Annotated in this window: 224 protein-coding genes, 3 tRNA genes, 1 pseudogene, 1 riboswitch and 2 other annotated features (1 of these 231 cut by a window edge); of the genes and pseudogenes, 36 read left to right on the top strand and 192 right to left on the bottom strand. The window is 37.8% G+C overall.

Features of this window, described 5'->3' with window-relative positions; translation table 11 throughout:
* From IGJ99_RS04910 to fabT, 9 genes are all read right to left on the bottom strand, one after another.
* A protein-coding gene (locus IGJ99_RS04910) for an acetyl-CoA carboxylase biotin carboxylase subunit (RefSeq protein ID WP_137072113.1) crosses the window boundary here: on the bottom strand, window positions 1–325 show its 5' portion. It extends 1,055 nt beyond the left edge of the window; only the first 325 of its 1,380 coding nucleotides appear in the window; the start codon lies at window positions 323–325; the stop codon falls past the left edge of the window.
* A 7-nt stretch (window positions 326–332) separates the two neighbouring features.
* A complete protein-coding gene (fabZ, locus tag IGJ99_RS04905; protein WP_010735872.1) occupies window positions 333–752 on the bottom strand; it encodes a 3-hydroxyacyl-ACP dehydratase FabZ in 420 nt (139 codons plus the stop codon).
* 19 nt (window positions 753–771) lie between these two features.
* Window positions 772–1,251: an acetyl-CoA carboxylase biotin carboxyl carrier protein gene (accB, locus tag IGJ99_RS04900; RefSeq protein ID WP_306795953.1), complete on the bottom strand. Its 480-nt coding sequence runs from the start codon at window positions 1,249–1,251 to the stop codon at window positions 772–774.
* Window positions 1,252–1,253: 2 nt separating this feature from the next.
* A complete protein-coding gene (gene fabF, locus IGJ99_RS04895) occupies window positions 1,254–2,489 on the bottom strand; it encodes a beta-ketoacyl-ACP synthase II (RefSeq protein WP_010735874.1) in 1,236 nt (411 codons plus the stop codon).
* A 12-nt stretch (window positions 2,490–2,501) separates the two neighbouring features.
* Window positions 2,502–3,239, bottom strand: a complete 738-nt coding sequence (gene fabG, locus IGJ99_RS04890) for a 3-oxoacyl-[acyl-carrier-protein] reductase (protein WP_010735875.1) — start codon at window positions 3,237–3,239, stop codon at window positions 2,502–2,504.
* A 10-nt stretch (window positions 3,240–3,249) separates the two neighbouring features.
* On the bottom strand, window positions 3,250–4,170 hold the full coding sequence (fabD, locus tag IGJ99_RS04885) for an ACP S-malonyltransferase (protein WP_062806246.1): 921 nt from the start codon (window positions 4,168–4,170) through the stop codon (window positions 3,250–3,252).
* Window positions 4,171–4,279: 109 nt separating this feature from the next.
* Window positions 4,280–4,504, bottom strand: coding sequence for an acyl carrier protein (locus IGJ99_RS04880; protein ID WP_010735877.1), 225 nt, complete (start codon window positions 4,502–4,504; stop codon window positions 4,280–4,282).
* A gap of 54 nt (window positions 4,505–4,558) precedes the next feature.
* Window positions 4,559–5,521 (bottom strand): beta-ketoacyl-ACP synthase III, encoded by a 963-nt coding sequence (locus tag IGJ99_RS04875; RefSeq protein WP_010735878.1) that lies wholly within the window; start codon window positions 5,519–5,521, stop codon window positions 4,559–4,561.
* A 9-nt stretch (window positions 5,522–5,530) separates the two neighbouring features.
* Window positions 5,531–5,971 (bottom strand): fatty acid biosynthesis transcriptional regulator FabT, encoded by a 441-nt coding sequence (fabT, locus tag IGJ99_RS04870; RefSeq protein ID WP_010735879.1) that lies wholly within the window; start codon window positions 5,969–5,971, stop codon window positions 5,531–5,533.
* 309 nt (window positions 5,972–6,280) lie between these two features.
* Between fabT and IGJ99_RS04865 the strand changes: the two genes are divergently transcribed.
* The gene (locus IGJ99_RS04865) at window positions 6,281–7,237 is read left to right on the top strand and encodes a GIY-YIG nuclease family protein (RefSeq protein ID WP_010735880.1); all 957 of its coding nucleotides are present in this window, start codon (window positions 6,281–6,283) and stop codon (window positions 7,235–7,237) included.
* A 30-nt stretch (window positions 7,238–7,267) separates the two neighbouring features.
* On the opposite strand, the gene IGJ99_RS04860 is transcribed toward IGJ99_RS04865, so the two are convergent.
* The 6 genes from IGJ99_RS04860 to IGJ99_RS04835 all read right to left on the bottom strand — a co-directional run bounded on the left by IGJ99_RS04860 (window position 7,268) and on the right by IGJ99_RS04835 (window position 13,004).
* Window positions 7,268–7,498 (bottom strand): YkuJ family protein, encoded by a 231-nt coding sequence (locus IGJ99_RS04860; protein ID WP_010735881.1) that lies wholly within the window; start codon window positions 7,496–7,498, stop codon window positions 7,268–7,270.
* 85 nt (window positions 7,499–7,583) lie between these two features.
* On the bottom strand, window positions 7,584–8,471 hold the full coding sequence (locus IGJ99_RS04855; RefSeq protein ID WP_194179750.1) for an NAD(P)-dependent oxidoreductase: 888 nt from the start codon (window positions 8,469–8,471) through the stop codon (window positions 7,584–7,586).
* A gap of 87 nt (window positions 8,472–8,558) precedes the next feature.
* A complete protein-coding gene (locus tag IGJ99_RS04850; RefSeq protein WP_010735883.1) occupies window positions 8,559–9,782 on the bottom strand; it encodes a glycosyltransferase family 4 protein in 1,224 nt (407 codons plus the stop codon).
* A 23-nt stretch (window positions 9,783–9,805) separates the two neighbouring features.
* Window positions 9,806–10,846 (bottom strand): glycosyltransferase family 4 protein, encoded by a 1,041-nt coding sequence (locus tag IGJ99_RS04845; protein WP_349520048.1) that lies wholly within the window; start codon window positions 10,844–10,846, stop codon window positions 9,806–9,808.
* 164 nt (window positions 10,847–11,010) lie between these two features.
* Window positions 11,011–12,738 (bottom strand): phosphoenolpyruvate--protein phosphotransferase, encoded by a 1,728-nt coding sequence (gene ptsP, locus IGJ99_RS04840; RefSeq protein WP_019723966.1) that lies wholly within the window; start codon window positions 12,736–12,738, stop codon window positions 11,011–11,013.
* On the bottom strand, window positions 12,738–13,004 hold the full coding sequence (locus IGJ99_RS04835) for a phosphocarrier protein HPr (RefSeq protein ID WP_002287602.1): 267 nt from the start codon (window positions 13,002–13,004) through the stop codon (window positions 12,738–12,740). The genes ptsP and IGJ99_RS04835 overlap by 1 nt, the downstream gene beginning before the upstream one ends.
* 541 nt (window positions 13,005–13,545) lie before the next feature.
* Here IGJ99_RS04835 and IGJ99_RS04830 point away from each other — a divergent pair.
* Both IGJ99_RS04830 and IGJ99_RS04825 read left to right on the top strand, forming a co-directional pair.
* Entirely contained in the window at window positions 13,546–15,783 is a 2,238-nt protein-coding gene (locus tag IGJ99_RS04830) for an ATP-dependent Clp protease ATP-binding subunit (protein WP_409173781.1), read from the top strand.
* Window positions 15,784–15,976: 193 nt separating this feature from the next.
* The gene (locus IGJ99_RS04825; protein ID WP_010735887.1) at window positions 15,977–16,297 is read left to right on the top strand and encodes a DUF1827 family protein; all 321 of its coding nucleotides are present in this window, start codon (window positions 15,977–15,979) and stop codon (window positions 16,295–16,297) included.
* Window positions 16,298–16,315: 18 nt separating this feature from the next.
* On the opposite strand, the gene IGJ99_RS04820 is transcribed toward IGJ99_RS04825, so the two are convergent.
* From IGJ99_RS04820 to IGJ99_RS04805, 4 genes are all read right to left on the bottom strand, one after another.
* Entirely contained in the window at window positions 16,316–16,537 is a 222-nt protein-coding gene (locus IGJ99_RS04820; protein ID WP_010735888.1) for a hypothetical protein, read from the bottom strand.
* A 230-nt stretch (window positions 16,538–16,767) separates the two neighbouring features.
* Window positions 16,768–18,348, bottom strand: a complete 1,581-nt coding sequence (locus IGJ99_RS04815) for a peptide chain release factor 3 (RefSeq protein WP_010735889.1) — start codon at window positions 18,346–18,348, stop codon at window positions 16,768–16,770.
* 245 nt (window positions 18,349–18,593) lie between these two features.
* The gene (locus IGJ99_RS04810; RefSeq protein WP_010735890.1) at window positions 18,594–19,970 is read right to left on the bottom strand and encodes a hemolysin family protein; all 1,377 of its coding nucleotides are present in this window, start codon (window positions 19,968–19,970) and stop codon (window positions 18,594–18,596) included.
* Window positions 19,971–20,096: 126 nt separating this feature from the next.
* Window positions 20,097–21,221: an AI-2E family transporter gene (locus IGJ99_RS04805; protein WP_023519400.1), complete on the bottom strand. Its 1,125-nt coding sequence runs from the start codon at window positions 21,219–21,221 to the stop codon at window positions 20,097–20,099.
* Window positions 21,222–21,356: 135 nt separating this feature from the next.
* On the opposite strand from IGJ99_RS04805, the gene IGJ99_RS04800 reads away from it, so the two are divergent.
* A complete protein-coding gene (locus IGJ99_RS04800) occupies window positions 21,357–21,791 on the top strand; it encodes a GNAT family N-acetyltransferase (protein WP_010735892.1) in 435 nt (144 codons plus the stop codon).
* Between the two features lie 60 nt (window positions 21,792–21,851).
* Here IGJ99_RS04800 and ntdP read toward each other — a convergent pair whose 3' ends face one another.
* The 3 genes from ntdP to recX form a co-directional block, all read right to left on the bottom strand.
* Window positions 21,852–22,385: a nucleoside tri-diphosphate phosphatase gene (gene ntdP / locus IGJ99_RS04795; RefSeq protein WP_010735893.1), complete on the bottom strand. Its 534-nt coding sequence runs from the start codon at window positions 22,383–22,385 to the stop codon at window positions 21,852–21,854.
* Between the two features lie 92 nt (window positions 22,386–22,477).
* A complete protein-coding gene (gene mutY / locus IGJ99_RS04790) occupies window positions 22,478–23,662 on the bottom strand; it encodes an A/G-specific adenine glycosylase (protein ID WP_010735894.1) in 1,185 nt (394 codons plus the stop codon).
* A complete protein-coding gene (recX, locus tag IGJ99_RS04785; protein WP_010735895.1) occupies window positions 23,655–24,455 on the bottom strand; it encodes a recombination regulator RecX in 801 nt (266 codons plus the stop codon). Before recX ends, mutY begins: the two co-directional genes overlap by 8 nt.
* A 105-nt stretch (window positions 24,456–24,560) precedes the next feature.
* On the opposite strand from recX, the gene rlmD reads away from it, so the two are divergent.
* Window positions 24,561–25,937 (top strand): 23S rRNA (uracil(1939)-C(5))-methyltransferase RlmD, encoded by a 1,377-nt coding sequence (rlmD, locus tag IGJ99_RS04780; RefSeq protein ID WP_010735896.1) that lies wholly within the window; start codon window positions 24,561–24,563, stop codon window positions 25,935–25,937.
* 115 nt (window positions 25,938–26,052) lie between these two features.
* On the opposite strand, the gene IGJ99_RS04775 is transcribed toward rlmD, so the two are convergent.
* The 3 genes from IGJ99_RS04775 to IGJ99_RS04765 all read right to left on the bottom strand — a co-directional run bounded on the left by IGJ99_RS04775 (window position 26,053) and on the right by IGJ99_RS04765 (window position 29,477).
* Window positions 26,053–26,769, bottom strand: coding sequence for a YcjF family protein (locus IGJ99_RS04775; RefSeq protein WP_438770650.1), 717 nt, complete (start codon window positions 26,767–26,769; stop codon window positions 26,053–26,055).
* A gap of 214 nt (window positions 26,770–26,983) precedes the next feature.
* Entirely contained in the window at window positions 26,984–27,562 is a 579-nt protein-coding gene (locus IGJ99_RS04770) for a lytic polysaccharide monooxygenase (RefSeq protein WP_010735899.1), read from the bottom strand.
* Window positions 27,563–27,926: 364 nt separating this feature from the next.
* On the bottom strand, window positions 27,927–29,477 hold the full coding sequence (locus IGJ99_RS04765; protein ID WP_438770649.1) for a fibronectin type III domain-containing protein: 1,551 nt from the start codon (window positions 29,475–29,477) through the stop codon (window positions 27,927–27,929).
* Between the two features lie 365 nt (window positions 29,478–29,842).
* Between IGJ99_RS04765 and IGJ99_RS04760 the strand changes: the two genes are divergently transcribed.
* Window positions 29,843–30,325 (top strand): TspO/MBR family protein, encoded by a 483-nt coding sequence (locus IGJ99_RS04760; RefSeq protein ID WP_010735901.1) that lies wholly within the window; start codon window positions 29,843–29,845, stop codon window positions 30,323–30,325.
* A gap of 113 nt (window positions 30,326–30,438) precedes the next feature.
* Here IGJ99_RS04760 and IGJ99_RS04755 read toward each other — a convergent pair whose 3' ends face one another.
* From IGJ99_RS04755 to IGJ99_RS04730, 6 genes are all read right to left on the bottom strand, one after another.
* On the bottom strand, window positions 30,439–30,615 hold the full coding sequence (locus tag IGJ99_RS04755) for a carbohydrate-binding protein (protein ID WP_438747790.1): 177 nt from the start codon (window positions 30,613–30,615) through the stop codon (window positions 30,439–30,441).
* 3 nt (window positions 30,616–30,618) lie between these two features.
* Window positions 30,619–32,202 carry a fibronectin type III domain-containing protein gene (locus IGJ99_RS04750; protein ID WP_438770648.1) on the bottom strand — a complete coding sequence of 528 codons (1,584 nt, stop codon included), beginning with the start codon at window positions 32,200–32,202 and terminating at the stop codon, window positions 30,619–30,621.
* Window positions 32,203–32,600: 398 nt separating this feature from the next.
* Window positions 32,601–33,815: an LCP family glycopolymer transferase gene (locus IGJ99_RS04745; protein ID WP_224434610.1), complete on the bottom strand. Its 1,215-nt coding sequence runs from the start codon at window positions 33,813–33,815 to the stop codon at window positions 32,601–32,603.
* An 837-nt stretch (window positions 33,816–34,652) separates the two neighbouring features.
* Entirely contained in the window at window positions 34,653–34,853 is a 201-nt protein-coding gene (locus IGJ99_RS04740; RefSeq protein ID WP_010735910.1) for a cold-shock protein, read from the bottom strand.
* 128 nt (window positions 34,854–34,981) lie between these two features.
* A complete protein-coding gene (locus IGJ99_RS04735; RefSeq protein ID WP_010735911.1) occupies window positions 34,982–35,584 on the bottom strand; it encodes a superoxide dismutase in 603 nt (200 codons plus the stop codon).
* Window positions 35,585–35,665: 81 nt separating this feature from the next.
* Complete coding sequence (locus tag IGJ99_RS04730; protein WP_010735912.1) at window positions 35,666–36,139, bottom strand: GtrA family protein; 474 nt, start codon at window positions 36,137–36,139, stop codon at window positions 35,666–35,668.
* Window positions 36,140–36,327: 188 nt separating this feature from the next.
* Here IGJ99_RS04730 and IGJ99_RS04725 point away from each other — a divergent pair, with 188 nt between their 5' ends.
* Window positions 36,328–37,134, top strand: a complete 807-nt coding sequence (locus IGJ99_RS04725; protein WP_010735913.1) for a DUF1189 domain-containing protein — start codon at window positions 36,328–36,330, stop codon at window positions 37,132–37,134.
* A gap of 55 nt (window positions 37,135–37,189) precedes the next feature.
* On the opposite strand, the gene IGJ99_RS04720 is transcribed toward IGJ99_RS04725, so the two are convergent.
* The 10 genes from IGJ99_RS04720 to mltG form a co-directional block, all read right to left on the bottom strand.
* Window positions 37,190–38,137, bottom strand: a complete 948-nt coding sequence (locus IGJ99_RS04720; protein ID WP_438770647.1) for a phosphoglycerate dehydrogenase — start codon at window positions 38,135–38,137, stop codon at window positions 37,190–37,192.
* Window positions 38,138–38,353: 216 nt separating this feature from the next.
* Window positions 38,354–38,656, bottom strand: a complete 303-nt coding sequence (locus IGJ99_RS04715) for a HesB/YadR/YfhF family protein (protein WP_010735915.1) — start codon at window positions 38,654–38,656, stop codon at window positions 38,354–38,356.
* Window positions 38,657–38,671: 15 nt separating this feature from the next.
* Entirely contained in the window at window positions 38,672–39,337 is a 666-nt protein-coding gene (locus IGJ99_RS04710; protein WP_010735916.1) for a potassium channel family protein, read from the bottom strand.
* Between the two features lie 186 nt (window positions 39,338–39,523).
* A complete protein-coding gene (mgtE, locus tag IGJ99_RS04705; protein WP_153830341.1) occupies window positions 39,524–40,915 on the bottom strand; it encodes a magnesium transporter in 1,392 nt (463 codons plus the stop codon).
* A 145-nt stretch (window positions 40,916–41,060) separates the two neighbouring features.
* A riboswitch (M-box (ykoK) riboswitch) is annotated at window positions 41,061–41,236 on the bottom strand.
* Window positions 41,237–41,320: 84 nt separating this feature from the next.
* Window positions 41,321–44,392: an N-acetylmuramoyl-L-alanine amidase gene (locus IGJ99_RS04700; RefSeq protein ID WP_438770646.1), complete on the bottom strand. Its 3,072-nt coding sequence runs from the start codon at window positions 44,390–44,392 to the stop codon at window positions 41,321–41,323.
* A gap of 289 nt (window positions 44,393–44,681) precedes the next feature.
* The gene (locus tag IGJ99_RS04695) at window positions 44,682–45,314 is read right to left on the bottom strand and encodes a response regulator transcription factor (protein ID WP_010735919.1); all 633 of its coding nucleotides are present in this window, start codon (window positions 45,312–45,314) and stop codon (window positions 44,682–44,684) included.
* Window positions 45,311–46,384 carry a two-component system sensor histidine kinase LiaS gene (liaS, locus tag IGJ99_RS04690; RefSeq protein WP_019723158.1) on the bottom strand — a complete coding sequence of 358 codons (1,074 nt, stop codon included), beginning with the start codon at window positions 46,382–46,384 and terminating at the stop codon, window positions 45,311–45,313. The genes IGJ99_RS04695 and liaS overlap by 4 nt, the downstream gene beginning before the upstream one ends.
* Window positions 46,381–47,112 carry a cell wall-active antibiotics response protein LiaF gene (gene liaF, locus IGJ99_RS04685; RefSeq protein ID WP_169058656.1) on the bottom strand — a complete coding sequence of 244 codons (732 nt, stop codon included), beginning with the start codon at window positions 47,110–47,112 and terminating at the stop codon, window positions 46,381–46,383. The genes liaS and liaF overlap by 4 nt, the downstream gene beginning before the upstream one ends.
* A 180-nt stretch (window positions 47,113–47,292) precedes the next feature.
* Window positions 47,293–47,772 (bottom strand): transcription elongation factor GreA, encoded by a 480-nt coding sequence (gene greA / locus IGJ99_RS04680; protein WP_010735922.1) that lies wholly within the window; start codon window positions 47,770–47,772, stop codon window positions 47,293–47,295.
* Window positions 47,773–47,911: 139 nt separating this feature from the next.
* Window positions 47,912–49,087, bottom strand: a complete 1,176-nt coding sequence (gene mltG, locus IGJ99_RS04675) for an endolytic transglycosylase MltG (RefSeq protein WP_010735923.1) — start codon at window positions 49,085–49,087, stop codon at window positions 47,912–47,914.
* 216 nt (window positions 49,088–49,303) lie between these two features.
* Here mltG and IGJ99_RS04670 point away from each other — a divergent pair, with 216 nt between their 5' ends.
* Window positions 49,304–50,458, top strand: a complete 1,155-nt coding sequence (locus tag IGJ99_RS04670) for a serine hydrolase domain-containing protein (protein WP_023519383.1) — start codon at window positions 49,304–49,306, stop codon at window positions 50,456–50,458.
* A 111-nt stretch (window positions 50,459–50,569) separates the two neighbouring features.
* Here the strand turns inward: IGJ99_RS04670 and IGJ99_RS04665 are convergent, their stop codons facing one another.
* The 27 genes from IGJ99_RS04665 to map form a co-directional block, all read right to left on the bottom strand.
* Window positions 50,570–51,529 carry an NAD-dependent epimerase/dehydratase family protein gene (locus IGJ99_RS04665; protein WP_010735925.1) on the bottom strand — a complete coding sequence of 320 codons (960 nt, stop codon included), beginning with the start codon at window positions 51,527–51,529 and terminating at the stop codon, window positions 50,570–50,572.
* Window positions 51,530–51,680: 151 nt separating this feature from the next.
* Window positions 51,681–53,105, bottom strand: coding sequence for a lipopolysaccharide biosynthesis protein (locus IGJ99_RS04660; RefSeq protein WP_010735926.1), 1,425 nt, complete (start codon window positions 53,103–53,105; stop codon window positions 51,681–51,683).
* Window positions 53,106–53,225: 120 nt separating this feature from the next.
* Complete coding sequence (locus IGJ99_RS04655) at window positions 53,226–54,287, bottom strand: EpsG family protein (RefSeq protein WP_010735927.1); 1,062 nt, start codon at window positions 54,285–54,287, stop codon at window positions 53,226–53,228.
* A gap of 11 nt (window positions 54,288–54,298) precedes the next feature.
* A complete protein-coding gene (locus IGJ99_RS04650) occupies window positions 54,299–55,249 on the bottom strand; it encodes a hypothetical protein (protein ID WP_010735928.1) in 951 nt (316 codons plus the stop codon).
* 17 nt (window positions 55,250–55,266) lie between these two features.
* On the bottom strand, window positions 55,267–56,250 hold the full coding sequence (locus IGJ99_RS04645; RefSeq protein WP_010735929.1) for a glycosyltransferase: 984 nt from the start codon (window positions 56,248–56,250) through the stop codon (window positions 55,267–55,269).
* Between the two features lie 11 nt (window positions 56,251–56,261).
* Window positions 56,262–57,077 carry a LicD family protein gene (locus tag IGJ99_RS04640; protein ID WP_010735930.1) on the bottom strand — a complete coding sequence of 272 codons (816 nt, stop codon included), beginning with the start codon at window positions 57,075–57,077 and terminating at the stop codon, window positions 56,262–56,264.
* A gap of 12 nt (window positions 57,078–57,089) precedes the next feature.
* The gene (locus tag IGJ99_RS04635; RefSeq protein ID WP_438770915.1) at window positions 57,090–58,172 is read right to left on the bottom strand and encodes a glycosyltransferase family 1 protein; all 1,083 of its coding nucleotides are present in this window, start codon (window positions 58,170–58,172) and stop codon (window positions 57,090–57,092) included.
* A 62-nt stretch (window positions 58,173–58,234) separates the two neighbouring features.
* Window positions 58,235–59,296, bottom strand: coding sequence for an NAD-dependent epimerase/dehydratase family protein (locus IGJ99_RS04630; RefSeq protein ID WP_010735932.1), 1,062 nt, complete (start codon window positions 59,294–59,296; stop codon window positions 58,235–58,237).
* Between the two features lie 13 nt (window positions 59,297–59,309).
* Window positions 59,310–60,026, bottom strand: a complete 717-nt coding sequence (locus tag IGJ99_RS04625; RefSeq protein ID WP_010735933.1) for an IspD/TarI family cytidylyltransferase — start codon at window positions 60,024–60,026, stop codon at window positions 59,310–59,312.
* Between the two features lie 44 nt (window positions 60,027–60,070).
* Window positions 60,071–61,111 (bottom strand): glycosyltransferase family 2 protein, encoded by a 1,041-nt coding sequence (locus IGJ99_RS04620; RefSeq protein ID WP_104775517.1) that lies wholly within the window; start codon window positions 61,109–61,111, stop codon window positions 60,071–60,073.
* Window positions 61,112–61,128: 17 nt separating this feature from the next.
* Complete coding sequence (locus tag IGJ99_RS04615; RefSeq protein WP_010735935.1) at window positions 61,129–62,520, bottom strand: sugar transferase; 1,392 nt, start codon at window positions 62,518–62,520, stop codon at window positions 61,129–61,131.
* Between the two features lie 212 nt (window positions 62,521–62,732).
* A complete protein-coding gene (locus IGJ99_RS04610; protein WP_023519370.1) occupies window positions 62,733–64,871 on the bottom strand; it encodes a glycosyltransferase family 2 protein in 2,139 nt (712 codons plus the stop codon).
* A gap of 31 nt (window positions 64,872–64,902) precedes the next feature.
* Window positions 64,903–66,489 carry a class I SAM-dependent methyltransferase gene (locus IGJ99_RS04605; RefSeq protein ID WP_023519369.1) on the bottom strand — a complete coding sequence of 529 codons (1,587 nt, stop codon included), beginning with the start codon at window positions 66,487–66,489 and terminating at the stop codon, window positions 64,903–64,905.
* On the bottom strand, window positions 66,479–67,699 hold the full coding sequence (locus IGJ99_RS04600; RefSeq protein WP_010735938.1) for an ABC transporter ATP-binding protein: 1,221 nt from the start codon (window positions 67,697–67,699) through the stop codon (window positions 66,479–66,481). The genes IGJ99_RS04605 and IGJ99_RS04600 overlap by 11 nt, the downstream gene beginning before the upstream one ends.
* An 11-nt stretch (window positions 67,700–67,710) precedes the next feature.
* Window positions 67,711–68,517 (bottom strand): ABC transporter permease, encoded by an 807-nt coding sequence (locus tag IGJ99_RS04595; RefSeq protein WP_019722596.1) that lies wholly within the window; start codon window positions 68,515–68,517, stop codon window positions 67,711–67,713.
* Window positions 68,518–68,855: 338 nt separating this feature from the next.
* The gene (locus tag IGJ99_RS04590) at window positions 68,856–70,085 is read right to left on the bottom strand and encodes an EpaQ family protein (protein WP_143352709.1); all 1,230 of its coding nucleotides are present in this window, start codon (window positions 70,083–70,085) and stop codon (window positions 68,856–68,858) included.
* Window positions 70,086–70,203: 118 nt separating this feature from the next.
* The gene (locus IGJ99_RS04585) at window positions 70,204–72,219 is read right to left on the bottom strand and encodes a DUF7657 domain-containing protein (protein ID WP_023519367.1); all 2,016 of its coding nucleotides are present in this window, start codon (window positions 72,217–72,219) and stop codon (window positions 70,204–70,206) included.
* Between the two features lie 46 nt (window positions 72,220–72,265).
* Window positions 72,266–73,117: a dTDP-4-dehydrorhamnose reductase gene (rfbD, locus tag IGJ99_RS04580; RefSeq protein ID WP_023519366.1), complete on the bottom strand. Its 852-nt coding sequence runs from the start codon at window positions 73,115–73,117 to the stop codon at window positions 72,266–72,268.
* Between the two features lie 451 nt (window positions 73,118–73,568).
* A complete protein-coding gene (rfbB, locus tag IGJ99_RS04575) occupies window positions 73,569–74,597 on the bottom strand; it encodes a dTDP-glucose 4,6-dehydratase (protein ID WP_010735943.1) in 1,029 nt (342 codons plus the stop codon).
* Between the two features lie 23 nt (window positions 74,598–74,620).
* Entirely contained in the window at window positions 74,621–75,193 is a 573-nt protein-coding gene (gene rfbC / locus IGJ99_RS04570) for a dTDP-4-dehydrorhamnose 3,5-epimerase (protein WP_010735944.1), read from the bottom strand.
* A gap of 13 nt (window positions 75,194–75,206) precedes the next feature.
* Window positions 75,207–76,073, bottom strand: coding sequence for a glucose-1-phosphate thymidylyltransferase RfbA (gene rfbA, locus IGJ99_RS04565; RefSeq protein WP_438770645.1), 867 nt, complete (start codon window positions 76,071–76,073; stop codon window positions 75,207–75,209).
* A gap of 98 nt (window positions 76,074–76,171) precedes the next feature.
* The gene (locus IGJ99_RS04560) at window positions 76,172–76,882 is read right to left on the bottom strand and encodes a glycosyltransferase family 2 protein (RefSeq protein WP_224434886.1); all 711 of its coding nucleotides are present in this window, start codon (window positions 76,880–76,882) and stop codon (window positions 76,172–76,174) included.
* 4 nt (window positions 76,883–76,886) lie between these two features.
* Window positions 76,887–77,714, bottom strand: coding sequence for a glycosyltransferase (locus IGJ99_RS04555; protein ID WP_023519363.1), 828 nt, complete (start codon window positions 77,712–77,714; stop codon window positions 76,887–76,889).
* A complete protein-coding gene (locus IGJ99_RS04550; protein WP_010735948.1) occupies window positions 77,714–78,514 on the bottom strand; it encodes a glycosyltransferase in 801 nt (266 codons plus the stop codon). The genes IGJ99_RS04555 and IGJ99_RS04550 overlap by 1 nt, the downstream gene beginning before the upstream one ends.
* The gene (locus IGJ99_RS04545) at window positions 78,514–79,644 is read right to left on the bottom strand and encodes an MraY family glycosyltransferase (RefSeq protein WP_010735949.1); all 1,131 of its coding nucleotides are present in this window, start codon (window positions 79,642–79,644) and stop codon (window positions 78,514–78,516) included. Before IGJ99_RS04545 ends, IGJ99_RS04550 begins: the two co-directional genes overlap by 1 nt.
* A gap of 77 nt (window positions 79,645–79,721) precedes the next feature.
* Window positions 79,722–80,645 carry a YihY/virulence factor BrkB family protein gene (locus IGJ99_RS04540; protein ID WP_010735950.1) on the bottom strand — a complete coding sequence of 308 codons (924 nt, stop codon included), beginning with the start codon at window positions 80,643–80,645 and terminating at the stop codon, window positions 79,722–79,724.
* A gap of 572 nt (window positions 80,646–81,217) precedes the next feature.
* Entirely contained in the window at window positions 81,218–81,982 is a 765-nt protein-coding gene (gene map, locus IGJ99_RS04535; protein ID WP_019722607.1) for a type I methionyl aminopeptidase, read from the bottom strand.
* Window positions 81,983–82,144: 162 nt separating this feature from the next.
* Here map and IGJ99_RS04530 point away from each other — a divergent pair, with 162 nt between their 5' ends.
* Window positions 82,145–82,588, top strand: coding sequence for a flavodoxin (locus tag IGJ99_RS04530; RefSeq protein ID WP_010735952.1), 444 nt, complete (start codon window positions 82,145–82,147; stop codon window positions 82,586–82,588).
* A gap of 113 nt (window positions 82,589–82,701) precedes the next feature.
* On the opposite strand, the gene IGJ99_RS04525 is transcribed toward IGJ99_RS04530, so the two are convergent.
* Window positions 82,702–83,271, bottom strand: a complete 570-nt coding sequence (locus tag IGJ99_RS04525) for a TetR/AcrR family transcriptional regulator (RefSeq protein WP_010735953.1) — start codon at window positions 83,269–83,271, stop codon at window positions 82,702–82,704.
* A gap of 260 nt (window positions 83,272–83,531) precedes the next feature.
* Between IGJ99_RS04525 and IGJ99_RS04520 the strand changes: the two genes are divergently transcribed.
* Complete coding sequence (locus IGJ99_RS04520; protein ID WP_224434605.1) at window positions 83,532–84,764, top strand: aminopeptidase; 1,233 nt, start codon at window positions 83,532–83,534, stop codon at window positions 84,762–84,764.
* Between the two features lie 60 nt (window positions 84,765–84,824).
* Here the strand turns inward: IGJ99_RS04520 and IGJ99_RS04515 are convergent, their stop codons facing one another.
* Window positions 84,825–84,989, bottom strand: coding sequence for a hypothetical protein (locus tag IGJ99_RS04515; RefSeq protein WP_010735955.1), 165 nt, complete (start codon window positions 84,987–84,989; stop codon window positions 84,825–84,827).
* A 122-nt stretch (window positions 84,990–85,111) separates the two neighbouring features.
* On the opposite strand from IGJ99_RS04515, the gene IGJ99_RS04510 reads away from it, so the two are divergent.
* A tRNA-Arg gene (locus tag IGJ99_RS04510) sits at window positions 85,112–85,185 on the top strand.
* 291 nt (window positions 85,186–85,476) lie between these two features.
* Here the strand turns inward: IGJ99_RS04510 and IGJ99_RS04505 are convergent.
* The 12 genes from IGJ99_RS04505 to sfsA all read right to left on the bottom strand — a co-directional run bounded on the left by IGJ99_RS04505 (window position 85,477) and on the right by sfsA (window position 96,363).
* Complete coding sequence (locus IGJ99_RS04505) at window positions 85,477–85,755, bottom strand: zinc ribbon domain-containing protein (protein WP_096081434.1); 279 nt, start codon at window positions 85,753–85,755, stop codon at window positions 85,477–85,479.
* A 34-nt stretch (window positions 85,756–85,789) separates the two neighbouring features.
* Window positions 85,790–86,968 (bottom strand): GNAT family N-acetyltransferase, encoded by a 1,179-nt coding sequence (locus IGJ99_RS04500; protein ID WP_023519360.1) that lies wholly within the window; start codon window positions 86,966–86,968, stop codon window positions 85,790–85,792.
* Window positions 86,969–87,228: 260 nt separating this feature from the next.
* On the bottom strand, window positions 87,229–87,642 hold the full coding sequence (locus tag IGJ99_RS04495) for a DUF3284 domain-containing protein (RefSeq protein WP_010735958.1): 414 nt from the start codon (window positions 87,640–87,642) through the stop codon (window positions 87,229–87,231).
* Entirely contained in the window at window positions 87,642–87,824 is a 183-nt protein-coding gene (locus tag IGJ99_RS04490; protein WP_010735959.1) for a DUF3188 domain-containing protein, read from the bottom strand. The genes IGJ99_RS04495 and IGJ99_RS04490 overlap by 1 nt, the downstream gene beginning before the upstream one ends.
* A 23-nt stretch (window positions 87,825–87,847) precedes the next feature.
* Window positions 87,848–88,069: a hypothetical protein gene (locus tag IGJ99_RS04485; protein WP_010735960.1), complete on the bottom strand. Its 222-nt coding sequence runs from the start codon at window positions 88,067–88,069 to the stop codon at window positions 87,848–87,850.
* 108 nt (window positions 88,070–88,177) lie between these two features.
* Window positions 88,178–89,638, bottom strand: a complete 1,461-nt coding sequence (locus IGJ99_RS04480; RefSeq protein WP_010735961.1) for a PTS sugar transporter subunit IIC — start codon at window positions 89,636–89,638, stop codon at window positions 88,178–88,180.
* A 109-nt stretch (window positions 89,639–89,747) separates the two neighbouring features.
* Complete coding sequence (locus tag IGJ99_RS04475; protein ID WP_010735962.1) at window positions 89,748–90,068, bottom strand: PTS lactose/cellobiose transporter subunit IIA; 321 nt, start codon at window positions 90,066–90,068, stop codon at window positions 89,748–89,750.
* A gap of 26 nt (window positions 90,069–90,094) precedes the next feature.
* A complete protein-coding gene (locus tag IGJ99_RS04470) occupies window positions 90,095–90,412 on the bottom strand; it encodes a PTS sugar transporter subunit IIB (protein ID WP_010735963.1) in 318 nt (105 codons plus the stop codon).
* 151 nt (window positions 90,413–90,563) lie between these two features.
* The gene (locus tag IGJ99_RS04465) at window positions 90,564–93,266 is read right to left on the bottom strand and encodes a sigma 54-interacting transcriptional regulator (RefSeq protein WP_371740637.1); all 2,703 of its coding nucleotides are present in this window, start codon (window positions 93,264–93,266) and stop codon (window positions 90,564–90,566) included.
* Window positions 93,267–93,328: 62 nt separating this feature from the next.
* A complete protein-coding gene (locus IGJ99_RS04460; protein ID WP_010735965.1) occupies window positions 93,329–94,606 on the bottom strand; it encodes a DEAD/DEAH box helicase in 1,278 nt (425 codons plus the stop codon).
* Window positions 94,606–95,619: a Gfo/Idh/MocA family protein gene (locus IGJ99_RS04455; RefSeq protein WP_010735966.1), complete on the bottom strand. Its 1,014-nt coding sequence runs from the start codon at window positions 95,617–95,619 to the stop codon at window positions 94,606–94,608. The genes IGJ99_RS04460 and IGJ99_RS04455 overlap by 1 nt, the downstream gene beginning before the upstream one ends.
* Before the next feature lie 15 nt (window positions 95,620–95,634).
* A complete protein-coding gene (gene sfsA / locus IGJ99_RS04450) occupies window positions 95,635–96,363 on the bottom strand; it encodes a DNA/RNA nuclease SfsA (RefSeq protein ID WP_224434603.1) in 729 nt (242 codons plus the stop codon).
* Between the two features lie 173 nt (window positions 96,364–96,536).
* On the opposite strand from sfsA, the gene IGJ99_RS04445 reads away from it, so the two are divergent.
* The 3 genes from IGJ99_RS04445 to zwf all read left to right on the top strand — a co-directional run bounded on the left by IGJ99_RS04445 (window position 96,537) and on the right by zwf (window position 99,446).
* Window positions 96,537–96,881 (top strand): DUF4828 domain-containing protein, encoded by a 345-nt coding sequence (locus IGJ99_RS04445; protein WP_010735968.1) that lies wholly within the window; start codon window positions 96,537–96,539, stop codon window positions 96,879–96,881.
* 379 nt (window positions 96,882–97,260) lie between these two features.
* Window positions 97,261–97,908, top strand: a complete 648-nt coding sequence (locus tag IGJ99_RS04440) for a metal-dependent transcriptional regulator (protein WP_010735969.1) — start codon at window positions 97,261–97,263, stop codon at window positions 97,906–97,908.
* 14 nt (window positions 97,909–97,922) lie between these two features.
* Window positions 97,923–99,446 (top strand): glucose-6-phosphate dehydrogenase, encoded by a 1,524-nt coding sequence (gene zwf, locus IGJ99_RS04435; RefSeq protein ID WP_194179777.1) that lies wholly within the window; start codon window positions 97,923–97,925, stop codon window positions 99,444–99,446.
* 91 nt (window positions 99,447–99,537) lie between these two features.
* Here the strand turns inward: zwf and ileS are convergent, their stop codons facing one another.
* The 17 genes from ileS to IGJ99_RS04350 form a co-directional block, all read right to left on the bottom strand.
* Window positions 99,538–102,330, bottom strand: a complete 2,793-nt coding sequence (gene ileS / locus IGJ99_RS04430; protein ID WP_096081432.1) for an isoleucine--tRNA ligase — start codon at window positions 102,328–102,330, stop codon at window positions 99,538–99,540.
* Between the two features lie 244 nt (window positions 102,331–102,574).
* Window positions 102,575–103,282 carry a DivIVA domain-containing protein gene (locus tag IGJ99_RS04425; RefSeq protein ID WP_010735972.1) on the bottom strand — a complete coding sequence of 236 codons (708 nt, stop codon included), beginning with the start codon at window positions 103,280–103,282 and terminating at the stop codon, window positions 102,575–102,577.
* Window positions 103,283–103,302: 20 nt separating this feature from the next.
* Window positions 103,303–104,085 (bottom strand): RNA-binding protein, encoded by a 783-nt coding sequence (locus IGJ99_RS04420; protein ID WP_034689841.1) that lies wholly within the window; start codon window positions 104,083–104,085, stop codon window positions 103,303–103,305.
* Window positions 104,086–104,118: 33 nt separating this feature from the next.
* Window positions 104,119–104,388, bottom strand: coding sequence for a YggT family protein (locus IGJ99_RS04415; RefSeq protein ID WP_010735974.1), 270 nt, complete (start codon window positions 104,386–104,388; stop codon window positions 104,119–104,121).
* A 30-nt stretch (window positions 104,389–104,418) separates the two neighbouring features.
* On the bottom strand, window positions 104,419–105,018 hold the full coding sequence (locus tag IGJ99_RS04410) for a cell division protein SepF (RefSeq protein ID WP_023519355.1): 600 nt from the start codon (window positions 105,016–105,018) through the stop codon (window positions 104,419–104,421).
* Window positions 105,018–105,704: a YggS family pyridoxal phosphate-dependent enzyme gene (locus IGJ99_RS04405; RefSeq protein ID WP_010735976.1), complete on the bottom strand. Its 687-nt coding sequence runs from the start codon at window positions 105,702–105,704 to the stop codon at window positions 105,018–105,020. The genes IGJ99_RS04410 and IGJ99_RS04405 overlap by 1 nt, the downstream gene beginning before the upstream one ends.
* A 15-nt stretch (window positions 105,705–105,719) precedes the next feature.
* Complete coding sequence (ftsZ, locus tag IGJ99_RS04400; protein WP_010735977.1) at window positions 105,720–106,967, bottom strand: cell division protein FtsZ; 1,248 nt, start codon at window positions 106,965–106,967, stop codon at window positions 105,720–105,722.
* 22 nt (window positions 106,968–106,989) lie between these two features.
* Complete coding sequence (gene ftsA / locus IGJ99_RS04395; protein ID WP_019723318.1) at window positions 106,990–108,318, bottom strand: cell division protein FtsA; 1,329 nt, start codon at window positions 108,316–108,318, stop codon at window positions 106,990–106,992.
* 154 nt (window positions 108,319–108,472) lie between these two features.
* Window positions 108,473–109,648, bottom strand: a complete 1,176-nt coding sequence (locus IGJ99_RS04390) for a cell division protein FtsQ/DivIB (protein ID WP_438770644.1) — start codon at window positions 109,646–109,648, stop codon at window positions 108,473–108,475.
* A gap of 14 nt (window positions 109,649–109,662) precedes the next feature.
* Window positions 109,663–110,751 carry an undecaprenyldiphospho-muramoylpentapeptide beta-N-acetylglucosaminyltransferase gene (gene murG / locus IGJ99_RS04385; protein WP_062805503.1) on the bottom strand — a complete coding sequence of 363 codons (1,089 nt, stop codon included), beginning with the start codon at window positions 110,749–110,751 and terminating at the stop codon, window positions 109,663–109,665.
* An 18-nt stretch (window positions 110,752–110,769) separates the two neighbouring features.
* Entirely contained in the window at window positions 110,770–112,140 is a 1,371-nt protein-coding gene (gene murD, locus IGJ99_RS04380) for a UDP-N-acetylmuramoyl-L-alanine--D-glutamate ligase (protein WP_023519352.1), read from the bottom strand.
* Between the two features lie 12 nt (window positions 112,141–112,152).
* Window positions 112,153–113,115: a phospho-N-acetylmuramoyl-pentapeptide-transferase gene (gene mraY / locus IGJ99_RS04375; protein WP_010735982.1), complete on the bottom strand. Its 963-nt coding sequence runs from the start codon at window positions 113,113–113,115 to the stop codon at window positions 112,153–112,155.
* 16 nt (window positions 113,116–113,131) lie between these two features.
* Complete coding sequence (locus IGJ99_RS04370; RefSeq protein WP_062805506.1) at window positions 113,132–115,324, bottom strand: penicillin-binding transpeptidase domain-containing protein; 2,193 nt, start codon at window positions 115,322–115,324, stop codon at window positions 113,132–113,134.
* On the bottom strand, window positions 115,325–115,723 hold the full coding sequence (ftsL, locus tag IGJ99_RS04365; RefSeq protein WP_010735984.1) for a cell division protein FtsL: 399 nt from the start codon (window positions 115,721–115,723) through the stop codon (window positions 115,325–115,327).
* Window positions 115,724–115,727: 4 nt separating this feature from the next.
* Window positions 115,728–116,687: a 16S rRNA (cytosine(1402)-N(4))-methyltransferase RsmH gene (rsmH, locus tag IGJ99_RS04360; protein WP_010735985.1), complete on the bottom strand. Its 960-nt coding sequence runs from the start codon at window positions 116,685–116,687 to the stop codon at window positions 115,728–115,730.
* Window positions 116,688–116,708: 21 nt separating this feature from the next.
* Window positions 116,709–117,140, bottom strand: coding sequence for a division/cell wall cluster transcriptional repressor MraZ (gene mraZ / locus IGJ99_RS04355; RefSeq protein ID WP_438770914.1), 432 nt, complete (start codon window positions 117,138–117,140; stop codon window positions 116,709–116,711).
* A 170-nt stretch (window positions 117,141–117,310) separates the two neighbouring features.
* The gene (locus tag IGJ99_RS04350; protein WP_438770643.1) at window positions 117,311–117,679 is read right to left on the bottom strand and encodes a DUF3397 domain-containing protein; all 369 of its coding nucleotides are present in this window, start codon (window positions 117,677–117,679) and stop codon (window positions 117,311–117,313) included.
* A 209-nt stretch (window positions 117,680–117,888) separates the two neighbouring features.
* On the opposite strand from IGJ99_RS04350, the gene IGJ99_RS04345 reads away from it, so the two are divergent.
* Together IGJ99_RS04345 and IGJ99_RS04340 are read left to right on the top strand one after the other, a co-directional pair.
* On the top strand, window positions 117,889–118,845 hold the full coding sequence (locus tag IGJ99_RS04345) for a magnesium transporter CorA family protein (RefSeq protein WP_010735988.1): 957 nt from the start codon (window positions 117,889–117,891) through the stop codon (window positions 118,843–118,845).
* A 71-nt stretch (window positions 118,846–118,916) separates the two neighbouring features.
* A complete protein-coding gene (locus IGJ99_RS04340; protein ID WP_438770642.1) occupies window positions 118,917–119,033 on the top strand; it encodes a DUF4044 domain-containing protein in 117 nt (38 codons plus the stop codon).
* A gap of 131 nt (window positions 119,034–119,164) precedes the next feature.
* Here the strand turns inward: IGJ99_RS04340 and IGJ99_RS04335 are convergent, their stop codons facing one another.
* From IGJ99_RS04335 to IGJ99_RS04190, 30 genes are all read right to left on the bottom strand, one after another.
* Window positions 119,165–119,656: a hypothetical protein gene (locus IGJ99_RS04335; RefSeq protein WP_410779237.1), complete on the bottom strand. Its 492-nt coding sequence runs from the start codon at window positions 119,654–119,656 to the stop codon at window positions 119,165–119,167.
* 93 nt (window positions 119,657–119,749) lie between these two features.
* Window positions 119,750–120,289, bottom strand: coding sequence for a hypothetical protein (locus IGJ99_RS04330; protein ID WP_438722477.1), 540 nt, complete (start codon window positions 120,287–120,289; stop codon window positions 119,750–119,752).
* Window positions 120,246–120,773: a hypothetical protein gene (locus IGJ99_RS04325; protein ID WP_224434596.1), complete on the bottom strand. Its 528-nt coding sequence runs from the start codon at window positions 120,771–120,773 to the stop codon at window positions 120,246–120,248. The genes IGJ99_RS04330 and IGJ99_RS04325 overlap by 44 nt, the downstream gene beginning before the upstream one ends.
* A 366-nt stretch (window positions 120,774–121,139) precedes the next feature.
* On the bottom strand, window positions 121,140–121,754 hold the full coding sequence (locus IGJ99_RS04320) for a hypothetical protein (RefSeq protein WP_010735992.1): 615 nt from the start codon (window positions 121,752–121,754) through the stop codon (window positions 121,140–121,142).
* 54 nt (window positions 121,755–121,808) lie between these two features.
* Window positions 121,809–123,344: a hypothetical protein gene (locus IGJ99_RS04315; protein WP_224434595.1), complete on the bottom strand. Its 1,536-nt coding sequence runs from the start codon at window positions 123,342–123,344 to the stop codon at window positions 121,809–121,811.
* An 853-nt stretch (window positions 123,345–124,197) separates the two neighbouring features.
* Complete coding sequence (recN, locus tag IGJ99_RS04310; protein ID WP_438770641.1) at window positions 124,198–125,877, bottom strand: DNA repair protein RecN; 1,680 nt, start codon at window positions 125,875–125,877, stop codon at window positions 124,198–124,200.
* 17 nt (window positions 125,878–125,894) lie between these two features.
* On the bottom strand, window positions 125,895–126,344 hold the full coding sequence (locus tag IGJ99_RS04305) for an arginine repressor (RefSeq protein WP_010735995.1): 450 nt from the start codon (window positions 126,342–126,344) through the stop codon (window positions 125,895–125,897).
* A gap of 99 nt (window positions 126,345–126,443) precedes the next feature.
* Complete coding sequence (locus tag IGJ99_RS04300) at window positions 126,444–127,265, bottom strand: TlyA family RNA methyltransferase (protein WP_010735996.1); 822 nt, start codon at window positions 127,263–127,265, stop codon at window positions 126,444–126,446.
* Between the two features lie 8 nt (window positions 127,266–127,273).
* On the bottom strand, window positions 127,274–128,161 hold the full coding sequence (locus tag IGJ99_RS04295; protein WP_062805515.1) for a polyprenyl synthetase family protein: 888 nt from the start codon (window positions 128,159–128,161) through the stop codon (window positions 127,274–127,276).
* Window positions 128,158–128,385 (bottom strand): exodeoxyribonuclease VII small subunit, encoded by a 228-nt coding sequence (locus IGJ99_RS04290; protein ID WP_194179766.1) that lies wholly within the window; start codon window positions 128,383–128,385, stop codon window positions 128,158–128,160. Before IGJ99_RS04290 ends, IGJ99_RS04295 begins: the two co-directional genes overlap by 4 nt.
* Window position 128,386: 1 nt before the next feature.
* Window positions 128,387–129,727 (bottom strand): exodeoxyribonuclease VII large subunit, encoded by a 1,341-nt coding sequence (gene xseA, locus IGJ99_RS04285; protein WP_438770640.1) that lies wholly within the window; start codon window positions 129,725–129,727, stop codon window positions 128,387–128,389.
* Window positions 129,724–130,578, bottom strand: a complete 855-nt coding sequence (locus tag IGJ99_RS04280) for a bifunctional methylenetetrahydrofolate dehydrogenase/methenyltetrahydrofolate cyclohydrolase (protein ID WP_010736000.1) — start codon at window positions 130,576–130,578, stop codon at window positions 129,724–129,726. Before IGJ99_RS04280 ends, xseA begins: the two co-directional genes overlap by 4 nt.
* 94 nt (window positions 130,579–130,672) lie before the next feature.
* Window positions 130,673–131,122, bottom strand: a complete 450-nt coding sequence (gene nusB / locus IGJ99_RS04275) for a transcription antitermination factor NusB (RefSeq protein WP_010736001.1) — start codon at window positions 131,120–131,122, stop codon at window positions 130,673–130,675.
* Complete coding sequence (locus tag IGJ99_RS04270; RefSeq protein ID WP_010736002.1) at window positions 131,115–131,540, bottom strand: Asp23/Gls24 family envelope stress response protein; 426 nt, start codon at window positions 131,538–131,540, stop codon at window positions 131,115–131,117. The genes nusB and IGJ99_RS04270 overlap by 8 nt, the downstream gene beginning before the upstream one ends.
* A 213-nt stretch (window positions 131,541–131,753) precedes the next feature.
* A complete protein-coding gene (locus IGJ99_RS04265) occupies window positions 131,754–132,818 on the bottom strand; it encodes a M24 family metallopeptidase (protein WP_010736003.1) in 1,065 nt (354 codons plus the stop codon).
* A gap of 152 nt (window positions 132,819–132,970) precedes the next feature.
* Window positions 132,971–133,216, bottom strand: coding sequence for a GlsB/YeaQ/YmgE family stress response membrane protein (locus tag IGJ99_RS04260; RefSeq protein WP_010736004.1), 246 nt, complete (start codon window positions 133,214–133,216; stop codon window positions 132,971–132,973).
* A 77-nt stretch (window positions 133,217–133,293) separates the two neighbouring features.
* On the bottom strand, window positions 133,294–133,668 hold the full coding sequence (locus IGJ99_RS04255) for a DUF956 family protein (protein WP_010736005.1): 375 nt from the start codon (window positions 133,666–133,668) through the stop codon (window positions 133,294–133,296).
* Window positions 133,669–133,983: 315 nt separating this feature from the next.
* The gene (locus IGJ99_RS04250) at window positions 133,984–134,898 is read right to left on the bottom strand and encodes a PTS system mannose/fructose/sorbose family transporter subunit IID (protein WP_019724014.1); all 915 of its coding nucleotides are present in this window, start codon (window positions 134,896–134,898) and stop codon (window positions 133,984–133,986) included.
* Between the two features lie 16 nt (window positions 134,899–134,914).
* Window positions 134,915–135,721: a PTS mannose/fructose/sorbose transporter subunit IIC gene (locus IGJ99_RS04245; protein ID WP_010736007.1), complete on the bottom strand. Its 807-nt coding sequence runs from the start codon at window positions 135,719–135,721 to the stop codon at window positions 134,915–134,917.
* Window positions 135,722–135,753: 32 nt separating this feature from the next.
* Complete coding sequence (locus IGJ99_RS04240; RefSeq protein WP_010736008.1) at window positions 135,754–136,725, bottom strand: mannose/fructose/sorbose PTS transporter subunit IIA; 972 nt, start codon at window positions 136,723–136,725, stop codon at window positions 135,754–135,756.
* 100 nt (window positions 136,726–136,825) lie between these two features.
* On the bottom strand, window positions 136,826–137,317 hold the full coding sequence (locus IGJ99_RS04235) for a mannose/fructose/sorbose PTS transporter subunit IIB (protein ID WP_010736009.1): 492 nt from the start codon (window positions 137,315–137,317) through the stop codon (window positions 136,826–136,828).
* A 163-nt stretch (window positions 137,318–137,480) separates the two neighbouring features.
* Window positions 137,481–140,336, bottom strand: a complete 2,856-nt coding sequence (locus IGJ99_RS04230; protein ID WP_010736010.1) for a sigma-54-dependent transcriptional regulator — start codon at window positions 140,334–140,336, stop codon at window positions 137,481–137,483.
* 578 nt (window positions 140,337–140,914) lie between these two features.
* Window positions 140,915–141,436 (bottom strand): TIR domain-containing protein, encoded by a 522-nt coding sequence (locus IGJ99_RS04225; protein WP_438770639.1) that lies wholly within the window; start codon window positions 141,434–141,436, stop codon window positions 140,915–140,917.
* A complete protein-coding gene (locus IGJ99_RS04220; RefSeq protein ID WP_438770638.1) occupies window positions 141,436–141,594 on the bottom strand; it encodes a macro domain-containing protein in 159 nt (52 codons plus the stop codon). Before IGJ99_RS04220 ends, IGJ99_RS04225 begins: the two co-directional genes overlap by 1 nt.
* 13 nt (window positions 141,595–141,607) lie before the next feature.
* Window positions 141,608–142,273, bottom strand: a complete 666-nt coding sequence (locus IGJ99_RS04215) for a macro domain-containing protein (protein ID WP_438770637.1) — start codon at window positions 142,271–142,273, stop codon at window positions 141,608–141,610.
* Between the two features lie 150 nt (window positions 142,274–142,423).
* Window positions 142,424–142,810 carry a hypothetical protein gene (locus tag IGJ99_RS04210; protein ID WP_096709509.1) on the bottom strand — a complete coding sequence of 129 codons (387 nt, stop codon included), beginning with the start codon at window positions 142,808–142,810 and terminating at the stop codon, window positions 142,424–142,426.
* 10 nt (window positions 142,811–142,820) lie between these two features.
* On the bottom strand, window positions 142,821–143,915 hold the full coding sequence (locus IGJ99_RS04205) for a replication initiation factor domain-containing protein (RefSeq protein ID WP_438770636.1): 1,095 nt from the start codon (window positions 143,913–143,915) through the stop codon (window positions 142,821–142,823).
* A 236-nt stretch (window positions 143,916–144,151) separates the two neighbouring features.
* On the bottom strand, window positions 144,152–144,580 hold the full coding sequence (locus tag IGJ99_RS04200; protein WP_438770635.1) for a hypothetical protein: 429 nt from the start codon (window positions 144,578–144,580) through the stop codon (window positions 144,152–144,154).
* A gap of 35 nt (window positions 144,581–144,615) precedes the next feature.
* Window positions 144,616–144,855, bottom strand: a complete 240-nt coding sequence (locus tag IGJ99_RS04195; RefSeq protein ID WP_130029073.1) for a hypothetical protein — start codon at window positions 144,853–144,855, stop codon at window positions 144,616–144,618.
* Between the two features lie 150 nt (window positions 144,856–145,005).
* Window positions 145,006–145,266 (bottom strand): DNA-binding protein, encoded by a 261-nt coding sequence (locus tag IGJ99_RS04190; RefSeq protein WP_438770913.1) that lies wholly within the window; start codon window positions 145,264–145,266, stop codon window positions 145,006–145,008.
* A gap of 195 nt (window positions 145,267–145,461) precedes the next feature.
* On the opposite strand from IGJ99_RS04190, the gene IGJ99_RS04185 reads away from it, so the two are divergent.
* On the top strand, window positions 145,462–146,106 hold the full coding sequence (locus IGJ99_RS04185; protein WP_130029077.1) for a helix-turn-helix domain-containing protein: 645 nt from the start codon (window positions 145,462–145,464) through the stop codon (window positions 146,104–146,106).
* Window positions 146,107–146,143: 37 nt separating this feature from the next.
* A complete protein-coding gene (locus IGJ99_RS04180) occupies window positions 146,144–147,319 on the top strand; it encodes a tyrosine-type recombinase/integrase (RefSeq protein ID WP_438770634.1) in 1,176 nt (391 codons plus the stop codon).
* 91 nt (window positions 147,320–147,410) lie between these two features.
* Here IGJ99_RS04180 and rpmA read toward each other — a convergent pair whose 3' ends face one another.
* Genes rpmA through rplU form a run of 3 tightly spaced genes read right to left on the bottom strand, consistent with a single transcriptional unit; the run spans window position 147,411 to window position 148,398 of the window.
* Window positions 147,411–147,704 (bottom strand): 50S ribosomal protein L27, encoded by a 294-nt coding sequence (gene rpmA / locus IGJ99_RS04175; protein WP_010736011.1) that lies wholly within the window; start codon window positions 147,702–147,704, stop codon window positions 147,411–147,413.
* Window positions 147,705–147,716: 12 nt separating this feature from the next.
* Window positions 147,717–148,061, bottom strand: a complete 345-nt coding sequence (locus IGJ99_RS04170; protein WP_010736012.1) for a ribosomal-processing cysteine protease Prp — start codon at window positions 148,059–148,061, stop codon at window positions 147,717–147,719.
* Window positions 148,062–148,089: 28 nt separating this feature from the next.
* Window positions 148,090–148,398: a 50S ribosomal protein L21 gene (gene rplU, locus IGJ99_RS04165; RefSeq protein ID WP_019723824.1), complete on the bottom strand. Its 309-nt coding sequence runs from the start codon at window positions 148,396–148,398 to the stop codon at window positions 148,090–148,092.
* 20 nt (window positions 148,399–148,418) lie between these two features.
* Window positions 148,419–148,498, bottom strand: a sequence feature (ribosomal protein L21 leader region).
* Window positions 148,499–148,625: 127 nt separating this feature from the next.
* Between rplU and IGJ99_RS04160 the strand changes: the two genes are divergently transcribed.
* Complete coding sequence (locus IGJ99_RS04160; RefSeq protein ID WP_010736014.1) at window positions 148,626–149,270, top strand: uracil-DNA glycosylase; 645 nt, start codon at window positions 148,626–148,628, stop codon at window positions 149,268–149,270.
* A gap of 70 nt (window positions 149,271–149,340) precedes the next feature.
* Here IGJ99_RS04160 and IGJ99_RS04155 read toward each other — a convergent pair whose 3' ends face one another.
* The 4 genes from IGJ99_RS04155 to IGJ99_RS04140 form a co-directional block, all read right to left on the bottom strand.
* On the bottom strand, window positions 149,341–149,715 hold the full coding sequence (locus IGJ99_RS04155) for a MerR family transcriptional regulator (RefSeq protein ID WP_010736015.1): 375 nt from the start codon (window positions 149,713–149,715) through the stop codon (window positions 149,341–149,343).
* An 82-nt stretch (window positions 149,716–149,797) separates the two neighbouring features.
* Complete coding sequence (locus tag IGJ99_RS04150) at window positions 149,798–151,432, bottom strand: SulP family inorganic anion transporter (protein ID WP_438770633.1); 1,635 nt, start codon at window positions 151,430–151,432, stop codon at window positions 149,798–149,800.
* 124 nt (window positions 151,433–151,556) lie between these two features.
* Entirely contained in the window at window positions 151,557–151,916 is a 360-nt protein-coding gene (locus tag IGJ99_RS04145; protein ID WP_010736017.1) for a DUF1304 domain-containing protein, read from the bottom strand.
* A 283-nt stretch (window positions 151,917–152,199) separates the two neighbouring features.
* Entirely contained in the window at window positions 152,200–152,805 is a 606-nt protein-coding gene (locus tag IGJ99_RS04140) for a GNAT family N-acetyltransferase (protein ID WP_224434589.1), read from the bottom strand.
* A gap of 146 nt (window positions 152,806–152,951) precedes the next feature.
* Between IGJ99_RS04140 and IGJ99_RS04135 the strand changes: the two genes are divergently transcribed.
* The gene (locus tag IGJ99_RS04135; protein ID WP_010736019.1) at window positions 152,952–153,488 is read left to right on the top strand and encodes a TetR/AcrR family transcriptional regulator; all 537 of its coding nucleotides are present in this window, start codon (window positions 152,952–152,954) and stop codon (window positions 153,486–153,488) included.
* An 84-nt stretch (window positions 153,489–153,572) separates the two neighbouring features.
* On the opposite strand, the gene IGJ99_RS04130 is transcribed toward IGJ99_RS04135, so the two are convergent.
* Window positions 153,573–153,923: a hypothetical protein gene (locus IGJ99_RS04130; RefSeq protein WP_438770632.1), complete on the bottom strand. Its 351-nt coding sequence runs from the start codon at window positions 153,921–153,923 to the stop codon at window positions 153,573–153,575.
* Window positions 153,924–154,296: 373 nt separating this feature from the next.
* On the opposite strand from IGJ99_RS04130, the gene IGJ99_RS04125 reads away from it, so the two are divergent.
* Together IGJ99_RS04125 and IGJ99_RS04120 are read left to right on the top strand one after the other, a co-directional pair.
* Window positions 154,297–154,629 (top strand): hypothetical protein, encoded by a 333-nt coding sequence (locus IGJ99_RS04125; RefSeq protein ID WP_224434588.1) that lies wholly within the window; start codon window positions 154,297–154,299, stop codon window positions 154,627–154,629.
* Window positions 154,630–154,653: 24 nt separating this feature from the next.
* Window positions 154,654–154,986: a CPBP family glutamic-type intramembrane protease gene (locus IGJ99_RS04120; RefSeq protein ID WP_080637939.1), complete on the top strand. Its 333-nt coding sequence runs from the start codon at window positions 154,654–154,656 to the stop codon at window positions 154,984–154,986.
* 116 nt (window positions 154,987–155,102) lie between these two features.
* Here IGJ99_RS04120 and IGJ99_RS04115 read toward each other — a convergent pair.
* The 3 genes from IGJ99_RS04115 to IGJ99_RS04105 form a co-directional block, all read right to left on the bottom strand.
* A tRNA-Arg gene (locus tag IGJ99_RS04115) sits at window positions 155,103–155,176 on the bottom strand.
* Between the two features lie 333 nt (window positions 155,177–155,509).
* Window positions 155,510–156,193 (bottom strand): O-methyltransferase, encoded by a 684-nt coding sequence (locus IGJ99_RS04110; protein ID WP_010736023.1) that lies wholly within the window; start codon window positions 156,191–156,193, stop codon window positions 155,510–155,512.
* An 82-nt stretch (window positions 156,194–156,275) separates the two neighbouring features.
* On the bottom strand, window positions 156,276–156,803 hold the full coding sequence (locus tag IGJ99_RS04105) for a signal peptidase I (RefSeq protein ID WP_023519280.1): 528 nt from the start codon (window positions 156,801–156,803) through the stop codon (window positions 156,276–156,278).
* A 201-nt stretch (window positions 156,804–157,004) separates the two neighbouring features.
* Between IGJ99_RS04105 and IGJ99_RS04100 the strand changes: the two are divergent.
* Window positions 157,005–158,836, top strand: a pseudogene (locus tag IGJ99_RS04100) (hypothetical protein).
* A gap of 230 nt (window positions 158,837–159,066) precedes the next feature.
* Here IGJ99_RS04100 and IGJ99_RS04095 read toward each other — a convergent pair.
* The 11 genes from IGJ99_RS04095 to IGJ99_RS04045 all read right to left on the bottom strand — a co-directional run bounded on the left by IGJ99_RS04095 (window position 159,067) and on the right by IGJ99_RS04045 (window position 170,406).
* A complete protein-coding gene (locus IGJ99_RS04095) occupies window positions 159,067–160,071 on the bottom strand; it encodes a lipoate--protein ligase (protein WP_224434586.1) in 1,005 nt (334 codons plus the stop codon).
* Window positions 160,072–160,084: 13 nt separating this feature from the next.
* Window positions 160,085–160,825 carry an MBL fold metallo-hydrolase gene (locus IGJ99_RS04090; protein ID WP_224434585.1) on the bottom strand — a complete coding sequence of 247 codons (741 nt, stop codon included), beginning with the start codon at window positions 160,823–160,825 and terminating at the stop codon, window positions 160,085–160,087.
* Window positions 160,826–160,886: 61 nt separating this feature from the next.
* The gene (locus tag IGJ99_RS04085) at window positions 160,887–161,681 is read right to left on the bottom strand and encodes a DUF975 family protein (RefSeq protein ID WP_010736029.1); all 795 of its coding nucleotides are present in this window, start codon (window positions 161,679–161,681) and stop codon (window positions 160,887–160,889) included.
* Window positions 161,681–162,763 carry a M42 family metallopeptidase gene (locus IGJ99_RS04080; protein ID WP_010736030.1) on the bottom strand — a complete coding sequence of 361 codons (1,083 nt, stop codon included), beginning with the start codon at window positions 162,761–162,763 and terminating at the stop codon, window positions 161,681–161,683. Before IGJ99_RS04080 ends, IGJ99_RS04085 begins: the two co-directional genes overlap by 1 nt.
* 221 nt (window positions 162,764–162,984) lie before the next feature.
* The gene (gene dltD, locus IGJ99_RS04075) at window positions 162,985–164,250 is read right to left on the bottom strand and encodes a D-alanyl-lipoteichoic acid biosynthesis protein DltD (RefSeq protein ID WP_023519278.1); all 1,266 of its coding nucleotides are present in this window, start codon (window positions 164,248–164,250) and stop codon (window positions 162,985–162,987) included.
* 2 nt (window positions 164,251–164,252) lie between these two features.
* Window positions 164,253–164,486, bottom strand: a complete 234-nt coding sequence (gene dltC / locus IGJ99_RS04070) for a D-alanine--poly(phosphoribitol) ligase subunit DltC (RefSeq protein ID WP_010736032.1) — start codon at window positions 164,484–164,486, stop codon at window positions 164,253–164,255.
* 27 nt (window positions 164,487–164,513) lie between these two features.
* Window positions 164,514–165,719: a D-alanyl-lipoteichoic acid biosynthesis protein DltB gene (gene dltB / locus IGJ99_RS04065; RefSeq protein ID WP_010736033.1), complete on the bottom strand. Its 1,206-nt coding sequence runs from the start codon at window positions 165,717–165,719 to the stop codon at window positions 164,514–164,516.
* Window positions 165,719–167,218, bottom strand: coding sequence for a D-alanine--poly(phosphoribitol) ligase subunit DltA (gene dltA / locus IGJ99_RS04060; RefSeq protein WP_194179771.1), 1,500 nt, complete (start codon window positions 167,216–167,218; stop codon window positions 165,719–165,721). Before dltA ends, dltB begins: the two co-directional genes overlap by 1 nt.
* Before the next feature lie 10 nt (window positions 167,219–167,228).
* On the bottom strand, window positions 167,229–167,378 hold the full coding sequence (locus IGJ99_RS04055; protein ID WP_010736035.1) for a teichoic acid D-Ala incorporation-associated protein DltX: 150 nt from the start codon (window positions 167,376–167,378) through the stop codon (window positions 167,229–167,231).
* Between the two features lie 210 nt (window positions 167,379–167,588).
* The gene (locus IGJ99_RS04050) at window positions 167,589–169,649 is read right to left on the bottom strand and encodes an ABC transporter permease (protein ID WP_224434584.1); all 2,061 of its coding nucleotides are present in this window, start codon (window positions 169,647–169,649) and stop codon (window positions 167,589–167,591) included.
* On the bottom strand, window positions 169,639–170,406 hold the full coding sequence (locus IGJ99_RS04045; protein ID WP_019723768.1) for an ABC transporter ATP-binding protein: 768 nt from the start codon (window positions 170,404–170,406) through the stop codon (window positions 169,639–169,641). The genes IGJ99_RS04050 and IGJ99_RS04045 overlap by 11 nt, the downstream gene beginning before the upstream one ends.
* Window positions 170,407–170,729: 323 nt before the next feature.
* On the opposite strand from IGJ99_RS04045, the gene nrdD reads away from it, so the two are divergent.
* Together nrdD and nrdG are read left to right on the top strand one after the other, a co-directional pair.
* Window positions 170,730–172,919, top strand: a complete 2,190-nt coding sequence (gene nrdD, locus IGJ99_RS04040; protein ID WP_019723769.1) for an anaerobic ribonucleoside-triphosphate reductase — start codon at window positions 170,730–170,732, stop codon at window positions 172,917–172,919.
* A gap of 369 nt (window positions 172,920–173,288) precedes the next feature.
* Window positions 173,289–173,891 carry an anaerobic ribonucleoside-triphosphate reductase activating protein gene (gene nrdG / locus IGJ99_RS04035; protein ID WP_010736040.1) on the top strand — a complete coding sequence of 201 codons (603 nt, stop codon included), beginning with the start codon at window positions 173,289–173,291 and terminating at the stop codon, window positions 173,889–173,891.
* A gap of 102 nt (window positions 173,892–173,993) precedes the next feature.
* Here nrdG and dinB read toward each other — a convergent pair whose 3' ends face one another.
* Window positions 173,994–175,130, bottom strand: coding sequence for a DNA polymerase IV (gene dinB / locus IGJ99_RS04030; RefSeq protein WP_375152659.1), 1,137 nt, complete (start codon window positions 175,128–175,130; stop codon window positions 173,994–173,996).
* Between the two features lie 474 nt (window positions 175,131–175,604).
* Between dinB and IGJ99_RS04025 the strand changes: the two genes are divergently transcribed.
* Complete coding sequence (locus tag IGJ99_RS04025) at window positions 175,605–175,964, top strand: hypothetical protein (protein WP_034691329.1); 360 nt, start codon at window positions 175,605–175,607, stop codon at window positions 175,962–175,964.
* Window positions 175,965–175,992: 28 nt separating this feature from the next.
* Window positions 175,993–176,541 (top strand): hypothetical protein, encoded by a 549-nt coding sequence (locus tag IGJ99_RS04020; RefSeq protein WP_153830327.1) that lies wholly within the window; start codon window positions 175,993–175,995, stop codon window positions 176,539–176,541.
* Window positions 176,542–176,802: 261 nt separating this feature from the next.
* On the opposite strand, the gene rsmI is transcribed toward IGJ99_RS04020, so the two are convergent.
* The 9 genes from rsmI to dnaX form a co-directional block, all read right to left on the bottom strand.
* On the bottom strand, window positions 176,803–177,672 hold the full coding sequence (gene rsmI / locus IGJ99_RS04015; protein WP_010736044.1) for a 16S rRNA (cytidine(1402)-2'-O)-methyltransferase: 870 nt from the start codon (window positions 177,670–177,672) through the stop codon (window positions 176,803–176,805).
* Between the two features lie 139 nt (window positions 177,673–177,811).
* Window positions 177,812–178,159: a DNA replication initiation control protein YabA gene (locus IGJ99_RS04010; RefSeq protein WP_010736045.1), complete on the bottom strand. Its 348-nt coding sequence runs from the start codon at window positions 178,157–178,159 to the stop codon at window positions 177,812–177,814.
* Window positions 178,152–178,976 (bottom strand): PSP1 domain-containing protein, encoded by an 825-nt coding sequence (locus IGJ99_RS04005; RefSeq protein ID WP_010736046.1) that lies wholly within the window; start codon window positions 178,974–178,976, stop codon window positions 178,152–178,154. The genes IGJ99_RS04010 and IGJ99_RS04005 overlap by 8 nt, the downstream gene beginning before the upstream one ends.
* 39 nt (window positions 178,977–179,015) lie before the next feature.
* On the bottom strand, window positions 179,016–179,954 hold the full coding sequence (gene holB, locus IGJ99_RS04000) for a DNA polymerase III subunit delta' (protein WP_010736047.1): 939 nt from the start codon (window positions 179,952–179,954) through the stop codon (window positions 179,016–179,018).
* A gap of 8 nt (window positions 179,955–179,962) precedes the next feature.
* On the bottom strand, window positions 179,963–180,292 hold the full coding sequence (locus IGJ99_RS03995; RefSeq protein ID WP_010736048.1) for a cyclic-di-AMP receptor: 330 nt from the start codon (window positions 180,290–180,292) through the stop codon (window positions 179,963–179,965).
* Window positions 180,289–180,951 (bottom strand): dTMP kinase, encoded by a 663-nt coding sequence (gene tmk / locus IGJ99_RS03990; protein ID WP_010736049.1) that lies wholly within the window; start codon window positions 180,949–180,951, stop codon window positions 180,289–180,291. The genes IGJ99_RS03995 and tmk overlap by 4 nt, the downstream gene beginning before the upstream one ends.
* A gap of 89 nt (window positions 180,952–181,040) precedes the next feature.
* Window positions 181,041–181,637 carry a recombination mediator RecR gene (gene recR / locus IGJ99_RS03985; RefSeq protein ID WP_019722633.1) on the bottom strand — a complete coding sequence of 199 codons (597 nt, stop codon included), beginning with the start codon at window positions 181,635–181,637 and terminating at the stop codon, window positions 181,041–181,043.
* Window positions 181,638–181,660: 23 nt separating this feature from the next.
* Window positions 181,661–181,972 carry a YbaB/EbfC family nucleoid-associated protein gene (locus IGJ99_RS03980; RefSeq protein WP_010736051.1) on the bottom strand — a complete coding sequence of 104 codons (312 nt, stop codon included), beginning with the start codon at window positions 181,970–181,972 and terminating at the stop codon, window positions 181,661–181,663.
* An 18-nt stretch (window positions 181,973–181,990) separates the two neighbouring features.
* On the bottom strand, window positions 181,991–183,727 hold the full coding sequence (gene dnaX / locus IGJ99_RS03975) for a DNA polymerase III subunit gamma/tau (protein WP_010736052.1): 1,737 nt from the start codon (window positions 183,725–183,727) through the stop codon (window positions 181,991–181,993).
* Window positions 183,728–184,191: 464 nt separating this feature from the next.
* On the opposite strand from dnaX, the gene IGJ99_RS03970 reads away from it, so the two are divergent.
* The 5 genes from IGJ99_RS03970 to IGJ99_RS03950 all read left to right on the top strand — a co-directional run bounded on the left by IGJ99_RS03970 (window position 184,192) and on the right by IGJ99_RS03950 (window position 189,314).
* Complete coding sequence (locus IGJ99_RS03970) at window positions 184,192–185,439, top strand: SPFH domain-containing protein (protein ID WP_438770631.1); 1,248 nt, start codon at window positions 184,192–184,194, stop codon at window positions 185,437–185,439.
* A gap of 17 nt (window positions 185,440–185,456) precedes the next feature.
* Complete coding sequence (locus IGJ99_RS03965) at window positions 185,457–186,650, top strand: TFIIB-type zinc ribbon-containing protein (RefSeq protein ID WP_438770630.1); 1,194 nt, start codon at window positions 185,457–185,459, stop codon at window positions 186,648–186,650.
* Window positions 186,647–187,450 carry a TPM domain-containing protein gene (locus IGJ99_RS03960; protein ID WP_023519265.1) on the top strand — a complete coding sequence of 268 codons (804 nt, stop codon included), beginning with the start codon at window positions 186,647–186,649 and terminating at the stop codon, window positions 187,448–187,450. Before IGJ99_RS03965 ends, IGJ99_RS03960 begins: the two co-directional genes overlap by 4 nt.
* A gap of 225 nt (window positions 187,451–187,675) precedes the next feature.
* Complete coding sequence (locus IGJ99_RS03955) at window positions 187,676–187,981, top strand: hypothetical protein (protein WP_010736056.1); 306 nt, start codon at window positions 187,676–187,678, stop codon at window positions 187,979–187,981.
* Between the two features lie 28 nt (window positions 187,982–188,009).
* A complete protein-coding gene (locus IGJ99_RS03950; protein WP_023519264.1) occupies window positions 188,010–189,314 on the top strand; it encodes a PTS sugar transporter subunit IIC in 1,305 nt (434 codons plus the stop codon).
* A 157-nt stretch (window positions 189,315–189,471) separates the two neighbouring features.
* On the opposite strand, the gene IGJ99_RS03945 is transcribed toward IGJ99_RS03950, so the two are convergent.
* The 12 genes from IGJ99_RS03945 to IGJ99_RS03890 all read right to left on the bottom strand — a co-directional run bounded on the left by IGJ99_RS03945 (window position 189,472) and on the right by IGJ99_RS03890 (window position 204,320).
* A complete protein-coding gene (locus IGJ99_RS03945; protein WP_349520142.1) occupies window positions 189,472–191,691 on the bottom strand; it encodes a M60 family metallopeptidase in 2,220 nt (739 codons plus the stop codon).
* A 693-nt stretch (window positions 191,692–192,384) separates the two neighbouring features.
* The gene (locus IGJ99_RS03940; protein ID WP_010736059.1) at window positions 192,385–192,648 is read right to left on the bottom strand and encodes a type B 50S ribosomal protein L31; all 264 of its coding nucleotides are present in this window, start codon (window positions 192,646–192,648) and stop codon (window positions 192,385–192,387) included.
* Between the two features lie 96 nt (window positions 192,649–192,744).
* On the bottom strand, window positions 192,745–194,040 hold the full coding sequence (gene rho / locus IGJ99_RS03935; protein WP_010736060.1) for a transcription termination factor Rho: 1,296 nt from the start codon (window positions 194,038–194,040) through the stop codon (window positions 192,745–192,747).
* Window positions 194,037–195,308 (bottom strand): UDP-N-acetylglucosamine 1-carboxyvinyltransferase, encoded by a 1,272-nt coding sequence (locus IGJ99_RS03930; RefSeq protein WP_137072045.1) that lies wholly within the window; start codon window positions 195,306–195,308, stop codon window positions 194,037–194,039. The genes rho and IGJ99_RS03930 overlap by 4 nt, the downstream gene beginning before the upstream one ends.
* Window positions 195,309–195,480: 172 nt before the next feature.
* Entirely contained in the window at window positions 195,481–196,350 is an 870-nt protein-coding gene (locus IGJ99_RS03925; protein WP_010736062.1) for a class II fructose-bisphosphate aldolase, read from the bottom strand.
* A gap of 262 nt (window positions 196,351–196,612) precedes the next feature.
* Complete coding sequence (locus IGJ99_RS03920; RefSeq protein WP_438770629.1) at window positions 196,613–198,223, bottom strand: CTP synthase; 1,611 nt, start codon at window positions 198,221–198,223, stop codon at window positions 196,613–196,615.
* A 656-nt stretch (window positions 198,224–198,879) separates the two neighbouring features.
* Entirely contained in the window at window positions 198,880–200,220 is a 1,341-nt protein-coding gene (gene glnA, locus IGJ99_RS03915; RefSeq protein WP_010736064.1) for a type I glutamate--ammonia ligase, read from the bottom strand.
* A 29-nt stretch (window positions 200,221–200,249) separates the two neighbouring features.
* On the bottom strand, window positions 200,250–200,645 hold the full coding sequence (locus IGJ99_RS03910) for a MerR family transcriptional regulator (protein WP_010736065.1): 396 nt from the start codon (window positions 200,643–200,645) through the stop codon (window positions 200,250–200,252).
* 169 nt (window positions 200,646–200,814) lie between these two features.
* Window positions 200,815–202,059 (bottom strand): GTPase HflX, encoded by a 1,245-nt coding sequence (hflX, locus tag IGJ99_RS03905; RefSeq protein ID WP_010736066.1) that lies wholly within the window; start codon window positions 202,057–202,059, stop codon window positions 200,815–200,817.
* On the bottom strand, window positions 202,056–202,979 hold the full coding sequence (miaA, locus tag IGJ99_RS03900; RefSeq protein WP_010736067.1) for a tRNA (adenosine(37)-N6)-dimethylallyltransferase MiaA: 924 nt from the start codon (window positions 202,977–202,979) through the stop codon (window positions 202,056–202,058). The genes hflX and miaA overlap by 4 nt, the downstream gene beginning before the upstream one ends.
* Window positions 202,980–202,986: 7 nt before the next feature.
* A complete protein-coding gene (locus IGJ99_RS03895; RefSeq protein WP_010736068.1) occupies window positions 202,987–203,721 on the bottom strand; it encodes a glycerophosphodiester phosphodiesterase in 735 nt (244 codons plus the stop codon).
* Between the two features lie 134 nt (window positions 203,722–203,855).
* Window positions 203,856–204,320 carry a hypothetical protein gene (locus IGJ99_RS03890; protein ID WP_371740687.1) on the bottom strand — a complete coding sequence of 155 codons (465 nt, stop codon included), beginning with the start codon at window positions 204,318–204,320 and terminating at the stop codon, window positions 203,856–203,858.
* Between the two features lie 243 nt (window positions 204,321–204,563).
* Between IGJ99_RS03890 and clpP the strand changes: the two genes are divergently transcribed.
* Entirely contained in the window at window positions 204,564–205,157 is a 594-nt protein-coding gene (gene clpP / locus IGJ99_RS03885; protein WP_010736070.1) for an ATP-dependent Clp endopeptidase proteolytic subunit ClpP, read from the top strand.
* Between the two features lie 82 nt (window positions 205,158–205,239).
* On the opposite strand, the gene IGJ99_RS03880 is transcribed toward clpP, so the two are convergent.
* From IGJ99_RS03880 to efrA, 3 genes are all read right to left on the bottom strand, one after another.
* The gene (locus tag IGJ99_RS03880) at window positions 205,240–205,728 is read right to left on the bottom strand and encodes a gamma carbonic anhydrase family protein (RefSeq protein WP_010736071.1); all 489 of its coding nucleotides are present in this window, start codon (window positions 205,726–205,728) and stop codon (window positions 205,240–205,242) included.
* Window positions 205,729–205,800: 72 nt separating this feature from the next.
* Window positions 205,801–207,561, bottom strand: coding sequence for a multidrug efflux ABC transporter subunit EfrB (gene efrB / locus IGJ99_RS03875; RefSeq protein WP_062805557.1), 1,761 nt, complete (start codon window positions 207,559–207,561; stop codon window positions 205,801–205,803).
* Window positions 207,558–209,288: a multidrug efflux ABC transporter subunit EfrA gene (gene efrA / locus IGJ99_RS03870; RefSeq protein ID WP_010736073.1), complete on the bottom strand. Its 1,731-nt coding sequence runs from the start codon at window positions 209,286–209,288 to the stop codon at window positions 207,558–207,560. The genes efrB and efrA overlap by 4 nt, the downstream gene beginning before the upstream one ends.
* A gap of 384 nt (window positions 209,289–209,672) precedes the next feature.
* Between efrA and IGJ99_RS03865 the strand changes: the two genes are divergently transcribed.
* The gene (locus IGJ99_RS03865; RefSeq protein ID WP_010736074.1) at window positions 209,673–209,885 is read left to right on the top strand and encodes a DNA-directed RNA polymerase subunit epsilon; all 213 of its coding nucleotides are present in this window, start codon (window positions 209,673–209,675) and stop codon (window positions 209,883–209,885) included.
* Window position 209,886: 1 nt separating this feature from the next.
* The gene (rnjA, locus tag IGJ99_RS03860) at window positions 209,887–211,566 is read left to right on the top strand and encodes a ribonuclease J1 (RefSeq protein ID WP_010736075.1); all 1,680 of its coding nucleotides are present in this window, start codon (window positions 209,887–209,889) and stop codon (window positions 211,564–211,566) included.
* Between the two features lie 329 nt (window positions 211,567–211,895).
* On the opposite strand, the gene IGJ99_RS03855 is transcribed toward rnjA, so the two are convergent.
* The 12 genes from IGJ99_RS03855 to IGJ99_RS03800 all read right to left on the bottom strand — a co-directional run bounded on the left by IGJ99_RS03855 (window position 211,896) and on the right by IGJ99_RS03800 (window position 225,878).
* On the bottom strand, window positions 211,896–212,096 hold the full coding sequence (locus IGJ99_RS03855; RefSeq protein WP_010736076.1) for a cold-shock protein: 201 nt from the start codon (window positions 212,094–212,096) through the stop codon (window positions 211,896–211,898).
* 149 nt (window positions 212,097–212,245) lie between these two features.
* Complete coding sequence (gene radC, locus IGJ99_RS03850) at window positions 212,246–212,938, bottom strand: RadC family protein (RefSeq protein ID WP_010736077.1); 693 nt, start codon at window positions 212,936–212,938, stop codon at window positions 212,246–212,248.
* 63 nt (window positions 212,939–213,001) lie between these two features.
* On the bottom strand, window positions 213,002–213,655 hold the full coding sequence (locus IGJ99_RS03845; RefSeq protein ID WP_062805560.1) for an HAD family hydrolase: 654 nt from the start codon (window positions 213,653–213,655) through the stop codon (window positions 213,002–213,004).
* A complete protein-coding gene (locus IGJ99_RS03840) occupies window positions 213,645–214,958 on the bottom strand; it encodes a bifunctional folylpolyglutamate synthase/dihydrofolate synthase (RefSeq protein ID WP_194180138.1) in 1,314 nt (437 codons plus the stop codon). The genes IGJ99_RS03845 and IGJ99_RS03840 overlap by 11 nt, the downstream gene beginning before the upstream one ends.
* Before the next feature lie 121 nt (window positions 214,959–215,079).
* Window positions 215,080–217,725 (bottom strand): valine--tRNA ligase, encoded by a 2,646-nt coding sequence (locus IGJ99_RS03835; RefSeq protein ID WP_438770628.1) that lies wholly within the window; start codon window positions 217,723–217,725, stop codon window positions 215,080–215,082.
* A gap of 47 nt (window positions 217,726–217,772) precedes the next feature.
* Window positions 217,773–217,985: a binding site (T-box leader), on the bottom strand.
* 103 nt (window positions 217,986–218,088) lie between these two features.
* Window positions 218,089–218,742 carry a redox-sensing transcriptional repressor Rex gene (locus tag IGJ99_RS03830; RefSeq protein WP_010736081.1) on the bottom strand — a complete coding sequence of 218 codons (654 nt, stop codon included), beginning with the start codon at window positions 218,740–218,742 and terminating at the stop codon, window positions 218,089–218,091.
* A gap of 259 nt (window positions 218,743–219,001) precedes the next feature.
* Window positions 219,002–220,213 (bottom strand): tRNA uracil 4-sulfurtransferase ThiI, encoded by a 1,212-nt coding sequence (thiI, locus tag IGJ99_RS03825; RefSeq protein WP_010736082.1) that lies wholly within the window; start codon window positions 220,211–220,213, stop codon window positions 219,002–219,004.
* Between the two features lie 19 nt (window positions 220,214–220,232).
* Window positions 220,233–221,375 (bottom strand): cysteine desulfurase family protein, encoded by a 1,143-nt coding sequence (locus IGJ99_RS03820; RefSeq protein ID WP_375152134.1) that lies wholly within the window; start codon window positions 221,373–221,375, stop codon window positions 220,233–220,235.
* Between the two features lie 198 nt (window positions 221,376–221,573).
* Window positions 221,574–223,295, bottom strand: coding sequence for a septation ring formation regulator EzrA (locus IGJ99_RS03815; RefSeq protein WP_023519257.1), 1,722 nt, complete (start codon window positions 223,293–223,295; stop codon window positions 221,574–221,576).
* Between the two features lie 203 nt (window positions 223,296–223,498).
* On the bottom strand, window positions 223,499–224,053 hold the full coding sequence (locus tag IGJ99_RS03810) for an HAD family hydrolase (RefSeq protein WP_062805564.1): 555 nt from the start codon (window positions 224,051–224,053) through the stop codon (window positions 223,499–223,501).
* Between the two features lie 31 nt (window positions 224,054–224,084).
* Window positions 224,085–224,924: a Cof-type HAD-IIB family hydrolase gene (locus IGJ99_RS03805; protein ID WP_438770627.1), complete on the bottom strand. Its 840-nt coding sequence runs from the start codon at window positions 224,922–224,924 to the stop codon at window positions 224,085–224,087.
* A gap of 120 nt (window positions 224,925–225,044) precedes the next feature.
* Window positions 225,045–225,878 carry a DUF72 domain-containing protein gene (locus IGJ99_RS03800; protein ID WP_023519255.1) on the bottom strand — a complete coding sequence of 278 codons (834 nt, stop codon included), beginning with the start codon at window positions 225,876–225,878 and terminating at the stop codon, window positions 225,045–225,047.
* A gap of 143 nt (window positions 225,879–226,021) precedes the next feature.
* Here IGJ99_RS03800 and IGJ99_RS03795 point away from each other — a divergent pair, with 143 nt between their 5' ends.
* Window positions 226,022–226,990 carry an asparaginase gene (locus IGJ99_RS03795; protein WP_010736088.1) on the top strand — a complete coding sequence of 323 codons (969 nt, stop codon included), beginning with the start codon at window positions 226,022–226,024 and terminating at the stop codon, window positions 226,988–226,990.
* A 204-nt stretch (window positions 226,991–227,194) separates the two neighbouring features.
* Here the strand turns inward: IGJ99_RS03795 and IGJ99_RS03790 are convergent, their stop codons facing one another.
* The 4 genes from IGJ99_RS03790 to IGJ99_RS03775 form a co-directional block, all read right to left on the bottom strand.
* Window positions 227,195–227,944: an acyl-ACP thioesterase domain-containing protein gene (locus IGJ99_RS03790; protein ID WP_010736089.1), complete on the bottom strand. Its 750-nt coding sequence runs from the start codon at window positions 227,942–227,944 to the stop codon at window positions 227,195–227,197.
* 14 nt (window positions 227,945–227,958) lie between these two features.
* Window positions 227,959–228,792 (bottom strand): fructosamine kinase family protein, encoded by an 834-nt coding sequence (locus IGJ99_RS03785; protein ID WP_023519253.1) that lies wholly within the window; start codon window positions 228,790–228,792, stop codon window positions 227,959–227,961.
* 181 nt (window positions 228,793–228,973) lie between these two features.
* Complete coding sequence (locus IGJ99_RS03780) at window positions 228,974–230,302, bottom strand: aminopeptidase C (protein ID WP_023519252.1); 1,329 nt, start codon at window positions 230,300–230,302, stop codon at window positions 228,974–228,976.
* 164 nt (window positions 230,303–230,466) lie between these two features.
* Window positions 230,467–230,540 (bottom strand) — tRNA-Asn (locus tag IGJ99_RS03775).
* Window positions 230,541–230,686 lie beyond the last annotated feature (146 nt).

Raw genomic sequence — 230,686 nt, 5'->3', positions numbered from 1 at the left:
TTTTGCTTTTAGGTCCAATAAAGACGATATTACATTCTTCACACATCGAAGCAAATCGACTGTTCTCAGATAAGAATCCAAATCCAGGATGGATTGCTTCTGCTTTTGTAACGATGGCTGCACTTAGAACTGCTTGTACATTCAAATAGGAATCTGTTGCTCTTGCAGGACCGATGCAGACGGCTTCGTCTGCTAATTGTGTGTGCAATGCCTCCGCATCCGCTTCAGAATAGACCGCAACGGTTTGGATTCCAAGCTCACGGCAGGCACGAATGATCCGTACGGCTATTTCGCCGCGATTTGCTATCAAGACTTTTGAAAACATAACTCACCTATCCAATCATAAAGGTTAATTCAGCTTCAGCAACTTTTTTGCCGTCCACTTTTGCAATTCCTTTGCCTATTCCTGCAGAAGACTTGATTTTAGTGATTTCCACTTCTAATATCAACGTATCTCCAGGAGTCACTTTTTTACGAAACTTCGCTTTATCTAATCCGCCAAAGTAAGCAGTTTTTCCTTTGAACTGTTCCAATGATAATAGAGCTACTGCTCCTGCTTGGGCCATCGCTTCTACGATCAATACCCCCGGCATCACAGGTTCTTCTGGAAAATGTCCTTGGAAAAAAGGTTCATTGATCGTCACATTTTTTTTAGCAACGATCCGTTCGCCTTCGACAATTTCTTCCACTCGATCAATCAGCAACAGCGGATAGCGATGAGGGATGATTTCTTTGATTTCTTGTATATTCATAGGTCTGGTTCTCCTTGGCTTAATTTGGTTGGATGATAAAGAGTGGTTGTCCGTATTCTACGACTTCTTCATTGTCGATCAAGATCGCAACGATCTCACCATCGACATCACTAGTTACTTCGTTCATCAATTTCATTGCTTCAATGATACAGATCACTTCACCCTTAGCGACTTTATCTCCTACTTTTTTGAATGCTGGTTTGTCAGGAGATGGTTGTAGATAGACGATTCCAACGATTGGTGATTTCACTTCAGTCCCATCAATTGTCGGCGCAACTGCTTCTGGTTGAACAGAATGGCTTTCTTCTTTTGGTAAAGCCGGTACAACTTGTTGAGGTTGTGGTTCAGAAGCACTCGTTGTTGGTACTGTTTGCCCCATTCCCCGACTCATTTCATTTTTATTCATATATAATTCAAATTGTCCGTCTTTCAAGTCAAATTCTGTTAAAGTTGACTGATCAAATTGACTGACTAATTCTTTGATTTCATGGATCTTCAACATTATTCCTCCCAGCGTTTCATACATAGTACAGCATTATGTCCACCAAATCCTAATGAATTACTCATGGCATAAGACAGTTCAGCTGGTTTACTTTCGTTGATCACAACGTTCAGATCGATTTCAGGATCTTGTTTTTCAACATTGATGTTTGGTGGAATAAACTGATGCTCTAACGCCATCAAAGTGGCAAGTGCCTCAATCCCACCTGCAGCACCTAATAAGTGACCAGTCATTGATTTCGTACTGCTGACATAGGTTTCTTTGAAAGAGTCTCCTAATGCGATTTGGATCGCTTTAGCTTCTGCTTGATCATTTGCAGGTGTACTTGTTCCGTGTGCGTTGATATAGCCCACTTCTTTTGCATCGATCCCGGCTTCTTCCATCGCCAATTTCATTGCTTTTGACGCACCAGAACCATCTGGTGTTGGAGCTGTCATATGGTAAGCATCACAATTTGAGCCGTAACCCACGACTTCACCATAAATTTTTGCGCCACGAGCTTGTGCATGCTCCAGTGATTCAAGGACTAATACTCCTGCCCCTTCACCCATGACAAAACCATTACGGTCTTCATCAAATGGCATCGAACCACGTTCAGGATCTGTCGATGTTGACAAAGCAGTCAATGCCGCAAATCCGGCGATCCCCATTTCACAGATTGTTGCTTCTGTTCCACCTGCAAGGATGATATCGGAATAACCATGTTTGATGTTGCGGAATGCTTCACCAATCGCATTCGTTCCACTGGCACAAGCGGTCACGATCGACGTACAAATTCCTTTCGCCCCTACACGCAACGCAATATTACCAGCTGCCATATTGGCGATCGACATTGGAACAAACATAGGTGATACGCGATTGGCCCCTTTGTCGTGCATGCGGATGACTTGGCTTTCAATTGTTGGTAAACCACCAATCCCAGAGCCAACGATAACACCAAAACGATCTTGGTTGATCGTTTCTTTTTCGATCCCACTCATCGTCAATGCTTCCATCGCAGCATAAATGCCATAGATCGAAAACATATCCATGCGTTTGCTATCTTTTTTTACAAAGTATTTATCAAAAGGAAAGTCTTTTACTTCACCTGCTAAAGTGATTCCTGTATCTGTTGCATCAAATTTTGTGATCGGTGCAATGCCATTCGTCCCAGCTTTTAAACTAGCTAAAAAACTATCTGCATCATTACCGATCGGTGAAGTGACTCCATAACCTGTAATTACTACTCGATTCATAAATTTTCCTCCCTATCCGTGCATGACCAATCCGCCGTCAACATTGATGACTTGACCTGTGATATACGAACTTTTCGCTAAGAACAATGCGGCTTCCGCAATATCTTCCACTTGGCCGAAACGTTGCATTGGAATTTGTTTTTCTGCTTGTTCTCTTACTTTTTCGGATAATACATCTGTCATATCTGTAGTGACAAACCCCGGAGCAATCACATTACATGTGATTCCTCGTGTGGCAACTTCTCTTGCCACAGATTTAGTAAAACCGACAACTCCTGCTTTACTTGCTGCATAATTGGCTTGACCCAAGTTACCGATCAATCCTGAAACACTTGAAAGATTGATGATCGCGCCTTCTCTTTTTTTCATCATTTTCTTTAACACGTGCTGTGTCATATTGAAAGTTCCTGTTAGATTGATATCCAAACATTTTTTGAAATCATCTGCATCCATACGTAAGACAAGTTTATCATTCGTAACTCCCGCATTATTGACCAAAATATCGACAGAACCCAGCTGCTGTTCTGCTTCTTTGATCATCTCTCCTGCTTTATCATAATCGGAGATATCACCTGAGATTCCTACACATTCAACCCCATGCGCTTTGATCGCATTGATTTTTTCGGCTGGGATCTCTCCACGACCATTTAAGAAGATGTTTGCGCCTGCTTTGGCAAAGGCTAAAGCGATTGCTTCACCAATTCCTCGTGTACTGCCTGTAATAAATACATTTTTTCCAGTTACGTCCATAACTTGCCTCCTATGACAATCGATTGATTGTTTCTTCAAATGTTTGTTGATTCTCCACACGTGCAACGGCGATCGACTTGTCGATTTTTTTCATAAAGCCACTTAATACTTTACCGGGCCCGACTTCGACCACTTGGTCGATTCCTAAATCTTTAAGTTTTTCGATACTTTCGTAAAAACGAACGGGTTTCATGACTTGTTGTTCAAGTAAACCTAGGATTCTTTCTTTCGTCATGATCTCTGTCGTGGTGTTGCTGATCACAGGTATTTCAGGTTCTGAAAAAACGATCTTGCTTAGTTCCTCCGCTAATTGTCTAGCAGCAGGTTCTAAGATTGCTGTATGGAAAGGGCCACTTACATTGAGTGGGATCATTCGTTTGATCCCTTGTTCTTGTAATAGTGCTACCGCTTGATCCACTGCTTTTTCTTCGCCTCCGATGACGATTTGCTGGGGTGTATTGTAATTTGCAGGGGAAACGATCCCCATTTCTTCCGCCTGCTTACAACAGCTCTCGATAACATCTACCGGTGCATTCATCACAGCTACCATTTTCCCACTACCGGTAGGTGCAGCGTCTGTCATAAACGTGCCTCTTTTTTCGACCAATGCGACTGCTTCACTAAAGGAGAGCGCACCACTGGCTACTAAAGCAGAATACTCACCTAAACTAAGCCCTAAAACGGCTTGAGGAGTGATCCCATGTTCTTTCAGCAAACGATAGAACGCAATGCTGACAGTTAAAATAGCTGGTTGCGTATAGATCGTTTGATCCAAACGTTCATTTGTTGAAAAACAAAGCTCCGCCATATCATAGCCTAAGATCTGACTAGCTTCATCAAAAGTCTGTTTCACGATGGGTTCATGGTAGAGGTCTTGACCCATTCCTTGGTATTGTGCACCTTGTCCGCTAAATAAAAATGCTGTTTTCATCATAGTCTCCAATTTATATTCAGGATAGATAGCTTTTTGTTTCATTTAAAAAAAGGCTAAGACATTCCTTTTTCGGAAAATGTCCCAGCCCCCAACCTAATCTTGATGATTATGCAGTTTGTTTTTCAACATAAGTGACTAAATCTTGAACTGTTTTGATGCCGTCTTCTGTTTCGATTTTCACATCAAATTCATCTTCGATCTCGTTGATGATTTGGAATAAATCCAAGCTATCTGCTTCAAGGTCTTCTTGGATGTTTGTCGTTAATTTGATTTCTTCTGTGTCTTTCCCTAATTCTTCCGCAATGATTTCTTGAATTTTTTCGAATACCATATGATAATTCCTCCGATATTGTTTCTTTATTTTATATTTTTTATTTTTATCAGTTTATAGTTCCATGAGGATACTTCCCCATGTCAATCCTCCACCATAACCTGTAAATACCACTTTTTGTTTTTGACCTAAGGTAATTTTTCCGCTTTCTATCGCTTCATCTAAAAGAATCGGGATGCTTGCTGCGGAAGTATTGCCATATTTATCCATGTTCGTTAGGAATTGCTCCTGGGGAATTTTTACCTTGCGAGCAATCTTTTCGATGATTCGTAAGTTCGCTTGATGCAAAAGCAGATAATCAACAGGTGTGTCTTGAATGAGTTCCTTGATGTTCATCGCGACGTCTCTTACAGCAAAGTCAAAAATATCCCGTCCAACCATTTTTAAATAGTAAGAACCTTCTGAATCTTTCGTGTATAAAGGCGATTGATTTGGTAGATAGCCAGAAGTAAGAGATTGCGCACGCGAACCATCTGCCGCTAGCGATTCTCTCAATAATTTTTGATCTGAGCCAGCTTCTAACAAAATCCCACCAGCACCATCACCAAACAAGACAGCGGTTGAACGATCCGTCCAATCGATCAGTTTAGATAATGTTTCGCCACCAATTACTAAACCTTTCATTGAGCCACAGCGAATCAGTTTCTCTGCAACACTCAAGGCATAAACAAATCCTGAACATGCGGCGCTGATATCAAAGGCGATTGCTTTGGTTGCGCCGATCCTTCCTTGAACTAAAGTTGCGACAGAAGGCGATGTATAATCAGGCGACATCGTAGCAACGATAATAAAATCGAGTTCCTTTGGATCGAGTGTTTTTTTCTTTAGTAATTTTTCGGCAACGAGGTAACACAAATCGGAAGTCTCCTGCTCGGTCACACAATGTCTCTCTTTGATTCCTGTACGGGATGAAATCCATTCATCCGAAGTGTCCATCATTTTTGAGAGATCATCGTTTGTGATGATTTTTTCCGGTAAGACACTTGCCGTTGCTGTGATCGTTCCAAATTGTTCCATTAAACTTCCTCACTTGTAATCTCGCAAGAAATCATGCAAGTTTTTCAATGCAGACAGCAAAGCTTGTTGTTCGTCGGTAGCCATACCATCCATAATGTTTTTGACCATTTCACGATGGAAATGCTGATGCACGCGGTAAAGTAACTTACCTTTTTTGGTCAACCCCAGCTTCACCACTCGTCGGTCGTCTTCACTACGGATACGCTCAACGTAGCCTTTCCTAACTAACTTGTTGATAGCAGTGGTCAAGGTCCCAACAGTAATCGACAGTTCTTTGGCTACTTCTGAAGTTGTCTTTTTCTTGTACATACCGATTGCCTCGATCGTATGCATCTCTGTAATCGACAGATCTTTGAATTGTGACTTTTTTAATTCGGATTCTTCGATCGTCAAAATATCATTGAAGACACTAACGAGATAATCATTTACTGTATTAAAATCAGGTTCCATGTTCCACCATCCACTAAAATTAGTTTGATTATCAAATCTTTTGATGTTCAAACTATATCTTAACTTTTTTCAAAATGCAACCTTTTAACTAGATTTTTTTGCATTATTAATTTTTTTTAATTTTAATTTTATGACAAAATGCTTTAATATCAACCTTTCAACCTCTAAAAATTAAAATAAAAGAATAAAAAAATATTTTGATTATCAAAGTATCTCTATAATTTATTTATAAAATATAATCCCTTTTATTGTTCATTTTTTTAAATCTGTTATAATCTTTTTAGTTCAAATTCAATTAGAGGAGCGCTTATGCACTTAAAAGAGAAAGTAAAAAACCTGCCTTTATTACCTGGTGTTTACTTGATGAAAAACAGCGATGGAAAAATTATTTATGTGGGGAAAGCTAAAAATTTAAAAAATCGCGTAAGTACGTATTTTCATCAAAATAAACAACACTCGAAAAAAGTCTTGCGCTTAGTTCGTTCGATTGCAGATTTTGAGATCGTTGTCGTTGATACTGAACTAGATGCCTTATTATTAGAGTGTCAATTGATCCAACACTATCGTCCTATCTACAATCGTCGGATGAATTATTTTGACAACTATAACTATTTACATATTCAATCCGATGGTCTTTTTCTCACGAATATACCTACCGCAAGAACTTATGGCCCTTTTCGTCTTTATAAAAAAATGCCTAGTATCCTTCGAATCATCGAAGAAAACTATCAAATGCCTTGGCTTTCTGAAATCAGTCATTTGGCGTTACAAGTTCAACTTCCTGAAATGAAGGCATTGAGCTTTGATCAAAAAAAGAAAGAGATCCAAGGTCTATTGCAAGGAAGAAACAAGAAATTGTTAGGCTATTTAAAAAAACGACAATTACATTTTGTTAACCAGCTTAATTTTGAGAAGGCGGCTATTCTGCAACGAGATATCGAATTGATCACGTACTTTACTGGTCGGATACAAGAACAAAAAAAATTTTTACGAACACCGAGAATCACATTGAGCATGCCGTTAGCTAGCGATGAGACCAAGATCAAGCATTTCTTGGTTTCCTACGGACAAGTGGCTGATACAACGATCACAGAACCTGGACAAACGCCTCATTTCTATTATGAAAAAGACAACAGGTTGTCACTCAAGCGACAACTGTCTCAAGAAGAAATCGATCCTGTTCAAATCTTGATCAGCTACCAACGTAAACTGGCAAAAGACGAACAGGAAACAAAAAAAGAGTCTGGAATCCAACGCATTGGTTGAATCCCAGGCTCTTTTAGCTAGCTCGAAATCTTATTGAATCAAATCATAGATCTCCATCGCAACGATATCGATATTGTCGAATTCGTATTGTTGATGTGTGTCTGTTTCAGTTAGTTCAAATGTTTCTGTCGCTTTATCATAAGTTACGGTGCATTTTTCTACGCCCTCTTTTTCAAAACGACGAACTTGCAGCTCATTGTCTGCTGATTCGACCATAGCCTCCAGTCGTTTAATGATTGCGACTAATTGTGAATGTGCCATCGGAGGTCCTCCTTTTCTTAGTTCTGTTATATTGTATCAAAAGCATCGTCGACTTGCATTGATTTTCTCCAAAAAAACTAGTTTTTTAGGATTTTTTTTTCGGCTGTCTGCCATCTTCCCACCAAAGCTTGATCAATGCTTGTGTTCCATCGTTCTCAAAACCCTTTTCTGCTAACTTCTCATACAGCTTTCGGGCTTCTTTGGTCGCTGGTAAGTCCAACCCTACTTTTTCTGCTTCGGCTAAAGCAATCTTCAAATCTTTGATAAAATGTTTGACAAAAAATCCTGGTGTATAGTTCTCTTGTAAAATACGAGGTGCATAATTACTTAATGACCAGTTTGCCGCACTACCGCCTGAAAGCGTGGCAATCACTTTTTCTAAGTCTAAGTCAGCTTTCTGTGCATAAACAAGCATCTCTGTCATACCAGTCATTGTTCCGGCAATCATGATCTGGTTTGCCATTTTTGTATGTTGTCCTTTTCCAGCTGAACCATGTAACGTAAATGTTGTTCCAAACTCACGAAATAGTGGTAATACTTGCTCGTAGGCATTCTCTTTTCCACCCACCATGATCGTTAAGGTGCCATTTTTTGCACCTAGATCGCCTCCTGATACAGGGGCATCTAAGGCATCCGCTCCAAGCTCTTGTGCGCTTGCTGCAATTTTTTCAGCAAGTGTTGGCGTACTTGTCGTTAAATCTATGACTGTTTTTCCATTTATAGCTGCTTGGAAAATGCCTTTCTCACCATAATAGATTTCTTCCACATCTTGAGGATAGCCAACCATTGTAAAGATAACTTGGCTCATCTCAGCTACTTCTTGTGGACTATCTGCCCATACTGCCCCTTCTTCCATAAGTGGCGCAGCTTTTGCTTTCGTACGATTATAAACAGTCAGTTCGTGGCCAGCTTTTTGTAAATGACGAACAATCGCGCTTCCCATAACTCCTGTACCGATAAAACCAATTTTCATCTTTTGCCCTCCTAAACGATAAAATCCTTGTTTCTATGCTAGTATACGCTAGAAACAAGGATTTTTTTAGGATTATTCACTGTTTTTTTATCTTTTGAAAGAATTTAATTTAATTTTAATCCGTTCGATGGATGCTTCTTCTTCTTTTTTACGCATCTCTTCTTTGTAATACACAAGCATATCTTCATAAAATTCGATCATTGATTGACCAAAATGAGTAGCTGAGATCTCGTAAAGTTTCTTTTCAAACACTTCTGGATCTTTTTCAACTTTGCTTTCAATATAATCAATAAGTGCAGGTGCAAAGTCTTCATCTCGTTCAAATGTTCGGCCAAGGGAAGCATGATCAAATAAACGATTCAAATAATCATTTCCTTCAACTACACATGGTGTACCAGCCGCCATTGCTTCTGTATACGTCAATCCTTGTGTTTCTGATGTCGAAGCACACACAAAATAATCAGCCGCACGATAATAGAACGCGACGTCATTGTTATCGACTTCCCCAGTAAATTGAACCGCATCAGCTAAATCCAGCGACGTGATCAGTTCTTTTAGTTGCTCAACATAAGGTCCGTTTCCGACTATGACTAGTCGTGCATCTGGATAGTGTTTGATGACTTCTGGAAACCCTTGGATCAACGCTTGGATATTTTTTTCGTAAGAGATTCGACTTAAAGATAAAATCATCAAGCCGTTTTCTTTAACTCCTAATGAGGTACGTAATTCGTTGATTTGTTCTTGTGTAATTTCTGGACGTTTGAATTTTTCGATATCGATCCCTGTTGGTATCACTCGTAATGGCGCTGTCACCCCATAGCTTCGCAGTGTTTCGATCACACGCTCACTTGGGCAAACCACACCTGTCGTATGGTTCACAAATAGACGAGATAAGTATTTGACATGGGATTGTCGAATCACTTTCCCTTTTGCAATATAATGCAGGTAATCTTCATACATCGTGTGATACGTATGAATCGATGGGATCTTTAATTTTTTTGCGACCATCTTGCCAAGAACACCCGCTCCAAACTCAGTGTGCGTATGGATAAGATCTAACTCTAATTCTTTTGCCACTAAATAGGCGTACCACATTCCTCGTACCACTACTCGACGTTCTTTAAATGATACAAAAGGAACACTTGGCATACGAATTACATCTTTTTCTAACTTGTCTGCATTGGGATCTGTTGTCGTAAATATATACACGTCATGTCCCATTTTTTCGAGTTCTTCTTTTAATGTCTTGATCGATGTAGCTACACCACTTACCTGTGGAAAATAGGTATCGGTAAAAAAGCCGATTTTCATCTTTTTTCGCCTCCAAACTACCTTTATTTTGATTCTTGCATTTGTTCATCTGAAGAATCGGATGCCTTTAGCACTTGTTGATAAACGGATTGAAGTTGTTCACCAATTCTTTTGATACTTCGTTCTTCAGCCGTTTGATAGCCAGATTCAACTAAACTAGGTACTTCATGTTGAATGATTTTTTTAATGAGTTGTGAAAACTCTTCATTGTTTCGCCCCATATAACAATTTTTTTGATCTTCAAGCCAACCATCATAGACTGGAATATCACGTACTAACACATTTTGTTTACTTGCTAAAGCTTCCAGTACGACAATACCTTCCGTTTCTTCATAAGAAGGGAAAAAGAACAAATCCGCTCCTGAGTAAGCTCCTTCGATGATCTCTCCTCGAATATAGCCTGGAAAAATGACATTATCGGGATGATCTTCTTTCACGATTTTTCGGATATTACTTGGGATCGAATACATCGGCACATGACCAAACCAGATGAATGTATATTCCGGTAATTGTTTGGCTATTTCAACAAAATCAATGATTCCTTTTCTTGCAAAGAACAGTCCTACACAAATAATCACTTTTTGATCAGGTGAAAGATTGAAATACTCCCTGAATTTTTGTTCTTTGACAGAGTCTGGTTGGTACTTTTCCAAATCGATCCCATTGGAAATCGATTGAATAGGTAAATCAATGCCATAACTTTGCAATAATTTTTTTGAATATGGGGTTGGTGTAATCAAGTAATCTGCCTTTTCATACAATCCGACTAAATATTTTTTTACAAATGGTGCTAATTGATTCGAACCGATAAAGGAATTACGAAAATCCTCCTCCGTTGAATGCGCATGATAAATTATTTTTTTACCATTTTTACGCGCTTTGTTGACCATGTTGTGACTATTGATACCATATGTATTGATGTGCAAAATATCATAGTCTTCCTTACTATCTAAAGTATAGGAGATCCCTACATCTTTAAGCGCACGCTTTTGATGATCAAGTGCACGACCAATGCCGGACTTAGAAAGTATCTTCTCACTTTCAAAATATAATAATACCTTCATCTACGTTCCCCCTCACTCTTATATTATAACACAGCGTGAAAGCTGTCACTCAACCTTAAGTCCGATTTTTTCCCAACAAACTTGTAAGTTTGGACAGAATTTTATTTATTATTGCAAGAAGACAAAAAAACAGGCACAGCAAAATACTGTGCCTGTTCCAAAAATCAAGCTAGATATTCATTCACAAGTTCTACGACTTCTTCCATTGTGTCGCACTCGTTTAGGGCACGATCCGCTAGTTCAGCCATTTTGCTTGTATCTAAACGTTTCATCAAGCTACGTGTTTTTAAGATCGATGTTGCACTCATTGAGAACTCATCTAATCCCATACCTACTAGTAAAGGAACAGCCATTTGATCGCCGGCCATTTCTCCACACATACCAGCCCATTTACCTTCAGCATGTGCTGCATCAATGACGTTTTTGATCAAACGTAGAATTGATGGGTTGTATGGTTGGTACAAGTAAGAAACACGTTCGTTCATACGGTCAGCTGCCATTGTGTATTGGATCAAGTCGTTTGTTCCTACTGAGAAGAAGTCTACTTCTTTAGCAAATTTGTCCGCAATAACGGCTGCAGCTGGAATCTCGATCATAATCCCTACTTGGATCGAATCAGAGACTTCAATGCCTTCATTTACTAATTTTTGTTTTTCTTCTTCAAAGATTGCTTTTGCACCACGGAATTCTTTTAGTGTAGCAACCATTGGGAACATGATACGCAAGTTTCCATGTACAGAGGCACGTAATAACGCACGCATTTGCGTACGGAACATATCGTCACCTTGTTCTGACAAGCTAATACGTAATGCACGGTATCCTAAGAAAGGATTCATTTCATGCGGCAATTGCAAGTATGGTAATTCTTTATCTCCACCGATATCCATTGTACGAACAACGACAGGTTTTCCTTCCATTCCTTCCAATACTGCTTTGTAAGCAACGTATTGGTCTTCTTCAGTAGGAAAATCTGGTGAATCCATATAAAGGAATTCAGTACGATAAAGTCCAACTGCTTCACCACCATTGTTGTGTACACCAACTAAATCTTTAGGTGTACCAATGTTGGCTGCTAATTCAAAGTGTTTGCCATCGGCAGTCACTGTCTCAGCATGTTTCAGTTTTTCCCATTCTGCTTTTTGTGCAGCATAATCTGCACCGATTTTTTCAAATTCGGCTTTTTGTTCTGCTGTTGGTTCAATGACTACATCGCCTTCGATCCCATTAACAGCTAACATTACGCCTTCTTTGACCTTCGCAGTGATTTCTTTTGTTCCAACGATTGCTGGAATTTCAAGAGAACGAGCCATGATTGCAGAATGCGATGTACGTCCACCGATATCTGTTACAAAAGCTTTTACGAAGTTACGATCTAATTGAGCAGTGTCACTTGGCGTCAAATCATGCGCCACGACAACAACTTCTTCATTGATCATTGAAGGGTTTGGTAAAGTCACACCTAATAGATGTGCTAAAATACGTTTTGCAACGTCACGAATATCTGCTGCACGTTCTTGCATGTAAGCATTATCTTCCATTGCTTCGAACATACCGATATACATATCCGTTACTTCTTTAAGAGCTGATTCAGCATTTACACTGTTATCTTTGATGTTTTGTTTGATTTGACCTATCATTTCAGGATCTGAAAGAACCATTAAATGTGCGTCAAATACTTGCGCTTCTGCTTCACCTAAGCTTTGCGCTGCTTTTTCACGAATTTGTTGTAATTCTTCAGTTGATTTTGCTAAAGCATCATCTAAGCGAGCTTCTTCAGCTGAAGTATCCTCAACTGTCGTCTTACTGAATGATAAATCCGGTTGAACTAGCAGGTAAGCTTTTGCAACGGCTACTCCGTCACTAGCGGCGATCCCTTTTAGCATTTCAACCATTATTCAGATAAGCCTTCTTTCTTCATTGTTTCAACGATAGCTGCCATAGCGTCAGCTTCGTCAGCACCTTCAGCAGTGATAGTAACGTCAGAACCTTGACCTACACCTAAAGACATAACGCCCATGATAGATTTTAAGTTTACTGATTTACCTTTATACTCTAAGTTTACATCAGAGTTAAATTTGCTTGCTGTTTGTACTAATAGTGTAGCTGGACGTGCGTGGATCCCAGTTTCTGCTACTACGTGAAATTCTTTCTTTTCCATATTAATCGGTCTCCTTTAAGTGAGTGTTGTTTTTATGTGAGGGTTTTCTTTTTTAGCAATCCATGATAGAACTAATCAGATGAACCCTTTCATCTGTAAAGATTACCATTTTTTTTCCTTAGATACAACAGTTTTCATTTAAATTGAGAGAAAATCCAATAAACTATTCTGTAGAACTGTTTCATGCATAGTGATGATTATTCCTGTTTTAATAAATTCCATGTTTTTTTATATCTCATAAATCGATTGACCAATCATGTTTGTCGAGTAATTGAACGATTCATGAAATTTCAGCTTTATCCCTACAAATTTGTCGACAACTTAAGGTTCTTACCCAAATGTTTTGTCACATTGTCTGAACAAAAGAATCAATTGCTTGCGTCAATTCAAAAAATTAGTATAATAAAATTAAATGGTCAGTAATGGTCAACGAGGTATGACTTTTACAAGTTTTGTTGATCGAGTGTTATTCTTTTACCCAAAGATAGGCGCGATGTAAAATAGACTTAATGACCAATGTTTGAAAGGACGTGAATGTTTTATGCTTTGTCAAAACTGTGGAAAAAATGAAGCAACGATTCACTTGTATGCGACTGTCAATGGCCAACGTACACAACTTGACTATTGTCAGAGCTGTTACCAAAAAATTAAAAATCAGCAAAATGGAGGTCTAACAAGTATGGCCCAAAATGATCCATTTGGCTTTGGTAGTCTGGACGATCTGTTTCGTTCGATGTCTCGTCAAATGCAACAACAAGGAAATTACGAACAAACACCCCCTACTCAATTTGGTGGGAACAACAACTTCAATGGTGGACAACCACCACAAGGACTCGCTTCAGATGGTCTTTTAGGCGAATACGGTATCAATATTACAGAAGAAGCACGCCAAGGTGAAATCGATCCAGTCATCGGTCGAGATGATGAAATCAAGCGCGTGATCGAAATCTTGAATCGCCGCACAAAGAACAACCCTGTATTGATCGGAGAACCAGGTGTCGGTAAAACGGCTGTGGTTGAAGGACTCGCTCAAAAAATCGTTGATGGCGATGTACCACAAAAATTACTAGATAAAGAAGTGATTCGCTTAGATGTTGTTTCACTTGTCCAAGGCACAGGAATCAGAGGACAATTTGAAGAACGGATGCAAAAACTGATCGAAGAAATCAGACAAGCAGAAAATGTTATTTTATTTATAGATGAAGTTCATGAAATCGTTGGGGCTGGTTCAGCTGGTGATGGTAACATGGATGCCGGAAACATATTAAAACCTGCGTTAGCTCGTGGCGAATTACAAATGGTTGGAGCAACGACATTGAATGAATACCGAATCATTGAAAAAGATGCTGCGTTAGAGCGCCGCATGCAACCTGTTCGTGTCGATGAACCTTCTGTAGATGAAACGATCAGTATTTTAAAAGGATTGCAAAAGCGCTATGAAGACTACCATCATGTCAAATACACAGATGCTGCGATCGAAGCTGCGGCTAGATTGTCCAATCGTTATATCCAAGATCGTTTTTTACCGGATAAAGCCATTGATTTACTGGATGAAACAGGATCTAAGAAAAACTTAACGATCCAAATCGTTGATCCAAAAATGATCGAAAAGAAATTGGGAGAAGCGGAAGAACAAAAGTTGTTGGCTTCTAAAGAAGAAGATTTCGAAAAAGCAGCTTATTATCGCGATCAAATCAATAAATTGAAAAAAATGCAAGAACGCCAACTTTCAGAAGAAGAAATCCCAGTAATCTCTGAAAAGGATATGGAAAAAATCGTTGAACAACGTACAGGCATCCCAGTTGGTGAACTGAAAGAAAAAGAACAAACTCAATTGAAAAACTTAGCGGACGACTTGAAAAAACATGTGATCGGGCAAAACGATGCGGTTGATCGGGTAGCCAAAGCCATTCGTCGTAATCGAGTTGGTTTAAGCAAGAAAAACCGTCCAATTGGTTCTTTCTTATTTGTTGGTCCTACTGGTGTTGGTAAAACAGAATTAGCGAAGCAACTAGCCTATGAATTATTTGGATCTGAAGAATCGATGATCCGTTTCGATATGTCAGAATACATGGAAAAACACAGTGTCGCAAAATTGATTGGTTCCCCTCCAGGCTATGTCGGCTATGAAGAAGCTGGTCAATTGACTGAAAAAGTACGTCGAAATCCGTATAGTTTGGTTCTGCTTGATGAAGTAGAAAAAGCACATCCAGATGTCTTGCACATGTTCCTACAAATCTTAGATGATGGACGTTTAACCGATGCCCAAGGTCGTACGGTCAGCTTCAAAGATACAATCATCATCATGACAAGTAATGCAGGAACTGGAAAAGTAGAAGCCAATGTTGGCTTTGGTGCTGCTCGTGAAGGTGTGACTCGTTCTGTCTTGAATCAATTGAACAACTACTTCACACCTGAATTCTTGAATCGTTTTGATGGAATCATTGAGTTCAGTGCTTTATCAAAAGAAAACTTGATGATGATCGTGACGCTTATGCTTGATGATGTCAACCAACTATTGGCGGCTCAACAATTACATGTGGACGTTCCTACAAATGTCAAAGAAAAGCTGGTTGATCTTGGTTACGATCCAGCAATGGGTGCCCGACCATTACGTCGGACGATCCAAGAACAAATCGAAGACGGCATTGCCGAATTCTATCTTGATCATCCAACGATCTCAGATCTTAAAGCAAAATTAGATAAAGACGACAAAATCGTCATTACTTCTAAACCTGAACGTTTAGTCAAAGAAGCAAACAATGAACCGACAGAATAATTTCACACTCAAATGGTAGAAAAAATGGAGCGGAGAGTTTGCCACTCTCCGCTTTTGTTTTTATATTTGGAAAAAAAGTAACGATTTTTTCTCGTCCGTTCATTTTTAAGAAGACAAAATGCTGTTCATTTTACTAAAAAAAAATTATAATTAATGTAAGTTATTTCTTAAATACATAAGAGAGGTGAGCGCCATGAAACTAGTTAATGTAACAAACAGTCATTCACGATTAGTTTTAAATCAGTTGGAAAATACAGATGCACATATGGTTAAGGTGTATACCGCAGGAAATACAACCGTTATTTATACAGAAGCTCCCGAGCACAACGAAATCGTCCTGATGAATGAAAACCGCAATATCCAACCAAAGGAAATTGAAGAAATCCAACATTACTTCTTAAAAAAAATCCATAACGCTGAGTACCATCCTGATGACATCCAAGTGATCGAGTTACCGGGCTTAGTAGAAATCTCTATTCCAAAAAGAAATTTAAATGCACCAATTGCTATGTAGAAAAAAATAAATCATGAATCAAAAGGGTTTTGTCGAAGGCACTTGGCATTCCCTTTTTTTCTTTTTACTATTTCCAACTTCCCTCCCCTTTACTGGTCGATCCGCTTGGATGATCGAGCGGATTTCATTGACGATCCGTTCATTTTTTTCCCAGTTCTCAATATCCAACATTTGACATACTCGACGCATTTTTGCTTTTTTTCTTTCAATACGCTGTTTTTTTTCGATTTCTGTTTCCATTTGATCCCTACTTTCTTTGCTTATTTTATATATATGTACGCAAAAATATTCTAATCTATTTTTTTATTTGTTTTTAATTGATTTTTTCAAAGTAAACAAAAAAACGTTAAAATCCAACAAAAACACACGACAATTCACTGAAAACATGAATCGTTGTGTGTTCGTATTAATTTATATGCTAAATGAATATTTTTAAAGGAAACAACTGTACAGGTAATGGGAAGCACTGATTACATCAAACTTTTTAATTTTACGTTTGGATATTTGTCAGCAAACCAACGCTCTGCAAACTGATTCTCAAATAAGAATAGCGGTTGATCAAAGCGATCTCTCGCTAAGATATTACGACTTGAACTCATTTTCTCATCCAGATCTTCTGGCTCGATCCAACGGGCGATCTTGTTACCCATTGGCGACATGATCACTTCTGCATTGTATTCGTTCAACATCCGATATTGGAAAACTTCAAATTGTAATTGTCCCACTGCCCCGATGATGTACTCTTCGGTCACATAGGTTTTATATAATTGAATGGCACCTTCTTGTACCAATTGATTGATTCCTTTGTGGAATGATTTTTGTTTCATCACATTTTTAGCCGTTACTTTCATGAAAAGCTCAGGCGTAAATGAAGGTAATTCTTCATAAGCTACTTTTAGTTTTCCTTCATATAATGTGTCACCGATTTGATAATTTCCAGTGTCATACACACCAATGATATCTCCTGCCACAGCATTTTCAACGTTTTCTCTGGCATCTGCCATAAACTGCGTGACATTACTCAATTTCAATTTTTTGTTCGTCCGCTCTAATGAGACGTCCATTCCACGTTCAAATGTACCTGAACAGATTCGTACAAATGCAATACGATCTCGGTGAGCTGGATTCATATTGGCTTGGATCTTAAAGACAAAACCAGAAAACTCTTGTTCATACGGGCTGACTACTTGCTCTTCACGTGTTTTATGTCCATAAGGAGATGGCGCCAAATCAACGAATGTTTCTAAAAATGTCTGAACACCAAAATTAGTTAAAGCTGAACCGAAAAATACTGGCGTCTGCTCCCCACGTGCAATTTTTTCTTCATTAAAGGAATCTCCGGCTTCTTTTAACAGCTCTACTTCTTCTAATACTTGCTCGTACAACGAATTATTTCTTAGTGGATGATCCTCCGGTAAGTGACCCTCTTCATCTAATTGAGCCAAGCGTTCATCTTGATAATTCTCAGGACGATAAAATTCTACTCGGTTATGATGGATATCGTATAATCCTTCCAATCCTTTCCCCATACCGATCGGCCAATTCATTGGGCAAGATTCGATATCTAATAACTCTTCTAATTCTTCTAATAGATCAAGCGGTTCTCGACCATCTCGGTCCAACTTATTGATGAAGGTGAAAATAGGAATTCCTCTTCTTTTGACTACTTGGAAAAGTTTTTTCGTTTGCGCTTCAATCCCTTTTGCGCTATCGATGACCATGACCGCACTATCGACCGCCATCAACGTACGATACGTATCTTCTGAAAAGTCCTCATGCCCAGGGGTGTCTAGAATATTGACTCTTTTTCCGTGATAATCAAATTGCATCACTGAACTGGTAACAGAAATCCCACGTTGTTTTTCGATTTCCATCCAGTCAGATTTTGCAAAATTACCTGTTTTCTTTCCTTTGACCGTTCCTGCTTGGCGAATCGCACCACCGAATAAAAGCAGTTGTTCGGTGATCGTTGTTTTTCCCGCATCCGGATGGGAAATGATCGCAAATGTGCGTCGATTGTCCACTTGCTGTTTTAATTCTGGATTGTTCATAAATTTACTCCATTCTTCATTTGTCTATTGCTTCATAAAAGAGAACCCCTTCGACTATTCGATAGTTCCTCTATCCTTTTCTTCAACTCAAATAGTATAGCATGGATATTCAATTTGAAAAAGTAAGCGAAACAGTTTTACTTTTTCTTTTCATTTGATATCTCCAAAAAAAGAACAGATACATCACTTCAGAAAGCAAGTAATATATCCGCTCTTCGTTTCGTTAAAAGATCATCGAAGGTGCTTTATCTTCGTGGTTCGTCGTCTTCAAAATCTTTTTTGAAATAGCGACGTTCTTCTTCAGGCTCAGCTTCTATTTCTTCTGGATCATGGAAGATCACACGAATTTTGAGTACTCTCGAACCTTCCATTTCTTCAGAAATCAAGGTAATGTTTTCAACATCAAATGAAAGTTTTTCTCCTTCATCGGGAATCATGCCTAAAGCTGTGATCAAGTAGCCGGCCATCGTATCCACATCACTCATGTGGAGATTACTTTCAAACGCCTCATTGAATTCATCGATCAGCATTCGACCTTGAATGATGTATTCATAGTCACCGACTTGTTCGTAGAGATTTTCTACTTCATCTGATTCATCATCGATTTCTCCAACGATTTCTTCAAGTAGATCTTCCAAGGTCACTAAACCTACGACTCCGCCATATTCATCTAATAGGATCGCCATTTGGTTTTGTGTTTTTTTCATTTCATACAATAGATCATCAATAAAAATCGTTTCTGGAACAAAAAGTGGTTCCTGCATGATTTTTTTGATCTCTAAGTTTTCGAACCCAAATTTATGGGCAGCTTTTAATAAATTTTTCGTATGAAGGATTCCGACAACTTTATCTTTGTCTTCATTATAAACAGGAATCCTTGAGTAATTCTCCGATAGTACTTCGTTGACATTTTCTTCAATGGAGTCATTAATGTCGATCATAAAAGCATCTGTTCGAGGAACCATTACTTCCCTTGCAACTTTTGTGTCTAAGGAAAAGACACCTTGAAGCATTTCCAACTCTTCGTTGTTCAATACCCCTTCGTTTTCAAGCATATACCGCATTTCGTCGCGGGTCATCTTTGAATCTTCATCGTCAAAAGTCATTGGTGTTATCCGTGCCAGCAAGCTGGTAGATGCAGATAACAGCCACACGAAAGGTTTCGCTACGACACCGATCATTCGGATCATACCTGAGGTAAAATTCGCTACCTCTTCTGATTTATTCAAAGCGATCCTTTTCGGGTATAATTCTCCAAAAACAATCGAAACATAGGTCAAAATAGCCAGTACAATAATATTTGCAATACTTCTTGCTGCGGCACCGCCACCTAGTAGTGGGGCTAATCTTACGGATAAAGTATTAGCTAAAGATGCACCAGATAAAATATTGACCAAAGTGATTCCTACTTGGATAGTTGATAGGAAGTTATTTGGGTTCTGCAATATTTTTAAAAGCTTTTTAGATTTAACATCTCCTTCTTCCGCTTTTTGTTCGATCCGATTTTTATTGATCGATACAACTGCAATTTCGGAAGCTGCTAAAAAAGCATTGATCAATGTCAAAATGATCAATAATAAAATTTGCGCTAACAGCGACTGACTCTCAGGGTCAGCATTCATAATCGCATTCTCTCCTTATTCATTTAAATTTTTATTTTTTTAAAGAAAAAAACGTGGCTAAAGGTAGCCACGTTAAAATGGTATCATAAAGCGATTTTCTTTGCAATAAAAATAGCCATTCGATCATTAAGATTCAAGAGTCGTCGCGATTTTTTTCTTGTTCTCGTTTTGTTTATCTTCTTTTACGATCTTGACGACATAAGAAATGATTGTTTTGCAGATCGCATAAAAAGGTACACCTAGAAAAATCCCTAGTAAACCGGCAATGTTTCCCGCAACAAGTAAAACGATAATGATCGTTAGTGGATGGATCTTCAATGATTTACCAATGACATTCGGATAAATGATATTTCCATCTAGTTGCTGAACGATCAAAACGACTACACAACATAGCAATGCTTTGAATGGATCATTGAATACTGTCACTAAAAAGGCAGGAGCTAAACCTAAATATGGGCCTAAATAAGGAATGAGGTTGGTCAATCCAGCAATTACTCCGAAAAGGAAGGCATAGTCTACGCCTAGAGCAAAGTAACCTAGAAAGGTGAATGTACCAACGAATAAGCATTCGATTGCTTGGCCACTAATATAATTAGCTAACGTTTTATTCAACTGTCCTAACAACTCGACGATTTGTTCTCTTCGTTTTTCTGGAAAGAAACGTTTGATGTTCGGTACAAGTTTTTCGCCATCTTTCAACATGTAAAACAAGATAAACGGCGCGGTAATAATAACGATGGTCGCTGAAGCAATCGTTCCAACGATCGAACCTAAGCTATTAGATAAGCCACTCAGAAATTGTTGGATGATCGTGCCATATGAAATATCCAGTTGTTCAAAATATTTATTGATATCGACATCTTTGAATACGGACCATTGTGCAACTTCTGCTAACCAAGTCTCTACTTGGCGAATAAAGTTCGGCGTGTTAGAGGCCAAGGAAGATATTTGTTGGACTAAACTTGGGATGACACTTAACAAGATCCAGACCAGAGCGGCAACTAACAATAACAGTACAATTGCTACTGCCCAGATCCGTTTCATTTTTGTTTTCATCAATAATCCAACGATTGGATTCAAAATATAATATAAAAAACCAGCAATCAAAACTGGTGCAAATAATGTGGAGAAGAATGTCCCGATTGGTTGGAAGACAAAGCTGATTTTCGAGGAGACTAAGATCAATGTTGCTAAAATCAGCAATTCAAATGACCAGAACATCAACTTTGATTGTTTTAACTTATCGAACAAATAATTCACTTCTTTCCTTTTTTATGATAGTATATAACATTCTTTTGAAAAAATCTGTTATTTTTGATTTTATTTTATGCACTTTCCATTCCGATCACTTTACAGTATACTACTGAAAAGAAAGGTGGCTGTTTGATGAAAGTAGTTCATACAAAAGATACGATGAGTCCGATCTATCTCGATGCTGTACGTATCAGAAACCAAGTCTTCGTTGTCGAGCAAGGTGTTTCCTTTGAGAGAGAAATCGATCAGGATGAAGCGCATTGTATCCATTTCGTCCTTTATACAGATGCACAGGAGGCGCAGGGTACTGTTCGTTTACTGCCACTCGAAAATGGCCAGATAAAAGTCCAACGTATGGCAATCCTTGCTGAATACCGTCAACAAGGTTTGGGGCAAGTCTTGCTAAGAGAAGCAGAGGCTTTTGCTAAAAAACAAGGATTTGATACGATAAAATTAGGCGCTCAACTGACTGCTATTCCTTTTTACGAGAAGCTTGATTATCAAGCCTACGGTGAAGTCTTCGAAGATGCGGGCATCCAACATCTCAACATGAAAAAAAACTTGTGAAGCATCCAAGTAAAAACAGTAAGCAAGATGAAGATTCCTTCACTTACTTACTGTTTTCGTTTACTTTTGCGACAATTGCTTGTAACGGTCATACCAAATATCAATATAGCCTTCTGAGAATGGGCCATCTCCATTATTGATCCAGTCAACCAAAATCTTCACGTTTTCTTTTAAAATGAAGTCAATATCACTTGGATAATTCATCATTTGACTGTGCATTTCATATTCATCGACATCTAACAAGCGCTTCTCGCCATCAGGAAAAACCTTGATATCTAAGTCATAATCAATATATTTTAATGCTTCATCATCTAATAAAAAAGGTGAAGCCAGATTACAATAATAGGAAACCCCCTTTTCTCTGATCATTGCTATTACATTGAACCAGTATTTTTTGTGAAAGTATACAATCGCTGGTTCTCGCGTCACCCAACGTCGTCCATCAGACTCTGTTACAAGAGTATGATCATTGACACCGATCATTGAATGTTCGCTTGTTTTCAATACCATGGTATCGCGCCACGTTCGATGCAATTTGCCGTCGTGTTTATAACTTTGGATCGTTACAAACTCTCCTTCTTTTGGAACTCCCATCGCAATCCTTCCTTAGCAACATTTTGTGCTTTGTGTTGGGGTGTTCATTACACCGACATCGTAATTATTATAGCAATAAAAATCATCTTTGCCTAGAAAGGATTACTATTGTTTCGATTTTTATCCAACTGCTCGACTAGCTTCATTTGTACTTTTGGGAAAACCACTTGTTCAAATGCTTCTGGTATCAGCCACTGCGTCTGTTTGCCAGTCTCAGATAGGTCTTTTTCAGTCTTAGGCAACCGACCATAAAACAATAAAACATGCCATTTCAAATGACTGAAGATATGCGTCACTTCCCCTAGATGCCTTTTTTGCCATACGATTTTGTCCGCATGAGCAAAAGGCAATACTGAAGCACCTTCTTCAGCGACTAAAACCTCATCGAACAAACTGATTTCGTTCTTAGGTTGCCAGTCTGCTTCTAGTTTTTCGTATACCTCTTTCGTTACTTCTACCATCGGAAATGTCCACATATCAGCCAGTAATTTTTGTTGATCTCGTTGTTCAAAATAAAATGCACCTTCTGCGTTTTCAATCGCTGCACAAACATAATAAACATCTCGCGGCTTTGCTTTTTTTGTTTTGACAGGATAGGCGGTTTGGATTCCTTTTTCTTTTGCTAAACAAAATGCTTGGATTGGGCATTCCTCACATTTAGGCGAGGTCGGCGTGCAGATTGCTGAGCCAAGATCCATCAATGCTTGATTGAACTCACCCGGATGCTCTTCGTCAATGATTTTCCGCATGGCTTGATCAAACACTTTGCGACTCGATGCTTTCGCAATATCTTCTTCAATACAGAACAGCCGACTAACCACACGCATGACATTTCCATCGATCGCTGGTTCAGGTAGCCCAAAAGCAATACTTGCGATTGCCCCTGTCGTATAAGGACCGATCCCTTTTAATGTACTGATTTCTTCCGGTGTTCGTGGCATCTTTCCGTCAAAATCTTCCATGATTTGTTTTGCAGCAGCTTGAATATTTCTGGCCCGTGAGTAGTAACCTAAGCCTTCCCAAGCTTTCAACAGTTTTTCTTCGGGTGCTTGCGCCAACGCTTCGATGGTTGGGAACCACTCCATAAAGCGATAAAAATAATCAATGACTGTATCGACTCTGGTTTGTTGCAACATGATTTCTGATATCCAAATACGATAAGGGTCTTGATTGTAACGCCAAGGGAGATTTCTCTTTTCAAGCTCATACCATTCAATAAAACGTTCTTGAAATTCTTTTGTTTTTTCTAAGGACCAGTTTTCCCATTCTCTACTCACTTGCTTCTTCTTCCTTTTCTAAAATAAAGCGCTGGATCATCTCAAAATCAAAGCCTTTTTGATAGAGACTCTGCTTTACTTTCATCTTTCTCTTTTGAGGTTCAAAGCGACTATTCTTACGCCAGATCTTCTCTCCTTGTTGTACTAAAAGCTCATATTCAACTTCTGGATCAGTTTCTTGAGGTAAGGTTTGCATCGCTTCTTGGATCACATCATTGGTAAATCCTTTTGTCATCAATTTCTGTTGGATATTCCGTAATAGATCCTTTTGACTTTTGGCACGATTTTTTTCGTAAGTCTTTTCCGCTGTTTGCCGTGCATTTTCTACTTGCTCTTCAAATGGGTACTGGCTTAAAGACTGCTCGATCACTTCTGGTGATAGCCCTTTTTGTTGCATTTGTTGTGCTAATTTTTTTGGTCCCTTGTCACTCAAACGCATATTCGTTCGGACGTAACTTTCACCAAACGTCAAATCGTCAACAAGACCTAATTCTTTTAGTTTTTCAACGATTTTATGACGGTCTTCTTGTCCGATCTCTTTATCTTTTAAATAGATCCGAATTTCTTTTTCCGTTCGTAATTGGTAACTCAAATAATTTAATGCTTGTTGTAAACCAAAATCATAACCTGTACTTTTTTTGATTTCAGCTAATTTATCTTCTGTCAATTCTTGTCCTTTTAATAAACGATAGCGTACTAAAATATCTTCTGATACTTGTAGTGTTTCGCCATCTGATAGATCGATCTGATAAAAAGGCCCCTTGCCTTTACTGATTCTTGCAATAGAAAGCAAACTATCCCTCCTCGAACATATATTCCTATCATAACATAGAAAATCCCCAACTTTCGCTATAATATGTTAGAATATAGCCACATAATGATAAAAAGGGAGATACCTATGCCAGAAGCAATTGTTAAAAACGGCCAAACGATCACATTAAAAATCAAACGTTTAGGGATCAACGGAGAAGGAATCGGCTACTTTAAACGCATGATCGTCTTTGTTCCGTATGCCCTTCCTAAAGAAGAAGTCCTAGTGAAGATCACCAAAGCGACCCCTCGCTATGCCGAAGGACAACTCGTTAAAGTCAAAAAAACAAGTAGTGACCGTGTGACTGCTCCATGTCCAGTCTACTATGAATGTGGTGGTTGCCAATTGCAACATTTAGCGTACCATGCACAACTCGATTTCAAAAAAGATTTGCTTTTGCAGGCTTTAGAAAAATTCAAACCCGCCGGTTATCGTGAGTATCCACTTTTACCAACGATTGGAATGGAGGATCCATGGCGTTACCGGAACAAAGCGCAATTTCAATTGAGAAAAAATAAACAGACAGACAAAATCGAAGCTGGACTCTATCAAGCCAATTCTCATGACTTAGTGGCAATTACTGATTGTTTAGTGCAAGAGCCTGCGACACAAAAAGTGATGAATACAGTCGTCGATTTATTGAATAAATATGATTTACCGATTTATGATGAACGTGCGGATAGCGGAATTTTCCGCACGATCATGGTTCGAGTGGGTATACAGACAGGTGAGCTACAAGTTGTCTTTATCACCAGGAGTCAAAAATTCCCACAAAAAAATGCCCTGATTCGTGAGATCAATCAGCAACTCCCTGAAGTCGTTTCGATCATGCAAAACGTGCAACCTTTAAAAACCTCCCTCGTGATGGGTGACGAAACAAAACACCTTTGGGGAAAAGAAGCCATTGAGGAACGGATCAATGAAGTAACTTTTGATCTTTCACCTCGTGCCTTTTTCCAGTTGAATCCTCAACAAACAGAAGTCTTATACGGTGAGGGAATCAAAGCTTTAGCCATCCAACCAGAAGAAACGATCGTAGATGCTTATTGTGGTGTTGGGACAATTGGTTTGAGTGTGGCAAACAAAGCAAAAGAAGTACGCGGAATGGATACCATCCCCCAAGCCATTTCAGATGCACAGAAAAACGCACAACGATTAGGCTATGAGAATACTCGTTATGAAGTGGGTACGGCAGAAGAGCTCTTACCAAAGTGGTTGAATAAAGGCTTTCGTCCGGATGGGATCATTGTTGATCCGCCACGTACTGGTTTGGATGAGCAGTTGATCCAAGCAATTTTAAAAAACCCACCGCAAAAATTAGTTTATATTTCTTGCAATGTTTCGACTTTAGCAAGGGACCTCGTCCAATTAGCGAAAGTATTTCACGTCGAGTATCTACAGTCTGTCGACATGTTCCCTCAGACAGCACGTTGTGAAGTCGTCGTGAAATTAACAAAAAAATAATTCAATAGCGCCAGCCAGAATCCTTATAAAAAATAAGCATTTTCCTTTACTTAATAGTCAAAACTATTTCCGAGGTCAATGCTTATTTTTTTATCCGATTATTTCTGATTAAACCTTATTTCATTTGTTTTTTTCGTTTCAATAAAGTAAAAAGTGTTTGAACTTGCCCTTTGAAAGACATGACATCATCAAAAATATCTTCGCCATCATTCAACATTTTTACTGTGATCCAGCCTAATGATTCGGTGATCGTACTAGCGACTGTTGCGTTGATCGCTGCACCAGCCACTGTACCTACTGCCGGAATGATCTTAATGATATTCCCTACTGCACTTCTACCTAAACTAACAACGATCAACTCTTTTGAGACACTTTTACCTAATGATTCAGACCATGATTGTCCAAATAACTTGTGGAGACGTCCCATCATCGTTAGCTGAACTGGTACAAGTAAAAAAGCATCTGAAAAAGGGATCGGTGAACAACCGATGATCGCCGCTGTCAAAGAGGCCGCATGAATCGTTGCATGGCATTTTCTACGTAAGGGTTCATCTACCCCTTTTAAGAATTCTTCAAATAAACGATCGAATTGTGTTCTACTCTTTGCTAATGTTTGTTCCGCTTTGCTTTTTGACGAATCAAAATTTCGTAAAATAGCTGCGGTTGTTTTTTGAGGAAGTCTTTTCATTGTTTCAGCGAAAAAGGAAGCAAATTCCTTTTGTTCCTCAGGTGTTTGCTCCAATGTTTCTTCTACTTTTGTTTCTTCGTTTTCGATTACAGTATCTTCAATCGATTCTTTGTTTTTCTTTTTTTTCCGTAAAAATTTTTTCATTTGATTTCCTCCGTAACCCTTCCCTTTTGGTATCCTTATTTCTATCATACAATACAACCTGAAGTTCGCCAAAAAATGGGATCATCATCGAACCTCGTCCTATTGATTTTAAATGGTTCGAACATACAAATAAACACCCATGAAGTGAAAATGAGAGTCACTTCATAGGTGTTCTTTATATGATCAGTTAAAAAGGTTTCTCTTCAAGGTTTTTCTATTGAACATTGACATCAATTACTTGATAGAACGCATTTGTTGTATCTGAAATATTCCAAACAGCTAAAATCACGTTGTAGCCTTTTCTATCTTGAGGAACAGTAATTGTTTGATTTACTGTTTTTGGCGGAACTGTTGCTTTATCATCGATTTTTGTAATCAATTCAAAATCGCTGAATTTCAAAGGTTGATTTTGGTTCCAACCTGGTTTTGTAATATAGTAATCCCAAGTACTTGTACGATGTTGTGCAGTTAAGTTCCAAGTGATATTCAAAGGACCAGCATTAATTACACTTTTATGCCAACGATTTGCTGTCTGTTCATCTAATGGTTCAAACCCACTAACACCTGCACTTGCGATTTTTCCATCAATAAATGTATTTTTAGGCGCTTCAATACTTTGTGGTTCCCATTGTGCGCGCCCAACGTTTTGATTCAAATTACCTGCAGCTGCTGTACCGAAATAGGCACGACTCCCTGGAGATGTTACATAACCATGTGCATAACCAGATGTACCAAAACCAAACAAACCTAACATAACAATTCCTACGAACATCATAATACTAAACTTTTTCATAACTGAACCTCCTATATTTGATAGGTTTATTGTAAACGTTTTCTAAAATAAAAACAAACATTATGCTTTTATAACCTTATCGCAGATAAGCTAATTTAAAACATCTAATAAAAAGATTGATTTAATAGGATTTAACTAGCAATAAGGATAGTTAATCACCTAAATGTTTCTATTGTACACTTAATATTTTCTTAATGTTTCAATATACATATTGTTTTTCCAACAAAAAGAAGAGAGCTTATTTAAGACTCTCTTCTTTTACACATCTATATAAATAATAACTTAAATATCATTTTACAATAGAAGTTATTAATAATTTTTACGATTTATCATTTTATCTATGGAGTAATAAGAAATCGCCGGATTATTTAGTCACAAGTCTCCATGGACCATAAGGACCAGATTCACTTGGAATATCGTTTTGTGTCCAATGTCTCGCTTCATAGATCAGCCCTTCATATGTAACACGCTCTCCACCTAAGTAAACTGTTGCAGGGTCCCAAACGGGCAGAGTAGATTCTGATTCTTCAAGCGTAGTAAAAGTATAAGTTGCTGCATCCGAAACATTTCCAGAACGGTCTTCTGCAATCACTTCAACTGTGTAAGTCGTATTGCTCTTCAAGTTTTCAAAGGTATGAGAAACAGCCATTGTTGTCGCTGATACTGTTTCGCCTGCACCAGTTAATTTAAGGTTATAACGAGCAATGCGGTCATTATCCGTTGATGCCGTCCAATTGATACGCGCACGCTGTGTCGTAATGAAATCTGAACCTACATTTGTCGGTGTTGATGGATTTTGTGTATCTTCAGGCATCTCAGAACCATCTGTAAATCTTTGACCCACAGTTAAGAATTCATATTGATTTTTCACTTGCCCTTGTCCGCCATCTACTCTGGCATCACGATTCATTGACCAGTATGAGACCATACCGATTTTGCGTTCTTTGGCATGTTGTACAACTAAGTTGAACATATCTGTTGTAAAGTAAGGATGTTGTTCATTTTCAAATCCTACAGAAGGAGTCGTACCTAATTTTGCATAAGCTTGCTCATCCGTTAATGTTTTACCAGCGTATTGTTTGTAGTGATTTTTCAATTGGACCATTGTATTGTCTACCGCATCTAACGAACCTTGCGCATAGTCTGTAACACTTGATCCATAACACATCGTCATGATATTCACGTTAGTTAAGTCAACACCCGCTTCTAAATAAGCTTGCAAGACAGATAATCCTGTTGAGATCAATCCTGTAGGCATAACTGGTAATGTCAACGTCACGTCAACCCCAGTTGCATCTTGTAATCGTTTTACTGCTTTCGCATTTGCTAAATTTTCGTGGTACCCCATAGCAGCAGCTTCTACGTCAAAGTCAATACGTGTAAAACCATAACCTTGGATAACTTCCATGTAAGCATCATAAAGCATATCTTCATCTTGCGTTACTTCCCAGAAGGCACCAGAATTTAATCCGCCAAATGACACAGCTGCATCTCCGCCTACTTCTCTTAACTCACGGATCGATTGCTTGATTCCTTCATATTGCCATTGGTCACTATCACTTTCACTCAATCCATTGAAGCTTCCCCAAGCCCAATCAAGTTTCCCATTTTTGATCCCTCTAGCTTGCATAAACCCTAGATTAAAGAAACGCTGACCTGTTTCTCTAGCAATTGCTGCCATATTCAAGGCACCTTTATTTGACAGTACTTCATCTGAAGTATACGCCGTGATATCTACGAATGGCGCTACGACTTGTTCTGGCCACTCGATTCCTTGACCTACACCAAAATCAGGTGTTGCGCGAACTGTTTGCACTGTTGCCGCTCCTTGCTCTTCATTTAAAAACAACGGTGCAACTAATAAGCTACACAATGCTGCTCCAGCTAATAATCTTTTTACACTTTTTTTCTTCATTTTCCAAACTCTCCCCATTCAACTAATTCATTTCCTTGTTCGTAATCGATTACAAATTTTATAATATCAGATAACTCAAAATAATATAACGAAAACAAAAAAGAAATTAAGGTTATTTAATCGTTTTATCCCCGTTTTATAGTTAAATAAAAAAGTAAAAACAAAAATGTTCGGTATTGCAACAACGTTTAAAAATCAACCTAAAAAAGCTTTTATCACCGATTTAATCACCTCGTCACTAATTTATTTCGGTCAATATGTACGCTATATCAACATTTTTTAAAATAACTTAATAAATCACAAGCCATAAATAGGTGCTGTTATAAATAATTATGTTAAACTGTCTAAAGAAAGGAGTTTTTGTTATGGTATACACTATCAATCGATTAAAAGATTATCGTTTGTGGGTTTGCATTATCGGAATCGTTGCTTTGGGATTTTTATCTGGCATTCTTAGCGGCAATCCAGGAAAATATTATTACTCGTTACAACTCCCAGCTTTTGCACCACCTAGTTGGATTTTTGGTCCTATGTGGACGGTCCTCTACATTTTAATAGGCATTTCTTTGTACTTTATTCTAAATACACAAAATCAAAAACACCGCTCTAAACTACTGTGGCTCTTTACTATTCAATTCATCTTCAACCTTTTATGGTCAGCTTTATTCTTCAACCTTGGAAATACTTTGATTTCAGCAATCGATATCACTTTATTAATGATTTTCTTAACAGCTTTGGTCTATCATTTATGGCTGCACAATCGCACAGCAATGTGGTTGACGATTCCTTACTATTTATGGGTATTTTTTGCATCTATCTTGAATTACGCGATTTTTATTTTGAATTAATCGATAGGTTTTAACTAATAACAACGTACTAGAATGAATCACACAACAATGATTTAAAAAAGCTACGTGATCGCTCACGTAGCTTTTTTATATGATTCTATTATTCGAATGTTTTATCCAACCTGTTTCCAAGGACCGTACAATCCAGCTTCGCTTGGCTTGTTGTTTTGTGTCCAATATTGCGCTTCATAAACGATCCCATTATACATCACTCGATTTCCTTGTACATAAACTTTATTCGCTTCCCACGCGGCGATCTCATCGCCACCTTCTGGCGTTCCTGAAATCAATTCTCAAGGACCATATTGGCCTGACTCGCTCGGTACATTGTTTTGCGTCCAATGCTTAGCGCGATATAAAGCACCTTTATAAGATACAACTTCTCCACCTAAATAAACCTTTGTCGCCTCCCATGCAGGTGCCTCCCCTGGTTCACCAGGTTCTCCCGGCTCCTCTGGATCTACTACATCCGCTAAAGTTGTGAATGCAACTTTTGCCGTATCCGAAATATTTCCAGAACGATCTTCTGCATTGATTTCTACCATATATTCTGTATCGGCTTTTAAGTTTGCAAACGCGTATGAAAGAGAAGTAGTCGTAACATTGATCGTTTGTCCATTCCCTACTAATCTCACGTTATATTTTGCCACACGGTCATTGTCAGTCGCCGCCGTCCAGTTGATATGCGCACTATTTTTTGTAATGTCCCCAACAGAAAGATTTGTCGGAACAGACGGTTTTTCTTTATCTTCCGGAGTTTCGCTTCCACCGCCCTCATTACCTTCAGCAAATGATTCACTCACTTTTAAGAATTCAAATTGGTTCTTTATTTGTCCTTGTCCACCATCTGTTTTTGCATCACGGTTCATCGACCAATAAGAAACCATACCAATTTTACGTTCTCTTGCATGTTCGACAACTTGATTGAACATTTCTGTCGTGAAGTACGGATGTTGTTCGTTCTCAAAACCAATCGAAGGAGTTGTACCTAATTTTGCATACGCTTCTTCATCAGTCAAAGTGATACCAGCATATTGGCGATAATGATTCTTCAATTGGACCATTGTATTGTCGACCGCATCTAATGATCCTTGTGCATAATCAATGACGCTCGGACCATAACACATCGTCATAATATTGACATTGGTCAAATCGACACCTGCTTCTAAATAAGCTTGCAATACGGATAGTCCAGTCGAAATCAAACCAGTCGGCATAACAGGTAATGTCAACGTTACTTGTACTCCTGTAGTATCTTGTAGTCGTTTGACTGCTTTCGCATTGAGTAAGTTTTCTGTATAGCCCATCGCTCCTGCTTCCACGTCAAAATCTACACGAGTAAAGCCATATCCTTGAACCACTTCTATATAAGCATCATAAAGCATATCTTCATCATGGCTGACTTCCCAGAAAGCACCTGTGTTCAGTCCACCAAATGAAACAGCAGCATCTCCACCAACCACTCTTAATTCACGGATCGTTTTTTTGATACCTTCATATTGCCATTGATCACTGTCATTCTCACTCAATCCTGCAAATCCGCCCCATGCCCAATCGATCTTACCATCTTTGATTCCTTTCGCTTGCATGAATCCTAAATTAAAGAATTTTTGCCCAGTTTCCTTTGCAATTGCCGCTAGATTCAACGCGCCATTATTCGACAACTCTGTACCTGATGTATAAGCTGTCATATCAACAAATGGTGCAACGACTTGTTCTGGCCATTCAATACCTTGACCTACACCAAAATCAGGTGTTGTTTTGATTGTTTGTTCTGTTGCTGCACTTTGTTGTTCATTCAAAAACAATGGTGCGACTAGCAGACTGCATAATGCAGCGCCAGCCAATAATTTCTTTAGACGAACATTTCTTTTCATTAGTATGTATATCCCCCATCAACAATTTTATCTCGTGCTATGTATTTCCCTCTTGCACAACGATATCATAACAAATAAAAACTAAAAATATAACATTTTTAAATAAGAATTAGCGTTTTTTAATTTTGAGTATAAAAATAAAAATATATAAAACTACTCTGTTTTGAATAAATTAACGTAAAAAAATCTGATAAACAAACATTTTCAAGACATTTCTGTAATCAAATAAAATCTATCTATCATTTTAAATTATTTGCCGTTATAAGAAAAACACTTAAAACAAAATAAAAATAACATAACTTAAAAAACTAAAAAAATATCAAAATTTAAGGATGTATCCTTAAATTTCGATATCTACTCGTTTTATTTATTGTTTAAATCATAAGAACAAAGCTTTGTTAATAGCCATTGCCTGTCCAAGTCTCTGTGCTTTGATCATTTTGTTGACCGCCATATGGGTCATAATATTGTTGCTGGTTATACTGATTTGGGTCGTAGTATTGAGAGGTGTCTTCTGAATAGACCGACTGCTGACCGTACCCATCGGTGCCATACTGATTGTACGTATCTTGTGAATATTCAGATGTCTCACCGGTTGTGGTATTAGCAGTGGTATCTCCTTCACCATTTTCTGAATCATCATAAAACATCATATAGGCATTATCATTTTTTAAGTTAGGCAACGTATCACTTGGCTTGATCTCTAATTGTTTCTTCAATTGATTTTGGATCGATAATAAGTCATTTTGACCTAGTATTTGGTAGTACACATCATTGATCGTCGTATCTTTTCCTTTTAGCTGGTCTTGCTTGATTGTTTGGAAAGCGGAGGTATAATTCGTTGCGATATCTAGCATGTCATCCCAATCCAAATCAGTTGTCACATTGTTACCTGCCGCATCTAAAAGTTTTCGATAATTGCTAACGCCATCAAGACTGAGTACTTTATTGACGATTTTCGTCACAACTTCTCGTTGACGTGCTTGTCGGCCGATATCACCTTCAGGATCTTCATGCCGCATTCTTGCATACGCCAACCCTTTTTCACCATCAACTGTTTGTTTTCCTTCTGGAACATGGACGCCATCTAGAGTAAAGTCGATTTTATTGTCGATCTCGATCCCACCTACTGCATCGATCAAGTCCTTCATACCATCCAAATTGATTGTGACATAGTGGTCAATAGGGATATCAAGTAATTGTTCGATCGAATCCATTGCCATCTCTACGCCACCAAATGCATAGGCATGGTTCAACTTATCGACCGTCCCATAACCGACGATATTCGTATAGATATCTCGATCCAAGCTAATAATCGTTGATTTCTTTTGTTGTGGATTGACAGTCACGACCATCATCGTATCGGATCTCCCTTGTTCTGTTCGTCCAAGGCCTCCTGTATCTAATCCTAATAATAATACTGAAAAGGGTTCTTGATCATCAATACTTACTCGATCGTCACGTTTTGCTGATACACGATCAGATTGTTTTGAAATCCGATTGACTGTTTGGCTCGCCTCTCCCATAAACTTGATTCCATAAGCTGAAACTCCGCCGATGAGAAGTACGACTATTCCCAACAAAGTCAATATCACTTTTTGCCACCGCTTCATACTACACCTCTATCATACATATTCTTGATTATTCTCTCATACACCCAATCATTCAGCAATCCAACTACTTAATCCTAATAAAACTTTAAAAAATAGTGTTTTTCTTCGTGATTCATATGTATTTTTTTTAAAATTCTTAATTATCATACCATAGGGCGCATAAACAGAAAAGAAAGAAAGCGATTCTTTTTATACGTTTTATTGGATTTTTATGATTTTTTGTTCAATAAATTAAAAAAACTAGTTTTTTTAACTTTGTTTATGCCTTCCTATTAAGCATTTCCAGCAAAAAAAAGCGGAGAAATCCGGAAATGAAACAACTTCTCCGTTCTCTCCGTCTTTTTTATTTGTTATAAGTGATTGTTCAAGTAAATATTGTTAAAACATTCTAGTAGCTCTCCATACGCGAGAGATCGAAGCATTTTTAGTCATTGCCCCACCCACATTTTTTGATAAAGAGATCAAAGTAAAATTAGAAAGTGATTATCCTTTAAGTATCGAATTATTATATGTAAAAGTTTTACAAAACCATTTAGGTTTGTATTTGAATGTCCTTTTCACAAATGAATTATTGCTGAATCCTGAATTGATTATTCGTACAACTGAGGCCCCCACCAAAATAATCAGCTATGAAAATGAAATTCCTTATATTACTATCCGCAATGATTTTTCTACTTCAGATAATAAGCACTTAGTCCAAAAAATCAAAGAAATTATGTTTGGCAATAACCAAAATTAACTAATTTTTCTTGTAAAACCATTTTTTCCAGAAAAAGAAAATAAAGAAACAAAAAGAAGATACGGAAAGCCGTATCTTCTTTTTTCGTCAACATGATCTTATAATTTAGATACTTCAGCAGCTTGAGGACCACGCGCACCTTCAACGATAGAGAATTCTACTTCTTGGCCTTCTTCTAAGCTTTTGAAGCCATCGCCTTGGATTGCTGAGAAATGTACGAATACATCGTCTCCACCGTCTACTGTAATAAACCCAAATCCTTTTTCATTGTTGAACCATTTTACTGTTCCGTGTTCCATAAATATATAGCCTCCAAAAAAGTTCTTGCAAGTAACCCTTGCAAAAACATTATACCGAATTTAGAAAACGCTCGCAAGCATTGCCCCGTTAATTTTCTAAATTCCATGGCAAATGGAAGAACGCTATTTTAGCCTGCGAAATGCTTGTTCACTTCATCCCAATTCACAACATTCCAGAAAGCTTCAATGTAGTCAGGACGTACATTTTTGTATTTCAAGTAGTAAGCATGTTCCCAAACATCTAAACCTAGAACAGGTTTCTTGCCTTCCATCAATGGTGAGTCTTGGTTGGCTGTAGAAGTGATTGCAAGTTTACCATCTTCAAGTACTAACCAAGCCCAGCCAGAACCGAAACGTCCTGCCGCTGCTTTTTTGAATTCTTCTTTGAATGTTGCAAAATCGCCGAATGTTTCGTTAATTGCGTCTTTGATTGCTCCTGTTGGCTCGCCACCAGCATTTGGTGCCATGATTTTCCAGAAGAATGAATGGTTCGCATGTCCACCACCATTATTACGTACAGCAGTTTGAATGTCAGATGGAATAGCATCCATGTCTGAAAGCAATTCTTCTATTGTTTTTTCGCCTAGTTCAGGATATTTTTCGATTGCTGCATTTAAGTTTGTCACATAAGTATTGTGATGTTTGTCATGATGCAAATGCATCGTTTCTTCGTCGATATATGGTTCTAATGCATCAAATGCATAAGGTAGATCTGGTAATGTGTAAGTCATAAAAAAATTCCTCCTCAAATTTGTTGGGTCTCTTTACACTAAAAGAGTAACAAAGTGAGGGAAATTCTTCAATTGTTATGCCTAGTCTTCCAATTTTTTACTGGTTTCTGCTGGTTCTTCGATAATTTCTGTCTTGTTGAAAATAAATAATTTGCTAAAGACATAATTTGCCAATACGACTAAGATCTGTGTAATGATTTTAGCGACATAATCATTCATTTCCAACCCTTTGATCATCAAGAACATGGCGCCCATGTCTAGTCCATAAGAAACGATTCGGTAAAAAACAAATTTCCCAAATTCGATAAATAAATGCGTATAACTAGGAGATTTGGATTGAAACACCCATACCTTATTGGTGACAAATGCAAATAAAACAGAACAAATCCAAGAAATCGTATTCGATACTGGCATCGATAACTGGAAGATTTGTTGCGCGATTGCATAACTGACGAAGTTGACAACTGTTGCTAATCCACCAAAAAATAGATAGATGAAAACTTCCCAATATCCTTTACTTTCTAAATAGCTTTTAAATTGAACATAAATCTTCATTTTTCTACCTACCTTATTTATCATTCTTTCCTATCATACTCTATCTGCTAATAATTTTCATCTCTAGAAAACAATGATCGATAAGAATATAACCTTATCTATCGTGAGAGAATGTTTTAGAACTCTTGTAATTCATAGCATACTCCGCTAGAATTGCTAGTGATGACAATTCTACAGAAGGAGTAATTATGACAACAAAACAACTAATCATTAGCTCATTTGCTCGATTCACCGAGCTTAAAAATGCTAAAAACGTATCATTTGGAAAATCATTAGTCTATCTTTTATGTTTGAGTGTACTAATGGCATTACCTATTTCTTACCAAATTTTTCAAGTGCTGGACACTATCAAGTCCGATGGTCAAAAAATTGCAGCTGAAATTCCAGATTTTAAGATTCGTGATGGACAAATCGATTCGCCAACAAATGAAGGTTTTATTTATCAAACGGATTCGATTATCTTTACCTTTGACCCCGAAGGAAAACGTACCCCTGAAGATATCTCTTCAGATTTGATAGGGAATTTCCTAAGTGTCGGTCTGCTAAAGGATAAATTGGTTCTAGCTTTACCGAATACCGGCACGACTTCGGCATTGCTGAACAATAATCAGTTTGAATTTGAGTACACGAATAATGCTTTAAAAAATCTAACTGGCGAAAGCTTACGTAGTACATTAAGTGAAGCAACGATCCCTTTTTGGATCAAAGCATTAGTATTTTTGATTTCCATTTATCCTAGCTTTTTAAATCTGATCATCACTTTACTTATGGCAAATTTTGCGGCTTATGTATATGCAAGATTACGTTTAGCTAAAGTAACTTTTCTCGATTGTCTAAAAACAATGATCTATGCGATATCATTACCCACTGTTATTGCAACGATCCTGATGATTTTTGCACCAACTTTTGATACAACAGCGTTTATTGCATTTGCGGGCATATTCATTTTTGCTCAAGCAGTCAAAGGCTGGCCAAAAATCCAATTACCAAAATAAAAGAATCTCTGGGAGAGGTAGTCATTACACACCTCTTCTAGAGATTCTTCTTCATTTAATAGCCTTCATTCAAATCGATTTCATTTATTTCTAATTCTGTTTTGTCTACGTAGGATTTTAAGTTTGTTAGAAAAATATCCATAAACTTCGTTTGGAAATGTGGTGTCTGACCTGCAATATGAGAGGTGATCAACACATCTTCTCTTTCCCATAATGGACTATCTTTTGCTAATGGTTCTTCTTCAAACACATCTAAAGCCGCAAAAGCCAGTTGACCATCGTCTAACGCAGCTATTAAATCAGATGTTTTTACAGAAGGCCCACGTCCTACATTGATGAATAGCGCTTCTTTATCAAAAGCTTCAAATACTTTTGCGTCAAACAACCCTTTTGTCTGATCTGTCAAAGGTAAGATATTCACCACAATCATTGCTTTCGGTAAGATTTCTTTTAATTTCTCTAATGGATAAGTCTCTTTGAATCCTTCCACTGGATGTCCAGATGTATTGATGCCGATACATTCTAAACCAAATACAGCTGCATGTTGTGCCAATTTTTTTCCAATATGTCCAGTTCCTATAATTAGTAATTTTTGATCTGCCAATGCTTGATAATGGATATCTGATCCTAGCCACTCTTTATGGAACTGCGCTCGTTGGGCTTGGAACAATCCACGAGAATAGCCTAAAATAATGCCCATGGTATGCTCGCTGATCGATTCTACATGGATACCACTCGCATTGGAAAGTAAAATATCTTTGTCAGCGAATTCGTTTAATGGAAGATTATCTACTCCAGCAGAAATCGATTGGACCCATTTTAAGCTGTCAGAAGCGAATATATCTTCTTGATAATCTCCATTCCAGCCGATACTGATCGCTATTTCAGAAAGTTCGTCGGATGCTACTTCCGTTTGAAATGAATATTCTGGTGCTATTTCTTTGATCTTTTCGATAAATTCTTCACGAAATGAACGTACTGAATAAATTATTTTTTTTGTCATCACACCCATCCTCTCTACTTATCAGTCTAGCTTAATCCCTCAAAAGAATGAAGTATGTTGCACTTCATTCTTTGAATGACTTTTTCCTATAATGAACACAGTAAAAGTGGATCAGCGTTTGACTGTCTAAAAAAAAGCCTAACAATCCGAAAGTAAGTAAAACTTACTTTTCGTTCGTCAGGCTTTTTTCCTAAAGATAAAAGACTATTTCTCACCTTATACATCTGCTGTTTCTTGGAAATGATACGTTGGTTCCTCTAATTGTGGATCATAATCAACAACCAGATCATATCCTTTGAAGAACCAATCATCGGCTTCATCAATAAAGAATAATAGACCATCGATCGTTTCTTGTTTCATCGGACGTTCTGGTAACTCCACAGACATACCGATTGAAAATCCCTCATGTACTTCTGTTTTGCCATATACTTTCCCAAAAAAACGGATACCATAATTTTCAGGTAAATCTACCTCTGCTTGAAACCATTCTTTTGCTTTGTCCGTTATTGTTAATTGCATGTGATGAGCCCCTTTTTATTGATTCATTTTATCATCAAGTATATCTACATCTTCTGTTTCTCCGATAACAAGTAAATTATCATTTTCACGTACATATTCGTCTGCGGCTGGTGACACTACGACAGAACGATCGAAGCGTCGGATGGCTACCACAGTCAAATCAAATCGCTGTCTGAAATTTAGTTCTGCTAATGTTTTATTAAAGAACTTGGGATTAGATACCCGAATCTCAGCGAGCGAGAATTTGTCTGACAGCTCTAAATAATCCAAAATATTTTTAGAAACAAGATTATGTGCGATCCGTATCCCCATATCTCTCTCAGGATGAACAACGCGATCTGCACCGATCTTTTCAAGAACACGAGCATGATACTCATTTTGTGCTTTGGCTAAGATATTCGGAACGCCCATTTCTTTAACCATCAGTGTCACTAAAATACTTGCTTGGATATCTTCTCCAATTGCTACGATCACATGATCAAAATTTCTGATTCCTAAAGATCGTAAAGTCATTTCATCTTGTGCATTCGCAACCACTGCATGTGTTGCGATATTCATATATTCATTCACTCGGTCTTCACTGCTATCAATAGCTAAAACTTCTTGACCAGCTTCGACTAACGTACGACAGATACTGCCACCAAAACGTCCAAGTCCTACGATTGCAAAATTCTGTTTCACTTTTCTCCTCCTTTATCCATTCCATTTCAAGTATAGCAAAGCCACTGTAAAAACAAAAGCAACCCTGCTTTTCTTTACGGAAAAGACTCATTTTAATGGAGGATCAAGAGAAGGCCTACTATGGTAGATCATAGAATATTTCTTGATGTTTCTACTAAAAAGGTATGGCTATATTACTAATTATTCCTACAATAGGTAGCCTAAGAATACGTTAACTGAAATAAAGTAAATAAACAACCCAGCAATGTCTTTGATCGATGTAATAATCGGTGCAGATCCAGCAGCTTGATCAATATTCAATTTCAATAAGATAAAAGGAATCAAAAAACCAAGGGCGGCAGCTAAGGTCATTGCAAAGACCAGAGAGATCCCCACAGCTACACCTAACAATGGTATGCCTTGCCACACAGAAGCGACTATTCCAGATACGATCCCTACAACAATCCCTAAACTTAGACCAATCCCTGTTTCCTTCAAAAAGTGCTTGATAAATGTGTTGAGATCAATGTGCCCTAAAGATAATCCACGAACAAAAACCGTCGATGATTGCGTCCCTACATTTCCACCCATATCCATGATCAAAGGAATAAAAATAGCAACAGCAGCCACAGATTCTAACGTTTGTTCAAACTCATCGATTACTAGACCAGCTAACATCCCTGCAACCAATGTGATCGCTAAGAAAGGCAACCGGACTTTCCATATTTGCCAAAGATTCCCGTTAATCAGTACTGTACTACGATCAGCTTCTACAGAGGCGACGTCTGCTAAACCAGCAGCATTGAACATATCCTCGGTCGTTTCTTGCTCTAAGACATCGATGGCGTCATCCACTGTCACAATACCTACTAGTCGTGTTTCTTTATCTACGACGGGAATAGCGATCAAATCTAACTCTTGTAACAATCGTGCAGTTTCTTCTTGGTCTGTATCTGTGGTTACATAAGCGACGTGCTTGATCATGATTTCTTCAATCTGTTGATCACTTTCTGCAATGACTAGATCCTTTAACGATAGTACTCCTTCAATTTTTTTCGCCATATCTGTCACATACAAAATATAGATTGTTTCCATTTCTTTCGCTAATCTTCTGATTTTATGCAGTGCTTCTTCAACAGTCATTTCTTTTTTAATTGAAATAAATTCAGTCGTCATGATCCGTCCAGCTGTCTCATGTTCATAGCCCATCAATCGATTCGTTGTTGCTCGCTCTTCTTCAGAAAGCTCTGCCAATAGTTTTTTAGTCACACTTGCTGGTAGTTCGTAAAACAACCTTACCCGATCATCTGGAGCCATCTCATTCACAAATTCAATCACACCATCATCCGTAAACGAACGAAGCAAATCTTGTTGGACAGACGGTTCAAATGTTTCAAAGATTTCGAGGGCTTTGTCTTTTGATAATAATCGAAAGACCAGTACTTGCTTATCTAAAGGTAACGTAACAAATAGTTGGATCAATTCCACTTTCTCGATCGTTGCTAAATAGTTCTTCAATTCTTCAAGCTTTTTTTGCTCAAGATAATTAAGAATCTTCAATTGTGTTTCTAGGTTATTTGTATCATTTAATGTTCTCATCTCGTATTCTCCTTTGTTACATCGTTTTTTCGATATAAACTTGTTGGATGGATTCGTTTGGAAAAAACAGGAAGTACATAAAAAAGACGGCCTCCAAAAGAAGCCGTCTCATAAGATCCCATCAAAATGGTACCAGTGTTTACCTGAACGAACTTCTCGTCTGAGCTTTAGCACTAAAAGACGTAATTCTGGAAATATAATCCAGATAGCTACGTTAAGCACGCCTTAAGCCGACGTTGCCTGTTATACCCTGTGGCGTCTCTCGACGTTTGAGGGCAGTAGCCTGTGTTCTTTTAGGAGCCTCACCTAACAAGTTTTTATAATTAAACCCTACAGGTAAAATTGGTTTTTGTCAATAAGAGGATTAATATTTGATAAAAAATTGATAAAACAGAAATGATTACTTTACAATCTTTCTCCTGTCACTCCTTCTACAATCCCTTTAGCAATTTGATCCATGTTTCTACGAATATTTTCTACATCACGAGTATTGGTGATAAATCCTAGTTCCGCTAGTCGATAAGGGATACCACGAGAATGTAGTACATTCAAATTCAATAAATCACTTCTTAAGTTGATACCACCGGTATTTTGAACAGAGCCCCATAAACCTACATGTGTGCGTATCACATTAGCAATGGCATAATTTTGTGTCGTATATGAGTTGCCGTTACGATGCGCAATCACATGCCCACCAGTACTAATACCAATCGCTCCTGCATCTAAATGAAATTCTGTTACAGAAGAAAAACTACTACTAATCGTATACGCACCCTGCATTCTACGAGTGTCTTGGAACATATCCGCATTTGTATCATAAAAGGTTATACGATTTGTTTTTAAGCGCCCTGCCCATTTTTGTAAATATGGCATAAGTTCATTTCTTGTAAAGTCTCGCTCGTTGATACCGTTATATGAAGCCCCTGGATCTCCTGCTCCATGTCCCATTACAAATAGATGATTGATTGAGGTTTGGTACGGATTTGACGTAGGTCCTGGCGCTGGTGCTCCTTTTTTAACTAGTACAACTTGGATAGCTTCCATTTGTAATGCTACATTGGACGTCCCAGCATTTTGACCGTTTCTGGCCCAATCTAACCATCCAAGTTGCGCAGAGTGAACTCTATAATAGACATCATAATGTTGACTTAACTGACCAGTTAATCTCACCCTTATCGCTTCAGCTCGTAATTTTCTACCCTCTGTTCCCGAAAGAGTATTATTATTCACATAGTTTTGCCAGCCAATCGATTGAACGTGTGTACTATATTCTATTGTTCCTGGAATAGGTGTACTAGAGATATTCATTCGTAATGCTTCTAATCTAAAGCCACGTCCCACTGTTCCCGCAGTTGCACCATTCATTTGATAACCTTGCCAACCAATCGATTGACTATGCGTTTGGTAATTAACATTAGGATTTTTTATTGTATCCTTATCATAAAAGGCAGTACTAGCTGCTGGTCCAGATTGCCCTTTGGCTACCAGCCTTACTTCCATAGCTTCCATCTGATAACCAAATCCTGCACTTCCTGCATTGCCATTATTTTTTGTCCAACCTAGCCAACCAAAATAAGCTGAGTGCACGCGATAATAAACATCATAGTGTTCTGCTAACTGACCAGTTAAACGTATTCGAATTGCTTCTGTTCGAAGTTTACGATCAGTTGTTCCGGAAATCGCATCATCTCGCACATAATTTTGCCAACCAATAGAACGCACATGACTAGAATATTCAATGGAGCCAGGGATTGGTGTATCCGAAACATTTATTTTTACAGCCTCTAATCTTAATCCACGATTCATCGTTCCAGCAGTTGAACCATTTGACTGATAGGGTTGCCACCCGACTGACTGACTGTGCGTCTGGTAATTGACATTAGGATTAGGGAGTTTATCTTTGTCATAGAAAGCTGTGCTCTGAGTTGGGGCAACTTCTCCTTTTTTGACTAGTTGGATCTGGATAGCTTCCATTTGGTACCCAAATCCTGAACTACCTGCATCTTCGCCATCTTTTGCCCAACCTAACCAACCAAAATAAGCTGAGTGCACACGATAATAGACGCTATATTGTTCACTTATCTCTCCAGTCAAGCGAATCCTAATTGCTTCTGTTCGTAAAGAAAGATCTGTCGTTCCTGATGTAGCACCATTTTTCACATAATTTTGCCAGCCAATCGTTCGTACATGACTACTATATTCAATATCGCCATTTAATGAATTATTTGGTAATTGGATTTTAATGGCTTCAATTCTTTTACCTTGACCAATCGTACCTGCAGTAGCACCATCAGCTACGGTACTTTGCCAACCGTAAGTTTGCACGTGTGTTTGATAACTGACGGATGGTTTAGAAACTTCTGCACGATTGCTCACCGTTTGTTCTGGGCGATTCGCTTGGGTTATTGAATCATTGTTATTTTTTTCTACTTGTATGTTGAACTTTCCTAATGTTCTCTCGCCATCTTTTAATAATACTTCTGTTTCACCGATTGCTTTTGCTGTCACCAGACCCTTTTCATCCACTTCAACAATATTATTGTCTACTGATACCCAATTTGGAGTAATAATCTCAGCATTTTCTGGAACAAGCGAATACTCAAGTTGTTTAGTTTCGCCTTGGATCATTTCTATTTTTTCTTCTTTTGGAATAATTGATTCAACGCTATTTTGTTCTAAAAATTTCACGTCTACAGTGATATCTAGTGAGCGATTAGATGTTTCTTCTAAAATTGCTTTTTGTGAAAACTCTACTTGGTAACTATAATTTAGTGCCGAAGGTTCAACAGTAGTAAAAACGGATCCATTGTATTCCCAATTAGTTGAGTTAATATCGATCTTATTTAATTCCGGTTTTAGATTGTCTTGATTGATCACCCATTCACGATCATCTTTTGATGCTTCTGCATTAATCAATTGTTCTTTCCCGTTAAAATAAGTCAAATGATCATTCATCGACAAATCAATTGTTGACAGTTTATTTTTAGAAACATCAAGGTAAGTTAACTCTGAAAGAGCCGAGACATCTACTTGTTCTAACTCATTATTTTGAACTTCCAGTTTTTTTAACTGTTTAAAATATTCGATACCATCCAATGATTTGATATTTCTACCACTAAGATCCAACTCAGTTGTAGCCAATAATTCATCGGATAATACGTTACTATGATTCTTCTCCATCATTTCAATCAATACTTGACGGAAATTTTGATCTGGGAAATGAACTTCATCAACAGAAATATCTTTAGATGAATTTTCTGCAGAGTTTTCTGTTGTTCCTGTGGTTTCCTCTGTGGTGGGATTAGTACTTTCTATCAAAGGGACATTAGATGATGTTGCTGTAGTTTCGTTTGTTTGCGAAGTACTTCCTTGTGACGTATTTGTTCTATCGTTTATCGATATTGCGTAGACACTTGGCGTGATCGAGCCTGACAGTAATAAGAAACTTAATAACATGCCTATCCAATTTTTTCTCATGACATTCTCCTTTATTTTTTAAATCGAACTTATATTGTCCTATAATATATTAAACTATAAAAAGACCCAAATGAAAAGAACATGATAACAAAGAATTCAAAATAACAAACAATGTAATTTGTAATTAGCAAACACAAATAAATCCAAAACAAAAGTAATAACATTTTGCTTTGGATCAGGGTACTGTTTTCCCTTATCAATGTGAAAACAGGGATACTTTATAATTTATGTTCCAATTTATACTTAGCAAAAATGTGCTTACTGTTTAGATCATAAGTCATAAGTCTACTTACTTCACTAATCCATGCTTGAATGCGTATATGGCAGCTTGCGTACGATCTTCCACTTCTAATTTTGCTAAAATATTAGAAACATGTGTTTTGACTGTTTTCAAAGTAATAAACAATTCGTCTGCGATTTCTTGATTGCTCTTTCCTTCAGAGATCAACATAAGAATCTCATTTTCACGATTCGTTAAATCATCGTGCAAGATTGGCTCATTACGCCGACTCATCTTTTCCATCATTTTCGAGGTTACTTCAGGTTCAAGCACACGTTCACCTCTTTGAGTCGCGCGGATCGCATCGGCGATTTCATGGGCTGTCGATGTTTTAAGTAAGTAGCCTGTTGCGCCAGCTTCAATAGCCGGATATACTTTCTCATCATCAATAAAACTCGTGACAATAATGATTTTTGCTTCTGGCCAATCTTTGAGGATTGCTTTTGTAGATTCGATCCCGTCCATTTCTTCCATGACTAAATCCATTAGAATCACGTCCGGACGAAGTTCCATGGCTTTTTCGTAGCCTTTTCGTCCATCTTCTGCTTCTCCGATTACTTCGATATCTTCTTGGATCGACAAATAGGAAGAAACCCCTAAACGTACCATTTCATGATCATCGACTAGTAATACTTTTATCATTTTTCCGCCTCCTTTATTAAAGGAACTTTAATTTCTACACTTGTCCCTTGTCCTTTGAAACTAATGATTTTTACTGTCCCACCAATACCTGCTACACGTTCTCTAATATTGTTTAGTCCGTAGCTGCCAGTTTTTGTTTCATTCATATTGAAGCCAGTACCGTCATCGATCACTCGTAATAAAAGATTATTATCGATTTTATGCAGATACACTTCTAATTCATTTGCTTTTGCATGGCGTAACGTATTTGAAAGTAGTTCTTGAACGATCCGAAAGAGATGATCTTCAATCGAATCAGACAAAGTGATATCTTCAATATCCCATTTCAATGCAATTTGTATCTTGTTTTTTAATTCTTTTAATAATTGCTCAATCCCTTGTTTCAAACTTTTTTCTTCAAGATTGACTGGTCGCAAATGTAGTAGCAACGCACGCATTTCAGATTGTGAAGCATTGATGATATCTGCTACCATCCTTAGTTGTTTACGAAACATTTCAGGCGTATCACTTTTTTCTGCTTGTTCCGTCAGAGCAGACATCATCATCATCGCTGCAAATAATTGCTGGGAAACTGAATCATGTAGCTCACGCGCTAAACGATGTCTTTCTAATTCTAAGATTTCTTCTTTTGTTTGTCCATCGACATATTGAGGTCGACTCGTCAATATTTGAAGTTCACTTGACACTTCGATCATTTTTTCTTTGATTTTAGTGATTTCTTTTTCAATTTCTTTAACATATATATCGTCAGATGCACTTGGTAAGGAATCATTTAAAACTTTTGCTTCATAGTTACCGGAAGAAATTGCCCGTAACTGTTCTTCGATTTTCCCATAACGTGCTTTTTGTAAAAGAGAGACAATCAAAAAAACAATTAAACCGACACCTGACGAAATTGCTAGTAAGTGAAAGATCAATGGCACGTATAAAATTCTGGCACTTAATAAAGTACGCCAAAAATGAGTTTGATTACTTGCGTAAAAATAAGTAAAAAAAGAAAATAAAATGACGATAAATGAGGCGATCGAAGCATAAATAGCTAGCATCGGTCGAGAAAGTTTCTCTATCATGCTCGAATCACCTCGATATCCCCAAGTAATGTGTTCGTAATGATTTTTAAACGACGTGGATTTTCATCGTAATCGTTACTATAGATTTTAATCGACTCGTTCTTCAATGCAAATTGTTCTTCTTCAAATTGTACATTTCCTACTAACGTTGCATGTTCGAGACTGATTGCAATCCCTAAAGGAACCAAGATGCGTGTCCGACCAATTCCTTTTCTGACGATAACGATATTATCGTCTTTAGGTAACAAGGTGTTCCCTAAATCGATGATCGTATCTCCTGAAAGTAGAGCGATATTGATATCATCCCATTCATACACATCATTACCAATTCGCTGGTTACCGAATAATTGTTGTTTTTTTCGTTCATTATTGTGAGCCTTCACTTGCTCTGTTTGAACCATAATGATTTGTTTTTTTCGCCAAAAAGCATTTTTTGTTAGATCGATTCCAGAAATCTCTACACCTTTAAGACCAATGAACAAGACAGCAAAGATTGCCATTATCCATAGCGCAGGACTATTGATCAAACTGAAAAAAATAACTAGTCCGCCTAGTACAAATTGAAAATTCTGAAATCCCGATCTCGGTGATTTTCGCAATGCAAGATAGATATTAAAAATACCAAACAAAACTAACAGTAATAATTCAACATTATTTACGATTTGCCAAACGGCAAAGATCAATAGTAAGGCTTCTACTACTATAAAAAAGCGCCAAGAGCTATTCATCGCTATTCTCCTTTCCTTTTCATTCTCTTTTTTATCATACCTATTTTTGTTTCGAGATGCTATAGGACTTTAGATGTAACTATCGCTTTCTACAGCAAAAGGCCTGGGACTTTGTGTCATGGTCCCAGACCTTTTTGTATAGACAAACCAATAATTGATTATCTGTGTCTAAATGTCAACTTATGCTTGCGCGACCTTGACGATTTTTACTTGCATATCGCCACCAGGTGTTGAAATCGTTACTTCATCATTTTTATATTTGCCGATCAAGGCTTGTGCAATCGGTGAATCATTTGAGATTTTTCCTGAGAAAGGATCTGCCTCAGCACTTCCCACGATCGTATACTCTTCTTCTTCACCATCTGGTAACTCAATGAACGTCACTGTTTTACCAATAGATACTTCATCCGAATCAACGCCATCATTGTCAATGATCTGTGCAAAACGGATCATATTCTCGATTGTCGTGATACGTCCTTCTACGAAAGCTTGTTCATCTTTAGCTGCCTCATATTCTGAGTTCTCAGATAAATCACCAAAGCCACGGGCAATTTTGATTCGTTCAATGATTTCTCCCCGTTTAACTGTTTTTAATTCTTCTAATTCTTGCTCTAACTTCGCTTTTCCTTCAAGCGTCATAGGATATACTTTTTCTACCATGTATAACTCTTCTCCTTTTTCTATGGAATACCGCAAAAGGTAATCTTTTACGGACTACAGTCCAAAAAAGATTACCATGCTTTTTCTAAAATGTAAATGTTTTTCTAAAAATAAATAAAGTTACAGCCAGCGCTCAATTTTAATTATTTACGTATTTTTGTACTAATTCCATATGCTCTTCATATGTTTTTGCAAAATAAACCTCACCTGTAGAGATATCTGCGACAAAATAATAATAATCATTCTCTGCTGGTTCAACAACAGCTTGGATAGCTGCTTCACTCGGGCTATTGAACGGTCCTGGACCATATCCCTTATTTGTATAAAGATTATATGGTGAATCGACTGCCGTATCTTCATAAGAGACAAATTCTTTGTGTTCATCTAACGCATATAAAATAGAAATATCTGATTGTAATGGCATCCCTATGTCAATCCGATTATAGAAAACTCTGGCAATATTTTTACGATCTGATTCAGATACCCCTTCTTTTTCGATCAATGAAGCAAGTGTCATGATTTCTTGAACCGTATGATTTTGCTGCTTGATCGTTGAGAAGTATGGTTGTAACACGGTATTCGTTTTATCGACCATCTGAATGATCAGATCTTTGAGTGACATATCTTTATAGTAATCATAAGTCGCTGGGAATAAGTAACCTTCTAAGCGATACTTGGTGTTTTCTGCCTTAGCTGCACTTTCTAATAAATCAGGATATTTTTGGGTCAATTCCGTGAAAAAGGCTTCGTTTTTTAGTAGATCTAAAAATTCCTGTTTATCTTTCCCAGTGATTTTTGCTACTCGTTCTGCAATCTGCTCTGCATCAAATCCCTCTGGTATCGTGATCTTCCCATCTGCCACTTCTGTAGGTTCTGAGGTTCCACCTTCTTGGAGCTCTTTACCGATTTCATCTAACGTCATGTTAGGGGCTAATTGGTAGAAGCCAGCCTGAAAGCCAGTCATATTTTTAAATTTTGTATAATAATTAAATACGATACCGCTCTTGATGATATGGTCTTGTTCTAAAATCTCTCCGATTTGCTTATTTGAAGAACCACTAGGGATTTCGATTGAAACCAATTGTTCATTCTCTGGGTCTAAAGGTTTTAAGCCACTATCAATATAGCGATAGACCGTAAAACCAAATACACATCCAATAATTAGCAACGTAAGCGCAATCACTAAAATAATTTTTCCTACGATTTTATCTTCTTTTTTACGTAGGTCTTTTCGCTTACTGACTACATCTGTCGAATCAGTTGCATTCTTTTGTCGTCGTCTCTTCTCATCTGGATGTTGTTTGTTTTCTGACAAAACAACTCCTCCTTACTATCAACTTCATAACTTTATTCATTATACATGAAATTCAGGCGGAGGTGAATTATTTTTAACAATTCTTATGTCAAAATTGTAAGTAGTAAATCGATTATCTTCGGCTTAAAATAGAAAATAAAATAATTCTTATTTACTAAATAACAATAATCTGCTTATTTAAATCACTAAGCTCTTTGACAGGAAGGATTGATGTACATGAACACAAGGAAACATTTAAGAAGAAAACAAGCTTCCCATTTTTCTTTTTCTCAAAAAATCTGCTTATTCATTTTAGTCGTCACTATTGGGATTATCACTTGGGCTACCTATGAAATGGCCCAGTCAAGAGTATCCGCCTCGATTCAAGTGGCAAACGATTCCCTAGATTTGACCAAAGATGAACAGGTCCTTGCCGATCAAATCGACCAATTATTACAAAAAAATGATTATGTCGGATCTGTCTATATTCGTAAAAACAATCGAGTGATCCTTGAAAAGGGCTACGGATACGCTAACGAAGAAGCACAGCAACCAAATACTCCATCTTTGTATTATCAAATTGGCTCGATCCAAAAAGCAATGACTGCACTACTGATTCTAAAACAAGTTGATATAGGGAAACTTTCTCTAGATACAAAACTGGATAAATTTTATCCCCAAATCAACGGTAGCAATAAAATCACGATCAAAGACTTATTATATATGCGATCAGGATTGAAAAAAACAGCTTCTCCGACCGTACCGATGAATGACCAAGAGGTGATCCAGTTTGCCCTAGACCATCTCGAATATACCAATGATCAAAGTTACAAATATGAACCATTGAATTTCACGTTACTAACAGGTATTTTAATGAAATTAACTCATCAGCCATACGAAAAGTTGGTGTATGACCAAATCATCACTCCTTTACAATTAAAACAGACGACCTTCTATGACCAAGTCAAAAACACTTCAGAACACGCAGTCTCTTATCAAATGAGTCCAGACGATGATTATCATCAAGCTTTGACTGAATCTGAAACAGATATACGTAATGAATTAGGAACTGGAAATATCAGTATGTCCGTCTATGACTTGAATGAATTTTTTACAAAAGTATTAAAAGGAAAATTGATTCCACAAGATTTACTTTTTTCTCTTTGGGGAAAGAATTTGAATGGACGTCCATATAACGGCGGGGTCTACAGTGGGAGAGATACCATATTTGCTCAAGGAAACATCAATCGTTTCCATGCGGTATTAGCAATGAAAAAAGATACCTCTGATGCAGTTGTATTAGAAAGTAATATCCAAGCCGATAAAAAATATAAAACAACAGCCACCGATCTTAGAGATCAGATTTATAAATTGATGGGAAATGATGAATAAGCAATTTGCTTACCTGTCATCTGTGATAATTGAATAAGAATGAAGAAAACCTTGTATAAGTAATTTGGCTTGATACAAGGTTTTCTCAGTTGTTCCCTAGATATAGAAATTTTATGATTTTGTCATATTTATTTCTGTTGCTAAATATTTTCTCATGCCATCTAGTATGCTATGTTTAGGTTGGTAACCAAGGGTTGAAAGCTTAGTGATATCAGCTAAAGAGTCATGGATATCTCCTGCTCTCTCCTCTTGATAATCTAACAGTAATTCAACTTCAAGAATCTGATTGATTGTCTGGATCAACTCAAGTAAAGTTGTACTGTTTCCCGTTCCAACATTGAATTGTTGCCCTAATGCTTTTTCTTCTTTTGAAACAAGTAATAAAGCTTGCACAACATCTTCGACATAGACAAAATCTCTTGATTGACTCCCATCGCCGAATAAAGTAAATGACGCTTTTTCACCTGCAAGTTGCTTTTTATAGCGATCCACTAAAATCGAGATCACCCCACTATATGGCGAATTTGGATTTTGATTTGGACCGTATACGTTGAAGAAACGTACCGCAGTTCCTGGCACATCATACAAATGGCAATAATCAAGTACATATTGTTCAGCGGCAAATTTATCAATAGCATAAGGCGTCAACGGTCGAATAACTGACTCTTCTTTTTTAGGTAGTGTTGGTTCATCTCCATAAACAGCTGCAGAAGAGCTAAATACAATACGCTTTAAATTTGGCTGATACTTACGAATCAACTCAAGTAACATCAAGACACTATCAAAATTCACTCGATGAGTTTCCAACGGCCGTTCAACGGAATCAGCAACACTAGCTATAGCAGCTAAATGAAAGATATAGTCAAACTGGTGAGATTGCAAAATCTTTTCCATTTTTTGCTTATCACTGACATCACCTTCAATAAAAGTGATTTTTTTTGTTTGATCTAAATTCTCTCTATTCCCCATTGATAAATCATCAATAACTACAATATCGTTATGATCTCCTAGATGATTTGCCATTGTTGAACCGATAAACCCGGCTCCACCGGTAATTAATATTTTATCCACTTTATTCACTCCAATTATTTATTAAAAAATATAAACCTATTTTACCATGATAAGATATTGAACACTATGCAGTGTAATCGAAAACGTCTCGTAGAAAATAAAATATTTTTTACGAGACGTTTTTATGAATGATTTTATACAGAAATTTAGATTAACGTTCTTTTAGTAAAATACGAAAATCTTTATAGCTAGCAATAATTGATCGATGTATAAAAGCAAGATATACAATATAAATAACGACGTATACAACCATGCTTGCGAAGGATGCATTGAATAGTACGTTACTTAAAATAAATAGCACAGTTAATAATGTTTCAATAACATGCTTCCAACCTATTGTTAATCGCAAATCTTTGTATAAGAAAAATTCAGCCAGATTACAACGTAGGGCCAAACTAATTAAAATGAGTAAAACAGTCAAATCTAAATTTCCAACAATGAAAATCACAAATAAAGACGCAAGTAATGTTACTCCTAACGTAATGATATTTACAAATAAAATCGTTTTTTCTTTTCTCAAAGTTTTTAGATACGTATTGATCAGTAATGACATTCTTCCTTCATAAATGACAATTGGGAATAAAATCCCCATAAACCTAAGACTTTCTGCATATTCCGGTAACCATAAACTTAAAATGATTTTTGCAGGAATATAAAATATTAGTAATCCGTACGTTAATGGGACAAATAATCCTCTAAGAATTCGAAACAATTCAGGCAATCTCTCTTTATTCGTCCTTCTTAATAAAGGAAACATAACAATGCCAATGGCATTGATGAACGTCAAAAACATATTTGAAAGGCTTAGTGTGAATGACAACTTACCAAATGTTTCGATTGTCCATTTTTGTTGCACAAAAAAACGGATTGTTCCAATAATCAGCATACTCGCAATATTACTAATCATTAATTTACTACCAATATTGATATTATCTAATATTTCTGGGAATAAAACTCGTAAATTGATTAATTTGACATTTAACATATCTTTAATCAAAGACATTCCCCATAATGTTACCAACAATTTAGAAAGGATATCTAATAAAATCAACCAGAAAAAATTTCTACCACCTAAAGAAAAGTAAATAGCAATAAATAAAACATATAGATATCGATCATTTCTTGATAGTTGTGCATACTCTTTGATTCGATTCGTCGATTGTAAAATATATAAAACAAATGTTTTTATAATCGTCACGACTGACACTATTGCTGTTAAGATAAGTATGACTGATTGCTCAGAATGAGGAAGAAACAACCAGGCCCATATAGCTACAAAGAAAGATAAGAATAGTTCAAAGATCATTAGATACCAAAACTGTGTACCCAAATCTCGTTTATTCAACTGATCATATTCTTCTCCGCCAATTTTTAAGTAGATGCCATCAATCCAACCAAAATGTAGAAAACCTACATAAGACGAATAAAAAACATAAAGTTGCCAATAGCTATATTCAGTAACACCTAAAAGTTTTGGCACAAATAGATTTAATAGCACTGATATTCCTAAAGTAGCAAAATTTGCAGCTACAGTATAGTATAAGTTTTTCATTACGTTTCTTGCTTTATCATTCATTATTAATACCTACTTTGTCATACTATTTAATAAAACCATCTTATATATAGTGCTTGTGCCTCTATATTTCTTACAAATTAACCTTAGTAGTATTTAAGCTAATCTATTGAATACTATTAATTATTTAAAGAATATCGTATTGTATGGGACATATGAATTATATGCTCCAGAAACAATAAAAATCAAAATAAATATACAGAAGCTGAACAAAATAAAAGTTATTAAAAATAGAAATTTATTTTTAAAAAGTTTCTCCAATACAATGGGTACGATAAAAATTTCTACTGTTGAAAATATTGTACTGATTCTTCCACCAATTGTTGCTAAAGGTCCGAAACACACTAACAGAATCGTCGATAAGCAATATAAAGACAATATTATATTAAAGTTTTCTGTAAAAACTGTATTGTTGTTTTTTACGAAAATAGTTGCGCCAATCAGTATGACTAATTGCATTATGAATACCGGATTAAAAATCCAACTACCTTGTGCATAGTACCCAGATAAGTAACCATAGTAACGATCTGGAATCATAAACCTAAATAAATTTGGGAAAAAGAAAATGATTCCTACAAATGCGCTAGATGAAATCAGAAATATTTCTTTAGGGACGTTGATCTCTTTAACAATCTGTACGAAAAGATACGCAGGAATAATAAAAATAGAAACAATATGAAATAATGAACCTACTAACGAAAGTAGAATAATATTTCTTAAATTTCTTTTTTTGAACGCTGGTAAAGCCAATAAGAATATGATAGCCACAATAGAAGATCTTATTTGCCCCATATCACGTACTAGAAAAAATCTAGAGTAGTAATAGAGTAGTGCAATTGATGGAACCGGAAAATAATTATTAAGTGCATAAGCGAGCAATAACATGCTTATTATAGAAAATAATAAGATAAAAGTTGAAAAATTCATTCCTAGCTCACGTACGATATAATTTAATAAAAGATACCCAGGTTCTGCATCAATACTACCATCGAATATTTTATCCCAATTAATTAACCTATCAAAAAAATTGTTATAGGAAGAAAAATCATATCCCGTAGAAAATCTAAAACCTGCTAAACACGTTAAAAATACGATACCAGCATAAAAAAATATTTTTTTTCTAGTAAAATATTCCAAAACTGACAATACCGCTAGCAGTGCGAATGTTCCTACATAAATGTACAATGCTGTTCTCCTTATATATAGATTATTTTAATGATATTAGTTAAAGCTTTTGCAATCTCTAATTGTTCTCTATACCATTTTTTTGTCGTATTTTTCTTAAAACAAACAATTAAAATTTCATCTGGTTTAAACGACACAGGCTCAATAATATGATTCAAATTTGAATAAATATTTGTATCATCATGCTTGAAAATTTTATTTTTATCAATGGTATTATTTTCTTCTAAAACCAAAAATTTATTTTCAGATGTGCCATTCAATAGTGAATTGATAATATTTAGTTTTTCTTCTACTGTTGATAAGTCTAAGGAATTGATATCAATCGCTTGAACATCATTTCCCAGTGTGAATTTTTGCGTGATAACTTTGGTTCTGTACTCTTTCCAACTTACTAAAAGAGTTCCTAGACCCAATGTAATAACTATCATTACTAATACTAATAAAATGATTTTTTTTGTACTAATTCCTTCACTCACTTGTGCTGGCAATGTTTTATTATATTGGATATCTTTGTTGATATAATAGAACGTTTTATTATCAAAAAATGGTAACTCGTTATTAGTCATTTCCTTTTGCAATAATTCAGATATTTGTTTTTGTTCTTGCTCTGGGACATCATCTGTAAACTGAACATCAATCGTGTTTTGGATATCATTGTATCCTACACTTAATTTTTCAAGTGTCTCATCTGAAAATTGATTTTTTTCCTGTAAACTAGTTAAAAATACTTGTTTTACAGCCCCTGAAGCAGTCATGATGTTACCTTGACTATTTTCTAAAATAAATGAGAATAATGGACGATTTATTTGATTATTATTTTCAATCTTACTTTGAGAATAATTTGAATAGAAGAATAACCCACCTACAAGAAGTAAACTTACTATAAATGAAACAACATATACTTTTAAATGATCTCTAAAAAAAGAATATATATCTTTAGGCGACAGACTATTATTGGACATGTATTTTCCTCCATTTATTACCGGTATTTTTTATTCACTCTGCTTTTTGTAAAGTATAAGATATCAGCTAGAAAAGAATGCAAAACTGTATAAGAGTTCCAAGATGTCAACACAGCCATTGGTTTATCTTCTTCGATAATCTTTAATCTTGTTTCTAATTCCTTTAATAAAGCTTTCAATGTTTTTATTTTATACTCTTTATTTGGCACATCAACTCGTTGAACAAAATTCAAATTTGATTCTGTTAGAATTTTTAATAACTCCAGTTTTCCTAAACGTATATTTTTCTTAGTTTCTGCAGTTTTTTCTGTTTCTTCATTTTCAATTTGCATGGCACTACTTCCATGTTTTCGCCATAATCCTGTTTTTTCATCTAGTAGATATAACTTGTCTGTTAAAACACCTGTAGACCACATCGCCATATCATGAACTGGATAAAGTGATGTTTCGAGAAACTCATCGAAAGTCGGAATAAAGTCTTTTTGAAAAGCATAAACCCATCCTGGTCGATTTAAAAATACATTTTTTTTAGAAAAATAAATATAATCATTTGGTTGTTTTGTCGGTATCTTTCTCTTTTCACATGGATAAGAGACACCATTTTCTTCAAGTAGCTCATCATAATTAGAAACTAGTACTTTTATATTTTCCGGGTCCGACATAATCTTTTCAGACATATGTTTAATTTTGTGCGGGTACCAAATATCATCTTGGTCACTAAAAAAAATCACATCCCCCTTTGCTTGGTGAATCAAGCGGATGAAATTTTCTCTCCAACCGATGTTTACCTCATTGATCAACAACTGCCATCCAGATAATTGGTTTTCTTCTATAAAATTAGTTACGATCTCAACCGTGCGATCGGTTGAACCATCATCACATAATAATACTTCATCAGGCATACGTTCTTGATTTTTGATTGATTCTAATTGTTCAATGATATTTTTTTCACCATTATAAGTCGGCATAATCACTGAAACTGTAAAAGATTTATCTCTCATATTTATATTACCTACTTTTCTTTCTTATGTCTTTTTATTTTATAGTGATCTCCTTTTTGCTTTTCTAAAGGTGGCAATTGCATGTAATCTCCATATAGACTCTCTAAATAAACTTTGTAATTTTTTGGGATCGATAACTTCGCGTCTTCAAACTCTACATAGATAGCTTCAGAAAAAGTACTAGATGGCAAAAATTCTCTCACTCCATAAATTGTTGATACACTTACTCCTTTTAAACTAGAATCAATCTGTCGCTCATTCGTAATTTTAGCGAGTTGATCCATCTTCCTAGCAAAGTGATTCGCACCCTTACGTCTAGCATACTTAGCAATCATTTTTTTGATAAAAATAAATTTTTCTTCTGGTTTAAACTTTTTCTTACTCTCTGCACCTCTAAAAACATCTAATAACTTCATTCTTTTTACTAAAAATTTTTGGCTAAAAGTTTTTTCTGGTACAGAATCAATCGGAAAAATATCTAAAAATAATCCATGCTGGGCAACTCGATAATCATCATCGATATACGTTCGTGTATCGTTTATTTTTGTAAAAGCATATTCCCATTTATTATCGATTTCTAAAGCTTTTAATTCTAGAAAATCTGGCAATTTATGTGCTAAGCTGATAAGTTTATTGTAATCTTTTCTTGGCATAATGATGTCTGCATCATCATCCCATGGAATAAAACCTTTATGTCTAATGGCCCCTAGTAAGGTTCCTCCAGCTAAAAAATATGTCATATCGTGTTCTTGACAAAACTGATCAAAAAATTTTAATAAATCTAGCAAACCTTCATGGATTTCTTTTGTACTTAAATAATCAGACATTGTTTACTCCCTCTAATAAACCTTATATACCTTTAACATTTGTTGTAATGTATGGCTAACATCATATTCCATTAATTCTTGTGTTATTTCATTATTCAAAGGCTGACTTAAAATTGCTTCACACCAAGTTGCCTTAGCTTCATCAAGACCAATAAAAGTAACGTTTGGAGTCAATTTCGTGTCTGGAGAAATCGTACTCGATAATACGAGTTTTTTTCTACTTGCCTGAGCCTCTAAGCCGACCATTGGAAGACCTTCGTACAAAGATGTCATACAAAATACATCCATAGCTTGAAACAACTCTGGAATGTCGTTTCTTTCACCTAGCAAGTACACATTTTTTGATAGGCTCAATTCAGTTATTTGTTTCTCTAAACTTTTTTGCAACGAACCCGCTCCAACAATCAACAATTTTGCATCTGTTTTCTTTTGTAATAGTTCGCTAACGATATCAATGAGATAGGTTTGATTTTTTTGCTTTTCGAGACGTCCAATATTCCCGATAACAAAATCATTTGGGGAAAGTCCCAGCTCCGCTCTTTTCTCCGCACGTACATCTTCATCCGTCTTATACAATGATAAATCAATACCATTATGAATAATCTCATAAGGATGACCTTGAAATAAGCTATCTCCAGCTTCTTTACTAACAGCTAAAAAATCAGTTGCTTCTTTAATAAGTAAATGATGTAAATATTTCCTTAGTAAATTCATTAAAAAATTAGACGATTTTCCGTCACTAGTGGCATGACTATGTGCTATTCGTTGTGTTATTCCTCGTTTTCTAGCTAATACCAGGTTGATACCTCCGCCAAAATACACTTCATTATGAACGATATCGAAATGCTGTTCTGCTAAAAGTTTTCTAACCTCAAACCAATACTTTATGATGTTTTTTTTAGGATTAGTCACTACAAATATTCTTCCACCCAGTTTTTTTATCTCTTCATGATAATCTGTCACATGTGCAAAATCATCATAAATCAAAAAATCGAACTGTACTTTACGACGGTCGATTCTTCTATATAGATTCATCATGAAGGATTCGGCTCCACCTTTGCCCATTCTCCCCTGAAAATGTAACACTCTTTTCACTTTGTTCACTTGATCACCTATTTTTCTATATTTAATACTCTATAACGGTTAAAAGTATAGAATTATTTTGAGATACTTTCTGATAAGATATCCAAAGTATTCTTAAATCCATCTTTTGCATCAAAAAATGCTTTCCATCCTAAAGCACTCAGCTTTTCGCTATTCAAACTGGAGTTATTCATAGGATTGAATTGTTTTGCTTCACCTGCAGTAGGCAAATCAAACTCCAAATCAACATTCCCAATTTCCGCAATCTTTTTAGCCATCTCTGCAATACTGATAATTGAACATGGATTGGATATATTGTAGGCTTCTCCAGGATTTCCTTTAACAAGTGCATATAGCATGGCAGTAGCACAATCCAGACTATAAGTATAGGATCTTATTTGGCTACCTGTGCTTTTCATAATAATTTTTTTACCTTTCAAAGCATCTAAAACAAATGCTGAGGAAACACGTTTATCTTCTTGTTTTGCTGAAGGACCATAAATATGTCCTGGACGAACAATTACACTCTTGACTGAGTATTCTTTTAAATAACTAACACATAATGTTTCAGCTGCACGTTTCCCCATAGAATAAGAAGATCGTGGATTCAATAGGTCAATATAACCATAATCAGATTCAAGTAAAGGTCTATCTGTACTAAATTCTCCGTAGACTTCACTTGATGATACATATAACAGTCTATCAACTTGTTCTTTCTTTGAAAATTCCAATAATGAATTCAGCCCAAAAATATTGCCTTGCATTGTCTCTACAGGTTTTTCTGAATAAAGTTCAGGACTCGCATGACTCGCGCCATGAATAATATAATCTACTTTATTAGTAAAAGTGAACTCTTTCGTCGCATCATACAATACTGGTACAATGCATTTACTTGCCGAATAAGTAGAAAAACGTGTTTTTAATCTTTCGATATTTCTTCCAAGAGTATATACTGTCATCTGCAAATCAAGTTCTTGATTAGCGATAATCAATAAATCGACCACCGCAGAACAAATCAATCCGCTTGCTCCTGTGATCATGACAGATTTATCTTTGAATTTTTGAAATATATCAGTAGTTTTTTGAACACACATTTTTAGATTTGAAAGATAAGTTTCGTTTTCTAATAGATTCATTTTCTTACCTTCCTTACTTGATCCAGTCATCATTTGTTGAATTCAATAATGCTTTAAAAATTTCTAAATCTTCTAAAGTAGTGATTTTTAAATTTTTCTCTGATCCAGGTGAAAAGTAAGATTTTTTTCCTAAAACTTGCATCAACTGACATGAAGCTGCCATATCATTAATTCCCTTTTCTTCTGCTAATTGGTAGGTTTCGATAATTTCACCCAATTGATACGTGTGCGGTGTTTGTGTACGAACTAAAAGATCTCGATTCAATGAATTTACTGAACTTGTCTCTCCTTTTTCTTCTAATGTGAAAACAACTTCTGTACAAGGAATAACAGCTACAGCATTTCCATTTTCTTTATAAACTGCAATACTCTCACTGATGATTTTTTCACTGACCATAGGTCGATTACCATCATGGATCAATACAACATCATCTTTTGCTCTTTTTTTGTAGATTTCTTTCAATCCATTATAAATTGATTCTTGTCCAGAATTACCACCTTCAACAATATACTTTAGTTTTGTGATATTGAATTGCTTAGCATAAGCAGTCAGCATTTCTTCCCAACCTTTTAAAATAACCACACAAATTTCATCAATCTCTGGATGTTCTTCAAAAGCTTTCAGTGTATAAACTAGGATTGGAATATTATTCACATGGATGAATTGCTTTGGAATATCTTGTCCTGTTCTAGTTCCAGTACCTGAAGCAGTTAATAAAGCAATATTCATAAAATGTTTTTCTCCTTTTCGTGATCTTAACTAACTGTAAGAACTTAATATTTTCTTTTTAATAAAGCGATTAATCGCGGGCTAATTCGCTGGATCTTATTTGCAAAAATAATAGTATGATAAGCGATTGTACTTGGTAGGTTGAAATAAAACTTTGTCAATTTTTTAATGATCGAATCAGTACACGCAATCGAGCGCGCTTCTCTTATTACATCACTATTTAAAATTTCTTTTATTGCATGTCTCTTTTCAATATTAGTTAACTGATACGTTTCAGCAATCGATAAAAGAACTGACGTTGTTCCTTTTAATAAAAGGGAAGCCATTCCTGCTTTATTATTATTATTTGTCACTTCATTTGCTCGTAAATAAAAGTCTTCAAATGTTTGAAACTTATTTTTATTATATTTATTTGTTATTCCTTTGCCACCTTGGAATTCATAGGTATAAACAATACTAGGATTCATTAGGACCTCATCACAGTATTCAAAATAATCTAAATTAAAAATTCGATCTTCACAACTACTATAATTTTTGAATCGAACACTATATTTTTCTAACAAATCTTTACGGTAGCATTTATTCCAAACAACATACATCAGTTGCTGATTCATCAATGTGTACATGTCTTGCAAAAATTCTTCTCGTTTCGTATATCGATGTTCGGTGACCTGATTTATCTTTTCAGAGATTACTTTTTCATCATCAATAGTTCGAAATATGAAGGAACTCACAATCAAATCAGCATTCGGTTGTTTTTTCAAAAGTTGTTCATATTCTTTTAATACTGCTCGATTCGGAGTGTCATCTGCATCAAAAAAGAGGATGTATTCCCCCCTCGCACGATTGAGCCCCTCATTACGTGCAAATCCTGGTCCTTGGTTTTTAGTTGTCACCCATTGAAACTTAGGATTTTTGTCGACTAATTGATGGATCAACTGTTCTGTTTTATCCGTAGAGCCATCATTCACTAATATCACTTCATAATCATTAAATTCTAACGATTGCAATCTATTAATCGAACGCTCGATCGTATCTTCGGCATTATAGACAGGAACGATAATACTGAAAATCGGTTTTTTCATTTTTCAGCTCCTCCAACTCAACTATAAATTTTTTCTTGGGGAAAATCTATTTCTTTTAATGAGCTGGCATTTTCATCCTCTTCTAACCCTTGGGAAGACATTTTATCAAAAAGGATCTTGATCGTTTGCAATAAGATCTTTAGATCCATCATTAACGAATATTTTTTGATATACAACAAATCAAAGCGTAACTTGCTGTTATAGTCAGAAACATATTTCCCATATACTTGAGCATAGCCGGTGATGCCTGCACGGACATTATGTCTCAAATAATAATAAGGATTTTCTGCATTGAATTGATCCACAAAGAAAGGTCTTTCTGGGCGTGGACCGACGATCGACATATCGCCTTTTAACACATTAAAAATCTGTGGCAATTCATCAAAACGTACAGCACGGATAAATTTACCGACTGGTGTTACTCGAGCATCATTACTTTTCGCTAAGACAGGTCCTGATTTTGCTTCCGCTGTCGCTGTCATTGACCGGAATTTATAGATTGAAAATTCTTTTTGATTTTTAGTGATACGGACTTGTTTATAGATCACTGGTCCTGGTGAAGTCACTTTGACTAGTATTGCTGTAAGCAACATGAAAGGTGATGCAAGGATCAGTAAGATAAAAGAAATGATAATGTCGAATAAGCGTTTGAACAATTCATCTTCTGGTTGTATCTTGAAACCAGAAGCTTCAATGATACTTTCATCTTCAAAGTTCATAATGTTTGGATTGATCATTGTTAAATTCTCAAAAGTCGTATTCAAAAATAATTTTTTTTCCTTCTTAGTAACTAATTGATAAATCTTGATTTTTTCATTTTCTTCAATATGTGATGACAAGTAGACGATATCGATTGTATCGATCATCTTCTTGATGTTTTCATAATAGTTATCGATAACGACCGCTTCAACTTTATGTTTATTATTTTTTTTAGATTGGAAATTTTGGATTGCTGGAGCAACATCTTTTTCAAGTCCAACGATCACTACTTTCTTGTCTCTACTGACTTTCAAATATAATTTGTAGACCAAGATGCGGTATAAGCTCAGTAAAACTGTTCCTACTACCAAAGATAAAAGAATAACTGCCCGTGGAAAGGCAAACCATCTACCAGCGAAAGTCACCACCATTACACCTAAAGACATCAATACTTGCCCTATTACAGTCACAAATATAATGTCACTGATCATCCGATTATAGAAGACGTATGCCCCTAATAAAATATTCAAGACGATAAAGATGATAGATATAAACACTGCAGAATGTTGAAAGGTCTCAAAATTCCGTGTGGGAATTTCTCCTTGAAATTTCAATAAAAAACTTATATATATCGCTGCATTGTAAACTAAGACATCCAGCATGATAATGAATATCCGACGAGCAACATTCCATTCTCCATTTTTATTCATGTATACACTCCTAACCACAAAATAATACCTCTATCATCTTACCATAGCACACTTTAAAAACATAGTGAATAACCAAATTGTAACCTAAATTCAAAGTTTTTCACGACAGATTTATGTGCTTGATTCTGCTATAAAAATGGGGCATACAAAAATATACCTTAAGTAAAACTTGAATATTCTCCAAGTCTTTCCTAAGGTATATCAACTACTCTTTAATCTGGCCGTAATGAAAAATCGCCAATTCCTTGTTTGGTCAAATTGTCATTATAGAAAGGATCATGTGCGATATATTTGGGCCATTTATCTTGCATTTTTTTGATTTCACCCGCAAAGCGTTTCTGCTTTTCTGGCGTATCTTCGTACCCGCGAGATTTTGACTCAAAGTGATATAGTTCAACCTGATGAGCATACACATTGTTTCTGCCCAGTTCATAGACTTTAAGACATAAGTCTACATCATTGAAGGCAACTTGTAATGTCTCATCGAAGCCATCCACCGCTTTGAAATCATCCGCTTTGACCATCATACAAGCGGCGGTCACTGCTAAATAATCGACGTCGATCACTAATCGTCCGAAATAGCCACAATGTGTGCGGTCATAATTATTCAACGCGTGACCAGCGACGCCACCGATGCCAACGAGTACACCCGCATGTTGCGTCGTATCATCTGGATAGTAAAGTTTTGCACCCACACAGCCAATTGAATCAAACTGAGCATATGAGACCATCGTTGTCATCCAATTAGGAGCGATCACTTCCGTATCATTGTTCAAGAATAAATAATACTTTCCACTAGCTTTTTCAGCCGCAAGGTTATTGATACGAGAATAGTTGAATGGGATATCGATCAATTCGACAATAAAGCGTTCTTTTAGTTGTTCCTTATATGAGTCGAAAAGATTTTGCATCTTCGGATCAGTACTACCATTATCAGCTACAATGATCTCGTAGTTAGGATAAGTCGTTTTTTCGATGATCGAATCAATACACATTTTCAAATCGTCATACCCATTTTTGGTTGGGATGATGACGCTGACTAGATCCTCTTGTAAGACATCATAATTGATCTCATAAAACCCTGAGATTCTTCCTGGACGCACTTGGCCTTTGATATTCCTGCGAGCTAATGCATCCGTCAAAGCTTTCACACCAGAATCGTAAATATAACTTTTAGCTTCTCCACTACTAGCTGTTGATCCTGGAATCGTACGCCAATGGTAAAGGACACGATCGATATGATAAATATGATCTGCTGGGATCTTTTCTGTAAAACGAAGAACTAGGTCATAATCTTGTGAACCTTCATAGCCTTTTCGGAACCCACCTAGTTCTTTGACGATACTTAATCGATAGACGCCTAAATGAGAAATATAGTTATTTCCCATCAAAGTATTGGGTGACCAGTCTGCTTTAAAATGAGGATCGAAGCGATTGCCATCAGCATCGATCTTATCTTCATCACTATAAATCAAATCAAGTTCTGGCCGATCATTCAAGACATTGACTACTTCAAACAATGCATTGACAGGAAGTTCGTCGTCATTATCAAGTAATGCCATGAATTCCCCTTCAGCGATCTCAAGTGCAGAGTTCGTGGCTAAACTGATATGTCCGTTTTCCTCACGAAAGACAACTTTGATCCGTGAGTCTTTTTGCTGATAACGTTCTAAACATTTATGGATTTTAGGATCGGTAGAGGCATCATCACTGATACATAATTCCCAATGGTCATATGTTTGAGCAATCACAGAATCGATACATTTTTCTAGCCATTTGATTTCTACGTTATAAACTGGCATCACGACAGAAATCAACGGACGATAGGCAAAGGCTTGCGCTTTTGTTTTTTGTGCTGCAACGTCGATTTGTTCATGCTTAGCGATCCATTGTGCATAGTCGATCGAACCTGGTTTCAATTCCATTTTCACACGACGTACAGCCTTTTTTAGGCCATGCGTTCGAGCATAGTTCAAGCCTTTTTTTAACAATCGTTTTTTCTTTTCCAAACTCGACTCGATGCCATCATCATAAGGATAGCGTCCATTCAATTTGACGGCTATCCCATTTTGATGATCTTTCGTTTGAAAATCTAAAATTGCTTTTCCCTTCATCTTTCCAGATAATCGAAGATTAAAACCACTTTGCGTTTTTACATCCAAATCATAAAGATGATTGATATCTAAACGCACGACTGGTGTATTTTTTGCTATAATATTTTCTTTTTCAACTTGGATCGTCGGTATTTCTTTCGTTACTTCATCGATTGCCCAACCAACGATCAATAAATCGCCGGTCGCCCGCTCACGAGTGATTTTATCGATAAATACAGCAATTTCTTTTTTTTGCACTGGTTTGGTACTCCTTTACCTAATAAGTTATTTATATTTCAACTAGCCAAGACTGCCCATTTTCTGCAATCAATTCAATCAAAAATGATTTTTCTTGTTCACACGCTATCTGGATCTCAAAACCAGCTTTTGTGTGGGGAGGAAGTTTTTCGGCTTCATTCACTTCGGCTCGCTCAATCTGCTGAACCTCGAAGAATGGTGATTGATCTACAGACAACTTATAAGATAAAGGTTTACGTTCCGCATTTGAAATTCCCCATCCAATGATTTTGAGTAATTTTGTTTCTGGATCCCAATTTTTTTCGTCGATACAAAGAGAAAGATCTTTGGCTTGGATTTTTTTTGCCGTTTCTTTTGGTCTCCCTAATCGTCCTTTTGGCTTTATTGCCCAATTGTTAGGCTGCAACAAGTCAAAATATCGATCAGCCGTAGTCTTCAAGACTTTCGTCAGCTCTTTATTCTCTATTTGCAAGTGCTGGTTTTCTTTTGTTAATCTCTCGTTTTCAGCAGATAGTTCTTTTTGAACAGCAGCCATAGGTTTGATTTCTCTAAGGACTTCAGTCATCGTTGCTGGTAATTCACCAATGAATCGATAATGGCAAGAGATTTTGATCGTTTCTCCACTTATATCGGTCAATTCTAGTCTTGGTGCTTCTGATCCATCAAAGATATAACAGTCTGTCGCTGTTTTGATGACCGCATTCGATGCGATAAAATCAAGCTTTACTCCGTCTACTTCAACACTGAACTCAAGATAACTTGGTTGCTTTTCAAATTGAAAAATAAAACTTACCGGTTCTTCTGTCAGTGGAAAAGTCAATACTTGGTTTTCTCCCGTATAATTATTGAACGGGATCTGTAATGTTTCTTCTTGCGTACTCTTTTTGATGATTTCCATCATTTTGACATAATTTGAATTTTGCGGTGAATTGATTTTAGCTTCCACATTTGGGTGTTTTTTCAATGAAAAGAAGTATTGATACACTTCGCCAAATGGGCGCATTTTGAAATCATAACGAACTGCTTCTGGTAAGTCAGTATATGCCGACTTCAATTCAGTATCCCCTACTGCTAGATATAAATAATCTTCAATGTTGATGTGCAGATCAGCGTTTGCAAATACTTTTTGAAAGCCTTCGTGGGTATAAAATGAATTATGTGTTTCATCTAGTAGCCCAAACGAAGCCCACGGCAATTCGTTATTAAAGAGGTGGATCAATACAGAGTTATGCACGAGATTAGGAAAAGTAATCAAAATCTCGCCTTCTTCATTTAGAAACTCTCTGACTTTTTTTAATGTCTTCAAAGGATCCACTAAATGTTCCAAGACATCTGCAAATAATATATAATCAAACGTTTGACCAGCATAATATTTTGCCCATTCAAAACTTTCAATATCGCCATAAAAACCATCTTGTGCAATTTCATTGACGTAATCAAATAGTTCTTTGTCCAGTTCAACGATGCTTACTTCACAGTTTTTTGCACCGATCAAATGTTTCGTCATGCGTCCATTGCCTGGACCAAATTCCAAGACTTTACTTCCTGGTTTAATTTGTCCGACAATCTTACCTACGCTACTTTGTTCATCTAAATCCATTTCGAAATCATACTTCATTGTTTTGATCTCCTTCTTTCCACTGGTGATCCAAGACCACGATCCCTTCACCAATATAAGAACCCGTCACAAATAAGTTCATATACTTCGTTTTATAAACTAATGGAACAGTGGCATTTTCTTCAAAAACCGCCACATCGAAATAGTATTCGCCAGCAAGTAAGCCTAACTTCTTATACTTGAGATAAAAGACGTTTTTTCCTTTTTCCCAAGGAATCGTGATATCGTCCAGTAAGGTATTCAAGCCACAGACATAGAAATTATCGACCGTTCGTAGGGCAATCCCTAAAACAGGTTTTTTGATGGTATCATCTTTCACTTCATAAGTAACCTTGACATAAAGATCTTCCCCTTGTTCTAACATATCGATTGGTTGCTTGTTTTCATCTAGTAACTCAGCACTTAACACATCGACGATATCTGGGGCAGCAAAACGCTCCACTTGATTTTTGTTACGATCTACTGTTTTTACTGATTTTTTCTTTAAGAAGTTTTCGTAATTGGTTGTCACATCCATCGTATCACCAAATTCTACAACTTCACCATTTTTTAGCCAGTAAGAACGGTCGCAGAAACGACGGATCGAGCTGATATCATGGGAAACAAATAAAATCGTCTTCCCAGAATTTTTGATTTCCGTAAATTTTTCCATACATTTCAATTGGAACTCCAAGTCACCTACTGCGAGTGCCTCATCAACAATCAGAATATCTGGATTGACATTGATCGCTACCGCAAAAGCTAAGCGTACGAACATCCCACTTGAGTAAGTTTTAACTGGTTGATAAACGTGGTCTCCGATATCTGCGAAATCAATGATGTCATCCACCATCGCATCGACTTCTTCACGTGAAAAGCCAAGAACCATTCCATTTAAATAAATATTTTCATACCCAGAATATTCTGGATTAAAACCTGAACCCAATTCAAGTAAGGCAGAAATCTTTCCTTCGATCTCCATGGTTCCACTTGTTGGAGTCAAAACGCCTGTAATGATTTTGAGCATCGTTGATTTACCAGAACCATTTTCACCGACAAAACCAATCATTTCACCTTTTTTAATCTCTACATCAATATTTTTCAATGCATAGAACACATCATGGTACGATTTCTTGAAAGGATTCAAAGCTTCTCTAAAACGATCCGTCGGTTTCGCATACATATTGTATGATTTAGTGATGTTGTTTAATTTAATTGCGTATTCTGTCATAACTATACTCCTTACAGCACATCTGAAAAATGTGGTTTCAATCTACGGAACACTAAGGAACCGATTACGAACATGATTAATGTAACTACCCAAAAATAGATTGTATAAGTACCATGTTCCCAGAACCAAGCTTGACTTAAAAATGATTCACGGTAACCTTGAACAACATAATACAGTGGGTTTAATTTTAGAATCTTTATGATTGCTGGATTAAATTGACTAGGACTCCAAAGAATCGGCAATGTCCACATAATCAGCTGTAGCAAAATTGTGATAAATTGCATGATATCTGGTATAAAAGGTTGAATCGATGCGGTCAACCACGTCAATCCGGTCAAAAAAGCAACCATACAAAATAGATAATAAATCAATTGTAAAGACATGACCGTTGGAAAAATACCATGTCCCATTGTTACGACTAAACCAATCAAAATAAAGAACATATGTGAGTACAAGTTTGAAAGGATTTTAGTTGTTGGTAAGATACGGATATTGAATACCACTTTTTTCACTAAATAGGTGTATTCTCGGAAAACAAGTGTTGTAGAGGTAAACGCATCTGAGAAAAAGAACCATGGGACCATCCCTGTGATCAGATAGACGATAAACGGATACTTCCCGTCAGTCATTGCCGCTTTCAAGCCGAAGCCAAAGACTAACCAGTAAATGAGAACCGTAAACACGGGATTGATGAACGCCCATAAAATCCCTAAAAATGAACCCGCAAAACGCGATTTAAAATCGTTTAACGAGAATTGAAGTAATAGCTTTCGATTTTGATAGATATCCTTCATAAATAAAAACAAATCTTTCAACATTTGTGTTCCTCCAAGCAGTTTCAATTAATTACAGTCAACAGCCATTTTACCACATATTGAGCCAAGGACTGCGATATTCGTTGTTTCTTAATTTTCTATTAAGCAAACTTTTTGTCAACGTTACTATTTTACAAAAGATGATACTTAATTGCAATGAAGCAAAAAACGTGGGCCTGCCAAAAAAGGCTTACCCACGTTTTTATTTTTTTGATTGAGATTGGGACAGAAGTGTATAGCCTTATTTCCGAAGTGCTTGCTCCTGTTTCCACCATTTATTCGATTCTAAGGTGACAGACAAAATAATTGTTGCTGTTGTCTCACACCCCTTATTTTCAAATTCAGTGATAGCGTGCAAGTCTTGAAGTTGACAGTTGATTTTCCTCTTGTATTTTTATTTGCTTACCTGGTGGCTGATCGTAACGATGACTTGCCATCGCTAACAACAAGTAGCCGATAGGTACCCAAGGGAAAGAAGTCAATGTATCTTCCATAAACGATTGGATCATTACTGCCATGAATGCCCATAAGAACGTAAGCTGTCCATTCGAATAATCAGCTTTCAGTGTTAGTCTTCCAACAAAAACAAGTAATAAAATCCCTACAATTGCGATTCCTATCAATCCATATAAATTCAAAATAGAATTATAACTATTGTGATTACCTAAAACCTCATTCCCACGAAAATAAAGAAAAGGCTTCATTCCAACCAGTAGTTGCTCTGTACTCTCGGAAATCGTTTGATAAAATTTCAGCCATATGCCCTCTCTTCCAGTGAAGAGATTGATCTCTTCAGAAGTGGCAGCTAAATAGGATATCGGTAGCGCCAAGCTAAAAATAGCTAAATAGCCGATAAAAGGGGCACGAATAAATTTAAAGAATCTTTTAGGCCAGATATCCAATAAAGCAAAAATGATGATCGCAATCAATGCCGAGCGTGATTGACATACCCAGATTCCTAAAAATGCAGCAATGATCGCTGGTACTCCAAGGATCCGAATATACCAACGTTCAAATGAACTGGCGAAACCACTGATCAGTAGTCCAAGCATCATCAACGAGCTGCCAATCGTATTTGTATTGATCCAAATATCGGATAATTTATTATCTTGGTTCCATATACTTTGTCCTTCAGGTACTTGAATCTCTGTAAATACTCGATATACCGTCACAGCAAGGAAAAATGAGAAGACAAGCAAATAAATTCCCCGATCTACTTTGTCAAATTCGATCCACTTTACACTCAATCCAATCAGAATCAAAATCGGGATCAACAGATTACCTGCCAAAGAACCTTCTCGTATTCCACTGAAATACGTATAGAAACCGAAGATTACAACTGCTGCTCCTAGATAAAAAAAGTCAAATCCTCTTGCTTTATAGATATTCAGTCCTGTTAAGACAAATACACCAAAAGTGACGAACTGTGCGCTATGTTCATATAAAAATAAAGTAGCTGGTGTGCCTATACCGATCGTCCAGACAGAAAAAAGAGCGATTAGCATCATTAACAAGATCCCAGTACTCATTTTATTTATGAATTTTTCGACAAATGTTTGAATGGTTTCCACCTCCTCTTCCAAATAATACTTTTTAAAAACGGATCATTGGATCAGCGTTATCACGATGATTTCTAACTGATCCAATATCCTCTTTTTTTGCACACATCTTCTTCAAACTAAAAGTTTTTTATTGACCAGTAGACTGTGTTTGCCAAGTAGCATAGTTTGGATACGCTACTTCATAGATCATGTGCCCATCGTCGTCTGGTCCATATAATTTAGTGAACTGCGCTTCATTACGCTGATTATAGTCATCTAATGGACGCTTGGTTACGACATATTTGATGCCTAACTTTTCAGCATCATCAAAATTCAAAGTCACTGAGAACATGTCTGGACGATCTAGCTTGAAGGCTGTATCTTCTTTGGCAATAAAAGCTCTAGTATGGGCATAACGATTGTAGAAACGCTCATATTCCCCTTCTGGATCAATCAATTGCCATGCAGCTTTGTCTGGATAAAAGCGGACCGTATTGAATGCCTTTACCCCTAAAGCCGGTGTGAAATTATAGAGCTCATCTTCGGTTAACCATACTTGACCTGGATCCTGTTGATCGATTTTTTGGATTTCCTTGGCTAACGTTTTTTCAAAAATCGCACCTGTTCCTTGGACAACTGGATTCACAAAGAAACCAGAAGCAATGATCAATGCACTAAATGAAAGGTAGAAAAAGACGCGTTGTCGAAACAGTGCAAATGCTAAAAGGAGTGTTCCCAAAACAATCACACTGATTAACTCAAAGCCAGAGAAATAGCCTTCCATCTTGGAACCTTGTAACGCATAGTAATAGATACCTGCATTAGCAATCAATAAGACGAATTTATACCACGTTGGGATGACATCGTGTTTCCAAATGTACGCGATAAACCAAATCGATAATAGAAAGGCAGCAAAGCTGAAAGTTAAGATCGCACGAAATGGTGGGACAAATGATAACAAGGTCAATTGAGCCATCGTTCTAGGTAAGCCAATGGTGATCCAAAAAATCGCGAAGAGACAAAAGAGCATTAAGATCCGACCAATATTTTTTTGATCGTCGTCTTTTTTTCCAAACAAGACAAATGGACTTGCTAAAAAGACAGTTGGGAAGAAATGGTAAAATAGTGCTACTTCTGAATTATTTGAGAAACTGATATCCTCGAATGGGATTTTCCAGTTCGTTAAGAAATAGAAAAATTCACTAAATTTCCATTTACCACCTGTACTTACTCGATTCCCAGGATACAACGTATTCAAAGAGGCGAGTAACGCATCTTTAGAAATTGACCAAAAATGCCACATGACAATACCAATAAACAACAACGCAGCAGTAATCAATACAGCGTCAAACCAATCCCATTGTATTTTTTTGCGGTAATAGATCAGTAAACCGACAAAATAAAAAACTAATAGATAGGCGAGCATCACTTGATGGGCCGGATAGATAACTAAGATAAATCCGAGACCGAATATGACCACTAATAACATCATCAATGCACGCAGCCACTTTTTTTCATGTTGATAAAAATAATGATAAAAGGCGACCATTAAACCAATTGTAAAGAAAATCAAATCGCCAACGTGTTGCATGAACCACCATTGAACAGCTGGTGAGAAGGTCAATGCAAATGACCCAATCAACGAAAGTGGCTTGTTTCTTTTCGTTAAGATCATCAGGAGTTCAAATCCTAACAGGACCATGACTACCAGTTTCATTGCCCAATAAAAGGACAATCCTCGATCCCTTCCCAAAAAGAAGAATCCCCAGTTAAATGGTTTACCGATAACAGTGATATCTTTTACTGGTGAATTGTAGGCAATAATCATATTTTGACCATTCAACGAATAATCTTCGTTGATGACCGGATAACCCGATTCTGCTTGAGAGAAATAAAAAGGCGTTTGGACTAGCCATTCATCTGAACGAACTTCTCGATTTTGACCAAAAATAACATCCGTCTTTTTCCCGTCATCTCTTTGGGATACATAGTTATCCCAGCTACCGATCGAGCTACCATTCAAGTTGAAGGTCACAACGATAACGATCACCAATAAGCCAATCACATAACGTAATTTCAATAGGATATCTAAAAATAGATTCGTCTGTTCTGTCTCCGGTTCTCGTGATTTATCTCGCCTTGCACTTCTTGTTTGTTTTTCCATAAAATTCTCCAATTTCTTCGTTGTTTCTTTTTTCTAAGGAAAAACCTTATTTGTTTAATTTTTCAGAAGCTTGTAACATTTGTTCAAGTGCTTCTTGCCACGTTGGAATAACAAAACCAAGATCTTCCGTTTTCTTCAGGCTCATCACTGAATATTGTGGACGTGTTGCTTTTTGTGGATATTCGGCTGAAGTAACAGGAGCTACTTCTACTGCTGTATCTTTTAAGATTTCTTTTGCGAATTCATACCATGAACAACTATTCTCGTTTGATAGATGATAGACACCATATGGTACTTTTTCTTCGATTACATAAACCATAAATTCAGCCAGTGTGCGTGTCCATGTCGGACGTCCAAATTGGTCATTGACCACTGTTAATCGATCGTGGGTTTGTGCCAAACGTTGCATCGTATAAACAAAGTTATGACCATATACACCAAATACCCATGACGTACGAATAATATAATAATCTTCTAAAATTTCCTGCACTGCTTGTTCGCCTAGTAGTTTTGTACGACCATATTCATTCAATGGATTCGTTGCATCATCTTCTAGATATTCTTCATCTTCTTTTTTACCATCAAAGACATAATCGGTACTGATATAAATCAATGTTGCATTCACTGCTTTCGCTGCCAATGCAACATTTCTCGTTCCGTCTACATTGATTTTTTCATCTAATTCTTTTCCTTCGTCTTCTGCTTTATCGACAGCAGTATAGGCTGCACAATGGAAGATGACCTCAGGCTTTAAGTCTGTGATATAAGCCATTGTTTTTTCTGCATCCGTGATATCCAGTTCTTGGGCGTCAGTCGAAACATAATCTAACCCTTTCTCATCTAATAAATGACGTAACTCGGTACCAAGTTGACCATTTCCACCTGTTAATAAAAACATAACGCAATCGCTCCTTGATTTATTTATTTTTAAACTTTTTTTTGTAAAAATATCATTAGCTATCATGTTGTCTTTAATGAACGCTTTATCTTTGAAGTTCGATTCATTCAACTGTTTGTTCGGAGTATTGGACAAAAATAACGGTCTCATTATTTCCCCTTATCCCCAAACAACGGCAGAACACTTATGTGCCAACCACGTTCTAAGAACCAAGCTTATTCTACCATATCGGTTCTCGCTTTTCGAGAGGATGAGCATCCATCCAGCGTTCTTAAAAAATTTTTCATGAAAAAAGGGGCAGCGTCAGTTAAACGCAGTGCCCCTTCAATGACTATTTAAAAAGAGGTTGAGTCTCTCAAGCTATCTATTCAAGCAAGAAAAACATCTGATAAGAGGAAGTCTCTGACTCTTATCTACGCAGCTTGTTCGAGGGAATTCGATTTCTCGCCTCTTATTGTCCATTTTTAGCGTAAGCTGCTTCAACTGCTTCTTTCTCTTTTTGCCACCATTCTTGGTTCTCTTCGTACCACTTGATAGTTTCTGCTAAACCATCACGGAAATTAGTGAACTCTGGTTGCCAACCAAGTTCTTGTCGAAGCTTGGTTGAGTCGATCGCATAACGCAAATCATGGCCAGCACGATCTTTGACATGTTCATAGGCATCTTTAGGCTGACCCATCATTTCTAAGATCATTTCCAATACGGTTTTGTTGTCTTCCTCGCCATCAGCGCCAATCAAATAGGTTTCCCCAATATTCCCTTTGGTTAGGATCAACCATACGGCAGAAGAGTGGTCATTCGTATGGATCCAATCACGAACATTTTTTCCTTCTCCGTATAACTTAGGTTGGATACCACTTAAAATATTGGTGATTTGACGTGGAATGAATTTTTCAATGTGTTGATAAGGTCCATAGTTATTGGAACAATTTGAGATTGTCGCCTTTAGTCCAAATGAACGAACCCAAGCTTTCACTAATAAATCAGAACCAGCTTTTGTTGAAGAATAGGGGCTGGACGGGTTGTAAGGTGTTTCCGCAGTGAACTTCTCACCTTCACCCTCTCCATGACCTGGTAAATCTTCACGTAATGGTAGGTCACCATAGACTTCATCCGTAGAAACATGATGATAACGAACATCGTACTTACGGCAAGCTTCTAGCAATGTATACGTACCAATGATGTTCGTGTGTACAAACGGAAACGGATCTTTAAGAGAATTATCATTATGTGATTCAGCAGCATAATGAACCACTGCATCTGCTTTTTCCACTAATCGATCGACTAATTCTGCATCTGCAATATCTCCGACAACTAGCTCCACACGATCAGTTGGCAATCCTGCTAGATTTTCTTTGTTTCCTGCATAAGTTAATTTATCTAAGACTGTCACATGTACTTCTGGGTGGTTTTGTACAACATAATGTACAAAATTTGATCCAATGAAGCCTGCTCCACCAGTAACAATGATATTTTTCATTTAATATTTCTCCTCATCAAATGTTAGATTTCACCATAAACAAATGGGTTTTCTGCTTCAAATTCTTTCAGTGTAGGATGATTATGATCTTTTTCAGACATGATCGCTTTTGAAAGATCGATTGGCCAATCAATCGCTAACTCTGGATCGTCAAATGCGATCCCACCGTCTGCTGCGGCATCATAATAATTATCGCATTTATAAAGGAAATTCACATTTGGTGTCAATGTCACGAACCCATGTGCGTATCCCTTGGGTACAAGTAATTGACGATGATTATGTTCAGATAAGATATAACTTTCCCACTGTCCATAGGTTGGACTACCTTTACGAATATCGACGATCACATCTAAGACTGCTCCTGAAGTGACACGGATCAATTTTGTTTGAGCGGATGCCCCTTTTTGAAAATGCAAACCACGAATCACTCCGGCTTCAGCAGATAGAGAGTGATTGTCTTGGACAAAATCAAAATCTAATCCATGTTCCGCAAATTTTGCTTTTGAATAGCTTTCTGTAAAGAAACCACGATGGTCCCCAAAAACATCCATTTCGATAATTTTAACATCTGTTAATTTAGTATCCGTCACTTTCATCACTAAAAACTCCTTATTCAGCAGCCAATCTTAATAAATATTGACCATATTGATTTTTTTTCAGTGGTTCTGCCAAAACAACTAATTGTTGTTTGTCGATATAGCCCATTCGATAAGCCACCTCTTCTAAACAAGCAACTTTTAAGTTTTGACGCTTTTCAATCGTTTCAATAAATGTAGAGGCTTCAAGTAAAGATTCATGCGTGCCTGTATCTAACCAAGCAAAACCACGTCCCATAATCTCTACAGAAAGTTTTCCTCTTTCTAAATATGCTTTGTTGACGTCAGTGATCTCTAGTTCGCCACGCTCAGATGGTTTGATTTCTTTTGCAATTGAAATCACATCGTTGTCGTAGAAATAAAGTCCTGTGACAGCATAATTTGATTTTGGTTCTGTTGGTTTCTCTTCAATAGAGAGAGCTTGCATATTTTCATCAAATTCGACCACACCAAAACGTTCCGGATCATTAACATGATACCCGAAAACAGTCGCTCCACTTTCTCTAGAGGCAGCACGTTGCAACATTTTTGATAGTCCGCCACCATAGTAGATATTATCTCCTAAAACAAGACAAACACTATCATCGCCAATAAATTCTTCCCCAATGATAAAAGCTTGAGCTAGGCCATCGGGACTCTCTTGAACCGCATATTCAAGGTGAATACCTAGATCATGCCCATTTCCAAATAATTCTTTAAAGCGTGGGGTATCTTGAGGTGTTGAAATAATCAATATCTCCTTGATACCTGCCAACATCAAAATAGACATTGGATAATAGATCATTGGTTTATCGTAGACTGGCATCAACTGTTTCGAGGTTGCCTTTGTTAGTGGATACAAGCGTGTTCCGCTTCCTCCCGCAAGGATGATTCCTTTCATGAATATAAGCGCTCCTTTTTCTTTAAATTTTCACTTTCGTTATTATCTCATCAATCCTACTATTTGTCATGGATTTCTTGAGAATTTAACAATATCTTTTAGGGATATTTTTTCCATTTCCGCTGAATGAGTGCTTGGATCAAATGAATCCGCCAAGTGATTTTCTGGCGCCAACTACTCTTCGTTTCAATTTCACTTGCATTAAAATCGTGTCGCCGATAAAGAGTCAGCGGTTCTCGAATAAAGCCCGCATGATTCCCCGCCAGCAAACCGATCCACATATCATGCATCGGTACATTGTCAGGTATCGGTAAGATCGTCTCTTTTAATGAAGAGCGAAAAGCCATCCCTGCACCGATATAGTTACTACGAATCAAATTCGTCAACCAGCCTTCTTTGGATCTCCTAAAGGTAAAGTATGAGGAATAGATCTCATTCAACTGGCTATCTACGATCACTAAATCTGAAATAACTACTAGTTGTTTTGGATGAAGGCTAAAGTATTGTGTGATTTTCTCTACTTTCCCATCTAACCATACATCATCTTGATCTGCTAAAAATATCAGGTCTCCCTGAGCTTGTTCAATCGCAAAGCCAAAATTTTTGATCAAACCTTGTTTGGGACCTTCAAAAAGTTTGATACGTGGATCATTATGTGCATATTCTGTTAAGATCGACCAAGTATCATCGACTGAACCATCATCCGAAATAATCACTTCATCTTCTGGAGAAAGTTGCTTTAAGATACTATCCAATTGTTCTTTTAAATACGCGCCACCATTAAAGGTTGCTATACAAACCGATCGCATCATTTCACACCTTCCAATTATCAACAAACGAACGTAAAGTCATTCGCCAGATTTGACGATTCTTGACAGTCAAAAATTGCTTTGTCATTCTTAATACTAACTGCTTCCGATGTTGCATTAAATGCTGACGGTCGTATTCTTGGTAAAAGATCGACTCAGCAGCCAATATCGACTGATAGCGTGTTACGTTAACTTTTTTATAATCTAATACTGAGAGATCATGAGTCATGCTAGTGGCTAAAACTACAATTTCTTTGTTTAATTGTTTGATTTGCCAAAAAAGCCAATGATCTAAAAAATCGAGTGGGAACACTGTATTATAGCCATTGATCTCTCTTAAAAATGTGAGCGAGAATGCCGCGCCAGAATTGATTGCCATAATCCGTTGACGTGTTACTACTGGCTCTTCGATCACTTCGAAGTGGCGATTGATATAGTGGTCTGCCCACACCGGAGAGATTTGTTTTGTACCAGAAAATACTAAGGGGACCGCAGCTACTCGCTCCTTTGTCCAAGTGAGTTCGGCTACAGTTTCCAAATAATCAGTACCTAACTGAGTGTCCTGATCTAATGTTATAAGTGTCTGTACCGTATCTGAAATGTGGTCAATTGCATAATTGTAAGCAACCGCTAGGCCTGGATTTGCTGGATCATGATGATAATGGACGTTCTTTTCTGAATAAAGCACATCAGCATGTGCAACAGGACTATTATCAAAAATAACTAACTCCACTGTCCCAGCTTGGATAGCTGCTTTTAAATAATCGTAAGAAGGCGATTGGTTGATTTTTTGGTGATACAATACGATCACTACTGCTATTTCTGGTGTCATTAGAAGAAAGTCCACCCCCACTTATGGAAGAATTTCATCATTGAATTTAAAAATATTCGAAAAAGTTTGAAGTTACGATGCGCCCCTTTTCCATATAGATGGATGGCACTATAACGTGGCGTATAAAGGATCTTTTCGTTTGCTTTTTCAAAACTTAAACAAAGATCATTATCTTCAAAATACATAAAGTAGCGAGTATCAAACCCATTGATTGATTTAAATTTCGCAACATCTACTACCATAAAACTACCAGAAATCATGCGCACATAAGAATCACGATCCTCTGGCAAATCACGACATTCAAAGCGATTCAATCGCCGATCAAACATTTTTTTGACAAATTTGAAAGGAATGAAACGTAGTACATAGTCGAATAGAGCTAAACGCTGTCTAATCAAGTATTGAGTCGTCCCATCTTCATTCAAGATTTTAGGTGCCAACATCGCACATTCAGGATGCGTTTCTAAGAGCGCAACCAGGTCGATCACCGTCTGCTCATCTACTAAAATATCTGGATTAAAAATCACCGCATATTTTGCAGCGCTTTGGAGCAAGGTATGGTTATGACCAAATCCAAAGCCTCGGTTTTCATTATTGAAATAAATATTCATGAACGGATATTTTAAATATTCGCGTAATCGTTCTTGGTATTCAGGTGTCGAGTTATTATCAAAAATTTGAAATTCAATTGCCGGTTCTTCACCGATCGTCGCAATGATCGTATCTAATGTCTGGAATATTTTTTTACTATTTGCTGTCACAATGCTAATTAAAATCGGCTTTTTTTTATTGTTCTCCATTAAGGTCTTTTCCATTTCTTAAAGTATTTCTGCATCACTTGTGTACGGTATTCTTTATTCCCTAAAAACCGTAATGTTTTTAGAATGAATTGGTATTTTTCATTGATCAATCCGATCAATTCAAATAATAAAATAGCAGCAAATAGCATCACTAAGAACAAAGCAATCGTTCCAAGACTTCCCGTATAATTCATGATCATTGCAGTAAATGAAAACATCAAAGCGATGGAGTAGATCGTCAAAACAGCTCCTTTATGGGTAAAGCCTAAAGCGAGCAATCGATGATGCAAATGCTTCTTATCTGCCGTAGAAAATGATACTCGATTCGCTTTTCTACGAATGATTGCAAAAAAAGTATCTGTAACAGGTACCCCCATGATGATCAACAAAGAAATCGATGAAACGAAAGTAACATTCTTTAATCCTTGCAATGATAAAACCGCCATCATAAAGCCTAAGAAAAGTGCACCTGTATCCCCTAAATAAATTTTGGCAGGATAAAAATTGTAAGGAAAAAAGCCGATGATACTTGCGACTAAACAAAAAATAACTATAGGTATATAAACTGTTGAGGCATGTAAAAAAAAGTAACCAATAATACCAATGGTCATCAAGCCAATCAAAGATATCCCTGCTGCTAAACCATCTAAACCATCAATCAAATTGACTGCATTAGTGATCCCAAAAATCCAAAAAATGGTGACAGGAAAACTAAGCCAACCTAATTGGATATATCCTAAGAACGGTAAGGTAAAAGAATCGATCCTGATATCAGCGACAAAATAGATGATCAAAGCCGCTAATAAAATACCAATACTTTTTTGCTTAGGTGAAAGTTCATATTTGTCATCAAGTAATCCGGTCAATACGATGACGGACGCAGCCAATAATATAGGTAGAATATAAAATTTAGGGATGATATCTTTGAATAAAAACAAACTAGATATCACGAAGGAAACAAAGATAGGTAAGCCACCAGCTGAAGGCATCGGCACTTTGTTTATTCGTCGTTCATTCGGTTTATCGACCATTCCAGTTTGAACTGAAATTATTTTAAAAATGGGGGTCAATATCAAAGACAATAAAATTGTCAAAAAAATCTTTATTACAATACTAAAAGAAACCAGCATACGGGCACCTACTTTATTTAAAGAGTCATTAATAATTATAAAACACTGTCGCTATTTTACAATAAGAACTCGTGTTTCTAATTCTTTTTTTGAGAAAATTTATTTTTTAGTTTACCAAGCCATGTTGATGTGATGCTTCTTCGTTCTTTTATTTCGTTTCCTGTTATGTACTCTTGCACAACAGCATTGATGATTCCACCAAGAATAATGATCGTCGCAGCAAAGTTTAACCAAAGCATCAAAACGATAAAACTTCCGATGATTTGATAACCGCTCACACGCGTTGCAAAATAACGAGCATAAATTCCAAAAACTTGTGACAACAACATCCAACCAGTCGTTGCAAATACAGCACCAGGAATCACTGCTTTAAATTTCAATTGCGCGTTTGGTACAATCCAATAAATCATAAACATGATCACAAATAAAGCCACCAAAGTAATCGGCCATTTCAATGTTTGGAATTGGTCAATAAAGTTTACAGGTATTTTAAAGATCGGTTGAATCGCCTCTAAAATCATTTGTCCTAATCCAAGCACTAAAGTGACACCACTAATCGCAATCATGAACAAGATGATAACTATTAAGGAAAAGAAACGGACAATGATGAAATTTTCTCTATTTTCAACTCCATACGCTTTATTCATGGCAATCTGTAATGCATTGATACTCTGACTAGCTGACCATAAAGCTGCAATAGCTGACAATGACAACAAACTACCAGAACTTTGTGTCAACAAATTTTTTACCGCCGGTCCAATAAACTGATAGATCGTTTCAGGAATCACTTGGCGAATATAAGTCAAGACAGTTTCTTGATCGATTTGAAGATACGGTAGAATATTTCCAAGCGCAATAATCAATGGAAACAAAGATAAGAGTAAATAATAAGCCACAACTACTGAAGTCGTTCCCATTTCAGAATCAACGATCCTCTTTTGCGTCGTCTCAATAAAACGCATTAAATTCTTATGTTGTTTTATTTTATTCAAAATATTCATAGTAATCTCCTGTTCAAGGTTGTGAAAGAAGCGGTCTACACTAAGTAATAAGGCAGAAAAATCGAAAATGGCTTTTTCATTTTGGATTTTTTTGCCTTATTATTGAAGTGTTGCTTCTTGAACACCGTTTATCATAGGTTGTGAAAAAGCTGCTTAGCTCCAAGTATTAAGGCATAATTTGAGAAAATAGCTCTCCATATTTTTTCAAATTTTGCCTTAATATGGAAGGAGCTGGCTTTCGAACACCGTTTATCATAGGTTGTGAGAAAAGCGCTTTGACCTGAGCAGTAAGATAGAAAATCAGAAAATAGCTCCCCATATTTTTTGATTTTTTAGCTTAATGTTGAAGGTCAGCTTTTCGAACACCGTTTATCTAGGTTGTAAAAAAAGCTAATAACACTGAGGAAAAGGGTGGCAAACCAGAAAATAATAGATATATTTTTCCAATTGCCACCCTACTATCTTAGTTACTAGCTTTCCTACAACTTTTATCCATTATTTGAAGAAGAAGGTCATCCACAACTTTCTCCATTTAATTAAACAGTTTGCAAACTGTTCGTTGAAAGAAGAACTTAATAAGTTCCTTCTTCACCTTGAGAAGTCAAGATTCTTGGACCATCTTTGGTGATAGCCAATGTGTGTTCATATTGGCAAGATAATCCACCATCTCTGGTATAAGCTGTCCAACCATTTGGGTCCATTTTCATTTTCCATGTTCCTGTATTGACCATTGGCTCGATCGTAATGACCATACCTTCTTTTAAACGTAATCCTTTACCTGGTTCACCATAGTGAGGAATAGTTGGTTCTTCATGGATCGTTGGTCCTACTCCATGTCCAACAAAGTCTCGTACGATTCCTAGATTTTCTCCTTCGACGTACGTTTGGATCGCATGACCAATATCCCCAATACGATTACCAACTTGCGCTTGCTCAATGCCGATATATAGTGCTTTTTTTGTCACTTCCATCAATCGATCAATTTCAGGTGTGGATTCACCCACCACATATGCCCAGCAAGAATCAGAGATTCCGCCTTTTAAGTCAATACACATATCCACTTTCACTAAGTCGCCACTTTTAAGTGGTTTTTTCCGAGGAAAACCATGACAGATCTCATCATTGATACTGATACACGTCGCATATTCATATCCTTCAAATCCAATTTGGGCAGCGACTCCGCCATGACTTTCGATATAATTACGTACAAATACTTCGATATCCCAACTAGTTACTCCTGGTTTAATGAAGTCTCGCAGATTTTTATGGACATCTGCTAATAATGCACCAGACTCTGCCATTGCTTCGATCTCACGTGCTGATTTTAATGTTATCATCTATTCTCGTCTCCTTTTTACAAATCCTTTTTATTTTAACATAGTAGGAAGTATTTAGCCAAATCCCATAGTACCTTTATAAATCTTGCTTCCTTTTTCTCAAACTTTTGGTATAATTGGTAGTTGTTGAAATGCTATTCATTAAAATTTAGGAGGCGCCTTATGGCTTTAGCAAAAATCGTTTATGCAAGTATGACTGGTAACACGGAAGAAATCGCCGATATTGTTGCAGAGGCTCTGGAAAATATGGATATCGATGTTGAAATCAATGAATGCACACAAGTAGATGCAGAAGACTTTCAAGAAGCAGATATTTGCGTAGTTGCTACTTATACATACGATGACGGTGATCTACCGGACGAAATCGTTGATTTTTATGAAGATTTACAAGAACTTGAATTACCTGGAAAAATCTACGGTGTGTGTGGCTCTGGAGATACTTTCTATGATGAGTTTTGTAAGTCAGTGGACGATTTTGATGCTGCCTTTGCAAAAACTGGTGCTGTTAAAGGTGCCGAAAGCGTGAAAGTTGATTTAAACGCTGAGGAAGAAGATATTGAAAATCTTGAAGCGTTCGCAAAATCTCTTGTATCCATGTTATCTTAATCACAAAAAGAAGGATGTGTTTACCACATCCTTCTTTTTATTTAGAAGCATTACGTTTTGTAAATCAAGGCATTACTATCAAATGGGGTCGATCAATTTTTCAAATAAGCAGATCAGTCTACTTCAATCGGATCTTTTAAGCTTAAAATGGCATTGATGCTGTCTTGGATCATCTTCTCGATTTGTGTATCCGTCGGATGGATGATATTCGATGACATCAAAGCTGCGATACCTGTTGCAATGATCCAAGTCCCATTGTGAAGCGAGACTAGTTTATCATCTGACAAGTCCATGTATTTTGGATCTTCTTTCACTACGTCCATAAAGTAATTATAGGAGAAATTTTGCATCTCTCTTCCGCCGCCATACTCTTCCAAGTAAAGTGAGCTATATAATTTCTTTTCACGATTTGCGAAATGGATGTAATTCAACGCTAGATCGACAATCGTATTGCCGGTATGTTCTACAGGAAAGACTTCGTATTTTAGATAATCGTAGATTTGCTCAAATAGCGCGTGTTTCAAATCATCCATATTTTTAAACTCTAGATAGATTGGTTGAGTAGAACAGTTCATTTTATTTGCAATGTTTCTCGCAGTGAATTTTGAAAATCCTTCATTGGCAGCAACTTCATAGGCGGCTGCCAAAATCTGCTCCTTTGTTATCGTTTTTTTTCTTGCCATAATTTTCTAATCTCCTTGAAATTTTTTATAACGCTTCCACCATTGATTAATACTATTGTACCATTTTTTTTCAATAAGCAAAACTTGTTTTTTTATTTTTTACAAATTTTTCTGTCATTATACTCGGATATCAACGCTTTTTTGTGTTTTCTAATTAAAAACAAATGATTATTTTATCAGATGTTTATTTGTTTCACTTCTAATAAAATGTTATCATACAATGAGTAATTACAAAAAATACGATGAGGAGGAATTTAATTATGTTAGCTGATTTTAATGTTAATTTAAAAAAATACGCCCGTTTAATTGCAGAAACAGGGGTCAATGTATCGAAAGGGCACACAGTAGTCTTACAAATCAATGTAGAGCAAGCGGAATTAGCCCGATTGATCACGAAAGAGGCTTACCAATTAGGTGCAGATGAGGTGATCGTTCAATGGACAGATGATATCATTCAAAAAGAATTCTTGACTCACGCTGCAGATGATCGAATCTCTACAGTTCCACAATATAAAATCGATCAAGCAGATGATTGGATTGAAAAAGGTGCGAGCAGAATCAGCGTTGTTTCTTCTGATCCAGATGCATTCGCAGGAGTTGACAATGATCGTGTAGCCACTTATCAATCAGCAGTTGGAAAAGCATTGATGAATCTAAGAAAAGCGACACAATCAAATAAAGTAAGTTGGACAGTTGTCGCAGCTGCTGGGAAACAGTGGGCAGCAAAAGTATTCCCTGATCTACCAGGGGAAGAACAAGTCGACGCATTATGGGATGAGATTTTCAAAACGACTCGCATTTATGAATCTGATCCTGTAATTGCTTGGAAAAATCACGATGAAAAACTAGCGACAAAAGCAGAAGAATTGAACAAAGAACAATTTACAGCTTTACATTATACTGCCCCAGGGACAGATATCGTAATTGGCTTGCCGAAAAATCACTTGTGGGAAGGCGCTGGAAGCTATAATGCTCGTGATGAAAAATTCATGGCAAACATGCCAACAGAAGAAGTCTTCACCGCACCTGATAGTCATCGCGTGGATGGGTATATCTCAAGTACGAAACCTTTAAGTTATGCAGGAACGACCATTATTGGAATGAAATTTACATTTAAAGACGGTAAAGTCGTTGATTTTTCAGCGGAACAAGGACAAGAAGTCTTGGCAAAACTACTAGATACCGATGAAGGTGCACGTCGTTTAGGCGAAGTTGCTCTAGTTCCTGATCCTTCACCGATTTCACAATCTGGTATCATTTTCTATAACACATTATTCGACGAAAATGCTTCAAACCATTTAGCACTTGGTTCAGCCTATGCGTTTAGTGTGCAAGGTGGAACAGAAATGACCGATGAAGAATTGGCAGCTGCAGGCTTGAATCGAAGCCAGACGCATGTGGATTTCATGGTTGGTTCAGATAAAATGGATATTGATGGTATCCGCGAAGATGGCTCACGCGTACCGATCTTCAGAAATGGCGACTGGGCGTAATAATAAAACAAAAAAAGATCTGGAAATCCCAGAACTTTTTTTGTTTTTCCATAGATATGTTTATAATAAATCTTCTTTTTTAGTAAACGTAAATTTGCGACTTTCTTTTTCTACAGGTTTTTCTTCTTCGTGTTTTTGGATTGCCTCTTTCGTAATTTCTTCACGTTCTCTTTTTGCTTCATCTAAACGTTCTGCAATTACTTCTTCTTTTGGCTTATCAGACATAATCAAAACCCCCTTTATCACCCTCATTCTACCACTCAGGATTCCTTTATTGGAAACGTTTTGCTCTAAAAATCAGCTTGCATGTATTCCTTCAAAGCGCTAAAATAATAGTATTGATGCTTGTTCCTGTAGCTCAGTAGGATAGAGCGATCGCCTCCTAAGCGATAGGTCGCTGGTTCGATTCCAGTCAGGAACGTCTTAAACTTATCATGAGTTTGTGATAGTGATGTTCAGCTCCGAGAAATAAGCCCGCTCCCCAGAAATTTGTTCTTGTATTTTGGGAGACGGGCTTATTTCTTATGGACACTGTTTATTCAGTTTTAATAATCATGAGATCCCTCAAGTCACAATCCCCTATTATATTTCTGCTTTTTAAAAAATAGCGACAAAAATAAAATTCCATTTTTTACTTATTACCAAATACATTATGTGAAGTCATTTTATTCGATAATGAGGTAGCATCCATTTTTTGCTATTGGAATAAACTTTATTGATGTTTCCACCTTTTTAAATCTGGGAAAAATTGATGCATGAATTCACGTGCTTCTTCCTTTGTCTTGCCTTGTTCTTTCAGCATGCCTGATTCATTCATGTGCTGGACACTCTCTTCAATCATTTCATCCATTGTACAATCAGTTAAAAATGCGCCATCTTTGTAGCAGTAAATGCAATATTCTTCACTCTTGCTATTGTTTTTGTTTGTCCCTAAAATCTCAACTGAATCAAGTGGCATTCCACAACTTTGACAATTCGTCATTGCTTCCATTTCTATGTTCCTCCTATCATCTGATTGTCTTTACTCAGAAATAATCATTGAGAATTGGTTGTTGATTAGGCAGTGATTGACTAAGTTCAGCCACCAATGCGCCTTCTACTTTGATTTTTTCATGGAAATCAAGCTCTTCAACTGTTTGATATCCTAACAATAATTGTGTCAAGCTTTGAATCGTTCCACTGACCACAGGTAATTCTGTCTGTTGGACTTTCTTTACTTCAAGTACTCCATTGACATAAGAAATATCAAAAAATCCTTCGTTCCATTTTGCATACGGATCTTCTGTCACATGGATAGAAAAGTTGATTGCATGTCGGAATGGATAAGTCTGCATAAATTTCTCAACATCTACGATTCTCCCCATCATATAAGGCGTGATCGTGGTTTTAGCAAATGGATTATCCAATAAATAATTTTTACTGTAGCCAGAAAAACCACATGTATACTCAAACGAATCAAATGCGCCACTATGCGAACCAATGAAACGCATCAATCCTTTCAATGCTTCATGATTCAGATAACCCATTTCGACGATGATAAATGTAGGGGCGGCTAATTTATAAACGACATAGCCTGTAGCATTCCCCTCACGGTCGTAATACAGTGCATATTGATTCTCTTTTCGTTGTTTAAACTTGTAGGAATACCACCATTCTTCTCGGACCAAACCGCCTCGCGTACTCTCCGGCATATTTGTATAAATGGATCGTATGGCATCCACTGATTCTTCAAAACTTGTCCGTTTCATATAACCAGTTGTTTTCTTTACAGCTGGCATATCACGGCTCGCCAACTCATAGCTGATTCGATCAAATAATTGTTCGTAGCCATAGCGACGATAAAAAGGATAAGAAAATGGTGCTAGATAAGACAGCGTGACATTTCTTTCTCGACAGTCTTCAAGGATTTTTTCCATGATCCGATTGATACCGCCCTGTCCTCGCGCTTCAGGATAGGAAGCAACGTATCCAATCCCAGCCATCAAGTAATTTTTTCCATAGAAATCCACTGAAAAAGGTGTGGCCATTACTTGACTTGTCAAATGGCCCTCTGGATCTAAAAAGCCGTAGTTCCATGAATTCTCAACAATCATTTTAAATCGTTCACGTCGTTCGTCTGTATCTTGTGAATTAAAAGCATAGGTTGCTAAAGCGTACATTTCTTCTAGCGCTTGGTTCCCTAATTCTTTTATAACATTCGTCATACTTTCCCTTCTCCCTTTAAATATCTATACCAATTGTACTATTATTTTCTTTATAATAGCAAGCGGACCTTCATTACTTTCACAAAGTAGTATCTCTCAAAAAATGATTTACAAAAAATAGCGCTAAAAAGCCAAAATAGAACAAACGATTTTGGTTTTTAGCGCTTCATTTTTTTGATCCAAACGTTGTTTCCACAACTTATTCTTATTTTGATCATTAGTTATCCTCTTGGATGGACGATTTGATTTACCATCCTCTTTTAATAGGATTCTTCAATCATCCCTAGCATCTTTTTAAAACGTCTCTTTTTAAAATACATCAACATCGTTCCTAAGATCATATCATTCATTTTCTGCAACATACCGTGTGATTCCATTTGTTCTGTATAGTGGACTTCACACGATTTTTCATCAATTGGTTTGATTTGATAATGAACGACAAAATCATTTTTAGTCGTTGAGGTACGAAATTTATAAGATTGGTTATCAATGACTTCCTCAATGATAATGCGTGCACGATTATTTTGAGAGAATTGTTTGACGTATTCAAGATTCTTTAATTGTTTGCGTGTCACTGATTTCCCAGTGGCTTTGCGGACATCAAAAAGAACAGAATCCATCACTTTATCATAGAAAAACGATGCCGGAATGTTTAGTGTTTTAATTATTTCCATTAGTTCTTTTTCTCCTTTGCTTCTTCTTTTTTCTTACCTTTTAAAAAGAAGTAAATCCCTAGTCCTGCAAAAAACAACCCAGTGACCATACTATAAATGTCATATTGTTGTGTTCCCGGATTTAAACTATATAGTATGATCAGTGAACCAATACTACACAAAAACAATCCATTTTTTATCATTTGAACCACCCTTATCTTGTTTCTTAGACTGCTGCTGCTTGGAAATATAATACCGTGCCCCATGGTTGAGCTTTGATCAATTCTTTTGCTGTTTTGGCAGCTGCTTCTTTATCTTCTGCACTTGTTTCAAAGAATAATTTGATTCCTTGTTTTTCTTTGAATGTAAAGGTCATGCCTTCTTCGTTGTATCCTTCTAATAATTCTTTGATTGCATCTTGTTGCATAGCACTAGCGATTGAAATCATTTGTTCTCCTCTTTTCTTTTTTTATTGATTACTTTTAGTTTCACTCGAATGGAGCGAGGGCTAGGGATTTGACGGATCGTCATCGCCCATAGCCCCTACTTCAACTGATTATTTAGGTTCTCCTGCTGCTGGATCCATTTTATTTGCTGACATCACAAATGGTGCCCAGATCAGGAAGGTCACAACCATACATACTAATGTGACAATCGGCGCCCGCCAGTCTGCCCCTGTTGCAAGGAACGATAGCAAGAACGGTGGGACGACCCAAGTCACTTGTTGGGATACCGGTGCGACTAATCCTAGATAAGTAGCTACCCAACCAATTGTTGTTGCAACAACCGGCGCAACCAAGAATGGGATAAACATGATCGCATTCAAGACGATTGGTAAACCAAACATCACTGGTTCATTGATATTGAAGATACCAGGTCCAATCGAAAGTTTTGCTACAGTCAAGTAGTCTGCACGTTTTGATAATAGTAAGATAGCGATCAATAGAACGATTGTTCCACCTGATCCACCAAACCATGCAAACGCATCAAATGAGCCACGTACCCACATGTAAGCTTTACCATCTTCAATCGCATCTAATACTGCAGGTGTTCCTGTTTTGCCATTGTAACCTTTTTGGAAGATATCGATGTTGATCAATTGTGCTTGACCCCAAATACCTTCTAATACTGGTGCTAATACGTTCGGACCATGGATACCAAAGAACCAGAAAATCTGAACGAAGATCGTAACGATTAATACAGCACCAATACCTTGTGATAAGCCTAAGAAAGGTTCTGCAATATATTTTTGTACTAAATCAATGATCAGTTGACCATCTGCCACACGTCCAACAACATAATTAATGATAGCGATGACATATAATGAAATCGTTGCTGGTAGGATTGCTGCAAATGCTTTAGAAACTGCGGGTGGTACTGAGTCAGGCATTTTGATCGTGATATTAGCAAGCATCAATTTACAGAAAATGATAACAGAGATTGCACCCATGATCATTACTGTAAAGTAGGCGTTACCGTTTAAATGATCTAATTTCAACCATCCCCACAAACCAACTGATAGAGTGCCATCAGCAATCGTTGCCCCAATTTCCGAGCCATTAATCGCATCTGCCACATTTTGTGGAACATTGACATTCAATGCAGCTGATAATGACGGGCCAAAAGCGATTCCTTGGATCAGTGTTGCTAAACCAACGATCCCTCCTGCTAAATCATTCACGCCATATGCACGGGCTAAATTATATCCCCATGAAAAGGCAAAGATCAGTCCGGCGATCGCTAAGGTACCATTCCAAACGAACCCATTGATGCCGATGATCACATTCAATACAGCAAAAAAACCTTTGTCTGCTGCTAAGCTGTCAGCATACGTACTAATAAATTGCTGTGGTAAATCACGAATAATTGCGTTGATCATTACAGCTACTGATCCAGCCATTGTTGCAGGCATCGTACCGATAAAAGCGTCACGCAATGCCACTAAGTGCTTTTGCGCGCCGATTCTTCCGGCAACTGGAAGGATGTATTTTTCCATCCAACTTGTTAATCCATTCATTATTACTTCCTCCTATAAGTTTTTATATAAAGAATAACTCCTTATACCAAATTAAAAAAATCCGTTCAAAAATTTTTTTCTTCTTCCGTTCAAAAAAGAAGTGTTATGGTTATTCAACGTAAGTTCTACGATATAAATCAATGATTTCTTTTGCAAGGTCTGTAAATGCGATCGATGTCATCAAGTGATCTTGACTATGCACAGTCAACAGCGTTACTTGCATATGATTTCCTTGTGCTTCTTGCGTGAGCATTTGAGTTTGTGAATGATGCGCTTCTACCAGAGAGGCTTCAGCATCGCGGATTTTTTGCTCCGCTAAATCAAAATCTCCTTTTTTCGCCGCAGAAATCGCTTCCATTGCATCGCTTTTTGCATTTCCACCATACATGATCAATCCCATGATGGCTTCTAGATTTTGTTGATCTTCCACTATTCTACCTCCAGCTTCACGATTGATTATTTCATTAATTTTTCAGCTTGTTCAAGTACTTTTGCACCGTTCATCATGCCATAATCTTGCATATTGATAACATCCAATGGAATTCCTTTTGGCGCTAATTTTTGTTCAAATTGTGCTTTCATAAAGCGAACTTGTGGACCTAATAATAGAACATCTACATTTTTTGATTCAAGGTTATTGTCAGCATCTGAAGCTGAAACCGCAAAGATATCTGCTTCCATTCCTTTTTCTTCTGCTGCTTTTTGCATTTTTGTTACTAATAAACTTGTACTCATTCCTGCAGAACATACTAACATGATTGTTTTTTTCTCCATTTTTTCCACTCCTTTAAATTTGGTTTTACACTATAACTATAATGCAAGAAGCATGCCAAACACTAAATAGGTAAAATAGCGTTTTCACAACACTAATCAAGCAAACACAGTGTACACACTAATCGTTAGTGTGTACACTGTGTAATTTCAATCATTTTTTTATTTTATTTTCTATAAACATTTGTGTGATAAAAGCAATTTCATGTTCTGGGATTTTCACACCATATTTACGTTCGATCCCGATCAAATTCGTTCGAACAATATCCATTTCTAAGCGATACATTTTTGCAAAAATGGGGAAATCATCAAATGTACGCAATTTTTCATGTTTGATTAGACCATCAATCAAAAAAGCAACATGGATCACGATACCCGTATCCACACCTGGTTCAACGATGATCGATAAGTCTGTTTGGATTTGTTGGACCGCTTTTTGCAAAGCTTGAATCAAACGCTCAACAGATGATATCGCATTCAATGAGTCTTTTAATGAATCAACAATTTTCGCTGTCGGAACTTCGTCATCTGCGATGCGTTTCAATGTATTGAGTTTTTCATCATCGAATACGTCATAGGCAGAGAAGAATGGGATATTTTGATAATCTACCTCAACAGTTCCGGCAATCGCCTTGATCTCATATTCTTCCAATAACGCATCAATGTGGCGTTTAAATGATTCACGTTCCAAAAACTGCATTTGGATCACTTCAACTTTATCCTGATTGATAACGGGCACAATTCGTTGATACAGTTTTGCTGCCACCCCTTCTCCAGTAAAACAAGTCACGATCACTGCTTTTTTCCGTTCGTTCATTTCCTGCTTTTCGATTTTAAATTGATCTTTGACAATCGATTCAAAAGACATTTGGATACTTTGGTAGATATCTTCTAAGCTTCTACCAACATTTGCCATCCGGATTGCTTCGATGACGATCATGGTACTGGTCATCGTAATTGCTTTTGTACGTATCCCCGTCTCTTCATAGATCAAATCGCTGAATGTATTCAGTGAACCCATATCAGTCAGTAAAATCAACCCATTTGTTAAATTGCTTTGACGATTCTTTACATATTTCAATACTTCTTCGTACATGGATTGAACTTCCATCTCTAATGGCATATTGAACGCTTGACCGATCGTTGTTCCGAGTAAAGCTTGCGCCATCTCCAACATACTTGAAGCGGTTTGTCGCCCGTGCATCAAGACTAACACGTCGACTTTATTTTCTTTGACTGGTTCACTTTCTCCGAGGTTGATCGATAAAAACATACTGATAAAGCCAATTTCATCAAATGGTATCTCTACTTGTTGATCTTCTTCAATGATCGTAGACAAATCGATTGCAACTTGAAATTCTTTTTTGAACTTCTTTCGTATATTATTCAAGTCTGGATGAACGATCATATGTCCATCTTTCACACGATCCAATGTACTTTGCAAATGTAAGGCAAAGGCAAAGCGTGCTTTTTGGTTATAGATTCGGTCTAGTCGTTTCTCAGCAACATCGTATAGCTCATTTGTCAAACGCCAGATGTCTTCTGGAAGTAAATCTTTAGGGATCGTACTTTTCGTCAATTCTTTTACATACGTTTGAAAATAGGCATCGACATCTTTCGAGATCAACGCCTCAAGATCAATATTTTCGCCACCCGTTTCAGAAAGTGACATCACCTTTTCTTCAATATCATTGTACACTTGCATGTTTCTTTCTGGGTCCCGAGACCAAACCACATCAGCGAATCCTGGCTCAAATGTCAAATATTGACTCTTACTATCCATGAAGCGATCTAATCGTTCAGGGACTTCTTTGATTCGTAATAATCCTTTTTGGACTTGCAGGGATAACTCTTCTTTTCGAATGACTAATTTTTCTTCTTGGTGCATACGATAATGAAGGAATGACTTAGCACAGACTAATTTCAGGTCACGTTTCACTTGCCCGATATTTCCCTCTGCGTCGTATAACATAAAAGCTAAAATCGCTTCTTTTTCAATATCGATCCGCTGATTCAAACGATTCGCTTCTTGCTTGATAAACAAGGAAATGATTTCATACCGCTCATCTAATGAACGAGAGGCCAGATTTGGCAAAGTGATTGCCATCGGTATCCTGCGGTTAAATGTCGTCAAAAAACTTTCAGATGATTCTGTCGTTGCTCCGATGATCTGAACAGACGCCTCATGGACTTGTGCGCTCTCCCCTAATGGGCGATAAACGCCTTTGTCGATAAACGTGAAGAGCATCTCTTGCCCTTCTGGAGGTAAGCGATGGATCTCATCTAAAAATAAGATCCCCCCATCTGCTTTAGCCATCAAACCTTGGCTATCTTGTGTTGCACCTGTATAAGCACCTTTTTTTATTCCGAAGATATGTCCAAACAACAACTGTGGGTTTTGCGCATAATCTGCACAATTAAATGAAATAAATGGGGCATCTGGAGAAAGCATTTCCGAATCGATTGCAAAATGGTACATACATTCAGCAAACATCGATTTCCCTGTTCCTGTCTCCCCAAAAATAATCGTATGCAATCCTCTTGGCGGATATAAAATCGCTGCTTTAGCCTGTTGGATACTTACTTTTAATGATTCATTCTCCCCTACTAGGGTTTCAAAAGTGACTTGTGTAGAAGCGTCCACATGAACTTTATCTGAAGCTGTTTTTTTGGGAGGCATAGAATAAACTACAGGTCTGCCAGTGCTTTTCACGATGTAATGCGCTTTATATAAATCACTTAGATAACGACTTGCATTACTACGATCAATCTCTAATTGCTTCGCAACATCCGTTGCTGTCAATCCTTTATGATTTTCCGTAAGTAAATCCAAGATTTCTTCCTGTCTTTCGTTCATGATAACTCTCCTTTAACCAAACGACCTGTTTCCATTTTCAATATAATAACACAAAAAGGCGCTTATTTGCGCCTTGCTCCTTTATTTTTATCTTTTTTATGCTTGTTTTTGTGTTTTGTTTTAGGAGAAGAAGCAACTTTTTTTGTAACTGTTTCACTTGCTTCTTTTTTTCCTAATTCTTTCTTTTTTGGGAGCATTTTTGTTGGGGCTTTTTCAGGGGCTTCTGTCTGTAAGCCTCCCCCATAAATAAATAATTCAGTGAGTTCTGTTTCTGTTTGTCGAGCCATTTTTTTTAAGTCTCTTAGTGTATGTTCATTCACAAAGGTGATGACTTGTCCTTCTTGCCCCATTCGACCAGTTCTACCAGCACGATGCAAATATGTTTCTTCTGTCATTGGAACGTCGACATTGACAACATAAGGCAGTTCCGCGATATCTAGCCCACGAGCAGCTACATCCGTTGATAACAACATGCTGATTTTGCCTTCTTTGAATTGATTCAATGCCGCTTTTCGTAACAGCTTGTTTTGGTCAGATGCTAAACTCGCCACGCGGATTCCTCGATAACTCATTTTTTCTTCCATCATGCCTAACTCACTCAACTGGTTGAAAAAAACAAGACCTTGGAAACCTTCCACATGGGCTAATCGTCTTAGATAGTCCTCTGTTTTTCGAGCAGGAACACGGATAAAATAGTGACTAAGTCCTTTCCTTGAATCATCCATTTTAGTAACGTCGACCACTTTCAGCGATTGTTTTGTCAATGATTCGATTTGCTGGATGGAACGATCGGCTGTTGCTGAAAAGAAAGCTAATTGGTAGTCGGTTGGCGCTTGATGAATGATTTGATCAATAAATGGTCGATTTCCTTCATCAAAAAGTTGATCTGCCTCGTCAAATACGATTGTTTGGATTTGATGAGCCTTTATTTTTTTTTGTTTCATCAACTCCAATACACGACCTGGTGTGCCTACCAATACTTCCGGTTTCTTTTTTAGTCCTTCGATTTGGCGTTTGACATTTGCACCGCCCACAACAGATTGGACAGAGATTGCTAAATCTTTTGCCCATTCACGGGTGACCTCAGCAACTTGGATCGCCAATTCTTGCGAAGAAGCAAGGATCAATAGGGTACTTGCCTCTCCTTTTTTCACATTCAATAGTAAAGGCCATAGATAAGCTAAGGTCTTACCTGAACCGGTTGGAGAAACAGCAATCAAGCTTTTACCTTCTTTTAAGTCAGTGAATACTTCTTGTTGGATAAACGATGGGACAGTGAACCCTTTTTCTTCCCATTTATTTTGCCAATTAGTTGGAAAATGTTTTACAAAATCAGTCATTACTCAGTTCCCTCTTTATCTGCATCGAATTCGATCCCACCACTGATTCGCAAATCATAAACGACTTGATTCACGTTTCGTGCAAGTTCGACCCATTCTTCATACTGTAATCCCCATTGTGGATCTTTAGGGTTCATGATCACATTCGCAAAATCTTCTGCCTCTTCACTCATTGGATTTTCAGAAGCTACGATCTCTAATTTTTCAATTTGTTCGTGGTTACGATCATGGTACTCTGCTTGCTCAATTGCATTGACGCCATTCATGATCACTGTTCCACTATCAAAATAAATCTCGGAAGGTAGATATGAATCACCAATTTTGCCCGGTTGGATTGCTACATCAAAAGTAGCATAGCGCAAGATCCCCCAACCTAATCCATCAACACCTGTAGCTATTTTTCTAGGGAAATAATGGACTTCTTGCGGCTTGCCAAACCAACCTACAGCTGCGTAGACAAGGTAAACGCCGAGATCCATCATTGCTCCACCTGAAAAACGCGGAGAGAAAATATTCGGTTCTTCCCCATCTAATACTTGATCATAACGAGAAGAATATTTCATATAGCTGAAATTTGCGCCAATGATCTCATCTTTCAAAGGTAAAAATTCTGCAATTTTTTTAAACCCAGCTTCATGGATATTTCGCGCGGCTTCAAAGAAAAAGACTTTCTCTTGGTTTGCCAAATGAATGATCTCTTCCATTTCTTTTGGTGTACTAAATGCCGGTTTTTCTACAATCACATTTTTCCCTGCCAAAATTGCTTGCTTCGCATGCTGAAAATGCAAACTATTTGGCGAAGCAATATAGACCGTATCCATGTGTTCTAACTCAAAAAAAACAGTTAAATCTGTTGCGAATGCGATATCGCCTTCATATTCTGCGCCAAATTGTTGCGCTTTTTCTAAATGTCTTGAATAAACAGCTGTTAATTCATACTTACGTGTCGCTAATGCTGCTTGAACAAATTGATGGGTAATCCAATTTGTGCCGATTATACCTAAATGGATCATCTTTACGCCTTCTTTCTATAAATTAGGATCTTCAAAAACTGTATTTAGGTCAAATGGGATTGCTTGTTTCAATACCACTTGTTTTTCTGTTACTTGACAATTATATACGATTACTTGAACACCTGCTTGTTGAGCAAAACGAAAAGCAGTGGCTAATTCTGGTTGCATCTGTTCATGGATCGTTGCTTGATGCAAGTGTTCAAATTGTACAATAAAAAGAATATAGGTCTCATAGCCTTCTTGATGCGCGCGGATCAATTCATTGACGTGTTTAAGTCCACGAATGGTCGGTGCATCGGGAAAAGCACCTATTGCTTTGTTTTCCAAGGTCATCCCTTTGACTTCTACAAATGCTTTTTGACCACAACTTGTTTCTAAATAAATATCGAATTTAGACTTTCCAAAGGTCACTTCACGTTTGTAGAACTCAATATCACCATTTAAATTTGGTAAGTGGATCGTCCCATCTAAAATTCCATCAATCGCTAATCGGTTTGGTAACTGACTATCGATATTGAACCACTGCTGCTCTTTTTTTACAGCAATTAGATCATAGGCAGTTTTACGTTTTGTTCCAGGAATGTGTACTAACGCCACCTCTGCACCAGGAAGCAACAACTCTTTGCCTCTACCTGTATTCTTAACATGAGTTTTGACTACTTCTCCTTTTTTGTTCAAACAAAAAGCAATAAAGCGATTTGGTCGTTCAATGAAGTAAGCAATTTCAACATCTTGGTAGTCCAATAGTCATCACCTGTCTCCCTACTACTGTATCCTACCATATTTTTACTAAAAACACTTGAAAAACCAGTCGAAAGTCTTAGAGAAATCATGCACTTTCTTTAGTAAACTATAAGAAAAGGAACAATAAGCAAAATATGCTTTTATCATAAATGAAGACAAAGGAGTGGAAAAAAATGAAAAAAAGAATCATCTATATCCTACTTGCCGGTATCGCAACACTTGCTGGAAAAAAAGTACTCGATCATAAAAAGAAAGAAGCACAGGTCGATCATTTGAATAAATACTGTGGAACTTGGTCATTTACGGATACCAGCCAAACACACCATGAACTGACCATCCATTCTGATTATTCTTTTTGGCTTGATGACCGTTCTTTAGGAACACTATTAGTCGAAGTTACCTCCGAAAAATTGATAGTTAGAGATCAGTATGGCTTTTACCTAACGTTTTCTTACAACGACATGTTATTGTACGATGAAGCAAATGATTCCGCTTATTTATTATCAAAAAAATCATGATTATCCTAGCTTAGTAGATGATACACTGCCAATCACTTCATTAACGTACTTCTTTTTTATAAAAACGAGACAAAGGGTTTAGAAAATTGCTGTTTTCTAAACCCTTTGTCTCGTTTTACAAGTTTCATCCATGCAATTTCCTCTAGGTCACAACGATCGAACAAATTATGCTATGATAAGAGCAAAGTACTTTTCAATTAGCGGCTATTTGATCACTACACATCTCAAATAACTACTTAGAAAGATGGACAAACGATGGAATACGAAAAATAAAAAAACCGACATTTCCGTCCTATTTTTTTCTCATAAAATAGTCAATTTGTGTTTTTTTTGTTACACTTACAAGTGATGGTTTCTTACCATGAAAGGATGATCGCATATGACACCAAACCGAGAAGATTATTTAAAAATCATTCTGGAATTAGGCGGTGACACAACAAAAGTCAATAATAAACAAATCGTTTCTAGCCTAGCAGTGTCACCTGCTTCAGTAAGCGAAATGATTTCTAAACTCGTTAAAGAAAAACTAGTCGAACACTCTCCTTACCAAGGTGTACAATTGACTGATAGCGGACTGATAAAAGCAAGTAGCCTGATACGTAAACATCGATTATGGGAAGTTTTTTTAGTCGAACATTTAGATTACAACTGGAATGAGGTTCATGACGATGCTGAGGTCCTTGAGCATGTGACTTCTGAACAGCTTGCGGATCATTTAGAAAGTTATTTAAATCATCCTAAACATTGCCCACATGGAGGCATTATCCCTAAAAAGGAACAGGTTGTCCATGAAGAGCGTCGTCAAACACTGGAATCCTACCCAGTCGGTACCAAAATTCGGATTGCTCGTGTCCTTGATGAAAAGGAATTATTAGACTATTTAGTCACAATCGATGTCAATATTGATGAAACTTATGAAATCACTGATGTAGCGGCCTATGAAGGACCAATCACCATCCAAAATAAAACTAAAAAAATTCCTGTCAGCTTTAAAGCCGCCAGCACAATTTTTGTTGATAAACTGTAAAGGAGATTACCCAAATAATGAATGAAAAAAACGTATTATTTACTATATTTGGCGGTACAGGAGATTTAGCACAACGTAAATTGTATCCTTCCCTTTTTCGTTTATACAAAAAGGGCAACTTGAGCGAACATTTTGCTGTGATCGGTACAGCACGTCGTCCTTGGAGTGATGAACACTATCGTGAAGTGGTTAAAGGAACAATCGAAACATTAAATCCTTCTGCCGAAGAAGCCGAACGATTTGCTAGCCATTTTTATTACCAATCTCATGATGTCAATGATTCTTCTCATTACCAAACATTAAAAGAATTATCTGATCGTTTAGATGAAAAATACCACTTGAATGGTAATCGAATGTACTATTTAGCCATGGCTCCACAATTTTTCGGTACGATCGTTTCACATTTGAAATCTCAGAAAATCATCACTGAAACTGGCTTCAATCGATTGATTATCGAAAAACCTTTTGGTTCTGATTTCCATTCAGCCTTTGAATTGAATGAAAAAATTCGACAAGTCTTTCCAGAAGACGATATTTTCCGTATTGACCATTATTTAGGTAAAGAAATGATCCAAAATATCTCTGCGATTCGCTTTGCCAATAATATTTTTGAGTCTCAATGGAACAATCGTTACATTGACAACATCCAAATCACTTTTGGTGAGAGTTTAGGTGTTGAAGATCGTGGCGGCTACTATGACCACAGTGGTGCGTTAAAAGATATGGTCCAAAATCATATCCTTCAAGTATTAGCATTACTTGCGATGGAACCCCCCGTTGCCTTTTCCGAAAAAGAAATCCGATCAGAAAAAATCAAAGCGTTAAAAGCGATTCGTATTTATGAAAAAAAAGAAGTCTTAGAAAATTTTGTACGTGGGCAATATGCTGCAGGTCAACTAGATGATCAGACATTCAAAGGCTATCGTGAAGAAGACAACGTTGATCCAGAATCAACAACTGAAACATTTGTTGCTGGAAAATTCACGATCGATAATTTCCGTTGGTCTGGCGTACCGTTTTATGTACGTACTGGGAAACGTCTTACTGAAAAAGGTACACGAATCAATATTGTCTTTAAACAAGTACCTGTCAATGTATTTAAAACATCGATCGACGAACCTTGTAGTGATCCAACGTTACCACCAAATGTTTTGACTATCTATATTCAACCAACAGAAGGTTTTTCATTTACATTAAATGGAAAAAAAGTTGGTCAAGGCTTCGCCACCGATCCAATCAAACTGGAATATCGCAATAGTGCTGAAATGGTCGAAAATAGTCCTGAAGCGTATGAAAAGCTTATGTTAGATGCGTTGAACGGTGATAGCACCAACTTCTCTCATTGGGAAGAAGTCGCACAATCTTGGCATATCGTTGACGTGATCCGCCAAGTTTGGGATCAAGTACAACCAGATTTCCCGAATTATAAAGCTGGTTCTATGGGTCCTGAAGCAGCATTCGAGCTTTTAGAAAAAGACGGGTTCGAATGGATCTGGCAACCAGATCATTGGTACCGTGAACGTGGTAAATTGGATTAGTGACCAATCATTTGCTATTCGCTTAAAAATACTCTTTGATGTAATAAAAACAACCAAACACAAGATGTGTTTGGTTGTTTTTTACTAACTTCTATTCAAAACCTTCTGCGACTGCTTCTGGATAGAATTCTTCAACAAGCTGTGCGCAACGTCCGCATAAGTGTGGTAATTTTTCATCAGTTCCAACATCTTTACGGATTTGACGGCAACGATCACATGTTTCACCTTCTGCTTTTTCGACTAAAATCGCTACATCATCAAAGACTAAAGCATTTTCAGGCGCTTCAATGTTTTCTGGCATAACCGTAAAGTAGTCTGGTGAGACGATCAATAATTGAGGAATGTCAGCAGCAACTGCTGTCAATAATTGATTCACCTGTTGATTTGGATAGATCGTTAATTTTGCTTCTAATGATTTTCCGATCAATTTACTATTTCTTGCTTCTTCTAGTGCTTTTAAGACTTTATCACGGAAATCCATGAAGGCCGCCCATGTATCTAATAACTCATCTTGGTTAGGATATTCAACATATCCTGGTAACTCACTTAATTGAACATAAGCTTCCTCTTCTTTTAAGAAGGACCAGATTTCCTCTGTTGTGTGAGGAATGATCGGTGTCAGTAATTTTGTTAATGAAACAGCTGTTTCATAAAAAACAGTTTGCATACAACGACGTTGATGATCATTTTCTGCTTCAATATAAACAACATCTTTTGCAAAATCAAGATAGAAAGAAGAAAGATCAACTGTTAAGAAATTCATCACTGTGCGATAGATTTGCATAAAGTTATACTTATCATATCCTTCTTCACGGATTTCTTTGATGACTTGATTTAAACGAACTGTCATATATTTATCAACTGAACGACGATCTTCATACGCTACTGCATCTTTCTTAGGGTCAAAATCATCCGTATTTGCTAATAGGAAACGCATCGTATTTCGGATTTTTCGATAAACTTCAGCAACTTGACCTAAAATATCCATAGACACACGAACATCTGCTTCGTAGTCCACACTAGATACCCATAGACGTAGAATATCCGCACCAAATTGTTTGATCACTTTATCTGGAACGATCGTATTGCCTAATGATTTACTCATTTTTCGACCTTCTCCATCTAACGTGAACCCTTGTGATAGAACTGCTTTGTATGGCGCAACACCATTGATCGCGACACTTGTTGTGATACTTGAGTTGAACCAACCACGGTATTGATCGGAGCCTTCAAGGTACATATCTGCTGGGAAAGATAACTCAGGGCGTTGACGTAAAACTGCTTCATGAGAAGAACCTGAATCAAACCATACGTCCATGATATCTGTTTCTTTAGTAAATTCGCCATTTGGTGATCCTGGATGCGTAAAGCCTTCAGGTAGTAAGTCCTTCGCTTCTTTTTCAAACCAAATGATTGAGCCATGGGCCGCAAATAATTCAGCGACATGTTCAATCGTCTCAGGTGTAATGATTGCTTCACCATTTTCAGCATAAAAGATTGGTAGTGGGACGCCCCAAGCACGTTGGCGTGAGATGACCCAATCGCCGCGATCACGTACCATATTGTAAAGACGTGTTTTTCCCCATGGAATGATCCAATCAACTTTTTCCACTTCATCAAGAATGTTTTGGCGGAAATCATTGATTGAAGCAAACCATTGTGGTGTTGCACGATAAATGACAGGTTTTTTAGTACGCCAGTCATGTGGGTAACTATGGGTGAAGAAATCCAATTTCAACAAGGCACCTTTTTCTTTTAATAGATCCGTGATCATTGGATTTGCTTTGTCATAAAAGATTCCTTCGAATCCAGGAGCTTCATCAGTAAATACACCTTTAGAATCAACGGGAGAAACAACAGGTAATTTGTAACGATTTCCTGCAATATAGTCATCTTCCCCGTGTCCAGGTGCAGTGTGAACTAATCCAGTACCGGCATCCAGCGTCACATGATCTCCTAATATCACTAAAGATTCACGATCATAGAATGGATGTGTCGCTGTCATGTATTCCATCTCTTGTCCTGCAAATTCTTTTAAGACTTGGACTGCTTCCCAGCCAATTGCTTGTTGTACCGTTTCCATCAAATCTTTGGCAACGACAAATTTGCGACCATCAGCTTCTACTAAGACATACGTAAATGTTGGATTTACAGCAATCCCTTGGTTAGCTGGCAATGTCCATGGTGTAGTTGTCCAAATAACGAAAGCAGTATCTTCTTCCAAAAGACCTTTGCCATCTTTCACAGTGAAGGCGACGTAGATTGAAGGAGATTTGACATCTTTATATTCAATTTCAGCTTCAGCTAATGAGGATTCACTAGATGGTGACCAGTAAATTGGTTTTAATCCTTTATAGATATATCCTTTTTCAGCCATTTTACCAAACACACGGATCTGTGCAGCTTCATAGGAAGGATCTAAAGTGACATAAGGATTTTCCCAATCACCAGCAACACCTAGACGTTTAAAGTCTTCTCGCTGTTTGTCTACTTGTGAAAGGGCGTATTCACGACACTTTTCCAAATATTCAGCCATCGTCATTTCTTTTCTTTTGATCCCTTTGTTCGTCAACACTTGCTCAATCGGTAAGCCATGCGTATCCCAACCGGGAACGTACGGCGCACGAAAACCAGACATTGATTTTGAACGGATGATGATATCTTTACTAATTTTATTTAAAGAATGCCCTAAATGGATATTTCCGTTTGCATACGGAGGCCCATCATGAAGAATGAAGCTTGGTTTGCCTTCATTCAACGCTTGTCTTTGTTGATAGATTTGATTTTCTTCCCATTCTTTTTGCCATTCACCTTCACGGTTTGGCAAATTCCCACGCATAGGAAAACTTGTTTTTCCTAGTTGTAAGGTTTCTTTCATTTTCATACAAACACTCCTTAACTATAGTTTACAGAACGCAAAAAAGCATGCTCATCCTAGGGACGAACATGCCGTGGTACCACCCAAATTTAGTTACGATCGTAACTCTCAAAGACCGATAACGAGGTCAACCGCTATTTCTTACTAGTGTTCAGAAATAAATCAAGTAGAGGATCTTTCACTTTGCAGGGTCTTACCAATCTCACACTGTCATTGGCTCGCTTTAAGAATGTCAAAATGCTTTTCTGTTCTACTCTTCTTCGTATTCTCCAGGAATGATCGAAAGATCGATTGCTTGCGTATCAAAAGCAGTCACTGGAGACTCGTATACTCCTGTTTCAGAGTGTACATCACTTTCATTTTCATTGTCAAGCTGTTTTGCCAAAACTTCTTTGATTACTTCATGGCTATCTGTTACATAACTAGAAAATGGTTGTAGGATCTCATCCCATTCTGGACTTTTTACTTGTTCAAGTTGAGATTCCAACATCAAGCTGATTCGTTGATGGAATACACGAGTTTTCTTCTTCAAGTCCTCTGTTTCTGTCGCTAATTGTCTTGCTTTTTCAGTCGCATCTGTCAAGATACGACGTGCTTTTTCTTCAGCATCTGTAGTTAATTGGTGCGCACGTTTTTCAGCATTTGCGACCATTTCGTCCGCTTTGTTTTGTGCAGAAGTAACAATCACTTCTGATTCTTTGCTTGCACTTGTTTTTACTTTGTCAGCTGTATCTTGTGCCACAATGATCGATTGATTCAACGCATCTTTCAATTCATTGAAGTACTCAAGTTTTTCTTCCGAATGCTTTACTGCTTTTTCTAATTCACGATTTCTTTGTGTTACTTCTTCGTAATCACGAACGACTAAATCTAAGAAATCATCTACTTCGTCTTGATTGTATCCCCGCATTTTTGTTGGGAATGTTTTATTTTGAATATCTAATGGAGTTAAAGCCATGAGTAAACCACCTTCTTGTTTTATTTACGTAATACACCAAACAACACCCTGCACTTGTCTTTTTTCGTTTTCCCCTCAAGGTCTTGGATCTGTATTCTACCATACCCTCTGATCGAAACAATGTCCAATAACTCAAGTAGAAAGTCCGGTTTTGTATTTTCTGTCCAATTGACTTTTACTTTACCTGCTTCGATCAGTTGCTTCGAACGTTGTCTGGATATATTATAGATTTCCGATATCACAGTGTCCAGTCTAAGTGAAGTGACCGTTCCTCTTTCTTGCATCCAGCTATCTTTTGGCAAGACCATATCTGTATACTTGATTTCCTCTAAGCGTACAGCTACTTTTCCGATCTTAGTCACTTGATTAACGACAAAGTGGTCGACTTCATTTGCAATGAAAACTTGCCATCGTTCATCATCTGAAATAATATCACCAAAATATGAACGTTTTATCCCTGTACCAACTAATGTACCTAGGATCTTCCCATGGCTTAAACTGGCAAATTTACTGGGATAATGGACTTCATATAATGACATTTCAAAATCTTCATCAACAGGCTCATAATAGTCTGGGAAAATCAAGCATCTTTTCCGTTCCGCTTGCTCATACCCACCATATAACTGAAAACGCAAGTCACTATTTTGACGTATCAGGGTCTCTAAGATGTAGCACTGTCTCGGATCAAGAAATTCTGTCAGATATGGTGCATACTGACTCTGGACCTGTTCAATCCAATCTCCGACAGAGTCGATAAAAGAACGTTCATCTACTCGGAAATGTTGATATACATTCGCATCCACTTGATCCCCTCCTATCTCCCTCTTTATTCTACGCTAAATAGCGAACGTAATCATCCATAAAACGATATGCTGCAATCCTTGTACGGCAAGATTCAAAATCAAAATCGATGCTAAGATCGTAAAATCAATTGGTCCAAATCTTAACGGCAAACGATCAAATAGGCTGATATATGGTTCACAAATCTTTGCTAATATACGTCCAAGACTAGATTGGTACCCTCCAGGAAACCAAGATAGTAACGCATAAACTACTAGAATCATGCTGTAAAAGTATGCAGCACGTGAAATTAAATTAAGTAACATAAAAAGAATATAAATGTTTACTCCTCCTCTTTACAGATCAAACATACTGCCATCTGCGAAAGATTGAGCCGTTGAACTATCGATTTCCAGACCAGCAGGTGTGCAAAGGAAAATCTCATCACCTACTCGTTTGATATCGCCGTCTAACGCATAGACTGTCCCTGTTAGGAAATCCACGATACGTCGAGCCTGCTTTTCTTCTACTAATCGAAAATTGACTAATGTTGCTTCTCCCGCAATGATCCTTTTAGCAATCGTCATCGCTTCAGAGTAGGCACGAGGTTCCATCACTGTGATTTTTCCTGCTACCTGTGTGTTAGGTTGAACAGATGGTCTCGTTTGTCGTTGGTCTTTTTGCGTATTTTTTGTAGAAGTTTGATGTAATTCAATGACTTTTTTTGTTTCGTTCATCGGCGCATTCTCAAGACCAACCGGACGAGATGTCGTCGCTGGACGTTGTTTTTTTTCAATCGGCTGTGAAACAGCTGGAGAATGTTGTTGATACTGTGTGTTTGATTTAGTTGGTTGCTTGGCAACCTGTTGTTGTTCAGGATAATCTTCGTATTCGTACTCTTCTTCATCCGCTAATCCGAAAAAATTAGCAATTGCTCCCCTGTTTAAAAGTGACATTATTCTTCCTCCTCGTCTTTGAATAGCGCTGTTCCTACACGGATAAATGTAGCTCCTTCTTCAATTGCAAGTTGAAAATCTTGGCTCATCCCCATGCTCAGTTCGGTACATGGTGCATGTGTGTATTGTTTTGATTGGGCAAGATCACGCAATTCTCTCAGCGTTTCAAATACTTTATGAATTTGTTCAGCAGAAGCGTCCTTCGGTGCCATAGTCATAAGTCCCACTACCTGTATATTTGGATAGGCTGCTAAAGATTCTAAGAAAGGTAGAAGCTCCGCTGGTGAGATACCGTGTTTCGATACTTCACCAGACACATTGACTTCTACAAAACAAGCTAGCTGTTTTTCTAATCTTTTTTGGATTTCTTCTGCTAATTTCAAACTGTCTAACGCATGAAAGTAATCAATTTCATTTACAATCAATTTTACCTTTCTGCGTTGTAAATTACCAATTAAATGCCACTTCACTTCAGAATATTTAAGCAAATCTTGTTTTTTTTGCAACAATTTATCGACACGATTTTCTGCACAATGTGTGACTCCAGCATTGATTAATTCTTCAGCTTGGAGTGACTCTACAGATTTTGTAACAGCTACTAATGTCACTTCTTTCGGGTCACGATGAACAAGAGCACACGAATCCTGAATGTCTTGCTTGATATTCTGCAAGTTGTCAGCAATCATGTGCTCTTCCTCCTTTTATTTTTTACGACGGAAAAACGGCGGTGTATTCAATTCGTCGTCACCTTTTGTTTTTGTTTCTTCACGATTGAATGTATCAAATTCTTTTTTCTCAATAGTTTCGTAATTAGACTCATCCACTTTTGGACGAACATTTTGTTCGCGGCGGATGTCCCAATCACCAAAACTGCTTTCATCCTCAGCAGTAATTGGTTTTGCTTGGTCCATGTCTAATCGATTGCTTTGAGCAGAAGATTGCGTTTGAGTTGACGTTTGTCTAGCTGGACGACTAGACTTCCGTTCCTTTTTTGTTTCATCAATACCTGTAGCAATGACCGTTACACGGATTTCATCGCCCATTTCTTCATTGATCGATGTCCCTAAGATGATATTTACATCGCCAGTTGCTGCATTTGCTACGATATCTGAAGCATCTTGTGCTTCGAATAACGTCATATCCAAGCCACCAGTGATGTTCAATAGGACTTGTTCTGCCCCATCGATCGATGTTTCTAATAATGGAGAAGAGATTGCTTTTTTCGTTGCTTCGATCACGCGTTCTTCACCGCTTGCTACTCCGATACCCATCAAAGCAGTACCTTGGTTTGCCATCACTGTTTTCACATCAGCAAAATCCAAGTTTACGTAACCTGGTGCAGTGATTAGATCAGAGATACCTTGCACACCTTGGCGTAAGACATTATCTGCCTCGCGGAATGCTTCAAGCATTGGTGTCTTTTTATCAACGACTTCAAGAAGTCGGTTGTTTGAGATGATCAATAATGTATCTACGTTTTCTTTCAAACGTGCGATACCTTCCGCAGCAAAACGGCCACGTTTTGGTCCTTCAAATGTAAATGGACGAGTGACGACACCTACTGTCAATGCACCCAATTCTCTAGCAATTCCAGCAACGATCGGTGCAGCACCAGTACCAGTTCCACCACCCATACCAGCAGTGATGAAGATCATGTCTGCGCCTTCTAATGCTTCACGTAGAGATTGTTCACTCTCTTCAGCTGCTTTTTGGCCAACTTCTGGTTGTGAACCTGCACCTAAACCACGTGTGTATTTAGGTCCTAATTGGATCACTGTTTCAGCTTTTGAATTTTTTAATGCTTGGACGTCTGTGTTGGCAGTGATAAATTCAACACCTTTAACGTTTTCTTCAATCATACGGTTTACAGCGTTTCCGCCTCCGCCACCGACGCCGATTACTTTGATGACTGCGCCGTCATTGATGTTATTATCAATTGAGAATTCCATGTTTTTTTTCCTCCCACGATGATTAATCAAATATATTGGTAAAAAATCCTTTGATTTTACTTGTTACGTTTTCGCCAGAATTTTTTTCTTCTGGTTCTTCGTTATACGTTGTTTCTTCTGCCACATCGTATTGTTCATAAGATGTGTGAGCTTCCGGCTCATTGGTTGTATAATGAACAGGTGCTGATTCCCCCATAACAGCGATTTTAGCTAATTGGTATACTTCACTTAAATTCGCAGAGTAATCAACGATACTGATCACGTTTGTAAATACTGGATTTCTTAGACCCATTTGATTTGGTACATAAAGCTTCACATTTACGCCAAATATTTCCTGTGCCAAATCAACGACACCTGGAAGGCTTGCTGCCCCACCAGTTAAGACGATACCGCCAGGCAGCTCTAACGCTTCGATTTGATCTAACGCTTCTTTTGCTTTATTGAAGATTTGTTCCATTCGAGCAGAGATTACTTCTGATAGGTAATGTTCATCGACTCGAACAGGTTCTGTTTGGCCGATCACATCTACCGGAAATTCTTCTTGCTCTGAGGTACGTTCTGGATATGCATCCCCGTAATTTATTTTTAATGCTTCTGCATTGTTGAAGGAAGTATTTAAAACAATGGAGATATCTTTTGTGACAAATTCGCCACCTTCTTGATCTAGGCTCGTGAATTTCAACTGTTTGTCATGCATGACAGCTGTTGTTGTTTGTCCGCCACCCATATCGATAACGATTGTACCAAAATCTTTTTCTCCATCCGAAAGAATTGATTCAGTCAACGCTAAAGGTGTGATCACTAATTCATTGACGATCAATCCCGCATTTTCAACACATTTACGAATGTTATGAATGATTGTTTTTGGTCCAGTAAATAATAGACCATACATTTCTAATCTGACACCGATCATCCCACGAGGATCTTTGATGCCTTCGAATCCATCTACCGTAAAGTCCTGTGGTAAAATTGACACGATTTGACGTTCAGGAGGTATTGAACGAACCAGTGCAGCTGAAGCCACATTGCGGACATCTTCATCGGTGATTTCTTTTGAATCTCCGTTTACTGCAATCATCCCTTGGCAGTTTTCTACTTCAAGCATGTTTGCTGGTAGACCCACGCTTACACTTTTGATTTGAATGCCGGCTTTTTCTTCTGCCTGACGCACTGCTCGCTGTATCGCTTGTACTGTTTTATCGATATCAACGATGATGCCTCGGTTAATCCCTTCTGATTTTGCGTTCCCTACTCCAATAATATTCATTTGGCTGTCGATATATTCAGCCACGACAACTTTGACAGATGTCGTTCCAATATCAAGGCCTACGTACATTCCTGTTTTTGCCATGAATGGGATTCCCTCCTACTTAACTATTCCATATACATGCGAACCAATAACGTCCGTTTTAAAAATATACTTAATAGATATATTCACTGTTTCCAATTTTACCATAAATTACCAGTTTTTAGAAAGTAGATTATCACATTTTACAGTGGTTTTCTTAATTTTCATCTAAACTTGACGAAGATGGGGTCGTATTTTCATTTGTTGGATTCATTTCGCCTTGATTCTCACTTATTTGAGGCTCATCAACGCCCGTTTCTGAAGTAGAAGTTTGATCCGCACTTTGCGCACTTGCCTCTGTACTTTCTTCTGATCCATCTTCTTGCGCTTCTTCGCTATTATTTGAGTAAGGGTAAGAAAAAATCCCTACTTCCATGTCGATCACACCATTTTCTTCCATTTCGCTAGCTACTTGCGCATAAAAATTCATTTGCGTTGCTAAGTTAGTAATATTGACGATCACTTGGTTCCCATCGTTCATATTCAGCTGGATCAAATTTTGATTCGTATTACGAGGCGTATATTTGATTTCCGAAATGGCTTTTTGTAACTCTGGAGATAATTTATTATATTCTTTTGCTAAATCTTTGATTTTTGTTGAGTCAGTAAATCCTTCTAGGATCGGCAGATTTTTTGTTGGACTTTCAACTATTTCATCCAACACTGTTCCATCTTCGATCACAGGGCTATATTTTCCGTCCGTTAAAATCAAAGCAATCTCTTTATATTCAGTGACAGACAGATCAAATGTATTGACACTACTAAAACCGATCGTAGCAGATTTTATTCGAGGCTGCTCTTTTTTCAAATGATCGATGTAACTTTGGCGCTGCCAATACTGTCCCCAAATATGCTGATTCAATGCTAATTGCGTATCCTTCAATATTTCTTCTTTCGAAACAACTTCATTTCCGGAAACAGAAACGCCCTCTAATTGGCTCAACGGGGAAACATAATAAATCAAAAATAACAAAGGAATCAAAAGAATGGAAATGATTAAACTCAGCCTTTTGTATAAAACTTTGTTTCGATAATTTTTTAAATTAGGCAAGCGATCAATAAACGAACCATTATACGGTCCCCCGTCTTTCTTATGTTCGATTTCTTCATAGTCTAATAAATCATCTTCTTCAACAAGTAGTTCTTCTTTTTTAGGAGGTGTAGGTTCTTTTTGTTCTTCTTTATGCTCGCTTTTTTCACTTGTTCCTGTCTGATGATCTGTGTGTTCTTTATGTTCTTCTAAGTATTTTCGGTTGGCCATTTGCCAAGGCGTCAGCGAGTTTTCATCGTTTGACTTCTCAGGCGTTTTTTTTGTTTCTTTTTTCTTACTCATCTATGACCACCACCTTATTCTATGATTAACGATTTTGCTAGTTGATACAAACGCTCAGACGCATCCGGGATACCTAATGTTTTAGAGGCAGTTGACATATTTTGTTGTAGTGTTTCATCTGTCATGATCTCATTTATCGTGGCACCCAATGAATCACCATCCAACTCTCCATCCGCAATCATCTTAGCCGCCCCAACTCGAACGAGACTCATCGCGTTTTTTGTCTGATGATCGTTTGTCACATAAGGACTTGGGATAAGGATCGCAGGTAACCCAAGTGCGGTCAACTCAGCAATGGAGGTCGCCCCTGCTCGTCCGACCAATAGATCACTTGCCGCCATCACCGCTGCCATTTCATTGATGTAAGGTTGAATACTGATATTTGCTTTTGTTTCTCCTAACTTTTCCTTAATACTTTGATAATAACGTTCTCCTGATGCATAAAGGATCTGATAATCCGTCGCTTCAAATGTATCCAAATAAGAAGTAACAGCTTGATTGATTTTTAATGCCCCTTGGCTTCCTCCAAAAATCAAGACTGTTTTCTTCTTAGGATCGAGATCAAATTTTTTTAGAATATCTGTTTTCATCGTATCTGCAACTTCTTGTGCTCGCGGGTTACCGATCAAAACTGATTTGTCCTCTGGGAAAAAGGTTGCTGCATCTTTAAAAGAAAGCGCGATTCGATCCACATAACGACTCAAAAATTTATTTGTCATCCCCGGTACACTATTTTGTTCATGGATGATTGTCGGAATCCCTAACTTAGCAGAAGCATACACAACTGCCCCAGAAACATAACCACCGGTTCCGATCACGATATCTGGTTGAAATTCTTTTAGTATTTTTTTCGCTTGATGGATACTTTTTAAGAATAATTGGATCGTTTTGACATTAGCTAGTGAAAACTTTCGCTGAAATCCTTGGATCTCTAAGGTATGAAAAGGAATCCCGGTGGTTGGAACGATTTTGTTTTCCAAACCACGTTTTGCACCTACATACATAAACTCGGCGTTCGGCTCTTGTGTTTTCACATAATTGACGAAGGCTAGCGCGGGATAGATATGTCCACCGGTTCCTCCACCTGTTACCAAAATTTTCATAGTTTTTATCGCTCGTTTCTACTTTTCTATTTTTAATTTTCTAACGGCTTCCATAAAGCGATCACCACGGATCTCAAAATTAGGATATTGATCCCAACTTGCATTGGCTGGTGATAATAAAACCACATCTCCTGGTTCGCTATTTTCTAAAGCTACAGGAACCGCAGCTTCCACAGACTCTGCTGTGCAGACCGTTGGTATGCCCGCTTTTTCACCAGCATCCTTCAATTTCTCTTTAGTTTCACCAAAAGTGATCAATCCCTTCACTCCTTCAAGTGATGGAATGAGTTCATCAAAGCTATTGCCCCGATCAAGTCCACCGGCGATTAAAATCAATTTTTCTGGTTGAAATCCGCTTAATGCCATCTTGGTTGCTAAGATATTTGTGGCTTTCGAATCATTGTAAAATTTACGTCCTTGCACCTCACCAACATATTGTGTACGATGTGGTACGCCATGAAAATGACTCAATGTTTCTTTTATTTCTTCATTTGAGACATTATATTGTTTTGCAACAGTAATAGCTGCTAACGCATTTTCAACATTGTGCGCCCCTGGAACACCTATTTCTGAGATCTCCATGACTTTTTCTTTGTCGTAATAAATAACTCCCTCAAAAGAATAAGCACCTGTCGCTAAGACTTGATCTGTCGCAAAAGGTAATACTTTCGCTTTTGTTTTTTTACTTAGTTCCTGTAATTCTTTCTGATTCCAATTCAGTACAAGATAATCCTCTGACGTCATGTTTTTTTGCAAATGCCATTTAGCTTTGACATAGGCTGGACGAGAGCCATGATAGTCGATGTGTGCTTCATAGATATTCGTGATCACTGCAATATGGGGACGAAGATCAGTAATTCCCATCAATTGAAAACTTGAAAGTTCCATAACAATCTTGTCTTCCGGATTAGCTTCTTGTGCCACACTACTTGCAGGAAAGCCAATGTTACCAGCTAAACGAGTGATACCTGCTGATTTCCCCGCATTCAATAATAACCCAGTCATTGTTGTTGTCGTCGTTTTTCCGTTGGTGCCTGTTATGCCGATAATTGGGCATTCCGCTACTTCGTAAGCCAGTTCAACTTCCGTAATTACCGGAATACCCATTTCTTGAGCTTTTGCAACTAATGGATGTGTATAAGGAATACCTGGATTTTTGACCAGCATTAAAAATTTTTCATCTAATAATTCAATTGGGTGACTACCAGTCACTACTTTGATCCCTAAAGAAAGCAATTCTTGGGCTTCAGGATTTTCATCAAACGGTTTTCCGTCATTAACGGTGACAAGTGCGCCCAGTTCATGTAATAACTTGGCCGCACTAAATCCACTTTTTGCTAATCCTAATACAAGGACTTTTTTATTTTCATAAGTTGTTATTTTTTTCATTCTCGTCATCTCCTACCATACGATCCACAATGTGATCAATGAAGTAATTACACTTGTTATCCAAAAGACAGTATCTATCTTCCATTCAGACCAACCACTCATCTCGAAATGATGATGGATCGGTGACATTTTAAAGATTCTTTTACCAGTCAACTTGAAAGAAGATACTTGTAACATCACGCTAGCTGTTTCGATGACATACATCAGACCGATCAATAGTAATGTCCATTCCTGATTGAGCATGATCGAGATTGCTGCTAACAATCCTCCTAATGCTAAGGAACCGACATCCCCCATGAATATTTTGGCAGGCTTGCGATTATAGACGAAAAATCCTAGTAAACCACCTAAAACACTCAAGCAGATAATTAAGACATCATACTGCTGTTGGTGCCAAGCGATAACTGCGTAGGTCAGAAAAGAAATACTTCCTAATCCAGCTACTAAGCCATCAATACCATCTGTTAAGTTAACAGCATTGGAAAAGCCAACTAACCAGAAAATCGCGAATAATCCGTACAACCAACTTAATGGAAGAGCAATTCCAAAAAAATTCAGTGTTCCAGGGTATCCTTCACCACGATAAACGAGATAAAAGATGATTCCCCCAACAATTTGGCCAATCAATTTTTGCTTTGAGTTCAATCCCATATTTCTTTTCTTGAAGATTTTGATGAAATCATCCAAAAAACCAATTGCTCCATATAGGGCAAGTACAAAAAGTAGGATGAAAAGAGTAGGCGTTAACTGTTGTTGCCAAGCGCCTACCCAGATACCAGTCAAGAGCGCACTGACTAAAAACACCAATCCCCCCATCGTTGGAGTTCCGGCTTTTACATTATGCCATTTAGGTCCTTCCTCACGAATGGCTTGGCCTTGTTTTTTCATTTGAAAATAACCAATAAATAACGGCATTGTTGCAATCGTCATTGCACAACTACTCGCAATGGGAATTAATGTTTGTGTCAAATCCATGCTCTCTTCTCTCCTATTATTCTTTTAGATGGAAACTTAATGTTTCGTCAGATATTTTTTCATAAGGTGCGAGGCTTTGTTCTGTACAGTAACCATCACCGTGGAATGTCACTTCGACACCAAGTATTTTTCCTAATTTCATGATATCCGCCTTTGACCAACCTGTCACATCAGGCATCAATGCAGTACCACCACTATATAGAATCAATTTTTCTCCCGATATCAGCTCATCCCCATTTGCTGTGGATTGCGCTTCTACCTTATTTCCATCGCCAATGACTACTGGTTGCAAACCGCTCTTTTGTGCATCAGCAGCGGCAATATCAGGATTTAAATTACGATAGTCAGAAACAGTGATATTTTCCGTCTTTTTCTCTTCTGGCGTAGCTGTTTCAGCTTCTTTGAAATCCATTGCTCGTTTCAGTAAGGGGTTCGCAATTTTTGCTAAAGCCGTGCGGTCATATGTCTTAGGATGTTTCATTGTCAGATAAAGGACATATTCGGGATCCTCAGCTGGTACCATTTCGACGATCGAATACAGATACGCGGTATCACCTGTTAGATATCCTCCTGTATCAGAAGCAATCTGGGCTGTTCCTGTTTTAGCTGCAATATTGTATCCCGGAACATTATATACTCCGTAAGCACTACCGTAATTTTCATCTTCTATGACATCTCGCATATACTCACGAACTTTTTCTGTCGTTTCTTTCGAAAATGGCTGTCCTAACACTTCCGTTTCAGTAGAGACTTCTTCTCCAGTATTTGGATCAACGATCTTACTAATGTAACGTGGTTGGATCATAGTGCCGTTGTTGGCGATCGCACTGAAAGCTTTCATCATTTGGAAATTCGTGACACCAATCGCTTGACCATACGCACTCATCGCTTGGTCAACGATATTAGCAGTTGGTAAAGCACCCGCAACTTCATCATCTAAACCAGAGTGAGTACTTTGCCCAAATCCTAGTTTTTGCAAATAGTTAAACCACTTGCCACCTAAACGCTGTTCCAGCATTACCATACCCACGTTACTAGACCATGAAAGAGCTTGACGCATGGTCAGCATTCCTTTTTTACCAAAGTCATGGTCATTGATCGTGGCATCAGCTACTTTGATCTGTCCAGATAAAAAAGACTCATTTTCATCGAATTTACCTTCTTCGATTGCTGCTGCTGTCGTGAAGATTTTCATTGTTGAACCTGGTTCATAAGAATCTTGTACAAGGATGTTACGCCACACAGCATCTTCACCAGTCAACCCTTCCATCGTCTCAGGATTGAACGTCGGGCGTTGGCTCATCGCAGTGATCTCGCCAGTTTTAGCTTCCATCAATATCGCAGTCAATTCTTCAGGTTGATATTCTTCATTGACTTGATCCATCAATGTTTCTAAGTAACTCTGCAGACGACTATCAAGAGTCGTATACACATCTTTACCGTCTGTTGCCTTTTCTTCTTCTGCTACAGTACCTGGTAATGGATTTTGGAAATTATCTTTTTGATAATAGATCTTTCCGTTTTGTCCACTCAAAATATCATTATAAGCAGATTCGATCCCAAGTCGGCCAACCAGACCATTTTCTTCTTCATCCGGTACCGCATAGCCAATAAAATGGGAAGAAAATATCCCACTAGGATACATACGTGCAGGATGATTATCGAAATAAAGCCCATTAACATCAGCCGCTTTCATCTCTGCTTCGATGTTTTGTTTCGTCTCTTGGGTGATATTACGTCCATAATTCCCAAATTCTACTTGGTAGAGATTTTGCTCGGCTCCATCGCGTAGCACCTTCAAGGCTTTACTTTTTTCCATTGAAAGGTTTTTGCTGATAATATCCGCAAGTGTATCGAAATCTTTTTCTTGTGCATATAATTTTTTGTTTCCAGTCGTGTATGTTTCGGAAAGAATTGCTTTGATCGAGTAAGACGTGGCATCTTCTGCTAGTGCCACCCCATTACGGTCAAAGATCGTGCCTCGTTTTGCCTTGACCTCTTCACTACCTTGATAAAGCTGGTTCGTTTTTTCTTCTAATGATGTACCAGCCACATGTCCACCGATCACGATGTATGCAAAACGAACGGCAAATAAAAAGAACAATCCAATACTCGTAGCAAATAAAATGATACCTACTTTTTTGCGATTGTTCATCGGATTTAGATTTTTCTTTTCCATAAACCGCCGGAATTTATTTTTAAGACTCATTTACTTCACTTTCCTTAAATTGTCGTCATTGATTGACAACCCTTTTTCTTCTGCGATTTTTTTAACACGCTCGGTACGAGAAAGTTCACTTTTCTCTTGCTCCAAACTGATTTTTTCTTGATTTTTTTCATTATATTCAACCTGTAGCGCCCCGATTTGCTTTTCCATACCACTAATATTAGTTCGTAACATCACTGTTAATACGCAAAGTGCGATGACAGAAAAAGCAATACACACTACGGCAAGCTTTTCGAAAATAGAGATTTGCTTCAAACGTTTTGCTGGAGATTGAGGAAGAACGATTTCTTTCTCTGAGGGTGAATCTGGCAGAGGTTGCTCTGGTAGTTCAATTTCTTGTAAATCATATGGATATTGTTGGACTTTCTTTAGTTCTGCCATTCTTCTACTCCTCTTTCTCTCGTATTTTTTCAGCGATACGCAATTTTGCACTACGAGAACGATTGTTTTCTGCCACTTCTTCTTCAGATGGTAACATCGGTTTTCTCGTTATCACTTTTAATTCAGGTTGGAACTCATCAGGTACGACCGGCAACCCTGGTGGTAAATCTTTGATCGTACTATATTCTTTGAACATGTTTTTGACGATCCGATCTTCTAATGAGTGGAAAGTGATCACACTGAGCCGGCCACCGACCTTCAATAAGCGGATTGCTTGCTCTAAGGAGGCTTGCTCCGCACCTAGCTCATCATTGACTGCAATTCGCACAGCTTGAAAAATGCGTTTTGCAGGATGACCGCCTTTTCGTCTTGCTGGGGCAGGAATCACCTGTTTGATGATTTCTACTAATTCCCCGGTTGTTTCAATCGGATGATCTTTTCTCACCCGTTCAATTTCTCTGGCAATTTGTTTTGAAAATTTTTCTTCTCCATAACGAAAGAAGATCTTTACTAATTCGTTATAAGGATATTCGTTGATCACATGATATGCTGACAAAGGTGCCGATTGATCCATTCGCATATCCAAAGGCGCATCTTGATGATAACTGAATCCACGTTCTGCTTCGTCTAACTGTGGCGAAGATACGCCTAAGTCGTAAAGTATCCCATCGACCTTAGGTACGTATTCAGTCAAGCGCTCTTCAAGCTCACGGAAATTTGCTTTGATAAAAGTGACCATACCTTTTTCGACATACTCAGCCAAACGGATTTTTGCGTGATCGATTGCGATCTGATCTTGATCAAATGCATAAAGATGACCCTCTGTATTCAATTGGCTTAATAAGTATTCGCTATGTCCGGCCCCGCCGAGTGTACAGTCCACATAAATTCCGTTCGGTTTGATTGCAAGTCCATCTACCGTTTCTTTTAACATGACTGTATAGTGTTGAAATGTTTCAGTCATTGGTCAGCCTCTTCCTATTTCTTATAATCCGAAATCAATCATATTTTCAGCGATTTCATTAAAGTTTTCTTCCGCAGCTTCTGAAAATTCTTGCCATTTGGCTTCATTCCAAATTTCGATCCGGTTTGACACTCCAACAATGACACACTCTTTCGTTATAGTTGCGTAGTTTCTTAATGTATTAGGGATATTGATACGTCCTTGCTTGTCCAACTCACATTCTGTAGCTGCTGAGTAGAAAAAACGGACAAAGGTTCTAGCGTCTTTCTTTGCTAGAGGCATATCATTGAGTTTCGACTCTAATTCGTTCCATTCGCTCATCGGATAGCCAAAAAGACAACCATCTAATCCACGAGTCAACACGAATTGTTCGCCTAATTCTTCACGCAGTTTTGAAGGCACGATCAAGCGACCTTTTGCATCAATATTATGCCGAAATTCGCCCATTAACATCGAAACTACCCCCAATCCTCCACTAACTAAAATCAGTCTACCACAATCCCCCACTTTCTACCACCTTTTATGGGAAATCTGAGAATAACTTTTTGATTAGTAAAAAAAATTTTAACAATCAAGCTGATAAAAGATTTTTTAAAGTCTTTTAACAGCCTGATTGCGCCATACTAGAGAAACGAAAGAACGTTTAGGACGATCAAAACGATATACATGACTAAGGTTACCAAAAAAGTAAGACGCCAAGTCATTTTGAAATAACGTGAATACACAAGTTCGTCATAATAATAAGCTTGGAATAACGCGATACAGATTGCCATTAAAAGGATAGTGATCAATAAAAAGGGCAAAAATGAAGACGTATCGGTATTACGAGACAATGCATGGATGCCTCCCCACAAAAAAGGAACGGCTAAATCAGGTGCTTTGACTTTGAAACGCCGAGTCAATGCAAATATTTTTACTAGAAATTGACAACCAAAAATCACGATTGCCGGAAAGATGTACCAAAACAATACAAGTGGTGAAAAACTACCCATTCGACAAATCTCCTTTTTTATCGTTGCGTTCAGTATACGTAATTTAGTTTACACAACGATTTCATTTAGTTTAAATTTATACTGTTTTATTATGTTGTTGCAGCCGTTGTTTGACAAATCAAGATTGATGATCAGTGGGTAGTCTCTTTCAATGTGTTCTTTTCAAGAATTGGTTATAATAGAAGAAAGAAGTATTGAGGAGGTTCCCAATGATAAAGTATTTTACACTTGAAGACCAGAAATTGGTTGATTCAATGGAAGAAACGGCTGAAACCATTTGGTATTGTGTCGAGCGACCCACAGAAGAAGAAATCAATCAATTGATCAAACAGTTCCAAATACCTAAAGATTACCTCACGTCTGTCTTAGACGATGCAGAAAACTCCAGGGTAGAAGAATTTAATCAAGAAAAGCTGACAAAACCAGCATTGGTATTATTACAATACCCTTTTCCAAAAACAAGTCCTAGCGGATATTTCCAAGTAGATACTTATCCGTTTTCGATTATTCTCACGCCCAAAAAGAAGCTTATCACAATTACGAATCACGAACCACTTTTTTTGAAAAAAGTCTTTCATCAAACGTTTCAAAGAAACGATCTTTCGACCACTCTAAATATTTTTATGCAGTTACTTTGGCAGATCACTCAGTCCTATAACACTTATCTTTCTACCTTACTTGCCCAATGTGATCTGTTGGAGACACAACTAAAAGTCTCAACTGAAAATAAGCAATTGTATCAAATCATGGATATCCAAAAAAGCTTGGTTTATTTCAAAGAAGCGACTGCCTCGAATCTTGAAGCGTTACAACAACTAGCCGAGAACCAATCGGTAAAAAATAATCACGCGATGATGAATCACCTCAGAGACGTGATTATCGAAACAGAACAAGCAAAGACCACCGCTCGTATCCGCTTAAAGCTTGTCGAACAGATGAACCAAACATTCTCTGCCATCATTTCAAACAACTTAAATAATATTATGAAAATTTTAACTTCTTTAACGATTATCTTAACGATTCCAACAATCATTGGAAGTATTTACGGTATGAATATTAAACTACCAATTGCCGAAAGGGATGATGCTTTTCTTTGGTTGATACTATTGACCGTGATCATTTCACTTCTGACCACTTATTATTTGAAAAAAGGTAAGTTTTTATAGAGATGCCCTCTTGTAGAATCAATGAAAAGCATGTAAAATCAACTTAACAATAATAAATCGAGGTAATCACGATGCGAAAAAAAAAACAAACAAGCACTTTTGCGAAAGTCACAAAATTAGTGATTTGGACAATGTTGATTTTGACAATCGGTTCAGTCGTTCTAACTGCTGTAATCAGTGTCATGTAAAAATAATGGAGGTTGCGCCAAATTTGGCGTAACCTCCATTTCCTGTTATTAATTATTATCATCAAGAGCCTGTCACATTGGTTACTACATACTTAAACTAACCTCTTTTTTGTTTGTTCTTGGTTGCTGTCTTACTTGATTCGATATATTTTTATGTTGGCTTTTACTCTCGCATCACTTGTTAGCATCGAAAAACTTTTCTTGTTTTTAATTCGAACTCCAGCCCCCGACCGTGTTGAATGACCCACTTGTTCGAATCTTACTTGATTACTTCCTTCTTTTTGCTTTTTCTGATATTGAGCCCCACTATTCTCTAAGGTTGACACTTTTTTACCTGTTGCTGTTTGAGTAGATTGTTGGTTCATCAAAGTATTGGGTAATGGATTCGAATGTCGATTATTTAAAGCCAAATTCTGCCGAGAATTTTTCTGTGTTCCTTTCATAGCTTCTTTAAATTTATTAAAGTTTTTTTCTAATCTCGGATCGAAATTATTCGGATCGATCCCCACTTCTTTATTAGTCGTCATTCTTTCCACACTGTTTGCCAGATGTGAATTTTCGCGATCTGCGGACATTTCTCTTTGATTCTTCACTCTATCTGGCTCATCCCATTCCTTTATCATCCGTCTTCTTCTTTTAAGTACTCCTGTTCCAATTCTTTCTTACTTGGAACCGGGGTATCAGTAGCCTGAGGATGAAGAATTACCTCAGTATTTTTAAAATTGCTCATTCCAGGCTGAGAAATCAAATTGGCGTTGATTGGATTGGCTTGAAATCTTCGCTTCTTGCGTAAGCCCTGAATTTTGCTCATCCCTGAGGTTTTTGTAACTTGCTATATCCTTCGATAAGCTTTTGGATAAATCATGATTCGTAAACACATTGATTAGTGTTTTTGTTGCATCCAAAATTTGAGTTGCAAAATTTTCTTGTCCCAAACTATGGTCAGAGGAAGTAGGTTGATCAAACGATTGGGGTGATATATTGTCTTTATTTGCTTTCCCTAGGTTAATAGTAAATAATTGGAGATCAGGTAATGCAAAAGACATCAAATTTGAAACATAGGACAACATGGATTGATCCTTTGCTCCTTGCCCACCACCTCTATCAGTAGGTATTTCATATTGCCTGAAAAAATCAGTAAAGACTTTAGTTACTTTATCCCAAAATGCCTCGTTTATCTTGGGAGGGTGATCCAATCGTTCAAGTGCTGTGCTAGGCGTGTAACATTTCCTCAAACGTTTTTTTAACTGGTTCAATCGCTGTTTGAGGCTTCTGGGCTTCCCCAAATGGTAGATTTACTTGTCCAACCGCTGTCGGGGGCTTCTGGATTTCCTCTAAAGGTAGGTTTGCTGCTCCAACCGACGTCGGGGGCTTCTGGATTTCCTCAACAAAACCTTTCAAAGTATTTTTAATTTGTTCTGCAACATTTTCTGCTGTAAGATTTCTAAATTGGCTTCGCTGATTTAGTGTTCTTCGTGGTCTCTGATGAACATTTTTATTAATATCCTTTTTATTTGAAACCATTAAATTGTTAAGTTCAACGTCCCAGTGATTAAGTGTATTTTTTAAATCAATTGTCATGTTGTGAGGGGAAACGTTATTGCTCTGTGTATGACTAGCTGTGATGTTGGAGGTACGTAGATAATCCATTGATTGTTCGGAAGTTCTTTTCATTTCGTTGTTTTTTTCTTTTGGTACATTCAATCGATTAGGGCCATGCGCAACCACTGGTGTTAACATATTTAACACACTGGTTGCGTATACCGCTCCCGTGAAAGCAGAAAATTTCCCTCTATTCAGATGAAATCTTCTTTGATTACTCAGAGCCCTAACTCACGCTCTAACCCATGCGGATCTTGCTTGTCTATAACACTGTTGTTGAATCGTCCTATTCTCTCGTTATGATTTTCTCCTGGCATTCCTTTCACTCCTTCTATTTATTTAATTGGCATTCATTATTTACCGTAGTCAACATTCTGTTTTCCCATTAGCCTTGATAACGTTTGTGGTAGAAAAGTACTACTATCCTAATTTTTTAGTCATCTTTTTATTGTCTTCAATTAACTATATGCTCAAACTTGGTTCTTTTCGATTTGCTCTTGGACGCTATTTTTCTTGATTAATTATATTTTGACTTTTTACTTTAGCATTCCCTACAAGCACAGATAACCTTGGCTTATTTCCGTTTTGTTTTTCAATAAACGTTTGTAGGTTTTTATCAATGTCGTTTTTTGCTTTGGCTGACGAAAATTTATCGATGCTTAGCCCATCTGAAAACTTCTTAAAGATTCCTAGATTCTCTATATTCGTTAGCCGATCGAGTGATTCTGCTCTCTGATCCCCCTTGGATGATCTGGCTTCAAATTTAGGCATTCCATAAACAAAAGAAGTCTCATCTTTTTTTATGCTGCTCGTGCCGTGTACCAACTGATCATATAGTTCCCTTGACTCTTTCTTATTTGGTTCTAAACTTTCCTGTGACAAATGAGACTTTTCTTTTTGCCAGGAATCGATCCCATTGCTTGCTATATGATGTTCTTCTCTCAATCTAAACTCTGGAATTGGAATGTCTTTTGTCTGGGATGAAGGAGCTTGCTGTAAATCTTTCAAAAAATCCTTCAATTCTGCGGGGAAATTCTGTCCATCCGATGATTCTATCATTTTTAAAATATATTCACCTGTCCGTGTATCTTTTAAATCAATAGTTTTTTGATTCGCCAAGCTGTTATACAGATCCTGTGATTTATTTTGAGACAGTTGCGTAGGAATCGCCTGTTAATATATTTCAGCCTTAGAACGATAAGGATATGCTTGCTCTCCGAACTTGATTAGACTTTCTCCTATACCGTGTGTTAAGCTTTCTTCGTTTTCACCTCTTACATTTCTTGCTTCAAATACAGGATTATCATTGAGATTGCGCAGTTTAACTGTGTCAATTTCTTTTTCTCCATGCGTTGTAAAACTGACCTCTGAATTCGGATTATCTTTTGTTTGGGATGAAGTGGCTTGCTGTAAACCTTCTACAAATTCCTTTGTCATTCTCTGTTTTTCCATATAGATTGTCCGATTACGTGAGTCTGTTCCCTGATTTCGCTTGGATGGTCTTGCTTCAAACTTAGATATGTCATCATTTTGAATACTCTTCAAACTTTGTATTACCTTATCCTGTAGTTCAATCGTCGATTTCTGAGTTGTATCTACACCTTCCTGTGACAAGTGATACTTTCCTTTTTGCCATGACGCTATTCCAGTGCTTGTCGACTCATTTTCTTCTCGCAATCTAAAATCTGAATTTGGACTATCTTTTGTTTGGGATGAAGAGGCTTGCTGAGAACCTTGTACAAATTTCTTTGTCATTCCCTGATTTTCCATATTGGTTGTTCGATTACGAGAGTCTGTTTCCTGATTTCGCTTGGATGTTCTTGCTTCAAACTTAGGGATTTTATAAACAAAAGAAGTCTCATCTTTTTGAATAGTATTCGGACTTTTTACTTCCTGATCATGTAGTTCACTTGTATCTTTCTTAATTGAATCTACACCTTCCTGTGACAAGTGAAACTTTTCTTCTTGCCAGGAAGTATTCCCATTATTCGTTAGCTCATTGTCTTTTGTTTGGGAGGTTTGCTCTTGGTTGGATGATCTTACTTCAGACTTAAACATTTCATCTTTTTGAATACTATTCAGAATTTTTACTCTCTGATCATGTAACTCACTTGTGACTTTCTTAATTAAATAGGAGGATTTTTTGGAGAGCGCTCGGTGATGTCTTGGATTGATCTGTCTACTTTCATTTAGGGATTGTTGCATTACATCACTTGTATTGCGAGATGTATTGCCCTTATGTTCACTAGATTCTTTACGTTTAAATTTCAATTTCTTTTTAGAAACATACTCACTATTAAATTGTTTAGGAAGCGTACCTGTCATATTAGCTAGCTCATTTGGCGCTGTAACTCTTTGATCTATACTGACTTGGGGAATGATCTGTAATACATTACGATAGCTTTGAGTTGCATTTGCTCTAGTATTTAAATCAAACGAAGGATTTTCTTGATTTCTTTCTCCAAATGAGGTGCTTGCATTTCCTACAATTCGATCATTCCTTTGATTTATCGGCTGTAGTGTTATATTTTGAAGAATACCTGTCGAATAATAAAGATAAGAAATAATTGGGTTTGCTCTCACATTTAGGGATTCATTTCCTGTCCGAACAGCTAATTTACTCAAATCTTCTTGAGTATTTGTCTTATTAGCGTCATGCATTCGATTAATGAACTTTCCACCTGTTTCTCTGAAATCAATTATTGGCATATCTTACACTCCTCGCGTTTTTATGTATTTGTTTTGTTCCAATCCTTTTTCTTAGGAAACTTCTAAAAGTGGATGTTCCTAAATCACCCATTTACAAAAAAATTTTAGATGAATTTTCCCTTCCTCCCTTTCTTGTAGGTATTCTCTATGAGTAAAAATACGACGTAACCACCATTTGGACAAAAACAACGAACAATAATCATTGAGTTTACTATTTCTATAACAAATAAATCACCAGCGGAAACGAATCATTTACATAGACGATATGACGATACTTTTAATACAATACTTTAAGCGAATCAATGATAGCTTTTATTGATCTAAGAATATTCGTGTTATTCATTTACTAATCTATTACATTCTTACAAACCTATCTTTTATCCGTAGTAGTTACAGAGATAATATTTCTTGTTTATTTACAGAAATACTTTAGACTATTTATGACATCCTTTTCCTACTAACCTCAAGTATCTGTTCTTAGCGTTCAAAAAAGAATTATTTTCAATAATCATACGTTTAAACTAATTTATGTGTAGTGCTTTTTTTCAAACATAATCAAAATCTGGGAAAACATTACTACTGACTTTATCTTTTTGTCATTAAAAAAAATTTTTATGATTAAAAAATGATAGGACTTTGTAAGCGAATTAACTATTGATTGACTATCGACAGCTTTTGGATTTACAAATTTCATTCTCAAAATCAAAAAAAAATATAATAAAATACAATATAAAAATAACTAATTACTTTTTCTGTCGGGAAAGATTTCAACTGTTTTTTTACCTCTATTCCCTAAAAAGCAAAATAAAATCACCCTAGCCAATGTAGGCAAAGGGTGATTTTTATTTTTTATTTATTTTTTCGCCAAACGTAACAACTCTTTGGCGTGTTCGATCGTTAAAGGCGTGATTTCACTTCCCGCTAACATTCGTGCGATTTCATTTTCTCTTTCAGCTGCAGCTAATTCGGCGACGGATGTTTGTGTTCTTCCGCCGACGACTTCTTTTACAATGTAATATTGATAATCCGCTACCGCCGCCACTTGAGGAAGATGCGTGATACAAAGTACTTGGGAATATTTGGATATTTTCAATATTTTATCCGCAATGGCTTGTGCCACTCTGCCACTAACACCAGTATCAACTTCGTCAAAAATGATACTAGTCACACCTTGTTCCGAAGAAAAAATGGTTTTCAGAGCAAGTAATACTCGTGACAATTCCCCACCTGATGCTACCTTGACTAGTGGCTTCAATGGTTCTCCAGGATTTGTCGTGATATAAAATTCGACAATATCAAAACCTTGCTCATCTAAGCGTCCATTTGCTTGCGTTGAAAAACGAACTTCAAATTCGGTGTTTTCCATATAAAGACTCTTTAATTCACGCAGAATCGACTGTTCTAAGTCACTGGCGATCGCTTTTCTTGCTTGATGGAGTTCTTCTGCACATTGAAACGCCCACTCTTCTTTTTGAGTCAGTTCATTCTTCATTTTATCAAGTTGACCTTCTGTAAAATCAGATGAATCCAATTCTTCTGTGATTTCTTCATAGTAGGCTAAGATAGCTTCAACTGAATCGCCATATTTACGCTTCAATTGGCGAATCGTTTCCATGCGTTGCGTCACTTCTTCCAAACGATTCTCATCCAGTTCAAGCAGATCGATTTGCCTGCTCATGTCCCCTACTGCATCTTGCAATAAATAATAGGCACTCTGGATACTATCAAAAATTGCTTCATACTCTGAATCAAGGTGGGCAATACTTTGGATCTCGGAAACAGCCCTTCCCACCCCATCAAGGCTACTTTGTTCACCTTCACTGAGCGCCCCATAAGCAGTAGCTAAACCATCGACGATTTTTTGATAATTACTTAATTTATCGCGCTCTTCTCGAAGTTTTTCTTCTTCACCAACTTCTAATTGGGCGGCTGCGATTTCTTCTTGTTGGAAATTCAACATATCGATACGTTGGACATAGTTTTTTTCGTTTTGTTGGATCTTACGTACTTTTCTTTCAAGTTCACGATACGCTTGATAGGCTTCTTGGTACGCTCTTTTTTTCTGTTGGAATGTCGAGTCTCCAAAACGATCAAGTAACACAAGATGTGATTCAGGTTGTAATAGTTCCTGATGTTCATTTTGACCTTGGATATCCACTAAATAACTACCTACGCGTCGCAAATTCGCTAATGTCACGATATGTCCATTCACTCGACAAACATTCTTACCTGCTAAAGACATATCTCGACGGACGATCAGATTTGAACCATCGGACTCAATCCCTAACTCTTCCATCAAAGCTTCAAAACCTTCTTGTTTAGGCCATTCAAACAACCCTTCCAGAATACATTTATTGGCACCTTGACGAATATAATCACTTGATCCGCGACCACCTGCTAATAAGCCCAAAGCATCAATAATAATTGACTTACCGGCTCCGGTTTCTCCTGTTAATGCTGTCATTCCTTCATGAAACGACAAACGCAATTCAGGAATAATCGCAAAATTGGTGATACTGATTTCTTGTAGCATTGCAATCACTCCTTAGATTAAAGGTAATGCAGAAAATCTTTCTTTAATTGAACAGCATCTTCTTCCAATCGTGTGATCATCAACACATTGTCATCATCGTTGATAATCGAGAATAATTCTTTTTTGTAACGTTTATCGATTAAATTTGCAGCTGCAGAAGCATTGCCCGGCAAAGTCTTTAAAATAACAAATTTTTCCATCTGGTCAACTGCTACAAATGCGTCCTTCAATAGTTTTTCTAGCTTTGTGCTCACATCTTCACTTGTTTCAGCAGGCAGACTATAGCGATAGCCACCATCAACTGCGGGAACTTTGATCAATTTAAGCTCTTTGATATCTCTTGAGATCGTTGCTTGTGTAACAGAAATCCCTTTATTTTTTAATATTTCAACAAATTCTTCTTGTTTACGTATATCTTGTTCATTTAGTAATCGAGTAATCAAACGATGTCGATCTTTTTTTCTCATGCTCAATCCGCTCCTTCACCAATCCTTCTTCTTTCAATGATAGCTTATTTTAAGCGCTTAATAAAGAAGAACTCATAGTCTTTTTTGTCAATTCCCAGACTACCGCTTATGCGTGAATTGTTCATGAGCCATTTCAACGATGTGAGCTGGATCAACGTTCGCATAGATTGTTCCTTTATCTGATACTTTTTTTAAGTGCGCTAAAAATTCAATATTTCCTTCTCCACCTGTAATAGGAGAGTAACTTAGATCTAATACATCAAACCCTTGCTCTGTGGCAAACGTCAAAATTTGTTCGATGACTTGTTGATGGGTTGTTGCTTCTCGAACAATGCCATTTTTACCGACCGCTTCTCTACCTGCTTCAAATTGTGGTTTGATCAATGCAATTACTTCACCCTCTGGCTTCAAAATTGCATGTAATGGCGGTAGCATCAGCTTCAAAGAGATGAATGATACATCAATGACAGCGACTTCTGGTACACCTTGATCAAAGTCTTCAGGTTTTGCATAACGAAAGTTAACACGTTCCATCACGACCACTTTTGGATCTTGTCTGATTTTCCATGCTAACTGATTGTAGCCTACATCTAAGGCATAGCTCATTTTTGCTCCATTTTGTAAGGCAGCATCGGTAAACCCTCCCGTGGATGCCCCAATATCAAGCAATACTTTATCTTTGACTGTTAGATCAAATTGTTTTAATGCTTTTTCTAGTTTCAACCCACCACGAGAAACATACGGCAATTTTTTCCCTTTGACTTTTAATTCACTACTAACGGGGATTTTTTCTCCTGGTTTATCAAAACGTTCATTTTTTTCATTATAGATCAACCCTGCCATCACGGAACGTTTTGCTTGTTCCCTTGTTTCAAATAGCCCTTGTTTGACGGCTAATACATCTACTCGTTCTTTTTCCATCCTCTTCCTCACTTCTCATCAAATCGTTTGACCAACTGACGAAGAATCTCTCCATCAAATGAACAAACTTCTTGTTCTAACTCGGCAATGATCCTATTGGCGGAATGGATTTCTCGTTGCAACGCAGCTCTTGTCTGCTCGATCCCTAATAAGCGTGGATACGTATTTTTATCCGCTCGTTCATCCTTGCCAGCTGTTTTCCCTAATGCTTCTGTCGTACTAGTCACATCCAATAAATCATCACGGATCTGAAAAGCTAACCCAAGATGAGCGGCAATTTGTTGTAATTGTACCAAAACTTCTTCTGGTTGTTCTGCTAAAATCCCACCTGCTAGCAAAGCATAACGTATCAAACGTCCAGTCTTTCGTTCATGGATCAATGCTAGTTCTTCTAGCGCCAAATCTTTCGTTTCCCCTTGGATATCTGCCGCTTGGCCTGCAACCATGCCTTGTGTCCCAGCACTAACAGCCAATTGTTGCAATAATAACAATTTTGGTGAGTTCGCTAAGTGGGTCATGCTGATCAACTGGAAGGCACCCGTCAATAATCCATCCCCTGCTAAAATTGCGATTGCCTCCCCATAGACTTTATGGTTGGTTGGTTTTCCTCGACGCAAGTCATCGTTATCCATTGCTGGAAGATCATCATGGATCAATGAATACGTATGGATCATCTCTAATGCTGCTGCTACTTGATAAGCTGAAGCATCGATCTTGGCATCAAAAGAAGCCACGGTTGCTAATAAAGCAAGTGGGCGGATTCTTTTTCCTCCTGCATGGATCGAATAGATCATACTTTCTTTCAAGCGTACATCCGAAGTATATTCCGTAATGAAAGAAACCATTTCTTCTTCTACCAAAGGAAGGTGAGTCGCAGAAAAATCGGTTAGTTTCATTGTGTCCCCTCTTTCTCGTCAAAAGTGATCTCTTCATTCGTCTCAGTCATAATTTTTGTAAGGGTTTCTTCTGCTTTAGAAAGAGTATCTTGACATTGCTTACTTAATTCCATTCCTCTTTTGAACGCATCTAACGCTGATTCTAATGGAACGTCTCCTTGCTCTAATTGCATGACGATTTTTTCTAATTCTTGCAATGATTCTTCAAATGTTGGATTTGCCATCTTATTCTGTCTCCTTTTTGATCTGTTCCACTTTGCCTTTGACCTGTCCATCTGCATAATGAATGACTAACTCATCACCGACTTGGATCTCATCGACACTTTTTGCCACCTGATCATGCAACGTGGTGTAGCTATACCCTCTACCCATGATTTTTAAAGGACTAAGTAAATCAAGTGATTGAACCGTCTGTTGAAACTTTTGTTGCTGTTGTTGCATATATTGGTACATTTTTTCTTCTAGTCGTTTTTCTAAGTAGCTTGTTTCTTGCTTGGCTGATTTCACTCGATAAATTGGTGCAACTTGTTGCAACTGATGACTTAAGGTCATGGTTTGTTTTTCTTTCGCATGGTAAATTTGTTGCGTTGCTTGATACAAGCGTTGCCGCAATTGATCTAGCTTGATCGTTTGTCCCTCATAAAGTCGTTCAGGTTGGCGAAAGACATAGGATTGTCTTGAGCGGGCAAACCGCTCTTGTTTTCGTTGGATTTGGCGTAAAAACCCTTGCTCTAAGCGGGCTTGTCTTTCCTTGATCCGCATCAACTCTTCCGATAATACTGGAACAGCCAGCTCAGCTGCTGCCGTCGGTGTCGCTGCTCGAACATCAGCCACTAAGTCAGCAATCGTCGTATCTGTCTCATGACCGACAGAAGAGATGCTCGGTGTTTTTGCTTGATAAATCGCACGAGCCACCCGTTCTTCATTGAAAGGCCAAAGATCCTCGATCGACCCACCACCACGTCCGATGATCATTGTATCGAAATTTTCTAACGCTTCAACGCGTTGGATATTGCGGACGACATCATCTGCTGCTTGGTTTCCTTGCACAACAGTTGGGAACAAAACAAGTTGCGCGATTGGGTAACGGCGTTTGACCGTCGTGATAATATCACGAATGACCGCACCACTAGGACTTGTTAAAACGGCGATGCGTTTTGGAAATCTCGGCAATGCCTTTTTAGGTCCAGCAAATAGACCTTCTTTCATCAATTTCTCTTTTCGTTCTTCTAGCTCTTGATATAACGCACCGACGCCATCAGGTTCCATATGTTCCACGTAAATTTGATAAGAACCGCTGGCCTCGTAAAGGGAGATCCGACCGATCACCAACACTTTCATGCCCTCTTTTGGTTGAAAACGTAACTTTTGGAAAGCACCTTTGAACATGATCGCAGAGATTTTTGCATGATCATCTTTTAAACTGAAATATTGATGCGCATTCGCTCGCATACGGAAATTCGAGATTTCGCCAGTTAGATAAACTCTTTCCAGATATGGATCTGCTTCAAATTTTCGTTTCAAATATTTGGTTAAGGTGGTAACTGTTAAATATTCTTGCGTCATAACTCTCCTCGCTCTGCTTCAGCTGATTGGACCGTTTGTGCCATCAACATCGTGATCGTCATTGGACCTACTCCCTTAGGGACAGGCGTGATATAGCTTGCAAGAGGAGCGACTTCATCGAATTTGACATCACCGATCAGTTTTCCATCCTCATCCCGATTCATCCCCACATCGACAACTACCGCACCTGGTTTGACGAAGTCTTTTGTTACAAAATGGCCACGCCCGATCGCTACTACGAGTATATCTGCTTCACGAGTTAACGCTGGAAGGTCTTTCGTTTTTGAATGAGCAATGGTGACTGTCGCATCAGCCATCAACAAAAGTTGCGCCATGGGTTTACCGACAATATTACTGCGACCGATCACTACTGCACGCTTGCCAGTCAAATCAATATCATATGCTTCAAACATCTTCATGATCCCATAAGGCGTACAAGGAATCTTATCAGGATTCCCTGCAAATAGACGTCCTAGATTAAATGGATGGAAACCATCAACATCTTTTTTAGGATCGATTGCTAATAACACTTTCTCTTCATCAATATGTTTTGGTAAAGGCAACTGCACAAGGATCCCATGGAAGCGTGGATCATTGTTATATTTTTCAATTTCATTTAGAAGCTCATCTTCGGAGATTTTTTGACTATAACGCTCTACTTTTGAATAAATACCTAATTGATTCGCAACTCGTTCTTTGTTACGAACATAGACTTGACTTGCTGGATTTTCTCCAACTAATAAAACAACTAATCCGGGATTGATCTGTCGTTCGTTAAGCTCTTTTACTTTTAACGCAAGTTCTGCTTGCATTTTTTCTGCTAATTCTTTTCCATTCATCAATTCTGACATACGATCACTCCCAGATATTTTTGCTTTCATTCTACCATATAAACCACTTGTAACATAACCAGATTTACTAACTATCATAGAAAAAAGCTAGGACTTACGCCCCAGCTTCTAATTCTTTTAACACATTCGATAACATACCATTTACAAACTTACGTGAACGGTCGTCACTGAATGTTTTAGCTAACTCGATTGCTTCATTCAATGCAACAGTTGCAGGCACGTCATCCACGTACATCATTTCGAAAATCGCGATTCTTAAAATAATCAGATCCATTTTGGAAATGCGGTTGATCCGCCAATTATTTTTTAAATGCTTTTCGATGATCGTGTCTAACGATGCTTTTTTTGCACAGACGCCACCAACTAGTGTGTCTAGATATACTGGAACAAATTCTGATTGCTCTTCATTGATCATCTCTTGATGGTCCAACTCGATCGCATTGAAAATTGCATCTTCTTTTGTCAGATCAGTGTTAAAATCTAATGGGAACAATGCCTGTAATGCCATCTCGCGGATCTCGTGTCTTGATAACTCTTTATTCATTTTCTTCCTCTTCGTCCTCAAAAAGTTCATCGATTGCTGGTTGTTCCAATTTTTCTGGTACAACTGCTACGACATGGATATTGACTTCAGCTAATGCAATGTCGGTCATGAAAAGTACTTCTTGGTGAACACGATCCTGCATTTCCATCGCTACTTTTGGTACTGATACGCCATATTCTAAATAACAATATAAGTCAACTTTCAAACCTTCTTCGTCATTGACTAAATATACACCTTTACCATGCGCTGCGCGACCTAGCAATTCTGTGACATTGCTAGCAAAAGTCCCACGCATTCCGTAGACCCCTTCGACTTTAGAAGCTGCAATACCGATAATGACTTCGATCACTTCTGGTGCAATCACGATTTCTCCTAAATCTTGATTAGCATGTAAGACTAAGTTTTTTTCGTCTGCCATTTTTATTTATTCCTCCTTTTGCCTACATACATCTTTCACTTCAAAAAGCGAAGTCATGTACCTAGGAAAACTGTCGCCTGTAAATCAGTCATGCGTGAAAAAACGCGCCGTTTACAATCGCTTGATTTCTCTTATAGTGTATCATTAAATGAGCCCATTTTCTATAACAAAGTCTGAGTTTTGACATTTACATTTATTGAAAAACGCTGATTATCACAAAATGATCAATTCTTTTGGTGAGTGAGTCAATACCCGGTTTCCTTCAGCAGTGATCAATAAGTCATCTTCGATCCGGACGCCACCGATTCCTGGTAAGTAGATTCCTGGTTCATCCGTAATGACATTGCCCACAACAAATGGTTTCTCTGCTCGCGCAGATACATTAGGACCTTCATGGATCTCTAAGCCGATACCATGTCCAGTGGAGTGGCCAAATGCTTCTCCATAGCCGTATTTGCTGATGTAGTCTCTTGCTACTGCATCCAGTTGGATACCTGTCACTCCAGGTTTCGCTGCTTCTAGAACTGCCAATTGGGCATCTAAAACGATTTGATAGATTTCTTTCAATTGTTCTCCAGGATCGCCGACTGCAAACGTACGTGTCATGTCAGAAACGTATCCTTCATAATAGCAACCAAAATCGATCGTGATCATATCACCTTGTTCAATGATCTTTTGGCTAGCCACTCCGTGTGGCATTGCTGAACGAACACCACTTGCCACGATGGTTTCAAAAGACACACCTGATGCACCTAGTGAACGCATATAGAAATCTAATTGATTCGCGACCTCGATCTCTGTCATCCCTGGTTGGATCATTTTAAGGATATGATCATAAGCCATATCAGCGATGCTACAAGCTTTTTCAATGATCACTAATTCATCTTCATCTTTTACTTCCCGTAATTCTTCGATCATGTCAGAAACTGGGATCAACTCTGCATCCAGTAATTCTTCCAATACTGAATACTCTAAAAATGAAACTGTACGTTCTTCAAATGCTAGATTCTTCAATCCTTCTTTTCGAGTCAAATCAGCGACTTCCTCAAAAATCGGCGCGACATTTTTGATGATCTCAAAACCTTGCGCTTGCGCAGCTGCTTGTTCTGTATAACGGAAGTCCGTAATAAAGAAGGCTTTCTCTAATGTGATGACCGCTAACCCAGTCGTTCCTGTAAAATTAGTCAAATAGCGGAGATTGTAAGGACTTGTCACTAAAAATGAATCTAGATTCGCTTCTCGCATTTTTTTGCGTAACTTTTCTACTCGTAACATCATGTGTAAATTCCTTCTTTCTTTGCACTCTTTTTATCATTATAGCAAACTTTCTTTTTTAAAGGCATAGGAAAGATAAATTCCTTCAATAGAAACGAACAAAGCGTTTTGGCTTGAGCTTTTCCCTCAAGTCAAAACGCTTTAGACTTTCATTTCTAAGATCTTTTACCAAAGAAAAATGAGACAACTGCAACTAAGATCACTGCCCCTAAAATAGATGGAATAAGTGCCATACCAGCAGCGCTTGGTCCCCAGTTGCCAAAAATCGCTTGACCGATCGTTGAACCAATCAAACCAGCAATAATATTTGTGATGCATCCCATTGAATTTCCTTTACTTGTGATTGCTCCAGCAATCGCTCCAATGATTGCACCAACAATCAATGTCCATAACCAACTCATCGTATAACCTCCCTCTTTACTCTTTAATTTTATCATAAGAAATAAATAGCAGGCAAACGATGAGGGCTAACTACAAATCATTTACGCTTGAAAATACCGATCATGCCTCGCTTGACTACGTCGATCAAACTTAAAGAGCGAACCATGTGACTTGGATCAACATACTTACGGACTGCTCGCAAAACTTCCTTGGGATGCTTTGCAGAAAATGAATAAGTTCCGTTTTTCTTTGTGCGAATCGCAAAACGTGGAATCCATTTTCCTTTGAACATCACAGAGGCAATCACGACATCTACCTCTTCCCATGGGATCTGGACGAATTTCCGCGCATCACGATCATTGTAAAATTCAAAACCTTTATCACCAATCATGATCTTCCCATATTCTGCCACACCTAGATAAGATGTCGCATTCATCGTTAAGTCAACTTTTGTATTCAGGGATTGTACCATTTCAAGCACTCCATTTCTAATCAATCTAAAGTTACAGTACTTAGAAGTCGTACCGTTTCAATGATTTGGCTATTCGTTCAGCTTAGCCATCCTTTTAATTTCACGTTTTTTACTTCTATATCAAAGACATCTTATCATAAATAGTATACCTTTTCGAGCATAGATACTGTCTCCAATAAACGGTTCTCCACAATCGTCCACCATTCGATCAGAAGAAAGCTGAAGTAAAGTCTCGTCGCATTCTATGAAAAAAGCTGCAACAAAAATCAATGATTGATTTCTGTCACAGCTTATTTAGTCTTTTATTGCCTTAGATTACATTAATCCGATCAAGTGGAAAACAATACCCACTACGAATAATCCAAGAATGATAACGATTGGTGAAACTTTTTTCTTCAATAACCACATACAGAACAATGTTAGTAACAACGCAGCTAATCCAGGGATCAAGCTGTCTAAGTTGTCTTGTAATGTTGTTACTTTGTAGTCAGATAGAGAAAGTCCAGCTGCTTGTTGTTCCAACGCACTCTTGATACCTTCTGCACCTGCAGGTAAACTACTCCAATCAATGTAAGCACCTTCGTCAAGTTTAACGCTTGATACTACTGGCGCAAAGCCGATTGATACCCAACGGTTAACTAATGAACCTAAGATGAACATACCTAAGATCGAAGCACCTTTAGTGATGTCTTGCAACAAACCACCAGATAAATCTTCTGTGATTTTAGAACCCGCTTTATAGCCGAATTCTTGTGTATACCACATAAATGCCATACGGATGATATTCCAAGCGACGAAATAAATGATTGGGCCTAAGATATTTCCAGCCATCGCTAGAGAAGCAGCTAGAGCTCCAAGGATTGGTCTTACTGTAAACCAGAAGACTGGATCACCGATACCAGCTAAAGGTCCCATCATACCAACCTTAACCCCTTGAATCGCAACATCATCAACAGGTGCGCCATTTGCACGTTCTTCTTCCAGTGCAAGAGTCACCCCTAGAATTGGTGAAGCAACATATGGGTGAGTGTTGAAGAACTCTAAATGACGAGTCAACGCAGCCGCACGGTCTTCTTTTGTTTTATATAATTTTTTGATCGCTGGGATCATTGAGAATGCCCAACCACCATTTTGCATACGTTCGTAGTTCCATGATCCTTGAAGGAAAGTCGAACGCAACCAAACAGAAATACGATCTTTTTTAGATAATTGAATTCTTTCTTCTGCCATTTCGTGAACGCCTCCTTTAATAGTTATCGATGATATCGCCTAGTGGGTCACCAGTGTTTGAGCTTCCGCCGTTACCTGAACCACCTTGTTTAGAAAGTGCCAAGTAAATAAGAGCTAAAGCAACACCGATTGCGCCTAGACCGATAAGAGTGATTTCTGATACAGTTGCCAATACAAAACCGATTGCAAAGAATGGCCATACTTCTTTTGTAGCCATCATGTTGATAACCATTGCGTAACCTACGGCAACGACCATTCCACCACCGATAGCTAAACCGTCTGTCAACCAAACAGGCATAGATTCAAGCAAGCTTCTTACTGGACCTTCACCAATAGCTAAGATCAAACCAGCAGGGATCGCAATACGAACACCTTGCATACAAATTGCAACAATATGCCATAATTCAACTTTTCTAAAGTTACCATCTTTTGCAGCAGCATCCATCAAATGAACAAACGCTGTCGCAATCGTACGACAAATGATTGTTAATAATAAACCAGCAACAGCAAGTGGCACAGCAATCGCGATTGCTGAAGAAACGCCGGCTGAACCTTGACCACCTAAAACTAAAATAATTGCAGATGCAACAGATGCTAATGCAGCATCGGGAGCGACAGCGGCACCGATATTTGCCCAACCTAAAGCGATCATTTGTAATGTACCACCTAAGATAAGACAAGGAACTAGATTTCCAGTTACTAAGCCGATCAACGTACATGCAACAACTGGTTGATGGAATTGAAATTCATCAAGAATTCCTTCCATACCAGCTAAAAATGCAACGATGATGACTAAGATCACTTGAATAATATTTAAATCCATGATAGTAATCCTCCATTTTTTCTGATAATTAATTAAGCACGATTTTTTAGTTCTTCTTGCGCTTTTTTCAAAATTTCATCCATGTTTCCTTTAGAGTCATTCGGTACTTTACGTACATCGAATTTCACGCCAGATTCTTTCAATTTATTGAATGAATCAATATCGTCTTGACTGAAAGCAAGTACTTTGTTCGGTTGTACTTTACCTGGAGAATGTGCCATTGATCCGACGTTCACTGTTTCTAATGGTACGCCACCTTCAACTGCACGCACGACATCTTGAGGATTTTCAAACAATAGCAATGCGCGTTGTCCGCCAAAGTGTTGATCATCTTTTGCAAGTTTGATCATTTGTTCAACTGGTACAACGTGTGCTTTTACACCAGGAGGTGCAGCTTGTTGGATCAATTTTTTACGTAACTCATCTTTTGCTACAGCATCAGATACAACGATGATCCGTGTTGGATTTGTTGTTTTTGTCCAAGCAGTTGCTACTTGTCCATGCAACAAACGTGAATCAATACGTGCTAAAACATAAGTGAACTTACCAGGTGTTCCTGAAGGTGCAGCTTCTTGTGCCGCAGCTTTCGTTTCTACTACTGGTTCTAATTCTTCCGGTTTGACTTTCACGCCTTCTTTTGCTGTTTCAATGATATGAGCAGCAATTTCATGTGCTGATTCCATTGAAAAACGTGAAGCATATGCTTCGATCAGCATAGGCAAGTTCAAACCACTTACGATTGCCCACTTATCTTTGTGTTCTTCAAATAATGTGTTTGATTGATTGAACGGTGTTCCGCCCCATAAATCAACTAAGAATAAGACTTCGTCTTGGTTATCGAAGGAAGCGACTGCTTCTTCTAATTTGGCTCTCAAGTCATCTGGACCTTCACTCGGTTGTAAAACAACAGCTTTGACATTTTCTTGTTCGCCAAAGATCATTGAACCCGACTGTAAGATTCCTTCAGCAAATTGCCCATGACTTGCTAGGATAATCCCTACCATATTTATACCTCCTACTTCTTTTTGTTGTAACAAAATCAAAAATAAAAATAAGTGCTTGCCTTTTACAACAGATACATTTGACCGTTACGCAACAACAATTTTATGCTTTCTTGGCTTTGGCCAGCAATTCCATTAAAAAGATTTTCCGATCAGCGGGTACCTTCCGAATCTCCAACTCCACACCTTGACCATCCAAAAAATGAAAGGCTTCGATATCTCGTTGATCGACGGACACAAAATTTGTGATCATGGTCTTCCCTTCAGAAAAACTCATTCCCCCGATATTTAGAGAATCAATTCGGATACCACTTCGGACAATTTTCTCAACGTCTTTAGGATTAGTAAATAAAAGCATCACTTTCGTTCGCGCTAAGAGTCCACTCTCAAAGATCTGGATCATCTTTTCAACAGTGATGACATTTGCCATGATCCCTGGTGGAGCAGCTTCTTTTAAAAGAAACTTTCTTAACTTGTCTTTCGCTACTACGTCACTTATGACGATGATACGTTCAACGCCAGTCAATTTAGACCAGACAGTTGCAACTTGCCCATGGATCAAACGATCATCTATACGTGCTAATCGAATATCCATTCGTAAATCTCCTTTTTATTAAATCACTACTCAAAACATCTTCCCACTTCTGTCGGAAGCATTTCCGTTAAGCACACTTTATTAAAAGCAAGAACCGTGCCAACTTTTTAAAGATACACTACTTTATTTAACGGTTTCTTATACAATACACAAAAACGATACACTATTTTAGTGTATCGTTTTTGTGTATATCTTCATTAGTGTATTCTTTTTTCTCCAAATGGTTAGTGATCATTTTCAATAGATAATACACTTCTTCTAACGGAAACTTCACTTTGATCTTTTCTTCTAAATCATTTAGTGGCTCAACAATTTTAACATAGAGCGGATCGTTTTTAATCGAACGATTATCTTGATTTTCTAAAGAGAGCGGTTCATTTAAGATGACACGCTCAATCATTCCCGCCGCATGTAGAACAAGGTTGATCATAAATCCGTATTCTTTTACATCAATGCTTGCTGAATCCATTAACCCATCTGCAAATTTCCAGAGAGGATCGATTAACTTTTCTCCATTGATAAATGTAAAATTATCTGCGATAAATGACACACATGTACTTTTGGCTGTTTCTTCATTTAATAAAACATCTTCGGTTTCATCTAACTCTGACTCTAACAGTAATTGATCTAAAATCACCTCAATGTTTTGATCAATAAATCTTTCCAAAGGAATGAATGGTGCATCGATATGTGGGTCCGTAATCCCAGTCGTCGCAATGATTTGATAATTTTTTTGGATCTTTGGTAGCTTAGTTTTCAAATCAACGATGGACAAAGCAATTACTTCCAATTGAGCTTCTTGTCTTTTACTGACTGCACGCTCGATCAATGATTTGATTCGTTGTGCTGTTCCCTCTCCTGAGGCACAGATCGCCACTACGGCCTTTCGTTGTTTGTCGTCCGCTTCTGCAACATTTCCACTTGAGACTTCAGCATACCCTCGGAAATTCTTCAAGGATTCATAAAGCAAGTCAAGATCTGTTCCCAGCACCGACACTTTACGTACTGTTTCTAAAACTAAAGAAGTCGTGACCATATCGACTGTTCGGACAGGGATACCCGTATCTTGCTGTATCTGAGCATTGAAGGACGCAAGCGAACCCATGTCCACCAGAAGAATCGTTCCACTCCCCTCATCTACTTCTTGCACACTACGCTCAATCCGACTTAAAGCAGTTTTAGGGTCCATGTCTAGTGGCATATCCACTGCCCGGACGTTATCCGCATCTAGCAACTGTTGAACCACTTGCACCATACTGCTTGCGGTACTATTGCCATGTGCAGCCACAACGACCCCGATCCGACCACTTGCTTGATTAGCTCGTAATGAAACAAGTAATACAGTCAAATAGTAATCTTCACTTTCTGGGATCTCCACTTGGAAATACATTTCGATATGTTTCCGTACTTCTTTCGCCAGTGCGTATTCCTCAGGAAAATCAATGGCCATTTCTCGGATATTATCATTTGTATGCCGCTCTTCTCCTAAATGGATTCGTTTTAGAAAAGAGCTGATATGCAGACTCATCGCATAAATAAAATTTTGTTGAAACTCATATGGTAAAGATTGCTTCACCATGAGATAAATCTGATTCGTTACTTCAATAATTTTAGGGTCAACAAATTCCGCCAACTTATTATCTGCATTAAATGAAAAACCGTGATCTTTATAGAATGACTTTAAATGGATATTGATATCTGTTGAGATAAAGTGATTGATTGCTTCTTGGTCCAAGCCATCTGACTTGAGCAAAGCAGCTTTATCACCAATAATGTCATAAAGATTATAAGGCAACTCATAGGAGTCTGCCTGTAACTGCATCACATCATCGTTTGGAAAAACGGTGATTTTAGGATCAAGTATCTTGGATAACTCTGCCATTTCTTTTCGATTACTTGCTAGTTGGATCAAACCACTTCGAATCCCTTCAGTTAAATCATCGATCGTGATCGATATTTCAGGTTTGTTCATGTGGTTTAGAAATCCTCGCGCACATACCAATTGGATATTCGACTTCAACTGTCCAATGTTTCCATAAGTAACACTGCCTATTAGCGCTTTCACAACATCTTCTGTTAAAGAAATTTTTCTTTGCGTACGATTCGCTTCGTGAGCGATCATGATTTTGACTAAATCGATTTTTTCATTCGCTGGACGTCGGTCAAAAGCAGGCAACTTGATATTGATCGGGATACGGCGTACAAATGTCTCAAGTAATGCCGAACCTGGATCTTCAGTCGTTGCACCGACGATTCGAACATTCGCTTCATGAGATTTCGTTGTTTCGCCCAATCGACTATAGGTACCATGGTCCATAAAGTAAAAAATCATTTCTTGTCCTTCGGGTGGGAGTCGATGAATTTCATCCAAAAAAAGCATCCCGCCATCCGCTTGATCTATGATTCCCATTTTTTCTTCTTCCGCACCTGTAAACGCACCTTTGACATACCCGAAAAGATGACTCATCAGTAATTCAGGGTTGTTAGCATAGTCCGCACAGTTAAAGACGATCAACTCTGTGTCTTCTTCCACCACATGGTTGGTTTTAGCAAAATGAAACATCGCATGAGCAAAATAAGTCTTTCCAGAACCAGTCGGACCAGTGATCAAACAGTTCAACCCTCTGGGAGGATACAAAATGGCAGCTTTTGCTTGTTCCACTGAATTTTTCATACTACCATTGGCGCCAATGATTTTGGCAAAAATATCTTTCGTATCTACTTGAAGACTCGTTTTTTTCACGTGAGTCAATTCTTCTTTATAACTAGGTACATATTTGGATAATGGTTTCTCAATGGTCGGTCTTTCTTGATAGACATACCGAACTGGACGACCATCCATTTTCTTTAGTTTTCCTTCACGTACTAATTTGTTGAGATCTTTACTACTATTGGTACGTTGAATACCTAAAACTTCCGCGATCTCTTGGGTCGTTACACCTTGATCGTTTTCATCTATAGATAAATGAGCGGTCTTTTCTTTGACATACGTATAAATTCGGTCAATTCGTTTTGCCAATATTTTCGCCCCTCTTCTCTTGTCCTTAAAACCTAATACTATTGATTTAATCACTATTCGTCAACTATTTATATCAAAAAAGAAAACAAGACACGCTTAAAATAAAAAAGAACATTCGTTGTTTATTTATTAAGCAATTTAGACAAGTCTAAACGTGTACTATTTTTTTAGATAACAGATAACGATTATCTCTTTTTTACTTTGCGCGATATCTTTTTCCAGTTAGAACTAGCGAAAATAGTAAACCAACTATTTTTACAGCCAATCATTCTCCTAACGCAAAAAAAGCCTGACTCTGTTTGAGCCGGAAATCATTATTGATTCAGAAAAAATGAAAAAACTCTATCCCTCGCTAGGCAAGGAATAGAGCCAACTGTTCATTAAGCTTCTTGAGCTACTGGATAAACAGAGTTATTGTTTAAATACATTTTATCCGCTATCAAATAAGTTATTCGACAAGCTTTTCTTTCGTCTTGTTACTCATTAAATATTATTAGATTTCAAACAAATAGCATTCAATTCGGCATTCAACAATAATAATATACGTGGGGCGTTTTAGTATGTTAACATTGCCTAATCTATAGTCCTAAATTTTTATAAACACTATCTTTGTATACATACGGTCCATTTTCATTCGATTTTTTATAATCTTTATGACTTACTGGCCAATTTTCTAAAGCATACTGTAATATTTTAGATTTAAACGATATATGAATCGCTAATGTCTCCTTAGCTTTCTTTGGACATCGTTCTCTATCCATTTTTCTTTTACCTTCACCGCCAATTGATTCTGGTAAGTTAACTACAATAATAGGTAAATCTAATTTTATAGCTTGCTCAATTTCCCAGCTAACAAATTTGTGAAGATATCGTGTTTTTTCGCCAACCAATAGTACAAAAACTTTAGAATTAGACATTCTTTCACGAAGTTTCCGCTTAATAGTTTCCTCACTACTAGTATCTAACGCATTATTTAAATCATGAGCATCATAAAAATTAAAAGTGCTTCTATCATTTTGTTTCCACATTTGCATGGTTCTATAATACTTCATATCATTATCCCCATCAAATGCAACATAAGTCTTATTACGATAAGCCATTATTCTTCTTCCTCCTTCAAACTAAAAATATCTATTTTATCTATTTTATCCGGATGGATAATAATAGATAAGTCTGCTGGATATTCAAATTTGATTTTACTGACCTTAAAGGTCCAAATCATGATTCTAAGGAGTTCATTTTCATTTATATCTCCCATACCATTCTTAAATCTAGTAATTCCAGAGCCAAATATTGGAACTACTACTTTCTTTTGAAGCATAAATTGAATTTATCCGATTCCAAAATTGAATTAAAAAATCCAAGTAATCATTAACTGTTAATTGAGCATCATTGTCCTTATTAAATTTAGAGAAGGCTGTCAATACGTACTCATCATCAATAACTATCAAACTACCTAGTCGATACTTGGTAGGCTTCCCTTCCCTTTCTACATCATTTTCAATTATGCTTTCTTTTAATCTTTTATTTTCAAATATAAGTTCATCTAATTGTGCAATAGGCTTATTCCAATACTTATCAATATATTGACCATTTAGTGAGTAATGATTAATAATTTTATCATCAACTTGGGTATCATAGTATTCATTAAAAGGTATAACTTTAAGCCCTTCTTGTTCGAATAAATTTCCAGATTTTATCCATATAGAAGTACCGCTAATATCAAGTTTAATTTTTGTTCTTTTATTAGCAATCATCCAAACCGATATGTAAATAATTACACAAAGTATAATAAAAATTATTCCGCACCATAATCTCCAATCATTGGGAATTTCTATAAAAATTACGCCAAAAGAAATAACCGCAGATAATATTGCAATATATTTAGACGATTCCGCCCTAACAAGTTTATTGGAGAAACTTACCTTTTTAGTCATCTACTCACTCCTCAAAAGTACTTAATGTAATTTTAACACAAGTGTATTCTCAATATAATATTATTTTTTATTGTGGCATCTAATTAACACATTTTTTCACAACCATATTAATATCAAAAAAGAGCTGCATTACACAGCTCTAATATACATTTACTTATTTTCCTGTGATAAAAGTAAAATAGCATCTGCTTTATAATACATTGGGTTTCCTGACATAGAAACTGATAAATTAGTAAAACGACATTTGATAGAGTCCTTTTTCTTGATTTCCTCATTCGTTACTACTTGCTTTAAACCATCCACTGTTACTTGAGTAGATTTTTTCCTAAAATCTCCATCTAGTATAGTGACAGAATATTTGTATCCTACAATTTCTTCTGTATTAAATTTGCGTGGACGTCCTTCACCATCTAAAATAATATTTCCTGAACTATCCTTACGTTCTTCTGTCGCAAATTTCGGCATTACTTCGTCTACTTCAAACAACGTGCCGATCGCTGCTAAGTCAAAATCTCTTACTGATAACATTTTCGCCATTCTTATTTCCTCATTTCTCTTCATTTTCTTTAGGACGTTTTGTTAATTGCTTTATTTCAGTTATTAGACTGGTACGTCCTTTTTCTGTAGCGCGTTTAATTAGTTCACTTGCTAGTTGAGGAGGAAAAATCCCCTTTGTTTCATTGCTATTTATCAACCGTTCAAATTCTTCCAGTTCATCTTCATTCAATAACTGATTTTTTAAGCAATAGAGATATGCATGATAGACAGGATATGCTCCTTGAAAAAAGTACCATTTAAATTTTTGAGTCAGTTGAGAATTCATTTTCGGAGTAATAATTGTTACTGGAGCTGACTTTCCTAAAAATCGCTCCCATTTTCTCAAAGGTTTCTTCATTTGAGTATCTGAAAAAAATTTTACTTTTTCTTTTAAATAACCTTTGACTAAATCAATTAACTCTATTTCACTTGAGAGATAATAATCAACAAATTTTTGTGCTTTTTCTCTTCGGAAAGCAATCTCCACTCGTATCCAAGGAGGCATATCTTTTTTCCTAATTCCTTGTGCTTTAGCACGTTCTGCTTGTTTATCATAAATCTTAATACGATCATCAGCACTAGGTGGTTTTAGGTAAAGTGTCATCCCCTTTTCTTTATTTTCCTGACCATAAACATCATAAGTAGTGCTTTTCCCATAGAAGAATTGCTTTTTTTCACAAATTTTCAATAGTTGATTAGGTGTAAAGTAAGGAACCTCATTGAAATCATCAATTGTAGCATCAATTCTAGTCACTTTTAATCTCCATTGCTCCTTAGAAAAAACTTGATTTAAAAATTCCTTCAATGTTATATTTTTTTCTGGCAAAAAGTGGTTACTAAGAAAAGTCATGGCCGTTCCATCAAATACAACCATACAATCTCCGCCTTCAATCTCTTTACCATTCTCCGAACGGAAATATATTCGGACATTTGCATACTCTATCAACATATTGTAATCGTAATAAACTAATTTCCCCTTTCGTTCTACAAAATAATCAAAACGCATTCCTAGCAAATCCTCTACTACTTCTCTCAACTTATTTGTATTTAACACTTGAATTTGTAGCCAATCAATCAGCGCATGTAGTTTATTTTGTACAGCCATATTTGCACCTTTTTCTCAAGAAAAAACAGGGTGTATTTTTGCTAAAATCAAAACGTTGAAAACGTTGATTTGGCGGTGTTAACGCACATTATTTCTCTATACTAGAGGGTGGTGTTACTATACACCCCTTTTTACTTTCAAGTTTAGAAATTTTGTCGCCAGCACATTTCCATAATTTTGAGCTACTCTGCTAAGACAGTCGCTCAAAATTATGGGTTTGTCGCCTTCAATTTCTATTAGAAAAACTTCCGCTTCTTTTTTGTATCTAATTTTTGACTTAGTTCCATATTTTTTTGCTTCAACTGTTTAATTTCTAAATCATGTTGTTTTGAAATTTTAATCAATAAACGAACAGCTTCTTTTAAATCATCAATCTCTCGTTCAACTTCAAAAATCGTTTTCTGTTTTTTTGATGAAAATATCTGCAAGATTGCTTTTTTTAAACCAAGTCTATCTTTTAAATTAGCAACTTGCTGGATTTTTGAAATATCCTCTTCGCTAAAAAGATATACTTTTGCTGTACTATTTCTTCCAATTCTTTTCGTCGAGACTTCAAATTTGGTCTCTGTTTGCTCCTCTATGAGCTTTCTCCAACGTTTTAAAGTAGATACACTACCTAAACCTGAAACTTTATCTACAACATCTCTATACTCGTAATAATCCATACTTTCATTCTTTTCGATCTGCTGAGAAAAATACGTTATACCTGAACAAATAATTCTTTTTCCTGATTCAATAAATAATGCTTCATTTTTTTCGTATTCAAATTACACATACTCACAAGATTATTCCTTACACAAGTGATCATTGTAATGCCGTCTCTATTAATATAAGAATAAATTGGTAGACCATTATATTCAGTAAAGTTATAGATATACTCAGTTACATCCAATTGGTTTAACTCCATGAATTTCAGAAGTAAATTTTTCCCATCAAGCATCAATTTTTGACCTCCTAGTTTATATAGAAAAACTTAGCCAAATATGCTATACTTATTTTGCAAAAATCATATTTAGCACTTGAGCATTCTTTCCCTACCACGGTTAGAATGCTTTTTTTGTTTAACAAATTACCTACGCCCCACATAAGTTTATTTTTGATACATTAATAACCATTCTCTTATTGCCTTCTTACTATATAGAACCATGCCAGAATCTAAACGTATTTCTGGACAACCGCGCAAAACCCAATCTTTCAATGTATTTACACTTATTTGAAAATATTCTGCACAATATTTTTGTTTAACTATATCTCTATCAACTTTTGCAGTATCTACGGCTTCTTTTACCACAAGATACACTTTGTTATAAACATCCTTCTCCTCTCTTAGCAACTTTTTTTCATACTCTATCACCTTACCACTCCTTTTATAAACAAAAATAGTTCTAAAAAAATATTTTATATATCTATTAGAACTACAAGTAAACTTTAACAAATATATTTTTTTGATGTCAAATAGTTTTTATAGATATATAAAACAACTATTTGATATATTGAGGTTGAATTATATTGAAGATAAAGTTAAACTTTTCAAGAGGTGATATTTATGATAGAGAATTTTGGCAACAATGTTGCTCGCTTAAGAAAAAAACACGGATATTCTCAAGAAGAATTAGCTCAAAAAATAGGGTTAAAAAAACAAAGTATATCTAATATCGAAAGAGGTGTCCGATATCCTACTTTTGAAACATTAGAAAAAATTGCTCAACTATTTAATGCTACACCAATACAACTATTTGGTACGCAAAAAGAAATTGCAGTTTCTGATACCCCTGTAATATTAGATAAAATTGATGAGTATAATGGCAAGATACAAGCTATTCTTCAAGTTCCATCAATTATTGATAATTATGGTGAAGATATTCAGAATATATCTAATCAGATTCAATTTATTCAACGTTTCATTTACAATGAATTTAAGGTCGATGAAGATGGTAACCTGTACTATGATGAGAATGGACAACCTACAGTACGACGCAAACTTCAAACAATAAGCCAACTTGCTTTCGAAACTAATGTTATCAACAACTTTTTTGAACATTACATTAAATATGAGGATGGCGAACCAATGTTTGATAAAAACGGAAATCCTGAATATAATAAAAGTCTTTACGAAAGAGTGCCTGCTGAAAAAATTCATAAATTGGCAGAAGACATCAAATTTATTAAAGAAAATAAAGACATTCTCTGACTATCTGTGCGCCCCACGTAATAGATAAGGAGAAATTATGGCAACATTTAAGCAATACGAAAAAAAGGATGGTACCAAGCTTTGGCAGTTCCAGGCATATCTTGGTACCAATCCATTAACGGGAAAACCAATAAAAACTACTAGAAGAAACTTTAAAACAAAAAAAGAGGCCCAATTAGCACTATCACGTTTAAAACTGGAATTTGAGGCCAATCATGGATTAAAAAAGGAAATTAATGATACTTTTATGGATGTGTATGTTTTATGGTATGAGAATTATCGCAAAACTGTTAAAGAATCCACAAGCATAGCTACTGAACGTTATATAAAACTCCATGTATTACCACTTTTAGGAAACTATAAAATAAATAAAATTACTCCTAAAATGGCTCAAGAATCTGTTAATATTTGGTCTGAAAAATTACAAGTATATAGAATAGTGCTTCAATATACTTCTAAAATTTTCGATTATGCTATTAATCTAGAATTGATCGATAAAAATCCGTTTTCTAAAGTCATTCGTCCTAAAATCAAAAAAACTAGACCAGAAAAAGAAATTAAGTTCTATACTAGTGAACAAGTGAAACTCATATTAAACTATCTTGAAAAAAAAGTAACTCAAGTAAATAATAGCAATTTCCTTTACAAGTATTTTGCTGAATGGGATTTAACATTATATCGCACACTCGCTTTTACTGGTATACGTGGTGGAGAAGCTTTGTCACTACTATGGGATGACATTAATTTTTATAAAAAAACGTTAAGTATTAGCAAGACTCTTTCACAAACCAGAACTGGTTATGCAGTATTACCACCAAAGACCAAAAAATCTTGCAGAACTATTTCACTTGATTCTAAAACAATTAAAATTTTAAAAAAGTGGCAATTACATCAAAAAGAATACTTGTTTCAAAATGGTATAGTGAACAACAATATTATTTTTTCTAACTTCGAAGGAAAACATTCAAATAGACAAGCACTATACATGCGATCAGCTAGAATAGCAGAATTTACGCATATGCCTAACATAGGTACACACGGTTGGAGACATACTCACGCATCTATGCTTTATGAAGCTGGTATACCTATGAAAGAAGCACAAGAACGATTAGGACACTCAAGTCTCGAAATAACTAATTCTATCTATACACATTTAAGTGAAAAACAAAAGAATTGTACTGCTGAAAAACTAGCAAGCTTTGCTAATTTTTAATATTAGCATTCAAAATGGCATTCATTTTTTATTTTTATGTAAACAAAAAAAGCCTTACTCCTTTAATTAAAAGGAATAAGGCAACTGTTCATTAAGCTTCTTGAGCTACTGGATAAACAGACACTTGTTTTTTGTCGCGGCCTTTACGTTCAAAACGAACAACACCGTCAACTTTAGCAAATAAAGTGTCATCTCCACCAATACCTACGTTCACACCTGGATAAATTTTTGTTCCGCGTTGGCGGTAAAGAATTGATCCACCTGTAACTGTTTGTCCGTCAGCACGTTTTGCACCTAGACGTTTTGATTCTGAGTCACGGCCGTTAGATGTAGAACCGCCACCTTTTTTGTGGGCGAATAATTGTAGATTCATTGTTAACAACATGGTCTGCACCTCCTATTTATCATTAATTGTTTTTGTTTGGATATATTCTGGGTTTTCAGCTTCGATCGATTGTAAACCTAATAGGAGATTCTCCAATAAGATTTCCGCAATATTGTTTTGCTCTTGTGTCAATCGTGAAATTACTTCGACGTACAAATAGCCGCCTTCTTCTTCATTCATGTCAACAATCGGTTCAAAACCAGCTAATGATGAAATCCCATTGACAGTGCTGATCGCTAAAGCAGAAACACCTGCACAAACGATATCACTTCCGTAAGGACCGGCATCAGCGTGCCCAGTCAAAGTAAATGAAACGATTTGACCAGCGTCATTTCGTTTAAAAGTCCCTTTGATCATTGTTTAGGCCTTCTTTCTCAAACGCAGATTAAGCGTTGATCGCGTCGATAACCACTTTTGTGTATGGTTGACGGTGACCTTGTTTACGGTGTGAGTGTTTTTTAGGTTTGTATTTGAAAGTAACGACTTTCTTTTGTTTGCCGTGTTTTTCAACTGTACCTTCAACTGTTGCACCAGAAACGGTTGGAGCGCCTACTTTCGTAGTTTCGCCACCTACTAGAATAACTTCGTCAAATACAACCTTTTCGCCTGCTTCAACGTCAAGTTTTTCGATGTAGATTGTTTGTCCAACTTCAACTTTTACTTGTTTACCACCTGTTTTAATAATTGCGTACATGCTTTAAAGCACCTCCTTATTTTCATACTTAGACTCGCCATCCAGAGTGACAGGGTGTCCTGTACTTAATCAAACTCATTCTGTGCGGTTGTAGCTGTGGAGACCACAATTACAACATTACTAGAATAACAAATCCTACTATAATAGTCAACAACTTTTTTATTTTGCCAATCATTCGTCAATTGAACGATTTCTTTCTATAATGGACAAGAATAGGAGTTGATACTATGGATTACCCAAAACATTTGATTGACGAAGCAACTCGGCGTATTCAAGGACACCGTGTGGAAGGATTTGTCGCTGGGCAAGGTCCTATCCGACCCAAATTGATGTTAGTTGGCGAAGCCCCTGGTAAAACAGAAATTGAAAATCACATTCCATTTAGCGGCCAAGCTGGCAAAGAGTTGATGAACGCACTAAAATCAGTCGGTTTATCTCGAGATGAAGTGTATATTACTAGCGCTGTCAGAAGCCGTCCTTATCGAATCGTCCAACGCATTAATGGACGGACAAAAAAATCAGAGATCGTTTATCCGAATCGAACGCCCAGTAAAACGGAAGTTTTTGCTCATGCACCAATCTTAGATTACGAACTGCAACATATACAGCCCTCTTTGATTGCCACGCTAGGCAATATTGGGCTACAACGTTTATTAGGTAACGGCTATACGATTTCAAAAAATCATGGGAAACTGTATACCGGACCAGTCTTAGAGTTGAATCCACAGCATGATGCTTATCAATTTTCCACTAAACAGTATCGTGTTCTTCCCCTCTTCCACCCGGCGGCCATTTTTTATAATCGAACACTGACAGAAACGATTTTAGAAGATTGGCAAGAACTTGGAAAAATACTTGTTGAAAAAAAGTAAAGGCTACAAAAGAACCAACCAGTCTCTCAAATCATGATCGATTGGTTGGTTCTTGGTTTTAGCGACTAAATCAAGCTAAGATTGGATCTCCTTTGACCAAATCTTGGTTATAACGCGCGATTTTCTTTTGGAGACGTTCCTGACAAGCTTGCATCTCTGCAATTTTTTTTGCCAATTGTTCACTTTCTTCCATAAGAAGATCCCTACGAGCAAGAATTGTTTCATCACCCGCGCTATATAAACGAATATATTCAGTCAAAGATTCAATCGATAAACCTGCACTACGCATACATAAGGTGAAATCGACCCAACGTAAATCTTCTTCCGTATAATCTCGGATACCTCCGTTTGTTCGGTTCACCGGTGGGATCAAACCGATTCGTTCATAGTAGCGTAACGTATCCGCAGAGATTCCTTTTTCTTCACTCACTTGTTTGATATTCATCCATTCCTACCTCCCGAACGTCTATAAACTTATTTTACCTTAGAACAGGCGGCAGCCACAATTTTTTTAGCGAATCCACTGACTATATTTCACTGTCTAACATATATTGTTTGTGTAAAGAGGTCAGCGCATGAGCCACCGTAAGATGTTGTTCTGTCTTTTGTTTTTCCCAAAGATGTTGCAATTGCTTTTCCACTTCTGGTTGTAACGAGGTGTAAATAATCGTTTGTTCTTTCATAGCAGCTTTTTCTTGAAATTCTTCAAATAAACTTTGCGCCGTCAAATCAATACTTGGCACCCCGCGCATTGAAAAAATGATTCCTTCTTTATCTGCTAATTCTGTTAACGTCGCTTTCAATCGTTCGGCGGACATGAAGAATAAAGGACCACTGATATAAACAACTGCCCAATTATCCAACTTTTTCGTTTCCGGTAAGCTCATTCGCTGCCAGTCGATTTCCTCCACTGAGATCGTGATGGCTGCACTCTTAACAATAAAAAATACACACCCACTAATAATTCCTATAACGATTGCAATACTTAGATCAAAAATCACTGTACACCCCATCGTCAAGAAAAATAGAAGAAGCGCTGACCAGTATCTTTTAGCGAATAGTTCTGTGATCGTTTCCCATTCATTCATATGCCAAGCTGTGACGATCAATACACCTGCTAATGCTGGCATCGGAATGTTCGACATGATTGGTGCAAAAATAAGCATGGATAGAAACAATACGATTGAATGGATCATTCCAGCTACTCTTGTTTGAGCACCGGATTTAATTGCGACACTCGTTCGAGCAATGGCTGCTGTAGCTGGAATCCCACCAAAAAATGGTAACAGTAGATTACCAATTCCTTGTGCGACCAACTCCTGATTACTATCTAACTGACGATTCGCCATTCGGCCTGCCGAAGCACCACACAACAAACTTTCGATCATACCTAACAGTGCAATGCTGATTGCTGGTACAATCACTGTTTGGATCGCTGACAAACTAAAATCACCAAGTACCAAACGGTTACTACTGATCAACGTTTGGGGAATTTCCCCTACGGTCGCAATTGGCCAATCAACGATCATCATCAACGCAGTTGTGAGGATGATTGCCAACAATGAGCTTGGGATCTTTTGCCCCCATTTTTTAGGATAGACCAACATCCCAATAATGACCAAACTTCCCATTAAAATCGTTGGCAAGGAAATTTCAAAGCCTAAGTTTTGATAACTAGCCAATTTTTCCATCACATTGGCCCCTTCTGAATGAACACCGAATAAATTATCGATCTGACCTAAAGCAATAATGATTGCAATACCAGAGGTAAACCCTGTGATGACAGGTGCAGGGATAAATGAAGTCAGCGTTCCTAATCGTAAGACACCCGCAGCGAGTAAAAGAACTCCAGCCAAAAAAGTAGCCAGTAAGACGCCTTGCATTCCTTGTTTTGCGGCAATCGACATCAAGATTGCTGCCATCGCGCCAGTAGGACCAGAAATCTGATAGAACCCACCAGATAAACCACCAATGACTAGACCAGCAATTACAGCAGTGATCAGACCAGCAGCTGCGTCTGCTCCACTTGAAACACCGAAAGCTAAAGCGAGTGGCAAAGCAACCGCCGCGACTGTAATACCTGCCAATAAATCTTTTTGAAATACTGAAAGATTATAACCAGAAAATTCTTTTTTCAATAAACCAATATAATTCTTTAACAACACTACTACCCCATTTTCATAAAAAATTGATAAAATGCACGTTACAGGATAGCATATTTTGTTGATTAAAGTAAGTTTTTTCACAAACTTTCATAATTTTTTTCAGCAGTTATTCTTTTATATCCTAAAAGAATAACGTAATGAGTGCGATCGCTGCTAACCCACCTTGTTTGACGATGATCAAGCGATCACTAGTAAAGCTACCATAAGCCGCCACCAGCAAAATATAGATCAATAATAGCCCCGTGATTTCTTTTGGTGCATTTGAAAAATAAGCGCCGTACACCAATGCCACACCAAGTAACCCATTATAGATCCCCTGATTCTTAAATAAAGTCTGTACGGACTGACGTCCTAATTCTTCCTTTGGCATGTTGAAGACTCGACTAGTTGTTGCAGATTCCGTCGCAAAAGTTTCAATATACATGATATAAAGAAATTCCAAGGCAACAAGTGTAACTAAAATTTGAGATAATAATGTCATCTGTTTTCTTCCTTTCTAAAATCGGCGATCGACCGTCTTTTTTTAGCTGGATCATTGCTATGAGTACCAACCGAAAACGATCTCTCCTTGATTATAAAGGAACTGCTGTTTTTTTTCTGCAACTTACTCTCAAAAATCAAGAGTGTAACAATACAAACAAGTGACGGGGACATTACTCCTTTTGCATATTATAAAACTGAATAAACGGCGGGAACAGAAGTAACCTCTTCGGAAATAAGGCTAAACATTTCTGTCCCAACCTCTAGCAGTAGTCTTTATTTAGTCATAAGGTCGTGCTTAATAAGTAACAGGTTATTGATTCTCCTCCACCTAGATCGACTGGTTGGCGGCCAAAAATGGTAAATCCTTTTTTTAAGTAAAATTGGTAGTTGCAATTAGAGTCTGTATAGAGAAATATTCGCTTATTTTTATAACGTCTCTCTATTTCTTCTAACAAGCGTGAACCAATCCGCTTACCCTTCAATGTGGGATCAACAGCAAAATAAGTGACTTCGCCTTCTGGATGAGTGGATGCAAATTCATGATACATTGTTTGATTGGCTTGGTCATAAGTTCCTATCGCCTCTCGATATCCGGTCAATCCCATCAATTTTTCTGCTACGTTGACAAACAAGCGTCTCCCCCATCCAACAGGCACTTTTGTTTCCCCATCGAAGCGAGCAAAAAGAAAGCCGACAAATTGACCGTCTAGATACGCACCTAATGTGACGGTTGATTTCATCAATGCGCCTGTAAGTGCATACTGACTATAGAGATAAAGTGCAATAGGATTTTCTGTATAGCTCGAAAAATTCATCCCTTGTGCTGCAAATTCACTTGCTTTGTTTAAGTCTTTTCTATCAATTGAACGAATCGTTAATTTTTCCATATCCATCTACTCCTTTTGAAACAAAACTTTCTTTCTTTACGTAACTTTATTATAATTACTTAAAAAGTGACTTCCTATAGGCAATGATTCAACATCTGTCCAATAATGAACACTTAGAAAGATACTGTCTAAAAAAGGAGATACAAATGGATCGTCGAAGCAAAAGAACGAAGCACGCAATCAAACAAGCCTTTTTAGATTTAACGAAAGAAAAACCCATCAATAAAATCACGATTGCGGAGCTTTCACAACAAGCAGATATCGGGAGAGGGACGTTTTATACTCACTATGAGGATATCTATGATTTGCGTTCAAAAATCATTGAAGAATCGATTTGTACACTGACAGATATCTTCGATCAAACTTACCCCAACAAAGAGCAATATGACTTTCGCCGATTCGTCCATACTTTAGTCAATCATGTAGATGAGAACAAAGCTGTTTTTCACTTTTTCTTTAATGATTTCATGGATGATGAACTCTCTGTCCAACTTACACAGATCCTGATAAAAAGAGTCATGGACGAAGAACAATTAGATATGAAAGATGTCAAAAATAAAGTAGAGATTCTTTTTTCTATTTCCGGCACTACTAGTGTCCTGACTGAGTGGATCAATGGAAATCTAAACGTGGAGAAAGAAGAATTGATTGCTATTTTAGATGACATCATCACACGGTTTTAATAAAAAAGAAGAACGACTATGCAACGACAATATCGTTGCTAGTGTTCTTCTTTTTTGTTCTTCTTTTTTTCGTAAGTGATATCATTACTCAAGTTGCATCAAAAATTCTCTTTGTTCATCAACTAAAGGAATGATTTTTTTCATAATACGAAACCGCCAGTGCTTTCTGCCAGCGGAAAAACGCCAGACCACGGATAATCCGCCACCTAATGCTACTTGTTCCTCTTCGATCACTGTTCGCTCATACGTGAGATGATCAATAACCTTCGTTTTAAAAAAATTCAAAAATAAAATCGTCACTTTGGTCTCATCGATCAATAAAATCACTTTACTACTGATACTGTCCAAACTCTGAGATTCCGCTAAACAGCGAAACATTCCTGATGATCGATACGGACCTGTTAAACGATCCATCCATTTTTTGGTGATTAACATAAGCGCTTCCCTTTATCCTCTCTTGAAATAAACCCATTCGATTTTCGATCTAAGGAACATCGGTCCTTATTAATCGTCCAGTTGATGTTGTTACTTTATTTTATCATAGATATCTACTTTCCCTATATTGATCCAAATGAAAAAACTTCAAAAAAATAGGTAATGATTAAAAAGATCCTTTTTTCCTTTTGATAAGCAAATTATTCTATTGTCAAAAAAGGCTAATTTACTGAGTACTCGTATTCATTCTATTTTTATCTAATTATTGATGTCTCTAATCAAACGCTAAAAATGACAGCAAATTATTTCTCGATATTCCATCTCAATGTTACAATCGCCCTTTGTTGATTTTATTTATAGGAGGAGTTATTTAATGTTCGCAATGTTTAAAACTGTCAAACTCAATCTGTGGCGGTCACTCTTAGCACTCATTATTTTAATTTTTGCTGATTGGGGAATGATGACATCTTATCCGATCTTCTCAGGTAGGTTAGATTGGACCTTTTTACCTATAGGGGGAGCGCTTGCTTTAATCATACTGATTGGTTGGAACAACACAAACACTTTATTCAAAAAAATCAATAAGAAAGATTGGCGTTGGATTGCTTTTATCCTTATTCTTGGTTCACTACTTTCAGATATTTTTATCTTGACTGGAAAGCTGCTGAATCAAACCACGGCCGCAAATGCTGGTGGAGATAATTAGTACGAAGGGTTAAACGTTGGTGAAATAATCCTATATTTATCACAGCTTAGCGTGAGCCTGATTGGAGAAGAACTTTATATTGCTGCGATTTTTGTTTTGATCTTTCTTTTACTTTCTACATTTATGCGTACTAAATTTTCTATTTGGGGCGCTAGTACGATTTCTCTATTGGTTTTTGGTCTCAGCCATTATGCCGTATACGATGGGAATCTCTATCAATGTATTTTTGTTATTGGTTTGGCTCATGCCCCTTCTCTCTATGCCTGGTTAAAAACACAAAACTTATTGATCCCTATGCTTGCACATATCTTATATGATTTGATTTTACTTTTTATCATTTTACTTTTTGGAATTTGAACCATCGATTTTTTATCCGATCAAGCTAGCACCTTCAACGTTCAGCGATGAATCAATCTTATTTAGCACAAGAGACAAAAAAACCGCTAGAAACAAAAGTTTCTAACGGTTTTTTACGTCACAGGAGGGATTCGAACCCCCGACCGTCCGCTTAGAAGGCGGATGCTCTATCCAGCTGAGCTACTATGACAGCTTTAGCGGAACAAAAATAATTATAGATAAATTGAAAGCTTATGTCAATACAAAATAGTTATTTTATGAAACAAAAATTTTTATCGTACTTTTTTCTTACAGTTTTTACTGTAAAAATACAGCCACGATTTTCATATTATAATTTTTTGCTACGATCGACTTTTCATTTTATCATGGAACATGAAAGTCTGTTTCGTCCAACATAGTAAGGCAGAACTTGATTGGATAGATTCCCTACTTTCAACTTCTGCCTTGCTATCAATGAAATTGACTTAGCTACTCGCTTAGCTTAGCTAGCATTCTTTTGAATCTTTACTAAAAAATCTGGCAATTATAAGTCGATTGTTTCTGCCTCTTTCGTGATCAAAATCACACCATCACCCAAAGGTAACAACGTAGAGGTCAAATCCGGATGTTCCATAACCACGCGTAGAAATTCATTCAATTTACGATGGATCGCTCGTTTTCCTCTTGGGATCTCTTCATCTGACAGAAGAATCGTCCCTCCTTGAAAAATATCATCAACCATCAAGACGCCGCCTTTTTTCAATACACGAAGGCATTCAGGCAAGAATTCGATATATTTTGATTTTGCACTATCCATAAATATAAAGTCATACGGACCTGTCAATGTTGGCAAAATATCAGCCGCTTGGCCTTCTAATAATGTCACTCGATCCGTCATCTCTAAACGCTCATACGTTGCTTTCGCTTTTCTGATCATCACGTCAAAGCGATCGATCGTCGTCACATGACCTTCTTTTCCAATGACTTGTGCCATCAGACTAGAGGAAAAACCAATCGCAGCTCCAATTTCAAGTACTTCTTTTGGTTTGATCTGTCCTAATAAAAACTGCAAAAAGACGACCGTCTCATGAGGAATGATCGGCACTTCCGCCGCATGTGCTTCCTCTTCAACTTTCCCCAATTCTCCAGTTAACTGTTTTTGTTTTGTCCGCATAAAATCCAATAACTCTTCTTTTACAACGGGACGATGCATCATTTCATTACGCATACTTCCCCTCCTCTTCCAAACATTATACGAAGAAACCTATCTTTCGACAAGAGGGAGAAGCTGGTAAATAAAAATATGATTATTACATGTCAGAAAAAAAATCAGTTTCTTTCTCTCGACGTTGTTTCAGTTCAAGGTAGGTATGCCAAGCTGTAATGGAGGACAAGCACACAGCAATTCCTAGGAATACCCATTTCATCCAATTGAACGCATGCCGTGAGAACAATAACCCTATGTACGGGATCTTGAATATAGGCGTGCCAATAATATTACGATCTCGTACTGCTTCAACTTCGATTTGCGTTTTTCCATCAGCTTTCGTATAAAAATACTGGTGTTGATCTTCAATAGCAACGACCCTTCTTGTCACGATATGTTTACCTGAATTTTCATAGTAGGTGATCACATCTCCAACTAAAATCGTATCTGTCTTTCTTTTCTGTACATAGATCAGACTTCCTTCTGCATAAGACGATGCCATCGCTTGGTCATCAATGATATGCGGTGTCAGCCCAAATACTCGAGGGAGCAGCACGACACACAAAATGATCGCTAGAAGAACCACTAACGAAATCGAACTGAAAAAAGTTATTTTTTTATAGATAGGCACATTGAACCTCCTTAAGAAAATTTTATTAAATCTATAATATAATAACGAAATTTTTTTGACAATATTAATACTCAGTTTGAAGATTCTCTATAAAAAAATAAACAAGCAAACAAAAAAAAACGATAAAAATAGCTAAAAATTGACTGTTAAATGAAAAAAGTTTACTCTGGAATTAGATAATTTATTAAAGGAGATTTGTCTATGGTTATTTTTAATAACGGACGTAATAAAATTATACCATTCTCTATGAAAATCAAATGGAGCGTACTTATTATATTTGCATCGTTATTTATAATAAGTATCGCTTATTTTTTCATTACCTCTTCACGCCAATCGACAATAAACAAATGTCTCAGATTGATGATTCATGGGTCTATTATTCCGAGCACGATCCTTATTTTCAGTTCGACAGTAACCATATCGACTACATGCCGTCCATCGACAAGAATGAACCATTTATAATGGAAACTACTCTACATAAAGAATTGGCGGATGCCAATCTCTTGATCAAAGGCAATCATCAATGGTTAAGTGTCTCATTAGATGACGCGCTACTCTACAGTCGCTCCAAAGAAAGCGCACGAAACAATCCTGGATTGTCTTTATCGATCATCGATCTACCAGAACCCTATGTAGGCAAGACGTTGAAAATCGTTGTTTCCTCGCCTTATCAAAATTATGCTGGTCTAACACCCAAAGTTTATTTGGGGACCACCAGTCCAATGATCAGCTTCATTTTTTCACAATCGATCCCACAAGTCATCGCGATGATCTTGGCTTTCGTTATCGCCATCGGATTGTTGATCTGGACTAGCTATATTCTCTACAGGCATAATAGATTAGATCGTTCATTATTGATTTTGAGCCTATTTTCTTTCGTGCTTGGATTTGAATCGATTTCGGAAGATATCTTGAGTGGTGTTCTTTTTGAACCAATCGTACATTCGATTTTTTCACACTTATTTGTAATCTTGACTTCTATACTGATTATTTTTTACTATCAGTCCAAAATGACAAACTATCAGAAATGGTATGGTTATTTCTGCTATTTCCAAACATTTGTTTTTGCCAACATCTTGCTTTATGCATTATTTTCAGATTTTGAATTACCTGAATTGATGCCCTTCGCTAGTGTTGTTAGTGTTGTAAGCACTCTAGTTACTTCTATAGCAAGTATCGGTGAAGCATATAAACAAAATCGTTTTTTCACTGTATGTAGTCCTTGGATCGTTTTGATCGCTATCTTTCATTGTATGTTTTATATTCAAACTGCCTTAGGGATTGGGCATTCGATCATCAACTGGTCCACGCTCTTATTTGCGATTCTCCTGATTGTTATTGTCGGATACAATATCATGGAGAATATCATGAAAATCGATAGTTACCATAAAGAACGTCTTTTCTTACAAACTAAAACAGATCTGATCGAAACACATTATGCAAAAATCCAAGCACAGATCCAACAAATCGATCAAGCAAAAAATGACTTTGTTGTACAAATGGAAGAATTGAGTCAATTGATTGATACAAATGAACAAGCCGAAGTGAAAACTTACTTAAAACGGATCGTAGACGAAACAAGACGATTGGATTTGTCTCTTTTTCCGACAGGTCACCAACTAACAAATTTGATTTTGGCTAGATATCAAGAAGTCGCTGCTAAAAAGAATATCAAGGTTGATTTTCACACCCACATCCCAGCTTCTTTACCGATCCATGATGAAGATTTCACACAATTACTCATCCATATTTTAGAGCATTCGTTTCGCGAAACACAAGCCATTGAAAATCCTTTGCATCGAGAAATCTATTTATCGATCCAAGAAATCAATTCTCACATCCAGATCCACTGTGAGCACAGTACACACTATGAGAAAAATATTTTTTCCAAACATGTGACAGAAGAATTGATACGACAAGAACAGTATGACTTGATGATGATTCAGACCACGCTCGACAAATACAGCAGCACCTTGGTCCAAGAAAAAGATAAGTGGGTCGATCGCCTAAAAATCAATATACCCTCTAATTAAAAAAGACCTTCAAAAGCAGTCAACAGGCTGTTTTTGAAGGTCTTATAATCTATTTCAGATTGTCGGGTCTGGGATATTGGCTATTCGTCAGCTTATCACCCTACAACCGAATAAATGATGTTCCAGAAGCGGACATTCAACATTAAACTAAAAAATTGTAAAATACGAAAAACTATTTTTCAATTTTCTATCTTACTTCCTAGGTCAAGACGCTTCTGTCACAACCTTATTTAGTACAATAACTCCAATAAATCTTGTACTTCGATTGCACCAAAATACTTCTTGATATCGATCGTTTCCACTGCTTCTTGTAAAGTAGCTTTGTCATACTTTATACCTGTCAACACTTGTTCAACATCTTTGATATCTCCTAGACCAAAGAAATCGCCGAAGATTTTTACATCCTCGATTATCCCTTCTGAGACATTCAGATGTACCTCGATCGACCCAATCGAAAAGCGTTTTTGGCGTGAAAAGTTGAAATCTGGTGATTTTCCATAATTCCAATCCCAATTTCGATAATACTGCTCAGAAATTTGATTGATTTTTTCCCAATCTTTTTCTGTCAATTCATAGGTCTTTACGTCTTCTACTGAAGATACGCCGAAAATTTTCAAAAGAATGTCTTCACGAAATTCTTCGGTTGTCATCCCTTGTTTTTCCTCAGGTAAGAATGGTTTGATATTTGTAACTCGTGAACGAATCGATTTGATTCCTTTGGATTCGATTTTTTCTTTTTTCACTTTCAGCGCATTGACTACCTCATCAATGTCTGAATCGAACATGATCGTTCCATGTGCAAACATTCGACCATTTGTAGCATACATAGCATTCCCTGAAAACTTCAAGCCATCGATTACCAGGTCATTACGTCCTTTTAATTCGGCACCTGAAATACCTAATTCGTGTAACGCTTGGATGATTGGTTTAGTCACCTTCGCAAAGTCACGGAACGAATCCCCATCATCTGGCATGATGAAACTGAAATTCAAGTTACCAAAATCATGATATACTGCTCCACCACCGCTTAAACGACGTACCACATGGATGCCATGTTCTTCAACATATTCACGATTGATTTCTTCGATCGTGTTTTGATTTCGACCAATAATGATTGACGGTTCATTGATGTAAAAAAGCAAGATTGGTTCTTCTAATGGCATCTCTTGCAGTAAAAAGGTCTCGATTGCTAAATTTACTCTTGGATCATGGTTTTCATTTGGTACAAAAATCATTCTGCTCGTCCTCCTATATATCAAACACTTTATCGACTTCAGCTAAAGCAACTTCGATTTCTTCTCCAGCCGCTTCTTTTGCTTCATTCTCTAATTGTGTTAGGTCACCGAATTGTGGCAAGTGTGTCAAAACCAGTTTTTTGACTTTTGCCGCTTTTGCGATCTCTCCGGATTCTTTTGAAGTGAAATGCGCTTTGTGTCGCTCATTTCCTGCAAAAAGATACGTGTCTGACAAAAAGAGATCCGCCTCTTTAGCGAAGGGAATAAAACTCTCTAAATAGCCAGAATCTCCTGTAAAAACAAGTACTTTTCCGGTGGCTCTTTCGACAATACGCATGGCATAACAAACCACTGGATGAATCGTTTCCAAGAACGTGATCGAAAATGGTCCGACTTCAAGTTCTTGGGTTGGATCATATGACACTCCTTGGGACACTCCTGGCATCGTCAATTGTTCAAAATGACTGGCATCTTTCGTATGTCCATAGATTGGTAGTAGCTTTTCCTGATCTCTGTTTGGATGCAATTGCCATTCATATTGCAAAACACCTAGATCTGCGATATGGTCATGATGATAATGGCTGATGATCACAGCATCTAAAGCAAGCGGATCAAGATGGTCTTCCAATTTCACAAGCGTTGCGCTCCCTGCATCAATCAACAAATTAAATTGATCAGCTTGCAACAGATAACTCGTCGTTCCTTGTTTTTTATAAGGATATGCACCTAAGCAACCTAAAACGGTTAATTTCATGACTGATTCCCCCTCAAAAACTTATGCTACCACAATTTCTTATTTTCATAAGAAAAACTGCTTATTCGAAGTGAAAGTATTCCATTGGGCTGCCTTTTTCAATACGAGCTTGTTCGTAAAATTGTGCAATCGACACATTGACATAAGCAATTACCCAAAGTAAACCAAAGAACAGCGCAATAAATCCGAGAATATACCAACCAATAAATGAAAGTTGTAGAAGAAGATAGGTCCCAATACGATCTTTCAATAAAAACCAGGCATATTTCAAACTTTGGATAACTGTCAGTTTCGGATAGTCAAACTTTGTCCAAGCAGCAAATTGGAATAATCCTGCAACGATCGTCATCACAAATAGCGACACGAAGAATAGTAAAGTTGTAAAGACTGCAAAACTCAGATCAATCGTAAAATCATTTATCATCCCTTGCGGTGATGCATTTCCATTAAAAAGTAGATTGATATACGTATTGAATCCGCCAATCAAAAAACTAGGCAAAAGTATAATCCCGTTGATTAACCAATTAAATACGGTATTTAAAAGATTGATAAGCAGAATCGGTACAAAATATTCTTTTTGAAAAACAGCAAATAACAGATTGGATTTTGCTCGCCCACCTCTGACCACAACTAATGAGATATAATAGACCCCATAAGTAAACGCAAAAATCAATACGTGTTGGAGCAAAAAATTGAGTATGTTTGCCTGTGTGCTATCTGTTGGGAAGATACCTACAAAAAGCTGCTGGATGATCAACCCAATAAAGACTGAAAGGAAAATGATCCAAGCATTGATCCCCCACTGTCCTTCTAAAGATGCTCGGGCTTTTTTTCGATATTCAGAAACATTCTTCATTACTCATAACTCCTGATTTCTGCTACTTTTTCACTATCCAAACGTTTGACTACTTCAGTAACTAACTTCACTGTATTGAAGTAATCTTCTTCATGGATGATCGATGTATGTGAATGCAGATAACGAACGGGTACCGTGATTGCAATAGATGGCACACCATTACGTGACACATGCATTTGGCCCGCATCTGTTCCCCCACCGGTGATGACAGTATATTGGAATGGAATAGCCATTTCTTCTGCCACTTGGATCACAAAATTCAATAATTTTTTATGTGGGATCATCGAAGCATCGAAAATCAAGATTTGTGGTCCTTTACCTAAAACTGAATCTGCCTCTTTCGGTGTCATCCCTGGTGTATCTCCAGCAGTACCTGTATCTAAAGCAATCGCAATGTCAGGGTCGACCAAATGAGTACTTGTGCGCGCACCTCTTAAACCAACTTCTTCTTGTACATCACTTCCAGCAAATAAGACATTCGGATGTCCTTCTTTTGCTAGATTTTCAAGTACACGTAAAGAAACAGCTGTCCCAATACGATTGTCCCATGCTTTTGCTAACAAGAATTTTCCATCATTCATTCGACGATATTCAATATAAGGAGTGACCATATCACCAGGACGAATGCCCCATTCCGTCGCTTCTTCTTTGCTTGTCGCCCCGATGTCAATAAACATATCTTTGATATCATAAGGTTTGTTACGAACTTCAGCAGTCAAGACATGTGGTGGTTTTGAACCAATCACGCCATGGATGATTTTTCCCTCTTGGGTCTTGATTTCTACTTGTTGTGCCAACATGACTTGGCCCCACCAACCACCAAGTGTTTGAAATTCAATAAATCCTTTATCTGTGATCTTTGTAACCATAAAACCAACTTCATCCATATGTCCGGAGATAAATACTTTAGGGCCCTTGCCAGAATCATGTTTTGCGATGATACTACCTAGACCATCGTAAAAAATATCATCTGTGAACTGCTCTGCATATTTTTTATAGACTTTTCGTACCTCTTCTTCATTTCCTGGTACGCCACGCGCAGTTGTTAAATCAATCAATAATTGTTCTTCATTTTTATTCAAACGCTTTCCCTCTTTTCCATACTTAATAGTAGAATTATATCATTGTTCACTGATTTTTGGGCAGCATATTTGTTTGATTTATGCAGTCATATTATAACACCAGTCTTCTTTTGAATCTGCTAACATCTAAAAAACAACCCATAACATCCCCTCTATTGGGACGTTACAGGTCATTCCTCGAATTTCTTCATTCGTCTTTTATTTTGGTTCCAATGTATCGTTTATTTTTCTGGTAGTGTATCTGGGGTTTGTAATTGCCAATCCTTACTATAGAAAGCATCATCCATTTGATAATGAGACATCGGTTGCTTCTCTTCTAGGAAAGGTTGGATATACTGATCTGCAGTCAACCAGCCTTGCCACCCAAGATGGATCGTATCTTCCATAAAGTAGGGAACATTAGCCATTTTGGTTAAATCTGCGATGTGTTGAAATCCTTGTTTCTTTAATTGATACCTGATTTTTTTAGCAAATCCTTGCAACATTTCTTGAGACAAACCGGTATAATCACTCCACTTTTCATTCACTGGCGGAAGAATGAATAATGCTTCAGTATGTTCATTTGCTAGTTGCTGCAATAATAATTGAAAATCAGAATATTCCTTTGAAAAACGATAATCCCAGTCTTTCTGTGAGTCTTTCAACTCAGCTAAATGGTGTTTGATTCGGGTATTGTAGAAATCATCTTTTAGAGCAAAAGGATTATTCTTAGTTTTACTAGCACCAATCTGCGTAGCGAGCTTATTTAGTTGTTCTTTTTCATAGCTAGTCGGTAATGGTTTAGTCGCTTGATCGATCTGTTTTTGTTTATCCGTCAAACCAATCCCACTAAATAATTCATCCTCACGCTTCAAGATGTTCCATTTATCTTCCAAGCCTGCTAATTCTTTATCATTGGGTTTGATTCCTTTTTGTACTGTACTTAAAATCCGCGTGATGTCTTCATCTTTCGAAACGATTGAAAAACTTAATAAACGTCGCGCGAAATAGCGATCTGAAGCAGTCACTTTTTTTATTGAAAACAGCCAATCCAATGTCTGTAACTCTGAATAGTGGGTACTGAAATAGTCTTCCTTCACCCCGTCTTTTACGAACCACTGAGGAGACACGATGACCACTACTTTTTTATTTCTGAGATCCTTACTAGCTGAGCGCATCATCATGAACTGGCTCAGCGATTGAGTCCCAGGGGCACCTAATAAAAATGGTTCGTAGCTCCGTTGATATTTCTGGGCTAAAACAGAAGGATGAAAGGGACTGATCCTACTCAATTCACTCGAACCAAGAAAAGGCACATACTTTTTTTCAGCAAAAGCTGTATTTTTGATTACATCCCCTCGTAAGACGTTGTCTGACATCGAACTGGCTGCTCTATGAATGATTTCTGGGTCAGCTACATTCACGCGATAGGATGAAGTGAAAAAAATCGCAATCAGTATAAACGCAAGTATCACTGGACCAAAAATCGCAAACAGCTTTTTCTTCATCATTATCCCTTCAATTCGTTGACTTGATCAATGATTTTGTTTGGTGTTGCCCATTCTTCCCGATCAAATTCTGATACAGGAACTTGTACATCAAGCTGTCCATCCAGCTCAACTAATAATTGAACAGATCCTAGTGAATCCAATAAACCTTCACCAAACAAATCGATTTCTTTATTTTCTTTCACTTCATCTGTACCTGTAATCTCTGCTAAAATCGTTAAAACTTGTTCTTCCATATCTATTCTCTCCTTTAAACTCGTCATTTATTTAAAAAATAGTTGATCTAAAAATCCTGAAAAAATCAATAAGCTAGCACATACTGCTTGAAACGTCATGAAAACAGAAAATGCGTGGGTCAAGCGATTGGAAGGAAGTTTTTTCTTCCGTTTTTTCTTATAGCGAATCCATGAATCTGTCACACAAATCAGCGTTGCATGATAGATACCATACAAAATGTAGTACCATGTCAAACCGTGCCAGACACCCATCAATAGAAACAATGCAAAGTATCCGATATTTGAAGTCACGATCTTACTCTTGAACCATTTTTTCTTCATCAAGAAGAACATCAACCGCATATACACGTAATCTCTGAACCAGAAGGACAAAGACATATGCCAACGATTCCAGAACTCTTTGATGTTCCAAGCTAAAAATGGTTTGTTGAAATTGATCGGGGTATCATAGCCCATCAAATAACTCGTACCAACTGCAAACAAACTATAGCCAGCAAAATCGAAAAAGAGATACAAACTATAGACATACATGTAACCCAATAGCCACCATGAGATTCCGCCATGAGCCAAGGCACCTTTTGATACGATGGGTAACAGTACCTGTCCGAGATAATGACCGATGATGAATTTGTATAAAAAACCCATAAACAAATGATGGACCCCTTTTTCCAACATTTCCAGATATTGTTCCTTTGTTGGTGGTTGGAGCTGATCTTTTTCAAATCTTCGATAACGATCGATTGGTCCTGAAGAAATGGTTGGAAAAAACAACAAGAACTGAATATAACGGTAAGGATGATAGGTTTTGATCATACCGTCTCTCATTTCCATGATCATTTGTACCGATTTGAATGTTAAATAGGAAATACCCAGAAAACTAAGCAGTGATCCCTTACCAGATGTTAGAAATGGTGTGACTTTCGTAATTGCTAAAGGTAAAATTGCTAGAACTACCGCTAGATAAAACCATACACTCTGATTTCTTTTTTTTCGATAAGTGAAATAACACCAAACAAGTATACTTTGCCAGACCACATAGCCAATCAAAGCAAGTCCTTGTTGCCAATACGTTCCTCCAAAGCTGATGAACAAGAAAAAGAAAGTTACAAGAACTTGATAAGTTCCTAAACGTTTCTGGAAAAATAGTAGAGAAAAAATGATTGGCGCTAACGCAAAACTCAGTAATAGAAAATAATACGGCTCCGCATAAGGAATCATATGTGGGAGACTCATCATCTATTCACCTCAGCTGTCAATGCTTTTCGATCAATTTTCCCATTGTTCGTTTGTGGCAATTGGTCAATAAACGCCACTTTTTGTGGGATCATATAGTCCATTAGAAAATCGGTCAACCTTTGTTTGATCGAACGTATCAACTGATAATTAGTATCCGGAATCGCTTGGTTCAGTACAACAAACGCCACTAATTGTTGGACTTTCGACCCTTGATATTTGGGAACAACGATTGCTTGATTGATTCGTTCATCTTTAAGCAACGCATGTTCAATATCACCTAATTCAATGCGGTAGCCATGTAATTTCACCTGTTGATCGATTCTTCCCTCAATAAAAAGCAATCCGTCCTCTGCTAAATATCCTGCATCTCCTGTTCGATAGTTTTGATGCCCAGTTACTTGAAAGAACACTTCCTTCGTTTTTTCAGGATTGTTCAAATAGCCTTTTGACACGCTAGGACCAGTAATCAAAATCTCGCCACGATCACTTGCGCCATTTTTCAAAATAGATACGGTCGTATCGGACTTGACATAGCCAATTGGTAATCGTTCATACGTAGCTAATACTTCTCTTGTGATCAATATACTAGAGATGGCTACTGTCGCTTCTGTCGGCCCATACGTGTTGAAAATTTTGGCTGAAGGAAACCGTTCGAGTAACGCTTGCGCCGTTTTCTTCGTCAATTCCTCGCCACAGAAAATGAACGTAGCCAGCTCTGGTAAATGCCCCTCGTCAAAAGATGCGTCCATCAAGCAAATATCGACAAACGAAGGAGTCGATACCCAGATGTCCAGTTTTAATTGTGGTAAAATAGCAAATAATTTTTGAAAATCTTGGACGTTTTCCTTGAATAAAGGCTTGATGATCCCACCAGAAACTAATGCTGGATACAAAGTAAACACAGATAAATCAAAAGAAAAAGGTGCTTGTGCTAAAAAAGCTTGTCCCTCTTTGATTGGAAAGTCGCGCAAGACCCAATCGACAAAGCTCACCAAGTTATCATGACTGATTTGCACGCCTTTGGGTTCTCCTGTGGTGCCCGAAGTAAAAATAAGATAAAAATTTTCATCACCTTTCACTACATGCTCAAATGGATAACCAACTATCGAGGCGATGATCGAGCGTAAACAATCTTTTTGGATGATTGGTATATCTGTCCCAATCTCCCAGTCACTTAAACTAATGATCATACTAGGTTGTGCGACACGTAAAATCGCTTCGATCCGCTCCTTCGGTGTTTGGGCATCAATCGGTAGATACGCATGTCCTGCTTTCACTGCGCCCAAGAATGATACCACCATCTCAAACTCTAGATTGCCGAACACGACGATTGGCCCCTTCGTAGTCAAACGCTTCTCTAAGTAATAGCCTAATGCATCTGAGGAGTGCTTCAGTTCTTGATATGTGTGTTGCTCCTCTGCTGTCTGATATGCGATTCTATCTGGGTTTGCTATTCCCCAAAAATCGATCGCAGCCACGATTCCTTTTTTCTTCATCGTTTCCCTCCTAGAATTCGTTATATATAAATGTTCCACCTTGAATATTTTTGTAATGATACAAATAAATGAGTAATAATAGTATCGTCGAATAAACAAGGGTTCGAAGCATAAAAGTTCGCCAATATCGAACCTGTGGTTGCTGCCACCATTGTTTCATCTCTTTTTCCTCCTATTTAGATCCTTAGTCAAATTCTACTCATTCTATCCACAAAAAAACATTTGTTTTACTAACAGAATGCGCTTTACAGCTAACAGTTTTGTCACTAACTAAAGAGAACAAAAAAAGAGCCGTACGAAAATAAATTCGTACAACTCGATTCTGTCCTTCGTTCAGCTAGAATAAGATCCCCTTTTTGCTCTATTTTTCTTATTCCTCAATGATCCGACAATATAAACGACTAGTCATAAAGTAAAAGAGTAGGTAAATGACGATCAATAAGCCACAGACAAAGTATGCCAACCAATAGTCTGCCCCTTCTACATATTGAGAAAACACATTGATGGCAAATACTGCATGAGTGATGCCCAAAATCATTGGTGGAAAAAACATCAACGCATTTTGTTTATAGATCATCCGATTTGTTTTGCGTTGAGCAATCCCTAATTTTGTTAGCAATTGATAATTGGTTCGTTCAATTTCAGCTTCGGATAATTGTCGCACCATCAAGATACTACCGGTTGCGATGATCACGATCATTCCAACAAAAAGGGCAACAAAGATATTGATCCCAATTTGGCGGTCGATGGCACGCAACCTAGGATAGCGCGCATTATAATTCAAACGTGATGTTTGTCCTGTCAATTTATTTTCTGAATATTCGTTTTCCTCTTCTTTAGAAGCATCTGTATGGATCGTCCCAACTATTCCTTGGTCAGTAATCTCATAACTATAATAAATCGTGTGTGTCCAATTAGTAGCTACTTCTTTATTTAATCGTTCGGTCATTTTTTCTTGATTACCGCCAGTCACATTCCAATTGATGATCTGATATTCTAATCCAGTGACACGGTCAAAGACTTCTTGAGCAACGACCAATGTCGGTCCATAATAGGTCATGCCCTCATCTCCTAAAAATCCAGGAAGAACCTGTTGGATCAAAAGTTCTTGTTTATCCGGCAGATAGATCTTTTTCCCATAACTGGAAAAATTACGAAACATCGTTTCTACTGAATCTAACATAATTGCATGGTCTTTCTCTGTAAGTTTGATGTTTGGCAGACTAGGTTTGATTTTGCGAAAGGCGCGGTATTCTTTTTCTGAAATCAAATTGACTGGCTTGATTTCATTGCCACCAGATACCGAACCGATACTCAGGTTATAATAGCTCCCTACTACTTTGTAATGAAAGACTAATTCGTCGCTGATTTTCTGATTCTCTTCTGTTAAGATCGGTCGCAGTTTATCTGCCGTTTGAGTATCTAATTGATAAGAAACAGGCGCATCAATTTCCTCACGATGAGCAATGAGCGTCGAGATTCCAATCATTCCGCCGATCATTGCCAAAGATAGGCCAATAACTAATGTGATCAACGAATTCATTCGCCAGCCTTTTAACAGATGGATTTGTGTATTCCCAATCAACAAAAAATTGGTTCCCCGGTACTTAAATCTCGATTCACTCAACAAATGGAGCAGTAATCGAAAAGAATAACGAAAGAACAGGTAGGTCCCTAATATGCAGACAAACAATATTGAAAAGGGAAAAGCAATCATCAATCCTAGATTGACTTTTTTTTCAAATAGCTGGCTAATTGTTTCTCTGAAGTTCAATGCAGCGAAATAGCTGCTAGAAATCATCAATACTCCGATCACGCCCAATAAACGATGCCTTGTGCGAATACGCAACATTGAACTTTCCACTTGTTCTCTTTCCCCAAAACTACGATTCATGGGATAACTCCAAATCTTCCATAGTGAATAAAGAGAAACTGCCGAAAGAATAACAAAAAATACCACAACGGTTTCAAAAATGGACGGGATAGAAATAAAAAAACGACTAGTAATGTCCATCTTCATCATTCGTACTAAAATCATTTGAAACAATTTTGAGAAAATACTTCCCAATAAAATCCCTAACAAACAAGCAAAAAAACCAATGGTCATCGTTTCCAACACATAGATTGATGAAATCTGGAATTTGCTGATTCCGAATAATTGATAGATCCCAATCTCTTTTTGTCTCCGATTGAGAAAAAAGCGATTAGCACTGAGTACGAAAAAGAGTAAGACAACAGTAATGATCCAACTACCAAGCTTTAAAATATTATCTATCGAAACATCTTGACTTGCCCTTCGAATCAGTGATTGGTCATAGGTCATCGCGCTAAATGAGTAATAGATCATCGTCGATAAGGTCAAACTGAAGAAATAGACAAGGTAGCCCCTTGATTGTTTTAAAAAACTTTTTGCGGCTAATTTATAAAGCATTGATTTTACCGCCTCCTCCAATCGTCGCCTGCATATCGATGACTTTTTCAAAGAATTCTTTTCTCGTCCCACGGCGGATCACTTCTGAAAAAATCACTCCATCTTTGATAAATAAAATACGGTTGCAATAACTAGCTGTATAAGGATCATGTGTCACTAATAAGATCGTTGATTTTTCAACTTCGTTCACTGTTTTTAAATAATTCAACAATTCTGTTGCTGATTTTGAATCCAATGATCCGGTTGGTTCGTCTGCGAAAATCACCTCTGGTTCTACTACTAAAGCTCTAGCTGCCGCAATGCGTTGTCTTTGTCCAACTGACATTTCATCAGGATAACGTTTTAGTAATTCTTCGATCCCCAAAAGCTGGGCAACATGTAAAACTCTTCGGTCCATTTCATCTTTCGCCATATTTTCAACAGCCAAAGGAAGTAAAATATTATCTTTACCATTCAATGTATCAATAAGATTGAACGTTTGAAAGATAAAGCCAATTTTTTTTCGTCTGAAATCACTCAATTCATGTTTTTTCATTTTTGTGATTTCATTTCCTTGGATCATCACACTACCCATCGTCGGTAGATTGATCGTTGATAAGATATTCATCAGAGTAGTCTTTCCCGCTCCACTCGGCCCCATGATCCCAATAAACTCTCCTTCTTCAACTGAAAAAGAAACATTGTCTAATACTTTGACCGGTGATTTACTACTTCCATAACTTTTACTTAAATGTTTTACTTCGATTATTTTACTCATGCTAGTCCTCCACCTTTATCCTTAATTGAATAGTAGCACATCCTTTCCTTTTTTTCCCTTTTGATTTTGTCACCTGATCACTCACGAAAATTATCCTGGAAATTTTTTTATTCAATTTTTTTATTCAAAAAAAAATAATTCGTATTTTTCAAAAGCTGATACTGCACGTTTTCACTTTTTTTCACAAGATAATATACACCATATATAGTATACTCATTCAATTATACAGCGATAAAACACTATATGTAGCAGATAATTAGTTGCTCCTTTCTTCAATTTGTTTTATGATAGACAAGAACTATTTTTTGTAGGAGCTGAAGAAAATGAAACGAACAGATCAAGAAATGGCTGTGCTAGAAAAACAGCCTGAAACCAAAAAAATGACTGTCATCAAACGCGATGGACGCGAGGTACCATTTGATGAACAGAAAATAAATGCCGCACTGATCAAAGCAGAAAAGAAAATTCACGGTTCCTTATCTCCTATTACGTACGAAAAGATCCAATCAATCGCAGAACTTGTGATCAAAGAAATCAAAGATCGCTTCGCAAATAACGTAAAAATCTATGAGATCCAAAACATCGTTGAACATATCTTGTTAGAAAAAAACGAATATGCCTTAGCAGAAGAATATATCCATTATCGAACAAAACGTGATTTTGCTCGTAGTAAAGCAACTGACATCAACTTTTCGATCGAGAAACTGATCAATAAAGACCAAAGTGTTGTCAATGAAAATGCGAACAAAGATAGTAATGTATTCAATACGCAGCGTGACTTGACTGCTGGCATCGTTGGGAAATCGATCGGATTGAAATTACTTCCACCGCATATTGCCAACGCCCATCAAAAAGGCGATATCCATTATCATGATCTCGATTACCATCCGTATACACCAATGACAAATTGCTGTTTGATCGACTTCAAAGGTATGTTGAACAACGGCTTTAAAATTGGAAATGCAGAAGTCGAATCACCAAAATCGATCCAAACAGCAACGGCACAGATTTCACAGATCATTGCCAATGTTGCATCTAGCCAATATGGCGGATGTTCTGCCGATCGCACAGATGAATTGCTTGCTCCTTTTGCACAATTAAATTACAAAAAACATTTAATTGATGCCAAAGAATGGATCGACACACCCGAACGGCAAGAAGCCTATGCAAAAGCAAAAACCAAAAAAGATATTTTTGATGCCATGCAAAGTTTGGAATATGAGATCAATACACTTTTCACTTCCAACGGACAAACGCCTTTTACTTCACTCGGCTTCGGTCTAGGTAAAAATTGGTTTGAACGAGAAATCCAAAAAGCGATTTTACAAATCCGAATCAATGGATTAGGCAGTGAGAAACGGACAGCGATCTTCCCAAAATTGATATTTACACTAAAAGACGGAATCAATCTTAAACCAACTGATCCAAACTATGACATCAAACAATTAGCCTTAGAATGTGCCACAAAAAGAATGTACCCAGATATTCTAAATTATGACAAGATCGTTGAATTGACAGGAAGCTTCAAAGTACCAATGGGCTGTCGCTCCTTCTTACAAGGTTGGAAAGACGAGAACGGTGAAGAAGTGAATGTCGGAAGAATGAATCTAGGTGTGGTTACGTTGAACTTGCCGCGGATCGCCTTAGAAGCAGACGGTGACCAAGAAAAATTCTGGCAATTACTTTCAGATCGCTTGTCGATCATGAAAGATGCCTTAGTTTATCGTGTCGAACGTTGTAAAGAAGCGATTCCAGCAAATGCACCGATCCTTTACATGTATGGTGCATTCGGTAAACGACTATCTCGTACAGATGCCGTAGATGAATTATTTAAAAATCGTCGAGCAACTGTTTCATTAGGCTACATCGGACTTTATGAAGTCGCTGCTTCTTTCTTTGGCGGTGAATGGGAAAATAATGCTGAAGCCAAAGACTTCACTCTAGATATCGTGAAAAAACTAAAAGCCAATGCAGACGCTTGGGGAAATGAATATGGCTATCACTTCAGCGTATATTCCACACCAAGTGAAAGCTTGACGGATCGTTTTTGCCGTTTAGATACAGAGAAATTCGGTATCGTTGAAAATATCACAGATAAGGAATATTACACTAACAGTTTCCACTATGATGTGCGTAAAAATCCAACGCCATTTGAAAAGCTTGAATTTGAAAAAGACTATCCAAAATACTGTTCTGGTGGCTTTATCCATTACTGTGAATACCCAGTGTTGCAACAAAACCCTAAAGCATTAGAAGCTGTTTGGGACTTTGCCTATGACAAAGTAGGCTATTTAGGAACCAATACACCGATCGATCATTGCTACCAATGTGGTTTTGAAGGAGATTTCCAACCAACTGAACGTGGCTTTGAATGCCCAGAATGCGGCAATCACGATCCAAAATCATGTGACGTAGTCAAACGAACATGCGGCTATCTAGGAAACCCACAAGCCCGCCCAATGGTCCACGGCAGACACAAAGAAATCTCATCACGCGTGAAACATATGAAGTAAGGTTGTGAAAGAAGCGTTTAGCACTGAGTAATAAGACAGAAAAATCAAAAATGGTTCTTTCATTTTAGATTTTTTTGACTTATTACCGAAGTGTTGCTTCTTGAACACCGTAAATGAGGTTGTGAGAAAAGCGTCCTGACCTGAGCAGTAAGATGGGAAATCAGAAAATAGCTTCTCATATTTTTTGATTTTTCAGCTTAGTGTTGAAGGTCAGCTTTTCGAACACCGTAAATGAGATTGTGAGAAAGTCGTTCAACTCCAAGTCATACGAGAGATAGCATCCCTTCCTCTGGCTATTTTCTTATGTCTCCTACGACCGTCAAGAATTTTTTATAACGGATACCATTTTATAATGAAAGAAGTTTTACTATGAGAAATCCTAAACCTAAAGAATGGCTGGCTCAAGATTATAGTCATGACTATATCGCCGATTATAAACCGTTCAACTTTGTGGATGGCGAAGGTGTTCGTAATAGCTTATATGTAAGTGGCTGTTTATTTGCCTGTGAAGGTTGTTTTAACAAAGCCGCTCAGAATTTCCGTTACGGCAAACCATTCACTCCAGAACTGGAAGAACAGATCATGGCTGATCTACGTAACGATTACGTCCAAGGATTGACACTCTTAGGTGGTGAACCTTTTTTGAATACGAATGTTTGCCTACGTGTAGTTGATCGAATCCGGCAAGAATTTGGTCACAGCAAAGACATCTGGTCTTGGACCGGTTATACCTTCGATGAATTATTACAAGATTCGGAAGATAAATTAGAACTGCTCTCGAAACTCGATATTCTTGTTGATGGCCGTTTTGAATGGTCAAAAAGAGATTTCAAATTACAATTTCGTGGAAGCAGCAATCAGCGTATCATTGACGTGCAACGATCGCTTGCTGAAAAACAAGTCGTCATCTGGGAAAAATGTACAGATGCTACGCAAACATATGAACAAATAAAAAAACAAGAACTGATTTAACTATACTCAGTTTTGATTGAACACAATAAAGAATGCTCCATCTAAAAGACCCAGACAGAAGTGAATTCCGCTTTTGTCTCAAAGTCTAAGATGGAGCATTCTTTATTCTATTTCTGGTTCTATCGCTTGCGTTTCCCACAAAGGTAACACAATATTCTCATAAGTCATCGGATCTAAATTCGTCAGTGTGATACCTAATAAACGAATCCCCTTCTCTATCCCTAAAATCTCTTCCCATATCAGACTAGCTTGATAAAACAGTGCTTCTTTTTTATAGACATATTCTGGTAATGTCACTCGCTTCGTTACTGTAGAATAATCGGTATAACGGATCTTCAAGACAACTGTTTTTCCATGTTTCTGAACACGCCGGAGAGAATCTTCCACTTTCTCAGCCAGCTGACGTAACTGACCAAGAACTTCTTCTTCTGTTCTTAGTGGTTGTCCATACGTATGCTCTTTCCCAACTGACTTACGCTCTCGGGTAACATTGACCGGCGAATCATGGATACCTCGTACTTTTCGATACAACGAATACCCCATTTTACCAAACTGTTGGATCAACATCATTTCAGTACATTGATACAGATCTTCTCCTGTAAAAATACCTAATTCATGCATTTTAGGAACAGTTTTCTTGCCGACACCATGAAATTTTTCGATTGGTAATGCTTTTAAGAAATCGACAGCTTCTTCGGGGGTGACGACCGTCATTCCTTTAGGTTTTTGAAAATCTGATGCAAGTTTCGCTAAAAATTTATTATAGCTGACACCAGCCGAACAAGTCAGATGCACCGTTTGCCAAATATCAAGTTGAATCATTCGGGCGATCTTAATCGCTGATTTACAATTGATTTTATTATTCGTGACATCTAAATAAGCTTCATCAATACTAACTGGTTCGACTAAGTCTGTATAGCGATAAAAAATCTCCCTGACTTCTTTTGATATCTCACTATATTTTTGGTGGTCTCCCGGTTTGAAAATCGCTTCTGGACAAAGTTCATAGGCTTTTTGGGCACTCATTGCTGAATGGATGCCGAACTTACGTGCTTCATAGTTAGCCGTCGTCACTACCCCACGCCCGCCAGTATCACTGGGATGTCTGGCGATCACTAAGGGTTTTCCACGAAGTTCAGGGTGATCTCGTTCTTCAACGGACGCGAAAAAAGCATCCATATCGATATGAATGATTTTTCTAGACGTATCATTATGTAAAGGAAACTGTAATTCCATCAGACTCACCCCACTATCATTATACACGAACTTTTGTTCCCTTTCAAGAAAAGATCTTTCCTTAAATCCTGTGAATACGCGCTGTCTTTTCTTTGGCACACGTCTCTATTTGTGCAAGTCTACTTATTCGTTTGGACATGCTCAATATTAAATAACAATTCTTATGATTTTAAAACATCATTATATTATGCTATTATCTGTTTGTAAAAGACTGGCCAGTCTTAATTAAAATTAATGGAGAGTATCCATGTTAAATAACTTAAAAAATAACGTTAGCCCCGTTTTAGAAAAAGAGTTTTAAAAAATCAATCAGTTCAGAACTAAATTCTTAAAAAAAAATTTGACAAGAACTACTCCCGATAATACTCTACCATCCAATCATATTGTGAGTACTTCTGATATTTTTACTTTGACTCCTGATAGTGCAAAAAAAATTGTCAGCAAATCAAATGTCCTGATGTTCAGACTCTCAAACTATTGACTGGAACGCCAGATTTTCTATTTGAAAATGAGTTAACAACCGAAGATGAACGCTTCAAAGTACTACCAGATATCAATTTAAAAGAAAACCGTACAAGTCAAAATCTATGTACTGTTCTAAAAGCTTATGTATATGGTAATTCTAATGATGCTCAGGTGTACGAGGAAATGTTGAATCGCTTTATCTTCCCTATGACTCTCCAGCATTATGGCAGCAAGGAGCAAAATCTCACAATCAAAGAAAACACTAGTTTTGTGATTGATTCTGGCGATACGGTCTCCCTTTCTTTTAAGTCGGTGACATTAGAAAAGAACGCTAGTCTCGTTTGTGCACACACATGTCCACTTTCAAACTGAACAGATGACTCAATTGGAGCATACTTCCTTGAATAATGGAATTGTCGTCATTGGGACACATGGAGGAAATGGCGGGAATGGCGGGAATGGAGCAGCTGGAGCAAACGGCGGAAACGGTGGTTCCGATATTAATAAAAAATTGGGTGGAAATGGGACTGAGGGTGCAGATGGCTCTCCCGGAACAGAGGGTGGCAACTCATCTGAATGTAAGTTTTATATCAAAAAACTTACAGGAGATACTCCTTTTGGCAGCTATGGTGGGAATGGTGGAAATGGTGACAGTGGCGGAGACGGCGAAGCCTCAAAGAGCTGCACGGATGGCGGAAACGGTGGAAACGGAGCAAATATAGTTATCTATATAGAGGAAGGAGTGGAATATATTCTTACAGGTACACATGACGTTTCCCCTGGACAAGGTGGAAAAGGCGGTGCTGCTGGAAAAGGCGGGTCTAAGAAAAGTGATGGCAAGCCGGGCTCACCGGGAACAAGTGGCAGTGCTGGAAAAAGTGGTAGCGCTGGGCAAGCCGGACAAAGCGAGAATATCTCTATTTTACCTTATCGTGATCCTGTAGATTAATCCGGTTAACCCTTCTTATATCACTTAGATGCAATCAAACGAACAAGCTGTCGAAATAATTTCTGCATCAAAAAAGAGTGGAATCATCGCAGTAAACTAAATAGCTGTATTGTTCCCTTCTACTCTTTTCAAAATACGAAAACTATAATTTAAGAAATGATTCATCAATAATAAGCGGAGAGACGAAAATCTAAACCTGATTTCCGTCTCTCCGCTTCATTTATCTAGAATAGTTGATGTAGCTTGTTCTTCTTATTTCGTTTAATTATCCAATTCATGGAACTGACGATAAACTTCTTGTTTCTTGATTCCGTTTTTGACTGCAATCGTTTTGATTGCCGCATTCGGTTTTTCTCCTTGATCGATCAATTGTTGTACTTGTTCTTTCAAGCTACCTTGAAGCTGTTCAGTTGGAACTATTTCCTCGTTGCTTCCCTCAACAAGTAAACAGCATTCTCCCTTGATCGGCTGTTTTTCTAAATAACCAAGTAATTCTTCGATGTCTCCGCGTAGGTATTCTTCATGGATCTTCGTCAATTCTCGACAAAGCACCACTTGACGATTGCCGAACACTTCCAACATGTTAGTCAACGTTGCGGCTACGCGATAAGGTGATTCGTAAAAAATCAATGTTGCTTTCTGTGCGACAAGAGATGCTAGTATGTCCTGTTGTTCCTTTTTCTTTCTAGGTAAGAAACCATAGAATAAAAATGGTTGCGGAACAAGCCCAGAGGCAATCAATGCGGTTATACCCGCTGTAGGACCTGGCAATGCTACAACTGGGATATCTTCTTTGATACAAGCAACAACAAGCTCATGTCCAGGATCACTGATAGATGGCATGCCCGCATCGCTTACTTGTGCTATCGTTTTTCCTTCTTTTAGCCAGTCGATCAATTGAGGAATACGTTCTTTATAATTATGTTCGTGCAAACTTTTTTGGGGAGTTTGGATCTCGAAATGATTCAATAGCTTTTGTGTATTGCGTGTATCCTCACTCGCGATCAAATCCGCTTCTTGTAATGTCCGCACACTGCGAACAGTCATATCCTCCAAGTTTCCGATCGGTGTTGGAACGAGGTAAAGTGTGCCAAACACGTGATTTCCTTTAAAGCTCTTTTGGTTATACATATGATTCTCCTTATCAAACAGAGTAAAGGAAGCTACTCTAATTAAAAAATTTATCCTGGTAGTTCAACGACGAATACCGCAAAACAAGAATGCTTTGCGGTATTCATTGACTGTGATAGAAGCCACTAGATCCTTTGATTTAGCGTCCACTTTCACGATAGATCACTTCTAAACAGAACGCACAAGGTTCATCATTTTCACGTCTTGAACCATACAAATCATAACAAACATGAAATCCTTCTTCGTAAATCTTTTCAAGATTCATTCGGGATTTTGATAGTTCTTGTTTGGCATTTTCAGCTGGAGCTTGCGCCACTTGGTTCAATTCACGAAGATGTTCACGTAATCGTTGATTTTCCATCTCTAAGGTGGTATTTTTCTCAACGATCTCATGCAGTGCATGTTTCATCTCTACTAATTCAGTCAATGTATTTCGTAACTCTGACTCCAATTGGTTCAACCCATCATATAATGATCTCTTATCCATTCATCTCACCTACTTGGATGAAATTTTTTAGTTCATCCCATTCATATTCAACAGGATTCTCCCGTCCGTTCAGTCGCACACTAACTAAGCAACTAAGCAGGTTCAATCCTACGACTTTCCCTTTACCATCAGGAGTTTCAAGTGTTTTCCCAAAGTCAGGGAGTTCTTTTTTTGCGGCTTCATATGCTTCACTTTCATACTGTAGACAGCACATCAAGCGACCGCACAAGCCAGAAATTTTAGTTGGGTTCAGTGATAATCCTTGTTCTTTTGCCATTTTGATCGAAACAGGGACAAAATCTCCTAAGAAAGAAGAACAGCAGAGTGGTCGCCCACAAGGCCCGATACTTCCGATCATCTTCGCCTCATCCCGAACACCGATTTGTTTCAATTCGATCCTTGTACGAAAAACGGCCGCCAAATCTTTCACTAATTCACGAAAATCAATACGTCCATCTGCCGCAAAATAAAAAGTCAATTTGCTTCGATCAAAAGTATATTCAACTTGGACGATCTTCATTTCTAGTTTTCTCTCTCTAATTTTTTCTTTCGCAATCAAAAAAGCTTTTTTTGCATCTTCTTCATTTTTGTTGCATTTTTTTAGCTCAGCAGTTGTTGCTTTATGCAAAATGGGATTGATGGTTTCAGGTAAATCTTCCAGATCAATATCTCTTTTGGGAATAGCAACCGTTGCGATATGTAAAGTTTGCTGAGACTCGACTAACACTTTATCATTGTATGCATATTCTGAATCTCCGGGTGTAAAATAATAGACATGACCAGCATCTCTATAACGGACACCTACTACTTCTACCATTTGTGGCCTCCTTGATTACGCAAAATATAAATTGACAAATCAAAAAATCGTTTGTAATACAAATTGCTCAGCAACGGCTTGAAAACTCACATTGCTACGCAGTTTTTGTTCTGCTAACAAAATACGTTCAATCGTTTGATTCAGCCGTTTGACTTTACCATACTCCCCAGATGTTATCGCCTGTTTTTGAGCTTCCTGATAATAATACATTAAAATTGAAAAACCAGTAAATTGTTGTTTTTTTTCTTTAAATACTTTCACCAATCGTTTTTGGACATAGATAAAGGCTTGTGTATCTCTTTTATCTAAGTAGACAAACCATTGATAAATCAAGTCCTTAGCCTCATTAAACCATTCATCTTCTGAGATTTCAACTGCTTTTCCTAAACTGTTTGTCAAGAATGACAAAAGTTTTGCTTTTTCCGCAGAAATTTGCTGATCTTGTAATTTTTGAATCAATGAATCCTTTGACAATTCTTGGAAATGCAAGGTTTGACAACGAGATTGGATCGTAGGTAAGATCCGACCAATGGCTTCCGTTTCTAAAATCGCTAGAAAATCACCAGGTGGTTCTTCTAAAAATTTCAATAGACTATTGGCCGCACTCGCGTTCATTTTTTCTGCTTCCTGGATCAAGAATACTTTTTTCCTTGATTCATATCCACTACGACTAAACTCTGTCTGTAAGCGCCGGATCTGATCGACCTTGATCGACTGACCATCGGGTGCAAGAACGAGTACATCCGGATGTTCTTGATTTTTGATCCGTTGACAATTATTGCATCTGCCACAAGGTTGTTGGTTGTTCATATTCGTACAATATAAATGTTGTGCTAACCAAATGCCTACCTCATGCTTTCCTGTACCTTTTTCACCTTCAAAAAGATAAGCATGAGCGAGACGCCCATGCTCAAAACTTCGTTGAAGTTGTTGATACACGAGAGGTTGCATTTGCGCAAGTATGTTTTCTTGAGCCATAGTTCCTCCTAGAAATGGTGGAATCCTTCAACTGGTAAGACAAAGACTGTTGCTCCGCCCACTTCTACTTCTACAGGATAAGGAACGCCACCGTCCATTGAAATATCTAACGTTACTGGAGTAGAAACAAATTGTTTTCTTGACTCACATGTTTTTTTGATGATCTCTAATGCTTCTTCGACACGATCGTCCTCAATACCAACGATAAATGTGCTGTTTCCCGCTTTAAGGAAACCACCAGTAGAAGATAATTTAGTCGCACGAATGTTTGCATCGATCAATTCATTGGACAAACGGTTGCTATCTTTATCTTGAATGATTGCTAAAATGATTTTCATTTACGTTCACCTTCCTGACTTTCAAAATATTGTGGAAATTGGTTGATAATTGCGTGGTAACTCAATTGTAACACTTCTTCAAAACTATTTCTTGCATCGATCTTATGGATGCGGTCTGGATGCTCCTCTACCAATTTCAAATAGGCATGACGGACACGCTGGTGGAACTCTAATCCCTCTGAATCTAAGCGATCGATTTGATTCTGCCGATTTTTAGCGATGCGACGTAATCCTGTGTCAGAATCCACATCAAGATAAAGAGTAAAATCAGGAGTCGTTCCTTCTGTAGCAAATTCATTCAGTTCAGCAATCTCGTTTACGCCGATCCGACGACCCGCACCTTGGTAGGCTAACGAACTATCGACAAAACGATCACACAAAACGATTTTCCCACTCGAAAGTGCAGGTAAAACTTTTTCGACCAAGTGCTGTCTTCGAGCAGCTGCGTATAATAAACTTTCTGTTCGCTCGTCCATGCGATCATTTTTGGGATCAAGAATCACTGCACGAATCTGTTCAGCAATTGGTATCCCACCTGGTTCCCGAGTTTGAATGATCTCTGTTTTTGCTACTTGTTGTAAAAGAGGATATAGTTCTTTGATGATACTCGTTTTACCTGCACCATCAGGTCCCTCGATCGTAATAAATAAGCCGTTCACACTTGTTCCTCCATCTCTTCTCTTGCTTTTCTATTGTATCTGAAAATCTTTGTTGATCAAACTACCGCGATCTGACTCGTAGAAAAAAATCATAGTTCACGTCTGCCTTCGACCGCTTTCATTAAAGTCACTTCGTCTGCATATTCGATATCGGAACCAACAGATAAGCCATGAGCTAACCGTGTGACTTTGATACCAGCAGGCTTGATCAATCGTGAAAGGTAGATTGCTGTTGCTTCTCCTTCAGTGGTCGCATTCGTTGCGATGATCACTTCTTGGACCTCTGCATCATGCAAACGTTGTAAGAGAGGAGGAATATTGATATCTTCTGGACCCGTACCTTCCATTGGTGACAATACACCATGTAGCACATGGTACAAGCCACGATACTCACGCATCTTCTCCATCGCCATGACATCTTTTGGTTCTTCAACGACTAAAATGATGCCACGATCTCTCGATGGATCTTTACAGATCTCACAAGGATCTTCTTCTGTGATATTTCCGCAAATACTACAAAAATGTAGATCGCGTTTGACGCTCAATAAAGCTTTGGCAAATTCATTGACCACTTCATCTTTCATATCGATCGTATAAAAAGCCAGTCTTGTCGCTGTTTTTTGACCAATACCTGGAAGTCTCATATAACTGTCGATCAGTTTGGCAATTGGTTCTGGATATTGCATGTTCATTTCCCCTTCAGGAAAATTTAAAAGGGTAAGCCCTTAGTGTATTTTCCCATTGTTTTTTCTGATTCTGTATCGATTTTTTCTAATACGTCATTTACAGCCATCACAATCAAATCTTGTAGCATTTCTGTATCTTCTGGGTCAACTACTTCATCATTGATCTGGATATCTTTCATTCGACGATTACCAGTAAAGACGACTTTGACTAGATCATTCGTAGAACTACCAGTAAATTCTGTTTCATTTAGTTTTTCTTGGGCTTCGCCCATTTCTTTTTGCATTTTTTGGACTTGCTTCATCATCCCTTGCATATTTCCCATTCCGCGCATCATTAATATCGCTCTCCTTTTCTAATCATCGATTACTGTGACTGCTGAACCGAAAAGTTCTTCAGCTTTCGTCACTACATTTTCTTGGTTTGTTTGTTCTTGAGGAAGCAATTCGATCTCGTCTGATTCATCATCAGACGCAAACGATTCTTCTGCTTCTCCATCCTTTGCTTGGACGAGATAATTTTTTCTTAGACCAGGCCAACTTTCCCGTGTGATATAGACAGGCTCTGGCGCATAATCTTTGATCATGCGACTAAGTTGGTTGTGGATCGCTAATTGAAGCTCTTCGTCATTAGCTGCGCGCTGACAGACGATTTCATAATCAAAAGCAATCACTAGTCCATTAGGTCCTGCCGCAACTGGTTCACTTGCTTTGAGCATCGCTCTCTGGGTCACTGACAAACTCATCAAAAGATCATCCCAGACTTCTTTTACTTCATTCAAGTGTTTCCTTGTCGCCTCTTTTAGTACATTATACACCCGTTCCGTAGGAATACGGTATGTACTTGGCTGTTTTTTCTGAACAGGTGATTGCGGCGTTTGCTGATTCGCAGTGACTTTCACCGTGCCATTTTTGATTTCTTTGATTTCCTTTTTCAGCTCTTGGATCTCTTGTTGCAATTGTTTTACTTGTTGCTGATCGATTTCACTAGGCACTTGCTGACTTTCATTTGCTGAAGATTGAGCTAGTTTCACTGTCGCAACCTCTAAATAAATAGTCGCACTATTTGTAAAACGCACCTCATTTTGTGTATCGCTCAAAATTTGGATCATTTGAAACAAGCGTTGTGCCGGGATTTCTTTCGCCAATGTCGTGAATGTTTCTGTTTTGACATGTGAGGTTTCCTCTAATAGATTTGGTGCTTGCTGAAACATCAATAGATCACGGCAATAAGACAACAGATCTTCTAAAAAGCGCCGTGATTCTTTTCCTGCCGCTAAAATTTGATTCAATTCTTGTAAGGCTTGTGGGATCTCTTTGCTAAAACAAGCGGATAGATACGCATCCATCATCTCATTCGTCAAACTCCCCGTGACTTGCATTGCATCATCCAACGTGATCGTGCCATCACTGAAAGAAATCGCTTGGTCAAGAATACTTAACGCATCTCGCATCCCACCTTCTGCTGCTCGTGCGATGACTGTCAACGCAGGCGCTTCGTAAGCAATCTCTGTTTGATCCAAGATATATTCTAAATGTTCGGTAATATCTGCTGCATTGATCCGTTTGAAATCAAAACGTTGTGTTCGAGAGATGATCGTTGCAGGGATTTTGTGCGGTTCAGTGGTTGCTAAAATAAAAATAACACTTTCTTTTGGTTCTTCCAGTGTTTTCAGTAAAGCATTGAACGCTCCAGTCGAAAGCATGTGGACTTCATCAATGATATAAATTTTGTAAGCGGCTTTTGTTGGTGCATAATTTGCTCGATCTCTGATGAAACGGATCTCCTCGACACCATTGTTACTTGCCGCATCGATTTCAATGACATCTTCTTGTGTCCCAGTCGTGATCGACTGACACATCTCACAATGATTACAAGGTTCACCATCTTTGCTGTTTGGGCAATTGATCGCCTTGGCAAATATTTTTGCCGCACTTGTTTTCCCTGTCCCTCTTGGTCCTGTAAACAAATAGGCATGTGAGGTTTTATGGGAAACAATCGCATTTTTCAATGTTTGTGTCACAGCTTTTTGTCCAACGATATCCTCAAATCGCTGTGAACGCCACACACGATAAAGTGCTTGATATGCCATAAGGATCCCCCTTCTTTTGAAAAATTCACTAACTTTTATTATACGTGATTTAGCCCAAAAAAACTACTATACTTTATTCGGTTGTAACAGAAGTGAGCAACACTTAGAAATAAGCTTTAACATTCAAAAAAGCTGCTCGTATTTTGGGATGTTTCGGCTAAATACCAATTTCGAACATCGTTTGTCTAGGTTGTGAAAGAAACCTTAAACTCTAGACTATTAGACAGAAACAGCAAAAATAGCTATTTCATCGTTGATTTTTTGAGCTGTGTCCAAAGAGTTGCGCCTTGAACAGTATTTATCCAGATTCTGAAAAAAAGTTCAGTTCTAAAACGTATGGCTGAATGTGGGAAATAGGTGCTCTGGTTTTCTACATCTTTCGACTGAGAGCATTTTCAGTCTCCTATGGTATAATACAAACATATACGTAGTAAAAAAATACTTGCTCACAGGGAGGACTTTTTATGGGACTTATTAAAGCAGCAACTAGCATGATCGGCGGCGGATTAGCAGATCAATGGATCGAAGTCATTGAACCAGACAATATGAGCGACACCACAGTCATGACAAAAGGTGTCAAGGTACGTAAAGACGATAAAAGAGGATCCAATCGAAAAGGTACAGAAGATGTATTGACAGATGGCACAGTCGTTCATGTCTATCCGAACATGATGATGCTTTTGGTAGATGGTGGAAAAATCATCGATTACACAGCTGAAGAAGGCTATTATACGATCAAAAACGATGCTGCCCCTTCCATGTTCAATGGTTCATTGAAAGGTGCAATCGCTGAAACCTTTGACCGCTTTAAATTTGGTGGCGTAACTCCACAAAAACAACAAGTATTCTATATCAATCTACAAGAGATCAAAGGAATCAAATTTGGCACAAGCGCGCCATTAAATTACTTTGATAATTTCTATAATGCAGAATTATTCTTACGTGCGCATGGAACGTACTCTATCCATATCACCGATCCAATCTTATTCTATACAAATGCAATTCCTAAAAATAAGACGCAAGTTGAAATTGCAGATATCAATGAACAATATTTAGCAGAATTCTTGACTGCTCTTCAAACAGCGATCAACCAAATGTCTGCTGATGGGCAACGTATTTCCTATGTCCCATCAAAAAGTTTAGAACTAAGCAAATATATGGGCACAGCGTTAGACGATTCCTGGCGTGAGCTTCGTGGGATGGAGATTGTTTCTGTCGCAGTTGCTAGCATCTCTTACACAGATGATTCGGTCAAACTCATCAACATGCGCAATGAAGGTGCCATGTTAGGTGATCCTAGTGTCCGTGAGGGCTATGTGCAAGGTTCGATTGCTCGTGGGATGGAAGCTGCAGGTAAAAATGATGCCGGTGCGATGACTGGCTTTATGGGTATGGGAATGGGCATGAATGCCAATGGCTCCTACTTAGCTCAGTCCGCACAAAATAATCAAGAACAAATCAAGCAACAACAAGAAAAACAAAACCAACAAACAGCTCAAGGTACTAACGATACATGGACTTGCCCTGTCTGTGGTACCGAAAACACCGGGAAATTCTGTTCAAACTGTGGTGCTGCAAAACCAGTGGCAAATAGCCAACCAAAGCTTGAAATGAAATGTAGCGAATGTCATGAAGTAGTGGATCTTTCAAATGGAATTCCTAAGTTTTGTCCAAATTGTGGAAAACCATTCAAAGGTATCCCACTCGACTAGTTGAAAGGGGTGCCTGAATGGATGCTTTAACACATAAATGCCCCAATTGTGGCGGACCATTGACCTTCGATCCAAAAGATCAAAAATTTCATTGCGACTATTGCCTAAATATTTATACAGAAGCAGAAGTCAGTCAATATGAAGAGGAACAAAAAGCGGCCCGCGACATTAATGGGACTCAAGATCAACCAGTTGCAACGGATGAGTTCACCTTTACAGCAGAAGAACAGCTCGATCAAATGGATGAAACAGAACGTCAAGCATTTGCCGATGCTGGTGGAATGACTGATACAGAGGCAACAGCTGAACAGACGGCTACTGACGAACAAAGCAACATGGAACTATTTTTATGTCCAAACTGCGGTGCAGAAATCGTCACAGAAGCCACTACAGCTGCTACCTATTGTTACTACTGTCATAATCCAGTCGTGCTATCCGGACGACTAAGTGGTGACTTCTTACCAAATAAAGTTCTGCCTTTTGCTGTAGAAAAAGAAGAAGCAATTAAACAGTTTCTCGCATGGACGAAGAAAAAATGGTTTGTACCAAAAGCATTTTTCAATCAGGAGCAAATCGACAAATTAACTGGCGTTTATTTCCCATATTGGGCAACCGACGCTGAACTAGATGGTTCTTTACAAGCCAACGGGACAGTTGTCAGAATCTGGCGTGTCGGTGATATCGAGTATACCGAAACAAAACAATATGCCGTACACCGTGAAGGAAAGCTTTTCTTCAAAGAATTAGTAAAAAATGCTTTGTCAAAAAATACTCAACAAAAAATGGTGGAAGCTGTCCAACCATTTCCTTTAGCTAAAGCTATCGGATTCAAAAGTCAATATCTCGCTGGATTCCAAGCAGAGCAACGTGACATTGAGTACCAAGCAATCAAAGCAGATATCCAAAATGAGTTACGTGACTATTCCGAAAAATTGTTGCGAGATACAGCCAATGGCTATACTACTTTGACCGGAGTACGTGCTTCTGCAGAAATCACTGGCGAAAAAAATGAATATGTCTTGTTACCGGTCTGGCTTGTTACTTACCGTAGCAACGATTCTAACAAGAAAGTCTATTATTATGCAATGAATGGCCAAACGGGTAAAGTTAGCGGTGTATTACCGATCAGTCATAAAAAACTCGCTTTGACCTCTTTCGGGATATTCACTGTTTTAGCGATCCTCTTTATGATTGGAGGCTATTTGATATGATGAGTAAAAAAAGTCTCTCCATTTTCTTTTTATTAGCCATTAGTTTACTGTGGACACCGATCGTAGGAGCCGCTACCCCAACAATCAATGACGAGGCGAATTTATTTACAAGCGAACAAGTCAACACACTGAGCCAACAAGCGAAAGAAATCAATGACAAGATCAAAGGACAAGTATTTATTGTCACGACTACCTCAAATACTGCAGAACCTAGAGACTTCGCTGACAACTATTTAAAAACCGCAATAGGAAATGATCAAAATGGTTCTGTTTTACTTTTAGATATGGGGCAACGAGAAATCTATATCTCCACTTCTGGAAATATGATTGACTATTTGACGGATCGCCGGATCGATTCGATTTTAGATGATGTCTATGATCAGATGACGAATGCAAACTATTATGCAGCAGCCCAAGCCTATTTGACCAAAGCTTCTACTTATGTAGATGAAGGAGTGCCTGGCGGTCATTATCGTATAGATGAAGCCACAGGTAAAATCACTCGGTATAAAGTTTTGACTACCGTCGAAATAGTGATTGCGGTGGCTTTGGCAGCTATCTTAAGCATCGCTTTTTATATGATCACCGCCTCACGATACCAATTGAAATCCGGGACATATAAATACCCATTTCGTGAAAAGGCAAGTATCAAATTGACGGACAAAACAGATCGTTTAACGAACTCCTTTGTCACGACTCGTCGTATCCCTAAAGCGCCACCCCCAGGAAGCGGTGGTGGTGGCAGCACGACTCATTCGAGTGGTGGCGGTACCTTTGGCGGCGGCGGCCGAAGTTTTTAATTAAACGAAAACAGAACACAAACCAAAACATGGATCAGATTATGAGGGACTCCCTCTATCTGATCCATATTTTTTGATTCTTTCATCAAATACTTACACACTTGTCCATACTTCATAGGTATAGAAATAAAATTACGTTAGATAGATAAATATATTGATTTTTAATTTCATAAATGTATACTTGATTTATGAAAGCGTTTCAAATGGACAAAAGGAGGTCTCACCATGAATAATAAAGAAACAGTTCCATCAATCATTCATTTTGGGATGAAATCGGCTTGTTACTTGCTTCTTGCTTGTATCGTCAGTGGTATCTTCATTCCCTATTTATTCTATTTATTGCACTGGGAAGTTCGACTGGGTGTCTTTCTCTTTCTTCCTCCCTCTTTAGCTGCTGTCATCACTGGCAATTATTATTTTATTTCAACTAATACAGGTTTTACTAAAGGATGTATCCGAACATTTCTTATCGCTACAGTCTGTCTGATGTTCGTCGCTTATCTATGGTTGTATCAAGGCATCATCTTCTAAATTCTATCGATAAAAAAGGAGTGTCAATATGTTAACAAAGTTTACAGAAATCATTGAGCGTTATTTGGCAGGTCCAATGGCTACAATTGCCAACCAAAGACATTTACGTGCCATACGTGATGGGATCATAGCTACATTGCCACTAATTATCGTCGGTTCGTTTTTCTTGATCATTGCTTTTCCGCCCTTACCGCCCAGTTGGGGGATCTATCAGTTCTTGTCCGAAAATGCAGCAACTATTTTATTACCTTATCGCATGACCATGTATATCATGTCTCTATATGCGACATTTGGCATCGGTGCCAGTTTAGCCAAAACCTATAAACTAGATGTTGTTTCTGGTGGGTTACTCGCTACGATTGCTTTTTTGTTGACCTTTATCCCTGTCAATATTCCTCTTGAGGCTGCGGAAGCTGCTGGTACTTCTGGTTTTGTTTTGCCTATGGCCAATCTTGGCGGTGGTGGGATGTTTGTCGGAATCATTACTTCAATTTTTGCAGTCGAAGTGTATCGTTTGACGGATAAATCGAAATTTAAAATCACAATGCCTGAGCAAGTACCTCCTGCGGTCGCTCGTTCTTTCGAAGCATTAACGCCAACCTTGATCGTGATTTTAGTCATGGCATCGATCAGCTATTACATCGGCTTTGATTGGCACACTGCCGTTTCAAAAATTGTCAGCCCTTTGATCAGCGCAACCGATACGTTGCCGAGTGTCTTGTTGCTGATTTTTCTAATCACTTTCTTCTGGGCATTCGGTATCCATGGCGTATCCATCATTGGTTCACTTGCTCGCCCCTTATGGTTGCAGATCTTAGAATCCAATACAACTGCAGCAGCAGCTGGTGAGGCTTTACCCAATATTGCAGCTGAACCTTTTTATCAATGGTTTGTTTGGATCGGTGGCGCAGGTTGTACGATCGGTTTAGCGATTCTGCTTGCCTTCACAGCCAAATCAAAATATGCTTCAAAATTAGGTAAAGCAATCATCACTCCTTCTATTTTCAATATCAATGAGCCAGTTATCTTTGGCGTACCGATCGTATTGAATCCAACACTGATCATTCCGTTTATCTTTGCTCCAATGGTTTGCGCAACCATCGCTTGGTTTGCGACTAAACTAGGTTTAGTCAGTGCTGTTACCATCACCGCACCATGGACGCTCCCTGGTCCTATTGGTGCTTACTTAGCTACAGGTGGTGACTGGCGGGCAGCCGTATTGAACATTTTATTGATCATTCTTTCCATTTTCATGTATTATCCATTTGTTAAGATTTATGATAAAAATGAATTAGCAAAAGAACAGGCTTTAGAAACTGGAACACCAAGATAGACACCACTATCTAACTAATTTGAGAAATACTTAAAGTAAGTTTGAGTCAACTTCTTTTATTTCATAAAAACAGCACCTACTTTCCTTAAAGAAAGAAGTAGGTGCTATTTTTCATTACTGTTTTTTCATTCTAGCGAAACTGATTTGTTGTAACTTATTATTTCAATACCCAGACACTGCTTGTTTCGGGATTGCTATTGGTATTCCACCATTTTGCTTCATAGGTCTTTCCTTTGTAGACGACTCGGTCACCACCAGAATATGCTTTGATTGTTCTCCATTCTTCTGTTTGTGTTTTATCTACTTTCTCCCATGCCTGAGATGTATCAGGACGTTCACCTCTGACCCACCATTTAGCACGGTATTGGATGCCGTTATAAATCACTAAATCTCCTGCTGTGTAAATTTGGTCACTGCGCCAAGTATCTTGAATAACATTTTGCTCATTGGTCTTGATTATCACTGCCGGACTTTTTCCTGACTCATTACCTGCTCCATCATAAGCACTGACTTGATAAGTATAGCTAGTATTGCTTGCTAGATTTGTATCGGTGAAATTCAAGCCTGTTACTGAATTGATTTTCACCCCATCACGATAGATATTGTAGCCAGCCACACGTAAATTATCTGTCGCAGCAGTCCAAGTGATCTGTGCGGTATTTGTAGTAACAGTGCCTTGTGTCAAACCTGTAGGGATGCTTGGTGCTTCGTCATCTTTTTCTTCTTGTCGTGTAACAACCGTCAAGAAGCCCGTTTTTGCTGATTCATTACCTGCTTCATCATAAGCACTCACCTGATACACATATACTTCGTTACTCTTTAAATTTTCATCTAAATACTCTGGCTTATCCGTTGTTCCCACTTTTACGTTGTTCCGATAAACATTATACCCTTTGACTTTTGTGTTGTCTGATGATGGATTCCATGTTAATTTGACAGAATGACTTGTTACCTCATTCGCCGCAAGATCTGATGGAATCGTCGGTGCTTCTTTGTCATTATTGTTCGTACCACCATCGATATCTCCTACTTCACCTGTCATCTCATCTCGATACTCCCAGATTTTTTTAGTCAAGCTTGGTAGTTTTTCCATTTCAAGTCGACTTTCAGCAGTTACTTGAATACCCCATTTTTCAAAGAAAGGTTGTAAGTTCTGACCACTGATTTTTGAAGCCGCAACGACAAAATACTGACGTTTATCTTGTTCCGTAGGAAGGGCGCGTTGTTCATTTCGATACATTTTATGTAAATTAGGATAGAAATCTTCACCAAATGCTAATTCCAATTGCCAGAACATTCCTAATTTTGTCCAGATATCCTGGTCATCAAATTGTTTCTGTCCTGTTCCATTCAAATAGTTGAAAATAGTTGGATAACGATTATCTCTTTCTAGACGACTACGCTCGCTCAGTCCTTTTTCTGCGCGCAGAGAATAAATGTTTACTGTGACCTCCGTCAAGTCTTTCCAATTCATTCGTGATAATTGATACGTATGACCAAGTTCATGCCAAATTCCCCATTGTCCGATAGTCGTAGGATTCAGTACTGCTCTCATTGCATCTGAGGTGCTGTTATAAGCTGTATGTTGATAAAAAGCATACATATAATAGCCAGACTGAATGGTTTCTCGCAAATGCTGGAACAAACCAACTGGCTTTCGATGGACAGCAGAACTACCATCTAAACCAGACGTTTGATTATGGAATGTAATGACTTTCTCATGTGCATTAAGAATCGTCTCAGGATCCTTTGCATCCTGGAGTGTTCGATTCGATCCTGTCACTAACACACGGTCACCGACTAGTTCATAGCCTACTGCTGTCGGATTATCGGCAATCATTTTTGTCCATTCCTGCTGGGTTGTTTTACCAAGAATAAACCGAGGAATCTTTATCCCACCTTTGATTTCAATACTTAGTTTTCCTTGCGCTGTTTGACCAGATTCATTTCGAATGTGGATCAGACCGACTTGCGAACCAGAAATCACATTACGTCCCTTAACCAGTTGTGTTCCATTTGCCGACCCTTCCGAAAAACTCGTTAAAGCAGGTGTAGTAACTGTATATGTCGGCAGTTGTGTTTGATCAGTTGATTCATCTACGTATATCTCGATCACATCATTCCCACGCTTATATATTCCGGTCGATTGATTAGTACTCGGACCAAATGGATTATCTAAAATAGTTGATCTATATGTATTTAGATTCTCACTCTGTTTGAGTTCCAGTTTAGTAGAAATATTTTGATTTGTTTGTACGATTGCAGATATGGTAGCTTTTTCATTATCCCTCGAATGAATAACTTCATCTGCAGTAGTTATATCAGAAAACATAACTATTCCTAACAGTGCAGCGCTAAATAATAAACTTTTCTTCATTTTTAAAATAACTCCCCTAAAATTAATTTTTATTACAAAATAACTATAACATCTGAAAGAATATGTTATTTACCAATTTTTCATCACATCTAAAAAAAATGAAAAAAAATTTATTTTATTTATGCTTCAACTGATAATTACCTATAAAATTGCTGTTTATATCACTATCCTTATCAAACAATGATTTAAAAAAATAAGGAAAGAATAAACATGTTTTGTATATTTTGCCTATATAATAAAAAAACAGACTACTTGAATGACCTAGCCTCTGATAGAAACAGTTTTAGAATGTTTAAGCAAATAGATTTTTCTTATCTCTGGAATGTCCGCGTCTGATATGCATTCGACAGCAAGTATCTTTTCTTCTGATGTCGAATGCTGAATCATCGTTACTTGCAGAATATTCTTTATTTGGAAAAAGATTCTGAGCATACATCTACACATTAAAAAACTTAATTCATAAACCTATTATTATTTTTGAAAACGTAGGAAATTAACACGTACTTCTGTATACCAAGCGAATAAACCTAATGTTTAGAATTCTTCGTTAACAGCCAACCAGTGATCAGAAGAAACAGTAAATCGTTTTGCTGTTTTCATGAGTGGTACATTGGTATTTACAAAAGATCAAAAGCAAAAAACAGACTATCCTGATAGGATAGTCTGTTAAACCTTGACTTAACAATGGTTTGATTATTCTGCAGCGTTTTCGTCTTTGAGACCGTATTTTTTGTTGAAACGGTCCACACGTCCGTCTGCTTGTGTGAATTTTTGACGTCCAGTGTAGAATGGATGTGAGTCAGAAGTTACTTCGACACGGATGACTGGGTATGTATTACCGTCTTCCCATTCAACTGTTTCTTGTGAAGTTTTTGTTGAACCTGACAAGAATTTGAAACCAGTTGTAGAATCCAAAAATACGACTGGATGGTAATCTGGATGGATATTTTCTTTCATGCTATTCGCTCCTTTGCCCTGCTTCATTTGCTGAACCAGAGTTGATTTGTCGATTTACAACATTTACATCTTACCATGTTTCCTATAAGCTTGCAATTATCTTTTTAAATTTCTTGTGGGATTTTTTTTGCCAAAAGAAACATCTTGGAAATCTTTAAAAAATTGTTGGTTATTTTTAGTTTTTCGCAAGAAACGGATCAATTGTTCCGTATATTCTAATGAGTCGCCAATCATATGCTTACGGAGTTTCCAGATTTCTTCTAGCTGATCACTATCCATCAATAACTCTTCTTTACGAGTACCTGATTTTTTGATGTCGATGGCAGGGAAAATACGGCGTTCTGATAATTCACGAGATAGTTGTAATTCTAAGTTCCCTGTTCCTTTGAATTCTTCGTAGATGACATCATCCATCCGACTCCCAGTATCAACTAATGCCGTAGCCAAAATCGTTAAGCTACCGCCTTCTTCAATATTTCTGGCAGCGCCAAAGAATTTTTTCGGTTTGTACAATGCTGCAGGATCGATTCCTCCGCTCAATGTACGACCACTTGGTGGTACCACTAGATTATAAGCACGAGCTAAGCGAGTGATACTGTCCATCAAGATGACGACATCCCGTTTATCTTCAACTAAACGCATGGCACGCTCTAAAACCAATTCAGAAACCCGCGTGTGGTTTTGTGGTTGCAGATCAAATGTGGAAGAAACCACATCGCCTTTGACACTACGCTCAAGATCGGTTACTTCTTCAGGTCTTTCGTCGATCAATAGAACGATCAACTCCACTTCTGGATGATTTTCAGTGATCCCATTAGCGATTTCTTTTAAGATGGATGTTTTTCCTGCTTTCGGCGGTGCAACGATCAACCCACGTTGTCCAAAGCCAATCGGCGAGAAAATATCGATCATGCGTGTTGCAATTTGTTGCGGTGTCGTTTCTAAACGAAGTTGCTTCTCCGGATAAAGCGGCGTCAATGCTGGGAAATGCGGGCGCTCTTTCGCATCTTCAGGATCTCTCCCATTGACACTTTCAACGTGCATCAATCCGTAATATCGTTCTGATTCTTTAGGCGGTCTTGCTTTACCAGCTACTTTGTCACCGTTTCTTAAACTGAAGCGACGAATTTGGGAGGCAGAGATATAAATATCTTCGACACTTGGACCATAGTTGATCGGACGCAAAAAACCATAGCCGTCTTGTCCAACGATATCTAAAATCCCCTCCATATAGTAAAAGCCTTGTTTTTCAGCCTGAGCTCGAATAACAGCTAGGGATAATTCCTTTTTGTTCATCTTACTGTAATAAGGAATCTTGAATTCTTTTGCATAACTGTAAACATCTTTTAGTGTTTTGTTTTCCAGTTCGGCCATTGTCAAATAATCGCTCATTCGGCTTCCACTTCCTCCACCATTTTGATACTTGCTCCGATTGCTGTTAATTTCTCGATGATATGATCATAACCACGCAAAATATATTCGACATTATAAATCGTTGTCGTGCCTTCTGCCATCAATCCTGCAATCACTAAACAAGCCCCTGCGCGTAGATCTGAAGCAACAACTTCAGCGCCATGGAGTTTATTCGGCCCATTCAGGATGATCATATTACCTTCTACTGAGATATCAGCACCCATTCGTGCTAATTCAGGAACATGATTCACTCGCTTCGAATAGATCGTATCCACGATCTCAGCAGTTCCAGTAGTCATCAATAATAACGGTGTCAACGGTTGTTGTAAGTCTGTGGCAAAACCTGGATACGGATAAGTCATCACATTCGCGGCTTTTAAATTCTTTGAAGGATAAACTTCGATCTCGTCTTCACTGATTTTCATGCTCACACCGATTTCTTGAAGTTTAGCAATAAAACTTTCAAGATGCTCATAGATCACATTCTTGATTTTTACGCCATTTCCTGCGGCAGCAGCTACAGCCAAATAAGTCCCTGCTTCGATACGGTCAGGAATCATGAAATGGCGGCAGCCATGCAGTTCTTCTACTCCTTCAATACGAATCACGTCAGTACCTGCTCCACGTATCTTGGCACCCATATTGTTCAATAATGTCGCAACATCAATGATTTCAGGTTCACGCGCCGCATTTTCGATTGTCGTCTGTCCATTTGCTTTCACTGCTGCTAACATGATATTGATCGTTGCACCAACAGAAATCACATCCATAAACACACGATTTCCATTAAGCGTTTTGTTTTCTGTTCGTAAGTACATCGCACCATGTTCATTTGTGACTTTTGCTCCTAACGCTTCAAACCCTTTGATATGAAGGTCGATTGGACGCGGACCAAGGTAACAGCCGCCTGGTAGACCAACAACTGCTTCGCCAAATTTAGCTAATAAGGTGCCCATAAAATAGTAAGAAGCACGCAAGCTATTGATCTTCCCACTTGGCATCGGTACTGAAACGACACCACGTGGATCGATTTCTAATACATTGTTTTCAAAACGGACAGTTGCGCCCATGATTTCTAAAATTTCTATCAATGAATGAACATCTTGAATGTCAGGTACACCTTCCAAGATCACAGGAGAATCTGCTAAAATCGCTGCTGGTATCAAGGCAACTGCACTATTTTTAGCACCACTGATCGTTACTTCACCAGTCAATGGACGATTTCCTTCGATGATTATTTTTTTCATTTGTTCCCCACCTTGTTTATTCCTCAAATTTATACATATGCTTGTATTTTATCATAGATGAAACGAAGAAACGAGTATCGTTCCTTTTATTTAAATAAAAAAAGAGAACAATCGCCGGATCGGCACATTGTTCTCTTCTATCAGTTATCTCGTTCGATCTAACTTTTATCGATTATGCTTTGTTAGCAGAACCGAACCAGTCGATATGAGATTCAGCATCTTTAACGATTGCTGCTTTACCTGGTGCTAATAATTTACGAGGGTCAAATCCTTTACCTTCGCGGTCTTTACCAGCTTCGATATATTCACGAGTTGCTGCAGCAAATGATAATTGGAATTCAGTGTTCACATTTACTTTAGAAATACCCATTGAGATAGCTTTTTCGATTTGATCTTGAGGAATACCAGATCCGCCGTGTAATACTAAAGGTACATCTGAACCTACAGCATCAGCAATTGCTTGTAAGTGATCAAATGCTAATCCGCTCCAGTTTTCTGGATATTGACCGTGGATGTTACCAATACCACATGCTAAGTAGTCAATACCTGTTGCTACCATTTGTTTACATTCTTCGATGTCTGCTAATTCACCTGTTCCGATGATTCCATCTTCTTCTCCACCGATTGAACCAACTTCACACTCAACTGAGATTCCTTTAGCGTGAGCTTTTTCAACAACGTCTCTAGCTAATTTCAAGTTTTCTTCGAATGGTAAATGAGAACCATCGAACATAACTGAAGTATAGCCAACTTCGATACATTCTAATGCAGCATCGTAGTCACCGTGGTCTAAATGGATTGCCACTGGAACAGTGATGTTCATTGATTCAACTAAATTAGTGATCATGTCTTTACATACTTTGTAACCACCCATGTATTTAGCTGCACCCATTGAAGTTTGGATAAGTACTGGTGCTTTTTTAGCTTCAGCTGCTTCTAAGATCGCTTGAGTCCATTCTAAGTTGTTTGTGTTGAACCCGCCGACAGCATAACCGCCTTTACGAGCAGCTTGTAAAAATTCAGCTCCTGATACTACTGGCATAATAAATTCCTCCTAAATTTTGTGAAAACTAAATTTGTTAAGATGATCCTTAACCAACGAACCTATTTTACCAAACATTTCACTAGTTTTCTACTAAAATCAATAAAAATGAAAATTTTCAAGACGCTTTTTTCATTAAATAAATAAAATCCACCGAAATATCGTAGGTAAAAGGTTCTCTATAAACATTTAAAATATTTATTAATAACAATTCTAATAATTTGACACTCGCTGATTTTGACGGATCAATTCCTAGTATTTTTTATTTTGATTCGCGTTCCGTTAACGAAGCACCAACAAATGCTTTGATCAATTTTTGCGGACGGTTTGGACGTGAAATCAATTCTGGATGGAATTGACAACCAACAAAGAATTTCTTATCTGTGATCTCAACGATCTCAACTAAACGATTGTCTGGAGATACACCTGAGAAGACTAAGCCATGTTCTTCAAATTGTTGACGGTATTTATTGTTGAATTCATAGCGATGACGATGACGTTCTTGAACCACTTCTGCCCCATCATAAGCTGTAGCAGTAGTCGTGCCTTTTTTGACTTTACATGGATAAAGCCCTAAACGTAATGTTCCACCAAGATTTTCAATGTTTTCTTGATCTGCCATCAAGTCGATGATGTTGTTTGCAGTTTCTGGAATCGTTTCTGCTGAAGCAGCGTCTTCTAGACCTACAACGTTACGTGCAAATTCAACACACGCCATTTGCATCCCTAAACAAATTCCTAAGAATGGGACATCATTTTCACGAGCATAACGAATGGCTTCGATTTTCCCTTCGATTCCTCGATCACCAAAACCACCTGGTACTAAGATCCCATCGGCCTCTTTCAATCGTTCATCCACATTTTCACTCGTTAACTCATGGGCTTTTACCCAATCCAATTCGATATCCGCATCAAACGCAAAACCTGAGTGTTTCAATGCTTCAACAACTGAGATATACGCATCAGGTAATTCAACATATTTCCCTACTAAAGCAATGCGAACTTTTTTCTTCAAGTTCAAGACACGATTTTCTAATGCTTCCCATTCGGTCATATCTGCTTCTGGTGTTGAAAGCTTCAAATGATCACAAACGATCCGATCCATTCCTTGTGATTGCAATAATAACGGGATTGAATATAGTGTATCTACGTCTGGTGATTCGATTACTGCTTCTGGTTCAACGTCACAAAATTGTGCCAATTTATTTTTGACATCTTGAGATACTGGTTGCTCTGTGCGCACGACTAAGATGTTTGGTTGGATACCTAATCCACGTAACTCTTTCACGCTATGTTGTGTTGGTTTAGTTTTCATTTCACCAGCCGCTTTTAAATAAGGAATCAACGTTGTATGGATATACATCACGTTATCAGAGCCAACATCAGCTTTCATTTGACGCAATGCTTCTAAGAATGGCAGTGATTCAATATCCCCAACTGTGCCGCCGACCTCTGTAATAATGATATCTGAGTCAGTCATTTTAGCTGCACGCATGATTTTTTCTTTGATTTCATTCGTAATATGCGGAATCACTTGGACAGTTGCGCCTAAGTACTCCCCTTTACGTTCTTTACGCAAGACTTCTGAATAAATTTTTCCTGTCGTCACATTGGAGTATTTGTTCAAGTTGATGTCAATAAAACGTTCGTAGTGGCCTAAGTCCAAATCCGTTTCTGCTCCATCATCTGTAACGAAAACTTCTCCGTGTTGGTATGGACTCATTGTTCCTGGGTCCACGTTGATGTATGGATCAAATTTTTGGATCGTTACTTTCAATCCACGATTTTTCAACAAACGGCCTAAAGATGCTGCTACGATCCCTTTACCAATCGATGAAACCACGCCGCCTGTCACAAAAATGTATTTTGTCATATGTTCAAAAACTCCTTCTTGTTTTATCTGCAGGAAAAGTCTAAGAAAATAAATAAGGCTCCCTATCCTTCTAAAGAATAGGGAGCGTTGATTTCTGTAAACTTCTGACCCTCTAAAAGGGTGCCCAAGGTGTATATTACAAGCTATCTAAACGAAAGTCAAGTATTCAATTACGTTTATACCTACTTGATGGATAAAAGCACTTTCACTGACGTCAATACATTAAGTCCTATGAAACGAAATAAAAATAGTGAAAAAAATATTACTATATATATCGAAATAGTTGGAACAAAAAATCTCATAAACGATCAAATAATCGCTTTATAGGAAAATTTTATTTGGATGTCACCCTTTTTACTCCTTTCCATACTCTATCAAAGCAGGTAATAGGAAAGTTTTCTCAGGATCCACTGCAAGCGAGCCACAAGGCCAAAAATTCACACTCCAGTGATGAAGAAAAAAAGCGTCTGAGACATTAGTCCTCTTGTACCACCTAAAACCGAATAAACGGCAGAAACAGAAGTAACCTCTTTGGAAATAAGGCGCCATCCACAAAAATTTGAAGAACAATTTTCGTGGATAGCGCCTTATTTCTCGAGGCTGAACACTTCTGTCACGACCTCTTCTATACTTTTCTTTGATTTAACGGGATTTTATTAGTAAAGCTCTAAATATTGTTCTCTTTCCCATTCAGAAACGGTTTGTCTAAAGGCAGCCCATTCCAGACGTTTTGCTTCCACAAAGTTCGCAAAGATATGATTGCCTAACGCATCGATCATCACTTTGTCTTTGCGCAATTCTTTGATGGCATTGTGGATCGTTGATGGAAGATCTTGGATTTGCGCTTCTTCACGTTCTTCTTCGTTCATCACGTAGATGTTACGATCAACAGCCGGTGGTGGTGTCAATTCATTACGGATACCATCTAAACCTGCTTGTAGTAAAACAGCCATTGCTAGGTAAGGGTTCGCTGCTGGATCGACAGAACGTAATTCTAAACGAGTGGATAAACCACGAGATTCCGGTACACGTACCAATGGCGAACGATTACGTCCACTCCATGCCACGTAAACAGGTGCTTCGTAGCCTGGAACTAAACGTTTATAAGAGTTGACCGTTGGATTGCAGACCGCTGTATACGCGCGCGCATGTTTCAGTAAGCCACCTAAGAAATGATACGCAGTTTGACTTAATTCTAAATCTCCGTCTTTATCGTAAAAGGCATTTCCATCTTCATTGAATAAAGACATATTGCAGTGCATTCCAGAACCGTTGATCCCGAATAATGGTTTTGGCATGAAAGTCGCATGCAAGCCATGTTTACGAGCAATGGTTTTCACGACTAATTTAAACGTTTGGATATTGTCACAAGCATCCACGACATCTGCATATTTGAAGTCGATCTCGTGTTGTCCAGGAGCCACTTCATGGTGAGAAGCCTCCACTTCAAAACCTAAGCTTTCTAATTCCAATACGATATCTCGACGGCAATTTTCGCCTAGATCCGTTGGTGCAAAATCAAAGTAACCACCTTTGTCATTCAACGTCGTAGTGATGCCACCATCTTCATCTAATTTGAACAAGAAGAATTCTGGTTCAGGCCCTAAGTTGAATGAGGTAAAGCCAAGTTTTTTCATATCATTTAATGAACGTTTCAGATTGCCACGAGGGTCACCAGCAAATGGAGTACCATCTGGATTATAAATGTCACAAATCAGGCGCGCCACTTTGCCGTGGTCGCTTTCCCATGGGAAAATCATCCAAGTAGAAAGATCAGGATACAAGTACATATCACTTTCTTCGATTCTGACAAATCCTTCAATCGAAGAACCATCAAACATCATTTTATTCTCAAGTACTTTGTCGATTTGACTCACTGGAACTTCAACATTTTTGATTGTTCCTAATATATCTGTAAACATCAAACGTAAAAAGCGTACGTTCTCATCCTCAATAATTCGTTTAATTTCTTCGCCTGTGATTTGTTTCTTTACCATGGTATCCCTCTTTCTTTTTTTTATTTCATTCAGTCAAAGTATTGACGTTGTTGCAAGCCTTGTGACTGATAATGTCCTGTTTTGGCTAACCCACCTTGAGCTAATATCTCATCACGGAAAATTTGACGAACGTCGTGATCGGTCAGCGGTTTTTTACTTTTTTCTTCTTGTTTTTTCGCCTGTGCCATTTCATAGACCCGTTTGATTCCAGCCATATTCAATCCTTCTGAAAGATAATCCTTGATTTCTAATAGAATATCGATATCATTCAATGAATACATGCGTCGATTTCCTTCACTTCGCTCGGGATGAACAAATTCCTGTTCTTCATAATACCTGATTTGTCGAGCAGTCAAGTCTGTTAGTTTCATAACTGTACCAATTGGAAATACTGACATTGAACGACGTAATTCCTTTTCTCCCATCTGACGTCTCCTTTCGTCCTATCAATTGAATAAAGTATACCAATCACAAAAAAGACTGTCAACCTCCCATGTTAGGTTTTCTTACATAAGGAGCAGTTTTTTTTATAAAAAAACTTGATCCACTTCTATATGAAGTCGATCAAGCTCGTTTTTTCTTATTATTTCATTTTTAAAATAACTCATCTTTTTTTAGCCATTTTGAATTTTTATTCGCAAACCCACGTACTTCATAGCTATTTTGTTCTTCAATGAAGTGTTCATCTAATACAAGTGTCTGCCGTCTCAACTCACTTAATGTTTGTCCTTGATCACTCGGCACAATTTTCGTATAAGGAAGCATCAACTCCATCAATTGCCGTTTGACGGCCTCGATCAAGCGTTCTTTCCCCTCTTGTGTCTGAGCAGAAATCAAGACATTCGGAAATAAAGTCGGTGTAAATCCTGCTGTGTCGATCTGGTCTGATTTATTATAGACAGTCAATACAGGCATTTCTTTCATATCTAACTCATCCATCAACTTTAAAACTGTTTGTTCTTGCAAGATTCGATCAGAAGAACTTGCATCGACAACATGAAGCAAGAGATCCATCCCTTGACTTTCTTCAAGGGTTGAATGGAACGCATCAATCAACTGGGTGGGCAGATCTTGGATAAAACCAACGGTATCCGTTACAGTCAATTCGAATCCTTCCGCAAAACGCCATTTTTTCGTCAGCGGATCAAGGGTGGCAAATAGTTGATCTTTCGCATATGATTCAGCTTGCGTCAATAAATTAAGGATTGTTGATTTACCCGCATTTGTGTAACCGATCAAACCAATTTGAAACACTTCGCTACTTTGTCTTTTTTGCCGATTACGTTCTCGATGGGCCTCCACTGCTTTTAGCTCTCTTTTTACGCCTAAGATCTTGTTGCGGATATGCCGACGATCCGTTTCCAGTTTCGTTTCTCCTGGTCCCCTTGTACCGATCCCACCACCAAGACGAGAAAGCGACTCACCTTGTCCAGCGAGACGAGGTAGTAGGTATTGCAATTGCGCCAATTCGACTTGCAGTTTCCCTTCTTTAGATCGCGCACGCATCGCAAAGATATCCAAGATCAATTGGACTCGATCAATGACCGGCGCCCCTACCGCATCGGTAATCAGCTGACTTTGACGCGGAGTCAATTCGTGGTTGAATATGACAAGATCTGCCTCATAAGCATCTGCTAATTGGGTCAATTCTTGAAGCTTTCCTTTACCGATCAACGTTTGACGATCCACTTGCGGTCGTTTTTGCGTGAGTCTATATACGACTTCACCAGCTGCTGTATCGATCAATTGTTCCAATTCTTTCATTGATTCAGCAAAATATCGCTGATTTTCTTCCGTTTCTACACCAACAATGATTACTTTTTCTTTTGCTTCTCTCATGTTCCCACCTCTTTCAGCCAACCTTCGATGGCATTTTCGATCTCTGCTAGATCTGTCGGTTTTTTCAAGAGATCGAACCAATGCGCCGTCAAACGATTACGAAACCAAGTCAGTTGTCGTTTGGCATAGCGCCGAGAGTTCAATTTGATTTGTTCGACTGCCTCATCTAGAGTGATGTTTTCTTCAAAATAAGGAAAGAATTCTTTATAGCCGATCCCTTGACTGGCTTGAACCGCCCCTAATTCATAGACCTTTCTTGCTTCTGCAATCAATCCCTCTGTGAGCATTTGATCCACTCGTTGGTTGATTCTACTATAAAGGAACTCACGCTCCGTATCCAGACCGATCATATAATAATCATACAAGCACTCAGGTCTATCTTTCGGTGCCATGATACTATAGCCTGTTGTCTCAAATACTTCTAATGCGCGAATCACTTTTCGCTGATTATTCCAATGGATTTTCCCCGCTGCAAGCGGATCGCGTTCATTCAAATAAGCCCAAAGTTTTTCTTTTCCTAGTTCTTCAGCCATTTTTTCATATTTCTCTCGAACAGTAGCATCCGTTTCTTCATTTGCTCCTAATTGAAAATCGTACAATAACGATTGAATATATAAACCGGTGCCACCAACGATGATCGGCAAATGTCCTCTTTCGGTGATTTCCTTGATCAACTTGCGACCTGCCTGTTGAAAATCCGCTGCCGAATACTGCTGGTCTGGCTCGATCACATCAATCAAATGATGAGGAATCCCCATCATTTCAGTTGGCTTGATTTTTGCCGTACCGATATCCAGATGTTTATAAATTTGTAAGGAATCTCCACTGATGATCTCGCCGTTGAATTTTTGGGCAAGTGTCACACTTAACGCTGTTTTACCAACTGCTGTGGGTCCTACGATCACTAATACTTTTTCCATATGGCTCCTACTTTTTCATTAATTGTTTAACATACCAAGCACGTTCAGGAAAGTCTGTGATGAGTGCATCCACAGGTTCCTTTAATCCTCTTTCAAGCTCTTCTGTCGTATTGACTGTCCAAAGACGAATACGCTTTGGAAACTCCTGTATTTCCTGAGGATGCGCAAATGCCCAAGTTGCTTTAGGGTGAAGACCTTCAATAAAAGGTAAGGTCTTAGCTAGATCTAATTTTTTCATTGAATCACTCATTAAAAGATCCAGTTGTGCGTCTGGTTCGATGACGGATAAACGTTCTAAGGAACGAAGGTTGAAACTACAATAAGCATGACGAAACGGCCACTCATTTTTTGTCATAAGTTCAGATACTTGTGCTTCGATCCCTTCATACTCATACTTGTCCGTTTTGATTTCGATCATCAATGTTCCTCGATAATTTTTTTGGAGAAGTAGCGAGAGTACTTCTTTTAGCGCAGGGATTTTCGCTGCTGGGAAATCTTTACTAAACCAACTGCCTGCATTCAATTTTTTCAGCTCTTCGAGAGTCTTTTCTCGAACAAGGCCTTTTCCATTGGTTGTTCGATCAACGGTTTCATCATGGATAACAATCAGTTGACCGTCCTTACTAAGATGGACATCTAGCTCGATCCCATCCACCCCCACTCTTACTGCTTCAGAAAAGGCGGGCAATGTATTTTCCGGATGGGTTCCTTTACTTCCTCGATGTGCATAAATCTGTACCATAGTCCTCACTCCGATCATCCCTATTTTACCACAGGAACAAAAAAGAAAAAGCTTGGACTCATTGTAAGTGCCCAAACTTTTACTTTATCAAAATGTTTAGTTTCTCTTATCCTTGAGTAAACAATATGTTTTGTTTAGCTCCACACATCATCTTTTGAGAAAAAGCCGATTGGTTGTCTCGTTGTATTTTTCAACTGGGATTTTTTCTCATTGATCATTGCGGTCAAATTATCTGTGAAATTTTCCAAAATGACACGCCCACCTTTGTAAGCATAGCCGCCGATCTTCATCGTTTCATCCGGTGAAAGAATCACTTTGCGATGAGCGATATTTTGGAATAATTCATCTAAAATATAATTTGGTAAATAAAAATTATTTTGTGCAGAAAATGATTGCAAATACGCAAAGTCATCGATTGTGATATAACAATCGTCAAAAGCATCAAAGCTGACATATTCTTCCAACAAGCTCGCACGCTTTTGGAGAATCTCATTGATTTTTTTATTTAATTGATTCAATGTTTCGATTTCTTTGACTTTCAGTTCCAATTCGCGTCTACGTTGCTCTTTATTCTCAAGATGACGCATTTGGATCGCCATCCCTAAGTAGACTAAGATTGCTCCTACTAATACACCGATAAAACCTGTGATAGCAATTACCAATTACGGTTCCTCCTTCTTATTGATTTCTTTTTTATCATAACATAAACTCACTTTATGAGACTAGCTCTCGGAAAGTTTTTTCATTTGACCTTTATTGACCAAAAATGTATACTACTTTGTAGGTAATCAAAATCAATTTATGTTACACTATTTCTAAACAAATCAAGGAGGAACCTTATTATGAATTTAATTCCTACAGTTATTGAACAATCCTCACGTGGGGAAAGAGCCTACGATATTTACTCACGTTTATTGAAAGACCGCATCATCATGTTGAGTGGACAAGTAACAGATGATTTAGCAAACTCAATCATCGCACAATTGCTATTTCTAGATGCACAAGATTCTGAAAAAGACATTTACATCTATATCAACTCACCTGGTGGTTCTGTGACTGCTGGAATGGCCATCTATGACACAATGAATTTTGTCAAAGCAGATGTCCAAACAATCGTTATGGGGATGGCTGCTTCAATGGGAAGTTTCTTATTGACTGCCGGAACAAAAGGAAAACGATTTGCTTTACCAAATGCTGAAATCATGATCCACCAACCACTTGGTGGCGCACAAGGACAAGCAACAGAAATCGAAATCGCTGCACGTCATATCTTACAAACCCGCGAACGTTTGAATAAAATCTTAGCGGAACGTACTGGTCAACCAATCGAAGTGATTGAAAAAGACACAGATCGTGACAACTATATGACTGCTGAACAAGCCAAAGCATATGGCTTGATCGATGAAGTCATGGAAAACAGTGCTTCATTAAGCTAATCAACCTATCAAGATCAAAAAAGAAGGCCTTCATCCTTGGATGACAGACCTTCTTTTTTTGCTGTAAAAACATGTGTTAAAACTATTGTTGCCATTCTTTGAAGAATCCATCTGCATGTTTTTGTCCCATTTCGATATAATGTGTGATATTCTGTTTATTTTTTTGGATTTCTTCTTCTGTTAACGGACGGATTACCTTGGCTGGTCGACCAAAAGCTAAAACATTCGGTGGGATGATTTTTCCTTCTGTCACAAGTGAGCCTGCTCCGATCAAACTATTCTCACCGATGACTGCATGGTTCAAAACAGTCGCTCCCATACCGATCAACGCACCCTTTTCGATTTTACAACCATGCAGCATACATTGGTGTCCGACTGTGACATTTTCAGCGATCTCAACTGGTGCATCATGATCAACGTGTATGACTGTTCCGTCTTGTATATTGGTTCCTTTGCCGATCTTGATCCAATTGCTGTCGCCACGAACCACTGCTTGGTACCAAACTGTGACATCTTCTCCTAATTCTACATCACCGATAACCGTCGCATTATCTGCTATAAACCTTGCCATCTTTTTCCCTCTTTTCATTTATTGAAGAAAAAAGGTCCTAGAAGGCTGTTCGCCCCTAGAAACCTCTTGTCATTATTCCGCTGCTTCAGCAAATTGGCTGTTATAAAGTTTCTCATAGAAACCGCCTTTTGCTAATAAACTTTCATGTGTTCCTTTTTCAATGATTTGACCTTGATCCATCACTAAGATCAGATCGGCTTCACGGATCGTTGATAGACGGTGAGCGATCACAAAACTCGTTCGTCCTTCCATCACTTTATCCATTGCTTTTTGGATCAACGCTTCAAGTCTCGTATCAACGGAACTAGTCGCCTCATCCAGAATCAATATCTTCGGATCGGAAACAACCGCACGAGCAATCGTCAGCAATTGTTTTTGTCCCAACGAGACATTATCTCCTTCTGAATTGATCTCCATTTCATAACCATCAGGCATCGTTCGGATAAAATGATCGACATTCGCTGTTTTCGCTGCATCAACGATCTCATAATCCGTTGCATCTAATTTACCAAAACGAATGTTGTCGGCAATCGTTCCCTCGTACAACCAAGCATCTTGCAGTACCATCCCAAACATGGAACGAACATCACTTCGGCTCATCGCTTTCGTATCAATACCATCAATTTTGATCGCGCCATGCGTCACATCATAAAAACGCATCAATAAGTTGATCAATGTTGTTTTCCCAGCGCCCGTCGGTCCGACAACTGCCACCATTTGTCCAGCTTTCACCTCAAAGTTCAAGTCTTGGATCAAAGGTTTCTTCGGATCATAAGCAAAATCGACATGTTCAAACGAAACATTTCCATGGATCGTTTCTGGCAAAGGAACATCGGTCTTGTTTTCTTTTTCCTCAGGTTCATCTAAAATCTCAAATACCCGTTTCGTGGCTGCGGATGCACTTTGCAATACGGAAGATAATTGCGTCACATTACCCATTGGTTGGCTGATTTGCCAAATATATTGGATAAAGGCTTGTAATTGCCCAACCACAATGACTCCAGAAATTACATAAAAGCTTCCTAAAACTGCCATACCGATATACGTAGCGTAGGCAGTTAATTGTACTAACGGCATCATCAATCCAGAAATAAAGGCTGCTCGAAACCCAAAATGTTTCAAGCTATGGTTGACCTTATGAAATCCTTCAAATGTTTCTTTCTCACGACCGTATACTTTTAACACACTGAATCCAGTCATGTTTTCCTGAACATAGCCATTTAATTCACCTAAAGAATTTTGCATTTCTTGGAAATATTTTTGAGAAGCATTGATCACTCGTTTAGATATCCAAATTGACGCTGGAATCATGATCATTGAAATCAACGCCATGACCGGTTGGATATAAAACATCATCGCTGCTGCCATCGTGATGCCCAAAATAGCATTGACAATACCGATAAAGGCTTGTTGCAAGGCGCCACTAACTGCATCTACATCATTCGTTACACGAGATAAAATATTTCCTTGTTGATTTTTATCGAAATAAGAAACCGGCAAACGATTGATTTTTTCTTCAATATCTCTACGCAAGTCTTTCATGGCACTCTGAACAACATTTGTCATCAATACCCCAGAAAGCAATTGAGAAATACTATAACCGGTACCAACCACCGCGATCCAAATCAAACAGTTGATGATATAAGAAAAATTGATTGCCTCATTATTCACTAGATTTTTGCTGATTTCTGTTGTTGGAAGCCCGACGACATAAGGCAATGCCGCATTGAAAGCCACCGTTAAAAATGTAAATAGTAGCACTAAGATAAACGTCAATCGGTAAGGACGGATATAGCGAGCTAAACGTTTAAAAGAAGCGAAGGTTTTTTTCATGCTAGTTCCTCCTTCGATAATTGAGAAGCGGCAATGTCGTAATAAATCGGACAATTTTCTAGTAGTTCACGATGCGTGCCCATACCTACTACTTCTCCTTCATTTAATACGATGATCTTATCGGCGTGCATGATAGTACCCACACGTTGGGCAACAATCAATACGGTTGATTCAGTTGTTTCTTTTTTCAATCTTGCACGAAGTTTTGCATCCGTTTGATAATCAAGTGCTGAAAAACTATCATCGAAAATATAGATTTCTGGTCGGCGGATGATTGCCCGAGCAATGGCTAACCTTTGTTTCTGCCCACCTGAGAAGTTTGCGCCACCTTCAGAAAGATGTTCATCATAACCGTCCGCTTTTTTAGAAATAAAATCAGTCGCCTGCGCAATATCAGCCGCACGTTCCATTTCCTCTTGCGTTGCATCTTCTTTTCCGTATCTCAAGTTTTCAGCGATCGTCCCAGTAAACAATAGTGCTTTCTGTGGAATAAACCCGATTTTTTGTCTTAGTTTACTCAACTTGTACTTACGCACATCTACACCGTCAATCAGGATCTCACCATGAGTAACATCATAAAAACGTGGAATCAATTGGATCAATGTAGACTTCCCACTACCTGTACTACCAATAAATGCCACTGTTTCGCCAGGTGAAGCAGTAAAGCTGACGTTACGGATCACTGGTTCTTGCGAATGTCCAGGGTAAGCGAAGGTCACATTTTTAAATTCAATGTAGCCTTTCGTTTTTGTTTCCGCTATGCCATTTGGATCTTCAACAATAGCAGGCGTAGCATTTAAAGCTTCTTGGATACGACTAGCAGAGACTGCTGCTCGCGGATACATCATAAACACACTCGCAAACAACATAAATGAAAACAACGCGTGGAAAATATATTCAATAAAAGCAATTAGATTCCCTACTTGCAACTGTCCATCTGCAATTTGTAGCGTACCACTCCAAATAATCAAAATCATCACGATATTGAATAAAAAGAAAAAGCCAGGTTGGGCAACTGCCATTAAGCGAAAGAGACTTTTAGAACTTGAAGCATAGTTCTCGTTGACTTTTTCAAATCTTTTTTCTTCGAATTTTTCATTTACAAACGCGCGGATAACGCGTAGACCTGATAGGTTTTCACGTAAGATACTATTGATTCTGTCTAAATTCTTTTGTTGGATTTTTGATAAAGGTTCAGAAAATTTAGCAATCCCAACAACAGCTAATAATAAGAATGGTAATGCACCAATCACGTATAAACCAAGAGATGGACTTGTTCGCATAACCATATACAAACTAACAACAAACATCATCGGTGCCATAAAACCGATTCTTAAAATATTTTGTAGAAACAACATGATTTGATACGCATCATTGGTCGTACGAGTGATCAATGATGATACGCCTAGTGTTTCATACTCTTGGTGTGAATACGTTTGGATATGTTTGAACAGATCATCACGAATGTCTGCAACGATATTCGTCGTGATCCTTGACCCAAAATAACCTAAAAATATATTCATTATGATCCCGATCACAGTGATCACGATCATCAATAGTCCTTGTTGTTTCACATAGTCAAAATCATCGTTGAGGATTCCAACATCGATCATGCGTGCTAAAATAGTTGGTAGACCTAGTTCGATCAGAATAAAGCCGAACACACAAATAAAATTCAACACCAAATATTTTTTGTAGCGCATGGTGTAATGCCACATTAACTTCACTTTATCATCTCCTTTAAATATTCTATCTTGCCATTACTTTCAATAGTAGCACAATCTACTACTTTATAGAACACTACATTTTTTAAAAAGAAATTTTTCTGAAAAATATTTTCTCTTCGTACGTTTTTTCATTTTACAGTGACCGTTTTCTATACTTATCTCTTGATTTATGCTAGAATAGCAATTAACTATTGTATGTTTCATACAGAGGATCCGAGTAAAAAATATTCCAATTGGATAAGCAAATGCGAGGCTTGTCTCTTTAAGGAGAATCAAGTATTTTTCTTAAAGTATAAAAAAACACAGGTGGCTTGTCCCCTCGTTTTGTGTTGTCCAAAAAATACGCTAAATTACTGCTTTAAGCAGATAAAGGAGACATAAACCATGATTTACAAAGTTTATTATCAAGAGTCAAAAATCCGTAACCCAAAACGTGAAGAAACACAATCGCTATACATCGAAGCAAACAGCGATGTTGAAGCACGCCAACGAGTGGAAGAAAATACCCCATACAATATCGAATTCGTACAACTTCTAGAAGGTAACCATCTAGAATACGAAAAAGAAAACCCAGCATTCACATTAGTGGAGTTTTAAGATGAAACTTTCCATCAAAAATAATGAGACAGGCGTCTTTGCGATTGGTGGATTAGGTGAAATCGGGAAAAATACGTATGGGGTACAATTCCAAGATGAAATCATTATCATCGACGCTGGAATCAAGTTTCCAGAAGATGAACTGCTTGGCATTGACTACGTCATTCCTGATTACAACTATATCGTACAAAACATACACAAAATCAAAGCTTTAGTGATCACTCATGGACACGAAGACCATATTGGTGGGATACCTTACTTATTAAAGCAAGCAAATATCCCGATCTACGCTGGCCCTCTAGCTTTAGCTTTGATCACAAATAAACTGGACGAACATGGCTTACTTCGTGACGCTGTGCTAAATGAAATAAATGAAGACACTGTGATCCGTTTCAGAAAAACATCCGTCAGCTTTTTCCGAACGACCCATAGTATTCCGGATGCTTTAGGTGTGGTTGTCAAAACACCTTCTGGTAACATCGTGGCTACTGGAGATTTCAAGTTCGATTTTACACCTGTAGGAGAACCAGCAAATTTGCATAAAATGGCTCGTATCGGAGAAGAAGGCGTTCTTTGCCTCCTTTCAGATAGTACCAATGCAGAGATTCCAACGTTTACGAAATCAGAAAAAACGATTGGCCTTTCTATTTTGAAAATATTTGAGAAAATCGAAGGTCGGATCATTTTTGCCAGCTTTGCTTCTAATATCTTCCGTCTACAACAAGCAGCGGAAGCCGCTGTAGCAACGGGTAGAAAAATTGCTGTTTTCGGGCGTAGTATGGAAAATGCGATCGTCAACGGACAACGTCTCGGCTACATCAAAGTGCCTGACGGTACCTTTGTCGATGCGCATGAAATCAATCGTTTGCCTGCAAATGAAACAATGATCCTATGTACAGGTTCGCAAGGTGAACCAATGGCTGCATTGAGCCGCATTGCGAATGGTACCCACCGTCAAATCCAAATCCAACCAGATGATACAGTGATTTTTTCTAGCTCACCGATCCCAGGGAATACAACAAGTGTGAACCATCTGATCAACTTGTTGTCTGAAGCTGGCGCTGAAGTGATCCATGGAAAAATCAATAATATCCATACATCTGGCCACGGTGGTCAAGAAGAACAAAAATTGATGCTTCGCTTGATGAAGCCAAAATATTTTGTACCGGTGCATGGTGAGTTTCGGATGTTGAAGATCCATGCCTCTCTTGCACAAGACACAGGTGTACCAGCTGAGAATTGTTTTATCATGGAAAACGGTGATGTATTAGCATTAACAAGTGATTCTGCTCGTTTAGCTGGAAAATTCGTCGCTGGCGATGTCTATATCGATGGCAGTGGAATCGGTGATATCGGTAATGTTGTTTTACGAGATCGTCATTTACTTTCAGAAGAAGGACTCGTTCTTGCAGTGACAACTGTCGATATCAAGAAAAAAGAGATTCTAGCTGGACCAGATATCCTTTCTCGTGGCTTCGTCTATATGCGTGAATCAGGGGATATGATCAATGAAGCACAACGTATTTTGTTCCACGCATTGCGTGATGTGCTAAATGCCCCCGACTGTTCGGAGCATAAATTAAAAGAAGCGATGGTCGGTGCATTACAACCTTACTTGTTCGATCGTACAGAAAGACATCCAATGATCATCCCTATGGTGATGACACCGGATCAAAACTAACTTAAAACCGAGGTTGCGACATAAGTGTTCAACCTCGATAAACAAGGCGCCATCCACGAAAATTGTTCTTCAATTTTTTGTGGATGGCGCCTTGTTTATCGAAGAGGTTCTTCTGTTACCGCCGTTTATTCGGTTTTAGGTGGTGAGAACTAATGTCCTACTCGCGGTTTTTTATAAAAAAAAGTGAGACCCACAAAAATATGAAAGAACAATTTTTGTGGGTCTCGTCTTATTTTTCGAGGGAAACACGTTGGTTTCGACCTCTGTCATCAATTATTTGGTTCGCTCCATGACAAAGCAAGCCTCATAACAGTATATTTTCGTATAGATTACGCTTTTTCAACGTTTGTAGCTTGTGGGCCACGATCTGAATCTTCTACGTCAAAAGTAACTGCTTGACCTTCTTCTAATGTTTTGAATCCGTCACCTTGGATTGCTGAAAAATGTACGAATACGTCGCTTCCATCTTCACGTGAGATAAAACCAAATCCTTTTTCAGCGTTGAACCATTTAACTGTTCCGTTTTCCATTAATAATACCCTCCTCGTGCCAAAGCACTTATTTGATTGTAACATTGCTCGTGTACGATAGAGGTGCAACAGATGTTTCAACTTCTATTCCCAAACAAAATTACATTATAATTGTACACTTGGTTGTTTTTTTTTGCAAGAAAGCTACATCATTCTTTTTCCATTAATCCTTCTTCACGTAAACTAAAGTATTGTTTGCTGCCAATAATCAGATGGTCAAGAACTTCGATCCCCATCATCTCTCCACATTCCTGGATGCGTCGTGTCAATCGCATGTCTTGCTTGGATGGAAGAACGTTGCCGCTAGGATGATTATGAGCAAGGACAAGCCGTGCTGCTGAATAGCGGACTGCGTAATGGAACACTTCACGTGGATGCGCGATCGTCTGATCCAATGACCCGATGAATAAGGTTTTCTTTAGTAAGATTTGATTTTTGGTATCGAGATAGATGCAAACTAAATGTTCTTGTTTTTGATCTTTTAGTTCTAGGATCAATTCTTTTGCCAATTCATAACTCGCATGGACAGTCGTTGTTTGACGCAACTGATCGACTTGTATCCGTCGCCCCAGCTCGATCAATGCTTTGATCTCTAAGGCTTTGACCCGACCAATCCCACGAACCGCTTCTAATTCTGCTAGTGTTGCTTGTCTCAAGAGCGCTAAACCACCAAATTTCTTCAATAACGTACCCGCAACTTCTAATACGTTATATGGATGCTGACCAGTCCGAAGCAAAATGGCTAAAAGCTCTTGATCTGATAACGCATCCTCTCCATAAGTCTCCATCCTCTCCCTTGGTAGAGACGTGGCGGGTACTGTTTGAAGCAAATTTTTTTCCATAAAAAACCTCCTTTCCCGTGCGCTCAAAATAAGATACGAAAAAGGAGGATATTTATTTTATTTTTATTTGATCAATGCCGGAACTTCATGAAGTGAAGAAACAATCGCTGTTGTCTTAGCGGCTAATTCATCAGAAGGCGCTAGTAAATCTGGCACCATGATTACTGGGATTCCTGCACCATACGCCGCTAGTACCCCATTTTGTGAATCTTCTAATATCAATGTCTCCGCTTTTTCAGTACCTAATAACGCCTGGGCATGTAAAAAGATTTCTGGATCTGGTTTTGCACGTTTGACATTTTCAGCTGAGACGATCATATCAAAACGATGACGTAGATTATTTTTTTCTAGCAACAGTTCAATGACATGTCGCTGATTACTTGATGCGACTACTTTTGGGATATCTTTTTCTTCCAAAAAGTTCAAGAATTCTAAAACACCTGGTTTTAATTTAACTTGACCTAAAGCAAAACGATCAAGCGTTTCTTGATAGGAATCGTCGATAAATTTTTGGACAGTTTCTCGACCAAAGTTTGCAAAAATAGTATGGTAGTTCGCCCAAACTTCTTCATCAGAAACGCCTAAAAATCGCAAGTAAAGATCTTTGTCATAGGGAAACCCCATCCGATCGGCTACTGTTTGGGATGCCTCATAATAAACGATCTCTGTATCAAATAATAAGCCATCCATATCAAAAATCACTGCATTAACTTTCATTTTTTCCTCCCAACTGTACAAGCAAACGTCGCACTTCCGAAATAAAATAGAGTGAACCTGTCACTACAAGAACATCCTCAGCCGTCATCTTCTCCAAGATCTCTGCAAGCCCAAATTGCCACATTGAAACAATCGTAACTTTCTCATCACTCGTTGCTTGGATATCCGACAGCTCAATGGCTTTAGGATAATCAAAAGTAGTGACGTAGATTGTTGCATCTGGTACTTCTTGTAATTGGTGTAACATTTTATCAACCTCTTTTGTTCGTAAAGCAGAGAACAAAAGATGGATATGATAGCCTTTGAATTCTTGTTTAAGATTTTGGACTAAACGTGCCATCGCATGGGTATTATGCGCCCCATCTAAAATCACTAAGGGTTCTTCACTTAATCGTTCCATACGTCCTGGCCATTGCGCCTTTTTCAAGCCATTGATCACGTCTTTTTCACGGAATGGAAGATTCATCATTCCACAATAGATTTGATACATTTCAATCGCCATACCAGCATTTTCAACTTGATGTTTCCCGATCATATGGATCGTCAACTTAGGGATTTTGCCAAATTCATTTTGGAATGAAAAAATTTCGCCCCACTCTTCTGCCGGATGTTTGTAACTGACTGTGTAAGCCTCTCCCCATGCGTGTTGTGTAGCATTTTTTAATTTTGCTTGTTTTTCGATCACTGCCAAGGCTTCAGGTACGATATTTCCAGTGACCAGTGGCACATTTTGCTTGATGATCCCTGCTTTTTGAGCAGCGATTTCTTCGATCGTGTCGCCCAAAATATCTGTATGATCCATACCAATCGTTGTGATACCCGTCAACAAAGGTTTCGCTACGTTTGTTGAGTCGAGTAAACCACCTAATCCCACTTCAATGATCGCGACGTCCACTTGTTCTTCCAAGAAATAATCAAATGCCATAGCAGTCAACGTTTCAAATTCGGTAATACCAGCTACTGCTTCAAATTGATCCATCTGCTCAACTAGCGGTTGATATTTCTTTACTAGTCGAATCAATGATTCATCAGGAATGCCTTGTCCATTGATCGAAATGCGCTCATTGAAGTATTCGATATATGGGGAAGTAAATGTTCCGACTGTCAAGCCGGCTTCTTCTAATAAATATCTTAAATAAGTCACTGTTGAACCTTTGCCATTCGTCCCTGCAATATGGATCGTTTTGACTTTTTCTTCTGGGTGTCCGACTACCTCTAATAAGGCCTCTACTCTGTCTAATCCAGGACGTGAGCCAAATGGTAATCGGCTATGGATCCAATTGATTGCTTCTTCGATTTTCACGTTACTATCCCCCCATTCCTCTTCATTATAACAAAAAAGCTTACGTAGGAAACAATGAAATCCAGAAGAGCTCTTTTTACTTAAAAAAGAGAGGCAACTTCCGTCACCTCTCCCTTTCGTTTTATTTGATTGATTTTAATTGCGCAATACGTTCATTGACAGCTGCTTGTTTTTCTGAATAATCTTTTTCTTTTGCACGCTCTGCTTCAACTACATCATCCGGTGCATTCGATACAAAACGCTCATTACTTAATTTTCCTTGTACACGTTTCACTTCGCCTGTCCATTTTGCTAGTTCTTTTTCTAAACGTTGGATTTCTTCTTCAATGTTGATCAGCCCTTCTAAAGGTAAGAAGATTTCCGCGCCAGTCAAGACCGCTGACATTGCTAGATCCGGTGCAGTTACGTCACTTGAGATCGTCAACTCTTCTGGATTACAGAAGCGCTCGATATAGCTAGTGTTTTCATTTAAGAATTGATCGATCTTCGGATCATTTGTTTTGATCAGTAACGTGATTGGTTTTGATAATGGTGTATTCACTTCAGAACGGATATTACGTACAGAACGAATCAATTCTTTCAGTACTTCCATCCCTTTTGAAGCAGCTTCATCATCGTATTCCGGTTGCACGACTGGATAATCAGCCACTACTAAAGATGTTCCTTTATGAGGGATGTGTTGCCAGATTTCTTCTGTAACAAATGGCATGATCGGATGCAATAAGCGTAAGATCTGATCCAACGTATGGACAAGAATACTACGGTTCGTTTGTTTCGCTACTTCGTCCTCACCGTAAAGTGTTTCTTTACTCATCTCGATGTACCAGTCACAGAAATCATCCCAGATAAAGTTATACAATTGGCGACCAGCCTCACCAAATTCAAATTGTTCAAATAAGTCAGTCACTTTAGCGATTGTTTCATTCAAACGTGTCAAAATCCAACGATCGGCTACAGTCTTCTCACCTGAAAGATCAATATCTTCTACGGTCATCCCTTCAACATTCATGATAACGAAACGAGATGCGTTCCAGATTTTATTGATGAAGTTCCAAGAAGCATCCATTTTTTCGTAACTAAAACGTACGTCTTGTCCTGGTGCTGAACCATTAGATAAGAACCAGCGTAACGCATCAGCACCATATTTTTCAATGACTTCCATTGGGTCGATCCCATTTCCAAGAGATTTACTCATCTTGCGTCCTTGTTCATCACGAATCAATCCATGGATCAGTACATTCTCAAATGGACGACGTTCTGTAAATTCCAAGCTTTGGAAAATCATTCGGCTTACCCAGAAAAAGATGATATCATAGCCTGTTACTAATGTACTTGTTGGGAAGTAACGTTGGTAATCTTCATTGTCTTCGTCAGGCCAGCCCATTGTTGAAAAAGGCCATAGCGCTGAACTGAACCAAGTATCCAACACATCGGGATCTTGTAACCAGTTTTCACTGTCTGCTGGTGCTTCCATGCCCACGTACATTTCACCAGTTTCCTTATGATACCACGCAGGGATCTGATGTCCCCACCATAGTTGACGTGAGATTACCCAGTCATGAACATTTTCCATCCAGCGTAAGAAGGTTTGGTTGAAACGTGGTGGGAAAAACTCAACTGCATCATCAGTTTCTTGATTTTGGATCGCCTTTTCAGCTAAAGGTGCCATTTTTACAAACCATTGTGTTGATAAACGAGGTTCAACAACTACCCCTGTACGCTCAGAATGGCCTACATTGTGGATCACCGTTTCGATCTTGATCAGACGACCAAGTTCTTTTAGATCCGCAACGATCGCTTTACGTGCTGCAAAACGGTCCATTCCTTGATACTTACCTGCTAATTCATTCATCGTGCCATCTTCATTCATGACATTCACTCGTGGGAGGTCATGACGGTTACCGACTTCAAAGTCATTTGGGTCATGTGCGGGCGTGATTTTTACAACCCCTGTTCCAAATTCCATGTCGACATATTCATCTGCTATGATCGGTATTTCTTTATTCACTAGTGGTAAAATGACTTTCTTACCAATCAATGCTTGGTAACGCTCATCTTCTGGGTGAACAGCGATTGCCGTATCACCAAGCATCGTTTCTGGACGGGTCGTTGCGATTTCCACCACACCTGAACCATCAGCCAATTCATAGCTCATATGATAAAAGGCACCTTCGATTTCTTTGTGGATCACTTCGATATCAGAAAGAGCTGTGCGTGCTTGTGGGTCCCAATTGATGATGTATTCGCCACGATAGATCAACTCTTTTTCGTATAGGCTAACGAATACTTTACGAACAGCTTCAGACAAGCCATCATCTAAGGTGAAGCGTTCACGGCTATAATCCAAAGATAAACCCATTTTTGCCCATTGTTCACGGATATGACCGGCATATTCTTCTTTCCATTCCCATACTTGATCAATAAATTTTTCGCGACCTAGATCATAACGAGAAACACCTTGCTCACGTAATTTTTCTTCTACTTTTGCTTGTGTTGCGATCCCTGCATGATCCATCCCTGGTAACCATAACGTATCATAGCCTTGCATTCTTTTTTGACGAATCAACATATCTTGCAATGTTGTATCCCAAGCATGACCTAAATGGAGTTTACCAGTCACATTGGGAGGTGGGATAACGATTGAATAAGGTTTTGCTTTTTTGTCGCCACTAGGTTTGAACAAATCTTCGTCTAACCAGTTTTGATAACGCCCCGCTTCAACTTCTTGCGGATTATACTTTGTCGATAGATTCTTTTCTTCCGTCATACTGTCTTCCTCCTTTGAAATAAAAAAAACGCCCTAAATACTTTCGTATTTAGGACGTATAAATTACGCGGTACCACCTAATTTGTAATAGTTGCCTATTACCTCTCAAAGTGAGTTAACGATCACTACTCGTTCATCTCTACTCGATTCAAGACAAAAACTCCCAAGCTACCTTCACTAGCTTTCGTTAAGAACGTTCCACCATTCGTTCTCTCTCTCTAAACGTCGGACTAGTTACTCCTCTTGATCAACATCTTGACTCATTTTACAATGGTTAGTAGCCAAAGTCAATAAAAGCTCTTGATGAATCGCTGTTCGATTCACATAAAAACGCCACTTTTGCACGATCTTCCCACTTAGTTTTTACTTGGAAGGAAAGACTTGCGAATAATTTTCATCAAAATAGATCAACGTCTGTAGTTCAGTTGTCAGATCGATGTATTGCATATGGACATGTGGCGGAACGTTGACACGATCTGGTGCAAAGTTCAAGATCGCAGTAATGCCTCCTTTGACGATTTCGTCGATGGCTGCTTGTGAATACTTACTTGGAACAGTTGATATCGCCACTTTGATTCCTTCTTTTTCAACGATTTCACTAAAGCGATCCATAGGATAAACCATCACACCTTCGATTTCTTTTCCGACGATGGCTGGATCATTGTCAAATACACAAACAATATTCAAATTTGCATTTCTTCTGAAATTGTTGTGTTTCAATGCTTTTCCTAAATTCCCAAAACCAACTAAAGCGATTCTTTTTTCTTCCTCTGTGTTCAAAATTCGATCAAATACTTCAATCAAATAGGGAACATCGTACCCATAACCGCTTCGTCCTAATTCTCCTAAATGAGAAAAATCTCTGCGGATCGTGGCAGAAGGTACTTGTGTGATCTCACTAAATTCATTTGATTTGATTCGTTGAACACCAGAATCATTCAACATATTTAAATAGCGCAAATATAAAGGCAACCGTTTCGCTGTTGCTTTGGGTAACGTTTCTGATTTTTCTCGCATATCGTTTCTCCTTGTTAATCATTTCACATAATTTTAGTTTAGCATGGAACAAGGAACCTCGCAATAGGAGGAAACTTAACTCCATGAAAAACAAGAAAAATAAGGTACCATCCACAAAATTTGACATACAATTTTCGTGGATGGCGCCTTATTTCTCGAGGCTAAACAATTGTCTCGTCCTCTTTCACGTGTCTACTTCTTGAGTCTGGATCTTTTATTACGAGTGATCGACTCGTACAAGAAGTACAAGTTCCTTCGTTTAAAGTAAATCAGAAAATTCTTCTACTTGTTCTTTTGCTGTTTCTGTGTGGATCGTTTCGATCTTTAAGCCTGCCAAAGCACGTTCGATCATCCCATCGATATCCAAACGTTCTTCGTATTGATGCACTTTTTCTAGTCGTGGACGAGTCTTAGGCTGTGGCGGTGCAAAAATCGTGCAGCAGTCTTCAAATGGTTGAATGGACAAATCAAACGTATCGATTTGTTCAGCCACTTCGATGATCTCTAATTTATCCATCGTCGCTACAGGACGAATGATCGGTGTATTCGTGACCTCATTGATTGCCACCATACTTTGGAGTGTTTGGGAAGCCACCTGTCCTAATGATTCACCATTTAAAATCACTAGTCCATGACGAATACGGCGGATCTCATCTGTCAAACGAAGCATCATCCGACGTGTGATCGTCATCCAGTAGCCTTGGGGCACCACTCGTTTGATCTCTTCTTGCACTTCTGTAAACGGTACTTCGATAAATTCGATTTTACCAACATAGGGTGTCAGCTTCACTGTTAAGTCTTTCGCTTTTTGCAAGGCTTGTTCACTCGTGTAAGGTGGACTAGCAAAGTGGACAGCTTCAATTTCTACCCCACGTTTCATGGCATAATAACCGGCAACTGGAGAATCGATCCCTCCAGAAAGCATCAACATACCTTTTCCGCTTGTACCGACAGGCAGACCGCCAGCTCCTTTGATCGTTTCATAGGAAAGATAAGCCCCATCGCGGCGGATTTCCACACGCAACGCAATATCTGGCTTTCTCATTTGTACTTGGATATCCGGAAAAACATCGATGACTGCATTTCCTAATGCTTGGTTTAGTTCATTGCTGTCCAATTCAAAGCTATGATCACTACGTTTTGCAATGATCTTGAATGTTTCTTTTCCTGTATAGATTTCTTGCATGATTTCCTGAACCGCTTGTTTTAAACTTTGTACTTCTTTTTCTACTCGTACGCTAGGTGAAAAGTTTTGGATCCCAAATATCTTCGCTAACTTAGGGATAACTATGTCTCCGTCTACACCATTCAACAGTAGATGCATCCGATCACGCTCTGCGTGGATCTTGATTTCAGGAAAATCGCTCAATGCCTGTCTGACATTTTGTGCCAACTGCATAATAAAACTTCGACGATTTTTTCCTTTTGTTGAAAGTTCACCATAGCGAACCATGATTTCACTGTACTTCACAAAAACACTCCTCTGTTTCTTAATTGATGACTGAAAATTTCTTGTACAACTGTTTAAAGATGATCATGAATTGTTCGACTTCTGCCATCGTATTGCTTTCATCTAAGCTGACGCGAATCGCTGAAGTAGCTAAATCATTGGGTACTTGCATCGCATGCAGCGTACTACTTGCCATGTGCTTTCTAGAAGAACAAGCGCTTGTCGTAGAGACAAATATTTGTTTTTCTTCTAATGCATGGACCAATACCTCACCACGAATACCTTTTAATGAAAAGCACAAAATATGGGGTGCGTAATCTTCACCTTCAGAAAAAATCGTTACTTTATCATACGTATGTAAAGCTTCAATCAATGCTTGTTTAAGATAGGCAGTTTGGTTTGGTTTTTGTGCTTTAATATCTAGAGATAAACGCAGCGCTTTTGCCATCGCGACGATCCCCGGCACATTCTCTGTTCCACTCCGTTGATTTTTCTCTTGTCCGCCTCCAGTGAACAGCGGTGCTAAACGTCGGCCTTTTTTCCAATAAACAAAACCAACACCACGAGGCCCGTGGAATTTATGGGCAGAAAAAGTGGCAAAATCCACACGTTCTGTCAACCATTCCTCTAAAGGAACTTTACCAATCGCTTGTACCGCATCCACATGGAAATGGATTTTAGGAAAATCATTTAAAAAACTACTGATTTCTTTGATTGGTTGAATCGCACCTACTTCATTATTCACTGCCATAACGGAAACCAAAATTGTTTCTTTACGTACTAATTTTTTCAACTCATCTACGCGGACGATCCCTCTTTTATCGACAGGAGCAATACTCACTTCGATACCGAGTTTTTTTAACTGCTCAGCTGTTTCACTGACAGCAGGATGTTCAACGCCTGATATGATCATGTGGTTACCGTAACCTAGTTTTTCAAGCATCGTTCCTTTAAGCACCCAGTTATTTCCTTCTGTTCCACCTGACGTGAAATACACTTCTTCCGCAGACACAGCAATCAGTTCAGCGATTTGTTTTCTCGCTTGTTGTAGCAGACGGTTCGCCTGATTGCCTAAATCGTGTAGACTTGATGGATTCCCGATGATCCGTTGACTTGTTTTGACATACGTATCCAAACTTTGCGGATAGATCGGTGTTGTCGCACTATTATCGAAATATATCATATTTAAACCTTCTTTTTTTGAAATTCTTACCTATTATAACGGTTGTCCCTTGTGCTTTCAAGTGGCGTTTTCTCCGAGTTGGACTCTATAAAAAATCGCTCGAATCAATGTATTCCCTGCCCAACAGTTACTCATCAATGACTTCCAAAAAAAGACAACACTCGGCACTTGCCTGTGTTGTCTTTTTTGATCGCAGGATTATACTAAATCAGGATGATTGAAGTAAAAATCTTCGATTCGTTTGAATGCACCTGGTTCTGTGCGCTCTAATGCTGTGCCGATCTCATCCAAAGCCTCTTGATAGTGATATTCTTTATTGAATAAGTAATAACTCTTTTCAATGGCTTCTTTCACTTCTTCATGTGTGTGACGGTAACGGTTCGCATATTGCAACATTTGTTCGGTTAATGCTGCTGCATCCACTAGATCGTGGGTTTTCTTATCGAGTAACTCTAGATCTTCTTCACATAATGCTACAAGACGTTCGACCTCATCCATGTTGACTCTGATTTTATTCAACACAGTACTCAATTCTTCGATACGTTCTGTTGCCACAAAGAAAAACTCTAGATAATCATTTGGCAAACCTGGTAAACGTTGTTTTTCAACAAACCGTTTAAGACTGCGCAATTTAAATTCGAATGTGTCGATTTTTTCTTGCGCTTCTTTTTCACCTTTTCTTAGTTCGTGTAAAGAATCGCTGATTTCAACCTGTTGGTTTTCAATATCTTCTAATACTTTGAAGACTTTCTTATAGAACGTTCTTACTTCTGAGTAAGGCACTTCATGTTGTTGTAACTGTGGTTTGATTTGTTCGTTTTGACGTTCGATTTCTTCCACTTCTGTTTGAAAACCACGTACACGCCCGATTTCGTTATGGTTCAATGTATAACTTTGAGCGGTATGATCTAATTCGATCAATAATTGACGATTGTTTTTCGTCGCATGTTTGATATATTGTTCGATCGTTGCTTGATTTTTAGTCACAAATACTTGTGCTTCCATCTCACGTTCTAAAATATCGTATAATGCATCGATCAGATTAGCCGTTTCACGATTTTCAAATTCAACAGTTTCAACTTCCGTTTTCTCAATATTGATCAACGAACGTTCGATTCGACGATTGATCGTTTCGATATCGCCAGACAGGCTTTCTTCTGGAAAAACATACTCCTCTTTGATTAAGCGGTCATAGGTCTCTTGAATCTCTTCCACTTGCGCCGGGAAAGTCGTATTCAAATCTTCAAATAATGGCGGGATTTTTTTCATTAACGCATCCACTTCATACGTGTGTTTTTCCGCTTTATCCAGCACTTCACGGGCTTCAACTGGATCACCTGAAGTATTTAACGTAACAAATTGTGTAAACTCATTTTCAATCGTTTTCACTTGCTTCTGTAACTCAGGTAAAGCTGGACCGTATTGCTGTTCTTCTTCTCGGATCGTTGCTTTTAGTTCCTCATAAACGTCTAAAGCTTGTTGAACAGCTAAGGAATTACGTTCTTCTGTTTCACGCAATTCTTTTAAGCCGTCACGAATCTCCGCAACTTCTTTTTCCATTTGGTTCATGGTTGCTTCGGCTTCTTCTACTGCTTTTTTCCCTTTTAAGAATCTAAAGCTCTCGTTGAGATTTTCAACTTCAAAGATCTGACTTTCTAACTCGGCAAATGATGAGGTAGAGATGTCATTCCATTTTTGACTCCATTCACGAAAGGTATTTTGGCTTTGCCCCACTAGATGCATTTTTTTGACATCGTCAACTTCTTCAATCACAGGCAAGTCGAATAATTCTTCCTTGCGTTTTTCTAAGACGTCCAATCGATCTTGGTTTTTTTTCTTCATTACGTAACTAACCAAAAAAGCCAGAATGGCGACTATAATGATTGCAATGACGATCCCGATGATAACATTATTTCCCATTTAAGGTTCCTCCGTTTTCAATATGCATCTACTGTCTCTATTTGTTTGTGATCAGACGAATCTGATTTGCATAACATTGTAAATACGTCTTTCGTGCAAAAAGACATCTATTTTATATTATAACATACTATGTTCAGTCATACACTACCTACATAAAAAATCTTTTTTGCTATCTTTCTACCAACTAAAATGAGAAGACCTTATCAAAGACTCGTTGAAGAATTTTCTTCGGCAAACTTTACTCGCTCTGCCTTCTTCATTTGTTCATTGATTTCCTTTGCGATCCTTTCTTCAGGTGCATAATCCTTTTGCCAATTGTCTGGCTTCAATACTTTGTTTGTAACAGGATCGTAGTGAGGTTTTCCATCTGGAAACAGTTTTCCCATATTCGCTTGATGGACAATATCAAAAATCCTCGTAGGATCAACGCCCAGCAAAGAAAAAGAGCCATACGTAAAATAAAGCAAATCAGTCAGCGCATCTACTTGCTCAACGAGACTTTCCTCTCCCCAATTTTGTTTTGTGAGAATCTTTTTTTCTGCTTGATCAAGTGCATCATGCAAATATTGGACGGAATCATGCAATTTTTTTGCATCACCGTCACTGGCTGCTGCCACAAATTCAACTAACTCTTCGATTTTAAAACCCGCTCGGTCATCGGCATGTTTTTTTGTAAATGCAGTGGGTCGCTCTGGTATTCTTGGATCGAACGTCCGATGGAATCGTTCTACTTTTTGATAAGGTGTTTCTGGCTCCATAACGATTTTAGTCCTCCTAACTGACACACATTCAATCAACTATCCCAAAATGCTTCAAACCTATATAAATACCATCTGCTTCATTCGAAGCCGTGACAAAATCAGCTTGCTGCTTCACACCAGTTGGCGCATTGCCCATTGCAACACCAATTCCAACTCCTTTTAGCATTTCAACATCATTGTAATGATCGCCAAACGCCATGATTTCGGACAATGCAATTCCTTTATTTGTCGCAAATTGTTGGATTCCTAACAATTTGGACCCTCCTTTAGGAATAATATCGACCGTATAAGGATTGGAACGTTGGAACGAACACTCTGGGAATCGTTGGTCAAGCTTTTCTTGCTCAGATATTTGGCTCAATAAAATACATTGATAAATCGGCTCGTTTAAGATCGCTAATGTTTCATATCGTTTTCGTTGCCGATGGGGACTGAACACTTGCAAGATTTTTTTCAATAGACGTACAGGGAATTTTTTGGGTAAGTGATTGACGATTTTTTTGATGATGATCGATTGTCCTAGCATCATTGTCGTTGAACCATCTAGTTGATCTCGCCCACCAAAAATGATTTGTCGGTGATGGGCATCCGAAAAGTGGACGATATCCGCTAATACTGTTTTATCAAAAGGATGGTCGACGATCGTTTGATCACGGTCAAAGACTAATTGACCATTATAGACGACGAACATGTCTAGTTCAAGTTCATCGATCACTTCTTTGATTCTTACAGGGCTGCGCCCAGTGGCAACACCGCATAATATGCCCTTTTTTTGTAGTTGATCAATCGCATATTTAGTTGAAGCCAACGCTATTGCTTGGTTGTTGACTAATGTGCCATCGATATCAAAAAAAACTGCTTTGATCATGTCGTTCCATCACCTCTTCCGATTATTATTTAGTAAAAATTTCTAGTTGAACAGTTTCATTTCTTATTGGTAAGGCGTGCTTGCTACTTTTTATATAGAGTGGTTACAAAAGCCAGGTCTTCAAAACAAATCGATTTGTTTTGGGTTAAGCTCATCTGGTTCGATCCCTAAGATTTTTTGTAATGCCAAAGCATTTTCAGCCGCATCTCCACCAGAGTTATTATTGAAGATCACCCCAACATGTTTTGTTGCACCGTCTACTTTTTTGATGGCTGCTGCTAATTCCTGTAATTCTTCTTCAGAATAGCGATACAACGTTCTTTTTTTACGCCAATCCTGATCATTTGCTTGCCAACCTTGCTCATTTCTTCCATGAAAACGGAAAAGGGTAAAATCCGTATTTGTCACATAAGGATCGAAAGGAATCGTCGTATTCAATAATTGTGGTTCATCAATGATTGCTAAGGAAAACATTGCACGAGTCATAAACTGTCTCGTGCGTGACAGAAATTGGTCGCTGTACCAAGAATAGTCACGTAACTCAATAGCTACCGGATAGCCATTGAACCATTTTCTTAGTTTTCTTAAATAGGCAACATTTTCTTTGGTGCATTTAAATGAAGCAGGGAATTGAACTAAAAAACAAAAGAGTTTACCTGACTCGCTCATCGGTGCCATCACATCTAAAAAGCGTTCAATCATCTCTTCTTCGGATTGATAATACTTCTGCCAGTCGCCTTGACCACTGATTCCTTGGTAAGCTTTCATCACGAAGCGAAAAGATGCTGGTACTTCATTCACCCACTTCTCCACAGATGACTTTCTTGGTATACCATAATAGGCGGTATCTAATTCGACTAATGAAAGGACACTCGCATAATCGTAAAGAGTATTATTCTTTTTTCCTGTTAATTTTTCATGTTCTTTAAATGAAGTCAAGCCAATTTTGATCACGACGAATCACTTCCATTCGTTTAAATTCATTTTATCTTTGTTCCCAAATTGTTCTGTTTGATTCATTCATAGCAAAACTCTTTTATATAGTATACAATAAGCTAGAAACCCTATGCAAAATTATTCGTGAGGAAGTTCTGAAAATGAAAAAAATTCTTATCTTACACACAGGCGGCACAATCGCCATGAAAGAAAATTCTTTAACAGGTGGTGTGAGTCCAGATGTGGCTAACCCACTATTAGATGCAGAAGTAACGATTCCAGAAAATGTTGATTTGATCATGGAAGATATCTTTAATCTTCCTTCCCCGCACATCATGCCTAAACATATGTTACAACTTAAAGAAAGAATCAATCAAGCCGTTCTTTCTGACATCCAAGGTGTCGTGATCACGCATGGGACAGATACGTTGGAAGAAACAGCATTTTTTCTAGACTCAACGATTGGTGATAAATTACCGATCGTCTTAACAGGAGCGATGCGTTCAAGTAATGAGTTAGGTAGCGATGGTCTATATAATTTTGAAAGTGCGATTCGGGTAGCAAGTTGTGATGAAGCAAAAGACAAAGGTGTTTTGGTCGTGATGAACGATGAGATCCACTCAGCACGCTATGTCACTAAAACCCACACGACTAATGTTGCTACTTTTCGTACTCCTACGTTAGGACCAATCGGTTTGATCACTAAAAATCGTATATTGTTTATGCAAGAATTACTTGAAGCGCAAAGACTAGATATCGCATCAGTCAAAGGAACGATCCCAATCGTCAAAGCCTATGCGGGTATGCAAGGTGATTTATTAGAAGCACTTGCCCATTCGAAAGTCGACGGTCTGGTCATTGAAGCTTTAGGCGCTGGGAACCTGCCTCCGCAGGCATTAACAGCATTAAAGAAACTCTTGATACAAAAAATACCAGTAGTCTTGGTTTCTCGTTGTTTCAACGGAATCGCTGAACCCGTCTATGATTACGAAGGTGGCGGAAAAGAACTCGCAAGTATGGGCGTTATTTTTTGTAATAGTATCAATAGCCAAAAAGCTAGAATAAAACTTTTGATTGCCATTAACGGTGGCTTGTCAGAAGAACAGTTGATCAAATTTATGACACAATAGAAATCAAATTGAGTAATACAGGGCTTGCTCGCCTCTTCATATGGAAAACTCAATAGACGCTACAATCACATCATTGTTAAACGGAGTTCCAAATGAAACTCCTTTGGAACTAAGCGCGAAAAAACCAAAAATTGGAAGAACAATTTTCGGTTTTTCGCGCTTATTTATCGAAGCAAAATATCTCACAATCTTATCTCACTCGATTTATTTTGTTTCTTCATTTTTCTCCCATAAGATATTCGCTGCACAATAAAGTTGCTCTTGCATTCTGATCTCATGTCTCGTTTTTACCTCTGTTCCAGACACCGTTTGTTCATAATGACTCTCGATCTCATTGCCATATTCAACTTCTTTATCAAAACGGATCAACACATGTTTAGGTGTATGTGTTGTCAAAAAATCGTAACCTAAAACATCAATGATCCAGTTGAAGTACATCGCATTGTTCACATGTTGATTGCTGTCAATATCATAAAATCGCACACGATATGGCAACATCAAGCCTGATTCGATTGGCTCGATTTTTTCTTGTCGTTTGATTTTCTTGATTTTTTCACTTTCAAAAGGTGCAATGATTTCTTCATTCACACTACTCATCTTACGGTTCACTAGATCCATCAAAACAAATACTGATTCGATTTCAACTAATTCATTTCCTTCCTCATCATGAATCCAAAAATTACGATAACAAAAGAATTTATTATACTGCATCGCTTGTGTGGTAACATCGATTTTTTCACCGACATGAGGCAAGCGATTGATGTTCATCGAATAGTTCGTGATTACCCAAGTCAAGCCAAAGCTACTGACAAAGTCGGTTCCTCGGCCTAAATGATCACTTTGTTCTTCCGAAGTCTTGATGACCACACCCAGCATGGACGGAAAAGTCATTGTTTTGTTGATATCACATTCATAATAAGATACTTCATGTTTTTTTGTATATTTTTGTGCCAAAAGAAAACCTCCAATTACTTCTTCATTAATATATGATCGACCTGTGTCCCATAACTCTCTCCAAACATATTGAGATGCGCCAACAAGTAATAGAGTTGATAGAGTGGCAAACGACTCTCCCAGCCCTCTTCCAATGGCCAGCTTTCTTGGTAAGCTTCCAGGAATTCAGGACGAAAGCCACCGAACAACTGACTCATCGCAATATCTTGCTCGCGATTCCCATAAGAAACTGCTGGATCGATAAACACTGGTCTTCCTTGCTTATCATAGAAAACATTACCACTCCATAAATCTCCATGCAAGAGGCTAGGCGTAATCTTCCGATGATCGTCACGATTTAGTAGTTCTTTTTTTAACCGTTGATACTCTTTTTCACGTGTTTCATTCCATCGATTGTTTTTCTCCGCTATGTCGATTTGAGCCTCCAAGCGATTTTTGAAAAAGAAGGTCCACCAATCTTCTTCAAATGTATTGAGCTGTGATAAACTCCCTAGATAATTGTCCTTGCGAAAACCAAACTGTGGTGCAGTTGAACGATGGATTTTTACTAAGTCTTTTGCCAGTTCTCGAGGATCACCTTTCCCTGGTTCGATCCATTCCATCAATAGATAGGCACCTTCATTTGTTTCGCCTAACATATAAGTTTCAGGTACTCGTACATGTGGTGCAAGCTCTTTCAGACCATCCACTTCTGCTTCAAAAAAGCGTTTGGTCACATGAGGATGGATTTTTAGAAAATAGGATTTTTGCTGTTCATCAATTCGATAGTTTTGATTCACATCTCCCCCAGTAATCGGTATCACTTTACCACTCAAACGAATCTCTGTTAACACTTCTTGGATATCCATTTTCACTCCTCCTTGCTATTTCACAAGATCGATGATTAATCGATCAAGTACGCCCGCAACAACTCCTATATCATTTTAAAGTATAACACAGGTATTTATAAAATCCTGAAATCAAGAAATCAACAAAAAACAGATACAGAAAACTATCAAGTCTCTGTATCTGTTTTGATTGATATTGAAATTAAGCTAATGCCCCCATTGGGTCCCAAGGAGCTAATAAAATTGGTTCAGCATTAAATGCGGCTAGCTGTTCTTCCGTCAATAAATCTTTGCGGACAACGATTTGATACGTATATTCATCCATCCACTCGTCACTCATCACAAAGAATCCTTTATCTCCGACTTTTTCTCCCCAGCTATTTTCGACTTTCCATTTCGTTGATTTTCCATCAACTAAATCGACACCAGTCAAGACCATCGCGTGAGTCATCAAACTTTCGCCATGATCCAAACGCTCCGCTTTCGTCATAGAAAAATCTAAATCAAATAATTCATCCATCTCATAAACGTCTGTTGCCATGATGCCGCTATCTCTTGTAGAAGATTGACCAACATCACACCCAAACCACACAGATTCTCCTTGTTCCAATTGAGCAATCGCTAAATTTTTGAACGTTGTCATATCGACATTAAGATATTTGACTTCTTTTCCTCCCACAACATTCCCTAACATTTCAACCGTATAAGAGCGATCATACGGTTTGTCTGCGGTCGGTGCATTGATGATACTTACATAATCATCCAAATTTACACCTATATATTTATCGTAAAACATTTGTGGAGTCAATTGTTGATCGATATGGTAATTTTTTTCTTCATCTCGATACTCAAAATCAAATTCAGTTGGTGGCGTACCTAAAGAAGTTGTTAGAAATTGATAGATCCCAGCTAACATCTTTTCTTTTTCTACTTGGATCTCTTCATTTGTTTTTCCTTCTGCCACTAATTGACGTAGTTTAACGGCGTCTTTACGCAATAATTTATTTAAGTAGTTATTCAAATCACGAGAATTTGAGCTATTCGCGCTTTCTGGCATCACTGATTTTGGTACGACACCATATTTTTGGAATAATGATACGATCATATCCCATTGTCCACCATCTTGTTGGGGAACAGCCAGTAAAAAAGCGACTTTACGACTGTCTAATGCTTCATTACCAGTTGCAAGAATATTTTCATAAAAATAGTTTGCTTTCTCGTATTTATCCCAAAAGAAAGTATAATTTTGTGATAATTCAAATTCCTTTAAGTGGAATTGATTCAACAATTTGTGACGGAATGTATTCAACGCCGCAAACATCCAGCAACGGCCAGATTGTTTTTGGTTTGAGACTTTTCCAGTCGCTAGATCTACAGAAAATACCGGGGTGTTTTTTGTATGTGAAGCAATATTTTCTGCTGAAGCTGTGATCCCATTCTTTACAACAGCATTTTGTAAGGCTTGTTGCTTTTTATTCGTTTGAAATTGATCGGCAAATTTTTTTGTCATATCTGGTGTAATTGCGTTCATTTAATCATCCTTCCCGATTGAAAATATATCTCCATTTTACTCTTTAACCCTTTGAATTACAACGTGCTATTCTGAAAATTCAGAACAATCATGCGATTCAATCTGCGTATTTCCATTGAAAAACAAAAAAAGTCTAGGAGAACTCTCCTAGACTTTTTGTATTACTCCGGCAGTAGGACTCGAACCTACGACATCATGATTAACAGTCATGCGCTACTACCAACTGAGCTATGCCGGAATCAAATTACATAAATATAATATCAATTTTCATCATATAACGCAATACTTTTTTTCAATTTTTCAAATAATCACTAATTAACCATCGTTATTTTATATTTGTGAAAAACAACTCAATTTCTTTTAAAGGTCGTCTGTTCATAGAGA

Source organism: Enterococcus sp. AZ095b (assembly GCF_051714725.1).
Lineage (GTDB): Bacteria > Bacillota > Bacilli > Lactobacillales > Enterococcaceae > Enterococcus_B > Enterococcus_B pernyi.
The sequence above is the reverse complement of the archived record's forward strand: the minus strand, read 5'-3'. Positions and strand labels throughout refer to the sequence as shown.

Coding starts and splice junctions, on each gene's coding strand:
- fabZ (WP_010735872.1), bottom strand. CDS start 752: ATGAATATACAAGAAATCAAAGAAATCATCCCTCATCGCTATCCGCTG.
- fabF (WP_010735874.1), bottom strand. CDS start 2,489: ATGAATCGAGTAGTAATTACAGGTTATGGAGTCACTTCACCGATCGGT.
- fabG (WP_010735875.1), bottom strand. CDS start 3,239: ATGGACGTAACTGGAAAAAATGTATTTATTACAGGCAGTACACGAGGA.
- fabD (WP_062806246.1), bottom strand. CDS start 4,170: ATGAAAACAGCATTTTTATTTAGCGGACAAGGTGCACAATACCAAGGA.
- IGJ99_RS04880 (WP_010735877.1), bottom strand. CDS start 4,504: ATGGTATTCGAAAAAATTCAAGAAATCATTGCGGAAGAATTAGGGAAA.
- IGJ99_RS04875 (WP_010735878.1), bottom strand. CDS start 5,521: ATGGAACAATTTGGAACGATCACAGCAACGGCAAGTGTCTTACCGGAA.
- fabT (WP_010735879.1), bottom strand. CDS start 5,971: ATGGAACCTGATTTTAATACAGTAAATGATTATCTCGTTAGTGTCTTC.
- IGJ99_RS04865 (WP_010735880.1), top strand. CDS start 6,281: ATGCACTTAAAAGAGAAAGTAAAAAACCTGCCTTTATTACCTGGTGTT.
- IGJ99_RS04860 (WP_010735881.1), bottom strand. CDS start 7,498: ATGGCACATTCACAATTAGTCGCAATCATTAAACGACTGGAGGCTATG.
- IGJ99_RS04855 (WP_194179750.1), bottom strand. CDS start 8,471: ATGAAAATTGGTTTTATCGGTACAGGAGTTATGGGAAGCGCGATTGTT.
- IGJ99_RS04850 (WP_010735883.1), bottom strand. CDS start 9,782: ATGAAAATCGGCTTTTTTACCGATACCTATTTTCCACAGGTAAGTGGT.
- IGJ99_RS04845 (WP_349520048.1), bottom strand. CDS start 10,846: ATGAAGGTATTATTATATTTTGAAAGTGAGAAGATACTTTCTAAGTCC.
- ptsP (WP_019723966.1), bottom strand. CDS start 12,738: ATGGTTGAAATGCTAAAAGGGATCGCCGCTAGTGACGGAGTAGCCGTT.
- IGJ99_RS04835 (WP_002287602.1), bottom strand. CDS start 13,004: ATGGAAAAGAAAGAATTTCACGTAGTAGCAGAAACTGGGATCCACGCA.
- IGJ99_RS04830 (WP_409173781.1), top strand. CDS start 13,546: ATGCTTTGTCAAAACTGTGGAAAAAATGAAGCAACGATTCACTTGTAT.
- IGJ99_RS04825 (WP_010735887.1), top strand. CDS start 15,977: ATGAAACTAGTTAATGTAACAAACAGTCATTCACGATTAGTTTTAAAT.
- IGJ99_RS04820 (WP_010735888.1), bottom strand. CDS start 16,537: ATGGAAACAGAAATCGAAAAAAAACAGCGTATTGAAAGAAAAAAAGCA.
- IGJ99_RS04815 (WP_010735889.1), bottom strand. CDS start 18,348: ATGAACAATCCAGAATTAAAACAGCAAGTGGACAATCGACGCACATTT.
- IGJ99_RS04810 (WP_010735890.1), bottom strand. CDS start 19,970: ATGAATGCTGACCCTGAGAGTCAGTCGCTGTTAGCGCAAATTTTATTA.
- IGJ99_RS04800 (WP_010735892.1), top strand. CDS start 21,357: ATGAAAGTAGTTCATACAAAAGATACGATGAGTCCGATCTATCTCGAT.
- ntdP (WP_010735893.1), bottom strand. CDS start 22,385: ATGGGAGTTCCAAAAGAAGGAGAGTTTGTAACGATCCAAAGTTATAAA.
- rlmD (WP_010735896.1), top strand. CDS start 24,561: ATGCCAGAAGCAATTGTTAAAAACGGCCAAACGATCACATTAAAAATC.
- IGJ99_RS04775 (WP_438770650.1), bottom strand. CDS start 26,769: ATGAAAAAATTTTTACGGAAAAAAAAGAAAAACAAAGAATCGATTGAA.
- IGJ99_RS04770 (WP_010735899.1), bottom strand. CDS start 27,562: ATGAAAAAGTTTAGTATTATGATGTTCGTAGGAATTGTTATGTTAGGT.
- IGJ99_RS04765 (WP_438770649.1), bottom strand. CDS start 29,477: ATGAAGAAAAAAAGTGTAAAAAGATTATTAGCTGGAGCAGCATTGTGT.
- IGJ99_RS04760 (WP_010735901.1), top strand. CDS start 29,843: ATGGTATACACTATCAATCGATTAAAAGATTATCGTTTGTGGGTTTGC.
- IGJ99_RS04750 (WP_438770648.1), bottom strand. CDS start 32,202: ATGAAAAGAAATGTTCGTCTAAAGAAATTATTGGCTGGCGCTGCATTA.
- IGJ99_RS04745 (WP_224434610.1), bottom strand. CDS start 33,815: ATGAAGCGGTGGCAAAAAGTGATATTGACTTTGTTGGGAATAGTCGTA.
- IGJ99_RS04740 (WP_010735910.1), bottom strand. CDS start 34,853: ATGGAACACGGAACAGTAAAATGGTTCAACAATGAAAAAGGATTTGGG.
- IGJ99_RS04735 (WP_010735911.1), bottom strand. CDS start 35,584: ATGACTTACACATTACCAGATCTACCTTATGCATTTGATGCATTAGAA.
- IGJ99_RS04730 (WP_010735912.1), bottom strand. CDS start 36,139: ATGAAGATTTATGTTCAATTTAAAAGCTATTTAGAAAGTAAAGGATAT.
- IGJ99_RS04725 (WP_010735913.1), top strand. CDS start 36,328: ATGACAACAAAACAACTAATCATTAGCTCATTTGCTCGATTCACCGAG.
- IGJ99_RS04720 (WP_438770647.1), bottom strand. CDS start 38,137: ATGACAAAAAAAATAATTTATTCAGTACGTTCATTTCGTGAAGAATTT.
- IGJ99_RS04715 (WP_010735915.1), bottom strand. CDS start 38,656: ATGCAATTAACAATAACGGACAAAGCAAAAGAATGGTTTCAAGCAGAG.
- mgtE (WP_153830341.1), bottom strand. CDS start 40,915: ATGAGAACATTAAATGATACAAATAACCTAGAAACACAATTGAAGATT.
- IGJ99_RS04700 (WP_438770646.1), bottom strand. CDS start 44,392: ATGAGAAAAAATTGGATAGGCATGTTATTAAGTTTCTTATTACTGTCA.
- IGJ99_RS04695 (WP_010735919.1), bottom strand. CDS start 45,314: ATGATAAAAGTATTACTAGTCGATGATCATGAAATGGTACGTTTAGGG.
- liaS (WP_019723158.1), bottom strand. CDS start 46,384: ATGATAGAGAAACTTTCTCGACCGATGCTAGCTATTTATGCTTCGATC.
- liaF (WP_169058656.1), bottom strand. CDS start 47,112: ATGAATAGCTCTTGGCGCTTTTTTATAGTAGTAGAAGCCTTACTATTG.
- greA (WP_010735922.1), bottom strand. CDS start 47,772: ATGGTAGAAAAAGTATATCCTATGACGCTTGAAGGAAAAGCGAAGTTA.
- IGJ99_RS04670 (WP_023519383.1), top strand. CDS start 49,304: ATGAACACAAGGAAACATTTAAGAAGAAAACAAGCTTCCCATTTTTCT.
- IGJ99_RS04660 (WP_010735926.1), bottom strand. CDS start 53,105: ATGAATGATAAAGCAAGAAACGTAATGAAAAACTTATACTATACTGTA.
- IGJ99_RS04650 (WP_010735928.1), bottom strand. CDS start 55,249: ATGTCCAATAATAGTCTGTCGCCTAAAGATATATATTCTTTTTTTAGA.
- IGJ99_RS04645 (WP_010735929.1), bottom strand. CDS start 56,250: ATGAGAGATAAATCTTTTACAGTTTCAGTGATTATGCCGACTTATAAT.
- IGJ99_RS04640 (WP_010735930.1), bottom strand. CDS start 57,077: ATGTCTGATTATTTAAGTACAAAAGAAATCCATGAAGGTTTGCTAGAT.
- IGJ99_RS04630 (WP_010735932.1), bottom strand. CDS start 59,296: ATGAATCTATTAGAAAACGAAACTTATCTTTCAAATCTAAAAATGTGT.
- IGJ99_RS04625 (WP_010735933.1), bottom strand. CDS start 60,026: ATGAATATTGCTTTATTAACTGCTTCAGGTACTGGAACTAGAACAGGA.
- IGJ99_RS04620 (WP_104775517.1), bottom strand. CDS start 61,111: ATGAAAAAACCGATTTTCAGTATTATCGTTCCTGTCTATAATGCCGAA.
- IGJ99_RS04615 (WP_010735935.1), bottom strand. CDS start 62,520: ATGAATAAAAATGGAGAATGGAATGTTGCTCGTCGGATATTCATTATC.
- IGJ99_RS04605 (WP_023519369.1), bottom strand. CDS start 66,489: ATGAAGTATGATTTCGAAATGGATTTAGATGAACAAAGTAGCGTAGGT.
- IGJ99_RS04600 (WP_010735938.1), bottom strand. CDS start 67,699: ATGACAGAATACGCAATTAAATTAAACAACATCACTAAATCATACAAT.
- IGJ99_RS04595 (WP_019722596.1), bottom strand. CDS start 68,517: ATGTTGAAAGATTTGTTTTTATTTATGAAGGATATCTATCAAAATCGA.
- IGJ99_RS04585 (WP_023519367.1), bottom strand. CDS start 72,219: ATGGAAAAACAAACAAGAAGTGCAAGGCGAGATAAATCACGAGAACCG.
- rfbD (WP_023519366.1), bottom strand. CDS start 73,117: ATGTTTTTATTAACAGGTGGAAATGGTCAACTTGGTACCGAGTTACGT.
- rfbB (WP_010735943.1), bottom strand. CDS start 74,597: ATGAAAAATATCATTGTTACTGGTGGAGCAGGCTTCATTGGATCAAAT.
- rfbC (WP_010735944.1), bottom strand. CDS start 75,193: ATGAAAGTGACGGATACTAAATTAACAGATGTTAAAATTATCGAAATG.
- rfbA (WP_438770645.1), bottom strand. CDS start 76,073: ATGAAAGGAATCATCCTTGCGGGAGGAAGCGGAACACGCTTGTATCCA.
- IGJ99_RS04560 (WP_224434886.1), bottom strand. CDS start 76,882: ATGCGATCGGTTTGTATAGCAACCTTTAATGGTGGCGCGTATTTAAAA.
- IGJ99_RS04555 (WP_023519363.1), bottom strand. CDS start 77,714: ATGACACCAGAAATAGCAGTAGTGATCGTATTGTATCACCAAAAAATC.
- IGJ99_RS04550 (WP_010735948.1), bottom strand. CDS start 78,514: ATGGAGAACAATAAAAAAAAGCCGATTTTAATTAGCATTGTGACAGCA.
- IGJ99_RS04545 (WP_010735949.1), bottom strand. CDS start 79,644: ATGCTGGTTTCTTTTAGTATTGTAATAAAGATTTTTTTGACAATTTTA.
- IGJ99_RS04540 (WP_010735950.1), bottom strand. CDS start 80,645: ATGAATATTTTGAATAAAATAAAACAACATAAGAATTTAATGCGTTTT.
- map (WP_019722607.1), bottom strand. CDS start 81,982: ATGATAACATTAAAATCAGCACGTGAGATCGAAGCAATGGCAGAGTCT.
- IGJ99_RS04530 (WP_010735952.1), top strand. CDS start 82,145: ATGGCTTTAGCAAAAATCGTTTATGCAAGTATGACTGGTAACACGGAA.
- IGJ99_RS04525 (WP_010735953.1), bottom strand. CDS start 83,271: ATGGCAAGAAAAAAAACGATAACAAAGGAGCAGATTTTGGCAGCCGCC.
- IGJ99_RS04520 (WP_224434605.1), top strand. CDS start 83,532: ATGTTAGCTGATTTTAATGTTAATTTAAAAAAATACGCCCGTTTAATT.
- IGJ99_RS04515 (WP_010735955.1), bottom strand. CDS start 84,989: ATGTCTGATAAGCCAAAAGAAGAAGTAATTGCAGAACGTTTAGATGAA.
- IGJ99_RS04505 (WP_096081434.1), bottom strand. CDS start 85,755: ATGGAAGCAATGACGAATTGTCAAAGTTGTGGAATGCCACTTGATTCA.
- IGJ99_RS04500 (WP_023519360.1), bottom strand. CDS start 86,968: ATGACGAATGTTATAAAAGAATTAGGGAACCAAGCGCTAGAAGAAATG.
- IGJ99_RS04495 (WP_010735958.1), bottom strand. CDS start 87,642: ATGGAAATAATTAAAACACTAAACATTCCGGCATCGTTTTTCTATGAT.
- IGJ99_RS04490 (WP_010735959.1), bottom strand. CDS start 87,824: ATGATAAAAAATGGATTGTTTTTGTGTAGTATTGGTTCACTGATCATA.
- IGJ99_RS04485 (WP_010735960.1), bottom strand. CDS start 88,069: ATGATTTCAATCGCTAGTGCTATGCAACAAGATGCAATCAAAGAATTA.
- IGJ99_RS04480 (WP_010735961.1), bottom strand. CDS start 89,638: ATGAATGGATTAACAAGTTGGATGGAAAAATACATCCTTCCAGTTGCC.
- IGJ99_RS04470 (WP_010735963.1), bottom strand. CDS start 90,412: ATGGAGAAAAAAACAATCATGTTAGTATGTTCTGCAGGAATGAGTACA.
- IGJ99_RS04465 (WP_371740637.1), bottom strand. CDS start 93,266: ATGAACGAAAGACAGGAAGAAATCTTGGATTTACTTACGGAAAATCAT.
- IGJ99_RS04460 (WP_010735965.1), bottom strand. CDS start 94,606: ATGACTGATTTTGTAAAACATTTTCCAACTAATTGGCAAAATAAATGG.
- IGJ99_RS04455 (WP_010735966.1), bottom strand. CDS start 95,619: ATGATCCATTTAGGTATAATCGGCACAAATTGGATTACCCATCAATTT.
- IGJ99_RS04445 (WP_010735968.1), top strand. CDS start 96,537: ATGAAAAAAAGAATCATCTATATCCTACTTGCCGGTATCGCAACACTT.
- IGJ99_RS04440 (WP_010735969.1), top strand. CDS start 97,261: ATGACACCAAACCGAGAAGATTATTTAAAAATCATTCTGGAATTAGGC.
- ileS (WP_096081432.1), bottom strand. CDS start 102,330: ATGAAAATGAAAGAAACCTTACAACTAGGAAAAACAAGTTTTCCTATG.
- IGJ99_RS04425 (WP_010735972.1), bottom strand. CDS start 103,282: ATGGCTTTAACTCCATTAGATATTCAAAATAAAACATTCCCAACAAAA.
- IGJ99_RS04415 (WP_010735974.1), bottom strand. CDS start 104,388: ATGTTACTTAATTTAATTTCACGTGCTGCATACTTTTACAGCATGATT.
- IGJ99_RS04410 (WP_023519355.1), bottom strand. CDS start 105,018: ATGTCACTTTTAAACAGGGGAGCAATTGCTAATTTTTTCGGATTAGCG.
- IGJ99_RS04405 (WP_010735976.1), bottom strand. CDS start 105,704: ATGATTGCTGACAACTTGCAGAATATCAAGCAAGACATTCAGGATTCG.
- ftsZ (WP_010735977.1), bottom strand. CDS start 106,967: ATGGAATTCTCAATTGATAATAACATCAATGACGGCGCAGTCATCAAA.
- ftsA (WP_019723318.1), bottom strand. CDS start 108,318: ATGGCAAAAACAGGAATGTACGTAGGCCTTGATATTGGAACGACATCT.
- IGJ99_RS04390 (WP_438770644.1), bottom strand. CDS start 109,648: ATGAGTAAGAAAAAAGAAACAAAAAAAACGCCTGAGAAGTCAAACGAT.
- murG (WP_062805503.1), bottom strand. CDS start 110,751: ATGAAAATTTTGGTAACAGGTGGAGGAACCGGTGGACATATCTATCCC.
- murD (WP_023519352.1), bottom strand. CDS start 112,140: ATGAAAAAAATAACAACTTATGAAAATAAAAAAGTCCTTGTATTAGGA.
- mraY (WP_010735982.1), bottom strand. CDS start 113,115: ATGGATTTGACACAAACATTAATTCCCATTGCGAGTAGTTGTGCAATG.
- IGJ99_RS04370 (WP_062805506.1), bottom strand. CDS start 115,324: ATGAGTCTTAAAAATAAATTCCGGCGGTTTATGGAAAAGAAAAATCTA.
- ftsL (WP_010735984.1), bottom strand. CDS start 115,723: ATGGCAGAACTAAAGAAAGTCCAACAATATCCATATGATTTACAAGAA.
- rsmH (WP_010735985.1), bottom strand. CDS start 116,687: ATGACTGAAACATTTCAACACTATACAGTCATGTTAAAAGAAACGGTA.
- mraZ (WP_438770914.1), bottom strand. CDS start 117,140: ATGTTAATGGGCGAATTTCGGCATAATATTGATGCAAAAGGTCGCTTG.
- IGJ99_RS04350 (WP_438770643.1), bottom strand. CDS start 117,679: ATGGGTAGTTTTTCACCACTTGTATTGTTTTGGTACATCTTTCCGGCA.
- IGJ99_RS04345 (WP_010735988.1), top strand. CDS start 117,889: ATGATAAAGTATTTTACACTTGAAGACCAGAAATTGGTTGATTCAATG.
- IGJ99_RS04340 (WP_438770642.1), top strand. CDS start 118,917: ATGCGAAAAAAAAAACAAACAAGCACTTTTGCGAAAGTCACAAAATTA.
- IGJ99_RS04335 (WP_410779237.1), bottom strand. CDS start 119,656: ATGATAAAGGAATGGGATGAGCCAGATAGAGTGAAGAATCAAAGAGAA.
- IGJ99_RS04325 (WP_224434596.1), bottom strand. CDS start 120,773: ATGTTAACACCAGTGGTTGCGCATGGCCCTAATCGATTGAATGTACCA.
- IGJ99_RS04315 (WP_224434595.1), bottom strand. CDS start 123,344: ATGCCAATAATTGATTTCAGAGAAACAGGTGGAAAGTTCATTAATCGA.
- recN (WP_438770641.1), bottom strand. CDS start 125,877: ATGCTACAAGAAATCAGTATCACCAATTTTGCGATTATTCCTGAATTG.
- IGJ99_RS04305 (WP_010735995.1), bottom strand. CDS start 126,344: ATGAGAAAAAAAGATCGACATCGTTTGATTACTCGATTACTAAATGAA.
- IGJ99_RS04300 (WP_010735996.1), bottom strand. CDS start 127,265: ATGGAAAAAGAACGAGTAGATGTATTAGCCGTCAAACAAGGGCTATTT.
- IGJ99_RS04295 (WP_062805515.1), bottom strand. CDS start 128,161: ATGAAACTAACCGATTTTTCTGCGACTCACCTTCCTTTGGTAGAAGAA.
- IGJ99_RS04290 (WP_194179766.1), bottom strand. CDS start 128,385: ATGGCAAATCCAACATTTGAAGAATCATTGCAAGAATTAGAAAAAATC.
- xseA (WP_438770640.1), bottom strand. CDS start 129,727: ATGACGCAAGAATATTTAACAGTTACCACCTTAACCAAATATTTGAAA.
- IGJ99_RS04280 (WP_010736000.1), bottom strand. CDS start 130,578: ATGTCAGAATTGATGAATGGAAAAGAATTAGCAGAAAAAATGCAAGCA.
- nusB (WP_010736001.1), bottom strand. CDS start 131,122: ATGAATAAAGAGTTATCAAGACACGAGATCCGCGAGATGGCATTACAG.
- IGJ99_RS04270 (WP_010736002.1), bottom strand. CDS start 131,540: ATGGCAGACGAAAAAAACTTAGTCTTACATGCTAATCAAGATTTAGGA.
- IGJ99_RS04265 (WP_010736003.1), bottom strand. CDS start 132,818: ATGATGTTACGAGTAGAAAAGTTACGCAAAAAAATGCGAGAAGCGAAT.
- IGJ99_RS04260 (WP_010736004.1), bottom strand. CDS start 133,216: ATGAGTTGGTTATGGACATTGATTGTTGGTGCAATCATTGGAGCGATT.
- IGJ99_RS04255 (WP_010736005.1), bottom strand. CDS start 133,668: ATGGTACAATCCCTGAATACAAAAGTTGACTTAACGATGAATGCGACA.
- IGJ99_RS04250 (WP_019724014.1), bottom strand. CDS start 134,898: ATGGCAGAAGAAAGAATTCAATTATCTAAAAAAGATCGTATTTCTGTT.
- IGJ99_RS04245 (WP_010736007.1), bottom strand. CDS start 135,721: ATGGATTTAAATATTATTCAAGTGATCTTAGTCATCATCGTTGCATTT.
- IGJ99_RS04240 (WP_010736008.1), bottom strand. CDS start 136,725: ATGGTAGGGATTATCCTAGCAAGTCATGGGCAATTTGCTGAAGGAATC.
- IGJ99_RS04235 (WP_010736009.1), bottom strand. CDS start 137,317: ATGGATATTCGATTAGCACGTATAGATGATCGTTTGATCCATGGGCAA.
- IGJ99_RS04225 (WP_438770639.1), bottom strand. CDS start 141,436: ATGGCTTATCGTAATAAGACTTATGTTGCATTTGATGGGGATAATGAT.
- IGJ99_RS04220 (WP_438770638.1), bottom strand. CDS start 141,594: ATGGGAGATATAAATGAAAATGAACTCCTTAGAATCATGATTTGGACC.
- IGJ99_RS04215 (WP_438770637.1), bottom strand. CDS start 142,273: ATGACTAAAAAGGTAAGTTTCTCCAATAAACTTGTTAGGGCGGAATCG.
- IGJ99_RS04210 (WP_096709509.1), bottom strand. CDS start 142,810: ATGGCGAAAATGTTATCAGTAAGAGATTTTGACTTAGCAGCGATCGGC.
- IGJ99_RS04205 (WP_438770636.1), bottom strand. CDS start 143,915: ATGGCTGTACAAAATAAACTACATGCGCTGATTGATTGGCTACAAATT.
- IGJ99_RS04200 (WP_438770635.1), bottom strand. CDS start 144,580: ATGGATTATTACGAGTATAGAGATGTTGTAGATAAAGTTTCAGGTTTA.
- IGJ99_RS04195 (WP_130029073.1), bottom strand. CDS start 144,855: ATGCTTGATGGGAAAAATTTACTTCTGAAATTCATGGAGTTAAACCAA.
- IGJ99_RS04185 (WP_130029077.1), top strand. CDS start 145,462: ATGATAGAGAATTTTGGCAACAATGTTGCTCGCTTAAGAAAAAAACAC.
- IGJ99_RS04180 (WP_438770634.1), top strand. CDS start 146,144: ATGGCAACATTTAAGCAATACGAAAAAAAGGATGGTACCAAGCTTTGG.
- rpmA (WP_010736011.1), bottom strand. CDS start 147,704: ATGTTGTTAACAATGAATCTACAATTATTCGCCCACAAAAAAGGTGGC.
- IGJ99_RS04170 (WP_010736012.1), bottom strand. CDS start 148,061: ATGATCAAAGGGACTTTTAAACGAAATGACGCTGGTCAAATCGTTTCA.
- rplU (WP_019723824.1), bottom strand. CDS start 148,398: ATGTACGCAATTATTAAAACAGGTGGTAAACAAGTAAAAGTTGAAGTT.
- IGJ99_RS04160 (WP_010736014.1), top strand. CDS start 148,626: ATGGATTACCCAAAACATTTGATTGACGAAGCAACTCGGCGTATTCAA.
- IGJ99_RS04155 (WP_010736015.1), bottom strand. CDS start 149,715: ATGAATATCAAACAAGTGAGTGAAGAAAAAGGAATCTCTGCGGATACG.
- IGJ99_RS04145 (WP_010736017.1), bottom strand. CDS start 151,916: ATGACATTATTATCTCAAATTTTAGTTACACTTGTTGCCTTGGAATTT.
- IGJ99_RS04140 (WP_224434589.1), bottom strand. CDS start 152,805: ATGGAAAAATTAACGATTCGTTCAATTGATAGAAAAGACTTAAACAAA.
- IGJ99_RS04135 (WP_010736019.1), top strand. CDS start 152,952: ATGGATCGTCGAAGCAAAAGAACGAAGCACGCAATCAAACAAGCCTTT.
- IGJ99_RS04130 (WP_438770632.1), bottom strand. CDS start 153,923: ATGTTAATCACCAAAAAATGGATGGATCGTTTAACAGGTCCGTATCGA.
- IGJ99_RS04125 (WP_224434588.1), top strand. CDS start 154,297: ATGTTCGCAATGTTTAAAACTGTCAAACTCAATCTGTGGCGGTCACTC.
- IGJ99_RS04110 (WP_010736023.1), bottom strand. CDS start 156,193: ATGCGTAATGAAATGATGCATCGTCCCGTTGTAAAAGAAGAGTTATTG.
- IGJ99_RS04095 (WP_224434586.1), bottom strand. CDS start 160,071: ATGATTTTTGTACCAAATGAAAACCATGATCCAAGAGTAAATTTAGCA.
- IGJ99_RS04090 (WP_224434585.1), bottom strand. CDS start 160,825: ATGAAATTAACCGTTTTAGGTTGCTTAGGTGCATATCCTTATAAAAAA.
- IGJ99_RS04085 (WP_010736029.1), bottom strand. CDS start 161,681: ATGAAGAATGTTTCTGAATATCGAAAAAAAGCCCGAGCATCTTTAGAA.
- dltD (WP_023519278.1), bottom strand. CDS start 164,250: ATGAAGAAAAAGCTGTTTGCGATTTTTGGTCCAGTGATACTTGCGTTT.
- dltC (WP_010736032.1), bottom strand. CDS start 164,486: ATGGAAGAACAAGTTTTAACGATTTTAGCAGAGATTACAGGTACAGAT.
- dltB (WP_010736033.1), bottom strand. CDS start 165,719: ATGAGTCTCCCACATATGATTCCTTATGCGGAGCCGTATTATTTTCTA.
- dltA (WP_194179771.1), bottom strand. CDS start 167,218: ATGAAGAAAAAAGGAATCGTGGCTGCGATCGATTTTTGGGGAATAGCA.
- IGJ99_RS04055 (WP_010736035.1), bottom strand. CDS start 167,378: ATGAAACAATGGTGGCAGCAACCACAGGTTCGATATTGGCGAACTTTT.
- IGJ99_RS04050 (WP_224434584.1), bottom strand. CDS start 169,649: ATGCTTTATAAATTAGCCGCAAAAAGTTTTTTAAAACAATCAAGGGGC.
- IGJ99_RS04045 (WP_019723768.1), bottom strand. CDS start 170,406: ATGAGTAAAATAATCGAAGTAAAACATTTAAGTAAAAGTTATGGAAGT.
- nrdD (WP_019723769.1), top strand. CDS start 170,730: ATGAAACGAACAGATCAAGAAATGGCTGTGCTAGAAAAACAGCCTGAA.
- nrdG (WP_010736040.1), top strand. CDS start 173,289: ATGAGAAATCCTAAACCTAAAGAATGGCTGGCTCAAGATTATAGTCAT.
- rsmI (WP_010736044.1), bottom strand. CDS start 177,672: ATGTATAACCAAAAGAGCTTTAAAGGAAATCACGTGTTTGGCACACTT.
- IGJ99_RS04010 (WP_010736045.1), bottom strand. CDS start 178,159: ATGGATAAGAGATCATTATATGATGGGTTGAACCAATTGGAGTCAGAG.
- IGJ99_RS04005 (WP_010736046.1), bottom strand. CDS start 178,976: ATGGTAGAAGTAGTAGGTGTCCGTTATAGAGATGCTGGTCATGTCTAT.
- holB (WP_010736047.1), bottom strand. CDS start 179,954: ATGGCTCAAGAAAACATACTTGCGCAAATGCAACCTCTCGTGTATCAA.
- IGJ99_RS03995 (WP_010736048.1), bottom strand. CDS start 180,292: ATGAAAATCATTTTAGCAATCATTCAAGATAAAGATAGCAACCGTTTG.
- recR (WP_019722633.1), bottom strand. CDS start 181,637: ATGCAATATCCAGAACCAATTGCCAAACTGATCGACAGTTATATGAGA.
- IGJ99_RS03980 (WP_010736051.1), bottom strand. CDS start 181,972: ATGATGCGCGGAATGGGAAATATGCAAGGGATGATGAAGCAAGTCCAA.
- dnaX (WP_010736052.1), bottom strand. CDS start 183,727: ATGGCATATCAAGCACTTTATCGTGTGTGGCGTTCACAGCGATTTGAG.
- IGJ99_RS03970 (WP_438770631.1), top strand. CDS start 184,192: ATGGGACTTATTAAAGCAGCAACTAGCATGATCGGCGGCGGATTAGCA.
- IGJ99_RS03965 (WP_438770630.1), top strand. CDS start 185,457: ATGGATGCTTTAACACATAAATGCCCCAATTGTGGCGGACCATTGACC.
- IGJ99_RS03960 (WP_023519265.1), top strand. CDS start 186,647: ATGATGAGTAAAAAAAGTCTCTCCATTTTCTTTTTATTAGCCATTAGT.
- IGJ99_RS03955 (WP_010736056.1), top strand. CDS start 187,676: ATGAATAATAAAGAAACAGTTCCATCAATCATTCATTTTGGGATGAAA.
- IGJ99_RS03950 (WP_023519264.1), top strand. CDS start 188,010: ATGTTAACAAAGTTTACAGAAATCATTGAGCGTTATTTGGCAGGTCCA.
- IGJ99_RS03945 (WP_349520142.1), bottom strand. CDS start 191,691: ATGAAGAAAAGTTTATTATTTAGCGCTGCACTGTTAGGAATAGTTATG.
- IGJ99_RS03940 (WP_010736059.1), bottom strand. CDS start 192,648: ATGAAAGAAAATATCCATCCAGATTACCATCCAGTCGTATTTTTGGAT.
- rho (WP_010736060.1), bottom strand. CDS start 194,040: ATGAGCGATTATTTGACAATGGCCGAACTGGAAAACAAAACACTAAAA.
- IGJ99_RS03930 (WP_137072045.1), bottom strand. CDS start 195,308: ATGAAAAAAATAATCATCGAAGGAAATCGTCCATTGACTGGTGAAGTA.
- IGJ99_RS03925 (WP_010736062.1), bottom strand. CDS start 196,350: ATGCCAGTAGTATCAGGAGCTGAATTTTTACAAGCTGCTCGTAAAGGC.
- IGJ99_RS03920 (WP_438770629.1), bottom strand. CDS start 198,223: ATGACAAAATACATTTTTGTGACAGGCGGCGTGGTTTCATCGATTGGT.
- glnA (WP_010736064.1), bottom strand. CDS start 200,220: ATGGTAAAGAAACAAATCACAGGCGAAGAAATTAAACGAATTATTGAG.
- IGJ99_RS03910 (WP_010736065.1), bottom strand. CDS start 200,645: ATGGGAGAAAAGGAATTACGTCGTTCAATGTCAGTATTTCCAATTGGT.
- hflX (WP_010736066.1), bottom strand. CDS start 202,059: ATGAGAGAAGCAAAAGAAAAAGTAATCATTGTTGGTGTAGAAACGGAA.
- miaA (WP_010736067.1), bottom strand. CDS start 202,979: ATGGAAAAAGTATTAGTGATCGTAGGACCCACAGCAGTTGGTAAAACA.
- IGJ99_RS03895 (WP_010736068.1), bottom strand. CDS start 203,721: ATGGTACAGATTTATGCACATCGAGGAAGTAAAGGAACCCATCCGGAA.
- IGJ99_RS03890 (WP_371740687.1), bottom strand. CDS start 204,320: ATGGCGATCCAAATGCGTCATCTTGAGAATAAAGAGCAACGTAGACGC.
- clpP (WP_010736070.1), top strand. CDS start 204,564: ATGAATTTAATTCCTACAGTTATTGAACAATCCTCACGTGGGGAAAGA.
- IGJ99_RS03880 (WP_010736071.1), bottom strand. CDS start 205,728: ATGGCAAGGTTTATAGCAGATAATGCGACGGTTATCGGTGATGTAGAA.
- efrB (WP_062805557.1), bottom strand. CDS start 207,561: ATGAAAAAAACCTTCGCTTCTTTTAAACGTTTAGCTCGCTATATCCGT.
- IGJ99_RS03865 (WP_010736074.1), top strand. CDS start 209,673: ATGATTTACAAAGTTTATTATCAAGAGTCAAAAATCCGTAACCCAAAA.
- rnjA (WP_010736075.1), top strand. CDS start 209,887: ATGAAACTTTCCATCAAAAATAATGAGACAGGCGTCTTTGCGATTGGT.
- IGJ99_RS03855 (WP_010736076.1), bottom strand. CDS start 212,096: ATGGAAAACGGAACAGTTAAATGGTTCAACGCTGAAAAAGGATTTGGT.
- radC (WP_010736077.1), bottom strand. CDS start 212,938: ATGGAAAAAAATTTGCTTCAAACAGTACCCGCCACGTCTCTACCAAGG.
- IGJ99_RS03845 (WP_062805560.1), bottom strand. CDS start 213,655: ATGAAAGTTAATGCAGTGATTTTTGATATGGATGGCTTATTATTTGAT.
- IGJ99_RS03835 (WP_438770628.1), bottom strand. CDS start 217,725: ATGACGGAAGAAAAGAATCTATCGACAAAGTATAATCCGCAAGAAGTT.
- IGJ99_RS03830 (WP_010736081.1), bottom strand. CDS start 218,742: ATGCGAGAAAAATCAGAAACGTTACCCAAAGCAACAGCGAAACGGTTG.
- IGJ99_RS03820 (WP_375152134.1), bottom strand. CDS start 221,375: ATGATATATTTCGATAATAGTGCGACAACACCGATCTATCCGCAAAGT.
- IGJ99_RS03815 (WP_023519257.1), bottom strand. CDS start 223,295: ATGGGAAATAATGTTATCATCGGGATCGTCATTGCAATCATTATAGTC.
- IGJ99_RS03810 (WP_062805564.1), bottom strand. CDS start 224,053: ATGGAGCCAGAAACACCTTATCAAAAAGTAGAACGATTCCATCGGACG.
- IGJ99_RS03805 (WP_438770627.1), bottom strand. CDS start 224,924: ATGATCAAAGCAGTTTTTTTTGATATCGATGGCACATTAGTCAACAAC.
- IGJ99_RS03795 (WP_010736088.1), top strand. CDS start 226,022: ATGAAAAAAATTCTTATCTTACACACAGGCGGCACAATCGCCATGAAA.
- IGJ99_RS03785 (WP_023519253.1), bottom strand. CDS start 228,792: ATGGATATCCAAGAAGTGTTAACAGAGATTCGTTTGAGTGGTAAAGTG.
- IGJ99_RS03780 (WP_023519252.1), bottom strand. CDS start 230,302: ATGAACGCAATTACACCAGATATGACAAAAAAATTTGCCGATCAATTT.